General features: G+C 62.0%; 213 protein-coding genes and 10 tRNA genes (1 of these 223 cut by a window edge). 136 read left to right on the top strand and 87 right to left on the bottom strand.

What is annotated here, in order from left to right:
- The first annotated feature begins 47 nt into the window (after positions 1-47).
- Positions 48-1,685 (top strand): CTP synthase, encoded by a 1,638-nt coding sequence (locus IB263_RS23555; RefSeq protein ID WP_082566349.1) that lies wholly within the window; start codon positions 48-50, stop codon positions 1,683-1,685.
- Between the two features lie 94 nt (positions 1,686-1,779).
- On the opposite strand, the gene IB263_RS23550 is transcribed toward IB263_RS23555, so the two are convergent.
- The 7 genes from IB263_RS23550 to IB263_RS23520 all read right to left on the bottom strand — a co-directional run bounded on the left by IB263_RS23550 (position 1,780) and on the right by IB263_RS23520 (position 6,903).
- On the bottom strand, positions 1,780-2,427 hold the full coding sequence (locus IB263_RS23550) for an SdpI family protein (RefSeq protein WP_192439094.1): 648 nt from the start codon (positions 2,425-2,427) through the stop codon (positions 1,780-1,782).
- The gene (locus IB263_RS23545; RefSeq protein ID WP_197067148.1) at positions 2,424-2,693 is read right to left on the bottom strand and encodes an autorepressor SdpR family transcription factor; all 270 of its coding nucleotides are present in this window, start codon (positions 2,691-2,693) and stop codon (positions 2,424-2,426) included. The genes IB263_RS23550 and IB263_RS23545 overlap by 4 nt, the downstream gene beginning before the upstream one ends.
- 152 nt (positions 2,694-2,845) lie before the next feature.
- Positions 2,846-4,033, bottom strand: coding sequence for a DUF418 domain-containing protein (locus IB263_RS23540; RefSeq protein ID WP_192439093.1), 1,188 nt, complete (start codon positions 4,031-4,033; stop codon positions 2,846-2,848).
- Between the two features lie 243 nt (positions 4,034-4,276).
- Entirely contained in the window at positions 4,277-4,933 is a 657-nt protein-coding gene (locus IB263_RS23535) for a CDP-alcohol phosphatidyltransferase family protein (protein ID WP_192439092.1), read from the bottom strand.
- Entirely contained in the window at positions 4,917-5,315 is a 399-nt protein-coding gene (locus IB263_RS23530; protein WP_112976215.1) for a hypothetical protein, read from the bottom strand. The genes IB263_RS23535 and IB263_RS23530 overlap by 17 nt, the downstream gene beginning before the upstream one ends.
- Entirely contained in the window at positions 5,312-6,262 is a 951-nt protein-coding gene (locus tag IB263_RS23525) for a phosphatidate cytidylyltransferase (RefSeq protein WP_034795857.1), read from the bottom strand. The genes IB263_RS23530 and IB263_RS23525 overlap by 4 nt, the downstream gene beginning before the upstream one ends.
- Positions 6,259-6,903, bottom strand: a complete 645-nt coding sequence (locus IB263_RS23520; protein ID WP_060582507.1) for a lysophospholipid acyltransferase family protein — start codon at positions 6,901-6,903, stop codon at positions 6,259-6,261. The genes IB263_RS23525 and IB263_RS23520 overlap by 4 nt, the downstream gene beginning before the upstream one ends.
- A 532-nt stretch (positions 6,904-7,435) precedes the next feature.
- On the opposite strand from IB263_RS23520, the gene IB263_RS23515 reads away from it, so the two are divergent.
- The 15 genes from IB263_RS23515 to IB263_RS23445 all read left to right on the top strand — a co-directional run bounded on the left by IB263_RS23515 (position 7,436) and on the right by IB263_RS23445 (position 21,658).
- A complete protein-coding gene (locus IB263_RS23515; RefSeq protein WP_192439091.1) occupies positions 7,436-8,248 on the top strand; it encodes a class I SAM-dependent methyltransferase in 813 nt (270 codons plus the stop codon).
- A gap of 548 nt (positions 8,249-8,796) precedes the next feature.
- Positions 8,797-9,687 carry a VOC family protein gene (locus IB263_RS23510; protein ID WP_192439090.1) on the top strand — a complete coding sequence of 297 codons (891 nt, stop codon included), beginning with the start codon at positions 8,797-8,799 and terminating at the stop codon, positions 9,685-9,687.
- Positions 9,687-10,529, top strand: coding sequence for a 3-deoxy-8-phosphooctulonate synthase (gene kdsA / locus IB263_RS23505; protein WP_162731872.1), 843 nt, complete (start codon positions 9,687-9,689; stop codon positions 10,527-10,529). Before IB263_RS23510 ends, kdsA begins: the two co-directional genes overlap by 1 nt.
- A gap of 137 nt (positions 10,530-10,666) precedes the next feature.
- Positions 10,667-11,941, top strand: a complete 1,275-nt coding sequence (gene eno, locus IB263_RS23500; protein ID WP_192439089.1) for a phosphopyruvate hydratase — start codon at positions 10,667-10,669, stop codon at positions 11,939-11,941.
- Positions 11,942-12,087: 146 nt separating this feature from the next.
- The gene (locus IB263_RS23495; RefSeq protein WP_034795840.1) at positions 12,088-12,408 is read left to right on the top strand and encodes a septum formation initiator family protein; all 321 of its coding nucleotides are present in this window, start codon (positions 12,088-12,090) and stop codon (positions 12,406-12,408) included.
- A 136-nt stretch (positions 12,409-12,544) separates the two neighbouring features.
- Positions 12,545-13,591 carry a pyruvate dehydrogenase (acetyl-transferring) E1 component subunit alpha gene (pdhA, locus tag IB263_RS23490; protein WP_112772646.1) on the top strand — a complete coding sequence of 349 codons (1,047 nt, stop codon included), beginning with the start codon at positions 12,545-12,547 and terminating at the stop codon, positions 13,589-13,591.
- Between the two features lie 17 nt (positions 13,592-13,608).
- Positions 13,609-14,979: a pyruvate dehydrogenase complex E1 component subunit beta gene (locus IB263_RS23485; protein ID WP_060516909.1), complete on the top strand. Its 1,371-nt coding sequence runs from the start codon at positions 13,609-13,611 to the stop codon at positions 14,977-14,979.
- Positions 14,980-14,994: 15 nt separating this feature from the next.
- The gene (locus IB263_RS23480; RefSeq protein WP_089044597.1) at positions 14,995-16,332 is read left to right on the top strand and encodes a pyruvate dehydrogenase complex dihydrolipoamide acetyltransferase; all 1,338 of its coding nucleotides are present in this window, start codon (positions 14,995-14,997) and stop codon (positions 16,330-16,332) included.
- A 66-nt stretch (positions 16,333-16,398) separates the two neighbouring features.
- Entirely contained in the window at positions 16,399-17,040 is a 642-nt protein-coding gene (locus IB263_RS23475) for an SGNH/GDSL hydrolase family protein (protein WP_192439088.1), read from the top strand.
- Between the two features lie 2 nt (positions 17,041-17,042).
- Positions 17,043-17,624, top strand: coding sequence for an N-acetyltransferase (locus IB263_RS23470; protein ID WP_192439087.1), 582 nt, complete (start codon positions 17,043-17,045; stop codon positions 17,622-17,624).
- An 18-nt stretch (positions 17,625-17,642) separates the two neighbouring features.
- Complete coding sequence (gene lpdA / locus IB263_RS23465; RefSeq protein ID WP_192439086.1) at positions 17,643-19,088, top strand: dihydrolipoyl dehydrogenase; 1,446 nt, start codon at positions 17,643-17,645, stop codon at positions 19,086-19,088.
- Positions 19,089-19,162: 74 nt separating this feature from the next.
- Positions 19,163-19,414 (top strand): GlsB/YeaQ/YmgE family stress response membrane protein, encoded by a 252-nt coding sequence (locus IB263_RS23460; RefSeq protein ID WP_034795805.1) that lies wholly within the window; start codon positions 19,163-19,165, stop codon positions 19,412-19,414.
- A gap of 131 nt (positions 19,415-19,545) precedes the next feature.
- Positions 19,546-20,517, top strand: a complete 972-nt coding sequence (lipA, locus tag IB263_RS23455; RefSeq protein WP_034795803.1) for a lipoyl synthase — start codon at positions 19,546-19,548, stop codon at positions 20,515-20,517.
- 91 nt (positions 20,518-20,608) lie between these two features.
- A complete protein-coding gene (locus IB263_RS23450) occupies positions 20,609-21,199 on the top strand; it encodes an AAA family ATPase (RefSeq protein WP_192439085.1) in 591 nt (196 codons plus the stop codon).
- Between the two features lie 9 nt (positions 21,200-21,208).
- Positions 21,209-21,658 carry a type II toxin-antitoxin system RatA family toxin gene (locus IB263_RS23445; RefSeq protein ID WP_192439084.1) on the top strand — a complete coding sequence of 150 codons (450 nt, stop codon included), beginning with the start codon at positions 21,209-21,211 and terminating at the stop codon, positions 21,656-21,658.
- On the opposite strand, the gene IB263_RS23440 is transcribed toward IB263_RS23445, so the two are convergent.
- Positions 21,646-22,143 (bottom strand): CinA family protein, encoded by a 498-nt coding sequence (locus IB263_RS23440; protein ID WP_089044600.1) that lies wholly within the window; start codon positions 22,141-22,143, stop codon positions 21,646-21,648. The genes IB263_RS23445 and IB263_RS23440 overlap by 13 nt on opposite strands.
- Positions 22,143-23,348 carry a bifunctional 2-C-methyl-D-erythritol 4-phosphate cytidylyltransferase/2-C-methyl-D-erythritol 2,4-cyclodiphosphate synthase gene (locus IB263_RS23435; RefSeq protein WP_181529604.1) on the bottom strand — a complete coding sequence of 402 codons (1,206 nt, stop codon included), beginning with the start codon at positions 23,346-23,348 and terminating at the stop codon, positions 22,143-22,145. Before IB263_RS23435 ends, IB263_RS23440 begins: the two co-directional genes overlap by 1 nt.
- 148 nt (positions 23,349-23,496) lie before the next feature.
- Between IB263_RS23435 and dusB the strand changes: the two genes are divergently transcribed.
- The 9 genes from dusB to hflX all read left to right on the top strand — a co-directional run bounded on the left by dusB (position 23,497) and on the right by hflX (position 35,040).
- The gene (dusB, locus tag IB263_RS23430; RefSeq protein WP_060607416.1) at positions 23,497-24,540 is read left to right on the top strand and encodes a tRNA dihydrouridine synthase DusB; all 1,044 of its coding nucleotides are present in this window, start codon (positions 23,497-23,499) and stop codon (positions 24,538-24,540) included.
- Positions 24,537-25,688, top strand: a complete 1,152-nt coding sequence (locus IB263_RS23425; RefSeq protein ID WP_034795779.1) for a nitrogen regulation protein NR(II) — start codon at positions 24,537-24,539, stop codon at positions 25,686-25,688. Before dusB ends, IB263_RS23425 begins: the two co-directional genes overlap by 4 nt.
- Complete coding sequence (gene ntrC, locus IB263_RS23420) at positions 25,685-27,139, top strand: nitrogen regulation protein NR(I) (protein WP_034795776.1); 1,455 nt, start codon at positions 25,685-25,687, stop codon at positions 27,137-27,139. Before IB263_RS23425 ends, ntrC begins: the two co-directional genes overlap by 4 nt.
- A gap of 221 nt (positions 27,140-27,360) precedes the next feature.
- Positions 27,361-29,631 carry a PAS domain-containing sensor histidine kinase gene (locus tag IB263_RS23415; protein WP_112772638.1) on the top strand — a complete coding sequence of 757 codons (2,271 nt, stop codon included), beginning with the start codon at positions 27,361-27,363 and terminating at the stop codon, positions 29,629-29,631.
- Entirely contained in the window at positions 29,621-30,985 is a 1,365-nt protein-coding gene (ntrX, locus tag IB263_RS23410) for a two-component system response regulator NtrX (protein ID WP_060582471.1), read from the top strand. Before IB263_RS23415 ends, ntrX begins: the two co-directional genes overlap by 11 nt.
- 48 nt (positions 30,986-31,033) lie before the next feature.
- The gene (trkA, locus tag IB263_RS23405) at positions 31,034-32,410 is read left to right on the top strand and encodes a Trk system potassium transporter TrkA (protein ID WP_034795767.1); all 1,377 of its coding nucleotides are present in this window, start codon (positions 31,034-31,036) and stop codon (positions 32,408-32,410) included.
- A 10-nt stretch (positions 32,411-32,420) separates the two neighbouring features.
- A complete protein-coding gene (locus tag IB263_RS23400) occupies positions 32,421-33,284 on the top strand; it encodes a D-amino-acid transaminase (RefSeq protein WP_192439083.1) in 864 nt (287 codons plus the stop codon).
- A 109-nt stretch (positions 33,285-33,393) separates the two neighbouring features.
- On the top strand, positions 33,394-33,636 hold the full coding sequence (gene hfq, locus IB263_RS23395) for an RNA chaperone Hfq (protein WP_003535434.1): 243 nt from the start codon (positions 33,394-33,396) through the stop codon (positions 33,634-33,636).
- A 78-nt stretch (positions 33,637-33,714) separates the two neighbouring features.
- Positions 33,715-35,040 carry a GTPase HflX gene (gene hflX / locus IB263_RS23390; RefSeq protein ID WP_034796024.1) on the top strand — a complete coding sequence of 442 codons (1,326 nt, stop codon included), beginning with the start codon at positions 33,715-33,717 and terminating at the stop codon, positions 35,038-35,040.
- A gap of 89 nt (positions 35,041-35,129) precedes the next feature.
- Here hflX and mazG read toward each other — a convergent pair whose 3' ends face one another.
- The gene (mazG, locus tag IB263_RS23385; protein WP_034795753.1) at positions 35,130-35,963 is read right to left on the bottom strand and encodes a nucleoside triphosphate pyrophosphohydrolase; all 834 of its coding nucleotides are present in this window, start codon (positions 35,961-35,963) and stop codon (positions 35,130-35,132) included.
- 5 nt (positions 35,964-35,968) lie between these two features.
- Complete coding sequence (locus IB263_RS23380; protein ID WP_034795738.1) at positions 35,969-36,556, bottom strand: deaminase; 588 nt, start codon at positions 36,554-36,556, stop codon at positions 35,969-35,971.
- Between the two features lie 230 nt (positions 36,557-36,786).
- Between IB263_RS23380 and cysG the strand changes: the two genes are divergently transcribed.
- The 6 genes from cysG to IB263_RS23350 all read left to right on the top strand — a co-directional run bounded on the left by cysG (position 36,787) and on the right by IB263_RS23350 (position 43,514).
- Complete coding sequence (gene cysG / locus IB263_RS23375) at positions 36,787-38,247, top strand: siroheme synthase CysG (protein WP_192439082.1); 1,461 nt, start codon at positions 36,787-36,789, stop codon at positions 38,245-38,247.
- A gap of 10 nt (positions 38,248-38,257) precedes the next feature.
- The gene (locus tag IB263_RS23370; protein WP_034795732.1) at positions 38,258-38,572 is read left to right on the top strand and encodes a DUF2849 domain-containing protein; all 315 of its coding nucleotides are present in this window, start codon (positions 38,258-38,260) and stop codon (positions 38,570-38,572) included.
- 14 nt (positions 38,573-38,586) lie between these two features.
- Positions 38,587-40,257 (top strand): nitrite/sulfite reductase, encoded by a 1,671-nt coding sequence (locus tag IB263_RS23365; protein WP_034795728.1) that lies wholly within the window; start codon positions 38,587-38,589, stop codon positions 40,255-40,257.
- A 17-nt stretch (positions 40,258-40,274) separates the two neighbouring features.
- Positions 40,275-40,775: a DUF934 domain-containing protein gene (locus IB263_RS23360; RefSeq protein ID WP_034795725.1), complete on the top strand. Its 501-nt coding sequence runs from the start codon at positions 40,275-40,277 to the stop codon at positions 40,773-40,775.
- Between the two features lie 147 nt (positions 40,776-40,922).
- Entirely contained in the window at positions 40,923-41,735 is an 813-nt protein-coding gene (locus IB263_RS23355) for a ferredoxin--NADP reductase (RefSeq protein WP_192439081.1), read from the top strand.
- Between the two features lie 258 nt (positions 41,736-41,993).
- Entirely contained in the window at positions 41,994-43,514 is a 1,521-nt protein-coding gene (locus tag IB263_RS23350; RefSeq protein ID WP_192439080.1) for an acetyl-CoA hydrolase/transferase family protein, read from the top strand.
- 69 nt (positions 43,515-43,583) lie between these two features.
- On the opposite strand, the gene IB263_RS23345 is transcribed toward IB263_RS23350, so the two are convergent.
- Positions 43,584-44,201 (bottom strand): GntR family transcriptional regulator, encoded by a 618-nt coding sequence (locus IB263_RS23345; protein ID WP_112976462.1) that lies wholly within the window; start codon positions 44,199-44,201, stop codon positions 43,584-43,586.
- Between the two features lie 370 nt (positions 44,202-44,571).
- Here IB263_RS23345 and IB263_RS23340 point away from each other — a divergent pair, with 370 nt between their 5' ends.
- The 5 genes from IB263_RS23340 to IB263_RS23320 all read left to right on the top strand — a co-directional run bounded on the left by IB263_RS23340 (position 44,572) and on the right by IB263_RS23320 (position 53,086).
- Positions 44,572-45,831, top strand: coding sequence for a ferric reductase-like transmembrane domain-containing protein (locus IB263_RS23340; RefSeq protein WP_192439079.1), 1,260 nt, complete (start codon positions 44,572-44,574; stop codon positions 45,829-45,831).
- Between the two features lie 47 nt (positions 45,832-45,878).
- Positions 45,879-49,106, top strand: a complete 3,228-nt coding sequence (locus IB263_RS23335) for a c-type cytochrome (protein ID WP_192439078.1) — start codon at positions 45,879-45,881, stop codon at positions 49,104-49,106.
- A gap of 10 nt (positions 49,107-49,116) precedes the next feature.
- A complete protein-coding gene (locus IB263_RS23330; RefSeq protein ID WP_192439077.1) occupies positions 49,117-50,016 on the top strand; it encodes an OmpA family protein in 900 nt (299 codons plus the stop codon).
- Positions 50,017-50,018: 2 nt separating this feature from the next.
- Positions 50,019-51,566, top strand: coding sequence for a caspase family protein (locus IB263_RS23325; protein ID WP_192439076.1), 1,548 nt, complete (start codon positions 50,019-50,021; stop codon positions 51,564-51,566).
- Positions 51,567-51,655: 89 nt separating this feature from the next.
- A complete protein-coding gene (locus tag IB263_RS23320; protein ID WP_192439075.1) occupies positions 51,656-53,086 on the top strand; it encodes a caspase family protein in 1,431 nt (476 codons plus the stop codon).
- Positions 53,087-53,158: 72 nt separating this feature from the next.
- Here the strand turns inward: IB263_RS23320 and IB263_RS23315 are convergent, their stop codons facing one another.
- The 4 genes from IB263_RS23315 to IB263_RS23300 all read right to left on the bottom strand — a co-directional run bounded on the left by IB263_RS23315 (position 53,159) and on the right by IB263_RS23300 (position 57,426).
- Positions 53,159-53,935: an amino acid ABC transporter ATP-binding protein gene (locus IB263_RS23315; protein WP_064816988.1), complete on the bottom strand. Its 777-nt coding sequence runs from the start codon at positions 53,933-53,935 to the stop codon at positions 53,159-53,161.
- Positions 53,936-53,952: 17 nt separating this feature from the next.
- Entirely contained in the window at positions 53,953-55,110 is a 1,158-nt protein-coding gene (locus IB263_RS23310) for an amino acid ABC transporter permease (RefSeq protein ID WP_034796753.1), read from the bottom strand.
- Positions 55,111-55,114: 4 nt separating this feature from the next.
- On the bottom strand, positions 55,115-56,308 hold the full coding sequence (locus IB263_RS23305; protein ID WP_060585310.1) for an amino acid ABC transporter permease: 1,194 nt from the start codon (positions 56,306-56,308) through the stop codon (positions 55,115-55,117).
- A 92-nt stretch (positions 56,309-56,400) separates the two neighbouring features.
- The gene (locus IB263_RS23300) at positions 56,401-57,426 is read right to left on the bottom strand and encodes an amino acid ABC transporter substrate-binding protein (protein WP_034796750.1); all 1,026 of its coding nucleotides are present in this window, start codon (positions 57,424-57,426) and stop codon (positions 56,401-56,403) included.
- Positions 57,427-57,766: 340 nt separating this feature from the next.
- On the opposite strand from IB263_RS23300, the gene IB263_RS23295 reads away from it, so the two are divergent.
- Positions 57,767-58,957, top strand: coding sequence for a cystathionine beta-lyase (locus tag IB263_RS23295; RefSeq protein WP_192439074.1), 1,191 nt, complete (start codon positions 57,767-57,769; stop codon positions 58,955-58,957).
- Between the two features lie 110 nt (positions 58,958-59,067).
- Here the strand turns inward: IB263_RS23295 and IB263_RS23290 are convergent, their stop codons facing one another.
- The gene (locus IB263_RS23290) at positions 59,068-60,234 is read right to left on the bottom strand and encodes an FAD-dependent monooxygenase (protein WP_192439073.1); all 1,167 of its coding nucleotides are present in this window, start codon (positions 60,232-60,234) and stop codon (positions 59,068-59,070) included.
- Between the two features lie 9 nt (positions 60,235-60,243).
- Positions 60,244-60,489 (bottom strand): zinc-finger domain-containing protein, encoded by a 246-nt coding sequence (locus tag IB263_RS23285; RefSeq protein ID WP_057255736.1) that lies wholly within the window; start codon positions 60,487-60,489, stop codon positions 60,244-60,246.
- A gap of 174 nt (positions 60,490-60,663) precedes the next feature.
- Between IB263_RS23285 and IB263_RS23280 the strand changes: the two genes are divergently transcribed.
- The 8 genes from IB263_RS23280 (at position 60,664) to IB263_RS23245 (ending at position 67,695) form a co-directional block, all read left to right on the top strand.
- Entirely contained in the window at positions 60,664-61,449 is a 786-nt protein-coding gene (locus IB263_RS23280; RefSeq protein WP_112976429.1) for an alpha/beta fold hydrolase, read from the top strand.
- Positions 61,450-61,537: 88 nt separating this feature from the next.
- The gene (cysE, locus tag IB263_RS23275) at positions 61,538-62,365 is read left to right on the top strand and encodes a serine O-acetyltransferase (RefSeq protein ID WP_034796741.1); all 828 of its coding nucleotides are present in this window, start codon (positions 61,538-61,540) and stop codon (positions 62,363-62,365) included.
- Positions 62,366-62,464: 99 nt separating this feature from the next.
- On the top strand, positions 62,465-62,668 hold the full coding sequence (locus IB263_RS23270) for a DUF3126 family protein (RefSeq protein ID WP_034796738.1): 204 nt from the start codon (positions 62,465-62,467) through the stop codon (positions 62,666-62,668).
- Between the two features lie 279 nt (positions 62,669-62,947).
- Positions 62,948-63,304 carry a phasin family protein gene (locus tag IB263_RS23265; protein WP_034796735.1) on the top strand — a complete coding sequence of 119 codons (357 nt, stop codon included), beginning with the start codon at positions 62,948-62,950 and terminating at the stop codon, positions 63,302-63,304.
- Positions 63,305-63,544: 240 nt separating this feature from the next.
- The gene (gene clpS / locus IB263_RS23260; protein ID WP_043622145.1) at positions 63,545-63,898 is read left to right on the top strand and encodes an ATP-dependent Clp protease adapter ClpS; all 354 of its coding nucleotides are present in this window, start codon (positions 63,545-63,547) and stop codon (positions 63,896-63,898) included.
- A 9-nt stretch (positions 63,899-63,907) separates the two neighbouring features.
- Entirely contained in the window at positions 63,908-66,424 is a 2,517-nt protein-coding gene (gene clpA / locus IB263_RS23255) for an ATP-dependent Clp protease ATP-binding subunit ClpA (protein ID WP_034796722.1), read from the top strand.
- 192 nt (positions 66,425-66,616) lie between these two features.
- The gene (locus IB263_RS23250) at positions 66,617-67,354 is read left to right on the top strand and encodes an AzlC family ABC transporter permease (protein WP_060607501.1); all 738 of its coding nucleotides are present in this window, start codon (positions 66,617-66,619) and stop codon (positions 67,352-67,354) included.
- Complete coding sequence (locus IB263_RS23245) at positions 67,351-67,695, top strand: AzlD domain-containing protein (protein ID WP_034796719.1); 345 nt, start codon at positions 67,351-67,353, stop codon at positions 67,693-67,695. The genes IB263_RS23250 and IB263_RS23245 overlap by 4 nt, the downstream gene beginning before the upstream one ends.
- A gap of 88 nt (positions 67,696-67,783) precedes the next feature.
- Here IB263_RS23245 and IB263_RS23240 read toward each other — a convergent pair whose 3' ends face one another.
- From IB263_RS23240 to IB263_RS23225, 4 genes are read right to left on the bottom strand one after another with little or no spacing between them, the layout of a single operon-like run.
- Positions 67,784-68,200 carry an HIT family protein gene (locus tag IB263_RS23240; protein ID WP_034796718.1) on the bottom strand — a complete coding sequence of 139 codons (417 nt, stop codon included), beginning with the start codon at positions 68,198-68,200 and terminating at the stop codon, positions 67,784-67,786.
- 43 nt (positions 68,201-68,243) lie between these two features.
- On the bottom strand, positions 68,244-69,431 hold the full coding sequence (locus IB263_RS23235; RefSeq protein ID WP_192439072.1) for a GNAT family N-acetyltransferase: 1,188 nt from the start codon (positions 69,429-69,431) through the stop codon (positions 68,244-68,246).
- Positions 69,432-69,435: 4 nt separating this feature from the next.
- Complete coding sequence (locus IB263_RS23230) at positions 69,436-70,161, bottom strand: glycerophosphodiester phosphodiesterase (RefSeq protein WP_060585298.1); 726 nt, start codon at positions 70,159-70,161, stop codon at positions 69,436-69,438.
- Positions 70,162-70,174: 13 nt separating this feature from the next.
- Positions 70,175-70,642 (bottom strand): RidA family protein, encoded by a 468-nt coding sequence (locus IB263_RS23225; protein ID WP_043622203.1) that lies wholly within the window; start codon positions 70,640-70,642, stop codon positions 70,175-70,177.
- Between the two features lie 145 nt (positions 70,643-70,787).
- On the opposite strand from IB263_RS23225, the gene IB263_RS23220 reads away from it, so the two are divergent.
- From IB263_RS23220 to rseP, 8 genes are all read left to right on the top strand, one after another.
- Positions 70,788-71,615 carry a cell envelope integrity EipB family protein gene (locus IB263_RS23220; protein WP_060607468.1) on the top strand — a complete coding sequence of 276 codons (828 nt, stop codon included), beginning with the start codon at positions 70,788-70,790 and terminating at the stop codon, positions 71,613-71,615.
- A 182-nt stretch (positions 71,616-71,797) separates the two neighbouring features.
- Positions 71,798-72,565 (top strand): 30S ribosomal protein S2, encoded by a 768-nt coding sequence (gene rpsB, locus IB263_RS23215; RefSeq protein ID WP_034796710.1) that lies wholly within the window; start codon positions 71,798-71,800, stop codon positions 72,563-72,565.
- Positions 72,566-72,817: 252 nt separating this feature from the next.
- Entirely contained in the window at positions 72,818-73,741 is a 924-nt protein-coding gene (tsf, locus tag IB263_RS23210) for a translation elongation factor Ts (RefSeq protein WP_034796708.1), read from the top strand.
- 192 nt (positions 73,742-73,933) lie between these two features.
- On the top strand, positions 73,934-74,656 hold the full coding sequence (gene pyrH, locus IB263_RS23205; protein ID WP_192439071.1) for a UMP kinase: 723 nt from the start codon (positions 73,934-73,936) through the stop codon (positions 74,654-74,656).
- 53 nt (positions 74,657-74,709) lie between these two features.
- A complete protein-coding gene (frr, locus tag IB263_RS23200) occupies positions 74,710-75,270 on the top strand; it encodes a ribosome recycling factor (protein WP_034796704.1) in 561 nt (186 codons plus the stop codon).
- A gap of 42 nt (positions 75,271-75,312) precedes the next feature.
- Positions 75,313-76,056 (top strand): isoprenyl transferase, encoded by a 744-nt coding sequence (locus IB263_RS23195; protein ID WP_060585290.1) that lies wholly within the window; start codon positions 75,313-75,315, stop codon positions 76,054-76,056.
- Positions 76,056-76,889 carry a phosphatidate cytidylyltransferase gene (locus IB263_RS23190; protein WP_060585288.1) on the top strand — a complete coding sequence of 278 codons (834 nt, stop codon included), beginning with the start codon at positions 76,056-76,058 and terminating at the stop codon, positions 76,887-76,889. Before IB263_RS23195 ends, IB263_RS23190 begins: the two co-directional genes overlap by 1 nt.
- Before the next feature lie 31 nt (positions 76,890-76,920).
- Positions 76,921-78,054: an RIP metalloprotease RseP gene (gene rseP / locus IB263_RS23185; protein WP_192439070.1), complete on the top strand. Its 1,134-nt coding sequence runs from the start codon at positions 76,921-76,923 to the stop codon at positions 78,052-78,054.
- Between the two features lie 84 nt (positions 78,055-78,138).
- On the opposite strand, the gene IB263_RS23180 is transcribed toward rseP, so the two are convergent.
- Positions 78,139-78,363, bottom strand: coding sequence for a hypothetical protein (locus tag IB263_RS23180; protein WP_162251000.1), 225 nt, complete (start codon positions 78,361-78,363; stop codon positions 78,139-78,141).
- On the opposite strand from IB263_RS23180, the gene bamA reads away from it, so the two are divergent.
- Genes bamA through lpxB form a run of 6 tightly spaced genes read left to right on the top strand, consistent with a single transcriptional unit; the run spans position 78,305 to position 85,089 of the window.
- Positions 78,305-80,641, top strand: coding sequence for an outer membrane protein assembly factor BamA (bamA, locus tag IB263_RS23175; protein ID WP_060607504.1), 2,337 nt, complete (start codon positions 78,305-78,307; stop codon positions 80,639-80,641). The two genes, IB263_RS23180 and bamA, sit on opposite strands and share 59 nt — an antisense overlap.
- Positions 80,642-80,687: 46 nt before the next feature.
- Positions 80,688-81,755: a UDP-3-O-(3-hydroxymyristoyl)glucosamine N-acyltransferase gene (lpxD, locus tag IB263_RS23170; protein ID WP_192439069.1), complete on the top strand. Its 1,068-nt coding sequence runs from the start codon at positions 80,688-80,690 to the stop codon at positions 81,753-81,755.
- Entirely contained in the window at positions 81,748-82,212 is a 465-nt protein-coding gene (gene fabZ / locus IB263_RS23165; RefSeq protein ID WP_192439068.1) for a 3-hydroxyacyl-ACP dehydratase FabZ, read from the top strand. The genes lpxD and fabZ overlap by 8 nt, the downstream gene beginning before the upstream one ends.
- Positions 82,209-83,024: an acyl-ACP--UDP-N-acetylglucosamine O-acyltransferase gene (gene lpxA / locus IB263_RS23160; RefSeq protein ID WP_034796694.1), complete on the top strand. Its 816-nt coding sequence runs from the start codon at positions 82,209-82,211 to the stop codon at positions 83,022-83,024. The genes fabZ and lpxA overlap by 4 nt, the downstream gene beginning before the upstream one ends.
- Positions 83,025-83,029: 5 nt before the next feature.
- Positions 83,030-83,917 (top strand): LpxI family protein, encoded by an 888-nt coding sequence (locus tag IB263_RS23155; RefSeq protein ID WP_089044623.1) that lies wholly within the window; start codon positions 83,030-83,032, stop codon positions 83,915-83,917.
- Positions 83,914-85,089: a lipid-A-disaccharide synthase gene (gene lpxB, locus IB263_RS23150; RefSeq protein WP_192439067.1), complete on the top strand. Its 1,176-nt coding sequence runs from the start codon at positions 83,914-83,916 to the stop codon at positions 85,087-85,089. The genes IB263_RS23155 and lpxB overlap by 4 nt, the downstream gene beginning before the upstream one ends.
- Positions 85,090-85,282: 193 nt before the next feature.
- On the opposite strand, the gene gltA is transcribed toward lpxB, so the two are convergent.
- Positions 85,283-86,572 (bottom strand): citrate synthase, encoded by a 1,290-nt coding sequence (gene gltA / locus IB263_RS23145; protein WP_034796688.1) that lies wholly within the window; start codon positions 86,570-86,572, stop codon positions 85,283-85,285.
- Between the two features lie 315 nt (positions 86,573-86,887).
- Here gltA and IB263_RS23140 point away from each other — a divergent pair, with 315 nt between their 5' ends.
- From IB263_RS23140 to exoR, 9 genes are all read left to right on the top strand, one after another.
- Positions 86,888-89,362: a ComEC/Rec2 family competence protein gene (locus IB263_RS23140; RefSeq protein ID WP_246811069.1), complete on the top strand. Its 2,475-nt coding sequence runs from the start codon at positions 86,888-86,890 to the stop codon at positions 89,360-89,362.
- Between the two features lie 183 nt (positions 89,363-89,545).
- Positions 89,546-90,628: a tonB-system energizer ExbB gene (gene exbB / locus IB263_RS23135; protein ID WP_371814190.1), complete on the top strand. Its 1,083-nt coding sequence runs from the start codon at positions 89,546-89,548 to the stop codon at positions 90,626-90,628.
- Positions 90,629-90,631: 3 nt separating this feature from the next.
- Entirely contained in the window at positions 90,632-91,057 is a 426-nt protein-coding gene (gene exbD / locus IB263_RS23130) for a TonB system transport protein ExbD (RefSeq protein ID WP_034796684.1), read from the top strand.
- A 204-nt stretch (positions 91,058-91,261) separates the two neighbouring features.
- Entirely contained in the window at positions 91,262-91,927 is a 666-nt protein-coding gene (locus tag IB263_RS23125) for a protein-L-isoaspartate O-methyltransferase (RefSeq protein WP_060583185.1), read from the top strand.
- A 288-nt stretch (positions 91,928-92,215) separates the two neighbouring features.
- Positions 92,216-93,583, top strand: coding sequence for a TolC family outer membrane protein (locus tag IB263_RS23120; RefSeq protein WP_034796676.1), 1,368 nt, complete (start codon positions 92,216-92,218; stop codon positions 93,581-93,583).
- 208 nt (positions 93,584-93,791) lie between these two features.
- On the top strand, positions 93,792-94,595 hold the full coding sequence (locus IB263_RS23115; RefSeq protein ID WP_060516970.1) for a PopZ family protein: 804 nt from the start codon (positions 93,792-93,794) through the stop codon (positions 94,593-94,595).
- 121 nt (positions 94,596-94,716) lie between these two features.
- Entirely contained in the window at positions 94,717-97,557 is a 2,841-nt protein-coding gene (locus IB263_RS23110) for a valine--tRNA ligase (protein WP_192439066.1), read from the top strand.
- A gap of 499 nt (positions 97,558-98,056) precedes the next feature.
- A complete protein-coding gene (locus IB263_RS23105) occupies positions 98,057-99,334 on the top strand; it encodes an outer membrane protein transport protein (protein WP_034796673.1) in 1,278 nt (425 codons plus the stop codon).
- 467 nt (positions 99,335-99,801) lie between these two features.
- Positions 99,802-100,608 (top strand): exopolysaccharide production regulator ExoR, encoded by an 807-nt coding sequence (gene exoR, locus IB263_RS23100; RefSeq protein ID WP_034796672.1) that lies wholly within the window; start codon positions 99,802-99,804, stop codon positions 100,606-100,608.
- Between the two features lie 79 nt (positions 100,609-100,687).
- Here the strand turns inward: exoR and xth are convergent, their stop codons facing one another.
- The gene (xth, locus tag IB263_RS23095) at positions 100,688-101,479 is read right to left on the bottom strand and encodes an exodeoxyribonuclease III (RefSeq protein WP_113186975.1); all 792 of its coding nucleotides are present in this window, start codon (positions 101,477-101,479) and stop codon (positions 100,688-100,690) included.
- 207 nt (positions 101,480-101,686) lie between these two features.
- Here xth and IB263_RS23090 point away from each other — a divergent pair, with 207 nt between their 5' ends.
- The gene (locus IB263_RS23090) at positions 101,687-103,150 is read left to right on the top strand and encodes a phosphatidylserine/phosphatidylglycerophosphate/cardiolipin synthase family protein (protein WP_192439065.1); all 1,464 of its coding nucleotides are present in this window, start codon (positions 101,687-101,689) and stop codon (positions 103,148-103,150) included.
- 61 nt (positions 103,151-103,211) lie between these two features.
- Here the strand turns inward: IB263_RS23090 and erpA are convergent, their stop codons facing one another.
- Positions 103,212-103,544, bottom strand: a complete 333-nt coding sequence (gene erpA / locus IB263_RS23085; RefSeq protein ID WP_034796669.1) for an iron-sulfur cluster insertion protein ErpA — start codon at positions 103,542-103,544, stop codon at positions 103,212-103,214.
- 212 nt (positions 103,545-103,756) lie between these two features.
- Here erpA and IB263_RS23080 point away from each other — a divergent pair, with 212 nt between their 5' ends.
- A complete protein-coding gene (locus IB263_RS23080) occupies positions 103,757-104,974 on the top strand; it encodes a deoxyguanosinetriphosphate triphosphohydrolase (protein ID WP_112976440.1) in 1,218 nt (405 codons plus the stop codon).
- Between the two features lie 96 nt (positions 104,975-105,070).
- On the top strand, positions 105,071-106,831 hold the full coding sequence (argS, locus tag IB263_RS23075; protein ID WP_034796661.1) for an arginine--tRNA ligase: 1,761 nt from the start codon (positions 105,071-105,073) through the stop codon (positions 106,829-106,831).
- A gap of 6 nt (positions 106,832-106,837) precedes the next feature.
- Here argS and IB263_RS34195 read toward each other — a convergent pair whose 3' ends face one another.
- On the bottom strand, positions 106,838-107,473 hold the full coding sequence (locus IB263_RS34195) for a hypothetical protein (protein ID WP_246811067.1): 636 nt from the start codon (positions 107,471-107,473) through the stop codon (positions 106,838-106,840).
- Between IB263_RS34195 and IB263_RS23070 the strand changes: the two genes are divergently transcribed.
- The 13 genes from IB263_RS23070 (at position 107,414) to IB263_RS23010 (ending at position 121,061) form a co-directional block, all read left to right on the top strand.
- Entirely contained in the window at positions 107,414-109,771 is a 2,358-nt protein-coding gene (locus IB263_RS23070) for an SPOR domain-containing protein (RefSeq protein ID WP_246811066.1), read from the top strand. The two genes, IB263_RS34195 and IB263_RS23070, sit on opposite strands and share 60 nt — an antisense overlap.
- A gap of 152 nt (positions 109,772-109,923) precedes the next feature.
- Positions 109,924-110,940 carry a beta-N-acetylhexosaminidase gene (gene nagZ, locus IB263_RS23065; protein WP_192439063.1) on the top strand — a complete coding sequence of 339 codons (1,017 nt, stop codon included), beginning with the start codon at positions 109,924-109,926 and terminating at the stop codon, positions 110,938-110,940.
- A gap of 53 nt (positions 110,941-110,993) precedes the next feature.
- Positions 110,994-111,860, top strand: a complete 867-nt coding sequence (locus tag IB263_RS23060) for a ScpA family protein (RefSeq protein WP_371813562.1) — start codon at positions 110,994-110,996, stop codon at positions 111,858-111,860.
- Positions 111,853-112,581 (top strand): SMC-Scp complex subunit ScpB, encoded by a 729-nt coding sequence (gene scpB / locus IB263_RS23055; protein WP_060516985.1) that lies wholly within the window; start codon positions 111,853-111,855, stop codon positions 112,579-112,581. The genes IB263_RS23060 and scpB overlap by 8 nt, the downstream gene beginning before the upstream one ends.
- A gap of 82 nt (positions 112,582-112,663) precedes the next feature.
- Positions 112,664-113,776, top strand: a complete 1,113-nt coding sequence (locus IB263_RS23050; protein WP_060516987.1) for an ABC transporter ATP-binding protein — start codon at positions 112,664-112,666, stop codon at positions 113,774-113,776.
- Between the two features lie 91 nt (positions 113,777-113,867).
- On the top strand, positions 113,868-114,074 hold the full coding sequence (locus tag IB263_RS23045) for a twin-arginine translocase TatA/TatE family subunit (RefSeq protein WP_034796642.1): 207 nt from the start codon (positions 113,868-113,870) through the stop codon (positions 114,072-114,074).
- Positions 114,075-114,148: 74 nt separating this feature from the next.
- A complete protein-coding gene (tatB, locus tag IB263_RS23040; protein ID WP_192439062.1) occupies positions 114,149-114,865 on the top strand; it encodes a Sec-independent protein translocase protein TatB in 717 nt (238 codons plus the stop codon).
- Entirely contained in the window at positions 114,862-115,704 is an 843-nt protein-coding gene (tatC, locus tag IB263_RS23035) for a twin-arginine translocase subunit TatC (protein WP_060516991.1), read from the top strand. Before tatB ends, tatC begins: the two co-directional genes overlap by 4 nt.
- Before the next feature lie 46 nt (positions 115,705-115,750).
- Entirely contained in the window at positions 115,751-117,034 is a 1,284-nt protein-coding gene (serS, locus tag IB263_RS23030; protein WP_192439061.1) for a serine--tRNA ligase, read from the top strand.
- 26 nt (positions 117,035-117,060) lie between these two features.
- Positions 117,061-117,831, top strand: a complete 771-nt coding sequence (gene surE, locus IB263_RS23025; RefSeq protein ID WP_034796625.1) for a 5'/3'-nucleotidase SurE — start codon at positions 117,061-117,063, stop codon at positions 117,829-117,831.
- On the top strand, positions 117,828-118,481 hold the full coding sequence (locus tag IB263_RS23020; protein WP_089044633.1) for a protein-L-isoaspartate(D-aspartate) O-methyltransferase: 654 nt from the start codon (positions 117,828-117,830) through the stop codon (positions 118,479-118,481). Before surE ends, IB263_RS23020 begins: the two co-directional genes overlap by 4 nt.
- A 194-nt stretch (positions 118,482-118,675) precedes the next feature.
- Entirely contained in the window at positions 118,676-119,320 is a 645-nt protein-coding gene (locus IB263_RS23015; protein WP_034796617.1) for a hypothetical protein, read from the top strand.
- Positions 119,321-119,507: 187 nt separating this feature from the next.
- Entirely contained in the window at positions 119,508-121,061 is a 1,554-nt protein-coding gene (locus IB263_RS23010; RefSeq protein WP_192439060.1) for a peptidoglycan DD-metalloendopeptidase family protein, read from the top strand.
- A gap of 116 nt (positions 121,062-121,177) precedes the next feature.
- On the opposite strand, the gene IB263_RS23005 is transcribed toward IB263_RS23010, so the two are convergent.
- The gene (locus IB263_RS23005) at positions 121,178-122,047 is read right to left on the bottom strand and encodes an ATP-binding protein (RefSeq protein ID WP_034796613.1); all 870 of its coding nucleotides are present in this window, start codon (positions 122,045-122,047) and stop codon (positions 121,178-121,180) included.
- A 302-nt stretch (positions 122,048-122,349) separates the two neighbouring features.
- Between IB263_RS23005 and yajC the strand changes: the two genes are divergently transcribed.
- The 5 genes from yajC to IB263_RS22980 all read left to right on the top strand — a co-directional run bounded on the left by yajC (position 122,350) and on the right by IB263_RS22980 (position 127,159).
- Entirely contained in the window at positions 122,350-122,685 is a 336-nt protein-coding gene (yajC, locus tag IB263_RS23000; RefSeq protein ID WP_034796611.1) for a preprotein translocase subunit YajC, read from the top strand.
- A gap of 45 nt (positions 122,686-122,730) precedes the next feature.
- Positions 122,731-125,301, top strand: coding sequence for a protein translocase subunit SecDF (gene secDF / locus IB263_RS22995; RefSeq protein WP_192439059.1), 2,571 nt, complete (start codon positions 122,731-122,733; stop codon positions 125,299-125,301).
- Between the two features lies 1 nt (position 125,302).
- Positions 125,303-125,689, top strand: coding sequence for an Mth938-like domain-containing protein (locus tag IB263_RS22990; protein WP_034796607.1), 387 nt, complete (start codon positions 125,303-125,305; stop codon positions 125,687-125,689).
- A gap of 20 nt (positions 125,690-125,709) precedes the next feature.
- Positions 125,710-126,552: a phytoene/squalene synthase family protein gene (locus IB263_RS22985; protein WP_060607510.1), complete on the top strand. Its 843-nt coding sequence runs from the start codon at positions 125,710-125,712 to the stop codon at positions 126,550-126,552.
- Between the two features lie 139 nt (positions 126,553-126,691).
- On the top strand, positions 126,692-127,159 hold the full coding sequence (locus IB263_RS22980) for a hypothetical protein (RefSeq protein ID WP_112976466.1): 468 nt from the start codon (positions 126,692-126,694) through the stop codon (positions 127,157-127,159).
- A gap of 88 nt (positions 127,160-127,247) precedes the next feature.
- On the opposite strand, the gene trmFO is transcribed toward IB263_RS22980, so the two are convergent.
- The 3 genes from trmFO to IB263_RS22965 form a co-directional block, all read right to left on the bottom strand.
- A complete protein-coding gene (gene trmFO / locus IB263_RS22975; RefSeq protein ID WP_112976447.1) occupies positions 127,248-128,666 on the bottom strand; it encodes a methylenetetrahydrofolate--tRNA-(uracil(54)-C(5))-methyltransferase (FADH(2)-oxidizing) TrmFO in 1,419 nt (472 codons plus the stop codon).
- A 100-nt stretch (positions 128,667-128,766) separates the two neighbouring features.
- Positions 128,767-128,910 carry a DUF1127 domain-containing protein gene (locus tag IB263_RS22970; protein ID WP_064816989.1) on the bottom strand — a complete coding sequence of 48 codons (144 nt, stop codon included), beginning with the start codon at positions 128,908-128,910 and terminating at the stop codon, positions 128,767-128,769.
- 433 nt (positions 128,911-129,343) lie between these two features.
- Positions 129,344-129,487 carry a DUF1127 domain-containing protein gene (locus tag IB263_RS22965; protein WP_064816990.1) on the bottom strand — a complete coding sequence of 48 codons (144 nt, stop codon included), beginning with the start codon at positions 129,485-129,487 and terminating at the stop codon, positions 129,344-129,346.
- A 934-nt stretch (positions 129,488-130,421) separates the two neighbouring features.
- Between IB263_RS22965 and IB263_RS22960 the strand changes: the two genes are divergently transcribed.
- From IB263_RS22960 to tig, 4 genes are all read left to right on the top strand, one after another.
- Positions 130,422-131,531 carry a DUF2157 domain-containing protein gene (locus IB263_RS22960; protein ID WP_089044637.1) on the top strand — a complete coding sequence of 370 codons (1,110 nt, stop codon included), beginning with the start codon at positions 130,422-130,424 and terminating at the stop codon, positions 131,529-131,531.
- Positions 131,528-132,109 carry a GDYXXLXY domain-containing protein gene (locus IB263_RS22955; protein WP_192439058.1) on the top strand — a complete coding sequence of 194 codons (582 nt, stop codon included), beginning with the start codon at positions 131,528-131,530 and terminating at the stop codon, positions 132,107-132,109. Before IB263_RS22960 ends, IB263_RS22955 begins: the two co-directional genes overlap by 4 nt.
- Before the next feature lie 183 nt (positions 132,110-132,292).
- A tRNA-Leu gene (locus IB263_RS22950) sits at positions 132,293-132,377 on the top strand.
- Positions 132,378-132,556: 179 nt separating this feature from the next.
- The gene (gene tig, locus IB263_RS22945; protein WP_034796594.1) at positions 132,557-134,035 is read left to right on the top strand and encodes a trigger factor; all 1,479 of its coding nucleotides are present in this window, start codon (positions 132,557-132,559) and stop codon (positions 134,033-134,035) included.
- 177 nt (positions 134,036-134,212) lie between these two features.
- Here the strand turns inward: tig and IB263_RS22940 are convergent, their stop codons facing one another.
- Both IB263_RS22940 and sthA read right to left on the bottom strand, forming a co-directional pair.
- Positions 134,213-135,016, bottom strand: coding sequence for an endonuclease/exonuclease/phosphatase family protein (locus IB263_RS22940; RefSeq protein WP_192439057.1), 804 nt, complete (start codon positions 135,014-135,016; stop codon positions 134,213-134,215).
- 190 nt (positions 135,017-135,206) lie between these two features.
- Positions 135,207-136,622 (bottom strand): Si-specific NAD(P)(+) transhydrogenase, encoded by a 1,416-nt coding sequence (gene sthA / locus IB263_RS22935; protein WP_192439056.1) that lies wholly within the window; start codon positions 136,620-136,622, stop codon positions 135,207-135,209.
- Between the two features lie 257 nt (positions 136,623-136,879).
- On the opposite strand from sthA, the gene IB263_RS22930 reads away from it, so the two are divergent.
- A complete protein-coding gene (locus IB263_RS22930; protein WP_226020709.1) occupies positions 136,880-137,869 on the top strand; it encodes a magnesium and cobalt transport protein CorA in 990 nt (329 codons plus the stop codon).
- A gap of 51 nt (positions 137,870-137,920) precedes the next feature.
- Entirely contained in the window at positions 137,921-139,099 is a 1,179-nt protein-coding gene (locus tag IB263_RS22925; RefSeq protein WP_192439055.1) for a putative zinc-binding metallopeptidase, read from the top strand.
- A gap of 84 nt (positions 139,100-139,183) precedes the next feature.
- Here IB263_RS22925 and radC read toward each other — a convergent pair whose 3' ends face one another.
- From radC to phaC, 4 genes are read right to left on the bottom strand one after another with little or no spacing between them, the layout of a single operon-like run.
- A complete protein-coding gene (radC, locus tag IB263_RS22920) occupies positions 139,184-139,972 on the bottom strand; it encodes a DNA repair protein RadC (RefSeq protein WP_192439054.1) in 789 nt (262 codons plus the stop codon).
- Complete coding sequence (map, locus tag IB263_RS22915) at positions 139,969-140,808, bottom strand: type I methionyl aminopeptidase (protein ID WP_192439053.1); 840 nt, start codon at positions 140,806-140,808, stop codon at positions 139,969-139,971. The genes radC and map overlap by 4 nt, the downstream gene beginning before the upstream one ends.
- Positions 140,809-140,838: 30 nt before the next feature.
- Positions 140,839-141,558 (bottom strand): DNA/RNA nuclease SfsA, encoded by a 720-nt coding sequence (sfsA, locus tag IB263_RS22910; protein WP_192439052.1) that lies wholly within the window; start codon positions 141,556-141,558, stop codon positions 140,839-140,841.
- Between the two features lie 19 nt (positions 141,559-141,577).
- The gene (gene phaC, locus IB263_RS22905) at positions 141,578-143,416 is read right to left on the bottom strand and encodes a poly(3-hydroxyalkanoate) polymerase subunit PhaC (RefSeq protein WP_192439051.1); all 1,839 of its coding nucleotides are present in this window, start codon (positions 143,414-143,416) and stop codon (positions 141,578-141,580) included.
- Between the two features lie 109 nt (positions 143,417-143,525).
- Here phaC and IB263_RS22900 point away from each other — a divergent pair, with 109 nt between their 5' ends.
- From IB263_RS22900 to recJ, 4 genes are all read left to right on the top strand, one after another.
- The gene (locus IB263_RS22900; protein ID WP_060583200.1) at positions 143,526-143,834 is read left to right on the top strand and encodes a hypothetical protein; all 309 of its coding nucleotides are present in this window, start codon (positions 143,526-143,528) and stop codon (positions 143,832-143,834) included.
- Positions 143,835-143,960: 126 nt separating this feature from the next.
- Complete coding sequence (locus IB263_RS22895) at positions 143,961-145,178, top strand: LL-diaminopimelate aminotransferase (RefSeq protein ID WP_034796568.1); 1,218 nt, start codon at positions 143,961-143,963, stop codon at positions 145,176-145,178.
- 88 nt (positions 145,179-145,266) lie between these two features.
- Positions 145,267-146,589: a homoserine dehydrogenase gene (locus IB263_RS22890; protein ID WP_034796566.1), complete on the top strand. Its 1,323-nt coding sequence runs from the start codon at positions 145,267-145,269 to the stop codon at positions 146,587-146,589.
- A gap of 236 nt (positions 146,590-146,825) precedes the next feature.
- Positions 146,826-148,628: a single-stranded-DNA-specific exonuclease RecJ gene (gene recJ, locus IB263_RS22885; RefSeq protein ID WP_192439050.1), complete on the top strand. Its 1,803-nt coding sequence runs from the start codon at positions 146,826-146,828 to the stop codon at positions 148,626-148,628.
- 43 nt (positions 148,629-148,671) lie between these two features.
- Here recJ and IB263_RS22880 read toward each other — a convergent pair whose 3' ends face one another.
- The 8 genes from IB263_RS22880 to IB263_RS22845 form a co-directional block, all read right to left on the bottom strand.
- Complete coding sequence (locus IB263_RS22880; RefSeq protein WP_192439049.1) at positions 148,672-149,451, bottom strand: hypothetical protein; 780 nt, start codon at positions 149,449-149,451, stop codon at positions 148,672-148,674.
- A gap of 14 nt (positions 149,452-149,465) precedes the next feature.
- Positions 149,466-149,801: a hypothetical protein gene (locus tag IB263_RS22875; protein WP_127889031.1), complete on the bottom strand. Its 336-nt coding sequence runs from the start codon at positions 149,799-149,801 to the stop codon at positions 149,466-149,468.
- Positions 149,802-150,180: 379 nt separating this feature from the next.
- Positions 150,181-150,255: transfer RNA gene (locus IB263_RS22870), tRNA-Glu, on the bottom strand.
- A gap of 138 nt (positions 150,256-150,393) precedes the next feature.
- A tRNA-Glu gene (locus IB263_RS22865) sits at positions 150,394-150,468 on the bottom strand.
- Between the two features lie 199 nt (positions 150,469-150,667).
- Positions 150,668-150,742 (bottom strand) — tRNA-Glu (locus tag IB263_RS22860).
- A 199-nt stretch (positions 150,743-150,941) separates the two neighbouring features.
- Positions 150,942-151,016: transfer RNA gene (locus tag IB263_RS22855), tRNA-Glu, on the bottom strand.
- Positions 151,017-151,152: 136 nt separating this feature from the next.
- Positions 151,153-152,496, bottom strand: coding sequence for a YcbK family protein (locus IB263_RS22850; RefSeq protein WP_192439048.1), 1,344 nt, complete (start codon positions 152,494-152,496; stop codon positions 151,153-151,155).
- A gap of 398 nt (positions 152,497-152,894) precedes the next feature.
- Positions 152,895-153,335 carry a VOC family protein gene (locus IB263_RS22845; RefSeq protein ID WP_034790901.1) on the bottom strand — a complete coding sequence of 147 codons (441 nt, stop codon included), beginning with the start codon at positions 153,333-153,335 and terminating at the stop codon, positions 152,895-152,897.
- Positions 153,336-153,531: 196 nt separating this feature from the next.
- On the opposite strand from IB263_RS22845, the gene IB263_RS22840 reads away from it, so the two are divergent.
- From IB263_RS22840 to IB263_RS22830, 3 genes are all read left to right on the top strand, one after another.
- Positions 153,532-154,110, top strand: a complete 579-nt coding sequence (locus tag IB263_RS22840) for a cold-shock protein (protein WP_034790903.1) — start codon at positions 153,532-153,534, stop codon at positions 154,108-154,110.
- Complete coding sequence (locus IB263_RS22835) at positions 154,110-154,595, top strand: DUF192 domain-containing protein (RefSeq protein WP_034790906.1); 486 nt, start codon at positions 154,110-154,112, stop codon at positions 154,593-154,595. Before IB263_RS22840 ends, IB263_RS22835 begins: the two co-directional genes overlap by 1 nt.
- 163 nt (positions 154,596-154,758) lie before the next feature.
- Positions 154,759-155,412 (top strand): outer membrane protein, encoded by a 654-nt coding sequence (locus IB263_RS22830; protein ID WP_192439120.1) that lies wholly within the window; start codon positions 154,759-154,761, stop codon positions 155,410-155,412.
- A 65-nt stretch (positions 155,413-155,477) separates the two neighbouring features.
- Here IB263_RS22830 and IB263_RS22825 read toward each other — a convergent pair whose 3' ends face one another.
- The 3 genes from IB263_RS22825 to IB263_RS22815 form a co-directional block, all read right to left on the bottom strand.
- A complete protein-coding gene (locus IB263_RS22825; protein WP_192439047.1) occupies positions 155,478-156,107 on the bottom strand; it encodes a DUF1062 domain-containing protein in 630 nt (209 codons plus the stop codon).
- Between the two features lie 500 nt (positions 156,108-156,607).
- Positions 156,608-157,789: a GGDEF domain-containing protein gene (locus IB263_RS22820; RefSeq protein WP_192439046.1), complete on the bottom strand. Its 1,182-nt coding sequence runs from the start codon at positions 157,787-157,789 to the stop codon at positions 156,608-156,610.
- A 235-nt stretch (positions 157,790-158,024) separates the two neighbouring features.
- Positions 158,025-158,101, bottom strand: a tRNA-Pro gene (locus IB263_RS22815).
- A 225-nt stretch (positions 158,102-158,326) separates the two neighbouring features.
- On the opposite strand from IB263_RS22815, the gene IB263_RS22810 reads away from it, so the two are divergent.
- Together IB263_RS22810 and IB263_RS22805 are read left to right on the top strand one after the other, a co-directional pair.
- Positions 158,327-158,632, top strand: a complete 306-nt coding sequence (locus tag IB263_RS22810) for an ETC complex I subunit (protein ID WP_034791376.1) — start codon at positions 158,327-158,329, stop codon at positions 158,630-158,632.
- A gap of 37 nt (positions 158,633-158,669) precedes the next feature.
- Positions 158,670-158,746: transfer RNA gene (locus tag IB263_RS22805), tRNA-Arg, on the top strand.
- Between the two features lie 222 nt (positions 158,747-158,968).
- Here IB263_RS22805 and IB263_RS22800 read toward each other — a convergent pair.
- From IB263_RS22800 to IB263_RS22785, 4 genes are all read right to left on the bottom strand, one after another.
- The gene (locus tag IB263_RS22800) at positions 158,969-159,829 is read right to left on the bottom strand and encodes a glycosyltransferase family 2 protein (RefSeq protein WP_112771647.1); all 861 of its coding nucleotides are present in this window, start codon (positions 159,827-159,829) and stop codon (positions 158,969-158,971) included.
- Positions 159,830-159,904: 75 nt separating this feature from the next.
- A complete protein-coding gene (locus IB263_RS22795) occupies positions 159,905-160,654 on the bottom strand; it encodes an FkbM family methyltransferase (protein WP_192439045.1) in 750 nt (249 codons plus the stop codon).
- Positions 160,655-160,718: 64 nt separating this feature from the next.
- Positions 160,719-161,423 (bottom strand): FkbM family methyltransferase, encoded by a 705-nt coding sequence (locus IB263_RS22790; protein WP_192439044.1) that lies wholly within the window; start codon positions 161,421-161,423, stop codon positions 160,719-160,721.
- 192 nt (positions 161,424-161,615) lie between these two features.
- Entirely contained in the window at positions 161,616-161,882 is a 267-nt protein-coding gene (locus tag IB263_RS22785) for a hypothetical protein (protein WP_162250998.1), read from the bottom strand.
- Here IB263_RS22785 and IB263_RS22780 point away from each other — a divergent pair.
- Entirely contained in the window at positions 161,812-162,792 is a 981-nt protein-coding gene (locus IB263_RS22780) for a GlxA family transcriptional regulator (protein ID WP_060517404.1), read from the top strand. The genes IB263_RS22785 and IB263_RS22780 overlap by 71 nt on opposite strands.
- Positions 162,793-163,009: 217 nt before the next feature.
- On the opposite strand, the gene IB263_RS22775 is transcribed toward IB263_RS22780, so the two are convergent.
- The 3 genes from IB263_RS22775 to IB263_RS22765 all read right to left on the bottom strand — a co-directional run bounded on the left by IB263_RS22775 (position 163,010) and on the right by IB263_RS22765 (position 163,982).
- Positions 163,010-163,273 (bottom strand): hypothetical protein, encoded by a 264-nt coding sequence (locus IB263_RS22775; RefSeq protein ID WP_043623603.1) that lies wholly within the window; start codon positions 163,271-163,273, stop codon positions 163,010-163,012.
- Between the two features lie 155 nt (positions 163,274-163,428).
- Entirely contained in the window at positions 163,429-163,683 is a 255-nt protein-coding gene (locus IB263_RS22770; RefSeq protein ID WP_192439043.1) for a YMGG-like glycine zipper-containing protein, read from the bottom strand.
- Between the two features lie 223 nt (positions 163,684-163,906).
- Positions 163,907-163,982, bottom strand: a tRNA-Lys gene (locus IB263_RS22765).
- Positions 163,983-164,173: 191 nt separating this feature from the next.
- Here IB263_RS22765 and IB263_RS22760 point away from each other — a divergent pair.
- Together IB263_RS22760 and IB263_RS22755 are read left to right on the top strand one after the other, a co-directional pair.
- Positions 164,174-164,920 carry a cytochrome c biogenesis CcdA family protein gene (locus tag IB263_RS22760; RefSeq protein WP_060517043.1) on the top strand — a complete coding sequence of 249 codons (747 nt, stop codon included), beginning with the start codon at positions 164,174-164,176 and terminating at the stop codon, positions 164,918-164,920.
- A gap of 116 nt (positions 164,921-165,036) precedes the next feature.
- The gene (locus IB263_RS22755; RefSeq protein ID WP_060517046.1) at positions 165,037-165,999 is read left to right on the top strand and encodes an AEC family transporter; all 963 of its coding nucleotides are present in this window, start codon (positions 165,037-165,039) and stop codon (positions 165,997-165,999) included.
- Here the strand turns inward: IB263_RS22755 and IB263_RS22750 are convergent.
- Entirely contained in the window at positions 165,967-167,178 is a 1,212-nt protein-coding gene (locus tag IB263_RS22750) for a UbiH/UbiF family hydroxylase (RefSeq protein WP_192439042.1), read from the bottom strand. The two genes, IB263_RS22755 and IB263_RS22750, sit on opposite strands and share 33 nt — an antisense overlap.
- Positions 167,179-167,451: 273 nt before the next feature.
- Here IB263_RS22750 and pcsA point away from each other — a divergent pair, with 273 nt between their 5' ends.
- The 8 genes from pcsA to IB263_RS22710 all read left to right on the top strand — a co-directional run bounded on the left by pcsA (position 167,452) and on the right by IB263_RS22710 (position 176,363).
- A complete protein-coding gene (gene pcsA, locus IB263_RS22745) occupies positions 167,452-168,177 on the top strand; it encodes a phosphatidylcholine synthase (protein WP_034790952.1) in 726 nt (241 codons plus the stop codon).
- Between the two features lie 9 nt (positions 168,178-168,186).
- Positions 168,187-169,158 carry a quinone oxidoreductase gene (locus IB263_RS22740; protein WP_060517050.1) on the top strand — a complete coding sequence of 324 codons (972 nt, stop codon included), beginning with the start codon at positions 168,187-168,189 and terminating at the stop codon, positions 169,156-169,158.
- Between the two features lie 48 nt (positions 169,159-169,206).
- A complete protein-coding gene (locus IB263_RS22735) occupies positions 169,207-170,781 on the top strand; it encodes an ABC transporter ATP-binding protein (protein ID WP_192439041.1) in 1,575 nt (524 codons plus the stop codon).
- Positions 170,771-171,865 (top strand): ABC transporter permease, encoded by a 1,095-nt coding sequence (locus IB263_RS22730; RefSeq protein WP_192439040.1) that lies wholly within the window; start codon positions 170,771-170,773, stop codon positions 171,863-171,865. Before IB263_RS22735 ends, IB263_RS22730 begins: the two co-directional genes overlap by 11 nt.
- On the top strand, positions 171,865-172,785 hold the full coding sequence (locus tag IB263_RS22725) for an ABC transporter permease (protein ID WP_043620304.1): 921 nt from the start codon (positions 171,865-171,867) through the stop codon (positions 172,783-172,785). Before IB263_RS22730 ends, IB263_RS22725 begins: the two co-directional genes overlap by 1 nt.
- Positions 172,786-172,834: 49 nt before the next feature.
- On the top strand, positions 172,835-173,905 hold the full coding sequence (locus IB263_RS22720; RefSeq protein WP_034791380.1) for a BMP family ABC transporter substrate-binding protein: 1,071 nt from the start codon (positions 172,835-172,837) through the stop codon (positions 173,903-173,905).
- A gap of 219 nt (positions 173,906-174,124) precedes the next feature.
- On the top strand, positions 174,125-174,904 hold the full coding sequence (locus IB263_RS22715) for a FadR/GntR family transcriptional regulator (protein ID WP_051659212.1): 780 nt from the start codon (positions 174,125-174,127) through the stop codon (positions 174,902-174,904).
- A 166-nt stretch (positions 174,905-175,070) separates the two neighbouring features.
- Entirely contained in the window at positions 175,071-176,363 is a 1,293-nt protein-coding gene (locus IB263_RS22710) for a hemolysin family protein (RefSeq protein ID WP_034790998.1), read from the top strand.
- A 275-nt stretch (positions 176,364-176,638) separates the two neighbouring features.
- Here the strand turns inward: IB263_RS22710 and glp are convergent, their stop codons facing one another.
- Genes glp through IB263_RS22685 form a run of 5 tightly spaced genes read right to left on the bottom strand, consistent with a single transcriptional unit; the run spans position 176,639 to position 182,093 of the window.
- Positions 176,639-177,850, bottom strand: a complete 1,212-nt coding sequence (gene glp / locus IB263_RS22705) for a gephyrin-like molybdotransferase Glp (RefSeq protein ID WP_192439039.1) — start codon at positions 177,848-177,850, stop codon at positions 176,639-176,641.
- Positions 177,851-177,854: 4 nt separating this feature from the next.
- Positions 177,855-178,343, bottom strand: a complete 489-nt coding sequence (moaC, locus tag IB263_RS22700) for a cyclic pyranopterin monophosphate synthase MoaC (RefSeq protein WP_134886980.1) — start codon at positions 178,341-178,343, stop codon at positions 177,855-177,857.
- Positions 178,343-179,158 carry an indole-3-glycerol phosphate synthase TrpC gene (trpC, locus tag IB263_RS22695; RefSeq protein ID WP_134886981.1) on the bottom strand — a complete coding sequence of 272 codons (816 nt, stop codon included), beginning with the start codon at positions 179,156-179,158 and terminating at the stop codon, positions 178,343-178,345. Before trpC ends, moaC begins: the two co-directional genes overlap by 1 nt.
- Before the next feature lie 14 nt (positions 179,159-179,172).
- Positions 179,173-180,186, bottom strand: a complete 1,014-nt coding sequence (gene trpD / locus IB263_RS22690) for an anthranilate phosphoribosyltransferase (RefSeq protein WP_113080771.1) — start codon at positions 180,184-180,186, stop codon at positions 179,173-179,175.
- 17 nt (positions 180,187-180,203) lie between these two features.
- Positions 180,204-182,093: a peptidylprolyl isomerase gene (locus IB263_RS22685; protein WP_090295578.1), complete on the bottom strand. Its 1,890-nt coding sequence runs from the start codon at positions 182,091-182,093 to the stop codon at positions 180,204-180,206.
- A gap of 350 nt (positions 182,094-182,443) precedes the next feature.
- Between IB263_RS22685 and IB263_RS22680 the strand changes: the two genes are divergently transcribed.
- The gene (locus IB263_RS22680) at positions 182,444-184,090 is read left to right on the top strand and encodes a Na/Pi cotransporter family protein (RefSeq protein WP_034791009.1); all 1,647 of its coding nucleotides are present in this window, start codon (positions 182,444-182,446) and stop codon (positions 184,088-184,090) included.
- Between the two features lie 11 nt (positions 184,091-184,101).
- Here IB263_RS22680 and IB263_RS22675 read toward each other — a convergent pair whose 3' ends face one another.
- Positions 184,102-185,862 (bottom strand): hypothetical protein, encoded by a 1,761-nt coding sequence (locus IB263_RS22675; protein WP_090295576.1) that lies wholly within the window; start codon positions 185,860-185,862, stop codon positions 184,102-184,104.
- Positions 185,863-186,105: 243 nt separating this feature from the next.
- Here IB263_RS22675 and glmU point away from each other — a divergent pair, with 243 nt between their 5' ends.
- The 4 genes from glmU to IB263_RS22655 all read left to right on the top strand — a co-directional run bounded on the left by glmU (position 186,106) and on the right by IB263_RS22655 (position 190,751).
- Complete coding sequence (gene glmU, locus IB263_RS22670; RefSeq protein WP_034791013.1) at positions 186,106-187,476, top strand: bifunctional UDP-N-acetylglucosamine diphosphorylase/glucosamine-1-phosphate N-acetyltransferase GlmU; 1,371 nt, start codon at positions 186,106-186,108, stop codon at positions 187,474-187,476.
- Positions 187,477-187,707: 231 nt separating this feature from the next.
- Positions 187,708-189,534 (top strand): glutamine--fructose-6-phosphate transaminase (isomerizing), encoded by a 1,827-nt coding sequence (gene glmS, locus IB263_RS22665; RefSeq protein WP_192439038.1) that lies wholly within the window; start codon positions 187,708-187,710, stop codon positions 189,532-189,534.
- Complete coding sequence (locus IB263_RS22660) at positions 189,534-190,031, top strand: GNAT family N-acetyltransferase (protein ID WP_034791382.1); 498 nt, start codon at positions 189,534-189,536, stop codon at positions 190,029-190,031. The genes glmS and IB263_RS22660 overlap by 1 nt, the downstream gene beginning before the upstream one ends.
- 18 nt (positions 190,032-190,049) lie before the next feature.
- Positions 190,050-190,751 (top strand): DUF502 domain-containing protein, encoded by a 702-nt coding sequence (locus IB263_RS22655; protein ID WP_034791018.1) that lies wholly within the window; start codon positions 190,050-190,052, stop codon positions 190,749-190,751.
- A 40-nt stretch (positions 190,752-190,791) separates the two neighbouring features.
- On the opposite strand, the gene recG is transcribed toward IB263_RS22655, so the two are convergent.
- A complete protein-coding gene (gene recG, locus IB263_RS22650) occupies positions 190,792-192,897 on the bottom strand; it encodes an ATP-dependent DNA helicase RecG (protein ID WP_192439037.1) in 2,106 nt (701 codons plus the stop codon).
- Positions 192,898-193,052: 155 nt separating this feature from the next.
- Between recG and IB263_RS22645 the strand changes: the two genes are divergently transcribed.
- Complete coding sequence (locus tag IB263_RS22645) at positions 193,053-193,358, top strand: succinate dehydrogenase assembly factor 2 (protein WP_034791024.1); 306 nt, start codon at positions 193,053-193,055, stop codon at positions 193,356-193,358.
- Between the two features lie 7 nt (positions 193,359-193,365).
- Positions 193,366-196,869 (top strand): transcription-repair coupling factor, encoded by a 3,504-nt coding sequence (gene mfd / locus IB263_RS22640; RefSeq protein WP_192439119.1) that lies wholly within the window; start codon positions 193,366-193,368, stop codon positions 196,867-196,869.
- A gap of 77 nt (positions 196,870-196,946) precedes the next feature.
- Here mfd and IB263_RS22635 read toward each other — a convergent pair whose 3' ends face one another.
- Both IB263_RS22635 and IB263_RS22630 read right to left on the bottom strand, forming a co-directional pair.
- Positions 196,947-197,609 carry a DsbA family oxidoreductase gene (locus IB263_RS22635; protein WP_113293667.1) on the bottom strand — a complete coding sequence of 221 codons (663 nt, stop codon included), beginning with the start codon at positions 197,607-197,609 and terminating at the stop codon, positions 196,947-196,949.
- A gap of 88 nt (positions 197,610-197,697) precedes the next feature.
- Complete coding sequence (locus IB263_RS22630) at positions 197,698-199,512, bottom strand: extracellular solute-binding protein (RefSeq protein ID WP_082572999.1); 1,815 nt, start codon at positions 199,510-199,512, stop codon at positions 197,698-197,700.
- A gap of 272 nt (positions 199,513-199,784) precedes the next feature.
- Between IB263_RS22630 and IB263_RS22625 the strand changes: the two genes are divergently transcribed.
- The gene (locus tag IB263_RS22625) at positions 199,785-200,414 is read left to right on the top strand and encodes an invasion associated locus B family protein (RefSeq protein ID WP_034791027.1); all 630 of its coding nucleotides are present in this window, start codon (positions 199,785-199,787) and stop codon (positions 200,412-200,414) included.
- A gap of 79 nt (positions 200,415-200,493) precedes the next feature.
- On the opposite strand, the gene hspQ is transcribed toward IB263_RS22625, so the two are convergent.
- The 3 genes from hspQ to IB263_RS22610 all read right to left on the bottom strand — a co-directional run bounded on the left by hspQ (position 200,494) and on the right by IB263_RS22610 (position 202,920).
- Entirely contained in the window at positions 200,494-200,823 is a 330-nt protein-coding gene (gene hspQ / locus IB263_RS22620; RefSeq protein WP_034791060.1) for a heat shock protein HspQ, read from the bottom strand.
- A gap of 283 nt (positions 200,824-201,106) precedes the next feature.
- Entirely contained in the window at positions 201,107-202,516 is a 1,410-nt protein-coding gene (glnA, locus tag IB263_RS22615; protein ID WP_034791062.1) for a type I glutamate--ammonia ligase, read from the bottom strand.
- A gap of 65 nt (positions 202,517-202,581) precedes the next feature.
- Entirely contained in the window at positions 202,582-202,920 is a 339-nt protein-coding gene (locus tag IB263_RS22610; protein ID WP_003528058.1) for a P-II family nitrogen regulator, read from the bottom strand.
- Positions 202,921-203,019: 99 nt separating this feature from the next.
- Between IB263_RS22610 and IB263_RS22605 the strand changes: the two genes are divergently transcribed.
- Together IB263_RS22605 and IB263_RS22600 are read left to right on the top strand one after the other, a co-directional pair.
- Positions 203,020-203,169 (top strand): hypothetical protein, encoded by a 150-nt coding sequence (locus tag IB263_RS22605; protein ID WP_156552955.1) that lies wholly within the window; start codon positions 203,020-203,022, stop codon positions 203,167-203,169.
- A 94-nt stretch (positions 203,170-203,263) separates the two neighbouring features.
- Positions 203,264-204,739, top strand: a complete 1,476-nt coding sequence (locus IB263_RS22600) for an NAD(P)H-hydrate dehydratase (RefSeq protein WP_192439036.1) — start codon at positions 203,264-203,266, stop codon at positions 204,737-204,739.
- A gap of 68 nt (positions 204,740-204,807) precedes the next feature.
- On the opposite strand, the gene gpt is transcribed toward IB263_RS22600, so the two are convergent.
- Together gpt and IB263_RS22590 are read right to left on the bottom strand one after the other, a co-directional pair.
- On the bottom strand, positions 204,808-205,305 hold the full coding sequence (gene gpt / locus IB263_RS22595; protein WP_034791068.1) for a xanthine phosphoribosyltransferase: 498 nt from the start codon (positions 205,303-205,305) through the stop codon (positions 204,808-204,810).
- A 129-nt stretch (positions 205,306-205,434) separates the two neighbouring features.
- Positions 205,435-206,190, bottom strand: coding sequence for a competence/damage-inducible protein A (locus IB263_RS22590; protein WP_112975409.1), 756 nt, complete (start codon positions 206,188-206,190; stop codon positions 205,435-205,437).
- 164 nt (positions 206,191-206,354) lie between these two features.
- Here IB263_RS22590 and wrbA point away from each other — a divergent pair, with 164 nt between their 5' ends.
- From wrbA to IB263_RS22575, 3 genes are all read left to right on the top strand, one after another.
- On the top strand, positions 206,355-206,954 hold the full coding sequence (gene wrbA, locus IB263_RS22585; protein ID WP_034791083.1) for an NAD(P)H:quinone oxidoreductase: 600 nt from the start codon (positions 206,355-206,357) through the stop codon (positions 206,952-206,954).
- Between the two features lie 229 nt (positions 206,955-207,183).
- Positions 207,184-207,426: a DUF2188 domain-containing protein gene (locus IB263_RS22580; protein ID WP_034791085.1), complete on the top strand. Its 243-nt coding sequence runs from the start codon at positions 207,184-207,186 to the stop codon at positions 207,424-207,426.
- Positions 207,427-207,506: 80 nt separating this feature from the next.
- Positions 207,507-207,725 (top strand): hypothetical protein, encoded by a 219-nt coding sequence (locus IB263_RS22575; RefSeq protein WP_034791089.1) that lies wholly within the window; start codon positions 207,507-207,509, stop codon positions 207,723-207,725.
- Between the two features lie 84 nt (positions 207,726-207,809).
- Here IB263_RS22575 and IB263_RS22570 read toward each other — a convergent pair.
- The 5 genes from IB263_RS22570 to IB263_RS22550 form a co-directional block, all read right to left on the bottom strand.
- Positions 207,810-207,894: transfer RNA gene (locus IB263_RS22570), tRNA-Leu, on the bottom strand.
- 70 nt (positions 207,895-207,964) lie between these two features.
- Positions 207,965-208,141 carry a hypothetical protein gene (locus tag IB263_RS22565; protein WP_162765934.1) on the bottom strand — a complete coding sequence of 59 codons (177 nt, stop codon included), beginning with the start codon at positions 208,139-208,141 and terminating at the stop codon, positions 207,965-207,967.
- 181 nt (positions 208,142-208,322) lie between these two features.
- Positions 208,323-209,033 (bottom strand): HAD family hydrolase, encoded by a 711-nt coding sequence (locus IB263_RS22560; protein ID WP_210337648.1) that lies wholly within the window; start codon positions 209,031-209,033, stop codon positions 208,323-208,325.
- Between the two features lie 4 nt (positions 209,034-209,037).
- Entirely contained in the window at positions 209,038-209,628 is a 591-nt protein-coding gene (locus IB263_RS22555) for a hypothetical protein (protein WP_034791097.1), read from the bottom strand.
- Between the two features lie 81 nt (positions 209,629-209,709).
- Positions 209,710-211,164, bottom strand: coding sequence for a TrkH family potassium uptake protein (locus tag IB263_RS22550; protein ID WP_192439035.1), 1,455 nt, complete (start codon positions 211,162-211,164; stop codon positions 209,710-209,712).
- A 155-nt stretch (positions 211,165-211,319) separates the two neighbouring features.
- On the opposite strand from IB263_RS22550, the gene ilvA reads away from it, so the two are divergent.
- A complete protein-coding gene (gene ilvA / locus IB263_RS22545) occupies positions 211,320-212,567 on the top strand; it encodes a threonine ammonia-lyase (RefSeq protein ID WP_034791101.1) in 1,248 nt (415 codons plus the stop codon).
- A gap of 74 nt (positions 212,568-212,641) precedes the next feature.
- The gene (locus tag IB263_RS22540) at positions 212,642-212,962 is read left to right on the top strand and encodes an HlyU family transcriptional regulator (RefSeq protein WP_112984212.1); all 321 of its coding nucleotides are present in this window, start codon (positions 212,642-212,644) and stop codon (positions 212,960-212,962) included.
- Between the two features lie 171 nt (positions 212,963-213,133).
- Here the strand turns inward: IB263_RS22540 and IB263_RS22535 are convergent, their stop codons facing one another.
- Positions 213,134-215,107 (bottom strand): bifunctional 2',3'-cyclic-nucleotide 2'-phosphodiesterase/3'-nucleotidase, encoded by a 1,974-nt coding sequence (locus IB263_RS22535; RefSeq protein ID WP_192439118.1) that lies wholly within the window; start codon positions 215,105-215,107, stop codon positions 213,134-213,136.
- Positions 215,108-215,149: 42 nt separating this feature from the next.
- Here IB263_RS22535 and IB263_RS22530 point away from each other — a divergent pair, with 42 nt between their 5' ends.
- Both IB263_RS22530 and IB263_RS22525 read left to right on the top strand, forming a co-directional pair.
- Positions 215,150-215,326 carry a hypothetical protein gene (locus tag IB263_RS22530; protein WP_156552957.1) on the top strand — a complete coding sequence of 59 codons (177 nt, stop codon included), beginning with the start codon at positions 215,150-215,152 and terminating at the stop codon, positions 215,324-215,326.
- A 23-nt stretch (positions 215,327-215,349) separates the two neighbouring features.
- Positions 215,350-216,597: a diguanylate cyclase gene (locus IB263_RS22525; RefSeq protein ID WP_034791114.1), complete on the top strand. Its 1,248-nt coding sequence runs from the start codon at positions 215,350-215,352 to the stop codon at positions 216,595-216,597.
- A gap of 14 nt (positions 216,598-216,611) precedes the next feature.
- Here the strand turns inward: IB263_RS22525 and IB263_RS22520 are convergent, their stop codons facing one another.
- Complete coding sequence (locus IB263_RS22520) at positions 216,612-217,073, bottom strand: Lrp/AsnC family transcriptional regulator (protein ID WP_034791115.1); 462 nt, start codon at positions 217,071-217,073, stop codon at positions 216,612-216,614.
- Between the two features lie 155 nt (positions 217,074-217,228).
- Between IB263_RS22520 and ald the strand changes: the two genes are divergently transcribed.
- Positions 217,229-218,347: an alanine dehydrogenase gene (ald, locus tag IB263_RS22515; protein WP_034791117.1), complete on the top strand. Its 1,119-nt coding sequence runs from the start codon at positions 217,229-217,231 to the stop codon at positions 218,345-218,347.
- Between the two features lie 52 nt (positions 218,348-218,399).
- Here the strand turns inward: ald and IB263_RS22510 are convergent, their stop codons facing one another.
- From IB263_RS22510 to IB263_RS22495, 5 genes are all read right to left on the bottom strand, one after another.
- Positions 218,400-218,867, bottom strand: a complete 468-nt coding sequence (locus tag IB263_RS22510) for a DUF1203 domain-containing protein (RefSeq protein ID WP_113554150.1) — start codon at positions 218,865-218,867, stop codon at positions 218,400-218,402.
- Positions 218,868-218,959: 92 nt separating this feature from the next.
- A complete protein-coding gene (locus tag IB263_RS34190; protein ID WP_034791121.1) occupies positions 218,960-219,523 on the bottom strand; it encodes a GNAT family N-acetyltransferase in 564 nt (187 codons plus the stop codon).
- Positions 219,524-219,527: 4 nt separating this feature from the next.
- A complete protein-coding gene (gene sseA, locus IB263_RS34185; protein ID WP_371814183.1) occupies positions 219,528-220,382 on the bottom strand; it encodes a 3-mercaptopyruvate sulfurtransferase in 855 nt (284 codons plus the stop codon).
- 16 nt (positions 220,383-220,398) lie between these two features.
- Positions 220,399-221,148 carry an alanyl-tRNA editing protein gene (locus tag IB263_RS22500; protein ID WP_192439034.1) on the bottom strand — a complete coding sequence of 250 codons (750 nt, stop codon included), beginning with the start codon at positions 221,146-221,148 and terminating at the stop codon, positions 220,399-220,401.
- 7 nt (positions 221,149-221,155) lie between these two features.
- Positions 221,156-222,196: a cysteine synthase A gene (locus tag IB263_RS22495; protein ID WP_192439033.1), complete on the bottom strand. Its 1,041-nt coding sequence runs from the start codon at positions 222,194-222,196 to the stop codon at positions 221,156-221,158.
- Between the two features lie 304 nt (positions 222,197-222,500).
- On the opposite strand from IB263_RS22495, the gene IB263_RS22490 reads away from it, so the two are divergent.
- Positions 222,501-223,343 (top strand): SDR family NAD(P)-dependent oxidoreductase, encoded by an 843-nt coding sequence (locus IB263_RS22490; RefSeq protein ID WP_192439032.1) that lies wholly within the window; start codon positions 222,501-222,503, stop codon positions 223,341-223,343.
- On the opposite strand, the gene IB263_RS22485 is transcribed toward IB263_RS22490, so the two are convergent.
- From IB263_RS22485 to IB263_RS22465, 5 genes are all read right to left on the bottom strand, one after another.
- Positions 223,331-223,657, bottom strand: a complete 327-nt coding sequence (locus IB263_RS22485; RefSeq protein WP_034791131.1) for an SMR family transporter — start codon at positions 223,655-223,657, stop codon at positions 223,331-223,333. The genes IB263_RS22490 and IB263_RS22485 overlap by 13 nt on opposite strands.
- A complete protein-coding gene (locus IB263_RS22480; protein WP_060517105.1) occupies positions 223,644-224,015 on the bottom strand; it encodes an SMR family transporter in 372 nt (123 codons plus the stop codon). The genes IB263_RS22485 and IB263_RS22480 overlap by 14 nt, the downstream gene beginning before the upstream one ends.
- 78 nt (positions 224,016-224,093) lie before the next feature.
- Positions 224,094-225,347: a cyclopropane-fatty-acyl-phospholipid synthase family protein gene (locus tag IB263_RS22475; protein WP_192439031.1), complete on the bottom strand. Its 1,254-nt coding sequence runs from the start codon at positions 225,345-225,347 to the stop codon at positions 224,094-224,096.
- Between the two features lie 85 nt (positions 225,348-225,432).
- Positions 225,433-226,896 (bottom strand): deoxyribodipyrimidine photo-lyase, encoded by a 1,464-nt coding sequence (locus IB263_RS22470; protein ID WP_192439030.1) that lies wholly within the window; start codon positions 226,894-226,896, stop codon positions 225,433-225,435.
- A 98-nt stretch (positions 226,897-226,994) separates the two neighbouring features.
- Positions 226,995-227,069 (bottom strand) — tRNA-Asn (locus IB263_RS22465).
- Between the two features lie 159 nt (positions 227,070-227,228).
- Between IB263_RS22465 and IB263_RS22460 the strand changes: the two genes are divergently transcribed.
- Both IB263_RS22460 and IB263_RS22455 read left to right on the top strand, forming a co-directional pair.
- Positions 227,229-227,522: a hypothetical protein gene (locus tag IB263_RS22460; protein WP_034791391.1), complete on the top strand. Its 294-nt coding sequence runs from the start codon at positions 227,229-227,231 to the stop codon at positions 227,520-227,522.
- A gap of 211 nt (positions 227,523-227,733) precedes the next feature.
- On the top strand, positions 227,734-228,428 hold the 5' portion of the coding sequence (locus IB263_RS22455; RefSeq protein WP_063894943.1) for a thermonuclease family protein. 40 nt of this gene lie beyond the right edge of the window; only the first 695 of its 735 coding nucleotides appear in the window; its start codon is at positions 227,734-227,736; its stop codon lies off the right edge, out of view.

Below are 228,428 nucleotides of genomic sequence, written 5' to 3'. Positions count from 1 at the left end.
GGAACATGAATTTTTCGGTGGCGGAATCATTTGTTAAAAGGTATCCGGTGACTCCCATGGCGCGATATGTATTCATCACAGGCGGCGTGGTTTCCTCCCTCGGAAAAGGCATCGCTGCAGCGGCTCTCGGAGCACTGCTGCAGGCGCGTGGCTACCGGGTGAGACTGCGCAAGCTCGACCCCTATCTCAACGTTGACCCGGGCACCATGAGCCCGACCCAGCACGGTGAGGTTTTCGTAACCGACGATGGCGCGGAGACCGATCTCGATCTCGGCCACTATGAACGCTTCACAGGGCGTTCGGCGACGAAGACCGACAACATCACCACGGGCCGGATCTATAAGAACATCATCGACAAGGAACGTCGCGGCGACTATCTCGGCGCAACCGTTCAGGTGATCCCGCACGTTACCAACGAAATCAAGAACTTCGTCACCGAAGGCAACGACGACTACGACTTCGTGCTGTGCGAAATCGGCGGCACCGTCGGCGACATCGAAGCGATGCCGTTCATGGAGGCGATCCGCCAGCTCGGCAACGACCTGCCGCGTGGCACCGCCGTCTACGTCCATCTCACTCTGATGCCCTATATCCCGGCTGCCGGCGAACTGAAGACTAAGCCGACGCAGCATTCCGTCAAGGAACTGCAGGCCCTCGGCATCCACCCTGATATCCTGCTCGTTCGTGCGGACCGCGAAATTCCGGAGGCCGAGCGTCGCAAGCTCTCGCTCTTCTGTAACGTCCGCCAGTCGGCAGTCATCCAGGCGCTCGACGTTGCCTCGATCTACGACGTTCCGATCGCCTACCACAAGGAAGGCCTCGACAACGAAGTGCTGGCAGCCTTCGGCATCGAACCGGCGCCGAAGCCGCGCATGGACGCCTGGGAACGGGTTGCCGATCGCATCCGCACGCCGGAAGGCGAAGTCACGATCGCGATCGTCGGCAAGTACACCGGCCTCAAGGATGCCTACAAGTCGCTGATCGAAGCGCTTTACCATGGTGGCATCGCCAACCGGGTGAAGGTCAAGCTCGAGTGGATCGAATCGGAAGTCTTCGAGAAGGAAGACGCAGCGCCCTACCTTGAAAAGGTACACGGCATCCTCGTTCCCGGCGGTTTCGGCGAACGCGGTTCGGAGGGCAAGATCAACGCGGCGCGCTTTGCCCGCGAGCGCAAGGTGCCGTATTTTGGCATCTGCTTCGGCATGCAGATGGCTGTCGTTGAAGCTGCCCGCAACCTCGCCGGCATCGAGAAGGCGTCCTCCACCGAGTTCGGTCCGACCAAGGAACCGGTCGTTGGTCTGATGACCGAGTGGGTGAAGGGCAACGAACTCGAGAAGCGTTCCGCATCGGGTGATCTCGGTGGCACGATGCGGCTTGGCGCCTATCGCGCATCGTTGAAGGCCGACACCAAGATTGCCGAGATCTACGGTTCGACCGAGATCTTTGAGCGTCACCGCCACCGCTACGAAGTCAACGTTGACTACAAGGATCGGCTTGAGTCCTGCGGTCTGGTGTTTTCGGGCATGTCGCCGGACGGCATCCTGCCGGAGACGGTCGAGTATCCGGATCATCCGTGGTTCATCGGCGTTCAGTACCACCCGGAACTGAAGTCGCGTCCGCTCGATCCGCATCCGCTGTTTGCAAGCTTCATCGAAGCTGCACTGGAACAGTCGCGTCTCGTTTGAGGCGCACAGGAAAGACAAGCAAAAGGCCGGTCGCAAGACCGGCCTTTTTCATTTCTGCCGTTGCGCTGCGGCCGAGGTGCGACGCCTGGAGCCACTAACTGCGACGGGCGATGTGGTAGCTATAGAGCGCTGCAATTGCGACCGGCAGCAGCAGCGCGGCGATCGTCGCTGCGGCAAGCGCTGGACCGGTGCTCATGACGAGGGCCAGCAGCGCCAGGGTGATACCGGCGCAGACCATCAGCAGGCCCGCAAGCCGGTGCGTTGCCCGCCAGTTGGCGTTATCGGCGAGCGTCCACGGCAGCCGAATGCCGGCAAGGCCGTTCGGCTGCGATTTCGGCAGGACGTTGCCGACGACGATCGACAGAAGTCCGAGGCCGAAGGCGATTACGCGCGTCATCGAGAGGTCGACGCCAAGCCCGATCAGCACGATCACAGTTTGAATGGCGGCAAAGAGCGCGAGGATCGCGGGGAGAGTGACTTCGGCGATATGCCGGCCCGCCTGAAGCTCGGCCTGTGGTGCGATCCGACCGACGGCGAACGAGAATGCGGCAAGCACGGCGACCGCCACAGGCGCCAGCGCCAGCGCCCGGTCGCGCGGCCAGAAGGCATCGGCCGTGCCGTCAACACCCCAATGGATCGGAAGCAGCGGCTCGGCGCGGATTGCGAGATAGCCGACGAGCGTCGCGGAAAAAAGTATGCCGCCAGCGACCAGCGCGATCGGGGAACGCAAAAGCAAGGTCATGGTGCTTGATCCCTTGTGCTGAGGAGACCGCCGAGCGCCTCTTCGAGAATGGACATGTTGAGGTGGTAGATGAGGCTCGTGCCGCGCCGCTCGACCGCGACGAGTTCTGCCTCGCGCAGCTTGTTGAAATGCACGGAAAGCGTCGGCTTGGTCAGGTCGAAATGCTCGGCGAGTTCGCCGGCGCTCATCGGCCCGGCCTTCAACAGTGCCAGGATCTGCCGCCGCACGGGATGAGAAAGCGCTTCGAAAACCCTGTTGATCCGCATCGTCTCCGCTCGCTTGTTGTCTCTATATTTAGACAAACATCTAATTAGAGTCAAAGCGAAATAGTGCCGAACTGCGTCTCAAGCCAGGAAGCGAAAATGCCCAGCGCCGAAGGCGCCGGGCAGCATTGGTTGCGGGAATTGGCTGGTGTCCGTCAGCGCGCCTCCGCCGGGCGGCGCCACTGCGGCACGCGGCCGATGGTGATGAAGCGCAGGATCCATTCGAGCGGGCCATAGGCGAAACGAGCCATCCACCAGTGGCTGATGAAGAGCTGGGCGGCAAAGATCGCAAGCGCGATCAGCACGCTTGCCAAAGGCGCGACCTGGCCGATGAGACCAAGGCCGTAACCATGGAAGATCAGGGCCGCGATCAGCGACTGCAGCAAATAGTTGGACAGCGCCATGCGGCCGGCAGGCGCCAGCAGGTTGCGCAGGCTGTGGCCGGTTTCGGATCCGAAGAGCAGCATCATGGCGCCGACATAGGCGCCGGTGAGAAGCGGGCCGGTGGCGAGCCCGATCGAAAGCGCGATGACCGCGATTGGCGATTCGGGCATCTCGACGCTGACATAGGCATAGATGACGGCGCCAGGCAGGCCGATCCAGAGACCGGTACGAACGAGGCGCTGGAACAACGCCGTGTTCTCCTCCGGCCGCGCCAAGGTCTTGCGACGCCCGGCGACCAGGCCGAGCAGGAACATCGCCAGCGCGCACGGCGCTTGCAGCAGGACGAGGATGATCCAGACCGAGTTGAGCTCCGTCAGGTGCTGACCGATGACGGCTTGCCAGTCGCCTTGGAAGGCAAGCTCGGCCGCCTCCGCGGCGGAAAGAATGGCAGACCGATCGAGCGGTACCGGATCCAGCGTGATGAGGATGCCGAGTGTGCCCCAGACCACTGCAAGGATAAGGACGAGCCATTTCGCCAGGCGGAAGAGGGCCCCATCGCTGCGGTTTCTGAGCATCAGGAGGACGATGCCAAGCACCGCGTAGGTGGTGAGAATATCGCCATGGAAAAGCAGGACCGCATGGGCAAGCCCGATCAGCCAGAGGCCCATCTGTCGGCGCAGGAGCCTGGGAACGAAGGCCTCGCCGGATTTTTCCGCCGAACGCATCTGCAGGGTGAAGCTGTAGCCGAACAGGAACGAGAAGAGCAGGTAGAATTTCATTTCGAAGAACAGGGCGATCACGAAATGCACGCTGCGATCGAGGATGCCGCCGAAGGCGGGGTCGGAAATTTCCAGCCCGTAGAAGGCGGAGGCGAAGGCCATGATGTTGACAAGGAGGATGCCGAGCAACGCAAAGCCGCGCAATGCATCGACGTCGTCGATGCGGTCTGGGGTACTCATTCGTGTTCTCCGTTACGGGAGGCGCTATAAATTTGCGCCGTAACCGATTGAAAAAGTTTGCTTTCATGAGGCAGCGACCATGACCTGATCGCCGCCGATCTTGGTGCGCGCGAGCATTCGTTCATCGTCGACACGCGTGGCATTTAATAAATAGACTAATCAATCTAATAATTGGCATGGACATACGTCAAGAGGGCCGCGCGATGTTGCGGCGGCCTCGTTCATGGTGCGTGAAGCGGGTGTTTAGCCTTTGTGGGGAGCGTTTTGCCGAAGCCAGGCAATCTGGCGACGGGCGCGCAGAAGGGCCGTAAGCACAGCCCCAGTCGAGATCGCAAGGAGCGCGATCCACAGCAGTTCGCCATCGCCGAGCCAGAGGCCTTCGAAGGCGGACACCACGGCGGCCAGCGTCATCGTCGCCATGCGGTGTTGTTTGGCCATCGGGCCGGAGAAGTCGCCCGGCGCTCCATTGGCACGGCCGAGCTCGCGCACATAGGCGGTCAGCACGCCGGAGGTGGCCGCGGCAAAACCGAGAGCCGGCACGCCGATGGCAAATCCGGCGCCGACGAAGATGAAGATGTCGGCGATGCGATCGGGAAACTCGTTCCAGAAGGGACCATCGGCCTCGCCCTTGCCACCCTCGACGGCGACCATGCCATCGAAAAGGTTGCAGAGCAGGCGCAACTGGCAGAAGAGCGCGGCGGCGATGAACAGGCTCGCCCTTACGCCGTCCTCGCTTTCGCCCGTGAGCCAGAAGGAAAGGCCGGCAAGGGCGGCCGCCAGCATGCTTGCCTGCGAGATCCGGTTTGGCGTGAGGTTCATCGATGCCAGGCGGCGCGCGGTGGCCTGCGCCCAGCGGGTGTTGCGGCTCGCGAGCGGCCTGCGGTCACCGGTCTCGGTCATGTTCGCCTCGGCTGATGGAATAGTTGTAGATGGCGGCGTAGGTGGTCGAAACCGTGAGCGGCAGCGCAATCGTTTTCAGGATCTCGGGCGTGCCGCTGGCGGCATGGATCGCGACCAGAATTGCAGATGAGCCAAGGCACGCGAAGAGCGGTGGCAGAACCAGGCGCCTGGCGCCGTTGAACCGCCTGGAAAGCGTATCGATCGCCGTCTTGAGGTAGAGGGTAAGCAGCGCCGAAAGCGTTCCCTGGACGAAGCCGGCAACAAGCGGCTTGGGCATGGGGTGATGGCGGTTGGCGAAAAGCGCCCAGCCGCCCATGGCGAAAAAGGCGAAGGCCACATGTACGACCCCGCTTGATGCCAGCCCCTTCAGTTTCGCGCTCATGTCAGCGACCACCAGTAGCGCGTCAGGTGGAAGAAGATCGGCGCGGAGAAGACGACGGAATCGAGCCGGTCGATCAGCCCGCCATGGCCTTCGATCAGATGGCCCCAGTCCTTGACGCCGCGGTCCCGCTTGATCGCCGACATGACGAGCCCGCCGAAGAATCCCATCAGAGTTATGATGAGCGACATCAACGCGGCTTGTGCCGGGGTGAACGGGGTAATCCACCAGAGCGAGGCGCCGATCAGCGTTGCGCTCGCAACGCCGCCGACGAAACCCTCGACCGTTTTCGACGGCGAAAGGGTTGGCGCGATCTTGGTTTTGCCGAAGAGCTTGCCCCAGACATATTGCAGCACGTCGCTCGACTGAACGACGATGACGAGGAAGGCGATGAGAAGCACGTTGCGTCCCTCATAGCCCGGAATCTGCAGCGTTAGCAGCGCCGGCACATGCGAGGCGCAGAAGACGCAGATCATCAGCGCCCATTGCACCTCGGAGATCCGGACCAGGAAGTCGCGGGTGTCGCCGCGAAGAACCGCGACGATCGGCATTAGCAGGAAGGCGTAGACCGGCACGAAGATCGAATAGATGCCGTATTGCTCGGCCCACAGCAGGAAGTAGTTGATCGGCAGGACGACGAAGAAGGCGCCGGCGATCGCCCAGTGGTCGCCGCGCCGCGTGTTGATGAGCGTGATGAACTCGCGCAGCGCCGCAAACGAGCAGAAGGCAAAGAGCAGGAGCACGCCGACCCGTCCGGCAACGAAGGCGATGGCGATCAGCACTACCATTGCCCACCACGCCTTGATGCGGGCGTTGAGGTTCTCGATCGAGCCGTTCGACCCGTCAGGCGACAGCTTCTGCTTGAGCATGTAGCCGACGCTCGACGCCAGCACGAGAACGCCGCCGACGCCGAAGAGCAGCTTGAGCATGTCCAGGCTGGCCGCGCTCATGCGCCGTCATCCGTCGATGAAGGCGCGAGCGAAAGCAGGGCGGTCTCGGCGCGAGCGATAAACTCTTCCTTCGTCTCCTGCGCCTTGAGGCGCATCGGTTCGCCGAAATTGACGGTGCAGATGAGCGGGATCGGCACGAACTCCCCCTTGGGCATGACGCGGTTGAGATTGTTGATCCAGACGGGAACCAGCGCCACGTCCGGGCGCTTGCAGGCGAGGTGATAGAGCCCGCTCTTGAACGGCAGCAGTCGCGCTTCGGTCTGGTTGCGCGTTCCCTCGGGAAAGAGAATGAGCGACGATCCGTCGTTGAGCACGGCCGTCATCTGCTCGACCGGGTCCTGCGTGCGCGCATCCGGGTCGCGCTCGATCAGCACAGCGTCGAAGACGTCGCGGCCGATGAAGGTCGAAAGCTTCGATTTCAGCCAGTATTCGGCACCTGCGACCGGCCGCGCGCGTTCCCTGAGCCAGGGCGGCAAGACCGCCCAGATCAGCACGAAATCGCCGTGGCTGGAGTGGTTGGCGAAATAGATGCTCTGCTTCGGCGGGAGGCCGGTCTCATGCCAGATGGCGCGCGCCGCCGTCAGCGCCCGCGCAAACATCATGATGGCGATGGAAGCCAGCTTGGCCATCATCTCGCGCATCATGTGGGTTTGTGCCCGGTTGGGAGCCGAGTCAGTGTGCCGAAGCGCCCCTTGGCGTGACTCGGCCGTGCCCGGATGCGTTTCTTGTCTTGCGACTCAATAATCAAATGCTGCCCCTCAGCCTGCTGCCCGGCATAACTCCAGGCTGCAATGACGAATTTTACGCAATTGTGACGGCTTCTCAAGCGGTTGAAATCATGCGCAACATGATAACGCGCAGACCATGCCGGATATTCGTTCGCCGACACCATGCCGGAGAAACCATTGCGGCGGCACGTCGCAGCCGTTGGCCTCCGTTCGCGTTGACCATCCGCAACCTAGCCGCTAGCTTGCGGCTTCCAGTAAGGGGAGCGTCGTCCAATGCGCCAGTAATGCCCGGTGAAAACCGAATCGCCTCAACTTCGCTTGCGAAGAGGATGGACGATGGCATTGCTGCGATCCGCATCGACGGACGAACGCTAGGGCATTTCTGCCTGCGATCTCCATTCGCCTTCGTGAGCGGTCACATCAGGACAAGTTCCAGGGACCGAACATGCAAGACATTTCCTCCTCCAATCTCGATATCATCGATCACAATCGCCAGGCGTGGGACAGGCAGGCAAGCCAGGACTGCGAATGGTCCCGCCCGGTCACACGCGAGATGATCGCCGACGCCCGCAAAGGGCAGTGGCAGGCGCGGCTGACGCCCGGCGATTTGCCTGAGGGCTGGTTGCCCGACGTCAAGGGCAAGAAGATCCTCTGCCTGGCGTCCGCCGGCGGGCAGCAGGCGCCGATCCTGGCCGCCGCCGGTGCGGACGTTACGGTCTTCGACCTCTCCGAGGGACAGCTCGAACAGGATCGGCGCGTCGCCGAACGCGAAGGGCTGTCGCTTTTGACCGTGCAGGGCGACATGCGGGACCTCGCGACCTTTGCGGACGAAACCTTCGACATCGTCTTTCATCCGATCTCGAACCTCTATGTTCCCGACCTCCAGCCGGTCTGGCGGGAGTGCCACCGGGTGCTGAAGACCGGCGGTCGGCTGCTTTCGAGCTTCTACAATCCGATCGTTTTCGTCGGCGACCGCGATCCGGCCCATGCGGAAAAGGGCCTTATCCGCCCGGCTTACCGGCTCCCCTTTGCCGAGGTGGAGCATCTCGCGCCCGATGTCGTGCAGGCCAAGGTCGATCGGGGCGAGGCCCTGGTCTTCGGACACAGCCTTTCTGCGCAGATCGAGGGGCAGCTGCAGGCCGGTTTCCTGTTGGCCGGCTTTCACGAGGATTGGCAGCCGTCGGCTCGTTTCCTGATCGACAGGTTCGTGCCGACCTTCATCGCCACCTTTGCCATCAAGAGCGATCTTCATCCCTGATGCGGCAGGCCCGGCGCTCTGTTCGGGCCCGCAAGCTCGCACGCAACGAGGGCAATCGCAGCGGCCGGAAGGCGCTGCGGTTGTTGATCCCGGCTTCCGCAGCGCCTTTTTACCTCGCGTTACTGTTACGTACTCGCCAACGCATCGGTTTCGTACTTTGCTGTTCGTCAGCGAAACTGGAAAGGGGTCAATCCGTATGCGCTTCATCGCTTTGTTGTTCGTGCCTTTGGCGGTCGCCGTGCTGGGGCTTTCGGGTTGTGCCTCGACGTCCTCGACCAATACATCCTACACGCAGCCCCAGACGTTCGCCCCCGGTCTCGGTGCGGGGAACACGGCGAACGCCACGACGGCGCCGGGCTACTACTGACCTTCTGGCGGTTCGTGTCCCGCTGACAGGCATAATCCGCGGTGGGCGCAGCCGGCCGCGGACGGTTCACTTTTGCGGCAACGGCCCGAAGCCGGATGGCCGATCCGGTCCCTGGCGGTGACCCGGCTTGCATTCGCCGGCCAAAAGTTGCAAACAGCGGCGAACCATCAGGGAACACGCCATGAGCCTCTCCAAGCGCACCACCCGCCCGCTCGATCACCTCGTGCTGCCGGTGGATACGCTTACCCAGGCGCGGCGTCGGCTTTCCAATCTCGGCTTCACCGTCGCCGACGATGCCCGCCATCCCTTCGGCACCGAAAATGCCTGCGTCTTCTTTGCCGACGGCACCTATCTCGAACCGCTAGCCATAGCGTCCCGCGAGGAGTGCGAGGCGGCGGCACTCGACGGCAACGCCTTTGTGGCGCGTGATCAGGCGTTTCGTTTCCGCCAGGGACCGGAAGGCCTCTCGGCGCTGGTCTTCGGCACCGAGGATGCGGCGAGCGACCACATCCGTTTTCGGGCGCGGGGCATCTCCGGCGGCGACATGCTGGAGTTTTCCCGGCCGATGAAGCTGCCCGATGGCCGCGAAGGACTGGGCTCGTTCCGTCTTGCCTTTGCGGCCGACCTGCGCGCGCCGGATCTCTTTCTTTTCAATTGTCAGCGCGTTCGCGCACTCCCCACCGACCGGGCGGCGCTGGAGCGACACGACAACTGCGTGATCGGCATAAGCGAAGTGGTGCTGTCGGAAGCCAATCCGACTGATTTCCAGTATCTGCTGCAGGAAGCGGTCGATGAGCGCGAGGTTTCGGCGCATTCCTTCGGCATGGACGTCGCGACCACCAACGCCAAGATCTCGGTGCTGAACGCCGCCGGCATGGAAGCCTTCTTCGGTCGCTCGGTGCGCGGTGCCGAACGGGGCCTTCGCGGACGGGCGGTCGTCTTCCGTGTTGCCGATCTCGAGGCAACGCGGGCGCTCTTTGCCGAGAACGATATCGAATTTGCAGAAATGGGCGGGCGCCTCATTGTCCCCGAAATGCCGGGGCAAGGGGTGATCTTCGCGTTTGGAGCTTGATGATGAAAACCAATGCCAGAGTCGTTGTCGGTGAGGGCGCCCGTCAGGTCGCCTTCGCACAGACCGAGAAGTTGTCGCTGATCGCCGGCCCCTGCCAGATGGAGAGCCGTGAACACGCCTTCATGATGGCGGGCGCGCTCTCAGAACTCTGCAACAAGCTCGGCCTCGGCCTCGTCTACAAGTCCTCCTTCGACAAGGCCAACCGCACCTCGCTTTCGGGCAAGCGTGGCATCGGTCTCGACAAGGCGATGGAAATCTTCGCCGACCTGAAAAAGGAATTCGGCTTTCCGGTTCTGACCGACGTGCACACCGAAGAGCAGTGCGCGCTTGTCGCCCCGACGGTCGATATCCTGCAGATCCCGGCCTTCCTGTCGCGCCAGACCGATCTTCTGGTCGCCGCCGCCAAGACCGGGCGGGCGATCAACGTCAAGAAGGGCCAGTTCCTGGCGCCCTGGGACATGAAGAACGTGTTGGCGAAGTTCACCGAAAGCGGCAACCCCAATGTCATGCTCTGCGAGCGTGGCGCTTCCTTCGGCTACAACACGCTGGTCTCCGACATGCGCTCGCTGCCGATCATGGCTTCGCTCGGCGCGCCGGTCGTCTTTGATGCGACCCATTCGGTTCAGCAGCCGGGCGGGCAGGGCGGCTCTTCGGGCGGTCAACGAGAATTCGTCGAGACCCTGGCGCGCGCTGCCGTTGCCGTCGGTGTTGCCGGTGTCTTTGTTGAAACCCATGAAGACCCGGACAATGCGCCCTCCGATGGCCCGAACATGGTGCATCTGAAGGACATGCCGAGGCTGCTCGAAAAGCTGCTGGCTTTCGACGCGATCGCCAAGGGCTGAGACCCGCGCGACGCTTCGTGAAATTTTCATGAACCGCAATGGCGCGGTTGTTTTTGCATATTGCGCGCCATTGTAATTTCGAGGCCTTGGCGTATGACAGGCCCCGACCACCCACCGTCCTCAACAGGGAAGAGATCATGACTGCAATCATCGACATCATCGGCCGAGAAATTCTGGACAGCCGCGGCAACCCGACCGTCGAGGTCGACGTGTACCTGGAAGACGGAAGCTTCGGCCGCGCGGCAGTCCCGTCGGGCGCCTCGACCGGTGCCCATGAGGCTGTTGAGCTGCGCGATGGTGGTACGCGTTACCTCGGCAAGGGCGTCGAACGTGCCGTCGAAGCCGTCAACGGCGAGATCTTCGAAGCGATCGGCGGTCTCGATGCCGAGAACCAGATCCAGATCGACAAGACCATGATCGAGCTCGACGGCACGGCGAACAAGTCGCGCCTCGGCGCCAACGCCATTCTCGGCGTTTCGCTTGCCGTTTCCAAGGCTGCCGCCGAAGCTGCCGGCCTGCCGCTCTACCGTTACGTCGGTGGTCCGAACGCCCACGTGCTCCCGGTTCCGATGATGAACATCATCAACGGTGGCGCGCACGCCGACAACCCGATCGACTTCCAGGAGTTCATGATCGTTCCGGTTGGCGCCGACACGATGCGTGATGCGGTTCGCATGGGCTCGGAAGTGTTCCACACGCTGAAGAAGCAGCTTGCAGCCGACGGCCACAACACCAATGTCGGCGACGAAGGCGGCTTCGCGCCGGGTCTCGCCTCTGCTCCGGCAGCGCTCGACTTCATCATGAAGTCGATCGAGAAGGCTGGCTACAAGCCGGGCGAAGACATGTTCATCGCGCTCGATTGCGCCGCAACCGAATTCTTCAAGGACGGCAAGTACGTACTCGAAGGCGAAGGCCGCACGCTCGAGCCGGGCGCCATGGCTGAATACCTGGCGGAACTCGCTGCGAAGTACCCGATCTTCTCGATCGAAGACGGCATGGCCGAAGACGACTGGGACGGCTGGAGGGCTGTGACCGACCTCATCGGCAACAAGTGCCAGCTCGTTGGCGACGACCTGTTCGTCACCAACTCGGCCCGACTGCGCGACGGCATCAAGATGGGCGTCGCCAACTCGATCCTCGTCAAGGTCAACCAGATCGGCTCGCTGTCGGAAACGCTCGACGCCGTCGAGACCGCCCACAAGGCGCGCTACACCGCCGTCATGTCGCACCGCTCGGGCGAAACCGAGGACGCGACGATCGCCGATCTCGCGGTTGCCACCAACTGCGGCCAGATCAAGACCGGCTCGCTTGCCCGTTCGGACCGGCTCGCCAAGTACAATCAGCTGATCCGCATCGAAGAGCAGCTTGGCCTGCAGGCCAAGTACGCCGGCCGCTCGATCCTGCGTGGCTGATCGCCGCCTGATTTTTGTCTGAAAACTGAGCCCGCCCACACGGCCCCGTGTGGGCGGGTTTCTATTTTCCTGCCGTTCATGGTCAACGGTCGGTTAATCAATCGACGCTAATCTGATTGCCGTACTGCGTATCAGGGCGGGAATGCATGTGGACACGGCATCATAAGAAACGGAAACTGGGTCGGCTGGTGATGCCGCTGATCGCGGTCGCCTTTCTCTCCTACTTCGGCTATCATTCCATTCACGGCGGCTATGGCCTGAAGGCGACCGAGCAATTCGATCGTCAGATCGTCGAGCGGCAGGCGCGGCTGGATAAGCTCACGAAGCAGCGAATGATCCTCGAAAAGGAGGTTCAGCTGATGAGTGATGGGTCGCTGGAACGGGACATGCTGGATGAAAAGGCTCGCCTCGCGCTGAACATGTCGCGAAGTGACGAGATCGTTATTTTCCACCGTGCCGCAAATTAACCTGAATTCAGTTAATTGGAATTTGTGAAGTAAAATCAATCATTTGTGCGGAATGCGAGCCATGCAAATATGGCATTGCTGTGTCTGCTTTCTTTCCCTATGGTAACCGCAAAAGGCTAACCATTGGGAGGAACGAATGGCTCCGCGAAAATCCGCGTCCGTTTCCAGCCGCAAGAGTGCCGCAAAGCCGGCGAAGAAAGACTTCAACGGCGGCACGTTCGCAGACTTCTCCAAACAGGAAGATCTGAGTGCCTACCGCGAGATGCTGCTGATCCGGCGTTTCGAGGAAAAGGCCGGCCAGCTCTATGGCATGGGCTTCATCGGCGGCTTCTGTCACCTCTACATCGGCCAGGAAGCCGTTGTCGTCGGCATGCAGATGGCGCTGAAGGAAGGCGACCAGGTCATCACCGCCTACCGTGACCATGGCCACATGCTGGCCTGCGGCATGAGCGCCCGCGGCGTTATGGCCGAACTCACCGGTCGTCGCAGCGGTCTTTCCAAGGGGAAGGGCGGCTCGATGCACATGTTCTCCAAGGAAAAGCACTTCTATGGCGGCCACGGCATCGTCGGCGCCCAGGTGTCGCTCGGCACCGGTCTTGCTTTTGCCAACCGCTATCGCGGCAACGACAATGTGTCCGTTGCCTATTTCGGTGACGGCGCTGCCAACCAGGGCCAGGTCTACGAAAGCTTCAACATGGCGCAGCTCTGGAAGCTGCCGGTGATCTACGTGATCGAGAACAACCGCTACGCCATGGGTACTTCCGTTTCGCGGGCTTCGGCACAGACCGACTTCTCGCAGCGTGGCGTCTCCTTTAACATTCCGGGCTTCCAGGTCGACGGCATGGACGTGCGCGCGGTCAAGGCCGCCGGCGACGAGGCGGTCGAGCATTGCCGCTCGGGCAAGGGTCCGATCATCCTTGAGATGCAGACCTATCGCTACCGCGGTCACTCGATGTCCGACCCGGCGAAGTACCGCTCGAAGGACGAAGTGCAGAAGATGCGCTCGGAGCATGACCCGATCGAGCAGGTGAAGGCGCGTCTGACCGAAAAGGGTTGGGCGACCGAGGATGAGCTGAAGCAGATCGACAAGGAAGTCCGCGACATCGTTGCCGACAGCGCCGATTTTGCCCAGGCCGATCCGGAGCCGGATGCATCCGAGCTCTACACCGACATCCTGCTTTGATCCGGGGAGGGACAAACATGCCAGTAGAAATTCTTATGCCCGCCCTTTCCCCGACCATGGAGGAAGGCACGCTCTCGAAATGGTTGAAGAACGAGGGGGACAAGGTGTCCTCCGGCGACGTCATTGCCGAAATCGAGACCGATAAGGCAACGATGGAAGTCGAAGCCGTCGATGAAGGCACGATCGGCAAGCTCTTGATTGCCGCCGGCACCGAAGGCGTCAAGGTCAACACCCCGATCGCCGTGCTGCTGCAAGACGGCGAAGGCGCTGGCGACATCGCCGCTCCGAAGGCCGAAGCGCCGAAGGCAGCCGCTGCCGAAGCGCCGGCCGCTTCCGCGCCGGCTCCGGTTGCAGCCCAGCCGAAGGTCGAAGTCGCTGCTGATCCGGCGATCCCTGCCGGCACCGAAATGGTGACGATGACCGTTCGCGAAGCACTTCGCGACGCCATGGCCGAAGAAATGCGCGCAAGCGACGACGTCTTCGTCATGGGTGAAGAGGTCGCCGAATATCAGGGCGCCTACAAGATTACTCAGGGCCTGCTGCAGGAATTCGGCGCCCGCCGTGTCATCGATACCCCGATCACTGAGCACGGCTTTGCCGGCGTCGGCGTCGGCGCTGCCATGACCGGCCTTCGTCCGATCGTCGAGTTCATGACCTTCAACTTCGCCATGCAGGCGATCGACCAGATCATCAACTCCGCTGCCAAGACACTCTATATGTCCGGCGGCCAGATGGGCGCGCCGATCGTCTTCCGTGGCCCGAGCGGTGCGGCTGCCCGCGTGGCCGCGCAGCACTCGCAGTGCTACGCCGCCTGGTACAGCCATATCCCGGGCCTCAAGGTCGTCATGCCCTACACGGCTGCCGACGCCAAGGGCCTGCTCAAGGCTGCGATCCGCGACCCGAACCCGGTCATCTTCCTCGAAAACGAAATCCTCTACGGTCACTCCTTCGAAGTGCCGAAGCTTGACGATTTCGTGCTGCCGATCGGCAAGGCCCGTATCCACAAGGTCGGCAAGGACGCAACGATCGTTTCCTTCGGTATCGGCATGACCTACGCCGTCAAGGCGGTTGCCGAACTTGAAGCCCAGGGCATCGATGTCGAACTGATCGACCTGCGCACCATCCGTCCGATGGACCTGCCGACGGTCATCGAATCCGTCAAGAAGACCGGCCGTCTGGTCACCGTCGAAGAAGGCTATCCGCAGTCTTCCGTCGGCACCGAGATCGCAACCCGCGTCATGCAGCAGGCCTTCGATTACCTTGACGCCCCGATCCTGACGATCGCCGGCAAGGATGTGCCGATGCCTTACGCCGCGAACCTCGAGAAGCTCGCGCTTCCGAACGTCGCAGAGGTTGTCGATGCGGTGAAAGCCGTTTGCTACAAATAAGGGGAGGGCCCTTCGATGCCTATCAACATCACAATGCCTGCCCTCTCCCCGACGATGGAAGAAGGCAATCTGGCCAAGTGGCTCGTCAAGGAAGGCGACAAGGTCAAGTCCGGTGACGTGATTGCCGAGATCGAGACCGACAAGGCGACGATGGAAGTCGAAGCCGTCGACGAAGGCACCGTTGCCAAGATCGTCGTTCCCGCCGGCACCGATGGCGTCAAGGTCAATGCGCTGATCGCCGTTCTCGCCGCCGATGGCGAGGATGTCGCCGCCGCCGCCAAGGGCGGCAACGGTGCGGCAGCACCGGCACCCGCCGCCAAGGCCGAAGCGCCTGCACCGGCAGCGCCGAGCGCTCCGGCGGCGGCTCCTGCCGCTGCACCGGCTGCAGCCCAGCCGGCCAAGGCCGAGGGCGGCGCACGCGTCTTCTCCTCGCCGCTCGCACGCCGTCTGGCAAAGGACGCGGGCATTGACCTGTCGGCAGTTGCCGGCACCGGTCCTCATGGCCGCGTCGTCAAGAAGGACGTCGAAGCCGCCGTCTCCGGTGGCGCTGCCAAGCCCGCCGCCGCACCGGCCGCCGGCGCTGCTGCTCCTGCAGCCGCACCGCTTGCCAAGGGCATGTCGGAAGACGCCGTTCTCAAGCTGTTCGAGCCAGGTTCCTACGAACTCGTGCCGCATGACGGCATGCGCAAGACGATCGCCAAGCGTCTCGTCGAATCCAAGCAGACGATCCCGCACTTCTACGTGTCGGTGGACTGCGAACTCGACGCGCTGCTGGCACTGCGTGCACAGCTCAACGCAGCGGCTCCCGAGCAGGGTGGCAAGCCGGTCTACAAGCTCTCCGTCAACGACATGGTCATCAAGGCCCTGGCGCTGGCACTGCGCGATGTTCCGAACGCGAACGTCTCGTGGACCGAGAGTAATATGGTCAAGCACAAGCACGCCGATGTCGGCGTTGCCGTGTCGATCCCGGGCGGCCTGATCACCCCGATCATCCGCCAGGCGGAACTGAAGAGCCTGTCGGCCATCTCCAACGAGATGAAGGACCTCGGCCAGCGTGCCAAGGACCGCAAGCTGAAGCCCGAAGAATACCAGGGCGGCACGACTGCCGTCTCCAACATGGGCATGATGGGCGTCAAGAACTTCGCCGCCGTCGTCAACCCGCCGCATGCCACGATCCTCGCGGTCGGTGCCGGCGAGGAGCGCGTCGTCGTCAAGAACAAGCAGATGGTCATCGCCAACGTCATGACCGTCACGCTTTCGACCGACCATCGCTGCGTCGATGGCGCGCTCGGTGCCGAACTGCTCGGTGCCTTCAAGCGCTACATCGAAAACCCGATGGGCATGCTGGTCTGAGTTGGATGAGGACCGGCCTTCGGGCCGGTCCGTTCCTTTTCGCGCAGTCGAAGGCGGGCCCGGACGATGAAAACAGTTCTCTGCTATGGCGACAGTCTGACCTGGGGCTACGATGCCACCGATGGCGGTCGACATGCGCTTGCCGATCGCTGGCCGAGTGTCTTGCAGAAGGCGCTGGGGCCGGACGTCCAGGTCATCGCCGAGGGGCTGAACGGCCGCACGACCGCCTACGACGATCACCTCGCCGATTGCGACCGTAACGGTGCGAAGGTGCTGCCGACGCTGCTGCACAGCCACGCGCCGCTCGATCTCATCATTCTTCTTCTCGGCGCAAATGACATGAAGCCGGTGATCCACGGAACCGCCTTCGGCGCCGTGAAGGGCGTCGAGCGGCTGGTCAATCTGGTGCGCCGACACGATTGGCCGGTTGAGAGTGAGGACGGCCCGGAGATCCTGATCGTGTCGCCGCCGGTGCTTTGCGAAACGGCCGACGCCGGCTTTGCCGCAATGTTCGCAGGCGGCGTCGAGCAGTCTTCGATGCTGGCGCCCCTTTATCGCGATCTCGCCGACGAACTCGATTGCGGCTTCTTCGATGCCGGATCAGTGGCGGTGACGACGCCGCTCGATGGCGTGCATCTCGATGCGGAAAACACGCGTGCGATTGGCCGGGGTCTGGAACCGGTCGTGCGGATGATGCTCGGGGTCTGAGAATGGTCGGGGGCGTCACCATACGTCCGGCCGAAAGACGTGAGGCGGCAGAACTCGCCATCCTCGTCGATATCGCCGCGCATGGCTTTGCCTCCTGGCTCTGGTACGGCGCAGTCCAGCATGGGGTGACGGATACGGCTTTTGAGCGCGGGCGCAACAAGCTGCGCGGAGAGCCGGGTCCGGGGAACTGGCGTGATGCGCTGGTTGCCGAGGTCGATGACGAGGTTGCCGGACTGTCGCTCGGCTATGGGGTCGGGCCGGAAGCGGCTGAGATTGTTGCCGGGCACCCGGTTCTCGAGCCCCTGCTGGCGCTGCAGCGGCAGATCGTCGGCCACTGGTTCATAGAGAGCCTGGGCGTCTATCGCCATCAGCGCGGCCGGGGGATCGGCAAGGCGCTTCTGGCAAAGGAATTCGAACGCGCCGGATCGGCGCCGGTGAGCCTGATCACCGAGAGCCATAACGGCAGGGCTCAGGCACTATACAGGGCAAACGGTTTCGGCGAGGCAGCGCGCGCCGAGGCGGTTCCGCTCTTTGAGGAAAGCAAGAAACACGACTGGGTGCTCTTCACCCGCAAGGTCGCTTGAGACAAAGGCAGGAAACACATGGCTGAGAATTACGACGTCATCGTCATCGGTTCGGGTCCGGGGGGCTATATCGCCGCCATTCGTGCGGCACAGTTGGGTCTCAAGACCGCGGTCGTCGAGCGCGAGCATCTGGCCGGCATCTGCTCCAACTGGGGCTGCATCCCGACCAAGGCGCTGCTGCGCTCCGCCGAAGTTCTGCACTACGCCCAGCACCCGGGCAGCTATGGCATCAAGATCGAAGGCACGGTGACGCCGGACCTGAAGGCGATCGTTGCACGCTCGCGCGGCATTGCCGAGCGCATGAATGGCGGCGTCGGCTTCCTGATGAAGAAGAACAAGGTCGATGTGATCTGGGGTGAAGCCAAGCTCACGAAGCCCGGCGAAATCGTCGTCGGCAAGTCGACGAAGCCGGTCGTCCAGCCGCAGGCGCCGCTGCCGAAGAACACCAAGGGCGAGGGCACCTACACCGCCAAGCACATCATCATTGCGACCGGCGCCCGCCCACGCGCGCTGCCGGGCATCGAGCCCGATGGCAAGCTGATCTGGACCTACTTCGAGGCGATGAAGCCTGAGGAAATGCCGAAGTCGCTGCTGGTCATGGGCTCGGGCGCGATCGGCATCGAATTCGCCTCCTTCTACCGCACCATGGGTGTGGACGTGACGGTCGTCGAAGTGATGCCGAACGTGATGCCGGTCGAAGATGCCGAGATTTCGAACATCGCCAAGAAGCAGTTCGAAAAGCAGGGCATGAAGATCCATCTCCAGGCCAAGGTGACGAAGGTCGAGAAGGCTGCCAACTCGATCACCGCCCATGTCGAGATGAAGGACGGCAAGGTCGAGAAGATCACCGCTGACCGCATGATCTCGGCCGTCGGCGTTCAGGGCAACATCGAGAACCTCGGCCTCGAAACGCTCGGGGTCAAGACCGACCGCGGCTGCATCGTCATCGACAGCTACGGCAAGACCAACGTTCCCGGCGTCTACGCCATCGGCGACGTCGCCGGCCCGCCGATGCTCGCACACAAGGCCGAGCATGAGGCCGTCATCTGCGTCGAAAAGATCGCTGGCCTGCCGAACGTCCACCCGATGGACAAGCTGAAGATCCCGGGCTGCACCTATTGCCACCCGCAGGTCGCCTCCGTCGGCCTTACGGAAGCCAAGGCCAAGGAACTCGGACGCGACATCCGCGTCGGCCGTTTCCCCTTCGTGGCCAACGGCAAGGCGATCGCGCTCGGCGAGGACCAGGGCATGGTCAAGACGATCTTCGACAAGAAGACCGGCGAACTCTTGGGCGCCCACATGGTCGGTGCGGAAGTCACCGAACTGATCCAGGGCTTCGTCGTCGCGATGAACCTCGAGACGACCGAAGAAGATCTGATGCACACGATCTTCCCGCATCCGACGATCTCCGAGACGATGAAGGAAAGCGTGCTCGACGCCTACGGCCGCGCGCTCAACGCCTGATGGTTTCGGCGCCGGCGCTTTTGGTGTAGCTTTGGCATTGATAATGGGCGCATTTTCAATGCACGGAGACCAAAATGAGCGTGAACGGCGTCGGTATTTTGGCTGCGATCATCGTCGGCGGTTTGGCCGGGTGGCTCGCGGAGAAGTTCATGGGCAGCAGCATGGGGCTGATCATGAACATAGTGCTCGGCATCATCGGTGCGGTGGTGCTGAATTTCGTCCTGGCGGCCTTCGGCATGGCCTATGCCGGCTGGGTCGCCTACCTGATCATCGGCTTCATCGGCGCATGCCTGTTGATCGCCGCTGGTCGGGTCGTGAAACGATAGTCCGTCGGGCCATCTGCGCTTCCGTCGGGCTTCGAAAATAGACGGCCTGACATTTCTGGTCGGGCCGTCTATATAGAGCGAAAATGGGTCATCCGGCCTGATGCCGAACCCGCCGCGACGAGGAAGACAGTATGGTAACGGTGTTCGATGCCGTCTCTGACCGGGCGCAACGCGTCCGCCACCCGGAAAAGGCCCACAAGCCCGACACGGAAGTGATGCGCAAGCCGGAGTGGATCCGCGTCAAGGCGCCGATGTCCAAGGGCTACCAGGAGACGCGCGAGTTGGTGCGTTCGCACAAGCTCGTGACCGTGTGCGAGGAAGCCGGTTGCCCGAACATCGGCGAATGCTGGGACAAGAAGCACGCCACCTTCATGATCATGGGCGAGATCTGTACCCGCGCCTGCGCCTTCTGCAATGTCGCGACCGGGAAGCCGAATGCGCTCGACATGGAAGAGCCGGCCAACATCGCCAAGGCCGTCAAGCAGATGGGCCTCAGCCACGTCGTCATCACTTCGGTCGACCGTGACGATCTGGAAGATGGCGGCGCGGAACATTTCGAGAAGGTCATCTGGGCGATCCGCGAGGCCTCGCCGACGACGACCATCGAGATCCTGACGCCGGACTTCCTGAAGAAGCCGGGCGCTCTGGAGCGCGTCGTTGCCGCCAAGCCCGACGTCTTCAACCACAATATGGAAACGGTTCCCGGCAACTACCTGACGGTCCGCCCCGGTGCGCGCTACTTCCACTCCGTCCGCCTGCTGCAGCGCGTGAAGGAACTGGACCCGACCATGTTCACCAAGTCCGGCATCATGGTCGGCCTCGGCGAAGAGCGCAACGAAGTGCTGCAGTTGATGGACGACCTGAGGACCGCCGATGTCGACTTCCTGACGATCGGCCAATATCTGCAGCCGACGCGCAAGCACCACAAGGTCGAAGCGTTCGTCACGCCCGAGGAGTTCAAGTCCTACGAGACCGTCGCCTACACCAAGGGCTTCCTGATGGTGTCGTCGAGCCCGCTGACGCGCTCGTCGCACCACGCCGGCGACGACTTTGCGCGGCTGCGTGCAGCCCGCGAAAAGAAGCTGGCGGCCGTGGCAGGCTGACGGCTCGGCTGCTCAAAAAAGACCGAAACTCCGGCCCCGCGCCGGAGTTTCGTATTGGGTTTCGTTGTTCCCGAGTTCCGCGGGAGTTTCCATGGACCTGCCGTCAAAACCGGCAATCGTCAGCTATGTCGACGATGCCGTTGCCGCCGACCATATTCGCAGTGCCAGGCGTATCCTCGTTGTCGGGTGCTCCGGCGGCGGCAAGTCGACGCTTTCACAGAAGCTCGCCCGTCAGTTCCAGTTGACCTACATCTCGATCGATCGCGATATCCGGTGGTTGCCGGGTTGGGCAGAGCGTGACCGGGCGGAGCAGCGCCAGCGCATTGTCGAGAGGATCGCCGTCGATCGCTGGGTCATGGATGGCACCGGTCCGTCCACATTCGATATCCGGGTGCCGAGAAGCGACATCGTGATCTGGGTGCGCATGCCGCGGCTTGTCTGCATATGGGGCGTCGTCACCCGCTGGCTGAAACATTTCGGCCGCACCCGCCCGGAGATGGCGCCGGGCTGCATCGAAAAGGTCGATTGGGATTTCCTTCAGTTCATCTGGACGTTTGAGCAGAAGTTTACGCCGCACATCGTCGCAGGTCTGGCGAAGCACGGCCCTGACGTGCCGGTTCTGCAGTTGAAATCGCGGCGCCAGATGCGCAGGCTCCTTGATCTTCTCGGTTCTCCCGCTTAACTCCCCTTTATGCCGCATTTCGAAACCAACCACGTCGTCAAGCACACCGCAGACCAGATGTTCGACCTCGTTGCCGACGTCGAACAGTATCCGCAGTTCCTGCCGCTCTGTGAGGCGCTGAAGGTAGGCTCGCGCAAGGAGCGCGATGGAAAAGTGCTGCTGCTTGCCGATATGACCGTCGGTTACAAGGCGATTCGCGAGACCTTCACGACGCAGGTGCTGCTGAACAAGGCAGAGCGGACGATCGACGTCAAATACATCGACGGGCCGTTCAAATATCTCGACAACCGCTGGCGCTTCGAGCCTTCGGGCGAGGGGCAGTCGATCGTGCACTTCGACATCGACTACGAGTTCAAGAGCCGCATCCTCGGGGCCTTGATGGGCTCGATGTTCGACCGTGCCTTCCGCATGTTCTCCGACGCCTTCGAAAAGCGCGCCGACAGCATCTATTCGGCCTGAGCGATCTGCGTGAGCAGATCGAGTGCGGTGCGGATGGTCGCAAGCCTTATGTTGCTGCGGCCAATATCGCCGTAGCGCATCTCGCGATGCAGCAGCGCGCCGTTTCGCCCTGCCGCAGCGAGATGCACAAGGCCGACAGGCTTTTCAGCCGAACCACCGCTCGGCCCGGCGATGCCGGTGACGGCAACGGCGAAGTCAGCCGCCGAATGCGAGATTGCGCCCTGTGCCATCTCGATCGCCGTCTGCCGCGAGACGGCACCGTGGGCGACGAGCGTCGCCGTCTCGACGCCGAGCATTGCGACCTTTGCCTCATTGGAATAGGTGACGAAGCCGCGGTCGAGGACTGCGGACGAACCGGAGATCTCGGTCAGCGCACCGGCGATCAGGCCACCAGTGCAGGATTCGGCGGTCGCGACCTTGCGGCCATTTGCCGTGAACTGCGCGATGATCTCACCGGCTTTGACTTCGATGTCGGCGGACCACATCACGAAAGGTTCCCATAGACGACCGTCGCCGTGGCGATCGCGGCGATGCCTTCGTCGCGGCCGACGAAACCAAGGCGTTCGTTGGTCGTTGCCTTGACCGAGCACCGGTCGAGTGAAATCCCCAGCATGTCCGAGAGATTTTCGCGCATCGTCAGGCGGTGCGGCCCGACCTTCGGCGCTTCGGCGATCAGCGAAACGTCTGCATTGGTGATGATGCCGCCGCGCTCGCGCACGATTTTGGCCGCGTGCTCCAGGAAAATGCGAGACGGCGCGCCCTTCCATTGCGGATCGGACGGCGGGAAATGGTCGCCGATGTCGCCGGCGCCACAGGTGGCGAGCAGCGCGTCGGTGAGCGCATGCAGCGCCACGTCGGCATCGGAATGGCCGGAAAGTTTCTTGGTGTGCGCAATGAAGACGCCACAGAGCGTGACGCCGTCGCCCTCGACGAGCTGGTGCACGTCGTAGCCGTTGCCGGTGCGCACATCGGGCAGGGCAATCCGCTTGAGTTTTTCGTCGGCCATGGCGATATCCCTTTTCAGCGTAAGCTTGACGTTGTCGACGGCGCCTTCGACGAGGACGACCTTGAGGCCGGCCCATTCAGCGATCGACGCGTCGTCGGTAAAATCCGTGCGACCGCTTCTGGCCGCGTCCCGATGCGCGGCAAGAATGGCCTGGAGATCGAAGGTCTGCGGCGTCTGCGCGCCGTAGAGGCCGTTGCGCGCCACGGTTTCCGTGACCATGCCATCCTTGCCGGCACGCTTCAGCGTGTCTGCGACGGCGACCGCCGGCAGTACGGCCCTGACGTCCTCACTCAATGCCGCAGCGCACCGCGACAGCAGCGCGTGATCGGCAAAGGGGCGCACCGCATCGTGGATCATCACGCGGCGCGCGCCGATGTCGGCCAGGGCTTCGAGGCCGGCGAGCACCGATATCTGCCGGGTCGCGCCACCGTGGACGATGATCACGTCGCTGGCCACGGAGCGCTTGCATGCAGCGTCGAACAACGCCTCGTCGTCCGGATGGATGACGACGACGATCGGACCGCCGCCCGGCCATGTCGCGAAAGTGTCAAGCGTATGGGCGATAACGGGGCGGTCGCCGATGGTTCGGTACTGCTTCGGGCCCTCGGCGGATTGCCCGGCGCGTTCGCCGCGTCCTGCCGCGACGATAACCACGCCGCACTTGAACTGTTCTTGAGGCTGCATTTTCTGTATGAGGTCCCGCATTCGCCGATCTTCGCCGTGATGTACCGCGAAGGGTCGTGCTTTGCCAGCTGAGCTTAGAATTTTGCGCGCCGCGCCGAAATCGCTTGGCAAGTCCGAGAACAATGTCTAAAAATAGTGCAGGAACAACATGTGCCTGAAAGATATGCATTTGCCAATTCCGGCTCTTTCGTCTCCGCTTCGCATCGGATCCATCGAAATCCGCAACAGAGTTGCGCTCGCGCCGATGTCCGGCGTCACCGATCTCCCATTCCGGCGGCTTGCCTGGCGCTTCGGTGCGGGTTTCGTCGTGACTGAAATGGTGGCGAGCCGTGAACTGGTCGGCAATGCCCAGGAATCCTGGGCGCGGCTGAAGAACTCCGGGATCGAGCCGCACATCGTCCAGCTTGCGGGCCGTGAGGCCCATTGGATGGCGGAGGCCGCGAAGATCGCTGCCGACAATGGCGCCGACATCATCGACATCAATATGGGCTGCCCGGCAAAGAAGGTGACGGGCGGTTATTCCGGTTCGGCCCTGATGCGCGACCCCGATCACGCTTTGTCGCTGGTTGAGGCGACCGTCAACGCAGTCGATGTGCCCGTGACGCTGAAGATGCGGCTCGGCTGGGATGAAAACTCGATCAATGCGCCGCTGATTGCCAAGCGCGCCGAAGAGGCGGGCGTGAAGGCGATTACCGTGCACGGCCGCACGCGCATGCAGTTCTACAACGGCAAGGCGGATTGGGATGCGATCCGATTGGTCCGCGACGTCGTTACCGTGCCGCTGGTCGCCAATGGTGACGTGGAGACGGTCGCCGATGCGGAAGAGATTCTCCGCCGATCGGGCGCGGACGCCGTCATGGCCGGCCGGTCCTCGCAGGGGCGCCCGTGGCACGTCGGGCTTCTCGCCGGGGCGGTCACGCATCCGTCAGCGGCGGAGGTCGCCGATATCTTTGCGGAGCACTACGAGATGATGCTCGAATTCTATGGCGTTGAGGTCGGCCTCCGGCATGCCCGCAAGCATGTCGCCTGGTATATCGATCGCGCCGCCCCTGACCTTGCGGGTCCGGAAAAGGCAGCAATCCTGACATCGACCGATGCCCGTTTCGTCCGCGACAGGGCCCGTGCGGCGATGCTCGACGCCGCCTCGAGTAAGCCGGAAGGCGAGGCGGTCGCAGAAGGAATTGCCGCATGACCGAGAAACCGAGCATGCCGGATGCCGTCGCCAACGGTCTGTCGATGGCGGTTCTGAACGCCATCCAGAACCCGGTGATCATGGTGGACGCCAAGGGTCTCGTCGCCTTTGCCAACTGGGAGGCCGAATCGTTTTTCGGCGCCAGCGCCAACCACCTGGCGCGCCATGACATCAGCGCCTTCATTCCCTTTGGTAGTCCGCTGCTGACGCTGATCGAGCAGGTGCGCGAGCGCAAGGCGCCGGTCAACGAGTATCGCGTCGACCTGAGTTCCCCGCGCCTTGGGGCCGACAAGCTGGTCGATCTCTATGTCGCCCCTGTACTGTCCGAGCCGGGTGCGGTCGTCGTCGTCTTCCAGGAGCGTTCGATGGCCGACAAGATCGACCGGCAGCTGACGCATCGCGGTGCTGCCCGTTCGGTGACCGGTCTCGCCTCGATGCTGGCGCACGAAATCAAGAACCCACTCTCGGGCATCCGAGGTGCTGCGCAACTGCTGGAGACCTCCGCCAACGACGAGGACCGCGCGCTGACGCGGCTGATCTGCGACGAGACAGACCGCATCGTTTCGCTGGTCGATCGCATGGAGGTGTTTTCCGACGAGCGCCCGGTCGATCGCGTGCCGCTGAACATCCATTCGGTGCTCGACCACGTGAAGGCGATCGCCAAGGCCGGCTTCGCCCGCCACATCAAGTTCGCTGAGCACTACGATCCGTCGCTGCCGCCCGTCTATGCCAACCGCGATCAGCTGGTTCAGGTGTTCCTGAACCTGATCAAGAATGCGGCCGAAGCGATCGGCGAACGCCACGACGGCGAAATCCTGCTGACGACCGCCTACCGGCCGGGCATTCGCCTGTCGGTTGCCGGGACGCGCGAGAAGATCTCGCTGCCGCTGGAATTCTGCGTGCACGACAATGGCCCAGGCGTCCCTCAGGACCTGCTGCCGCTCTTGTTTGACCCCTTCATCACCACCAAGACCAATGGTTCAGGCCTGGGTCTCGCTCTGGTTGCCAAGATCATCGGCGGCCATGGCGGGATCGTCGAATGCGACAGCCAGCAGAACCGCACCACCTTCCGCGTGCTGATGCCTGCCTCCAAGGGCCAGGCCGCGGATGACGACGACATGCCGATGACAAAAGGAAACCTTGCATGACCGGTGCCACGATCCTCGTCGCGGATGACGACGCCGCCATTCGCACCGTGCTGAACCAGGCGCTGAGCCGCGCCGGCTACGATGTCCGCATCACCTCCAACGCGGCGACGCTGTGGCGCTGGATTGCGGCGGGCGATGGCGATCTGGTCGTGACCGACGTGGTGATGCCGGACGAAAACGCCTTCGATCTTCTCCCGCGCATCAAGAAGGCGCGCCCCGACCTGCCGGTACTGGTCATGAGCGCCCAGAACACATTCATGACGGCGATCAAGGCCTCAGAGAAGGGCGCCTACGACTATCTGCCAAAGCCTTTCGACCTGACCGAGTTGATCGGCATCATCGGCCGGGCGCTGTCGGAGCCGAAGCGCCGGCCGGCAAAGCTCGACGACGACACCCAGGACGGCATGCCGCTGGTCGGCCGCTCGGCTGCGATGCAGGAAATCTACCGGGTGCTGGCGCGCCTGATGCAGACCGACCTGACCCTGATGATCACCGGCGAGTCCGGCACCGGCAAGGAGCTTGTTGCCCGCGCGCTGCACGACTATGGCAAGCGCCGCAACGGTCCGTTTGTCGCGATCAACATGGCGGCGATCCCGCGCGACCTGATCGAATCGGAACTGTTCGGCCACGAGAAGGGCGCGTTTACCGGCGCGCAGATGCGCTCGACCGGGCGTTTCGAGCAGGCCGAAGGCGGAACGCTCTTCCTCGACGAAATCGGCGACATGCCGATGGACGCGCAGACGCGTCTTCTACGCGTCTTGCAGCAGGGGGAATATACGACCGTCGGCGGACGCACGCCGATCCGCTCCGACGTGCGTATTGTCGCGGCAACCAACAAGGACCTGAAGCAGTCGATCAATCAGGGCCTGTTCCGCGAAGACCTCTACTATCGTCTGAACGTCGTGCCGCTGCGGTTGCCGCCGCTGCGCGACCGTGCCGAGGACATTCCGGACCTCGTGCGCCACTTCGTTCAGCAAGCGGAAAAGGAAGGCTTGGACGTCAAGCGCTTCGACCATGAGGCGCTGGAGCTGATGAAGGCGCACCCCTGGCCGGGCAACGTTCGCGAGCTGGAGAACCTGGTGCGGCGCCTGACGGCACTTTATCCACAGGATGTCATCAGCCGCGAGATCATCGAAAACGAGCTTCGCTCCGAGATCCCGGATAGCCCGATCGAGAAGGCGGCGGCGCGTCCGGGCTCGCTGACGATTTCGCAGGCGGTCGAAGAAAATATGCGCCAGTATTTCGCAAGCTTTGGCGAGGCCTTGCCTCCGGCCGGCCTTTACGACCGGGTACTTGCGGAAATGGAGTATCCGCTGATCCTCGCAGCGCTCACCGCCACCCGCGGCAACCAGATCAAGGCGGCCGATCTGCTCGGCCTCAACCGCAACACGCTGCGCAAGAAGATCCGCGAGCTCGGTGTTTCGGTCTATCGCAGCTCACGCAGCGCTTGACTTGGTCGCACCCACCGTTGCATTTTCGCCACAATGCGTTGCTTGAACGGATAACGGCCGCCGAATCGCGCGTCGTTGCCGTCCTGTTCAATCGATTTGACCCAATCGATTGACGGGGGTGCCGCGCGGCAGCCCATCTGGGTGGTGAGGTCAACCTTTGACCCGAGAATGCAAGCAAGAGATGCCGTCGCCGGCCGGCGACGGTTGGGGGAACGCTTTTCATGGTGGACGCAATGGCCTTGCCGCTGGGCACAGATGAGGGACTGGCGGCGCAGGATCGCCGTGGCTCCTTTGCCCTGCCGGGCCTGATGTTGGCAACCGGCGCGCTAATCTGTGCGACCGTCTCCCTGCTCGTGCTTCTCGGCCTGACGCCAATCAAGCTCGAACGAAATATCGTCATCGCCTGTGCGGCGATCAACAGCCTCTTCGTCGTCGGCCTCATCTATCTGATCGCCCGTGAAATCCTGCGTCTCCTGCGCGCCCGCCACAAAGGCCGTGCCGCAGCGCGACTGCACGTGCGCATCGTCGCGCTGTTTTCAATCGTGGCGATCACGCCGGCGGTTCTCGTCGCGATCTTTGCCAGCATCACGCTCGATGTCGGCCTTGACCGCTGGTTCTCGCTCCGAACCCAGGCGATCGTCCGCTCCTCGATCAACGTGGCGCAGGCCTACGTGCTCGAGAATGCCAGCTATCTCCAGGGCCAGACCGTCTCGATGGCGAACGACCTCGAGCGCAACCGTCAGCTCTACAGCCTCGACCGTACGGGCTTTGCCGAGCTGATGACCCGCCAGGCGCGCGGACGCGGCATGCTGGGCGCCTTTCTTGTGCGTGCCGACGGCAGCCCCATCGTGCAGGCCAACATCTCGACCGATAGGCCGCTGCCGGCGATCCCGCCGGATGCGTTGAAGAGTTCCGTCTCCGGCCAGCCGACCCTGATCCCGCCAGGGATCACCAACCTTGTCGGCGCGGTCATCCCGCTCGACGACATCCCGGGCACCTTCCTCTACACGGTTCGCAACGTCGATCCGGAGGTGATGCGCTCGCTCCGGCTGATGGAGGAGAACACCGCCGAGTACAAGATGCTCGAGGCCGGGCGAACCTTCACCCAGATTGCCTTCGGTGTCCTCTACCTCGGTTTTGCCCTCATCGTCCTGCTTGCCGCGATCTGGACCGCGATCGCAGTCGCTGACCGGATTGTCCGGCCCATCCGCCAGCTGATCGGTGCCGCCGACAGCGTCGCTTCCGGCAATCTCGATGTCGTCGTGCCGGTGCGCGCCGTCGATGGCGACGTCGGTAATCTATCACGAACCTTCAACAAGATGGTTTCTGAGATCCGCAGCCAGCAGGAGCAGATCCTGGAGGCCAAGGACGAAGTCGACCACCGCCGCCGCTTCATCGAGGCGGTTCTGTCGGGCGTGACCGCGGCTGTCATCGGTGTCGGTCGTGACCGCCAGATCACCATTGCCAATCCGTCGTCCGAAGATTTCCTGAAGAAGGCCGCGCCGGATCTTCTCGGTGCCGATCTCAGGCAGATCGCGCCCGAGATCGAGGAGGTCCTGGTCGAGGCCGAAGGGCGCCATCGCAACGATTACCGCAAGCAGATCAACGTCATGCGCGGCGGAACCGAGCGCACGCTGAACGTTCAGGTGACGCGCGAAGAGGGCGGCGAGGCGAACGAATCCTACGTCATCACCATCGACGACATCACCGATCTCGTCATCGCCCAGCGCTCGACCGCCTGGGCGGACGTGGCGCGCCGCATCGCCCACGAGATCAAGAACCCGCTGACGCCGATCCAGCTTTCCGCCGAGCGCCTGAAGCGGCGCTACGGCAAACAGATCAATCAGGATGACAAAGCCGTTTTCGACCAGTGCACGGACACCATCGTGCGCCAGGTGGAAGACATCGGACGCATGGTGGACGAGTTCTCGGCCTTCGCGCGCATGCCGAAGCCGACAAAGGAACGGGCGGATCTTCGCGCGATCCTGAAGGATGCAGTGTTCCTGCGCGAAATGGGCAACAACCACATCAACTTTGTGCGCGACTTCGGCGAGGAGCCGCTTGAGGGCTTGTTCGACGGGCGCATGCTCGGCCAGGCCTTCGGCAACATCGTCAAGAATGCCGTGGAATCGATCGAGGCGCTGCCGGCGGATGCGGTCCGCGGCCAGCCTCTCGTCGTGGCGCGTGCGCGAACCGATGCGGCGACCGGCCAGTTCGTCGTCGACATCATCGACAACGGCAAGGGTCTGCCCACGGAAAACCGGCACCGTATTCTGGAGCCATACATGACGATGCGCGAGAAGGGCACGGGCCTGGGTCTCGCCATCGTCAAGAAGATCATTGAGGACCATGGCGGACAATTGGAATTGCACGACGCGCCTGCCGAATACGACGGTGGTGTCGGGGCGATGATCCGCGTGATCCTGCCGCCTGCCGGAGAAACCGGGGGCGAAGAGAGTTTGAAGGATAAGGGTGCGAGCGATGGCCGCTGATATTCTGGTTGTGGACGATGAGGAAGATATCCGCGAGATCGTGTCGGGTATCCTGTCGGACGAGGGGCACGAAACGCGCACCGCCTTCGACAGCGACAGCGCGCTGGCGGCGATCAGCGATCGCGTGCCGCGGCTGGTCTTCCTCGACATCTGGATGCAGGGAAGCCGCCTCGACGGCCTGGCGCTGCTCGACGAGATCAAGGGGCGGCACCCGGATCTTCCGGTTGTCATGATTTCCGGTCACGGCAACATCGAGACCGCGGTCAACGCCATCAAGCGCGGCGCCTATGATTTCATCGAGAAGCCCTTCAAGGCCGACCGTCTGATCCTGATCGCCGAACGGGCGCTGGAAAATTCCAAGCTCAAGCGCGAAGTCTCGGAGCTGAAGAAGAAGTCCGGCGATCCGGTTGAGCTGATCGGCACGTCCGTTGCCGTCTCGCAGCTTCGCCAGACGGTCGAAAAGGTCGCGCCGACCAACAGCCGCATCATGATCCAGGGGCCCTCGGGTTCCGGTAAGGAATTGGTCGCGCGTATGATCCACCGCAAGTCGACGCGATCGACGGGCCCCTTCGTGGCGCTGAACGCAGCGGCGATCACGCCGGACCGAATGGAAATCGCGCTCTTCGGGACCGAGGGCACGCCGGGCCAGCCGCGCCGCACGGGCGCGCTCGAGGAAGCCCATGGCGGCATCCTTTATCTCGACGAGATCGGCGAAATGCCGCGCGAGACGCAGAACAAGATCCTGCGCGTGCTCGTCGACCAGCAGTTCGAGCGTGTCGGCGGCACCAAACGCGTGAAGGTCGACGTCCGGATCATCTCGTCGACGGCCTACAATCTCGAAAACATGATCTCCGAGGGCCTGTTCCGCGAAGACCTGTTCCACCGGCTGGCGGTCATTCCGGTTCGTGTTCCGGCACTCGCCGAGCGGCGCGAAGACATTCCGTTCCTCGTCGACATGTTCATGCGCCAGGTCAGCGAGCAGGCGGGCATCCGTCCGCGCAAGATCGGCGACGACGCGCTGGCGGTGCTGCAGGCGCATGACTGGCCGGGCAACATCCGCCAGCTTCGCAACAACATCGAGCGGCTGATGATCCTTGCCCGCAGCGACGGTCCGGATACGCCGATCTCGGCCGACATGCTGCCGACCGAAGTGGGTGACACCCTGCCGAAGATTTCGGCCCAGGGCGACCAGCACATCATGACCTTGCCGTTGCGCGAGGCTCGCGAAATGTTCGAACGTGATTATCTGATCGCGCAGATCAACCGATTCGGCGGCAATATTTCGCGCACGGCGGAGTTTGTCGGTATGGAGCGGTCGGCGCTGCATCGGAAGCTGAAGTCGCTGGGCGTCTGAACCGGAATTTCCGGCCAACCCGCCCGCGCTCGCATGTGAAAGAACGACATGAAGGTAGTCATTTGTGGCGCGGGGCAGGTCGGTTACGGCATTGCCGAGCGACTGGCGCAGGAAGACAACGACGTTTCGGTGATCGATACGTCGGCGGCGCTGATCGCCAACATCACCGAGAGCCTCGACGTGCGCGGTTACGTCGGCCATGGCGCGCATCCGGATGTGCTCGCCAAGGCGGGTGCTGACCAGGCCGACATGCTGATTGCGGTCACGCTGTCCGACGAAGTCAACATCGTCGCCTGTGAAGTGGCGCACGCGATCTTCAACGTGCCGACGAAGGTTGCGCGCATTCGGGCGCAGAGCTATCTCGCGCCTGAGTATGCGAACCTGTTTTCGCGCGAGAACGTGCCGATCGACGTCACCATCTCGCCCGAAGTTGAGGTCGGGCGGCTCGTGCTGCGGCGCATTTCCTTTCCCGGCGCGATCGACGTTGTGCGTTTCGCCGATGACCGCATCGCCATGGTCGCCTTCGAGTGCCTGGAAGACTGTCCCGTCGTCGGCACGCCGCTGCAACAGTTGAGCGAACTGTTTCCTGACCTGCTTGCGACCGTCACCGGCATTTTCCGCAACGGCAAGGTGATCGTGCCCCATTCCGACGACCAGTTGCAGGCGGGCGATATCGCCTATGTCGTTTGCGATCGGGATCATGCGCGGCGCACGCTGACGCTCTTCGGCCACGAAGAGCAGGAGGCGCGGCGCATCATCATTTTCGGCGGCGGCAATGTCGGCTATTTCGTCGCCAAGACGATCGAAGAACACCAGCCGCGCACGCGGGTGAAGCTGATCGAGAGCGATCGCGACCGCGCGGTGATGATGGCCGACAAGCTGAGCAGCACGGTCGTCCTCAACGGGTCGGCCATGGACCAGCGGATCCTCGCGCAGGCCGATGTCCAGGACGCCGATCTCGTCGTGGCGCTCACGAACAACGACCAGATCAACATCCTCGGCAGCATGATGGCGAAACACCTGGGTGCAAAGTCCACACTCGTCCTCATCAACGAACCGTCCTACCAGGATTTTGCCGCGACTGCCGGCGTCGACGCCTATGTGAACCCGCGCGCGGTGACCATTTCGCGCGTGCTGCAGCATGTCCGCAAGGGCCGCATCCGCTCGGTCTATGCGGTGCAGAAGGGCATGGCCGAGGTGATCGAGGCCGAGGCTCTGGAAACGTCCCCGCTCGTCGGCAAGGCCCTGCGCGACCTCGAACTTCCCGACGGAATCCGCATCGGCGCGCTCTATCGCGACAAGACGTTCATTCGCCCTGACGGCGCCACCCGGATCAAGGCGAAGGACCGCGTCGTGCTCTTTGCCACCGCCGATGCGGTGCGCCATGTCGAGCAATTGTTCCGCGTCAGCATCCAGTATTTCTAAGGTCGAGACGATGTCCCGAATTGCCTATGTCAACGGCGCCTACGTGCCGCACGCGGACGCCGGCGTCCATATCGAGGACCGCGGCTATCAGTTTGCGGACGGCGTCTACGAGGTCTGCGAGGTGCGTCACGGCTATATCGTCGATCTCACCCGTCATCTCGATCGCCTCGGCCGCTCGCTCAGCGAACTGCGCATCGACTGGCCGATGACAAGGGCCGCGCTCGTCCACGTGATCCGCGAAGTCATCCGGCGCAACCGGGTGAGAAACGGCCTGTTCTACATGCAGGTCACGCGCGGCGTGGCGCGCCGCGATCACGTCTTTCCCGTGGCGGAAACACGCCCGTCGATCGTGGTGACGGCGAAGCGCACCGACGCTGCAGCCATTGCCAGGAAGGCGACCCATGGCATAGCGGCGATCACGGTGCCGGAAAACCGTTGGGATCGTGTCGACATCAAGTCGGTCGGGCTTCTGCCCAACGTGCTGGCGCGCCAGAAAGCCAAGGAGGAAGGCGCACAGGAGGCGATCTTCGTCGATGCTGACGGCGCGGTGAAGGAAGGCGCAGCGACCAATGTCTGGATTGTCGACCGCGACGGAAACCTGCGCACACGACCGGCAGAACACGGCATCCTCAAGGGAATCACCCGCGCCACCTTGATGGATGTGGCGGTGCCGCTTGGGCTTAAAATCGAGGAGAGGGCGTTCTCGGTCGATGAGATGCTCGCGGCGCGCGAAGTCTTTATTACGGCCGCCACCAGCATCTGTTTTCCGGTCGTTTCGATCGACGGCAAGCCGATCGGCAACGGCCATCCAGGAAGCATAGCACAGAATATTCGCGAAGCCTTTTTCGGCGTTGCGGAAAAGACATTGATTTGATACCAACTCTGAAGAGGTGTCGGGGAAGGTACTTGTGGCGCCTCTGATTGCTGAATTTGACAAAAATGCACCGGCGCGAAACGCCGGCAAATAAGAAAGAAGCGGCGCGATGGCGGAACGTTCTCAAAACTTGCAGGATCTCTTTCTCAATACGGTCCGCAAGCAAAAGATTTCCTTGACAATTTTTCTCATCAACGGCGTCAAGCTTACCGGCGTTGTGACCTCGTTCGACAACTTCTGCGTCCTGCTGCGTCGCGACGGCCACTCGCAACTGGTCTACAAGCACGCGATCTCGACCATCATGCCCGGCCAGCCGCTGCAGATGTTCGAGAACGAAGAAGCCGCATCCTGACGGGACGTTAGGCACATTACCAAACGTGATTCAAAATTGTCGTCGATCATTCCGGAGCTCGAGAAGCTCCGCGACGACATGCGCGCGGTCGTCATCGTTCCAGTCTTGAAAAAGACCGGACGGCAGTCCGCAGATATGCTCTCGACCACCACGACGCGCTCGGACGAAAGTCGCCTCGAAGAGGCGACCGGTCTCGCCATGGCGATCGATCTTGAGGTCGTGCATGGCGCCATCGTTCCGGTGGCGCAGCCGAAGCCGGGCACCTTGCTTGGTACCGGCAAGATCGAAGAGATTGGCCACATCCTCGTCGAGCTCGATGCCGGTCTTGTCATCGTCGACCATCCGCTGACGCCGGTGCAACAGCGCAATCTCGAGAAGGAATGGAACGCCAAGGTCATTGACCGTACGGGCCTCATTCTCGAAATCTTCGGCCGCCGCGCCTCCACCAAGGAAGGCACGCTGCAGGTCGATCTCGCGCATCTCAACTATCAGAAGGGCCGCCTGGTCCGAAGCTGGACCCACCTTGAGCGCCAGCGCGGCGGTGGCGGCTTCATGGGCGGTCCGGGTGAAACCCAGATCGAAGCGGACCGGCGTTTGCTGCAGGATCGCATCGTCAAGCTCGAGCGCGAGTTGGAGCAGGTGCGCCGCACACGGCAGTTGCATCGCTCTAAGCGCAAGAAGGTACCGCACCCGATCGTCGCCCTCGTCGGCTACACCAATGCCGGCAAGTCGACGCTGTTCAACCGCATGACCGGGGCAGGCGTTCTGGCCGAGGATATGCTGTTTGCGACGCTCGACCCGACGCTTCGGCGGCTGAAGCTGCCGCATGGCCGGATGGTCATCCTCTCCGACACTGTCGGCTTCATTTCCGACCTGCCGACCCATCTCGTAGCCGCGTTTCGCGCGACGCTGGAAGAGGTGCTGGAGGCGGATCTGATCCTGCATGTCCGCGACCTCTCGGACCCGGACAACCAGGCACAAGCAAGCGACGTTCTCAGAATCCTGTCCGATCTCGGCATCGACGAGAAGGAAGCCTCCGAGCGCCTGATCGAGGTCTGGAACAAGATCGACCGGTTGGATGACGAATCACGCGAGGCATTGCGCGGCAAAGCGGCGACGTCCAACAACACGGTTGCCGTTTCCGCGATCACCGGTGACGGCGTCGACGAACTGCTCGGCGAAATCGGCCGTCGTCTTTCCGGCGTCCTGACGGAATGCACTGTCGTTCTCGGCATCGATCAGCTGCAGCTTCTGCCCTGGGTCTACCAGCACGCGATCGTCGACGGTCGCGAAGACCTGGAAGACGGGCGTGTGAGCCTTGATCTCAGGTTGACCGAGAACGAGGCCTCCGAGCTGGAGCGTCGCCTTGGAAACGGGCCGAAGCCCGTCGAGGAAGACTGGTAAGCCGTAGCTTTCCAGGGGTCGGCGGCTAGCGGTCTGTCGGCCTCAGCTTTGGGAAAGGGGACGTATGGCGGGCACGCGTCCCGCTCGTTCTAGCCCAGCTGTCGCTCGATCGCCTTGGCTGCCTGCCAGAGCTCTTCCATCCGCTCCAGCGTTGCCTCATCCAGCGTCTCGCCGGCCGCGCCGAGTTCCCGCTCGATATGGGCGAAGCGGCGGCGGAATTTGGTGTTGGTGCCGCGAAGCGCCATCTCCGGATCGGTGCCGACATGGCGCCCGATGTTCACCACGGCAAAGATCAGGTCGCCCAGTTCGTCGCTGACTTTGGCGCGGTCCTTTTCTCGCAGAGCCTGGCGCAACTCGCCGATTTCCTCCTCGATCTTGTCGAGGATCGGTTCCGGCTCCGACCAGTCGAAGCCGACTTTTGCGGCGCGCTCCTGCAGCTTCAGGGCTTCTACGAGCGCCGGAAATGAGCGCTGCACCGAGCCCAAATGGTTTGCGGCTGCATCAGGCGCGAGGCCGCGCTTGGCGCGCTTTTCTTGCCGCTCGGCCTTTTCGGCCTGCTTGATCTCATCCCATTGCAGCTTCACCGCCTCGGGCGTATCGGCGTCGGATCGGGCAAAGACATGCGGGTGCCGGCGGATCATCTTGCGGGTCACCGCCTCAACGACGTCGCCGAAAGCGAAGTCGCCGGCCTCTTCGGCCATACGGGCGTGGAAGACCACCTGCAGCAGCAGATCGCCGAGCTCGTCGCAGAGGTCGTGCATGTCACCGCGCTCAATCGCGTCGGCAACCTCATAGGCCTCTTCGATCGTATAGGGCTTGATGGTCTCGAAGGTCTGGACGATGTCCCAGGGGCAGCCGGTCTCGGGCTGGCGGAGCGCCGCCATGATGTCGAGCAGGCGCGTTATGTCGCGTGAAGGTTCCATGGATCTCAGTTCAGCGGAATGGCGTTGTCGTCCTTACCCGACTGGTAGCTGTCGGAAAGGCTCTGGTAGCGGGCGCGGATGCGGGCATCCTGGGCGGAAAGCCGATCGCGGGTTTCGGCATCGGCGTCTTTCGAGAGTGCAGCAATCGAGGCCGAGTGCCAGAAGGCGTTGTCTTGCGCGTAGCCACCCGGTTCCAGCCGGAAGACCTCCTTCAGAATTTTGAGGTCGTGCGGGATCGCGAACGCGTCGCGCGAATCCTCGTGGCTGAAGAAATAGTAGAAATTGTCGAAGCCGGCCCAGGTGATGGCAGAAAGGCACATGGAGCAGGGCTCGTGCGTCGAGAGGAAGATGAGGTCGCGCGTGTCCGGTTTCTCCGCCATCTCGTAGAAACGCTTCAGCGTGTGCACTTCGCCGTGCCAGAGCGGATTTTCCGTCTCGTTGTTGGTTTCGGCAAGCACCAGCGACAGATCGGACTTGCGCAGGATCGCTGCGCCGAAGACCTTGTTGCCGGCGGCAACACCCTTTTCGGTAAGCGGCAGGATATCCTGCTCGATGACGGTCAAAAGCCGTTCGGCGAGTTCGGGTTTTGTCATGTCTTGGGCCTCCGGCAGGTCGTTGACGGCATTTAACGGAGGTTACCCATGCGGCGCAATGGCCGCGCCAAGGTCGGCGATTGAACAGGCTCGGAGATATTTGCTCAAAATGGTGCACCGCCGAGCAAAACAATACGTGCCTGGAAAGGCATTGAAATTTCTGTTCCTTCAATTGTCGTGCGCCATAAGGGATATTCGCCGCAGCCTGTAGAAGGAACGACCGCAAGACCATGTCGCAGCAGCTCGCCGTTTTCCCCGCATTCTTTCGCGTCGCGCAAAAGCGTGTGGCGGTTTTCGGCAATGGCGACGAAGCCTTTGCCAAGGTGCGGCTGCTGCTGAACACCGAAGCGTCGATCGTCGTCTTCGCCGACGCGCCGGAAGCGGAGTTCGCACAATACCTTCGTGACCGTGGGATCGAACATGTCGCGGCCGCCTTCGCACCCGAGCAGCTCGACGGCGCCATTCTCGTTTTTGCCGCGACCGGCAATGCCGTCGAGGATCAGCGCATCGTCCTTGCAGCGCGTGAACGCAAGATCCCGGCAAATGCCGTCGACCAGCCCGACTTCTGCGACTTCTTCACGCCGGCGCTCGTGAACCGTGCCCCTGTTGCAGTCGCCATCGGGACCGAAGGGGCAGGACCCGTTCTGGCGCAGATGATTCGTGCGCAGATCGATCAGCTGCTGTCCCCCTCGCTCGGTGTCGTTGCTTCGCTTGCCGCGAGCTATCGCGAGGCCGTCGATCGCCTGGTGCCGCGCGGCATTGCCCGCCGCATGTTCTGGCGCCGGTTTTTCCAGGGGCCGGTGGCAGACAAGGTCGCCGGCGGCGATCTGGCTGCTGCCCGCCGTGAGGCTTCGCGTCTGCTCGATGCGCCCGAGAAGGCGAGGGGCCATGTCTGGCTCGTCGGTGCCGGTCCAGGCGCGGAAGACCTGCTGACGCTCCGCGCCCAGCGCGTGATGATGGAAGCCGATGCGATCGTTTATGATGCGCTGGTGCCGCAGACGATCGTCGATATGGGTCGTCGTGACGCCGAGCGCCTGTCGGTCGGTAAGCGCAAGGGCTGCCACACCAAGTCCCAAGACGAGATCAACCAGCTGCTGGTGACGCTGGCTGCCGAAGGCAAGCGCGTCGTCCGTCTGAAGTCCGGCGATCCTTTGGTTTATGGCCGCGCCGGCGAAGAGATGGCGGCGATGCGCGAAGCCGGTATCAGCTATGAGATCGTCCCGGGTATCACTTCGGCCTTCGCCGCGGCGGCCGATTTTGAACTGCCGCTGACGCTTCGCGGTGTTGCCTCCTCGCTGGTCTTCACGACCGGCCACGATCTGACCGGCGAAGTCCTGCCCGATTGGGCGCGGCTTGCCGTCTCGGGTGCAACGATCGCCGTCTACATGGGACGCACTGTTGCGGCGTCGGTCGCCGGTCGTCTGATGCAGGCAGGCCTTCCGCCGGAAACGACGGTTGCCGTCATCGAGAATGCCAGCCGCGCCGACCGGCGCCTGCTGCACGGTACGCTGAAGGACCTTCCGGATCTTGAAAACCGCAGCGAGCTTGCAGGTCCGGTGATGGTCATCATCGGCGATGCCGTCGCCGGCGCCAATTTCGAGCGGTCCGAACCGCTTGTCGCAGGCAAGGCACGTGGCGAGAAGAAAAACATTGAAGCTGCTTTCGGGCGCGACGAACAGATTTTGAACTGAGGAAGAGGTTATGGTGAGCAAGGTTTTGACGGCAAATCGACTTTCGGACGGCATTTCCGTCTGGCTGGATGCCGCGGGCAACTGGGTCGAGCAGCTTCAGGATGCCTTCATCGCTCGCCACGCCGAGGCCGTGACGGCGCTCGAAGCCACCGGTAAGCAGGCGTTCGATGACAACAAGGTCGTCGATGCCAACGTCGTCGACGTCGAAGAGATCAACGGCACGCTTCGCCCGCTGCGCATGCGCGAGCGCATCCGCGCTGAAGGCCCCTCGATCCCCTACGCTGCCGGCTACAATGGCCTTTCCGGCCCGAAACACGCTGCCTGAGGAACCGATACCCGATGTACCGTTACGATGAATTCGACCACGCCTTCGTTTCCTCCCGCGTCGAACAGTTCCGCGATCAGGTCGAGCGGCGACTGAGTGGCGAGCTTGCCGAAGACGCCTTCAAGCCGCTGCGCCTGATGAACGGCGTCTACCTGCAGCTTCACGCCTATATGCTGCGCGTCGCCATTCCCTATGGCACGCTGTCGAGCCGCCAGATGCGCATGCTCGCCCATATCGCGCGCAAATATGACCGCGGCTACGGCCACTTCACCACGCGCCAGAACATCCAGTACAACTGGCCGCGTCTGTCCGACACGCCGGATATCCTGCAAGAGCTCGCAAGCGTCGAGATGCATGCGCTCCAGACCTCGGGCAACTGCATTCGCAATGTGACCGCCGATCACTTTGCCGGCGCGGCCGCCGATGAGGTCGCAGACCCAAGGCCTTACGCCGAGATCTTGAGACAGTGGTCGAGCGTACATCCGGAATTCTCGTTCCTGCCGCGCAAGTTCAAGATCGCCGTCACGGGTGCTGAGCGCGACCGCGCCGCAATCCAGGTCCATGATATCGGTCTGCACCTGAAAAAGGACGAAAACGGCCGCATCGGCTTTGCCGTCTATGTCGGCGGTGGTCAGGGCCGCACGCCGATGATCGCCAAGAAAATTCGCGACTTCCTGCCGGAGGAGGACCTGCTGTCCTACACGACGGCGATCATGCGCGTGTACAACCTGCACGGCCGCCGCGACAACAAGTACAAGGCCCGCATCAAGATCCTCGTACACGAGACCGGCGCCGAAGAATTGTCGCGTCAGGTCGAAGTCGAGTTCGCGGCCCTCAAGGACACCGAGCTGAAGCTGCCGGAGACCGACATCCAGGCGATCTCCACCTATTTCGCACCACCGGCCCTCGAAAACCGTGCTGAAGGCTGGGAGAGCCTCGCGCGCTGGAAGAAGACCGATCCCGAGTTTGCCCGTTGGGTGCAGCAGAATGTGCAGCCGCACAAGCACCCGGACTACGGCATGGTGACGATCTCGCTGAAGCCGATCGGCGGCATTCCGGGCGACGCCAGCGACGCGCAGATGGATGCCGTTGCCGATATTGCCGAGGAATACGCCTTCGACGAAATCCGAGTCAGCCACGAACAGAACCTGATCCTGCCGCATGTGGCGCTGGCCGATCTCGAGCCGGTCTACCGCGCGCTGGTCGCCTCAGGTCTTGCCACTGCCAATGCCGGCCTGATCACGGATATCATCGCCTGTCCTGGGCTGGACTACTGCGCACTTGCCAATGCGCGCTCCATCCCCGTGGCGCAGGAAATTTCGACCCGCTTCGGTTCGCCCGAGCGTCAGGCCGAGATCGGTGAGTTGAAGATCAAGATCTCCGGCTGCATCAATGCCTGCGGTCATCACCATGTCGGCCATATCGGGCTGCTTGGCGTTGAAAAGAAGGGTGCGGAACTCTATCAGATTACGCTTGGTGGCTCCGGCGACGAGAACACCTCGATCGGCGAGATCATCGGCCGCGGCTTCGAACCGGAGAAGGTGACCGACGCCGTCGAGACCATCGTCGACACCTACTTGGGACTGCGCCGCGACGGTCAAGAGACCTTCCTCGAGGCCTATCGCCGCGTCGGCCCACAACCCTTCAAGGATGCGCTCTACGGCAGCGCGCAGGAAGCTGCCTGAGGCGCTGAGGAACGGAAATGACGAAAATCTGGAAGGAAACCGGTTTCGTGGGCGATGATCCCTGGGTCATCGAGACGGAGGAAACCAAGGCAGGCTCGAACGAGAAGGCGATCGTCGGTCTCGACGCGTTCCTGGCCAAGGTTGCAGACAGCGACGAAACCGGTCTTGGCGTGGTCATCGCGCCGGCAGACGACGTGACGAAGCTCGCACCACACCTTGATCGCCTTGCGCTGGTAGCCGTCGCGTTCCCGGCGTTCAATGACGGCCGCGCCTTCAGCCATGCGTCGCTGCTGCGCGCGCGGCTTGGCTTTACCGGCGAGGTGAGGGCGGTCGGCGACGTGCTGATCGACCAGATCCCGCTGATGCTGCGCTGTGGCGTCGAAAGCTTCGCTGTCAGCAATGCGACAGCGCTGAAGCGTTTGTCCGAAGGACGCCTGCCGGGCATTGCTGTGCACTACCAGCCGACCGCCAAGCCTTCGACCGATGCTAAATCCTATAGCTGGCGCCGGGTGTCATAGGGTAGGGTTGGCCGCGACAGTGTGAAGCACGCCGAAATCCCCAAAAGCGACTATATTTGGAAGAGATTTCCTTTCAACAAGGCGCAGCTTGGAATATCGGCTTATTGTTGATAGACAGGGTCATCATTTACAGGACTTGTAGCTAAGATGAATGCTCCGGCAAAAACGGAAGATTTCGCGATCCAGGCACCGGCAGGCGTCTACGTCGAGACGGTGACCAGCGTTGAACACTATACGGATCGGCTCTTCCGCTTCCGCATGACCCGCCCTGCCGAATTCCGCTTCCGCTCGGGCGAATTCGCGATGATCGGCCTGATGGTCGGCGACAAGCCGGTCTATCGCGCCTATTCGATCGCTAGCCCCGCCTGGGACGAAGAACTCGAGTTCTTCTCGATCAAGGTGCCGGATGGCCCGCTGACCTCGCACCTGCAGGGGATCAAGCCGGGCGACAAGGTGCTGATGCGCAAGAAGCCGACCGGTACGCTGGTGCTCGACGCGCTCGTTCCCGGGCGCCGTCTCTACATGTTCTCGACCGGCACCGGCATTGCGCCCTTCGCAAGCCTGATCCGCGATCCCGAGACCTATGAAAAGTTCGAGGAAGTGATCCTCACCCATACCTGCCGCGATGTTGCCGAACTGAAATACGGCTTCGATCTCGTCGAGGAAATCCGGAACCACGAGTTCCTGAACGAGATTGTCGGCGACAAGCTGCGCCACTACGCGACGGTGACCCGCGAAGACTTCCCGTTCAAGGGCCGCATTACCGACCTGATGGTAAACGGCAAGTTCTTCTCCGATCTCGGTCTGCCGCTGCTCGATCCGGCCGTCGATCGCGGCATGATCTGCGGCTCGACCGCGATGCTGAAGGACACCAAGGAAATCCTCGAGGCTGCAGGTCTCACCGAAGGTGCCAACAACAAGCCGGCCGAATTCGTGATCGAACGCGCCTTCGTCGGCTGACCCTTTTTTGTGCAGTTTATCGTTCGAGGGGCGCGCCAAGGGTGCGCCCCTCGTCGTTTAAGGCGAAATACCATCGAGCTATGCGTCGGCGGTAGTTCCGCCTTGCCCATTCTGCGTACCGCCCTACGGTCCGAGCGGCTATCGTGCTCCTGCAAATCTTCATAGCGTGCGCACGCAGACATGCGAAAATAAGCGCACGACGAACCAAGCCCGCGCCGTCCTGATATGAGCCTCGTGGGCCATTTCTGGGAGTGCCCGATGAGCCATGTTCCGCCAACCGACCTGGAGGCCAGGATCCGCTGCAAATCGCTGCGTGATCGCATCGCTACGCCGGAAGAGGCGGCCGCGCTGATCAAGGACGGCATGACCATCGGCATGAGCGGCTTCACCAAGGCCGGTGACGCGAAGGCCGTGCCGCTTGCCATGGCCGAACGAGCCGCACGGGAGAAGTTTCGCATCACGCTGATGACGGGCGCCTCGCTCGGTCATGACATCGACAAGACGCTGACAGAAGCCGGTGTTCTTGCCCGGCGCCTGCCGTTCCAGTCGGACCCGGTTCTGCGAGCGGCGATCAACCGCGGCGAGGTGATGTTCATCGATCAGCATCTCTCGGAAACCGTCGAGCAGTTGCGGTCCGGCCAGATCAGCCCGATCGACTATGCGGTGGTCGAGGCGGTGGCGATCACCGAAGACGGCGGCATCGTTCCGTCGACATCGGTCGGCAATTCGGCAAGCTTCGCGATCCTGGCGAAGAGGGTGATCGTCGAGCTCAATCTCAGCCACAGTCCCGAACTCGAAGGCCTGCACGATATCTTCATTCCGGCGAAGCGACCGAGCCGCACGCCGATCCCGGTCGTTGCCTGCGATAGCCGTGCGGGCTCGCCCTACATTCCTGTCGATCCGGAAAAGATCGTCGCAATCGTCGTCACCGAGAAAGAGGACAGCGCCGCACGGATCTCTCCGCCGGATGCGGAGACGACGACGATCGCCGGCCATCTGATCGCCTTCTTGCAGGAGGAGGTGCGCAAGGGCCGCCTCGACATGACGCTCAACCCGCTGCAGGCGGGCATCGGCGTCATCGCCAATTCGGTGCTGAGCGGCCTGGTCGACAGTCCCTTCCATGATCTGCGTATGTATAGCGAGGTGCTGCAAGACAGCACGTTCGAGCTTTTCGAGGCCGGCAAGCTGAGCTTCGCCTCGGCCTCGTCGATGACGCTTTCCAGCGCCTGGGCTGATCGCGTGTTCCGCAACATCCGCGCCTACAAGGACAAGCTGGTGCTGCGGCCGCAGGAGGTGAGCAATCATCCGGAGATCATTCGGCGCCTCGGTGTCATCGGCATCAACACGGCGCTCGAATTCGATATCTACGGCAACGTCAACTCGACCCATGTCGGCGGTACCGACATGATGAACGGTATCGGCGGCTCCGGCGATTTCGCCCGCAACGCCTTCCTGTCGATCTTCGTCGCCAAGTCGGTTGCCAAGGGCGGGGCGATATCGTCTGTCGTGCCGATGGTGTCCCATGTCGACCACACGGAGCACGACGTCGATATTCTGGTGACCGAGCATGGTCTTGCAGATCTGCGCGGCCTGGCGCCGCGGGAGCGCGCACCCGTCATCATCGAAAACTGCTGCCACCCGGCCTATCGGGAGCTATTGTCGGATTACTTCAATCGTGCGGTCGCCACCCGTGGCGGACAGACCCCGCATATTCTGGAAGAGGCTTTCGACTGGCATGTGCGCCGGCTGAAGACCGGCAGCATGATGCCGACGGCCTGAAGTGTGTTGAAGAAACAACCGTGAAAGCAATCGCTTGCCGTTGTTTCTTCTCGTGCAGGCAAGGTTTCTTCAGGCGTCTGATAGATAGCTCATCAGGTCCGCCATCGCGGCCGACGCGCCTTCAGCGTCGGCCCGCTCGATCGCATCGATCACCGTGACATGGCGGCGGACCGATCCGGCCATCTTTTCAGGCGAGGACGAAGCAAACCAGATGCGGCGCGCATGTGTCTGCAGCGGGGCAAGTGCTGCGGTCAGGAACCGGTTGGGGCAGGCTTCTTCCATCAGTTCGTCGAACACCTTGTCGGCGACGAGAAAACCCTCCATGTCGCCCGCATCAAGACAGGTGGCCATCTCCGCACCGCAAGCTTTCATCGCGCTTCGCTCCTCGGCGCTTGCGTGCGTTGCGACGAGGGCGGCGGCAAGCGGCTCCAGTTTCTGGCGCGTCTGCATGACATGCACCTGGTCGTCCGGCCGGATCGTGGTGATTTGCAAGCCGACACGGGGACGGATATCCATGAGACCCTGCCAGGCCAGCTTCTGGATCGCCTCGCGAACCGGTGTTCGCCCAAGCCCGGCAAGTTCGATCAACTGCCTCTCGGTGACCAGGGCGCCGGGCTCGAGCTTCAGAGTGACGATCAGGCGTTCGAGCGCGAGATAGGCGAGGTGAGCCTGAGATTGCGGTGACATGCCGTTCCTTTGGTTCTGATATATCAGTAGCTTGCACGATTTCATACAACCAGGCAAGCGCGCCGGTTGCCTGGCTTTGTGCAGGTCAAAGGGGGTGGTTTGCCTATGTGATCAATAAAATAAGCGAATGCTTAAAAAATACGAATTTCAAAGGCATGAATAAACCAACCTCATAGGACGTTTCCAATAGGAATCGTGTTGACGAACCGAGAGGTGCTTGCCACTCTCCCAACAAAGGCCCCGCGTGAAAGAGGCGCGTGGGTCGTTGCGGCAAGAAGCTGGTTGCATGTTTCCTTGGTCGCTAGGGATCGAAGGCAACAGGCACAAGGCAAGGCAACAACCGTCAGCCATCGGCGTTGAGGGGCGCAAGATGCAAGTGGGCGCGTTTCTGGTCTGGTCCTTGATGGCATTTTCGGCGCTGCTGGCCGTACCCGCAGTCAGTCACACCAATGCATTGACGACATTTTCGCTGATGGCGTCGTCGGCGGCCTTTGTCGGCATGGCCGTCGCGCAGTTCATGGCCGCGCGCCCGCCGTTCGTCGAGGCTCTCTTCGGGGGGCTCGACCGTGTCTATCATTTTCATCGCAGGATAGGCATCTCGGTGCTGTGCCTCATCCTCGTGCACTATTTCCTGAAACCAGACTTCAAGGGCCTGGCGCTGACGAGCGGTCTGAACCAGCTTGCTGCATCCGCCGGCAAATATGCCTTCTACGGTTTCGTCGTGCTGCTCGTTCTCAGTATCGTCAAGATCATACCGCGGACGAAGATCGAGATCCCCTACCATCTGTGGCGCTACACGCACCGCTTCATCGGCCTGCTCTTCGTGATGGTCGCCTTCCACCAGATGTTCATCAAGCGCCCCTATGACGGTACCGCGCTTCTGGCGGTCTACCTCAACGCCTTCGCAGCACTTGGCATCCTGAGCTACACCTATACCCAGCTGCTGCCCTGGCTCAGAACCCGCGGCTACGAAGTCTTCGATGTCGCCCGGGAGGACGGGGCGACGGTGATTGCGGCGCGGCCGCTGCGGCGTGCCTTGCGCGCCAAGCCCGGGCAATTCGGTTTTCTGCGGGTGCTGAAGCCTGGGCTGCGCGAGCCGCATCCGTTTACGATCGCTGGTATCGAGCCCGACGGGGTCGTGCGCTTCGCGATCAAGCCGCTTGGCGACTACACCCAGGCCCTGCGCGACGGAATCGCTGTCGGCGACCGGTTGAAGCTCGAGGGTGGCTATGGCCGCTTCAACCACCGCCGTGGCGGCAAGAAGCAGATCTGGCTCGCCGGCGGCATCGGCGTTACACCGTTCCTGGCGATGGCGCGGCATCTCAATGGCGACGAGGGGCAGGACATCCACATGGTCTATTGCGTGCGCGACCGGCGCGAGGCGATCGGCCTGGAGACCTTCGAGGGGCAGGCCGGAAAGCTCGGCAACTTCACTTTTGTCCTGCACGATTCCTCCGTGGACGGGCGCCTGGATGCGGCCAAGCTCGCGAACGGTAGCGCGATCGATCCGGCGGAAGCCGATCTCTGGTTTTGCGGCCCGCCACCTCTCAGGGAGGCGATCGTCAAAGGTCTGAAAGATCTCGGCAAGCGGCCGAAGCGGGTTGAATTCGAGCGATTTCAGTTTCGATAGTACAGCGGATTTCAGTAGCGATTCTATTGTTTTAGGGAGTGGGTTTCATGCGCGGTCTGCAGAGAAAGCGAGAAGGCGCCTCGTCATTGTCCGGTCTTGGCCGCGGATATTGGGCCGTTTCATTCGCGGCGCTGGTCGCAGTCTCGCTCTGTCCCGCTGGTGCCTCGGCGCGCGATGCCTTCGCTGAGGATGCCTTCTCCACCTACAAGGCCAATGTCGACAACGGCAAATACATGTTCAACGCCGCAGGCTGCGGCGCCTGCCACGGCTCCGGCGACAACACCGAACTGCTCTCCGGCGGCATGGAGATGAAGACGGCGATCGGCACCTTCTATGCGCCGAACATTTCGCCGCACGCCAATGGCATCGGCGGATGGACCAATGCGCAGTTTCTGAATGCGGTTCTGGTCGGTCTCGATCGCGAGGGCAACAACCTCTATCCGGTTATGCCCTACACCTCCTATGGCGGCATGAAGCCGGAGGATGCGCTCGACATCAAAGCCTATATCGAGACGTTGCCCCAGGCGGATGCAGTGTCGAAAGAGGATGAGATTGCTTTTCCGTTCAGTCGCCAGACGACGATCACGCTCTGGAAGCGCAGCCACTTCACGGTGCCGGCCTATCAGCCGCGCGAGGAGACGCAAGCCGAGCGCGGCCGCTATCTGGTCGAGAATGTCGGCGGCTGCGGCGATTGCCACACACCGCGCACCACGACCTATGGGCTCGACCTGGAGCGCGCCTATGAGGGCGAAAAGGATTTGAGCGGCGCGGTCGCGCCCGACATCAGCAAGACGAAGATGGCCGGTCTTGCCTCGCCCGACGTTTTCACCAGGGGCCTGATCGAGGAAGGCAAGAAGCTCTCGGGCGCGCCGATCAGTGATCCGGTGATGCGGCGTATAGCCAAGGGACTGAGCGTTCTTTCTGACGACGATCGCCGCGCGATCTATGCCTTCCTTGCCGATCGTGAAGTGAAGGCCCCCGCGCCGGTGGCGCAGTCTGTCACGGCCGTCTGCAAGGAGAATACGGCGACCGAAGCGCTGGGCGGCGGCAATGCGGCGCTGGCGCAGCAGGCAGATGCCTTCATCGGCAGATACTGCCGCAACTGTCACGGGCCGGGCGAAAGTTCGCAGGGGAGCTACCCGGCGGGCGAACTCGCCTCGATTGCCGCCGACGCAAACTTCGTGACCCCCGGAGATGCCTCGAAGTCACGGCTCTACGCGACTGTCGTCAGCGGCCGCATGCCGCTTGGCAAGCGCCCCTCTGCCGAAGAGATCAAGGTGCTGGAGGACTGGATCAACGCACTGAACGAAAAGAGCCTGCCGCAGACGGTGGCCGCAAAACCGGCGCGCGCCCGCCCGATGTTGGGTTATGGCCAGTTCGTCGATGCGGCGCTGAAGGACATCGAGACGGTCAGCGCCCTCGACCGCCCCTACATGCGCTACTTTTCCTATCGCGACCAGTACAACGGCATGATGGGCTGCGAGGACGACCAGACCTTCATGAAGCGCATGGACGTGCTTGCCGGCGGCTTCAAGAAGCTGCTGAATTCGCTGTCCTACGGGCCAAAGCTGGTGCTTCCGACAGAGGTCGACGGCACCAATGGCTTGCTGGTGCGCGTCGATCTGCGCGAACTGCAATGGGACGCGGCGGACTATGACTTCCTGATCAAGCGCTATTTCTATGGGATTGATCCCGAGAGCGACGCGTCGCTTTCGGCCCTTTCGAAGGAAACGGCGACGCAACTGCCGATCATGCGGGTCGACTGGTTCATGAGCAACGGCGCGCGGCCGGAGATCTACAACCGGCTGATGAAGTTGCCGACCGAGATCGCCGAACTCGAAAAGCGCTTCAAGATCGATGTAGCCGGCAACATTCGCCGGCGGGATGTGCTGCGGGCCGGGTTCGCCGACGGCTCGTCCGGGGTTTCCGACCACAACCGCATGCTCGAACGGCACGACATGCCGTTCGGCGGCTACTACTGGAAGTCCTATGATTTCGGCGGCGACATCGGCAAGCAGGTGCTGAAGCGCTTCCCGCACGGGCCGCGGGAATTGGCGCCGCTCGATGCGGGCCTCGTGCCCTTCGAACACGACGGCGGCGAAATGATCTTCTCGTTGCCGAACGGCCTGCAGGGCTACTACCTCTCGACGTCAGCAGGAAAGCAGCTTGATGTCGGGCCGACCACCATCGTGTCCTTCCGCAAGCGCCCGATCGGCAAGGGCGTCGAGATCATCAACGCGCGGTCCTGTGTCGATTGCCACGCCGATGGCATCCTCTCGAAACGCGATCAGCTGCGCGAGCAGATCGAGACGTCGACGCTGTTCAGCAAGGATCAACAGGACGTGCTGCTTGCCATGTATGTGAAGCAGGAGGAACTGGACGAAACCTATCGCAAGGACCGCGAGCGCTTCGTCAACGCGTTGAAGATGCTCGGCGTCACCGAGCCGACGCCCGATGGGGGCCTCCAGAGCAAGCATGCGCCGGGCGAGGCGGAGCTGATCACCTACTTTGCCGACAAGTACGAAGACGAGCTCGACTTCGATGCCTTGGCGGCCGAGTTTGACATGACGCCCAAGCAATTCTCAGAAGCGATCAAGCGGGTGACGAACACCGATGTCCTGCGCCTCGGGCTCGACTGGGTGACGACGCTGGAAGCGGGCGGAACCATTCCGCGCAACGAGGTCGAGCAGCAATATGCATTGCTGATGGCGCCGCTCACCCAGCGCCGTCCGCTCGACACGACGGCGATCGTCATTGCCGGTTCCGAGCCGATGGTGGACGACAGGCCGCAGTCGATCGCAGCCGCCGTGCCGGACTATCGCAAGGAGGATGCGGGGACTGGCCACAAGCTCGAGCTGGCCCTGAACGTGAAGTCGACGACGGCGAAGGTTGGCGACGAGCTTTCCTTCGAACTCAGCGCCAACCAGGCCTGCGAGCTGCAAATCCTCTATGTCGAGGAGAACGGCAACGTCGAGGTCATCCCGGACGTGATGATCGGCAACACCACGCTTAAGCCGGGCGAGCGGCGCCTGATCCCGCAGCCGGGCACGGGCACGCTCACCTTCGACACACCTGCGCCCGCCGAAACGATGCTGGCGTTCTGCCGTGCCGGCGGGCTCGGTGACCAGAAGCTGACGGTGGAGAAGGCACGCCAATATGTCGCGACGTCGCGGTTGCCGCCGACACGGGGACTCGCGATCAACCTGGCCAAGCGGGCGCAGGGTGACGCGGGTGCCAGCAGTGTTCAGATGGTGACGTTCGAGATCAAGGATTGATGGTCGAGTCATGGTTCAGCTACGAGCATTTCTCCTCGCTTCGGCGGTTCTGGCGGTCTTCACCGCGCCGGTCATGGCCTGCGACGGTCTTCGCCTGGCCTCCGAGGCGCTGAACCGCGCCGACGAGGCCGGCACTAAGGTGGCGGCCGACCCCGTAAACATGAAGGGTTGCTCGGCGACCGAGATCGCGCTCACCCGGCGCATCGCGGCGCTCGCAACCTTCAACCGGGTTGCAGCGGCAGTGGGGCAAGGCGCGAAGCTTGAAACCTTCGAAGCGGAACTGACGGCCGCAAGCCGCGACGCCGGCGGCCCCTGGCAGATCCTCGATGCGCTCGGCGACATCAAGCGGGAGCGCAAGGATTACGACGCCGCGGCGACCTCCTATCAGCAGGCGCTGGAAGATGCGGCAAACGAGGAACTGACGCCCGATTGGATGGCGCCGGACAAGGCCTATATCGAACGGCTGGACCGCCTGGCTTCGGAAATGCGGCTTGCTGCAACCAAGCCGGTCAAGCTCGCCGCGCGCGGTGCCTGCAAGTTCTCCTATCGCGGTGTTTCGATCCGGAAGAAGGCGACGCCGGTGCGCTACGTCTTCGGCACGGCCGAGTTTACGCCCGAAGGTCTCGAGTCGGCCAGGGACCTGTTCGAGTGCCTGAAGTCGGCAAAGCCGGCCGCGATCACCCTGATCGGTCACACCGATCCGGTAGGTAGCCCCGAGGCGAACATGGCGCTCTCGCTCGCCCGTGCAAAAGCGTTGGCTCAATACCTCGTCGACGCCGGTTATCCCGGCACCTGGACAGTCGTCGGCAGGGGCGAGGACGAACCGTTCAAACCCGATGATCCGACCGCCTATAGCGAGGAGATGTTGTACCAGCTCGACCGGCGCGTGGATGTGGATGTGGGGAAATGACAGTGCTGTGCAGAACCCTGCTTGCGATGAGCTTGCTCGCATTGCCGGTGGCCCCGGCGATGGCCTCGACCTCGGCGCTGGTCGTCGGGGTGGACAAGTATCCGCACGAAGTAAGCCTCGATGGTGCCGTCCGCGATGCGCAAGACGTCACGCAGGCGCTGAAGGCGGCGGATGTCGCCCCGATCCGCCAGTTCATCAACGAAAAGGCGACCAAGGATGCAATCCGAGCGGCCTGGGTCGAGCTCGTGGCGGCCGCTGAGCGCGGCGATACGATCGTCTTCACCTATGCCGGGCACGGTGCGCAGATGCCGGAGTTGGTCGCCGGCAGCGAAGAGGACGGGCTCGACGAATTCCTGGAGTTGCCGGGCTTCGACCGGGCGCGTGCTGAGGAGACGGCGAGCGAAATCATCGTCGACAACGAGCTCAGCGCCTGGTTCGCGGAGGCGGAAGCCAAGGGCATTCATGTCCTGTTCGTCTCGGACAGCTGTTATTCAGGCGGCATGAACCGCTCGATCTCCGGCAAGACGCGGCTGGCGCCGATGGTGCGCGCCAAGCTGCCGCCGCCATCCAAGGAGGCGCTGTCCGGCGCCAAGGTGAGGGACGTGGAGCTGTCGCAGGTGACGATCCTCGCCGCATCGCTCGAAAGCCAGCCGACCCCGGAAGTGGTTATCGGCGGCGAGCCCCGCGGCGCCCTGAGCTGGAGTTTTGCCCGTGCATTGGAAGGCGCCGCCGATCGCGATGGTGACGGGCGGATTTCGCGGGTCGAACTCGAAGACTACGTGTTTTCCAACGTCAAGCTGCAGTCGGAAGCCCTGCAGGTGCCGAACTTCACGCCGCAACTGGCGCGCTCCGACAAGGAAATCGTGCTGTCCCTGCCGCGTAGCGCCAAGGTCGGCGTGGCGCCAACAGTGAGCGGCACGAAGCATGCACTGAAGTCGCCGCGCGAAACCGGATGGACGGGCAATTTGCCATTGAGCGTCGTCGGTGACATGCCTGATCTTGCCAATATCGGTGGCGACGGCGTGCCCTACCGGTGGGAGGCGACATCCGGTGTCTTCTATACGCCGAACGGGGACGTCGCCGCGGAACATGTCGCGCCCAAAAGGCTCCAGGGCGTGGTCGACAAATTCATCCTGGTGGATTTTCTGAAAGCACTTGCGGCGCAGAGCCCGGGAGCCGTTTCGCTGAAGCCCGTCAAGGACATCTACTTTGCCGGCGACCGCCTGAACGTCGAGGCGCCGCAGGGCGGCTATGCCAACATGCTGGTCTTCAACCTCGCCAACACAGGCGAAGCACAACTGCTCGACGTGCAGATTGCCGGCAGCGAAAGCCATGCCTTCAAGCTGCGTGACCTGGAGGTGGTCAAGCCCTTCGGTGCGGACCATCTGGTCGTCATCGCGACCAATGCGCCTGTCGACGCGATCGCGGCCGCCTTTGCCAATTCGGACCTCGACGCAGCGGCCTTGCTGCGCTTGCTCGAAACGCGCCTGGAAGGGAGTGAGAGTACGATCGCGGTTCAACCGCTTTACACGAGAGGTCAGGGCCAATGAGCATGGGCGCCAGATCGCGAGTGCCGTTCCTTCACGCCCTTGCGTGTTTCATGCTGCTGGCTGCTCCTGCGGTCGCCGGAGATCGGGCTTTGCTGATCGGGGTCGGCAACTATCAGAATCTGCCGACCGAGTTTTCCCTGCCCGGACCGGCGAACGATCTGGTCGCGATGCAAAGGCTGCTCACGGAACGGCTCGGCTTCGACAGTGCCTCGATCCGCGTGCTGAAGGACGGGCAGGCGACCAGAGCTGAAATCCTGTCATCCATGAACGGCTGGCTTGTCGATGCGACGAAGCCCGGCGATCGCGTCTATCTCTATTTTTCAGGCCACGGCCTGCAGGTGAAGGATGCGGATGGCGACGAAGCGGATGGGCTGGATGAAGCGATTGCGCCTGCCGACATTGCCGCCGGTGAAACGGACTGGCAAGGCGCTGTCCTCGACGACGAGATCGATGCGGTGCTGGAGCGCCTGAAGGGGCGCGCTGTGACGGTCGTGATCGACGCCTGTCACTCCGGCACGATCTCCCGGTCGCTGTCCGAGGACATCAAAAAGCCTATCGACGGCGCCCGCTTTCTCCCGCGTCCCGATGCCAAGCCGGTCGAGCAAGCGCTGACCCGCGGCCTTAGGATTGATCTTGCCCTCGTCGACAAGCCGAAGCTCGTCGATGCCGGGGTGACCGCCTGGAGTGCGGCGGCGCCCTATCAGGTCGCCTGGGACGATGTCCGGCTACCGACAGCGGATCGGCACGGGGTTTTCACCGCAGCCTTCGTCGCCGGCCAGACCGGCGACGCTGCCGATGGCAATGGCAACGGATTGACGAGCAACGCCGAGCTTCTTGGATATGTAAAGGCGCAATCTGCCTCCTACTGCGCCTTGCAGGAGCAATGCGGCAATCTCGACCCGCAGTTGGAAGGCAGACCCGAGGCGCTCGGCGACAGCGCGATGGTGCCGGAAAAGCGCGATGCGGATGGCAGCGGGCAGGGTGCGTATACCATTACTCCGAATGCAGCGGTGCCGAGCTATCAGGCGGCCAACCCCATCGATGCCGTCGGTGATATCATCGGCAAGAGCGAAGCCGGCGATGTCATGCTCTCTATCGACAAGCCGACCACCATGAAGGCCGGCGAAGTCTTCAAACTGACGGTCAACAGCCACACGGCCGGCAATCTCCTGATTTTCGACGTCAACAGCCAGGGCAAGGCAACACAGATTTTCCCGAACGAGTTCGCGCAAAAGATCACGACGTTGGCGCCGGACGTGCCGCTGACCTTGCCGGATGAATATTACGGTTTCGATTTCGAGGCCTCGGGCGAGGGCGACGGCATTTTCGTGGCGCTTGTCGTCAGCGATGCTGTCGACTTGAGCGATCTTGCGCCGATATCGCGGGGCCTCAAGGTGGAGGTCGATGCGCGCGAGACCTTGAGCGAGATCATCGCGCGGCTGCAGAAGAACTGGACCGAAGATCTCGACACGCGCGGAATCCATTGGTCAGTCGGCACCCTGCGCTATCGCGTCGAGTAGGATCGATAACGGACAGAACGAAAAAACCCGCCTCGATGAGGCGGGCTTCTTTTTGTGTCGTCTCGTCCGGTCCTAGTGCAGGATCTGGCTGAGGAACAGCTTGGTGCGCTCGTGCTGCGGATTGTCGAAGAACTCAGCCGGCGAGTTCTGCTCGACGATCTGGCCCTGGTCCATGAAGATCACGCGGTTGGCGACCTGGCGGGCGAAGCCCATTTCGTGGGTCACGCACAGCATGGTCATGCCTTCTTCGGCGAGCGACACCATGGTGTCGAGCACTTCCTTGACCATTTCCGGGTCGAGCGCCGAGGTCGGCTCATCGAACAGCAGGATCTTCGGCTTCATGCACAGCGAGCGGGCGATCGCCACGCGCTGCTGCTGACCGCCCGAAAGCTGGCCCGGATACTTGTTGGCCTGCTCGGGGATCTTGACGCGCTTCAGGAAGTGCATCGCGATTTCTTCTGCCTGCTTCTTCGGCATCTTGCGCACCCAGATCGGTGCAAGCGTGCAGTTTTCGAGGATCGTCAGGTGCGGGAAGAGGTTGAAGTGCTGAAACACCATGCCGACTTCGCGGCGCACTTCGTCGATCTTCTTCAGGTCGTTGGTGAGCTCGATGCCGTCGACGACGATCTTGCCCTTCTGGTGCTCTTCGAGGCGATTGATGCAGCGGATCATCGTCGACTTGCCGGAGCCCGACGGGCCGGCAATGACGATGCGCTCGCCCTTCATAACCTTCAGGTTGATGTCACGAAGGACGTGGAAGTCCCCGTACCACTTGTTCATTCCAGTGATTTCGACTGCGACATCCGTTGCGGAAACAGTCATTTTGGAAGCAGTGGCTGCGTTTGCCATGCGATCCTCCCCTCATTTTATCGTTTATGGGCCGTGTCGAGCACGCGTTCCATGAAACCTGAATAGCGCGACATACCAAAGCAGAAAAGCCAGAATATGAAGCCAGCGAAAATTAGCCCTGAGATCGGCGTCACCGAAGAGGCCCAGTTGGCGTCGGTAAAGTTGAAGCGGACGATGCCGAGCAGGTCGAACATGCCGATGATCGACACCAGTGACGTGTCCTTGAAGAGGCCGATGAAGGTGTTGACGATGCCCGGAATCACGAGCTTCAGCGCCTGTGGCAGCACGATGAGGTTCATCTTCTGCCAGAAGCTGAGACCGAGGGAATCTGCGCCCTCATACTGCCCCTTCGGGATAGCCTGGAGGCCGCCGCGCACCACTTCGGCCATGTAGGCCGAGGCAAAGAACGACACGCCGATCAGTGCACGCAAGAACTTGTCGAAGGTGACGCCCTGCGGCAGGAACAGTGGCAGCATGACGCTCGCCATGAAGAGCACGGTAATCAGAGGGATGCCGCGCACCAGTTCGATGAAGGCGGTGCAAAGCATCTTGATCACAGGCATATGCGATCGCCGCCCCAGAGCCAGAAGAATGCCGAGTGGCAACGACACGGCAATGCCGACGAACGAAAGGATGAGCGTCACCATCAGACCGCCCCAGAGCGGCGTCTCGACGTAGGTCAGTCCGAACCAGCCGCCGGGAAGCAGGATCAAGGAAATGATCGGCAGCACGGCGAAGAGCAGGATGGCGTTGATGCCCTTGAAGGGAGCCTTCGGGATCAACATCGGAATGAGGAAAAGCACGAAGAGGATGCCGACCAGCGTCGGTCTCCAACGCTCATCGAGCGGGTAGCGGCCGTAGGCGAATTGGTCGAGTTTTGCGTTGACGAAGGCCCAGCACGCACCGCTCCAGCCATCCGGCTGCGAGCCTCCTTGAGCAACCGTGGCGCAAACGCCACGGCCGCCGCCGGTCCAGGCGGCGTCGATGAAGAGCCACTGGATGGCCGGAGGCACGAGCCACGCAAGCGCAAGCAGGCTGACGATGGTGAGCACCGCATCCTTTGGCGTCGCGAACAGGTTTTCGCGCAGCCAATGGACGATGCCACCTTCGGCGACCGGCGGGGCGGACCCTTCGATCATCGAGGTACGGACAAAAGTTGCCTGGTGTGTGTTCATGATCTTATCTCTCCACCAGGGCCATGCGGGCATTGAACCAGTTCATGAACAGCGACGTCGCAAGGCTCAGCGACAGGTAGACGACGATCCAGATCGTGACGATCTCTATCGATTGTCCTGTCTGGTTGAGGATGGTGCCACCGACGGCGACAAGATCCGCGTAACCGATCGCAACGGCGAGCGACGAGTTCTTGGTAAGGTTCAGATACTGGCTGGTGAGCGGCGGAATGATGATCCGGAGCGCTTGCGGAACCACCACCAGTCGTGTCGTCAGGCCGGGGCGGACACCGAGCGCGTGCGCGGCTTCCGTCTGCCCCTTGGATACGCCGCGGATGCCGGCACGCACGATCTCGGCTATGAAGGCGGCCGTGTAGAACGAGAGCGCCAGGAACAGCGACAGGAATTCCGGTCCGATGACCGAGCCGCCGGTGAGGTTGAATTTGCCGGCGACGGGGACGTCGAAGGTGATCGGCGATCCCGTGGCAAGGAAGACCAACAACGGCAGACCGATGATCAGCCCGAGAGACGCCCAAAGAACCGGGAAACGCTGTCCGGTGGCCTCCTGCTTCTTGCGCGCATAGCGTGCCAGGAGGAAGCTGGCGACGATCGCGAGGACAAAGGCTAGAACCGTGTACAGCGAACCGTCGCCAAAGATCGGCTTGGGAAAGGCAAGGCCGCGGTTGTTGAGGAACATGTTGAGCGGCAGTGCTGCCGATTCACGCGGCTGCGGCAGGATCGCCAGGACGCCGCTGTACCAGAAGAAGATGACCAGCAGCGGCGGGATGTTGCGGAAGATCTCGACATAGGCGAGCGACAGCTTGGCGATCAACCAGTTGTGCGACAGGCGGCCGATCCCGACTGCAAAGCCGATGATGGTGGCGGTAAAAATACCGCAGACGGCGACCAGCAATGTGTTGAGCAGGCCGACGACAAGTGCGCGCTGATAGGTGGAATCGCTGGTATAGGCGATCAGCGACTGCCCGACGTCAAAACCGGCGCGTCCATTGAGGAAGCCGTAACCGGAAGCGATGTTCGCCCGTTTGAGATTCTCGATCGTGTTGTCGGCCACCCAATAGACGAAGGCCCCGAGTAGGACGACGGTAATAACCTGATAAAAGATGCCGCGGACCTGCGGGTCGTTGATGATCGACCCCGAAGGTTTCGATTTCTCAGGCGTAGTTGTGACGCCAATCGCCATGCAATGCCTCTTTCCCCTTTTCACCCTTTTGGGTGTTTTTATCGTTGGGATGGGGAAGCGGTTGTCCGCTTCCCCGGTATTTTCGGTTCGCTTTAGCGGACCGGCGGAGCGTACTGGATGCCGCCCTTGTTCCACAGCGCGTTGAGGCCGCGCTCGATCTTGAGCGGGCTGCCGGCGCCGATGTTGCGGTCGAAGACTTCGCCGTAGTTTCCGACGGCCTTGATCACGTTCACGGCCCATTCGTTGGTGAGGCCGAGGTCGGTGCCGATCTTCGAGTCAGCTTCGACGCCGAGGAAGCGCTGTACGTCCGGGTTGGTGGACTTCTTCATTTCTTCGACGTTGGCCTGGGTGACGCCGAACTCTTCAGCCTGGATCAGCGCATAATGAACCCAGCTGACGATATCGAACCACTGGTCGTCACCCTGGCGCACGGCCGGGCCGAGCGGCTCCTTCGAGATGATTTCCGGCAGGATCATGTGATCGTCTGGCTTCGACAGCGTCAGACGCAGCGAATAAAGGCCGGACTGGTCGGTCGTGTAGACGTCGCAACGGCCGGCGTCATAGGCGGCGTTGACTTCTTCAAGCTTTTCGAAAACGACCGGATTGTACTGCAGGTTGTTCGACTTGAAGTAGTCGGCGAGGTTGAGCTCGGTGGTGGTGCCCGTCTGCACGCAGACAGCGGCGCCCGAAAGCTCCAGCGCGGATTTGACGTTCAGGCCCTTGCGAACCATGAAGCCTTGGCCGTCATAGTAGTTGACCGGGCGGAAGTTGAAGCCGAGCGCGGTGTCGCGGTTGATCGTCCAGGTGGTGTTACGGGCAAGCACGTCGACTTCGCCCGACTGCAGCGCCGGGAAGCGTTCCTTGGCGGAGGTCGGGGTGTACTTCACCTTGCTGCCATCCGCGAAGATCGCGGCGGCGATTGCCTTGCAGTAGTCTACGTCGAATCCGCTCCAGTTGCCCGAAGCATCCGGCGCTGCGAAGCCGGCGAGACCGGTGTTCACGCCGCACTGGACAAAGCCCTTGGCTTTGACGTCATCAAGAGTAGCGCCCGAAGCCGCCTGTGTGCCAATCCCCATGACAGCAGCGCCAACGAGAGCTGTCAGAATTCTTTTTGCCATTTTTAGAACCTTTTTCTGTTGTCGTTAGTTCCAGTCTGCACCGTCGCGTCTCCTAGCGCGGTGAGCCTCCGCCACCCTCCTGGCGCGAGTGTCGGCTATCTCATGCTCAATTTCCATGAGGGTCAAGAGAGGCCGCCGATTTTCTGGTTTTGCATGTGAAAAACTCGAAACAAGCCAGAAAGTTAGGCAGATCTTGGGGGTGTGAAGCACGCTCTGGCGGAAAATTCGCCAGAAGTGGCCTCGCGACGGTCAAAACGACGCTTCATGATTTTTGCCACTTGACCGCGATTGTGGCTCGTTCGAAGAGTTTTGCATTCGAAATCTAGAAGCGGAATGAGCAATGGCAGACAGTGGCAATGTGAACGGCAAGGCAGGCATCAACACGCGTCTCGCCCATAGCGGCAACAACCCCTCCGATTACTTCGGCTTCGTCAATCCGCCGGTTGTGCACGCCTCCACGGTGCTGTTCCCGAACGCCAAGACCATGGAGACGCGGGCGCAGAAGTACACCTACGGCACCCGCGGAACGCCGACCACGGACGCGCTCTGCGACGCGATCAACGAGCTCGAAGGGGCCGCCGGAACGATCCTCGTGCCGTCGGGGCTGGCGGCGGTCACGGTGCCGTTCCTCGCCTATCTCTCGGCCGGCGACCACGCCTTGATCGTCGATTCGGTCTACTTCCCGACGCGCCATTTCTGCGACACGATGCTGAAGCGTCTTGGCGTCACCGTCGAATACTACGATCCGATGATCGGCGCTGCGATCGAGAGCCTGATCCGCCACAACACGCGCCTGGTACACACCGAAGCACCGGGATCGAACACCTTCGAAATGCAGGACATCCGCGCGATCGCCGATGCCGCCCATCGCCACGGCTGCATCGTCACCATGGACAATACCTGGGCGACGCCCGTCTACTTCAAGCCGCTCGACCATGGCGTCGATGTGTCGATCCATGCGGCGACCAAATATCCGTCCGGCCATTCGGACGTGCTCTTCGGTACCGTTTCGGCCAATGCCGAGCACTGGCCGGCCCTGACAGAGGCCATGGTGACGCTCGGCGTCTGCGTCTCGCCCGATGACAGCTACCAGATCCTGCGTGGCCTTCGCACCATGGGCATCCGTCTCGAGCGGCACCAGGAAAGCGCCCTGACGCTGGCGAAATGGCTGGAAACACGCGAGGAAGTCGCTCGCGTGCTGCATCCGGCGCTGCCGAGCTTCCCCGGCCACGAGCTCTGGAAGCGCGATTTCACCGGCGCGAGCGGCATCTTCTCCTTCGTGCTGGAGGCGGAGAGCCCTGACCGCTTCAAGGCCAAGGCGCACGCCTTCCTCGATGCGCTGAGATTGTTCGGGCTCGGCTATTCCTGGGGCGGTTTCGAAAGCCTCGCGCTCCATGTCGGTCTCGGAGATCGCAAGGTGGCGCTGGCGCCGACCGAAGGTCCGGTTCTGCGCCTGCAGATCGGCCTTGAGGACGTGCCGGATATCCGGCGCGACATCGAAGCGGGCCTGGCTGCGGCAAACGCCGTTTGACGAAGGCAATGACGGACGCCGCGGTCATCCGCGGCGTTCTGCTTTTCTGGACTAGATCTTTCGCGCGCCGGCAGTTTATCGAACGGATCGCGGTGAATGGCCGTCGCTTCTCAGTGCTCCGGCGCCCCGTAGCCGTAGAGCCAGTCGAGGTCGGCTGCGAGCGCGTCGGGCCCCTTGAGCTTCAACACCATGTCGCGGCCGATACGCACCGGGCCGCGGGCGTGATAGGCGAAATGGTTGAAGGCCGCACGGCGGCGGACGCGCGCGATGCGTGGCCTGCGAAGCGCCTCGAATTTCCGCAAGGAATCCGCGACGCTGAGGTTTTCAGACAGGCAAGCCGCAAGCGCGGATGCGTCCTCGATGGCCATGGCCGCACCTTGCGCCGCAAAGGGCGTCATCGCATGGGCCGCGTCGCCGATCAGCACTGTTTTTTGACCATCATGCCAGGCGCCGCCGTCGACGGTGCAGAGCGGCCAGTAGGTGGGCGCCACGGCCTTATCGAGAAGCGAGCGGATGCCTGGGCTCCAATCGGAAAAGGCGTTGAGGCAATCCTGGCGCCGCGCGTCCGAATCCTTGCCGACCCAGATCGCGTCGGTCTCCTTGCCCTCGATGATGGCGACGAGATTGAAACCGCCGACGTCCCGCAGAGGATAGGCAACGAGGTGGGCGCGCGGGCCGAGGAAGGCGGTGACCTCACCGCGGTTGAGCACGCCCGCGGCAACGTCGCCTGCAAGCGTCATGCGCCAGGCGATATTGCCCGAGAACCGGACACGGCCGGCGGCGGGCACGATCTCGCGCAGCCGCGACCAGATGCCGTCGGCGCCGATGACGACGTCCGGCATGCGTCCCGTCACCGCCGCGATCTCCTGGTCCCCGGGCTTGTCAATCTGGCATCCGAGGTGGAGACGGCAGCGCGATTCGGATTGAACGGCCTGAAGCAGGATTCTCTGAAGGCTGGCGCGGTGGAGAACGGCATAGGGCGCATGCCAGCGGCGGCGCGCGAAGGTCCCGGCCGGTACGCTGGCAAGAGCGCGCAGAGAGCGGCCGTCAACGAGCCCGATGCGCTCGGGCTCCGTCCATACGCTCTCAAGCTGCGTCAGTAGGCCGAGCTCGATGAGGATGCGGGAGGCGTTCGGTGAGAGCTGCAGGCCGGCACCGACCTCGGTCAGTGCCGTCGCCCGCTCGATGATATCGACGTCGAAGCCGCGCCGGGCAAGGCATAGGGCAGCCGTGAGGCCGCCGATGCCGGCGCCGATGATCGCGACGGGGCGCGACATCGTCGCTTATCAGGCGGCTTTATGGGCGAAGAGGCAGCCGGGGGGATTGGTTTCGGTCGCCTTCAGCTTCGGATTGTAGCGATAGAGCGTAGAGCAGTAGGAGCAGACCTTCTCGTTGTCGTCACCCATGTCGATGAAGATGTGCGGGTGATCGTAGGGAATGGATGCGCCGGTGCACATGAATTCCTTGACGCCGATTTCGATTGCCTGATGTCCGCCGTCGTTCTGGAAATGCGGGATGCTGTGGCCGGCCATGTCATGCTCCGATGAATGCAAGTCTGAAGGTCAAATTTGGCGGCACCATAGTCAGCTTTGCCGGAAATGTGTAGCGGCAAAGCTGCCGCAGTTGTGGTTTTTGCCGGTGCGGGGTTTCGCCCGCCAAGGCGACGAACTAGGTTGCGCCGGATCGATATGCCCGAGGATGAATAGATGGATCTCACCCCGCCGCCGTTTTCCCGTTTCAATCATGACGGTCTGGAGATCGCCTTCTTCGACGAGGGCGACCCGTCCGGCGCGCCCGTTCTGCTCATTCACGGCTTTGCCTCCAGCGCCAACGTCAACTGGGTTTTCCCGGGTTGGCTGAAGACGCTGGGTGACGCCGGCTACCGCGTCATCGCGCTCGACAATCGCGGTCATGGCAAGAGCAGCAAGCCCTACGACCCGGAACTCTACCACCCTCAGCAGATGGCGGATGACGCCGCCGCATTGCTTGGGCATCTCGGGATCGCCGAGGCTCATGTTATGGGCTATTCGATGGGCGCTCGCATCTCGGCCTTCCTGGCGCTCGCGCATCCCGACCGCGTGCGCTCGCTGGTCTTCGGCGGCCTCGGCATCGGCATGGTGTCGGGGGTAGGGGATTGGGATCCGATTGCCGACGCTCTGGTGGCGCCGTCGCTTGACGACGTGACCCATGCGCGCGGGCGCATGTTCCGCGCCTTTGCCGACCAGACCAAGAGCGACCGGCAGGCGCTTGCCGCCTGTATCTCGACCTCGCGGGATCTGCTGACGGCACAGGATATGGCGCGCATCGAGCAGCCGACGCTGATCGGCGTCGGGACGACCGATGACATCGCCGGATCGGCGCAGGAACTGGCAGCGCTGATGCCGCGTGCGCGTGCGCTCGACATTCCGGGTCGCGACCATATGCTCGCCGTCGGCGACCGGGTTTTCAAGAAAGCGGTGCTTGAATTTTTGGCAGAGATCGATCGCATCTAGCGTATCGTCATTGCCGCCAGACGCCATTTAAGTCACGCCTGATTTCCCCTATAGTGATGGCAGGCACGGACAAGGAAGGAGAGCGACGATGGTCGCCAAGACCGAACTTCGCCAGGCAGAAGCGCTGCAAGTGATGGACCCGATCTGGAATAGCCTGCGCGAAGAAGCCCGGATTGCCGCCGAGCAAGACCCAATGCTCGCGGCCTTCCTCTATTCCACCGTGGTCAATCAGCACTCTCTCGAAGAAAGCGTGATCTACCGCATCTGCGAAAGGCTGGATCACCCGGATCTGCAGGCAAACCTTTTGCGCCAGACCTTCTCGGAGATGCTGGAGGACTGGCCGGAATGGGGCACCATTCTGCGTGTCGACATCCAGGCCGTCTACGACCGTGACCCCGCCTGCACCCGCTTCATCGAGCCGGTGCTCTATTTCAAGGGCTTCCATGCGATCCAGACGCATCGCCTGGCGCATTGGCTATTGAAGCGCGGCCGCAAGGATTTCGCCTTCTACCTGCAGAGCCGGGCGTCGAGCGTCTTCCAGACGGACATCAACCCCGCCGCCCGCATCGGCCGCGGCATCTTCCTTGATCATGCCACCGGCCTTGTCGTCGGCGAGACCGCGGTCATTGGTGACAACGTCTCGATCCTGCACGGCGTGACGCTCGGCGGCACGGGCAAGGAAGGCAGCGATCGCCACCCGAAGATCGCCGATGGCGTGCTGATTGGCGCCGGCGCCAAGATCCTCGGCAATATCCATATCGGGCACTGCTCGCGCGTCGCTGCGGGTTCGGTCGTACTGAAACCGGTGCCGCCGAAGTCGACGGTCGCCGGCGTGCCGGCAAAGGTCGTGGGCGAGGCCGGCTGTTCCGAGCCGTCGCGCCAGATGGACCAGATCCTTGCCAGCTTCGATATCTGACATGCGGGAACCGGTGTGTAGCCTCTTTCGAGGGGTTTACACCCGCCGATGCAGCGTGCGAGAAGCGCCGCACAGTTTAAACGGCTACGGAGACGTGTTTTGAAGCCCGAAGAAATCCGCAAGCTTGAAGCCTACTTCAAGCGCACCTTCAATCAGCAGATGGTCGTCAAGGCTCGCCCGAAGAAGGACGAGTCCGCTGAAGTCTATCTCGGTGACGAGTTCCTCGGTGTGGTCTTCCGCGATGAGGAAGACGGCGAGCTTTCCTACAACTTCTCCATGGCGATCCTCGACATCGACCTCTAAGTCGCGACGCCGGACGCTTTCAGTATAAACCCCGAAAATCCATGGGATTTTCGGGGTTTATTGTTTTGTGCGGGATGTTGATGTCTTGCTGGGCAATTGCTCGCTAGTGCTTATCTTGCGGCTGTAGCGAGCGCGGCAAGAAATTTCATGCCGGACCGCGATATTTCATCAAGTTGTTGCATCTGTTGTATTTTATTGCATCGCACACTCGTCTTGACTTTTTGTGCAGTGCACATAAACTGAAGCCTCCAGATCAGGCCGTCACCAAGGAGACACCGGATGTTCAACTTCGACGATGCAAACAAGAAGAGCAAGGAAGCCATTGATGTGGCTGTGAAGAGCTATTCCGCTTGGACCAAGGGTCTCCAGGCTATCGCGACCGAAGCTGCCGACTTTTCGAAGAAGTCCTTCGAGGACAGCGTCGCGCATGTCGAAAAGCTGACCAGCGTCAAGAGCGTCGAGGCTGCTTTCGAACTGCAGACCAACTTCGTGAAGTCGAGCTACGAAGGCTTTGTCGCCGAAGCAACGAAGATCGGCGAAATGTATGCCGACCTCGCCAAGGACGCCTACAAGCCCTACGAAGCGCCAGTTGCCAAGGCAACGGCAGCAGTTAAGGCCGCCGCTGCAGCAGCCTGATCACCGGCTAAAACAATTTCTCAACAAAAAGGCCGGTCGCAGCGCTTGCGACCGGCCTTTTTGTTTTTCGCATAAGCTGTGCGCAGCCCAAAGAAAGTTGATCAATCTTGCCGGTCAACGTGCGATTATGATTGCAGTGTGTTGGTTCGGTCTTAAAATCTGAAAACGAACCATTAGATAAAGGGCAAGCAGGCTGCGGCCGAGTTCGATGGGTCGCTACTGTACAAGGAACTGACAAGAATGATCGCCATGCCGGTCCGGATGCAGCAAGGTAGCGATGATGAGGGGAACGGCAACAACCGCAGCACGTCCGTCATCACGCGTACCAAGCCGAAGACCAAGAAGCCAAGTTTGTATCGTGTTCTGCTTTTGAATGACGATTACACGCCGATGGAATTTGTCATCCATATTCTGGAGCGCTTCTTTCAAAAGAACCCGGAAGAGGCGACCCGCATCATGCTCCACGTCCACAATCACGGTGTGGGAGAGTGCGGCGTCTTCACCTATGAGGTCGCCGAAACCAAGGTGACGCAGGTGATGGACTTCGCCCGGCAGCATCAGCATCCGTTGCAATGCGTCATGGAAAAGAAATGAGGAACTAACGTGCCAACATTTTCGCCCAGCCTCGAAAAGGCGCTGCACCAGGCACTGACTTTTGCCAACGAGCGCCACCACGAATACGCTACGCTCGAGCATCTGCTTCTGGCATTGATCGACGATGCCGACGCGGCGGCCGTGATGGGCGCCTGCAACGTCAATCTTGAGACGCTGCGCAAGACCGTAACCGATTACGTCGACAACGAACTGTCGAACCTCGTGACCGGCTACGACGAAGATTCCAAGCCGACGGCCGGGTTCCAGCGCGTGATCCAGCGGGCGGTGATCCACGTGCAATCGTCCGGCCGCGAGGAAGTGACCGGCGCCAACGTGCTGGTCGCGATCTTCGCCGAGCGCGAAAGTCACGCAGCCTATTTCCTGCAGGAGCAGGAGATGACCCGCTACGACGCGGTCAACTTCATTTCGCACGGCATCGGCAAGCGGCCCGGCAGCTCTGAGTCCCGTCCTGTGCGTGGCTCTGACGATCATGAGAGCGAGCAGAAGCCCGCGCGCGACAACGAAGAGGCCAGCGCCAAGAAGCAGCAGGACGCGCTGACCGCCTATTGCGTCAACCTCAATGAGAAGGCGAAATCCGGCAAGATCGACCCGCTGATCGGCCGTCACGCCGAGGTGAACCGCACCATCCAGGTGCTGTGCCGCCGCTCGAAGAACAATCCGCTCTATGTCGGGGACCCCGGCGTCGGCAAGACGGCGATCGCCGAAGGCCTTGCCAAGCGCATCATCGAAAAGAAGGTGCCGGAAGCGTTGCAGGATGCGACGATCTTCTCGCTCGACATGGGCACGCTTCTTGCCGGCACGCGCTACCGTGGCGATTTCGAAGAACGGTTGAAGCAGGTCGTCAAGGAGCTCGAGGACTATCCGGGCGCCGTGCTCTTCATCGACGAGATCCATACGGTCATCGGCGCCGGAGCTACGTCCGGCGGCGCGATGGATGCATCCAACCTTTTGAAGCCGGCGCTTTCCTCCGGCGCGATCCGCTGCATCGGTTCGACCACCTACAAGGAATACCGCCAGTTCTTCGAGAAGGATCGGGCGCTGGTCCGCCGTTTCCAGAAGATCGACGTGAACGAGCCGACGATTGCCGACGCGATCGAGATCATGAAGGGGCTGAAGCCTTATTACGAGGAATATCATCACCTGAAATACTCGAACGAGGCGATCAAGGCCGCGGTCGAGCTTTCGGCCCGCTACATCAACGACCGCAAGCTGCCGGACAAGGCGATCGACGTGATCGATGAATCCGGTGCCGCACAGATGCTTCTGCCCGCCAGCAAGCGCCGCAAGCTGATCACCGAGAAGGAGATCGAGGCGACGATCGCGACGATGGCGCGCATCCCGCCGAAGACCGTCTCCAAGGACGACGAGGCCGTGCTTGCCAATCTCGAGCGAGAGCTGCGCTCGGTCGTCTACGGCCAGGACCTGGCGATCGAGGCGCTCGCTTCGTCGATCAAGCTGGCGCGTGCCGGCCTGCGCGAACCGAACAAGCCGATCGGCTGCTACGTCTTCTCCGGCCCGACCGGCGTCGGCAAGACGGAAGTCGCCAAGCAGCTTGCGACCTCGCTCGGCGTCGAGCTCCTGCGCTTCGACATGTCGGAATACATGGAGCGGCATACGGTTTCGCGCCTGCTCGGTGCACCTCCCGGCTATGTCGGCTTCGACCAGGGCGGCCTCTTGACCGATGGCGTCGATCAGCACCCGCATTGCGTGCTGCTGCTCGACGAGATCGAGAAGGCGCATCCGGACCTGTTCAACATCCTGCTGCAGGTCATGGACCATGGCTCGCTGACGGATCACAACGGCAAGAAGATCGACTTCCGCAACGTCATCCTGATCATGACGACCAATGCCGGCGCATCGGAAATGGCCCGGGCCGCCATCGGCTTCGGTTCTTCCAAGCGTACGGGCGAAGACGAAGAGGCGCTGAACCGCCTGTTCACGCCGGAATTCCGCAACCGTCTGGATGCGGTCATTCCGTTTGCTTCGCTGCCGACACCGGTTATCCACCAGGTGGTTCAGAAGTTCGTCATGCAGCTTGAAACCCAGCTTGCCGAGCGCAACGTCACCTTCGACCTCGCGCCGGAGGCGATCGCCTGGCTTGCCGAAAAGGGCTACGACGAGAAGATGGGCGCGCGACCGCTGTCGCGTGTCATCCAGGAAAACATCAAGAAGCCGCTCGCCGATGAAATCCTCTTCGGCAAGCTGAAGAAGGGCGGGGTCGTCAAGGTGACGATCGGCACGAAGGCCGATGGCACCAAGGGCCTGCTGCTCGATGCCGTTCCTGAGACGACGCCAATCAAGCCGAAGGCGGAAGTATCCCGCCCGGCGATGAAGGCCGCCAAGCCGAAAAAGGCCGAGGACAAGGAAGAGGTGGGCGCCGAGCCTGCGCCGAAGTCCAAGCCGAAGAAGGCTGCCGCCAAGGCGTCAACGGATGACGAGGCCGGGGCGGGCGACGCGGCTCCCAGAAAGGGCCGCACGGTGCCGAAGGTGCCGCGCAAGAAGTAGCCCCCGCAAGACACGTTCGACGGTGCCGGATGCAAACCATCCGGCACCGTTTTTCTTTAAAGAAGAAATGAGAAGAGCCTGCGTGGTTTTTCGTCCGCGTGCCGGTCTGATAGCCTATATTCGGTCATGCTGATCCCGGACGATTCGATCCGGGGTGGTCGTAGTCGAGTTGAAAACAATCCGGAATCGCCGATGAAGAGAGAAGAAGACGAGCAATCTTCGCTCGCCTGGTTCGGGAAAGGCATGCGCGGCATTTTCAGCCTGCCGGCCTTCATTCTGATGTTGTCCTTTGTCGGCTTCTGTTCGCTGACGGCTCAGGCCGGCATTCCGGTCGAGCAGGTGGTCTTCATGGTCGGCATGGTCTGGGCGCTTCCGGCCAAGGTCATTCTCGTCAGTTCGATGATGAGCGGAGCCGGGCTCGCGACCGCGTTCCTCGCGGTCTCGCTGTCGTCCGTACGGCTGATGCCGATGGTCGCCGCGCTGATACCGGAGCTGCGCGGGTCGCGCACGCCGACTTGGCTTCTGCTCTTCCTGTCGCATTTCGTCGCGATCACCGCCTGGGTTTTCGCGATGGAGAAGGTGCCGCACGTGCCGCGCGAGCGGCGCGTCGCGTTTTTCGCGGGCTTTGGCATCACGCTGGTGGCGGCAAACATGCTGCTCGTCGCTGTCGTCTACCACTTCGTCGCCGATTTCCCGCCGATCGTTGCCGGCTGCCTTTTCTTCCTGACGCCGGTCTACTTTCTCGCCTCGATCTGGCATTCGGCGCGCCATCCCGTCGTCTATGTGGCGTTGCTCTTCGGTCTTGCAGGCGGGCCGCTGTTCTACTGGCTGTTTCCGGAATTCGACATCCTGCTCGCCGGCCTCGTCGGCGGCACGCTTGCCTGGCTCATCGAGCGCCTCTGGCGGCGCCGCAAGGAGGTGGGAGCATGACCTGGCAGGATGGTTGGTGGGCCTATGTCTTCATCGCGATTGCCGGCTGGCTGGCGACCGACATCTGGCGCTGGTTGGGTGTCATCACAGGCAACAGGCTGCGCGATGATTCCGAGGCGCTGAACTGGGTGAGGGCGGTTGCGACCGCGCTGGTCGCAGCGGTCATCGCCAAGCTTATCCTCTATCCGACCGGCGTACTCGAACAATCCCCGCTCTGGCTGCGCGCAGGTGCCGTCGCGCTCGGGGCGGCCGCCTTCTTCCTGTTCGGAAGAAAACCGGCGATCGGGATCGCGTCAGCGATTGCCGCGTTGGCGCTGGGCCTGTGGTGGTTGGGTTTTTAGGCCGGGTGAGGTGCTTTCACCTGACCGTCGGTTAAAGAGCCGGCGCGTCGCCGGCTCCCTGGCTCCTGCGCGGATAGTATGAGCGCGATCAGAGCGCCTGCCGAACCTTTTCGGCATTGGCAGCCAGAACGGCGCCGTCTTCCATCGTGCCGGAATGCGGCTTCAGCGGCACGCCTGCTTGCCGCGGAATGACGTGGAAGTGCAGGTGGAACACCGATTGTCCGGCCGGTGCTTCGTTGAACTGCATGATCGTCACACCATCGGCGTCGAAAGCTTCCTTGGCGGCAACGGCCAGCTTCTGTACGGTGGCAATCAGCGCCGGCAGCGTTGCTGCATCGGCGTCGAGCAGGTTGCGCGAAGGGGATTTCGGCACCACGAGCAGATGGCCTTCGGCCTGCGGCATGACATCCATGAAGGCGATCGTCGCGTCGTCCTCGTAGACGCGGTGCGAGGGAATTTCGCCGCGCAGGATCTTGGCGAAAATGTTGTTGTCGTCGTAGCTCATTGTTCTTCCTCGTGTAATGAAGCCGGCCTTCACGAAAAGGGGGTCAGTCGTCCTGCCGTTCACCTTTGCGGAAAGGTCCGTGTTCGGCAAGAAACTCGCCCGTTTCCTCCACATCCCTGCGCTCGCGCTGAAGATAGTCGCCGACAGCGCGGGCCAGTCCCGGATGTGTGATGAAATGGGCGGAATGGGTGGTGACGGGCATGTAGCCGCGCGCAAGCTTGTGTTCGCCCTGGGCGCCAGCCTCGACCCGTTTCAGCCCCTTGGCGATCGCGAAATCGATCGCCTGGTGATAGCAGACTTCGAAATGCAGGAACGGCTGATCCTCGATGCAGCCCCAGTGGCGACCGTAGAGCGCATCGCCGCCGATGAAGTTGATCGCGCCGGCGATGTAGCGGCCGTTGCGGCGTGCCATCACCAGCAGGATATCGTCGGCCATGCGCTCGCCAATGAGCGAATAGAACGCGCGCGTCAGATAGGGGCGGCCCCATTTGCGTCCGCCGGTGTCCATGTAGAAGGCGAAGAACTCGTCCCAGATCGATTCCGTCAGGTCGCTGCCGGTCAGCCAGTCGATCGAAATCCCGTTTTCGAGCGCAGCCCTGCGCTCCTTCTTCAGCGCCTTGCGTTTGCGTGAGGCAAGGGTCTCCAGAAAATCGGCGTGGGAGCCATAGCCTTCATTGGTGAAGTGGAACTGCTGGTCTGTGCGGTGCATGAACCCGGCGCGCTCAAGCGCAGGGATCTCGGCTTCGGGAACGAAAGTCACATGTGCCGAAGAGACATCGTGTCTGCGGGCAAGCTCTTTCAGGCCCGCGGCAAGCGCATCCTGAACGGCGTTCGTGTTTTCATCCGGTGCCGAAAGCAGCCGTGGTCCGGTCGCAGGCGTGAAGGGGATGGAACTTTGCAGTTTCGGATAGTAGCGGCCGCCGGCGCGCTCGAAGGCATCGGCCCAGCCGTGGTCGAAAACGTATTCGCCCTGGCTGTGGTTCTTCAGATAGCAGACGAGGCCGCCGCGCAATTGCCCGTCGCCGCCTTCAAGCAACAGATGCTGGCCGAGCCAGCCGGTCTTGGCCGTCGCCGACCCGGACTCCTCGAGCGCCGAGAGATAGGCATACGAGAGGAAGGGATTGTAGACGCTGCCAGGAAACGCCTTCGATGCACCGGACAGCACATTCCAGCGTGCCGCCGGTATATCGGTGAAGGATTGCGCGATGCGGAGGGTGACGGCGTCTGACATTACCTTAGGAAACCAGGGCCTCCCGCGGGTCGAAACCCTCGAAGGTCATCTGATCCGCATGGGCAAACGTGTAGGCTTCGGCCTGCCGGTCGCGCACGGTCCAGGTGATGATCGTCTTGCCGAGCGTCCGTTCCTTGGTGATGAACGAGTTCGGCAGGTGGCCGTAGTGGTAGGAGATGAAATCGAGCCCGAGCTGCATCGCTTCCTCATGCACGAAGAAGGTCTCCGGATTGGCACCTTCCGCGGTGAGGCCCAGCGGGTAGGGCGCGTCGAGCGCCTTCAGGTCCTTGAGCAGCCAGTGATCGAAGCTCATCAGCGCAACGTGGCCCTTGTAGCCTTCGAGCGTTTCGAGCACGGCGGCGGCAAAGCCCTCGTCGTCGCCCTTGCGGCCCTTGAGCTCGATGACGAGCGGCACCTTGCCGGCAACCAGGCGCAGCATCTGCGTCAACGTCGGCACCTTGTCCTTCGTGCCGCCGATCGCCATCAGGCCGAGTTCGCCGGCGGTGCGCGCGCGAACGTCGCCCTTGATCCCGCACAGTCGCTCGGTATCGTCATCGTGGAAGACGACCGGAATGCTGTCGGCGGTATACTGCAGATCGCATTCGATCGCGAAACCGGCGTCGACGGCGCGGGAGAAGGCCGAAAGCGTATTCTCCCACACCTGCTTGTTCATGTCGTGATAGCCGCGATGGGCAATCGGTTGGGCCTTCAGCCAGGAAATATCAGCCATGCCGGGCACTCTGTCAGGCGATTTCGATGACGGCGTCGATCTCGACGGCGGCATTGAAGGGAAGGGAAGCCATGCCGACGGCGGCACGCGCGTGCTTGCCGGCTTCACCGAGCACGGTCGCAAGCAGATTGGATGCGCCGTTGATGACCAGATGCTGCTCGACGAATTCCGGTGTCGAGGCGACGAAGCCGTTGATCTTCACCAGGCGTCGGATGCGACCGAGATCGCCGCCGAGTGCTGCCTTGGCCTGGGCGAGGATGTTGATCGAGCAGAGTTCGGCGGCGCGCTGTGCACGGGCCACGTCCACATCCTTGCCGACGATGCCGGTCACAGCGACCTTGCCGTCTTCCATCGGAAGCTGTCCAGAGATGTAGAGCATCGAGCCGCTGATGACGTAGGGCACGTAGTTTGCAACCGGGGTCGCAGCCTGGGGAAGTGTGACGCCGAGGTCCTTGAGGCGCGCTTCGATCTCTGCAGACATGGAAAGCTCCATTGTTGTCTTTTGTGTTAAAATCCTGCATTCAGGCCGGATCGCGGCGGGCACCGGCTTTTTCCTGCGAACGCCGCCTCGCTTCTGCCGAACGCTTGTTTATAGCATTGCCGGCGAGTCCAACAGGAGGAAACGGATGTTTCATAAAGGCTTCGGTCTCGTCACTTTGGGCAGCGCCTGTTTCGCCGTCATGACAGTATCGGGCGGCACGGCGGCACACGCAAACGCCCTTGTGCCGCACCGCGCCGTCTATGATCTCGAACTCAAGGATGCATCGGATCGTTCGGGCATTGCCGGAATGTATGGTCGCATGGTCTACGAGTTCAATGGCTCGGCCTGCGCGGGCTATACCGTCAGCTTCCGTTTCGTCACCCAGGTCGATACCGGCGAGGAAGTGCGCCTGACCGATCAGCAGACGACCACCTACGAAGATCTAAAGAATGGCAATTTCCGCTTCCTGACCCGCTCCTTCACCGATGAGAAGCTGGACAAGGAAGTGCGCGGTACGGCGCATGAGGAAAAAGCGGGCGTTAAGGTCGAGCTGACCGCGCCGGACAAGCGCGAAATCGAGCTTGCGGCGAGCCGGTTTCCGACGGCGCACATGATGGAGGTGATCTCGCGAGCGAAGAAAGGCGAGAGCCTCTTTGAGGCGCGCATCTTCGACGGCTCCGATTCGGGTGACAAGACCTTGATCACCTCGACCTTCGTCGGCAAATCGCGCAAACCCACGGCGGATGAGCCGGATGCCGGCAAGGCGGGCAAGCTCAGCGGCGACAATTATTGGCCGGTGACCATCTCCTATTTCAACGATGACAAGAGCGGCGACGCGCTGCCGATCTACCGTATGTCGTTCAAGCTCTACGAGAACGGGATTACCCGCGACCTGACGATGGACTACGGCGATTTCGTCCTGAGCGGCAAGCTTGCGGACCTCGAAGTGTTCAAATCCGAGGACTGCAAATAGCCGATTGCGGTAAAAAGCGGCGTTTGCGGCTTGATTTCTCGGGCGGTTGCCGTTAAGGGGCTGCCCATTCCACACGTGAAGCTTGGGATGTTCCGGGAGAAATCCGGATCGTTCCGCCGGTGGGCCGGTCGAAAGACATGCTCGACGCTTCGCGGAGGTTCAACCGGAAAAGGAGAAAAGGCATGGCATTGCCTGATTTTAGCATGCGTCAGCTTCTGGAAGCTGGCGTTCACTTCGGCCACCAGACGCACCGCTGGAACCCGAAGATGAAGCCGTACATTTTCGGCGATCGCAACAACGTTCACATCATCGACCTCGCACAGACCGTGCCGATGCTGTCGCGCGCCCTGCAGATCGTCAGCGACACCGTTGCCAACGGCGGCCGCGTTCTGTTCGTCGGCACCAAGCGCCAGGCGTCCGAAATCATCGCTGACGCTGCCAAGCGTTCGGCCCAGTACTACGTCAACGCTCGCTGGCTCGGCGGCATGATGACCAACTGGAAGACGATTTCGAACTCGATCCAGCGCCTGCGCAAGCTCGACGAAATCCTTTCTTCGGAAGCTTCGGGCTTCACAAAGAAGGAACGCCTGAACCTCGAGCGCGAACGCGAAAAGCTGAACCGCGCTCTCGGCGGTATCCGCGACATGGGCGGCACGCCGGACCTGATGTTCATCATCGACACCAACAAGGAATCGATCGCGATCGACGAAGCCAAGCGCCTCGGCATCCCGGTTGTCGCAGTCATCGACTCGAACTGCGATCCGGACCAGATCGACTATCCGATCCCGGGCAACGACGACGCTTCGCGCGCCATCGCTCTCTACTGCGACCTCATTGCACGCGCTGCCATCGACGGCATCGCACGTCAGCAGGGCGCATCGGGCCGTGACCTCGGCGCATCTGCCGAAGCTCCGGTCGAGCCGGCGCTCGACGAGGCCTCCGACGCCTGATCGGGCCTTGGCGGCAGGTAAGCCTGCCGCCCCCAATGAAATGTCGGGACAAGGCCGTTTGTGATGAAAATCTGAACGGCCTTGTTCTTTTCAGCCGGGGATGGCGCTGATCCGTTCGGATCTTTGGAGCCGAGCAACCCCGTGATGGTTCAGTCATCACGGTGTCACATTGAAAAGCCATTCCCTGCCACACCTCCTGGTACCGCGCCCTCAAGGGCAGCGCGCCAACCAAACAGACAAAGAGGCAATAAGATGAGTGTAACTGCAGCAATGGTGAAGGAACTGCGCGAAAAGACCGGCGCAGGCATGATGGACTGCAAGAAGGCGCTCGCCGAAACCAACGGCGACATGGAAGCTGCGATCGACTGGCTGCGCGCCAAGGGCATCGCCAAGGCCGACAAGAAGTCGGGCCGCACGGCTGCTGAAGGCCTCATCGGTATTGTCAGCGGTGGCGTCAAGGCTGTCGTCGTCGAAATCAACTCCGAGACCGATTTCGTTGCCCGCAACGAAGCCTTCCAGGAACTCGTCCGCGGCGTTGCCAATGTAGCGCTGACCACCGACGGCTCGGTTGAAGCCATCGCGGCTGCAAACTACCCGGCAACCGGCAAGTCGGTCGACGAGACCATCAAGGACGCGATCGCCACCATCGGCGAGAACATGACGCTTCGCCGCGCAGCCCTGCTCAAGGTCGAAGACGGTGTTGTTGCCACCTACATCCACAACGCTGCCGGCGACGGCATCGGCAAGCTCGGTGTTCTCGTCGCCCTGAAGTCGATCGGCGACAAGGAAGTTCTCTTCTCGGTTGGCCGTCAGATCGCCATGCACATCGCTGCCACCAACCCGCTCGCGATCCGTGCGGACGAAGTCGACGCCGCTGTTGCCGAGCGCGAACGCAACGTCTTCATCGAACAGTCGCGCGCTTCGGGCAAGCCGGACAACATCATCGAAAAGATGGTCGAAGGCCGCATGCGCAAGTTCTTCGAAGAAGTCGCTCTGCTGTCGCAGGCCTTCGTCATGAACCCGGAAATCACCGTCGGTCAGGCCGTCAAGGACGCTGAAAAGCTCGCTGGCGCACCGATCGAAGTCACCGGCATGGCTCGCCTGCTGCTCGGCGAAGGTGTCGAGAAGGAAGAGTCCGACTTCGCTGCAGAAGTTGCAGCCGTCGCCAAGGGCTGATTTCTTCACCCATATTGGGAAAACCTTGGGGCATCGCGTGACAACGCGGTGCCCTTCGTGTATCCGGCTTCGTCAATGCGCTGGACCCGCCGGAAAATACGCCGTTGCGGTTGAAACCATGGTGCGCAATGTGTCCTTATGCGCTGTGCGCCGCCATCGTGCGCACGCGCGCCGATCTGTTCAGGAGCGATGATGCCGGCCGAGCCACTCTACAAACGCGTTCTACTCAAAGCCTCCGGTGAAGCTCTCATGGGCAGCCAGGGCTTCGGCATCGATGTGGCGGTCGCTGACCGGATCGCCGCAGATATCGCCGAAGCGCGCGCCATGGGCGTCGAAGTGGGCGTGGTTGTCGGCGGCGGCAACATCTTCCGCGGCGTGGCCGTCGCTTCCAAGGGCGGCGACCGGGTAACCGGCGACCACATGGGCATGCTGGCAACCGTCATCAATGCGCTGGCGCTCGCAACGTCGCTGCGCAAGCTCGACATCGATACGGTCGTGCTCTCGGCAATCGCGATGCCGGAAATCTGCGAGAGCTTCTCGCAGCGCGCAACGCTCCACCATCTTTCCCTCGGCCGCGTCGTGATCTTCGCCGGCGGCACGGGCAATCCCTTCTTCACGACCGACTCTGCCGCCGCCCTTCGTGCCGCCGAAATGGGCGCGCAGGCGATCTTCAAGGGCACCCAGGTCGATGGCATCTATTCCGCCGACCCGAAGAAGGATCCGGACGCGACCCGCTTCGACCGCCTGACGCACAGCGAAGTCCTCGAGAAGGGGCTTGCTGTCATGGATGTTGCCGCCGTCGCGCTTGCACGCGAAAATGCCATTCCGATCGTTGTCTTCTCCATTCATGAGAAGGGTGGCTTTGCGGAAATATTGACCGGCGGCGGTCGCGCGACCATCGTCACAGACAATTAAGAAGCTGCAGAACGGCCCTCGGGCCGGCGAATGATAGAACGGGAGTTTCGACCATGAGTGAAGGTGTTGACCTGAAGGAACTGAAGCGTCGCATGGATGGCGCCATTTCCGCATTCAAGAGCGATATCGCGTCGCTCCGTACCGGCCGCGCGTCGGCGAACGTTCTCGATCCGGTGACCGTCGAAGCCTACGGCTCGCGCGTGCCGCTCAACCAGGTGGCGAACATCACGGTTCCCGAGCCGCGCATGCTGTCCGTCTCGGTCTGGGACAAGCAGATGGTCGGCGCTGTGGATCGCGGCATTCGCGAATCGAACCTCGGCCTCAATCCGATCATCGACGGCCAGAACCTGCGCATTCCGCTGCCGGAACTCAACGAAGAGCGCCGCAAGTCGCTCGTCAAAGTGGCACATGACTACGCCGAAAAGGCGAAGGTCGCCGTGCGCCACGTGCGCCGCGACGGCATGGACGACCTGAAAAAAGCCGAAAAGGATGGCGACATCGGTCAGGATATCAGCCGTTCTCAGTCCGAGCGCGTGCAAAAGATGACCGACGAAACGATTTCCGATATCGACCGCTTGCTCGTCGAGAAGGAAAAGGAAATCATGCAGGTCTGATCTGCTCTGCTCGTGATCTGAGTCTCCTTTCGCGGACGCCTTATGCAAAACCTCACTTCCACGACCGTTCCGGAACATGTTGCCATCATCATGGATGGCAACGGGCGTTGGGCGAACGCGCGTGGGCTGCCGCGCACGATGGGGCACCGCAAGGGTGTCGAGACCGTTCGCGCCGCCGTCAAGACGGCGGGCGACTTGGGGATCCGCTACCTCACGCTTTTTGCCTTTTCCTCGGAAAACTGGAGCAGGCCGGCGGCGGAAGTCAGCGATCTGATGGGGCTGCTCAAGACCTTCATCCGCCGGGATCTTGCCGATCTGCACCGCGAGAATGTCCGCATCCGAGTCATCGGTGACCGCTCCAACCTCAGAGGCGACATTCTACCGTTGCTGGTGGAGGCGGAGGAAACGACGCGGGCAAATACCGGGATTACGCTCGTCATTGCCTTCAATTACGGCGCCCGGGACGAAATGACACGAGCCATGCGGCGGCTGGCGACGGAAGTCGCCGAAGGACGCTTGCGGCCGGAAGACATCAACCCCGAGCGTATCGCGGCGATGCTGGACACGTCGGACATTCCCGATCCGGACCTGATCATCCGCACCAGCGGCGAAGAGCGTCTCTCGAATTTCCTTCTTTGGCAGGGCGCCTATTCGGAACTGATCTTCGTTCCCGAGTTGTGGCCGGACTTTACGCGCGAAACGTTCCTGGCGGCGCTTGAAAAATACGCCTGCCGCGAGCGCCGCTTCGGCGGCGTCGCCGAGCCCACATTGGCGGTCGGTTCCTGATGCAGACTGAACTTAAGCTTCGTATCGCTTCGGGCGTGGTCCTCGCAGCGGTGACACTGGCGGCGACCTGGTTCGGCGGTTTGGCGTTTCAGTTGCTGTCGGCGCTGATTGCGCTGCTCGTCTATTATGAGTGGTCGACGATCACGGACCTCCAGGAGCGGGATTTCCAAGGCAATGCCGTTGGCTGGCTGGCCGTCGTGATCATCGCCGGCCTGATCGTGACCGGCTATATCGGCTACAGCCTTCCGGTCCTGGCCGCTTTTGTAGTTCTCACTGTCCTTTGGGTATTTCTGCAGAAGACCAGTTGGTGGCTGCCGGGTGGCATCGCCTACGCCGGGCTGACCGGCATTTCGCTTGCGGCCCTTCGCGGCGCCGACGATCTTGGCTTGATGGCGACGCTGTTCGTCTTTGCCGTCGTCTGGGCGACCGACATCTTCGCCTATTTTACCGGCCGCGCGATCGGTGGACCGAAGCTCGCGCCACGCATATCGCCCGGCAAGACATGGTCGGGTGCCATCGGTGGCACAATTTGCGGCATTGTTGCCGGTGTTGCCGTCTTTATGGCTTATTTTTCACTGCAAGATCTCCGCATTCCGATCATTGCGCTGGTGCTCTCCGTCGCCAGCCAGGTGGGAGACTTGTTCGAATCCTTCATCAAGCGCCGTTTTGGGGTGAAGGATTCCAGCCGTCTCATTCCGGGGCATGGCGGCGTTATGGATCGGGTCGACGGGTTGATTTTCGCGTGTGTCGCGGCGTTGATTCTGGTCATGATTCAGTATTTCGTCAGCGATGGGCGCCAGATCGCTTTCGGATCCGTCCTGTATAGCCTTTGAGCTTAGGCCCGCGGGTGCTTGAGGAACGTTCATGACATATCTGCTTGATGCCCTTCAGATTCTGACCGGCTACGTCGTCCCATTTCTTCTGGTGCTGACGCTGCTGGTCTTTGTGCACGAGATGGGCCACTACCTCGTCGGCCGCTGGTCGGGCATCCGCATTCTGGCTTTTTCGATCGGCTTTGGCCCTGAGCTCGTCGGCTGGACCGATCGGCACGGAACGCGGTGGAAACTGGCGGCGATTCCCCTTGGCGGTTACGTCAAGTTCTACGGCGACGAGGATGCGGCGAGCGTGCCGGACTACAAGCGCCTGGAGGCGCTGGCGCCGGAAGAGCGCAGCCAGACCTTCCTCGGCGCCAAATTGTGGAAGCGTGCGGCAACCGTCGCCGCCGGACCGATCGCAAACTTCATTCTCGCCATCGCCATCTTTGCCGTGCTGTTTTCCGTCTACGGGCGTCAGGTCGCCGATCCGGTGGTTGCGCGGGTGAATGAGAACAGTGCTGCTGCGCAAGCCGGTGTCGTGCCGGGAGACCGTCTGATTTCGATCGACGGCACGCCGGTCGTCACCTTCGACGACGTTCGCCGCTACGTCAGTGTTCGCCCGGAAATGCCGATTTCGATCCGAATCGAACGCAACGGCGCGATGCTCGATCTGAACATGGTGCCGCAGCGTACCGAGCTCACGGATCAGTTTGGCAACAAGATGGAAATCGGCGTCATCGGTATCCTGACCGACCAGGAAGCCGGCAATTTCCGCACGGTCAACTATGGTCCGATCGAGGCCGTCGGGCAGGGCGTCCTGCAAAGCTGGCACGTTGTCACCGGTACTTTCGACTATCTCTCCAATGTCGTGACCGGGCGGATGAAGGCAGATCAGATCGGCGGACCGATCCGCGTCGCCAAGGTCTCGGGGCAGATGGCGACGCTTGGAATTCCGTTTTTGCTGAATATTGCCGCGATCCTGTCTGTTTCCATAGGATTGCTTAACCTCATGCCCGTTCCGGTGCTTGATGGCGGCCACTTGATGTTCTATGCGGTTGAGGCCTTGCGCGGAAGGCCGGTGGGCCCGGCCGCGCAGGATGTCGCTTACCGGATCGGTTTTGCCATGGTGCTGATGCTCATGGTCTTTGCCACCTGGAACGACATATCGATGTTCTTCGGCTAGCGTTCGGCCGGGGAAACGGCGAGGGGGATTTCGGCGGATACTGTGAACGATTGGTTTTCAACGGCTTGCGACGAAAGGTTTTGTTTACGATAAATCGAAGCTGTAGTGGCCGTTAAGCCACGGTTCGAATTGAAGTAAACAGAAATTAACGAGCTGGCTTGCTTGTATGGGAAAAGCGGTTAAAACGGCAACCGTGACCGGAGTCGGCACGAAACTGCCGCGCGACGTTTGGAAAAGGTAAGATTTGAACATGAAAGCTGGTTCAAGGTTTTTGAACGCGGTGTCGGCGGCTGCGCTGTCAACAAGCATTGTTGTTTCCGGCGCTGGTGTTGGGTTGCTCGCAGGCACGTCCGTTGCAGAAGCTGCGGTCATCAATCGTGTCGAAGTGCGCGGCGCCACGCGCGTCAGCGCTGAGACGGTTCGCGCCAACATCACGATCGTTCCGGGCAAGAGCTTCAACAACACCGACATCGACGCTTCCGTGAAGCGCCTGTATGCGACCGGCTACTTCTCCGACGTCAGCATCAACGTTTCCGGCGGCACGCTGGTCGTCAGCGTCAGCGAGAATCAGCTCGTCAACCAGGTCGTCTTCAACGGCAACCGCAAGATCAAGGACGACAAGCTGCAGGGCGTCGTGCGCACGCAGCCGCTCGGTCCTTACAGCGAAGCGACGGTTGAGACGGACATCCAGTCGATCAAGGACGCCTATGCGGCGATCGGTCGTGGCGATGTCACGGTGACGACGCAGGTCGTTCCTGTCGCCGAAGGTCGTGTCAACCTCGCGTTCGTTATCAACGAAGGCGAGCGCACCAAGATTTCTCAGATCAACTTCGTCGGCAACGAAGCCTACAGCGACGGTCGTCTGCAGTCGGTCATCGCGACGAAGGAATCGGGCATCTTCTCCTTCATTACGCGGAAGGACGTCTACAATCCTGACAAGCTGCGCGCGGACGAAGAACTGCTGCGTCAGTTCTACTACAACCGCGGCTACGCCGACTTCCAGGTCGTTACTTCGGATGCGACCCTGAATGAAGCGACCAACGAATACACGGTGACGATCACCGTCGAAGAAGGTCCGCGCTACGACTTTGGTTCCGTCAATGTCGAATCGACCGTTGAGGGCATCAACGCCGAAGAACTGAAGGGGCTTATCGTCAGCCGTCAGGGTTCGGTCTACAAGGCCAAGGACGTTCAGGCGACGATGACCGAGATCTCGAAGCGCGTCGCTTCGGCTGGCTACCCGTTCGCTCGCGTCACGCCTCGCGGCAACCGCGATCTCGGCAACCACACGATCGCCGTCGACTACCTCGTCGACCAGGGCGAGCGCGCCTATGTCGAGCGTATCGAAATCCGCGGCAACACCCGTACCCGCGACTACGTTATCCGTCGCGAGTTCGACATGGGTGAAGGCGACGCCTTCAACCAGGAAATGGTAGCGCGCGCCAAGCGTCGTCTCGAGGCTCTCGGTTACTTCTCGACTGTCAACGTTTCGACCGCTCCGGGCAGCGCCGCTGACCGTGTTGTCGTGATCGTCGACGTACAGGATCAGTCGACCGGTTCGTTCGGTATCGGTGCAGGTTACTCCGCCGGTAGCGGTGGTGGCTTCCTCGTCGAAGCTTCGATCGAAGAAAAGAACTTCCTCGGCCGTGGTCAGTACATCCGCGTTGCCGCTGGTCGTGGTGACGAGAGCCGCACGTACAACGTTTCGTTCACGGAGCCGTATTTCCTCGGCTATCGTCTGGCCGCAGGCTTCGACGTCTTCAAGAACGAAAACGACTTCGATGACGACAACTACAGCTACGAAGATCAGGGCTTCAGCCTGCGCGTGACCGCGCCGATCACCGAGAACCTGTCGACGACGCTGCGTTACAACTTCACACAGTTCGATTATAGCGGTGACCGGTCGAAGCTTTCGTCGCCCTACATTCGTGCGATCGACGGCGGCAACTGGGTCCGTTCGTCGGTGTCGCAGTCGATCACCTACAACACGCTCGACGATGCGCAGCTGCCGCATGACGGCATTCTTGCGACCTTCACGCATGAATTCGCCGGCCTCGGCGGTGACTCCGACTTCTACAAAATGACCGGTAAGGCCAAGTGGTACTACACGGTCAACGACGAAGCCGACATCATCGCCTCGCTCGGCGGTAGCGCCGGCCATATCTTCGAGACCGGTAGCGATCTGCAGGTCTTCGACCAGTTCCAGCTCGGCACCAGCGACATCCGCGGCTTCGAGCGGAACGGTATCGGCCCGCGCGAAAAGCAATCGGGTGACTCGCTCGGTGGTACGACCTATTTCACGGCTTCGGCCGAGGCGACGTTCCCGCTTCCGGGTATCCCGCGTGACAGCGGCTTCCGCGGTGCGGTCTTCGCTGACGCAGGAACGCTCTACAGCAACAAGGTCGCGCTCACCGGTCCTGGTGAATCGGTCCAGGGCAACGACGCCTCGCTGCGCGCCTCGGTCGGTATTGGTCTGATCTGGGCTTCGCCCTTCGGTCCGCTGCGAGTCGACTACGCATGGCCGGTTGCCAAGGAAGATTTCGACCGGGTTCAGAACCTGAAGTTCGGTATTTCGTCGTCGTTCTGATAAGAAGCAGTCCAGAACTGCCAGAAAAGATCGTTCTGGAGTGTACATGGAACAGAACTGGTTTTTTCCGCCCCACGATGGGATCCGCCTGGGCGACCTGGCGGATCGAATTGGGGCGGAGTTGGTTGATGTCGCGGTCGTTGACCGCGCCGTCCGCTCCGTAGCGCCGGTCTATCGGGCAAAGCCCGGTGACGTCTGCTATATGTTGTCTCGCAAGAGCCGCGCCGAACTCGAAACGTGTGAGGCATCGGCGATCATTTGCGATAAGACGATTTCCTCTCTCGTCCCTGCACATATTCCCGTCCTTTTGACAGCTCGGCCGCACACGGCCTTTGCGCTTGCTGGCACGTTGTTGCACGAGATTGCGATGCGTCCGGCTCGCAATACGAGCCTGCGCGGCATCGCGCCTGGCGCGTTCGTGGATCCGACCGCGCGGCTTGAAGACGATGTCGAGGTCGAACCGACGGCTGTGGTTGGTGCTGGCGCCGAGATCGGCCGCGGCACGCGGATCGCGGCCGGCGCGGTCATCGGCCCAGGCGTGCGCATCGGTCGCGAGTGCACGATTGCCGCAGGTGCAAGCGTGCTTTGCGCTCTCGTCGGCAACAGCGTGATCATTCACCCCGGCGCTCGCATCGGTCAGGACGGCTTCGGCTATGCGCCGGGTCCGAAAGGCGGGATGATCAAGATCGTTCAGGTCGGACGGGTGATCATTCAGGATCATGTCGAGATCGGCGCGAATACGACGGTCGACCGTGGCACGATGGATGATACGGTGATCGGCGAGGGCACGAAGATCGACAATCTCGTTCAGATCGGTCACAACGTGCGCATTGGTCGCTATTGCGGCATCGTCAGCGGGGTCGGCATCGCCGGCAGCACGAAGATCGGCGACGGTGTCATGATCGGCGGCGGCAGCGGCGTCAATGGCCATATCACCGTTGGTGATGGCGTCCAGATCGCCGCCATGAGCGGCGTGGCGGCTGATGTTCCCGCCGGCGAACGGTACGGCGGTATTCCAGCCCGCCCGATGCGTGATTTCCTGCGCGACGTTGCGGAAATGGCCATGCGGGCAGAGGAAAGACAGAAAAAGAAGAAGGGCGGCGCGAATGAGTGAAGCAGCAACGGTTCTCGGCACGGCGGATATTCAGGAAATCCTGAAACTGCTTCCCCATCGCTACCCATTTCTGCTCGTCGATCGCATCATCGAGATCGACGGCGACAATTCGGCGATCGGCATCAAGAACGTTTCGGCGAACGAGCCGCATTTCACCGGCCACTTCCCGGAGCAGCCGATCATGCCGGGCGTCCTGCTGGTCGAGGGCATGGCACAGACCGCCGGCGCGATCTGCGCCCGCAAGGTGGGAACCGGCACGAACCTGGTCTATTTCATGACCATCGACAATGCCCGTTTCCGCAAGCCGGTCGTGCCTGGAGATCGCGTCGAATTCCATGTCGTGAAGCAGAAGCAGCGCGGCAATATCTGGAAATTTCACTGTGACGCAAAAGTTGACGGGCAACTTGTCGCAGAAGCTGATATCGGCGCGATGATAGTCAGCAAGGAAGACTCCTGAACATGATTGCAGCATCTGCGAAGATCCACCCGTCCTCGATCGTCGAGAGCGGTGCTGTGATCGGCGAGAACGTCAAGATCGGCCCGTTTTGCTACATCGGGCCGAAAGTCGTTCTGGGCGACGATATCGAGCTTCTCAGCCATGTCGTGGTGATCGGCCGGACCACCGTCGGCAAGGGAACGAAGATTTTCCCGAACGCCGTGGTCGGTGGTGATTCCCAGAGCGTTCACCACAGCGCCGTCGATACCGAGCTTCTGATTGGCACCAATTGCACGATCCGTGAAGGCGTGACGATGAACACCGGAACCGTCGAGCATGGCGGTAAGACGGTCGTCGGCGATAACAATCTCTTTCTCGCCAACTCGCACGTGGCGCATGATTGCCGCCTCGGCAGCAACATCATCCTGTCCAACAATGTGATGCTGGCGGGCCACGTCACGGTCGAAGATCGCGTCATTCTCGGCGGCGGCTGTGCGGTCCACCAGTTCACCCGCGTCGGCCGTCAGGCCTTTGTCGGCGGTCTGTCGGCTGTTAGCTACGACGTCATTCCTTATGGCATGCTCAACGGCAATCCCGGTCTGCTGAGCGGTCTGAATGTCGTCGGCATGAGCCGGGCTGGCATCGATCGTGCAACGATCCATGTGGTTCGCCGCGCCTACAAGCAGATCTTCGAAGGGCCGGAATCGATCCGCGCCAATGCCGCAGCGATTCGCGAAGACTATATGGATTGCGCGCCGGTCATGGAAATCCTCGATTTCATCGGCGCCGAGAGCGACCGCGCGCTATCTTCGCCGCAACGCGGCAAGGCCTGACCGTGATGTCTTCTGCTGCGAGCCGCGCGGCGACCAGCGGCCGGCTCGCAATCATCGCTGGGGGCGGCGCGCTGCCTCATCACGTCGCCGAAGCGGTTCGTGCACGCGGCGAAGATCCCTACATCATCGCGCTCACGCGTGAAGCGGAAGAAACCGATTGGGTCGATTTTGACCATTCGGTTCTGGCGATCGGCGATTTCGCCAATATCAGCCGCACATTCAAAGAAGAGGGCATCGACCGCGTCGTCTTGTCCGGGTGGGTTCGGCGTCGGCCGGAGTGGCGCGATATCCGCCCGACGTTGCGGACCCTCGCAAAGATACCGTCAGTGCTGAAGACCTTGGTCTCGGGCGGGGACGATGCGGTTCTGCGCATGGCGATGCAGCTGATCGAGGCAAGCGGCGCGCATGTCATCGGCGTGCACGAGGTGGTTCCCAATCTCCTGGCCGAATCAGGCCCCATCGGTGCTGTGAACCCTGACGGTGACGACCAACGCGACATAGAAGCGGGTATCGCTGCGGCCAACGCGCTCGGCGCGCTCGACGTGGGGCAGGGGGCGGTTGCGGTCGGCGGGCGTGTCGTAGCGCTCGAGGGCGCCGAGGGCACGGACGCCATGCTGGAGCGCGTCGCCGTCTTGAAGGCGGAGGGGCGCGTCTCTTCGCGCCGGCGCGGCGTTCTCGTCAAACTTTGCAAGCCGGGACAGGATCTGCGCGCGGATCTGCCGTCGATCGGCCCGTCCACCATCGCGCTTGCCGAGCGGGCCGGTCTTGCCGGTGTTGCCGTCGAAGCCGGACGGGCGCTGGTGCTGGAACGTAGCGAAGTGGTGACGGTCGCCGATCAAGCGGGGCTTTTTGTCGCCGGAGTGGAGCGCACTTCCGGAGGTATCAGACGATGAACGCGCCACGTTACAAGCTCGCAGTGATCGCGGGTGAAGTTTCCGGCGACCTTCTGGGTGCCGATCTCGTCCGCGCGCTTCGGGCGCAAAGCCATTCCGACGTCGAACTCGTCGGGGTCGGCGGCGAGGCGCTTGAGGCCGAGGGCCTTCGCTCGTTGTTCGACTATTCCGAACTGTCGATCATGGGCTTCACCCAGGTGCTCGCCCGTCTGCCGAAGCTGATCATGCGTATTCGCCAAACGGCAAAGGCGATCATCGCAGCCCGACCCGACGCGCTTCTGATCATTGATAGCCCGGATTTCACCCACCGCGTGGCGCGAAAAGTGCGCGCCGCATTGCCGGATCTGCCCGTCATCAACTACGTCTGCCCGAGCGTCTGGGCCTGGAAGCCGGAGCGAGCACCGCGCATGCGCGGTTACGTCGATCACGTGCTCGCCGTCTTGCCGTTCGAGCCGGAAGCGATGGAGCGGCTGCAAGGCCCCCCGACCACCTATGTCGGCCATCGCCTTGCAAGCGACGCCAATGTGCTCGCCGTTCGCGCAAGCCGCCAGCCGCGCCTTGCAGGCGCCAAGGACGGGCGTGTTTCGACATGCCTTCTGTTGCCGGGCTCGCGCTCCAGCGAGGTCGGTCGCCTGCTTCCGATCTTCCGCGCGACGGTCGACGAACTCGCGGCCCGCCATCCGGGAATTCGCTTCCTGCTCCCGACCGTCCCGCGCCAGGAGAAGTTGGTGCGGGAAATCACCGCATCCTGGACGATCCAACCGGAAATTTCCGTCGGTGCGGCCGACAAATGGGCGGCCTTCGATCGAGCCGACGCGGCGATTGCTGCTTCGGGTACGGTCATTCTGGAACTCGCTTTGGCTGGCGTGCCCGTGGTTTCAACCTATGCGCCGGATTTCCTGGTGAAGTTTCTGCACAAGCGCATCCGCATCTGGAGCGGCGCACTGCCGAACCTGATCGCCGATTTCCCGATCGTCCCGGAATATTTCGGCGAATCGATCCGCCCCGGCGCGTTGACGCGCTGGATGGAGCGGCTTTCGGGCGCAACGGCGCAGCGGGCCTCGATGCTCGACGGTTACGCGCTGGTGCAGCAGCGCATGACGACCGATCATCCGCCGGGCGAGATGGCGGCCGAAATCGTTCTTGGCTATCTCAATAAGAGCAAGCCGTAAGACTTACGCTCGAGCGCGCGATTGCCTCAACGCTTCACTGAAGACGAGCCTGGCGCACAGCGTGCGCTCGGGTGGTTGTGTTGCTGCTATTACATAAATGGCCACAACCGGTGCGAAACGTCGATCCTAGCCTGCAGAAACAAAAGCCCGGTCATCGCTGACCGGGCTTTGTTGTCTCTGCTGATTGTCAGTCTTAGCGCTTGGAAACCGGCACGTAGTCGCGCTGCGGAGCGCCGACATAGAGCTGGCGCGGACGGCCGATGCGCTGTTCCGGATCCTCGATCATCTCGTTCCACTGCGCGATCCAGCCGACGGTACGGGCAAGCGCGAAGAGAACGGTGAACATGGTGGTGGGGAAGCCGAGAGCCTTCAGCGTGATGCCCGAGTAGAAGTCGATGTTCGGGTAGAGCTTCTTCTCGATGAAGTACTCGTCGGTGAGCGCGATGCGTTCGAGTTCCATCGCCACTTCGAGGAGCGGATCGTCCTTGTGGCCGAGTTCGGCGAGCACTTCATGCGTGGTCTTCTGCATGATCTTGGCGCGCGGATCGTAGTTCTTGTAGACGCGGTGACCGAAGCCCATCAGGCGGAACGGATCGTTCTTATCCTTGGCGCGGGCGATGAATTCCGGAATACGGTCGGCCGTGCCGATTTCGGCAAGCATGTTGAGTGCCGCTTCGTTGGCGCCGCCGTGCGCCGGGCCCCAGAGGCAGGCGATGCCGGCCGCGATGCAGGCGAACGGGTTGGCACCCGACGAGCCGGCGAGGCGAACCGTCGAGGTCGAAGCGTTCTGTTCGTGGTCGGCGTGCAGGATGAAGATACGGTCCATGGCGCGCGACAGAACCGGGTTGACGACATATTCTTCGCAGGGAACGGCGAAGCACATGCGCAGGAAGTTCGAGGCGTAGTCGAGGTCGTTCTTCGGGTAAACGAAGGGCTGGCCGATGTGGTACTTGTAGGCCATGGCCGCAATCGTCGGCATCTTGGCGATCATGCGCAGCGACGCAACCATGCGCTGGTGCGGATCGGTGATGTCGGTCGAGTCGTGGTAGAAGGCAGAAAGCGCGCCGACGCAGCCGCACATGACGGCCATCGGGTGTGCGTCGCGGCGGAAGCCGGTGAAGAAGCGCGACATCTGCTCATGCACCATGGTGTGGTGCGTGACGCGATAGTCGAAGTCAGCCTTTTGCGCCTTCGTCGGCAGTTCGCCGTAAAGCAGCAGGTAGCAGACTTCCAGGAAGTCGCCGTGCTCGGCGAGCTGTTCGATCGGATAGCCGCGGTGGAGCAGCACGCCTTCGTCGCCGTCGATATAGGTGATCTTGGATTCGCACGACGCCGTCGACGTGAAGCCCGGGTCGTAGGTGAACATCTTCGTCTGCTTGTAGAGCGAGCCGATGTCCACGACGTCAGGGCCGATGGACCCAGATCGCACCGGAAGATCCGCCGACTTTCCATCGAGTGTTACAACCGCGGTTTTATCAGTCATCGGACCCTCCGTCTTATGGCAACGTGGCACACAGACGTGCCACGACAATGAACGTTGCGAATTTGCTATATGATTTATTTTCGACTGCCAAGCTGTACGAAAGGCAAATTGTGCGATGCGAAAATGTGCATATGGCGACGCAATAATGGCATGTTACGGCAATAAGTCCAAAGAGATCAATAAGCTCGTCCGATGATGGTGCGGTACCATTCTATATAGGTTTGCCGCTTTTTTCGGCAGATAGCGCCTCGGTTGCAGTTGCGCTGCGTTGGTTGCATGATCGACCGCGAAGTCAGGGTCCAAAGTGCGGGCGCAATGAGCGAAACGGAAATGCGGCAAGCGTCGCTCGACGTCGAACGCGGAAGCTTCAGGCTTCCCGAATCCGATGCCGCCGTTGTCGCCGCGACATTACCTACGCGAGGCCGGTTCTTCCTGTTTCTCCGGCCATCGTGGCAAGCAATTGCGGGCCGCGCAGCCCGTTTCCGGCCTGCCGCGCTTAAACCGGCATTCCTCGCCGCGATCGAAGATGAACGGGCATTCGGTCACGGTTTCGTGTTGATCCCGGTGTTCTTGATCTTCGGCGTGCTCGCCTGGCTGGCGCTGCCCTTCGATATCCGGATTGCCAATCTTGCAGTGCTGCTGTGCATTTTCGGAATGGCAGCGCTGGCCTGTCGGTGGCGGCTGGCGCCTTTGAGGGCTCCGTTGATTGCAGTAACGCTGTTCGTCTCCGGCATGCTGCTGGTCGCGATCGAGACGTGGCGCACCGACACGGTTGTTCTCGACGCTCCGGTGACCACGAACCTGCGGGGCGTGGTCTTTTCGCGCGAGCAGGATGATCGCGGCCGGTGGCGCTACGGGCTGGAGATCGAGGAAACGAGCCGGCCAAAGCTGCGCCGCCAGCCGCTGAAGACGACGCTGGTGACGCGGGGCTTCGGAGAGCCGTTTCCGCTCGGCGCCCTGATCGAGGGCAGGGCGCGGCTGTCTCCGCCCTCGGGTCCGGCGCTGCCCGGCCTGAACGATTTCGCCTTCGACAGCTATTTCAAGGGAATCGGCGCCGTCGGGTTTTTCTACGGCGCGCCCAAACTATCCGAGAAGGTGGCGACCGAAGAGCCGGGGACGGCTTTCTCGCTGCGTTCGGCAGCGGCGAAAACGATGGCCGCAATGCGGGAAACGGTTGGCGAGAGGATCCGCGCCTCGATCGGCGGCGATACCGGCGCGCTTGCGGCGGCTCTGGTGACCGCAGAGGAAAGGGCCATCAGCCGGGAGACGGTCGAGGTGCTGCGACAGGCGGGGCTAGCGCATGTGCTGGCGATCTCCGGCCTCAACATGGCGCTGGCAGCCGGCACGTTTCTGATCGGCGCACGCACTGTTCTCAGCATGGTTCCGGGGCTGGCGCACCGTGTGCCGATCAAGAAGGTTGCCGCTGCCGGTGCGCTGCTTATGGTCTGCCTCTACATCCTCATTTCCGGTGGCGCCGTATCGGCACTTCGCGCCTGGATCATGATTTCGATCATGCTGGTCGCTGTATTCTTCGACCGCATGTCGATCAGCCTGCGCAACGTCGCGCTCGCCGCAATCGTCATCGTGGTTCTCATGCCTTCGGCTGTGGCCGGGCCAGGCTTCCAGATGTCCTTCGCCGCCACCCTGGCGCTGGTTGCCGGCTACGGGCGCTGGCGCGAACGGCGCACCGGCAAGGCCGAAGCGGCTGGCGGCCGCAGCAAGGGGCGCCTCATCACCGGCGTCGCCGCAGGCATCCTCATCACCTCGCTCATCGGCGGCCTGGCAACGTCGGTCTATTCGATCGCCTACTTCCACAGGCTGCCGGCCTATGGCCTGCTCGCAAACATTCTCACCATGCCGCTGATCAGCATCGTGATCATGCCCTTCGGTCTGTTCGCCATGCTGCTAATGCCGTTCGGGCTTGAGCATCTGCCTTTGATGGCGATGGCGTGGGGTCTCGATCGGATGCTCGACGTCGCCCGGTTCGTGACGTCGCTCGATGGCGAGGTCGTGACCGGCCGCATCGGACCCATCGGCTTCGTGCTGATCGCGATCGGTGGTGTTTTTCTCTGCGTGCTGCGCAGTTGGTTGGCAATCTCTGGCATCGTGCTGATCTGTGCAGGCTTCTTCAGCCTGGCATTGGAAGATGGGAGCCGGCCCGACATCGTGATCGCCGAGGACGGACGCATTCTCGGTCTGGTCACGGATGATGCCATCGCAACGAACCGGCCGCGCCCGCCGGACTTCATATTTTCGCAATGGCAACGGGCGCTCGCCGTGGGGGAGCACGAGCGGCCGGTCATGCTCCCGCCTGCAGCCGATGATCTTTACCCGGCTATGGAACAGGCGGTCCGACGAGCGCCGCCGATCGATGGAGAGAAGGCTACGGCGATCCGTGCGGATTTTTCATCGGCCATCGAGGCAAGCCGGCCAGGCCGATTTGTCTGCCGCGACAAGCAATGGTGTGCGGCGCGCAGCGCCATCGGCTGGACGATCGTCACCCTCGAAAACCCGCGCCTCTTTCCCGCCCTGTGCGATCAGGCAGACCTGATCGTGGTCGCCGCGCGGGTCGATGTGGAAGCGTGCGCGCCGCGCCGAGCCCGCATCGTCGACGCACGGACGCTGCGCCGCACGGGCGCAATCGAAATTCGGGCGGAGCAGCAGGAAGGGCAGGGCTCACCCGTCATGCAAATCCGGCCGGCTTTCACGACGCATGCCCGTCCCTGGGAGCGCCATCGCACCTATGATTGGCGCAGCGACACCTTCATCGAAGATCAGCCGACGCCCTGAAAACGCCTGTCCAGCTCCGGCAATGGGTGGTTGCGAAATTATTCTTGATTGATAAACTCCACAAATCCTTGTCATTCGGTTTTCCTTTGCTTAAAGAGCCCCGGAAGCGCGCAAGGGTAGCGGCGGATGACGGAAAACCCTTCGCCTTGACACTACGAAATGGACGAGTACGTGAGGAACGAGATGCCGAGACGAGCCCGATCGACGATCAATTTGTTGGCAGCCGCGATGCTGTTCCTGTCCTCCGCAGCTTCGCCAACGGCCGCCTTGGCCCAAGCCACGACGCAGGCACCCGCGGTTAATGGTACGCAAAGCGGCGCAACAGCGCCGTCCGCATCCGCGCCGACGGCAGAAAGTCAGGGCACGGCCGTAACCGTTCCGCCGGCGGAGCCGGCGACACAGGCGCGGCCGACACTGCAAGCTCCTGCCGCTACGTCGGGCGAGGGGGCGCCGGTAGCAGTTGAAGGCGCCCCGGTGACGGCGGAAAGCGGGCCGGCGACGGGCGAGGGTGCAGCAAGCCCGGTGTTGCCGCATGACCTTTCGCCGATTGGCATGTTCATGGCCGCCGACGTGGTGGTGAAGAGCGTGATGATTGGCCTCGCGCTGGCGTCCGTCGCCACCTGGGCGATCTTTGTGGTCAAGCTGCTGGAACTCTTTGGCGCCAAGGCGCGCCTTACGCGCGCTGTTCGCCTGCTGTCGGCTGCCAACGGCCTGGCAGACGTCAAGGGAGCCTTTGACGGCAAGTCGGGACCGGCGCCCGAAATGGTCGCCGCGGCGATCGACGAAATGGCCCGCTCGGAGGCGGTGATCGACCATGCGCCGACAGGCGGCCTGAAGGAGCGTGTTTCCTCGCTTCTGACCCGCATCGAGGTTCGCGCCGGTAAGCGCATGACAAGTGGCACCGGCATCCTGGCCTCGATCGGCTCCGTCGGCCCGTTCGTCGGCCTGTTCGGCACGGTCTGGGGGATCATGAATTCCTTCATCGGCATCAGCAAGGCGCAGACGACCAATCTGGCGATCGTGGCGCCGGGCATCGCGGAGGCGCTTTTGGCGACCGCTATCGGCCTGGTGGCGGCGATCCCGGCCGTCGTCATCTACAACTATTTTGCCCGCTCGGTCGGTGGCTACAAGGTCATTCTCGCCGATGCCGCGGCGGCCGTGGAACGGCTCGTCAGCCGCGACCTCGACCATCGCCTGGCCCGTAAGGCGCAGCCGCGCCGCCAGGACTTCGGTCACACCGAGACGACCATCGCAAGGATCGGGTGACCTATGGCCGGAAAAATCAGCGACGGTGGCGGCGATCTCGATGAAAACGCCGAGATCAACGTCACCCCCTTCATCGACGTCATGCTGGTGCTGTTGATCATTTTCATGGTGGCGGCGCCGCTTGCCACCGTGGACATGAAGGTTGACCTGCCGCAATCGGCCGCAAAGCCGGCTCCGCGGGACGACAAGCCGGTCTTCGTGACGTTGAAGGCCGATCTGGCTCTGGCGATCGGCAACGATGAGACGGCGCGCGAGAGCTTTGCCGACGAGTTGAAGCGCCTGACCGAAGGCAATACCGAGACGCGCGTTCTGCTGCGCGCGGACAAAGCCGTCGACTACGGTGAACTGATGACGGTGATGAACCTCATTCAGAACGCCGGCTACACCAAGATTGCCCTCGTTGGGCTGGAAGGCGCGCCGGGACGCTGATCCCGGCCGGCAATCGTGTTGCCTCCGCCATTCGCAGTGCAATTCCCTCCCGTTTTTCCGGCGCAGATTGCCGCTATCGCTTGAAACCGGCCGGGCGCCGATTTATGAGCTTACCTCAAAGGCTTTCCGACGGGAGCCAGAAGACGATCGTGCGTGCTTGCCCGAAAGCGGGCGCCGCGCCTATCCGGACACGAGGGCACTACCATGAATTTCGAAGCAGCGCGCACCAAGATGGTGGACAACCAGATCCGCACGACGGATGTCACGTCCCACTCGGTTCTGTCCGCGTTCCTGAGCGTGCCGCGCGAGGAATTCGTGCCTGCCAAGATGAAAGAGCTTGCCTACATCGACACGGATATCGCGCTTGAGGTTACCAATGGCAACGCACCGCGTTTCCTGATGGAGCCGTCGCCGCTCGCCAAGCTTCTCCAGCTGGCCGAAATCGCCAAGTCCGATGTCGTCCTGGAGATCGGCTGCGGCACCGGCTACGCGTCCGCACTGCTGTCACAGGTTGCAGGTTCGGTCGTTGCGCTCGAAAGCGATGAAGGCCTCGCCGCCACCGCGACGGAAACGCTGTCTCGCCTCGGCTACGACAACATCGCCGTCGTGACCGGCGAACTCGAGAAGGGATATGCCGCCGAGGCACCCTATGACGTGATCTTCGTTCACGGCTCGGTCGAAGTCCTGCCGACGGCTTTGTTCGAGCAGCTGCGCGATGGCGGGCGGCTGGTCGTCGTTGAAGGATTTGGCAATGCTTCTCGCGCTAAACTCTATGTGCACGAGCACGGAAAGACGTCCGAGCGCCCCGATTTCAACACCGCGGTCAAGCCGCTTCCCGGCTTCCGTCGTGCACAGGAATTTGTTTTTTGAGGTCCCGCTTATTGAGGGATATCAACAATTAATTGCGTTGCTAAAATAACAATGTTGCCAATTCGCAACGCGGTACTTGTTTCTTTTTGAAATGGCTGCGCAGAGTATGGCTGCGCAGTTGTCGGAATGCTGATTCCGGGTTTCAAAGAGTGCAGTGGTAGTGATTTGCTCACCAGTGGGCGGTGTGAGCGCTTCATCGCCGTGTCTAGTTGGGGTCGCTTTTTGCACAAAGAGCGGCGCCGCGGAAATAGAGGGCAGGCTCTGCCGCCCCGATCGGAGAGAGAAGTAATGGTGTCGATTGTCCGCAAAGCGGCCCTCCTGGCCGCCGTTTCGACAAGCTTGCTGCTTGCACCGCACGCAGTACTGGCCGAAACGATCTTCGGCGCAATGGCCAAAGCCTACGCAAACAACCCTGACCTGAACGCCGCGCGGGCCGGCCTCAGGGCGACCGACGAGAGCGTGCCGATTGCCAAGTCCGGCTTTCGCCCCCAGGTGGCGGCATTCGCGTCCGGAACGCTTTCGACCATCGACAGAGAAAAGACCCTGAGCGAAGACCTCCACCAGGGACAGGTCGGCATCACCGTAAACCAGATGGTGTTTGACGGCTTTCAGACGCTGAACAATGTGCGCGCCGCTGAATCGAACGTCTTTGCGACCCGCGAATCGCTGCGCGCCAACGAGATATCGATTCTCCTTTCGGCCGCGACCATCTATTCCAACATCGCGCGCGACCAGCAGCTCGTATCGATCCGCAAGCAGAACATCGCCTTCCTTCAGGAGCAGGTTAACGCGGCGAAAGCCCGTCTCGATGTGGGCGAAGGCACCCGAACGGACGTGAGCCTCGCCGAAGCCTCGCTCGCCAACGCCCAGTCGCAGCTTATCGTCGCCGTCGCTCAGTTGAAGCAGAGCGAAGCGACCTATGTACAGATCGTCGGCGATGTGCCGCGTGGCATCAAGCAGGCTTCGCCGGCTTCGAAGGCCCTGCCGCGCACGCTCGATCAGGCCGTCGCGACCGGTCTGCGCGAAAGCCCGATCATTCTGTCGGCGCAGTACTCCGTTGATTCGGCCGGTTATCAGGTCAAGTCGGCGGAAGGCACGATGCTCCCCGGTGTGACGCTGCAGGGCCAGGTTGGCCGCACCACCGGCAATGCCAGCCAGTTCGATAGCAATGCATCGAGCATTACGGCTCGCCTCGAAGTTCCGATCTATCAGGGTGGCGCCGAGTACGGCCAGATCCGCCAGGCCAAGGAACGTCTCGGCCAGCAGCGCATCCTCGTCGATTCGGCGCGTGCGGCGGTACAGCAGACTATTGTCTCCGCCTATGCTCAGCTGGAAGCCGCGATTGCGCGCATCTCCGCCAACAAGGCGCAGATCTCCGCCGCCAAGCTGGCTCTCGATGGCGTGATCGAAGAGCGCAAGGTCGGCCAGCGTACGACACTCGACGTGCTTGATTCGCAGCAGGACGTGCTTCAGGCACAGGAACTTCTGGCCGTTGCCCAGCGCGACGCGGTCGTTGCGAGCTATTCGCTGCTTGCTGCCGCCGCGCGGCTGACCGTGAAGGATCAGGGCCTGCAGGTTGCCGAATACCGTGCCGAAGAGCACTACGAAGTGGTCAAGGACAAGTGGTTCGGTCTGCGAACCGTTGACGGTCGCTAAGGCGTCTGTTCGCATCATTGAGTACCTGCCAACGCCTCGGGTCTTCCCCGGGGCGTTTCTATTTTTTCCCCTGAAAACAAATCTGTGCAAGAATCCTTAGCGTTGATTCGTGGCGTATGTTTCGTTCGCGAACTCACTTAAGGTTTGTCGGAAATCGGCGCATGTCCAGTTTTGGGACACATGTCTGCCGCGTCAATCGAGGATGGAAATGGCACAGCTCAATGTCGCGCGTGAACCGTCGATGGATGAAATCCTGGCATCCATTCGCAAGATCATTGAGAGCAACGAACCCGGGCAAGCCGGATTTGCGCCGCAGGAGCAGTTCGAGGACGAGGGCAACGACGAGATCGAGCTGACTATCGACAGCGAGATCGAGACGATCGCCTTTGGCCGACGCGATGAGGCGCCCAAGGCCGCGTTTGTCGAACCGGTCGTGGACAGCCAGGCCGGGCTGTCGGAGCCGTCGCCGGCAGCGCAGCCGCCGCTTTCACTTGCCGATGTCGCAGCACGGGTTCGCGCCGCGTCCGAGCGTCATACGACGAGCTTTGCCGGACGTGAGGTGCCGCCTGCGCCGCAGGTCGTCGCTATTCAGGACAGTCCGGTCGTCACCTCGCGCATGGCAGCAGTTTCCGCGCCGAAAGCGCCGGTGATCGAGCCCGTTGCTGCAGTTGAGGCGCCGGCAGAGCCGGAAGTCGTAGCGCCGCCGCCAGTCGAACTCCCGGAAGTTCTAAGCGCGGTTCCGCCGGTGGCCGCCGTCGTTCCGCCGGAAGCGCCCGCGCCGGAGACGGCGCTTGCCGCGATCGTCTCGCCGGAGGTCGGCCGCAAGGTCGCTCAGTCGTTCGGCGATCTTGCCCACGCAGTGGATCAGGAATCGCGGCGTTCCTTTGATGAAATTGCCGAAGCGATGCTACGGCCGATGCTGCAGGAATGGCTCGATGACAATCTGCCGACGCTTGTCGAGCGGCTCGTCCGCGAGGAAATCGAACGCGTCGCGCGCGGCCCCCGCCGCTAAATGCCGAATCCGAACACGAAAGAAGCCGCGCGATCGTCGCGGCTTTTTGCGTTCGTGTTGACTTGCACCGGCCGTTCCGGTTTACAAGACGCTGACATCAATCTCGTAAATTGGCTCCAAAATGCTTGATAAGACCTACGATTCCGCATCCGTCGACCCGCGTATCGCCAAGAAGTGGGACGAAGAAAACGCGTTTCGTGCAGGGGCGGGTGCCAAGCCCGGCGCCGACAGTTTCTGCATCGTGATCCCGCCGCCGAACGTGACGGGTTCGCTGCACATGGGCCACGCGCTCAACAACACGCTTCAGGACGTGCTCGTGCGTTTCGAGCGCATGCGCGGCAAGGACGTGTTGTGGCAGCCGGGCATGGACCATGCAGGCATCGCCACCCAGATGGTCGTCGAGCGTAAGCTGATGGAGAGCCAGCAGCACCGCCGGCAGATGGGCCGCGAAGCCTTCATCGAGAAGGTCTGGGAATGGAAAGCCGAATCGGGCGGGCTCATCTTCAACCAATTGAAGCGTCTTGGCGCGTCCTGCGACTGGTCGCGCGAACGCTTCACCATGGACGAAGGGCTGTCCGAAGCCGTTCTCGAGGTCTTCGTTTCGCTCTACAAGGAAGGCCTGATCTACAAGGATAAGCGCCTGGTCAACTGGGACCCGAAGCTTCTGACCGCGATTTCGGACCTGGAGGTCGAGCAGCACGAGATCAACGGCAACCTCTGGCACCTGCGCTATCCGTTGGAGCCTGGCGTAACCTTCGATTACCCGGTCGCCTTCGATGAAGAGGGCAAGGCGACCGAGTGGGAAAAGCGCGATTACCTCGTCGTCGCCACGACGCGTCCTGAAACCATGCTCGGAGACAGCGGCATCGCGGTCAATCCGGAGGATGAGCGCTACAAGCCTTTGATCGGCAAGCACGTCATTCTGCCGATCGTCGGTCGCCGCATTCCTGTCGTTGCCGACGACTATGCGGATCCGACCGCCGGTACCGGTGCGGTGAAGATCACGCCTGCGCATGATTTCAACGACTTCGACGTCGGCAAGCGCGCCGGTCTGCGCGCGATCAACATCATGACGATCGAAGGCCGCATCACGATCAAGGACAACGAGGATTTCCTCGAAGGGCTCAGCGATCCGGCTGCCCTGCACGGTGCCTGGGACGAACTCGAAGGCAAGGACCGATTCGAAGCGCGCAAGATCATCGTTCGCATATTCGAAGAGGCGGGCCTGCTCGACAAGATCGAGCCGCACAAGCACATGGTTCCCCATGGCGACCGTGGCGGCGTGCCGATCGAACCGCGTCTGACAGAGCAATGGTACGTTGACGCGAAGACGCTGGCCAAGCCCGCGATCGCGGCCGTCAAGGAAGGTCGGACCAACTTCGTTCCCAAGAACTGGGAGAAGACCTACTACGAGTGGATGGAAAACATTCAGCCCTGGTGCGTTTCGCGCCAGCTCTGGTGGGGGCACCAGATCCCGGCCTGGTACGGTCCGGACGGTCAGGTCTTCGTCGAAAAGACCGAGGAAGAGGCGCTGCACGCGGCGATCCAGCATTATCTGGCGCATGAAGGCCCGATGAAGGCCTATGTCGAGGATCTGCTCGAGAACTTCAAGCCGGGCGAAATCCTGACGCGTGACGAAGACGTTCTCGACACCTGGTTCTCCTCGGCGCTTTGGCCGTTCTCCACGCTCGGCTGGCCGAACGAGACGCCGGAACTGGAGAAGTACTATCAGACCGACGTGCTGGTCACCGGTTTCGACATCATCTTCTTCTGGGTCGCCCGGATGATGATGATGGGCCTGCACTTCATGAAGGATGCCGACGGCACTCCGGTCGAGCCTTTCCATACGGTCTATGTCCATGCGCTCGTTCGCGACAAGAACGGCCAGAAGATGTCGAAGTCGAAGGGCAACGTCATCGATCCGCTCGAACTGATCGACGAATACGGTGCTGACGCCTTGCGCTTCACGCTGGCGATCATGGCGGCCCAGGGGCGTGACGTGAAACTCGACCCGGCCCGCATCGCCGGCTACCGCAACTTCGGCACCAAGCTGTGGAACGCGACGCGTTTTGCCCAGATGAATGGCGTTACCAGCAGCGATGGGTTCATTCCTGAAACCTCGTCGCTCACCGTCAACCGCTGGATCCTGACGGAGCTGTCGCGGACCATCCGCGACGTCACCGAGGCGCTCGATGCCTATCGCTTCAACGACGCGGCCGGCAGCCTCTACCGGTTCGTCTGGAACCAGTTCTGCGATTGGTACCTCGAACTGCTGAAGCCGATCTTCAGTGGCGAGGACGAAGCGGCAAAACGCGAGTCGCAGGCCTGCGTCGCCTACGTTCTCGACGAGATATACAAGCTGCTGCACCCGTTCATGCCGTTCATGACGGAAGAGCTCTGGGCGCAGACGGCAGGCGAGGGCCAGGAGCGTTCGACGCTGCTGTGCCACGCCGAATGGCCGGCGCCGTCCTATGCTGACGACACGGCGGCCGACGAGATCAACTGGCTGATCGATCTGGTTTCGGGCATTCGTTCGGTTCGTTCGGAGATGAACGTCCCGCCGGCGGCAACTGCGCCGCTGATCGTTGTCGGTGCCAACAACCCGACGCGCGAGCGCCTGCAGCAGCATGCGCAGGCCATCGGTCGTCTGGCGCGCGTCGAGCATATCGACCACGCCACTGTTGCGCCGCGCGGTAGCGCCCAGATCGTCGTTGGCGAGGCAACGGCCTGCCTGCCGCTCGGCAACCTGATCGACCTTTCCGCCGAGAAGGCCCGGCTTGAGAAGGCGATCGCCAAGGTGGAAGCCGAGCGCGAGCGCATCCTCGGCAAGCTGGCCAATGAGAAGTTTGTCGCCAATGCAAAGCCGGAACTGGTCGAAGCGGAACGTGAACGCCTCGTAGAGCTCGATCTCCAGAAGGAATCGCTGAGCGTTGCGCTGACGCGCGTCGCCGAGGCCGGTTGAGGCCGTTAATCGACGGATTCAACGAGAGGGCGTTCAAGAGAATGCCTGACCGTCAGAAATCGAAATCCGCGGCAGAAATGCCGCGGATTTTTTATTTTAGAGATACAAGATAGACTTTAGCCTATCGAGATTTTGCATTGATTCGATCAGTTGAATCTGCTGCGCGGGTCATTAAGCGCGCGTGGCGTTTGAGCGGAACTTCAACGGAGTTTTTCGCTGTTCTACCGCAAAAAGCGATAATGTTGTTCAGGCGACACAGGTTTTCGATGGTTTGGAAATCCATTCTAATTCAGTGGATTTTATCCATGATTTTGGAAAAATGGTTCCGATCTGGCGTCATTGTGGCTAAATCATGAGAATCTTACGTAAATTCTGTGACCGATCGAGCCTGCTAACTGCTAGATCTCGCATTTGCGATTTCACGGGATCGTGAGAATACTTCGGCCCACACGACATGAGGTGGAATGTCGCAGTTTTGCAGTGCAGGGGGAGGAGCTGGATGGCTCACATGAATTTGAAGCGGGGTGTTCTGTCGGTAGCAGCGGGTTTGCTGTTTGCCTCCGCCGCGCACGCGGGCGGTCTTGAGCGCGGCGGTTACAACATCGATCTGCTGTTCGACCCGTCGGATTATGCGGGGGAAGCGTCGGCGACCTACGTCAATCCGCAGCGCGAATTGAAGAACGTCCGTGATACCGATACCGGGAACACCAACATCCTTACCGGGACTTTTGGTGGCGGCAATCTCAACAACAGACCGAATACTGCTGACGACACCGAGAGCTACTGGGTTCCGCGCGTCGGCGTTAAGGCAGCCTTTGGTGACAGCGTCGACTGTATGGCTGACTACTCCCAGCCCTGGGGTGCCCACACCAATCCGGGGCAGAACTGGGCCGGTGCCAACAGCAATATCGAAACGAAGGTAGAGAGCGACAACTACGCCGCGACCTGCTCCTACAAATGGGACATGGGGCCAGGCCAGTTCCGTGTGATCGGCGGCGTCTTCTATCAGGAAGTCAACGGCTTCAAGGAAAGGCTGGTTCAGGATTATACAGGCACGCCGCTCGCTGGTGCCTTTACCGGCATTGGCAGGCTCGAGCTTGGAGGGCATGGCTGGGGCTGGCGCGCAGGTGCTGCCTACGAAATCCCCGAGTATGCCTTGCGAGCGAGCCTCGTCTACAACAGTGCTGTCGATCTGGATAACCTCTCGGGCTTCATCGACCTTCGCCAGTTGGGCTTCGTTGTACCGGGCGTGGGCCTTGTGACCGGTACGAAATACGACGTAAACGGTGCGGCTTCGATGCCGGACTCGCTGGAACTCAAGCTGCAGAGCGGCTTTGCACCCGGTTGGGCGGCATTTGGCTCGGTGAAGTGGACGGACTGGAGCCAGCTTCAGGTCCTGAAGTTCTGCCCCGCCACGGTCTCCCGTACTACGCCATGCACGAGCCTTGATCTTCTCTACCGTGACGGCTGGACCATCACCGGCGGTGTCGGCCACAAGTTCAATGATCAATGGAGCGGCGCCGTCAGCCTGACCTGGGACCGCGGCACCAGCCACGGGTATGGAACGCAGACCGACACCTGGACGCTGGGAACCGGTGTTTCCTACACGCCGACCGAGAACCTCGAGTTCCGTCTTGCTGGTGCTGTCGGCATCATGACCGGTGGCAGTTCCGGTGCGGTGAAGTATGGTGACGACGTCATTGGTGACGACGTTTCCTACGATTTCGACGACGACTTTGTCGGTGCCATTTCGACATCGATCAAAGTGAAGTTCTGATCCTTCGTCATCTGATCCTGCAAGGCCCGGTTTTACCGGGCCTTTCTTATGTGTGGAGCCTCTTAACCACGCATCCGCACTGTGCCGCAATGTGACGATTCAGCAACACTTTTAATGCTAGAGTTTGCTAGGATCAGACTCGTTCCGGCTATGTCCATTTCCCGCCACAAACAGGGAGCAGCGATATAGGGACAAGCCTGCAATGTGAGTGCGATACCTGCAGCGTTTGGGGTGAAATGAAACTTGGATCGACGACCGTCATGAGAAATGTGGCCTCCGGCACGCCAGTGCAAGTGGTCCATTAAAATGACTGCTTCGGGGACTATGTCGAAGTTTCATTGTGGAAAGGTTGCGCCGGCTTTGTCGGCGGAGTTGGTGCAGTTCCCGGCGGCGGGTCGTCCGGGCTTGTGTGTTTGCAGCGGTGATGGGTTCGGCGTGGCCGGCTGGAACGGAAGAATTAGACTGTGATGCTTGCGGGTGAACTAAAGTCACTAAAGGTTGCGATACTCGGCGTGTCGCTGGCGGTCTGTGGGACCTTCGCCATGCCGGCCTACGCTTTTGATCCCGGTGCGGGCGTCACCAAAGAATCAGGTCCGTTCGCGCTCTTCAAGTTCGGGTTTTCCGCCTACAAGAATGGCCGCAAGGACGAGGCCGTAGAAGCCTACAAATACGCGGCCGAGAAGGGCCACACCGGATCCCGCTGGGCCCTCGCCAACATGTACGCCTATGGCGACGGCGTCGCCGAGAACGACCTTGAAGCCTTCAAGATCTATAGCGAAATCGCCCAGGAAGGCGTGGAGCCGGGCTCGGAAGACACCGGTTACTTCGTCAACGCGTTGATCTCCCTTGCCGGCTACTATCGCCGCGGCATTCCCGACAGCCCGATCAAGTCCGACATGTCCCAGGCGCGCCAGCTTTATTTCCAGGCGGCATCGACCTTCGGCGTCGCCGAGGCGCAGTTCCAGCTCGCGCGCATGCTCTTGTCGGGCGAGGGCGGTAGCGTGAATGTTCAGCAGGCCAAGAAATGGCTCAATCGTGCGCGCAAGAGCGGTCACGCCGGAGCCATGGGCGTCTTTGGCAATGTGATTTTCCAGGAAGGCCAGACCGTTCGTGGTCTCGCGTTCATGACTGCGGCACTCGACCAGTGTTCGCCGAAGGATCGGCCCTGGATGCAGTCGATGCAGGAGCAGGCCTTCTCGCTTGCCAGCGAGGACGATCGACGCACTGCAATCGCACTGTCGCAGAACCTGCACATGCAGGGCGACGACGACTGATTGTCATCGTCGAGCGGTCCCCGAACCGCCGCCGGCCCAGGGATCATTCTCCACACACTAAGATCTGGAAAGACGCGCCTTAAGCGGGCGCGAACGCAAACGTCCCGATGACGGGCACGTGGTCCGAAGGCTTCTCCCAGGCGCGGACATGCTTGTCGATGGATGTTGACACCAGCCGATCGGTCGCCTCCGGCGACAGCATCAGATGGTCGATGCGGATGCCGAAATTTTTCGGCCAGCAGCCGGCCTGATAATCCCAGAACGTATAGAGCGGCACAGTGTCCGACGTCGCGCGCACAGCGTCGGTGAAGCCGAGGTTGCGCAGCCGGCGAAATGCCTCGCGCGTTTCCGGCAGGAAGAGGGCATCGTTCTGCCAGACCTTGATATCCCAGCAGTCGTGTTCCTCGGGGATGACGTTGTAGTCGCCGGCAAGGATGAAGGGTTCCTCGAGCAACAGGCGCTGCTTCGCATAGGCCTCAAGCCGGCGCATCCAGGCGAGTTTGTAGGGATACTTCTCGCTGTCGACGGGGTTTCCGTTCGGAAGGTAGAGCGAGCAGACGCGGATCGCGCCGCCTTCGACCGAGAAGACACCTTCGATGAAACGTGACTGTTCGTCCGTATCGTCACCAGGCAGGCCGCGATTGACCTCGTCCGGCCGCAGCTTGGAAAGCAGCGCGACGCCATTGAAGCCCTTCTGGCCGTGTGTTTCGACATGATAGCCAAGCGCCTCGATCTCGAGGCGTGGAAAGCCGTCGTCGACCGATTTGATCTCCTGCAGGCAGACGATATCCGGTCCGCTTTCCTTCAGCCAGGCCAGCAGGCTGTCGATTCGCGCCTTGACGCCATTGATGTTCCAGGTGGCAATCTTCATGGCTCGAAACGCCCTTTCCATGTCGGTTAAGTCCTTGGCGGGGTCATTTCTAGCCGCTCCGGATTCTTTTGACAAATCCGTTACCTGCGGGTTTTCAACCGCGCGCCCGAGCAGCACCGACGCTTCCCATCAGGAGCCAGCGGTCGATACGGTATACGCTGCAGGCGTCGAATTGATTCCGCCCGTTGGCGGGCTATAGTCCCGCCCATGATCGATCTCGTGCAGAATTATTGGCCGCATATCCTGGCGCTTTTGTCCTTCGCGCTGGGCATTCCTGCGGCCATTCATGCCGCGATGACGAAGGACGACGTGCGCGCCGCGGCCGGCTGGGTCGGTGTCGTCCTGCTTTCGCCGATCGTCGGCGCGCTGATCTATGCCGTTGCCGGAATCAACCGTATCCGGCGCTCTTCGATCGGCTCGCAACGCGCTCTGTTGCGCGGGCAGGGGCCGGATCAGTTCGGCCGCTTCGACATTTCGGATGCCGACATATCGGTGCAGTTCGGAGAACGATTTGCGGCGATGAAGATCCTCGGCGACCGCGTTTCACGCCATCGTATGTGCACGGGCAACCGTATTTCGGTGCTCGCCGGCGGCGATGCCGTCTATGCCGCGATGTTGGAAGCGATCGCCGGCGCCCGGCGCTCGATCCTGCTCGAAAGCTATATCTTCGATCGCGACGTCATCGGCCTGCGCTTTGCCGACGCCCTGATCGCGGCGGTGGCGCGGGGTGTCGAGGTGCGGGTGCTGATTGACGCCGTAGGCGCGCGCTACTCGGTGCCGAGCATTGTCGGTCATCTGGAGGCGGCGGGCGTTCCGACGGCGGTTTTCAACGGCAACATCATCATGGGGTTACGGCTGCCCTATGCCAACCTGCGCACGCACCGCAAGATCCTCGTGGTCGACGGTCAGGTTGCCTTTGCCGGCGGCATGAACATCCGGGTGGGCTTCACCAGCGAGATCGCCGGTCAGGCGCCGGCACAGGATACGCATTTCCGCATGGCCGGACCGGTGGTCGCCGATATCTTCCAGGTCTCGTCCGAAGATTGGCAATTCTCAAGTGGCGAGGTTCTGGCGGGCCCCGCATGGGCGATCGAAGAGGCACCGCTGCCGGCGGATGGGCCGTCGGTACTGATGCGCGCCGTGCCATCCGGACCTGACGCCACCAATGAGACCAATCACAAGATGCTCATGGGGGCGTTTTCGGTCGCGCAGAAGAATATCCGCGTGATGTCACCCTATTTCCTGCCGGACCGCGAACTGATCAGCGCGCTCGTCACCGCCGCGCGCCGCGGCGTCGAGGTGGATATCATCGTTCCCGCAGTCAACAATCTGCTGCTGGTCGACAGGGCGATGACTGCGCAGTTCGATCAGGTGCTGAAGGGCCATTGTCGTGTCTGGCGGGCGAAGGGCGCCTTCAACCACTCCAAGCTTTTGACCGTGGACGAGCGTTGGGCCTATGTCGGGTCTACCAATCTCGACCCGCGCTCCCTGCGCCTCAACTTCGAATTCGACTTGGAGGTTCTCGACCGTGGTTTCGCCGAGGCGATTAATGGCGCGATCTCCGACATTCTCGCATCAGCCGAGCCGGTTACGCTCGAAAGGCTGCGCAAAAAGTCGTTCGCGGATCGATTGGCGAACCGCATTCTCTGGCTCGGATCGCCCTATCTCTGACGCAAACGGCTCCGTTCGTTGTTGAAACGGAGCCGGCTAAGAGAGACGTGGGGCGCTGGCGTCAGATGGAAAAACTCGTTCCGCATCCGCAGCTTGCAACCGCGTTCGGATTCTTGATCTGAAACGACTGGCCGAGCAGGTTGTCGACGAAGTCGATTTCCGAGCCGCCCATATAGACGAGCGACAGGCTGTCGATCAGGACCTTGGCTTCGTTCTTTTCCAGCACCAGGTCGTCGTCATTGCTGCTGTCGACCAGGTCGAACTTGTAGGAGAAGCCCGAGCAGCCGCCGCCCTCGACGGACACTCGCATGGCGTTGTTGTGGCTGTCGGAACGCAGGATCGTGGCGATCCGCTTCGCTGCAGCGTCCGAGAGGGTCACGGTTTCATGCGTCATATCTGCCTCCTGCCGGGGTCAAGAACCGGAGAGAATTGCCCTGTGTTAAAGCATGCGATCTGGTCGGTTTCGGGGCTTCTTTCAAGACCCGCGGCCAAGCCGTTGCTTCCGCTTGCGGAATCGGTCGATCTTGCATCACGCGTTTCCGTAGCTTTCACTATAGGTATGAAGGCTTGAATGTCCCGTCAATGGGACGACGAATTAGGTGGAAGATGACATTCGACAAAAATGCGCTCGGCTTCGGTTATGGTGAACATGCGCCGTTCGCGTCGAATCCCTGGATGACGCGCGGCAGGCTTTTTCCCGAAGCGACGAGTGCGACGCGCTCCGATTTTCAGCGCGACCGCGACCGCATCGTGCACACTACTGCGTTTCGCCGCCTGAAGCACAAGACGCAGGTCTTCATTGCCGCTGACGGCGATCACTACCGCACCCGTCTTACGCACACGATCGAGGTGGCGCAGATCGCCCGGGCTCTGGCGCGCGCGCTCAAGCTCGACGAAGATCTGGCCGAAGGCGTCGCTCTCGTGCATGATTTCGGCCACACGCCCTTTGGCCATACGGGCGAGGATGCCCTTCACGAGATGCTGAAGCCCTATGGCGGCTTCGATCACAATGCCCAGTCGCTGCGCATCGTCACCAAGCTCGAGCGGCGCTACGCCGAGTTCGACGGGTTGAACCTGACCTGGGAGAGCCTGGAAGGCCTGGTCAAGCACAACGGGCCGTTGCTAACCGCGGACGGTGAGGGCACGCGAGGGCCCGTGCCGCAGCCGATCCTCGACTATTGCGCGCTGCATGATCTGGAACTGGCGAGTTTTGCGAGCCTCGAAGCGCAGGTCGCGGCCATTGCTGACGATATCGCCTACAACACCCATGATATCGATGACGGTCTGCGGGCTGGCTATCTCACCTTCGAAATGCTCGAAGACGTGCCGTTTCTCGCGCGCCTGATGCGCGAGGTCCATGACCGTTATCCCGGTCTTGAAAGCAGCCGCTTCACGCATGAGATCATGCGGCGTCAGATTACCGCGATGGTCGAGGACGTCATCGGCGTCGCGCAGCAACGGATCGGCGAGATAAGGCCGCAACGTGCTGCCGATGTGCGCCAAGCCGGCACCGTGATGGCGACCTTCTCTGAGGAGATGGGCGAGACGGACAAGCAGATCAAGCGCTTGCTGATGACCCGGATCTACCGGCACCCGGAAGTCATGCGCGTGCGCGAAAATGCAGCCTCGATCGTCTGCGATCTCTATCATGCCTTCATGGACGACCCGCAGCTGATGCGTGAGCACTATTGGATCGACCAGATTGCCGGCATGGCGGAGCCGGCGCGGGCGCGGCACGTCGGCGACTACCTCGCCGGCATGACCGACACTTTTGCGATCAGCGTGCACAAGCGCTTGTTTGACCATACGCCCGATTTGCGCTAGGGACCCCCCGCCCGGAGGCTTGCGGTTCGGCCGAACCGAGCCTCCTTTTTGAGTTTTGCGCCGGTCACTTGTGGCCGGGAAAAGCGGACGGATCAGATGAATCTCTTCACGGACTTCGAATCAAGAATTAAGGACATTCTCGAAACGCTTGAAAGCGTTCGAGAAAAGCGATCCGAGCTTGACTTCGGCCGTGTCAATGTCGAGCCGCCACGTGATCCGAGCCATGGTGATGTTGCGACCAATGCTGCGATGGTGCTGGCAAAGCCGCTCGGCATGAATCCTCGCGCGCTTGCCGAACTCATCGTCGAGAAGCTCAAGCAGGATCCGGAAGTCACCGACGTCTCCGTCGCCGGTCCGGGCTTCATCAACGTCCGCCTTTCTGTTTCCTACTGGCAGAAGCTGCTGTCGGGCATGGCGCGTGCGGGCGTCGACTACGGCCGTAGCGCTGTCGGTGGTGGCCGCAAGGTCAACGTCGAATACGTATCGGCCAACCCGACCGGCCCGATGCATGTCGGCCATTGCCGCGGAGCCGTTGTCGGCGACGCGCTGGCCAACCTTTTGGCCTTCTCCGGCTATGAGGTCACGAAGGAATACTACATCAACGATGCGGGGTCGCAGATCGACGTTCTCGCGCGGTCCGCATTCCTGCGTTATCGCCAGGCGCTGGGCGAAGAGATCGGCGAGATCCCGCCGGGCCTTTATCCGGGCGATTATCTCGTGCCAGTCGGCGAGGCGCTCGCCGACGAATTCGGCACGAGCCTCAGGCTGATGCCTGAAGACAAGTGGATGCCGCTCGTCAAGGACCGGACGATCGACGCGATGATGGCGATGATCCGCGAGGATCTCGCGGCGCTGAACGTCAATCACGACGTCTTCTTCTCCGAGCGCACGCTGCACGCGAACGGTGCTGCCGCCATCCGCACAGCGATCAACGACCTGACCTTCAAGGGGCACGTTTACAAGGGCACGCTGCCGCCGCCGAAGGGCCAGCTCCCGGAGGATTGGGAAGACCGCGAGCAGACGCTGTTCCGCTCGACCGAGGTCGGCGACGATATCGACCGGCCGCTGATCAAGTCGGACGGCAGCTATACCTACTTCGCCGCCGACGTTGCCTACTTCAAGGACAAGTTCGACCGCGGCTTCGACGAGATGATCTATGTGCTCGGTGCCGACCATGGCGGCTACGTCAAGCGCCTTGAGGCGCTGGCGCGGGCCGTCTCCGGCGGTTCGTCGAAGCTTACGGTTCTGTTGTGCCAGCTGGTCAAGCTCTTCCGCGACGGCGAGCCGGTGAAGATGTCGAAGCGCTCTGGCGACTTCGTCACGCTGCGCGATGTCGTCGATGAAGTCGGCCGCGATCCGGTTCGATTCATGATGATCTATCGGAAGAACTCGGAACCGCTCGACTTCGATTTTGCTAAAGTAACAGAACAGTCGAAGGATAACCCGGTCTTCTACGTGCAGTATGCGCATGCGCGCTGCCGCTCGGTCTTCCGCCAGGCCGCGGACGCATTCCCGGATCTGAACCTCGAATCGGTCGATCTCGCCAGTGCCGTTCTGGGCCAGATCACGGATCCGACGGAGCTCCAGCTCGTCGCCAAGCTCGCAGAATATCCGCGAGTCATCGAGGCTGCGGCACTGGCTCAGGAGCCGCATCGCATCGCGTTTTACCTGTATGATCTTGCCGCCGCCTTCCACGCACATTGGAACAAAGGTAAAGAGAATCCGGAATTACGTTTTGTTAACGATAAAAATAGAGAATTAAGTACTGCCAGACTCGGGCTGGTGCATGCTGTCGCTTCGGTATTGAAATCCGGCCTGTCTATTACAGGCACCTCCGCACCGGAGGAAATGCGATAAGTATTGTCACCATTTTCCCACAATGCACTGGCACAGCGATACAGGCAATTGTGAGTGGAGAGCATGGCAGACAAACAATTCGCACGAAGCGGGCCGGCTGAATTCGATGTATTGGCAGACGATGATCCGTTGGCCGAACTCGCCCGGATCGTCGGTTACGATGCCCGGCCGGCCGTCCAACAGTTGCAGGAACTGCAACGACACCAGGAGGCGGTGCGTCAAGATCCCGCCTTCGATCTCGAAGACGAGCTGCTTCGCGCGTTCGACAGCTACGACGCGCCGCGGTCCGCACCGCAGCCGGCTCCGATCGAAGAGCCCCGGTTCGAGCCGGTAGCTGAACACGTCGTCGTTCACGAAGAGCCGGTGGCGGAGCCCGTCGCCGAGCTTGACGAGCCGGTGTTCGTCCAGCCCGAACGCGTCGAAGCGGCGCCAGCCCCCGTCGCTGACGAGGACTATGCCGAGGTTCACGCCTTCTCCGTGGCGCCGCAGGTTGCCGAAGACGGCAACGCCGAGGCCGTCGTCGACGAGCCGGCGTTTGACCTTGAGCGCGAACTCGAGTTGTCGCTTGGCGAAGCCGATCTGTTGTCGGACGACGTTGCCGAGGTTGCGGCGCACGTCGAACCGCAGGATATCGATCCGCATGATCAGTTCGTCGATGCATGGCAGGCGCCGGCCGTCGAAGCCGCTCCGGTCTGGGCCGAGCCGGCTCCGGTGGCGGATGCATTTTCGGCCTATGAACAGCCGCGCTTCGATGTCGCGGCCGAAGAGCGCGAAATTGAGCCTCCCTATCAGGAAGACGTGGTCGCAGCTCAGGCAGTCGTCGAGCAGGATGCTGGCCGCGACGATCTTCTGGCGGACATCGAACGGTTCCCGGTTCCGCCGGTCTCAGCGATGGTTGCCGCTGCGGTCCAGTCGCATCCGGCTCTCCATGTGGAAACACAGCCCGTCGTGGCGCCGGTGGTCACGCCAGCGGTTGCCACTGCCGCTCCGATAAAGAAGAGCCCTTATCCCTTTACGCCCACCTTCAGCCGTGCGACGCCGGTTGCGTCCGCCTCGGGCGCCAGCCAGCAGCGTGCCTTTGCCGGCCCGTTGGTATCGTCGGTCGCAGCACCGGTGGCCGCTGTTGCAGCGCCGGTTGCGGCAGTGGCTGCTGCTCCCGTTCAGGTCGCGGAACCCTTGGTCGAGGTGGCCAAGCCAATTGCGCAGCCGGAGCACGAGCCGAGCTTCGACATCGAGAACTTCGAAATGGAGCTCTCCGACGAGGCGCTGAAGCTCGACTTCGCAGACGTCACCGTAGATGAGCCGGTCGTTGCTGCCGTCGTACCGCAAGCACCGGTGCAACCGGTCGCGCAGGCGGCCGTTCCGCAGCGCGAGCCGGAGCGGTTCGTCGAGCCTTACGTCGCTCCCGCGCCGGTCGAGCGCCAGGAAGCACAGCCCGAGAGCACGCTGCCCTTCGATCCGTCGATGATTGCCGAAGCCGAGAACGGCGTCGCCCCGATCGCGGATATGGACGTGCCGCAGCTGCCGGTTATCGAGACCGAGAAGCCGGTCGCTTATCCGGCCGACTACGATCTCGACATCGACGCGGAAATGGCCCAGCTCTTCGGAACGCCGGCTCCGGTCAAGGAAAGCCGTCCGGCGGCCGTCGAAAAGGTGGAGCCGGCCCGTCCGGCACCGGCCGCTGCCGCTGCTCCGACCTTCGGTCAGGGTTCGCTTGACGATTTCGACGAGTTTGAAAAGGCGATGGAAGAAGACTTCCGCCGCTCGATCGTCGAGCGTCCGGCGGTTGCCCGCGATGCCGAACGGCTTTCAGCGGCGCAGACCCAGCAGGATGCCGGCGAATACCGCGAATATGGCACCGGCCGTCGCTCGCAGCGCACGATGCTGCTGGCAGCAAGCGTTGCCGGCGTCATCATCCTTGGTGGCGCTGCCGTCTACGCCTGGATGGGCGGTAGCGGCGCGGTCAGCTCGGCCGAAGGCCCGAAGATCATTCTGGCCGACAAGGCCCCGGTCAAGGTCGTGCCCGAGGAAAAGGGCGGCAAGACCGTGCCGAACCAGGACAAGGCGGTTTATGACCGCGTTGCCGGTGCTCAGGCTGGTGCCCCGCAGCAGGAAGCCCTGGTCTCTTCGACCGAGGAGCCGATGGATGTCGTCCAAAGGACGCTGACGCCGGAGACCCTGCCGCTCGAAGGCAGCAACGAGGCCGAAACTCTGCAGACGGCACTGCCAAACGAAGAGGACGGCGATCGCCTGCTGCCGGATGGCGCCAACGGCGAGACCGCTGCCCAGGAAGAAGACAAGACGCCGGCCGTCGCACCGAGGAAGGTGCGCACGATGATCGTCAAGCCGGATGGAACGCTGGTCGCTCGAGAGGAGCCGGTTGCAGCACCGGCGACCGATGTCGCCGGCACGACCCAGCCGCTGCCCGCAACGCCTTCGAACGAAGTCGCTGCTGCAGGCCAGGCTGCGGCCAACACCGACCAGGTTGCGCTTGCCGCAACGGGTAACGCCAACATCGAACAGGTTCCGGTGCGCAGCGTCACGACGACGGCTTCTGCCGGTGGCGACAAGGCGCCGACGCCGCAGACCCGTCCGGCCGCACAGCCTGCCGAAATCGCCCGTCCGGCGGAAGAGCAGGCCGCTCTCCCGGCTGAGACCCAGCCCGCGCAGCAGGTTGCCACGGCATCGGTTCCGGCCGGTGGCTACTTCATCCAGGTCGCATCTCTGCCGTCGGAAGCCGAGGCGCAGAAGTCCTACAACAGCCTTTCGAGCAAGTTCGGAAGCGTCATCGGCGGCCGCGGCGTCGACATCCGCAAGGCGGAGATCGCCGGCAAGGGTACCTACTACCGCGTCCGCATCCCGGCCGGTTCGAAGGACGAGGCCAATGCCCTTTGCTCCAAGTACAAGGGCGCCGGCGGAAGCTGCCTGGTTACCAAGTAAACGGGCATAATGATCGAGTTGACGAAGGGCGCGGCCGAGGAGGCCGCGCCCTTCGCGTTTTCGGGCTTCCGATGCCCATGACCTTGTGCATGAGTGGGGGTGCGCTGTCTTTGTGGCTTCGCGCCGGGCAGCCCGCGCTCTATGCTTTTGGGATGAGCGAATCAAAAGCATTTATCTCCGGCTGCAAGGGCCTTTCCCTCACGAGCGACGAGCGCGATTTCTTTGCAGGAGAACGCCCCTGGGGCTTCATTCTGTTCGGTCGCAACATTGGCGAGGAGCAGCAGATCTCGGATCTGGTGGCAGCCCTTCGCGACAGCATCGGCAATCCCAATGCGCCCGTGCTCATCGACCAGGAAGGCGGACGCGTTCAACGCATCCGCCCACCGCTCGTTCAGCAGTATCCGAATGGCGCGGCGATCGGCGAAATCTACCGCCGCGACGCGAAGCTCGGTCTGCGCGCCGCCTGGCTGATGGGACGCCTGCATGCCTTTGACCTGATGCGCTTCGGCATCACCGTCGATTGCCTGCCTGTGCTCGACGTGCCCGTGCCCGGCAGCCACGACGTCATCGGCAATCGCGCCTATGGGCACGATCCCGAGACCGTCACGGCAATCGGCCGTGCGATGGGCGAGGGACTGAAGGCCGGCGGCATGCTGCCTGTAATGAAGCATATGCCGGGCCACGGACGCACCTTCGTCGACTCGCACCACAACCTGCCTGTCGTCAGCGCCACATTCGATGAGCTTGCTGCGAGCGACTTCCTGCCCTTCGTTGCGATGAAGGACGAGGTGATGGCGATGTCGGCGCACATGGTGTTCACCACGATCGATCCGGACAATCCGGCGACCACCTCTGCGAAGGTCGTGCGCGAGATCATTCGCGGCCATATCGGTTTCGACGGCCTGCTGATGTCGGATGACGTGTCGATGAACGCGCTTGCCGGCGACATGACGACCCGCGCGCGCAACATCATTGCCGCGGGACTTGATCTGGTCTTGCATTGTCATGGCATAATGGAGGAAATGAAGGCCGTCGCGGATGTCGTCCCGGTTCTGGCCGGCGAAAGCTTGCGCCGGGCGCGGGCCGCCGAAGCCGCGTTCCGGGCGCCTGACGATGCGAGCGAAGTCGATCTGCGGGCGGAGTTCAATGCCCTGTTTGCAACCGTCTGAGGCAAACTGAGGCTGACGGCAAACAGAGACTGAAGGAAAGGATCGGGCTGCCAGTGAGCAATGCGGGCGAAAGACAAGGCAAGCCTGCGTCGAAGGCGCCGATGGAGCCCTTGTGGCAGGACGAGACTGCCGAGCGCGGACTGCATGAGGAAGCGCTGGTGGTCGACATCGCCGGCTTCGAAGGTCCGCTCGACCTGCTGCTGCATCTCGCCCGAAGCCAACGCGTCGACCTTTCGCGCATTTCCGTCCTGGCGCTCGCCGAACAGTACATCGCCTTTATCGAACGCGCGCGCAGCATCCGCATCGAGCTTGCGGCCGATTACCTCGTCATGGCGGCGTGGCTCGCCTATCTGAAGTCGCGGCTGCTGATCCCGCAGCAGGCGAAGGATGACGGTCCTACCGGCGAGGAGATGGCCTCGGCGCTGGCCTTCCGGCTCAAGCGGCTGGAAGCGATGCGCGAGGCGGCGACGCGGCTCATCAACCGAAACCGGCTCGGCCGGGACGTTTTCGTCCGAGGCGCACCGGAGCATATCGTCACCGAGAGGAAATCCGGTTTCGACGCTTCGCTCTACGATCTGCTGAGCGCCTATGCGGGCCTGCGCCAACGACAGGCCATCACCCAGGTGACAATCGAGAAGCGCCACGTCTGGTCGCTGTCCGATGCGCGGCTGATCCTGGCCCGCATGATCGGTGGTCTCGACGACTGGACTGCGCTCGATCATTTTCTCGTGCGCTACATGACGACGCCGAAGGAGAGAGCGACGGCAATCGCCAGCTCCTTTGCCGCGTCGCTCGAAATGGTTCGTGAGGGCCGCCTGGAGATCCGCCAAGAGGAGGCCTTCGCGCCGATCTATCTTCGGCGCGGACCAAATCCGATCGATGCGGAGACTCTCGCCGAGATGGAGGCAGCCCGTGGCTGAAGCCCAGAAGTACCTGCCTGGCGTTCCCGACGAGGAGGACGAGATCGAAACGGCATCCCTCGACCCCCGGCTGGAGCAGGAAGCCGAGCGGATCGCCGAAGCCCTGGTGTTCGCTTCGGCGCAGCCGGTGTCCGAGGCCTATATCGAGAGCCGGTTGCCGCGTGGCGCCGATGTCCGCACGATCATGCTGCGGCTTAAAGCCGTTTACGCGACACGCGGCGTCAACCTCGTTCAGGTGGCCGACCATTGGGCCTTCCGCACGGCCGCCGATCTCTCTTTCGTCGTTCAGACCGACGAACAGGAGGTCCGCAAGCTTTCAAGGGCAGCCCTCGAGGTTCTGTCGATCATCGCCTACCATCAGCCGGTTACGCGCGCCGAGATCGAGGATATCCGCGGCGTGCAGACCTCGAAGGGTACGCTCGACGTGTTGATGGAGGCGGGCTGGGTCCGGTTCCGCGGGCGCCGGCGCACACCGGGGCGTCCGGTGACCTTCGGCACGACGCGCGACTTCCTCGATCACTTCGGGCTTGAGGAACTGCGCGACCTGCCGGGCATCGAGGAATTGAAGGGCGCCGGGCTGCTCTCCGGCCGCGTGCCTTCGAACCTCAACATCCCCGTTCCGACCGGCGACGACGAACTGGCCGAGAACGAGGATCCGATCACCCAGCTCGACCTGGAGGAACTGGGGCTCTTGACACCGAAGGGCGAAGAAGCCGATTAGAAAAACCTGATTATAGATATCGGCTTTCCATGGCGTCGGGGCTCGCTGACCCTGCGCCACTGGTGTCAAGGAATGCAAGAGCATGGTTTCAGATCCGCAGGACGCTCCCGTCATGACCACGCGACGGACAGCGGGCGTCTCCTTCGCGGCGAGCCTGACCTTCGAAGATATTCACCACAGCTATCACGCCAAGGAAACGATCAAGGGCGTCAGCCTGGCGGCAAAGGCCGGCGAGGTCCTTTGCCTGCTCGGGCCTTCGGGATCCGGCAAGACGACCCTGCTGCGCATCGCCGCGGGTATCGAGAGGCAGAGCGCTGGGCGTCTGATGCTCAATGGCCAGGAAATTTCCGGCCCCTCAGTCTTCCTGCCGCCGGAAAAGCGTGGCGTCGGGCTGATGTTTCAGGACTTTGCGCTTTTCCCGCACATGACGATCCGCGACAACGTCCGCTTCGGTCTGACGGCGATCCCCAAGAAGGAAGGCCTGATCCAGGCGGATGCGGCGCTCGAGCGTGTCGGCCTGTCGCACTATGCCGATCTGTATCCGCACGTGCTTTCCGGCGGCGAGCAGCAGCGCGTAGCGCTTGCCCGCGCGCTCGCGCCGCGCCCGGCGGTGCTGCTCATGGACGAGCCATTTTCCGGCCTCGACTCGCGCCTGAAGGATTCGATCCGTGCCGATACGCTGGCGATCCTCAGGGAAACGCGGGCAACGGCTATCGTCGTCACGCATGACGCCGAAGAGGCGATGCGCATGGCGGATCGCATCGCGCTCCTGAAGGACGGGCGCCTCGTTCAGGTCGGAACGGCCGACGAACTCTACCGCGAGCCGAGGGATCTTTTTGCCGCCGGCTTCTTCTCGGAGATCAACGTCTTCGATGCGCAGGTTCGTGACGGCCGCGTCGAAACGCCGGTCGGAAGCGTTGCAGCCGGCCCCCATCCGGAAGGTAAGCGCCTCTCGGTGGCCGTCAGGTTGTCTGGAGTGCGCGTCGGCGAAGAGGATGGCGACATTCCCGCCCGCATTCTCTCCCGTCGCTTCATCGGCGTGGTCGAGCTTCTGGAGCTCGCCGTGCCGCGTTGTGAAGAGGTGGTTCGGGCGCGCATCAGGGCGGACCGATTGCCGCATGGATTGCGTGATGTAATGCTTTCAGTTAACGAGCGGGATATATTACTGTTTGAAAAAAGCAGTTCGGCATCTTAGGTTCTGTCACAACGAGACGCGTGCTTGAGGCACGCCTGAATATTGACATGTGATAGAGCCTAAATCGGGGAAGGCTCAGAGGAGTAAGAGCATGGGTTCGTTAAGCATTTGGCACTGGCTGATCGTTCTGGTCGTGGTGCTGCTCTTGTTCGGTCGCGGTAAGATCCCCGAACTGATGGGTGACGTTGCTAAGGGCATCAAGAGTTTCAAGAAGGGCATGTCCGACGATGAGGCGGCTGCTACCGACAAGACGCTCGACAGCAAGACCGTTGACCACAAGTCTGACGAAGTTCGCTAACAGTCTGGTGTCGGTGAAGCCTGTCCGGTGTCCATACCGGGCTGGCGGCATCAAGGGTTTGCAGGACATATCGCATGCTTGATATCGGCTGGACCGAGCTCGTCGTCATCGCAATCGTTCTGATCGTGGTTGTCGGGCCGAAAGACCTTCCGCCAATGTTGCGGGCTTTCGGCCGCATGACCTCGAAGATGCGCGGCATGGCATCGGAATTCCGTCAGCAGTTCGATGAAGCGCTGCGCGAAGCGGACCTTGACGAGGTTCGAAAGACCATCAGCGACGCGCAAAGTCTCAATCCGGCCAATGCGTTGCGCGATGCAATCAATCCGCTGCGCCAGATGGGCAACGATATCAAGGCGGACCTGCAGAAGGCGGCCACACCCGACCAGCCTGCGACACCGAACACCGTCGATACGGTTTCCGCCGTCGAACCGGCCGTTGCGCCGGCCGCGGTCGAAGGCAAGCCCGCAGATGCGGTTGCCGCTGCGGCAACCGGTTCGGCCAATCGCCAGATCGAGCGCGCAGAGGTCGCATCCGTCCCGGCAGAAAAGCCGAAGCGTGCGACCAGGACGAAGGCCGATGCGACGCCGGCTGTAAAGAAGGCCGCGCCCAAGTCGACAACGGCAGCGCCCAAGACGGCAACAGCTGCATCCAAGTCGGCCACGGCAAAGTCTGCTGCCAAGGCGCCCGCGAAGCCGGCCGCTGAAAAGAAAAAAGTGACGCCGACAGTGGCAGAGCCTGCTGCCAAGACGTCAAAGCCGCGCACCAGCGCGCGCAAGAAAGGTGAAGCATGAGCGGCGATATCGAGGACCGGCCGCAGCCGCTGATCGAGCATCTGATCGAATTGCGCAAGCGCCTGATGTGGGCCATCGGCGCGTTCTTCGCTGCGTTCCTCGTCTGCTTCTACTTCGCCAAGGGCCTGTTCAACCTTCTGGTGCTGCCGTTCAAATGGGCCGTGAGCTGGGCGGGCCTCAACCATCGCAATGTCGAGCTCATCTATACGGCGCCGCAGGAGTTCTTCTTCACCCAGATTAAGGTGGCGATGTTTGGTGCGCTGGTCATCGCCTTTCCTGTAATCGCGGCACAGATCTACAAGTTCGTTGCACCGGGGCTCTATAAGAACGAGCGCGCGGCGTTTCTGCCGTTCCTGGTCGCGTCACCGCTCCTGTTTCTGCTTGGCGGCGCGCTTGTCTATTTCTTCTTCACCCCGATGGTGATGTGGTTCTTCCTGGCCATGGAGCAGGGCGGTGGCGAAGGGCAGGTGGCCATTCAGCTCCTGCCGAAGGTCTCGGAGTATCTCAGCCTGATCATGTCGCTGGTCTTCGCCTTCGGCCTTGTCTTCCAGCTCCCGGTCATCACCACGCTTCTTGCCCGCGTCGGCTTCGTGAGCTCGCAGGGTCTTGCCGAGAAGCGCAAATACGCGATCGTGATCGCCTTCGTTGTCGCGGCCGTGCTCACGCCGCCGGACCCGATTTCCCAGATCGGCCTTGCGCTGCCAGCCATCCTTCTCTACGAAATTTCGATCTATACGGCGCGACTCGTCGAAAGGCAGCGGGCAGCGGACGCGCTCAAGAGCGAGGCTGCCGAGTCGCAGGAAGGATCTTCCGGAGAGGTCGGCCCCGCCAAGGGCTGAGCATTCGAGATTTCGCGCCGTGATCTGACCAACGCGTGGAACGAAAATGCTTGATATCAAATGGATCCGTGAGAATGCCGAGATGCTGGACGCCGCCCTGGCGAAGCGGGGCGCGGAGCCTTTGTCGGCATCTCTGATCGCGCTCGACGAACGCCGCCGTACGAACCTTCAGGCGTTGCAGGACATGCAGTCGCGCCGCAATGCGGCCTCGAAGGATATCGGCGCGGCCATGGCGCAGAAGAATGCCGAGCTCGCCGATAAGCTGAAGGCCGAGGTTGCCGACCTGAAGAACGCCATGCCGGCGCTCGAAGAGGACAGCCGCAAAATCGAGGCCGAGCTCAACGACGCTCTGTCGCGCATTCCGAACATCCCGCTGGACGATGTACCCGTCGGTGTCGACGAGACCGGCAACGTCGTCAAGAGCGTGGTTGGCAAGAAGCCCACCTGGAACCACCAGCCGCGCGAGCACTTCGAAATCGGCGAAGCGCTCGGGCTGATGGATTTCGAGGGTGCGGCCCGCATTTCCGGTTCGCGCTTCACAATCCTGAAGGGCCAATTGGCGCGGCTCGAGCGCGCGCTCGGCCAGTTCATGCTCGACCTGCACACCCAGGAACATGGCTACACCGAAGTGCAACCGCCGCTTCTGGTGCGCGACGATGCGATGTATGGCACGGGCCAGTTGCCGAAGTTCGCCGAAGACCTCTTCCGTACCACGGATGGCCGTTGGCTGATCCCGACGGCGGAAGTGCCGCTCACCAACATCGTCCGGGATCAGATCCTGGAAGGCGAAAAGCTGCCGCTGCGTTTCACCGCGCTCACGCCGTCCTTCCGCTCGGAAGCTGGTTCTGCCGGTCGCGATACCCGCGGCATGCTGCGCCAGCACCAGTTCAACAAGGTGGAACTGGTCTCGATCACCGATGCCGAAACGTCCGTTGCCGAACACGAGCGCATGACCGCCTGCGCCGAGGAGGTGCTGAAGCGCCTCGGCCTGCATTACCGCGTCATGACCCTTTGCACCGGCGACATGGGCTTTGGCGCCCGCAAGACCTACGACCTCGAGGTCTGGCTGCCGGGACAGGATACGTTCCGCGAGATTTCGTCTTGCTCGGTCTGCGGCGATTTCCAGGCGCGCCGCATGAACGCCCGCTACCGCACCAAGGAAGACAAGGGAACCCGCTTCGTTCACACGCTGAACGGTTCGGGCGTTGCCGTCGGCCGCGCGCTCATCGCCGTCATCGAGAACTATCTGAATGACGATGGTTCGATATCGGTGCCGGAGGTGCTGGTTCCCTACATGGGCGGCCAGACGCGCATCGAAAAGGTAGCCTGAGCGAACGTCGAGGGGAGTGCGGCATCATGCGGATCCTGCTGACAAACGATGACGGCATTCACGCCGAGGGCCTGTCGGTACTTGAACGCGTCGCCCGGACGATTTCGGACGATGTGTGGGTCGTTGCGCCCGAAGCGGACCAGAGCGGCCTTGCCCATTCGCTGACCCTGTCGGAGCCATTGCGGCTGCGACAGATCGCGGAAAAGCGCTTCGCACTTCGCGGCACGCCGACCGATTGCGTCATCATGGCCGTCCGCAAGGTGCTCGATCGCAAGCCCGATCTCGTGCTGTCCGGCGTCAACATCGGCGCCAACATGGCCGACGACGTGACCTATTCCGGTACCGTCGCCGGCGCCATCGAAGGAACGTTGCAGGGCATCCGCTCGATCGCGCTGAGCCAGGCCTACAATCACGCCGTCGGAAAGACCGTTCCGTGGGATGTCGTCGAAACGCACGCGCCGGCCTTGGTCCGCAAGCTGATGAAGGTGGATCTGCCTGACGGCACGCTGCTCAACGTCAACTTCCCCAATTGCTCGGCGGACGCTATTGCCGGTACGGAGGTGACGTCGCAAGGCAAGCTCGACTTCGGCCTGTCGATCGACGAGCGAACCGATGGCCGCGGCTTTCCCTATTTCTGGCTGCGTTTCGGCGAACGCTTCGGCGATTTCCGCGCCGGAACCGACATTCACGCCCTGCGCGAAAACATGATCTCGGTCACGCCGCTCAAACTCGACCTTACCGACTACAGTGTCCAGGATCGCCTGGCGCGGGCGCTCAACGAGGGAGCCGTTGCTTGAGTGCGCGGGTGACCGAACAGGAAGGCTTTGCCAAGATGGTGCTGCGTCTGCGCGCCGAAGGCATCACCAACCATGATCTGTTGAAGGCGGTTGAGCAGACGCCGCGAAGCCATTTCGCGCCGCCGCAGTACCAGGCCGAAGCCCATTCGCAGCGGACGATCCCGCTCGATTGCGGTTCGTTCATGGAGGGATACGACTTTGCGGTCCGTCTGCTGCACAGTCTCAATCTGAAATCCGGCCAGCGTGTTCTCGAAGTCGGCACCGGCAGCGGCTTCACCGCCGCGGTCATGGGACGCGTTGCCGAGCGGGTGCTGACGATCGACCGCTATCAGACGCTCGTCGGCATCGCCCAGAAGAACCTCGAAAAAACGGGTGTTCGCAATGTCATCGTCCGGCATGCCGACGGCAGCGCCGGCGTGCCGGGTGAGGGCACCTTCGACCGGATCCTGATCACGGCCGCCTTCAACAGTCTGCCGCGCATGTTTTCGGATCACCTCGTTTCGGGTGGCACCCTGCTGGTTCCGATCATGATGAGCGAGACCCATTGCCGGGTCGTGCGCGTCAGCCGCACGGGCAGCCGCTTCGATCGCGAGGATCTGTTCGACGCGCCTTACCTTCCGATCGTGCAGCAGCTGGCGTCGTTTCTCTAAATATTGAATTCCCGTCCGCGCGGGTGAGGAGCGCCGGTCGCGCCGGCGTCGACTATTAACGACCCCTTAACTTTCTCCAGTCTCGCGCAAGCTTCGCGCCATACGCCTGCCGTGCACGGACAGGGTTCCGCCTGCGAGTCGTCGCTTGCCTTGCGACGTCGGCGGACACCGGTCGCGAGGTACGGAGACGGCACATGCAGATCGCGAACAGGTTGACGGCGGCAGCATCCGGCGACGGGCTGAACAATCTTGCCGGGCGCAATGCCGGCCAGACGAATTCCGCAGGCAAGGATGAGCAGGCGGCGCAGGCGCTTGCCGCGACCTTCTTTGATCCGACGCCACGCATCTCGCTTTCGGCCGATGCCCTGCTTTATCTAGGCCAGACGAAGAAGGGATCCGACGGCCAGCCGGCGCTCACCCGCGAGGAATGGAACAACCGCCTGTCGCCGCAACTGGCCTCGCGCGAGTACCAGGCCTTCGGCAAGTTTCTCGATTCCGGCGATCACCAGGCCTATTACAAGAACTTCATCGACTACTACGACGGCCTTCGTCCGGAGGACCAGAACAGTTTGCGCTATTTCGGGACACGCGAGGCGGCGGTGGCCGGTCTGCGGTCGCTCGAATATGAAGAAGCAAGCGGTGCGGACGGAGACGCGGCGTTCCAGACTTTGGTGAGCGTCCTGCTCGACGAAGACAAGACGGCGCAGTCCGAAACCCTGGCGCAGCCGGCCGGTCGCCAGATTTTTGCCTGGGACCTGACGAGCATCAGCTACGAAGAGGACCAGACGGAGCGGCGATCCGTGTCCGAGATCGAGCGCCTCTATTCCGAACTGATCTAGCGCTAGGCTCATCGTGCCCGGGCGGCAGCTGTGACGCTGCCTCTAGCATGCGCTTCACGGGCGACGGTCGACCTATGGTTAGCATTTGGTCAAATTAGTCCTTTGGTGGGCTCTACCTTAACCACGCGGTAACTCTAATACGCTTTAATCAATCCACATCGAGTTGCGTTCGGAGTGGGTAAGCGTCATGCGTAAGTTTGTATCTCCCGGGGTTGGAAAGTCGACGATCCGCCTTTGCGTGGCGGTCCTGCTGGCAGGCGTCGCAACAGGCTGCAGTTCGGATGCAAGCCGGTTTGACGGCCTGTTCTCCCGGTCCGACAATATCACCACAAATTCCATCCCCCGAGACGCAACGCCGGTTCCGCGCGGCGATGTGTCCGTGGGTCAGATGGCGGCAACGCCGGTTGATAACCGTGGTTCAGCCCTCGGTCAGCCCTATCCCGCGGCAGCCGGGCAGGGTGCCTACGATCCGGTAAACACGGCCTCCACGCCCGTATCCAACGCCCGCGTCGCCTCGACCCCGATCTCCGTTCAGCGCACCACTCTGGCTGACCCGAGCGCTGCTGGAAACCAGCGCGCCGAAGCCCAGCCGTTCCCGGCAGCACGCCAGCAGGCCGCACTCGCCACGCAGCAGACGCTTCCCGCAACGGTCAAGGAAACTGCAAGCAAGAGCGGCTGGACGACGCAGAACGCTCCGACGATCATGGTTCGCCCGGGCGACAATGTCGCGGTTCTCTCCAAGCGTTTTGGTGTCCCGGAAAAGGAAATCCTGAAGGCCAACGGTCTGCAGTCCGCAGCGCAGGTCGAGACCGGTCAGCGTCTCGTCATCCCGACCTTCGGCGTCGCAGGCAGCGCTGCCAAGGCGGCAGCCACGAACTCGATCGCCGATCTCGATGGCAACAGCCGCCAGCCGTCGCCGCTGCCGGTCAACCAGCGCGACGTTGCGATCCTGCCGGGTTCGGCCCAGTCCCGCGAAAAGGGTGAAGGCAAGTCTGACGTCGTTGCAGGCAAGCCGGCAACGAACGGCGAGGGCGCCGGCGGTGGATCCTACACCGTCAAGCCGGGCGACTCGCTCAACCGTATCGCCAAGACGACGGGCGTATCCGTTGGCGCCCTCAAGCAGGCAAACGGCCTGACGGCCGAATCGATCCGCGTCGGCCAGACGTTGCAACTGCCGGGCGCAAATGGTGCCGCTCCGGATCAGCTCAAGACGGCCTCGGTTCCCAAGAAGGCCGGGCAGCCGCAGGTTGCCTCGCTCGACAAGAACAAGCCGGCTGAATACCAGGCGCCGGTTGCCAAGCAGAGCGTCAGCGAAGTCGCCAGCAAGACGACGGATATCGACGACGATTCTCCGAAGTCGACCGGCATCAGCAAGTACCGCTGGCCTGTGCGCGGCGCAGTCGTCGCCGGCTACGGCGCCAATGTCGACGGCAACCGCAACGACGGTATCAACATCTCGGTGCCCGAGGGCACGCCGATCAAGGCGGCTGAAAACGGTGTTGTTATTTATTCGGGCAGCAGCCTGAAGGAACTCGGCAACGCCGTCCTGGTGCGCCACGACGACGGCACGGTCACGGTTTATGGTAACGCTTCCGAACTCAAGGTTCAGCGCGGCCAGAAGGTTCAGCGCGGCCAGACGCTCGCTGCTTCGGGCATGACCGGCCGGGCAAGCCAGCCGCAGGTTCACTTCGAGGTGCGCAAGAACGCCACCGCGGTAAACCCGGCGACCTTCCTCGAATAGTCTCGATCGGTCGCAAAGCCGATCCGGATCCGATGTTTGCACCGCTTGCCCTCTCGGGCAGGCGGTGCTTTCTATTTCAGGATGTCGGCAAGGCGTGCGGTTCGCGACGCGCCCGGTTACCCGTCGAGCCTGTGGCGCAGGCGGCCGGCGAGATCCTGGATGAATTGCCAGGCGACGCGGCCGGACCTTGCTCCACGGGTCGTTGCCCATTCCAGCGCTTCGGCGTGCAAGGTGTCGCGATCGAGCTTGAAGCCATAGTGCGCGGCATAGCCGTCGATCATCGCCAGATAGTCGTCCTGGCTGCACTTGTGGAAGCCGAGCCACAGGCCGAAACGGTCGGACAGCGAAACCTTCTCCTCGACCGCTTCCGACGGGTTGATCGCGGTCGACTGCTCGTTCTCCATCATATGCCGCGGCAGCAGGTGGCGCCGGTTCGAGGTGGCGTAAAGGAGCACGTTGGAAGGGCGTCCCTCGACGCCGCCGTCGAGCACGGCCTTCAGCGACTTGTAGGACGTATCGTCGTGATCGAAGGACAGATCATCGCAGAAGACGATAACCGGGACCGGTGCCGACTTCAGAATGTCCATCAGCGCCGGAAGCGTGGCAATATCCTCGCGATGCACCTCGACCAGCTTGACCGCAACACCGGTGTCGCGCGCAACCTGCGCATGAACCGATTTTACCAGCGAGGATTTGCCCATGCCGCGTGCGCCCCAGAGAAGCACGTTATTGGCCGTGTAGCCCTCGGCAAAACGCAGCGTGTTGTCGAGCAGGATGTCACGGACATGGTCGACCCCGGTGATCAGGGACAGTTCGATGCGGTTCGGCTTGGCGACCGGCTGCAGATGGTGTGTCGCCGGGGCCCAGACGAAGCACTCGGCAGCGGTCCAGTCGTTGGCTGCAGCGGCGGGTCCGGCCATGCGCTCGATCGCCGCGGAAAGCTTCTGCATTTCCCTGATGAGAACGTCGATCTTGGCTTCCGGCATATGTCTCTCTCCACTCGCTGAATCAGGTGTTTGGCCGTGCCGTCATGATTCGAGGCGGCGTGGCCCTGGTGTTTACCGTAACCGCGTCGCGGCCAGGTCCCACCAGAAACCCGGTAGCACGCAGGTTTACGCTGGAAAAGGTCACCGAGGCCCGCGCGAGGGGTTCTCCTCTTGTGTAAATTGTGTCAGAGGCACAGGAACGGGTACGGGTGCCCGCGGCTTTGCAGAGCGGCGGGGCGTCCCTATATTCCGGCCGATTTGGCGCGGAGGAACCGCCGATATTTGAACTCAAGGAGTGATCGATGTTCATTACCGAAGCTTTTGCGCAGACTGCCGGCGCCCCTTCCGCCGGCGGCGCGGACATTCTCATGTCCATCCTGCCGTTCCTGCTGATTTTCGTCGTTATGTATTTCCTGATCATCCGTCCGCAGCGCGCTCAGATGAAGCGCCGCGAGGAACTCCTGAAGAACATCCGTCGCGGTGACCAGGTCGTGACCGGTGGCGGCATCGTCGGCAAGGTCACCAAGGTCGTTGACGACAGCGAACTCGAAGTCGAAATCGCCGATGGCGTGAAGATCCGCGTCGTCCGCAGCGGCGTGTCGGAAGTTCGCGTCAAGGGCGAGCCTGTCAAGGAATAAGGCAGGAACAGCCACCACCAGCCGAGCAACTGGAGCGTTTGAGGCATGCGCAGATTACCGCCGTTGAAACGTATCCTCGTCTGGTTGGTGGCACTTGCCGGCATCGCCTTTGCGCTGCCGAACGTTCTAAGCCGGGAAGAGGCAGCCGAACTTCCGTCTTGGCTGCCCCATCGCCAGGTGGCGCTCGGGCTCGATCTCCAGGGTGGCTCCCATTTCATGCTGCGGGCGGCGCGCAGCGACATCGTCGCTGAACGGCTCGAGACGATCGCCAACGAGGTCGGCAAATCGCTGCGCGATGCCGACATCGCCTATATCGGCCTTTCCGGCGAAGGCCAGTCGATCGCCTTCCGCGTTCGCGACCGGTCGCAACTCTCAGCCGCTCGCGAGCGGCTGAGGCCGCTGACGGCGCCCGTCGATATCGGTGGTTTCGGCTCCGAGCCGATTTCCGAGGTCGTGTTCGACAGTGCAGAACCGGATGAACTGGTTCGCCTGCGCCTCACGGACGAAGGCATCGACTACCGGCTCTCGCTGGCCGTGGCGCAGTCCATCGACGTCGTGCGCCGCCGCGTCGCCGAAGTTGGCGCCATCGAGCCGCTGATCCAGCGCCGTGGCGATGACCGGCTGATCGTGCAGGTGCCTGGCCTCGGCGATCCGCAGCGGTTGAAGGATCTGCTCAGCCAAAGGGCCAACCTGGCCCTGCGGATGCTGGATACCTCCGTGCCCGTGCAACGCGCCGTGGAGGGCCAGCCTCCGTCCGGCACGGAAGTCCTCTATTCCTTCGACGACCCGCCAGTGCCCTATCTCGTCGAAAAGGCACCGCTGCTTGCAGCGGCGAATTTTGTTGCAGCCCAGCCGGAACCTGATGCTTCCGGCGAAAGCGCGGCGGTCGCCATCAAGATCGATACCGCTTCGCAGCAGCGTGTTGCCGCCCTTGCGGCGCAGCAGCCGCCAAAGGATGCAGCGATCGTTCTCGATGGACAGGTCATCGCGACGCTCAAGCTGTCGGAGGCTGTAAACGGCGACACCTTGCGCATCTCCGCAGACCTGCCGACCGAAGGTGCGACCGACCTTGCCGCTCTCGTGCGCACAGGGCCGCTCGCGACGCCCCTGACCTTCGTCGAAGAGCGAACGGTCGGCCCCGGCGTCGGTGGCGACGCCATCGCAGACGGCCTGAAGGCGGGTCTGGTTGCGGCTGTCGCAGTCGCCGCATCGATGATCTTTTTCTACGGCGTCTTCGGCGTCTTTGCGGTCATTGCGCTCGCCCTGAACATTGTCCTGATTATCGCGGCGCTTTCCCTTTCGGGCGCGACGCTGACCCTTCCGGGCATTGCCGGCATCATTCTGACGATCGGCGTGGCCGTCGATTCGAACGTGCTGATCTACGAGCGCCTGCGTGAAGAGGTTCGCGGCGCCGAGCCCCTGCGGCGCACCATCAACAACGCCTTTTCGCGTGTCTTCAGCAGCATCTTCGATGCCAACCTGACGATGCTGATTGCGAGCGCCATCCTCTTTTATCTTGGCTCCGGATCGGTGCGCGGCTTTGCCGTTACACTTGCGATCGGTAGCGTGACGACGCTCTTCACCGCTTACACGGTCACCCGCCTGATCGTGAAGCGCTGGCTGCGCCAATGGAAGTCGGAACGCTTGCCGAAGGGTATTCGGACCGGCCGCTTCAGCGACCTGGATATCCGCTTCATGCGGATCCGCAACCCGGTCTTCATCCTGATGGCGGCGCTGTCGCTCGCCTCCGTCCTGCTGCTTGCCGGCATCGGGCTCAATCTCGGCGTCGACTTCAAGGGCGGCTCGATCATCGAGCTGCATTCCAAAGGCGGACCGGTCGATGTCGCCGATCTTCGCGCGCGCCTCGACGAGCTGAATTTCGGCGAGGTCCAGGTGCAGCAGCTCGGCTCGGGCGAGGACGTTTTGGTGCGGGTACCGTCGCAGGAGGCGGGAGACAACGCCGAGCAGACGGCCGCCGGCGTCATCCGGTCGGAACTTTCGGACGAGTATGATTTCCGCCGCGTCGAGGTGGTCGGCCCCGTCGTATCCGGCGAACTCACACGCGCCGGCACTATCGGGCTTGCTGTTTCGTTCCTGGCTATCCTGCTCTATGTGTGGCTGCGCTTCGAGTGGCGCTTCGCCGTCGGCGCGATCATTGCCACGACGCACGACGTCCTGCTGACGATCGGTTTCCTCGTGCTGACCGGCATCGAGTTCAATCTCGGCAGCATTGCCGCGGTTCTGACGATCGTCGGCTACTCGCTGAACGACACGGTCGTCATCTACGATCGCATCCGCGAAAACCTTGCACGCTACAAGCGCATGCCGTTGTCGGTGCTGATCGATACGTCGATCAACCAGACGCTGTCGCGCACCATCCTGACAGCGCTGACGACCGTTCTTGCACTGACAGCGCTTTATCTCTTCGGTGGCGGCCTTATCCGCGCCTTCAGTGTTACAATGCTGTTTGGCGTTATCGTCGGAACGATCTCGTCCATTTACATCGCCGGGCCGATCCTCATCCTCTTCAGAAAGCGCACCGACCACATTCCGGGGGACGAGAACGCCTCCGGCGCGGATACGGGTGCGGCGGGCGCGGCAAAGGGTGCTGTTTGAAATGCCTAAGGGAATTGAAATTCGCGAAGCCCATTTTCCGGGACGTGCGCCCATCGATGCCTACGGCAATGGTGGCTTTCGCTTCGCAGACATGTCGCATCGTGGCTCAATCCTGATGCTGCCCTCGGGCGTCTATGCATGGGACGTCGCGGAGGGCGATGCGCTGACGGTCGAGAAGTTCTACAAGGTCGTTGATGAGGCGAAGGACATTGAGGTGCTGCTGGTCGGCACCGGCAAGGACATTCGCCCGCTGCCGGCCGATGTGAAGACAGCTTTACGCGCCGCCAACATATCGTCGGATCCCATGAGCACCGGGGCCGCTGTCCGCACCTACAATGTGATGCTGGCCGAATCGCGCGCAGTCGCCGTCGCACTGATCGCAGTCTGATCGGGCCTGGGGAAGACGACGTGCACGACAATTCTGCCCAGATTCTGGCTGACCTGCGGGACACGGACCGCGACCGCTATCTCGCCTGCCTGCTTGCGCCGGCCGACAAGCAGCCCGCGCTTGCCGCACTCTATGCCTTCAGTGCGGAGATCGCCCGCATCCGCGATCTCGTGCACGAGCCGATCCCCGGTGAGATCCGCATGCAATGGTGGCGGGACCTCATCGGCAACGACGCGTCGACCGGAGAAGGGCATCCGCTCGCTGAAGCGCTCCTTGGCTGTATTCGCGCGCACAGACTGCCGGTCTCCGTGTTCGAGAACATGATCGATGCCCGGATCTTCGATCTCTACGACGATCCGATGGAAGACCGTTCGGCGCTCGAGGGCTATGCCGGCGAGACCGCCTCGGCGCTGATCCAGCTCTCATCCCTGGTCCTTGATCCAGAGAATGCCGCGAAATCGGCCGAAGTCGCCGGTCACGGCGGTGTCGCGCAGACGGTCGCGGGCCTCCTCATGCTGTTGCCGCTGCATTTGCGCCGTGGCCAGGTCTACCTGCCGGCCGAACTGCTGCGCGCCACCGGTCTCGATCGCGAAACGCTGATCGCCGGCGAAGACAGCGCCGCGATCAGCCAGGCGATCCGGGCCTTCGCGGGCTTCGGGCGAGATCATCTCGCCAGGGCGCGTGCGCAGCTGGCGGCGATCGCGCCGTCGAATTTCCCCGCCTTCATACCGCTTGCGCTCGTCGAGCCTATCCTTAACCGCGCGGAGGCTGCGGGCGCCGGGCTTCTGCAGAAACCCATCCGCCCGGCCCAATGGCAACGGCAATGGTGGATGTGGCGTGCTGCACGGCGCCGCCGCTTCTGATACGTCAGAGGTTCGGCCTGATCGGTCTGCTCGGGGCTTTGGCGCAGACGCACGCGCCGTGACGACAAATTGGCGCAAGCCTCGCAGCGTATAGAAGCGCTTTATCGGCGTCATGCCGAGCGAAGGGGAGCGCCCGCGGATGCTTTGGTTATTGCTCATCGCCGTCATCATCTTGGTCGGCGCATTCTACATGTGGATGAACGCCCGCGCCGAGCGGGACTGGGACAATCCCGATGCCGGCTCTGCGATGGTGGAGTTCGGCCGTGCCTTTCCAGACGAGGCGATCCGGGCGCTGCACTCGACGGCGGACCGCACGGCAATCTTCCTGCGGCTGCATGACGGCAAGGCGGGCTTCATCCAGTCGCACGGCACCCACTATGTCTGCCACGTGATCCAGCCCGGAAAGGTTCGGGTCAATAGCTCCGAGACCGGCCGAGGCCTCATCGTGCATTTCCCCGATTTTGCTTATCTCGACAACGACTTCGAGTTTCAGAGCGCCGGCGAGGCGGCCGAGGTTTCGCTCTGGCTGCTCGGCAGCTTCAGTCCGAAATCGGAGTTCGAGCAGCCCGCCGCCGAGTCGCCGCATACGGCACAGGCGACCGAGTAGCTCTCACCGCGTTCTTCCATATAAGAAAAGGCCCGCTCGCATCGCTGCAGGCGGGCCTTTTGTCGTGGAACGAATGCGTGTCCGCCTGTCAGGCGGACTTGCCGAGCCAGGCGGCGCAATCGGCGAGCGCGCGCGACGCCGTCGCCTGCTTCTTGGCGACTGCCTTTTCCTTGCCACGGAAGCGCTTGACGCCTTCCGGCTTGGTGATCGCGCCCGGATCGAGTGGCGGGAACAGGCCGAAATTGACGTTCATCGGCTGGAACGAGCGCTTGCCCGGTTCATCTTCGGAAACGATGTGGCCGCCGGTGATGTGGTTGAGCAATGCGCCAAAGGCGGTGGTCGCCGGAGGGGTCGCCAAAGTCTCGCCTTTGCGTTCGGCGGCGGCGAAGCGGCCGGCGAGCAGGCCGATGCTGGCGCTTTCGACATAGCCTTCGCAGCCGGTGATCTGTCCGGCAAAGCGCAGGCCCGGCCGCGACTTCAGCGTCAGCGTTCCGTCGAGCAGTGTCGGCGAGTTGATGTAGGTGTTGCGGTGCAGGCCGCCGAGACGGGCGAATTCGGCATTCTCGAGGCCGGGAATCATGCGGAAGACTTCGGCCTGAGCGCCATACTTCAGCTTCGTCTGGAATCCGACCATGTTGTAGAGCGTGCCGAGCGCATTGTCCTGGCGCAGCTGTACGACGGCATAGGGCTTGACGGTGGGGTTATGGGCATTGGTGAGGCCCATCGGCTTCATAGGCCCGTGGCGCAGCGTCTCGCGGCCGCGTTCCGCCATCACCTCGATCGGCAGGCAGCCGTCGAAATAGGGCGTGCCTTCCCATTCCTTGAAGCCGGTCTTGTCGCCGGCGATCAACGCATCGACGAAGGCATTGTACTGCTCCTCGGTCATCGGGCAGTTGATATAGTCCTTGCCGGTTCCGCCGGGGCCGACCTTGTCGTAGCGCGACTGAAACCAGCAGATGTCCATGTCGATCGTCTCGGTATAGACGATCGGCGCGATGGCGTCGAAGAAGGCGAGCGCATCGGCGCCCGTTTCCGCGCGGATCGCTTCGGCAAGACCGGGTGCGGTCAGCGGGCCGGTCGCGATGACGGCGAGATCCCAATCTTTCGGCGGCAGACCGGTGACTTCTTCGCGCACCACCGTGATCAGCGGATGAGCGGCGATCGCCGCGCTGACCGCGTCGGAGAAGCCGTCACGGTCGACCGCAAGCGCACCGCCCGCAGGCACCTGGTTGGCGTCGGCGGATTTCATGATCAGCGAGCCGGCAAGGCGCATTTCCGCATGCAGCACGCCAACCGCGTTGCTGGTCGCGTCATCCGAGCGGAAGGAATTGGAACAGACGAGTTCGGCAAGGCCGTCGGTCTTGTGCGCGTCAGTGCCGCGCACGCCGCGCATCTCATGCAGGATGACCGGTACGCCGGCTTCGGCGATCTGCCAGGCGGCTTCCGATCCGGCAAGGCCGCCGCCGATGACGTGGATGGGGGAGTGGGAAGAAGTGTCTTTGCTCATGGCCGGCTTCCTATCACGGCTCGGCCTTTCGTTCCAACGCCTATAAACGAAAACGGCGCCCTGAAGGCGCCGTCTTGGGAGTCCTGGTCGTTCGTTCCGATTAACGGAAGGAACGGGCCGCAATGTTGCGGATGTCGTAACGGGTGATGCCAATGTCATTGAGAGCGTGGTTCGACAGGTTGCCGAGCTCGCTGACGGTGCGGCGGTAGTTGATCCAGCTTTTTGCGATACGAATCGGGTTCATGGTCATTTCCTCAAAATCAGGTTGTCGCGACAGCCATCTGTCTGCGTCGTTGAGGTTCTTATACGCTTGTCTAATTAGAAGGTGGAGTGCAAAGAAAATGCAGCTGCTATGCATTTGTGCAGTGCATCGCCGCATAGATGGGCACCGCTTCAAAAGGCGGCATCGATTAATGATTGATTAAAAGCTTAATTGCCCGTTGATAAGCGATTGTTTTCAAAGGGACTTACGAGCCGATGGTGAGCAAGGACGCAGCGTCTGTCGATGGACGCGGTTCGGCCGCATCGGCAGTCGCAGATGGCGAAGCATCCGGTGCCTCTCGCAAGTGCGAAGGCGTCACCTGGATCGTACTCGCTGCGACAAAAGAAAACGCCCCCCGGAATGAACCGGAGGGCGTCTTACTTGGAGGTCGGTTGCGCTTGACGCGCAGCCTGAATTACTTGATCGCCTGGCGAGCAACGTACGGGATGTCGCCACGGCCGATGCCGAGGTCAGACAGTTCGCGGTCGGTCATACGGCCGAGTTCGTTGCAGGTCTGACGATACTTGCGCCAATTGTTGAAAGAACGTGCGAGGTTCATGATCCTATCCTTTCTAGGGTCGTGTGCCAGCGCTCATCTCTCTTGCTGGCCGTCATCTGATGCTCTGAAATATAATCTTTTTGAGCAGAAGTTACAGAGACAATGCTGCATCGCACCCATGCAGGCCGTGCAAGCCTCTACGCGATGGCGTGTTCGCGGCTGGCGCCTAAAACGCGCGGCGCAATCGAGTTGTCGTGGCTGGAAAGCTGCCCGAAATGTGAGGGGCCAAAAACAAACAACGCCCGCTGGGGGAGGAGATCCAGCGAGCGTCGCTTTGTTCTGATCGGCAACCGGGAGGAGGAGTGTCGCCGATCCAAATCGAGGGGCGCTGGGAGGAGGAGTGCGCCGCCCCGATCGATGAGTTGAAGATAGTACGCAGGCGGGTGGAAGGGTAGCGCTGTTCCAGAATGGCACCTATGCATCCAGTGCATGGCGTGGGGCGAGCGCAGCGAAATTATGCGCGAATATTGTGCAGGTGCGCAGACGCAGGCTTCTTTGTGGAGAGGAGGGCTGAAAAGAATAACGCCCGCTGGGGGAGGAGGTCCAGCGAGCGTCATTAGGGGTGATTGGCAACTGGGAGGAGGAGTGTTGCCAATCTGATCGGAAGAGCGCTGGGAGGAGGAGTGCGCTCGTCCGAATTCCGTCGGTTTTACCCGGGCCTTTCTCAGCAAACTGAGGCGGCTGGCCATTTCCGCTGGCGACCGTCTGGCTTCATGCCTTCGTTCGCCTTTGATGATTTGAATATAGGACCTTTAAATCGATTTGTGCAGTGCAATATCTGCATGGAAGATATGCGCATTGCGCAAGCCGTTCGTTCGTCCTCATCGGTTTGGTGCGCAGTCGCGAGTGAGCGATTGTGTTTCCGCGCCGATACGTGATTAGTTGGGAGCTGAACCGGACCATTTCAAGCATCGGATTCTAGGCTGGGGGCAGGATGTACCGCGCGCGTCTCGAACGAGACTTCAAGCACTGGATGGACAAGGGGCTGCTGCAGGAGAATGCAGCACGCGCAATGCTGGCCGAATATGACGGTCGCGAGTCCACGTTCCGGGCAGGGCGCGTCCTGCTCATTCTCGCCGCACTCCTGTTGTCCGCCTCAATCCTGCTGCTTGTCGCCGCCAACTGGGAGGCGCTGCCACGCCTTGCGCGGGTGGCCGGCATCGTCGCTCTGGTCTGGGGCTTTCATTTCGCCGCTGCCTGGCTGACCCAGACCGGCCGCACGACGCTTGCCGCAGCGGCCCTCGTTCTGGGGGTGGCCGCCTTTGGGGGCGGCATCGCGCTGATCGGGCAGATGTATCACCTGTCGGGTGACGCGGCCGATGCCGCGCTGCTGTGGTTTGCCGGCGCCGTCCTCTCTGCCTTGGCATTTCGCTCAGCAGCAATGACCGCAGTTGCGGGTGGGCTTGCCTGGTTCTATTTCGGAACGGTGCTGCAGGACAATGGGTTCGGCGCCACGCCGGACTGGCGCGTGTGGTCCGTTCCGGCGCTCGCGGTGATCGTCGTTCTGCTGGTGCGCTTCACGGCCGCCGACCGGGCCCGTCATCTCGCCTATCTGCTGGTCCTGTCGTGGCTGGCCTGGCTTTACCTCGACAACGCGTCGCTTGCCTTTGCAGGTGGCCTTGCGGCGTTCGGCCTCGTGGCCTTTCTGGCGGCGACGCTGCCAGGCTCTCCGCTTCGCGCCCTGGCGGTCGATGCCGGTTCGGCACCCGCTTTCTATTCCTTCGCGCTCGCCTTGCTCGGTTTTACCGCTCTTCAATTCGAAGCCGTCGGAGTGACAACGGAGGTCGCGACCGGGGCGGGCACGCTGCTGGTGGCCCTCCTTGGGATCGCGCTTGCCGGGGCGCAGAACGGCGCCGTGCGCTATCTCGGCTACGTCGCCTTTGCCGGTGAGCTTCTCTATCTCGCCTTCGAAACCCTCGGCTCCATGCTCGGCACCTCCGGTTTCTTCCTGATCTCCGGATTGGTGGTTGCCGGCATCGCCTGGCTCGTCATCCGCATCGAGGGGCACTTGGCAAATGCGCGCGGGACGGAGGCGCCACGATGACCACCGCAAAGACCCGTTGGTTGAACCCATTGCTGGCGGCCCTGCTGGTTGCGGGCGTACAGACGGCGGCACTTGGCTATATGATCGAGAGCAGGGCCTCGATCCTCAGAAGCGGCCGTGACGTGCTGTTGAAGACCGTGCCTGTCGATCCCCGCGATCTGCTTCGGGGCGACTACGTGATCTTGAGCTACGACATTTCAAGGCTCCAGCCGGAATTGTTCAAGGGCGATACGCCGAAGCAGTCGGAAGAGGCTGAGGTCTACGTTCGGCTGGAAAGGCAGCTCGACGGCTTTTGGGCGGCGACCGAAGCGTCCTTCGCGCCGCTTAGCCCTGCCGGCGACAGCGTCGTCCTTCGCTCTCTGCCATTTGCCTACTATCCCTCGTCTGCGCTCTCGTCCGTCAATGTAGAATACGGGATCGAGCGTTTCTATGTGCCGGAAGGCGAGGGGCGGACGCTGGAGGAGGTGCGCAACGCCGAGGCGCTCTCCGTCAATATCCGCGTGGACGCCAAGGGAAAGGCCCAGATCCGCGAGATCGCAGTCAATGGCAGCCCGGTCTATGAGGAGCCTCTCTATTGAGGCACGCCGTGCCAACCCGCTTGGTCGTGGAATTCCCGCATTTTCCCTTTGATCCCGCGAAAACGAGTGATATAGAGACGCCGCGCTCGGGAAAGCCCTGAACTTTCAGCATGCCCATTCTATCCGCGGTATTCCGCTGGTTGGTCTTGCGGGAATACGGTCAGGCGGTGCGATTGTCTGAACGCGGGTATGGTGAAATTGGTAGACACGCCAGATTTAGGTTCTGGTGCCGTAAGGCGTGGGAGTTCAAGTCTCTCTACCCGCACCAGATCAGCGATCGCGCCCAAAGTCCGGATTCTGCGAGGATGAGGGGGGCTGGAGTGCCATTTTGCTTGCAAAACGGTTGCAGAACTGCGTAAAGCCACTCCCGGCAAATGGATCGGCTCACGTGCTCGCCAGACCTTTCGAAGGGGAAGAGCACAGTCAACGTGAAATGAAGGTTTGAACATGCAGGTTATCGAAACGCTCGCTCAAGGGCTGAAGCGCGAACTCAAGGTCGTTATCCCGGCCAAGGACATGGAAGCTCGGATGAACGAGCGTCTGGCCGAAGTGAAGGACCGTGTGAAGATCAACGGCTTCCGTCCGGGCAAGGTGCCGGTTGCGCATCTGAAGAAGGTCTACGGCAAGTCGATCATGGCTGACCTGGTTAACGAGATCGTTCGCGACAAGCCGACCGAGATCCTTTCGGGCCGTGGCGAAAAGTCGGCCACCCAGCCGGAAATCGCGATGACCGAGGACGAGGCCGAAGCCGACAAGATCCTCAACGCTCAGGCCGACCTCGAGTTCACCGTTGCCTACGAAATCATCCCGGCGATCGAACTCAAGGACGTCAGCGGCATCAAGGTGACCCGCGAAGTCGTCGAGATCGCTGAAGACGAAGTCAACGAGCAGATCCTGAAGATCGCCGAAAGCGCCCGCAGCTACGAATCGAAGAAGGGCAAGGCCGCCAACGGCGACCGCGTCACCATCGATTACCTCGGCAAGGTCGACGGCGTCGCCTTTGACGGCGGCAAGGACGAAGACGCTGAGCTGGTTCTCGGTTCCAACCGTTTCATCCCGGGCTTCGAAGAGCAGCTCGTTGGCCTGAAGGCTGGCGACGAGAAGGTCATCACCGTGACTTTCCCGGCTGAATACCCGGCTGCCAACCTTGCTGGCAAGGAAGCCACCTTCGACATCACCGTCAAGGACGTGGCTGGCGCCCAGGACATCGAAATCAACGACGAACTGGCCACCAAGCTCGGCCTCGAATCGGCTGACAAGCTGAAGGAAATCGTCCGCGGCCAGATCGAAAGCCAGTACGGCAACCTGACCCGTCAGAAGGTCAAGCGTCAGATCCTCGACCAGCTCGACGAACTCTACCAGTTCGAAACGCCGGAGCGCCTCGTCGAGGCCGAATTCGAAAACATCTGGCGCCAGATCAACACCGACCTGCAGCAGGCCGGCAAGACCTTCGCTGACGAAGAAACCACCGAAGAAGAAGCCCGCGCTGAATACCGCAAGCTCGCTGAGCGTCGCGTTCGCCTCGGCCTCGTTCTCTCGGAAATCGGTGAAAAGGCCGGCGTTCAGGTCAGCGACGACGAACTGCAGCGTTCGCTGTTCGAACAGCTCCGCCAGTTCCCGGGCCAGGAGAAGCAGATCCTCGACTACTTCAAGAACACCCCCGGCGCTGCTGCTTCGCTGCGCGCTCCGCTGTTCGAAGAAAAGGTTGTCGACCACCTGCTCGGCGAAATCTCGGTAACCGACAAAACGGTTTCCAAGGAAGAGCTGACGGCTGACGACGAAGAGACTGAAGGCAAGGCTGCCAAGAAGGCTCCGGCCAAGAAGAAGGCCGCTGCAAAGGCTGAAGCCACGGAAGGCGAAGAAGCCGCTGCTCCGAAGAAGAAGGCTCCGGCCAAGAAGAAGGCCGCTGACGACAGCGCCGAGTAATCGGATCGAAGCCTTAGGAATCGAAAGGCCCTGCCGCTTGCGGCAGGGCCTTTTTCGTTGCGGGAGGCGAGCTCTTCGTCCAGCGCTGGCCGAGAGCATGCTGCTTTCAGCGACACACGGAAGTGTCAGCTGATTCAGCCAGAGCCGACTTCGTGGCTCAGTGAAACCCGCGGCGCGCTAAGCGATGTCGAGGAGGAGGGCGCGATGGTCGGAGACTTCGGGCTCTGCGACGACATCGAAGCGAGCGACGCTGACTGCACCGTTCGCCAGCATGTAATCGGCAAAGCGGCCGCTCTTTAGATAGTGCGACGTGCGCGTGTCCGTGTGGCCGCGGGAAACGACGAGGTCGACGAGCCCCAACTGGCCGAGCGTCTGAAACGTTTGGCTGTCTGGGAGCACATTGAAATCACCGCACACGACAAGCCGCTCGTCTCCGGGCCAGACCTGGTGGACGAGACCTACCAGCGCCTCCGCCTGCGCGCGGCGTGCCGGACTGTCGTTCTTGCCGCCGACCTCCCGCAGGCCGTGCATCTGCGCGATGGTGATGGGAGTGCCGGCGTCGTGATCGAACAGGCGAATGCAATGGGCGTTGCGCGCACGCGGATGCGGCCCCCAGCTGTCGGGTGAAAAACTGCCATGCACAAAACCGAGGGCCTGGCCGATGACGGAATAGCCCCGCCGAACGAATGTTGCCAGACCGAATTCCGATGCCACGGGCGTGTCTCCTGCAAAGAGCGTCCCTCGCGCGGTCGGGCAGAAGAATCCATCATGTCCCGGTAGTACGGCGGCGATCTCGTCGAAGAGGTTGGCGCGTTGCGGCAGTTCCACATCCGCATCGCGATAGCTCAGCCATTCGGCCTCGGTCGTCGGTGATCGCGCGATCTCCTGCAGGCACAGGACATCGGCGTCGACATCGGCGAGATATTTCATCAAGGGCGAATGGAGCTTGCCGCCCCAGGCATTGAGCGAAAGGATGCGCATGGTGTTCGGCTCTCTTGATCGGGAGAGGTGAAGCTAGCCGATTCTCCGGCGTCCTGCGCACTTCGGATGCGGTCTGTGGGATGGCAAACCCGGAGAGATCGGTTCGGCAACGCGGAACCAAAATCGTTGCCCTCTAGGCACGTGGCCGCCGCCGTCAGCGTTGACGGCGGTCAGCTCTGTCGCTGGATGCTTACGCTTTCGGCGCTTCCTGCTTGATCTCGCCCATACGGTTCCAGGCGTCGAGGCCGGCGATCTTGTAGGCCTCGGCCAGCGTCGGGTAGTTGAAGGTGTTTTCGACGAAGTACTCGACCGTGCCCTTGAGGTTCAGCACGGCCTGGCCGATATGCACCAGCTCTGTCGCGCCTTCGCCGATGATATGCACGCCGAGCAGGCGGCGGGTCTTCAGCGAGAAGATCATTTTCAACAGGCCGGAATCGAGCCCCATGATGTGGCCGCGCGAGGTCTCGCGGAAGCGGGCGATGCCGCATTCGTAGGGGATGCCGCGTTCCTTGACCTCTTCTTCCGAGAGACCGCAGGTGGAGATCTCAGGCACGGCGTAGATGCCGTAGGGGAAGTATTTCTGCGGCTCCATCGCGATCGCGCCGATGGCGACCCGGGCGGCGATGCGCCCCTGTTCCATCGAGGTTGAGGCGAGGCTCGGGAAGCCGACGACGTCGCCGGCGGCATAGATGTTGGGCAGGGAGGTCTGGAACGTCTCGGGATTGACCTTGAGGCGCCCTCGGTTGTCGGCTTCGAGCCCGGCTGCGGGCAGGTTCAGCGTATCGGTGGCGCCCATGCGGCCCGCGGCAAAGAGCACCATGTCGGTTGTGATCTTGCGGCCGTTGTCGAGCGTCAGCAGCACCTTACCATCGTCGAGCCGTTCGACGGTGTCGGCCTTCTGCCCGAGGTGCAGTTTCATGTTGCGGTCGCGCAACTGGTAGATGAAGTCTTCGACAATTTCCTTGTCGATGAAATCGAGCATCGTCGTCTTCGGATCGATCACCGTCACCTGGGTGTCGAGCGCGCTGAAGATCGTCGCGTATTCGATGCCGACGACGCCGGCGCCGATCACCACCATGGAGCGCGGCAGGGTCTCGATATCGAGCAGTTCATCGCTGTCGAGCACAGTCTTGCCGTCGAACGGCATGTAATCCGGGCGGAAGGGTTTGGTGCCGACGGCAAGCATGATGCTGGTGCCGGACACGAGCATGGTCTCGCCGTCGTCCTTGACGACTTCGAGCGTGGTCGGATTGACGAAGCTGGCTTTCCCGCGCATCTGCTGCACGCGGTTGCGCGCGAACTGATGTTCGAGAACCTCGACTTCATGATTGAGGGTGATGATCAGCCGCTGCCGGAGGTCATCGGCGCTGATCTCCTGCTTGACGCGATAGGAGCGCCCGTAAAAGCCGCGCTCGCGCCAGCCCGAAAGATTGAGCGCCGTTTCGCGCAGCGTCTTGGAGGGAATCGTACCGGTGTGAACCGAAACGCCGCCAACGCGTTTTCCCTGTTCGATGACGAGGACCTTCTTGCCGAGCTTGGCTGCCTGGATGGCGCCGCGGCGGCCGGCAGGTCCGCTTCCGACAACGATGAGATCGAACTGGTTCATAGGCGTTTCCGTTAGAAGGTGGAATCGTTGTGCGTTGCGAAAACTCTCGCTCGCAAGCCTCTATACCGTCAATGGCACGGTTTGATGAAGTGGTTTTCATAGCCGAAACAGTCGGATGAGAATATATAAGGGAGTGCGCGTATGCTTGGCTTCGTTACGACATGCGGAGCCCGTCGGTGTCGTATTTGTCTGGGAGGCTGACGATGGGATTGGAGCTGACGAACAGGGCTTTGCCACAGTCTGGCGCTGAGGGCGTCATGCCGCATTCGCAGCCGCAGCCGGGCGTCGTTGCGGCCGCGGTCTACGAGAACGGCGTGCGCGTCCGCGATATCCGCATCGAAGACGCAGGCAAGTGGCGCGATCGCCCGGGCACAGTGATCTGGATCGGCCTGCATGAGCCCGATGCCGAACTCTTGCGGCAGATCCAGCAGGAATTCGATCTGCATGACCTGGCGATCGAGGACGCCTGCAAGGCGCACCAGCGGCCGAAACTGGAGATCTATGGCGACTCGATCTTCGTCGTCGCCCGCACCGCGCATATGGTTGGCGACGAGATCGCCTTCGGCGAGACGCATCTGTTCGTTGGGCGCGGTTACGTCATCTCGGTCCGGCACGGCGCGTCGACCTCCTACATGGCCGTGCGCCAACGCTGCGAAGCATCTCCTGCAGCCTTGGCCCACGGCGAAAACTACATCCTCTATTCGATCCTCGATTTCATCGTCGACAACTACATGCCGGTGATCGAGGCGATCCACGAAGAGGTCGAGGAACTGGAAGACCGGCTGCTGCGCGAGCGGCTGGTCAAGGGCGACATCGAACGCCTCTATCTGCTGCGGCGCAATCTCTTGCGCCTGCGAAACGCGGTCGTGCCGCTGGTCGACGTCTGCCGACGGCATGAGCACATCGATCTACCGGGCATGGATGCAGCACTGCAGCCGCTCTTCCGCGACGTTACGGACCACGTGCGCCGCGTTCAGGAGGATATCGACGCTTTGCGTGAGGTTCTTGCCTTCACCTTCGAGGCGAGCCTGATGGTCGGTCAATCCGAGCAGACGGAAATCTCGCGCAAGCTCGCGTCCTGGGCCGCGATCCTCGCGGTGCCAACGGCGATCGCCGGCATTTACGGCATGAACTTCGACGACATGCCGGAACTGAAGTTCCGCTACGGCTACTTCGTCGTCCTGGCAGTGATCATCGGTCTTTGCGGCACGCTCTACCGGTTCTTCCGCCGCGCGAAATGGCTTTAGCCCGGAGCACTGACCGGCAGACCTTACCAATTCCCGAACTCGGAGGATGTGGTGGCAACCCTTCTGCAAACGCTCGGCGACCTGATCGGTACGAACTGGAAACACCGCGACGTACCCAAGCGGTACTCGCGCACCTTTGTGTGTCGCTGTGGCAGTCACGTGTTTTTCGGCAACATGTTTTGTAACAGCTGCCAGACGCCGCTCGGATATCTGCCAGGTGAAGATGCGCTGCTGCCGCTCGACCCCGGCCCACAGCCAGGTATCTGGGCCGCAGGCGGGGAACGGCCGTTGCTGAAGTATTGCGGCAACCGTGACACGCCGGCGCAGTGCAACTGGATGCTGATGGCCAGCGAGCCGGGGGAACTTTGCATCGCCTGCCGGCTGAACCGGACAATTCCGAATCTCGATCGCGAGGACAATGCCCGCTACTGGGGTCTGCTCGAGGTGGCGAAGCGACGGCTCGTGTCGCAGTTGCTGGCACTCGGCTTGCCCGTGAAGTCCAAGGTCGACGAGGACGAGAAACACGGTCTGATGTTCGATTTCCTGCGTTCGCCACCGAACGGGCCGCGCGTGCTGACCGGGCACGCCGACGGTTTGATTACGGTCAACATCGAGGAGGCGGATTCGGTCCAGCGCGAGAAGATGCGGCTCGAATTGTACGAGCCCTATCGAACGCTGCTGGGCCATCTTCGACACGAGGTCGGTCACTACTACTGGAACCGGCTTGTTTGCAACGGACCCTGGCTGGAGCCGTTTCGCACGCTGTTCGGCGATGAGCGCGCCGATTACGCGGCGGCATTGAAGGCGAACTATGAGAATGGCGCACCCCCAGACTGGGCCGATCGGTACATCAGTTCCTATGCTTCCACACATCCCTGGGAAGACTGGGCCGAAACTTGGGCGCATTACCTGCATATGATCGATAGCCTGGGCACGGCACTCGGCTTTGGGCTCGATGCAGAGGATCTTGAAGCGATTGTCGAGCCATTCGAGCGCGACGCCTTGTATGCGCCCGACGACACCGGCGCCGACGGGTTTCTGTCGCTGTTGAACTCCTGGATCGAAATGACGATGGTGCTTAACGAACTGGCGCGCAGCATGGGCCAGCCGGACTTCTACCCCTTCGTAATGTCGAAACCGTCAGTGGCGAAACTGCAGTTCGTGCATATGGTCGTCGAGGCTTCACGCTCGGCGGGGACGGAGTCTGTCGAAGCCGGCTTTTTGGGGTAAACGCCTTCGCCACTGTTTGCGGCAGGGCGGCGTCACCACCGGGCTGCTACCTCCGCCGCGCGAAACGGCTGGGTGCCAGCGCGCTCAGAACAGCCGCAGCCCTTTCAGGCTCACGTGGCCGTCCTTGCCGATGATGATGTGGTCGTGCACGGCGATCCCCAGCGGTTTCGCCGTTTCGACGATCAGCTTCGTCATGTCGATATCGGCGCGCGACGGGGTCGGATCGCCGGATGGATGGTTGTGGACCAGGATGATCGCGGTGGCCGAGAGTTCCAGCGCGCGCTTGACCACTTCACGCGGGTAGACCGGCGTGTGGTCGATCGTACCTTTCTGCTGCACCTCGTCGGCAATCAGCGTGTTGCGCTTGTCGAGGAACAGGATGCGGAACTGTTCCTTCGTCTCGTAGGCCATCGCCGCGTGGCAATAGTCGATGACGGCGCTCCAGGACGAGAGAAGCTGCTTCTGGCGAAGTTCGCTCTTCAGCGTGCGGTGACCAATTGTCGAGATCAGCTTGAGGTCGAGGGCGACGGCCTCGCCGATGCCGCTCACCTCCTGCAACAGCGCGATCGGGGCGCCGAAGACACCGGCGAGCGTTCCGAAGCGTGCGAGCAGGGCCTTGGCGATCGGCTTGGTATCCTTGCGGGGGATCAGGCGAAACAGCAGCATTTCCAGGATTTCGTAGTCGGCGAGTGCGGCATCGCCGCTTTCGCGGTAGCGCGCCCTGAGGCGATCGCGATGACCGTGATAGTGCGCCTCGGGTGCCGGCGCCTTCTTGGCGGCCGGCGAGTTATCTAACTGCAATTGTGGAAAAAACGTCCTCTCGTCCGCCGATGGCGCAAAATCGCCGTCAGGGGAGATCGGACGTTTCGTCATGCGGCGCCGAGCGTGCTGACGCCGGGCTTGAACAGGCCGGCGGGCGAAAGCGTGAAGATCTCGCAGCCATCGGCGGTGACCCCGACCGTGTGCTCGTATTGCGCCGACAGCGACCGGTCGCGGGTCACGGCGGTCCAGCCGTCCGAGAGCACCTTCACATGCGGGCGGCCGAGATTGATCATCGGCTCGATGGTGAAGATCATGCCCTCGCGCAGTTCCGGCCCTTCATTGGCGCGGCCGTAGTGCAGGATGTTCGGCGCGTCGTGGAAGAGCTTGCCGACGCCGTGGCCGCAGAAATCGCGCACGACGGAGCAGCGCTCCGCTTCGGCATAGACCTGGATCGCTTCACCGATGGCGCCGGTGCGGGCGCCGGGGCGCACGGCGGCAATGCCGCGCATCAGGCTCTCGTGGGTGACGTCGAGCAGTCGCTCGGCCGCACGCTTGATCTCGCCGACCGGATACATCCGGCTCGAATCGCCATGCCAGCCATCGACGACGTAGGTGACGTCGATGTTGACGATATCGCCCTCGCGCAGCGGCTTGTCGTTCGGGATGCCGTGGCAGACGACGTGGTTGATCGAGGTGCAGGACGATTTCGTGTAGCCGCGATAGTTGAGCGTCGCCGGCAGCGCGCCATTGTCCATGCCGAACTCGAAGACGAACCGGTCGATCTCGTCGGTGGTGACGCCCGGCTGTACCCGCGAGACGAGCTCGTCCAGACAACGCGCAGTCACCTGGCAGGCCTTTCGTATGCCCTCGAAACCTTCCGGTCCATAGAGCCGGATTACGCCGGTGTTCTTGTAGGGCGCAGACCCTGCCTCGATGTAAGTCACCATTCCAAAGCTTTCAGTTGTTCCAGTCGGATTTCATAGAGCAGCGAGGGCCGCTTCGTCCACTGTCATCAATCCGGTTGGGCGGATTTGCGTTGGCGAAACCTGACATTTGACCGCATAGGCCTCAACGCCACGTGACATCGCGCGGTCGAATGCGCGCGCATAGGCGGGATCGAACTCGCGGCAGATCCTCAACCGGTGACAATCGTCGCGCTGCACGAGATAGATCATCACCGCGCGGTGACCGGCCTCAACCATATCACCGAGCTCGTCGAGATGTTTCGCCCCCCGCGTCGTCGGACTGTCAGGAAATTCGGAAAGACCGGGCGAGCGGCTGAAATGCACGTTCTTGACCTCGACATAGGCACGGCCGCGCTCGGGATCGCTGAGGAGAATGTCGATGCGCGAGTTGCGTCCGTATTTCTGCTCGCGTGCACTATGCTCATAGGTATGCAGGTCGGAAACGAGCCCCAGCCGGATGGCTTCTTCCGCAAGCCGGTTGGGCAGGCCGGTATTGATGCCGACCATCGTTCCGTCGGCTTCGACGATTTCCAGCATCTGGCGGTACTTCCGCGTCGGGCTGTCGTGTTCCGACATCCAGATGCGTGAACCGGGTGTCGTCAGCCCGCGCATCGATCCCGTGTTGGGGCAGGATCCGGTCATGGCCGTACCATCAGGCAACAGGGCATCGAAGAGAAAGCGCTTGTAGCGCTGCACAAGGGTTGCGGTCGTCAGCGGAGGATCGAAGATCAAGGCAGGTCCTGCGAATGATTCAGGCGCGGGCGCGTACGTAGGAGCCCGGCGCTTCCTCGAGCGAGTTCAGCGGACCGCCCGGCTTGCGGGGCGCAACGCGTCGCTTGTCGAGTTTCTCGATCCATTGGTGCCAATGCGGCCACCAGGATCCCGGTGTTTCCTTGGCGGCCTTGAACCAATCGTCGAAGTCACCCGTGGGGGCGCCTCCGGTCCAGAACTGATACTTGCCCTTGTCCGGCGGATTGACGACGCCGGCAATGTGGCCCGAACCCGAGAGAACATAGGTGACCTTGCCGCCGAACGAAGCGCTGCCGAGAAATACAGAGCGCGGCGGGGCGATGTGGTCTTCCTTGGTCGCGAGATTGTAGATCGGGATCTTTACGTCGCCGAGCGATACCTGCTTGCCGGCAAGAACCATCTCGCCCTTCGAAAGCTTGTTATCGAGGTAGCAGTTGCGCAGATAGAAGGAATGGTTGGCGGCCGGCATCCGCGTCGAATCGGAGTTCCAGTAGAGCAGGTCGAAGGGCAGGGGTTCCTGGCCCTTGAGGTAGTTGTTGACGAAGTAGGGCCAGATCAGCTCCGAGGCGCGCAGCATGTTGAAGGCGGTCGCCATCTTCGAGCCGTCGAGATAGCCGGTCACGCTCATGTTCTGTTCGATCTGGTTTATCTGGTCCTCGTCGACGAAGACCTTGAGGTCGCCAGCGTGAGTGAAATCGACCTGCGTCGTGAACAGTGTCGCCGAGCGGATGCGATCGTCGCCCTCGGCCGCATGCAATGCGAGCGTCGCGGCAAGCAGGGTGCCGCCGACGCAATAGCCGATGGCGTTGACTTCCCGCTCACCGGTGGCCTGCTCGACGATATCGAGCGCAAAGCCGATGCCTTCGCGGGCATAGGCTTCCCAGTCCTTGGTCGCGTGCCGTTCGTCCGGGTTCACCCAGGAGATGACGAAGACCGTGTGTCCCTGATCGACCGCCCATTTGATGAAGGATTTCTGCGGGTTGAGATCGAGCACGTAGAATTTGTTGATCCAGGGCGGGCAGATCAGCAACGGCCGCTTCAGCACGGTTTCCGTCGTCGCCTCATATTGCAGCACCTGGCAGACGTCGCTCTGGGCGATGACCTTGCCCGGCGTCATCGCGATATTCTCGCCGATCGCAAACTTGCTGGTGTCGGTTTGCCGGAGCTTGAGGTCGCCGCGACCGGCGGCGATGTCCTCGGCAAACATCTGCATGCCCTTGACCAGATTGGCGCCGCTTGAGGCAACCGTCTCGCGGTAGAGCTGCGGATTGGTGGTGACGAAGTTGGTCGGAGACAGCGCGCTCGAAACCTGGCGAACGTAGAAAGCAGCCTTGTGTTTCGTGTGGTCGTCGAGCCCCTCGGCGTCTTCGACCATGCGCTCGGCCCAGTCCGACGTTACGAAATAGGCCTGGCGAATGAAGTCGAAGAACGGGTTCTTCACCCAGTCCTCGTCGGTAAATCTCTTGTCGTTGCGCTGGAGGCCGGCCGGCTCCGCCGTCTCTTCGCCGGACATGCGGTGCAGCGTGCGCGACCAGATCTCGAAGAAGCTGCCCATCAAGTGAGTCTGCGCTTCGAGCGTGCGGCGCGGATCGGAAAGCCAGTACTCCGAGACCTTGGACAGCGTCTTGACCATGTCGGTGGCGGGTTCGGCGAAGGTATCGGACTTCTGGCCCGATTCCCGCGGCGCCAGCCAGGCGGAAGCCGCTTTGCCAAGCTGTTCCATGGCGCGGGCGAGGTTGACTGCGAGGCTTTCCGGATCCTTGACGATATAAGGTTCGACGGATTTGGGATCGAAGCCTGCGTAGCCGTCCTTGCCTTCCGCATTCCTCTCTGCTGTCACCCGGCGTCCTCCACAGCATCTTGTTTGTTTTGTATTTTTACATTCTGCCCGAAAATGATTACAAGGGCTAGCGCATCGTCGCGCCATCAAAATAGAGGTCGTCTCCAGTATGCTTGCCGTCGGAAAACAGCGTTCCATCACCTGGGTTGCCGGGATCGTTCTGCTCGGCACGCTTGCAGGCTGCAACAGCCAGGGGACCAACTTCGAGAACTATCCGTCGGTTTACGGCCAGAAGCCGGCCGCAACGTCGCAGATGACCAACGATGAAGCTGCAAGCATGCAGGCGCGCCTGAGCTCTCTCGGCGCTGCACGCAAGTCCGGCGCGATCTCCGAAGCCGAGTATCAGCGTCGCCTGAAAGAAATGCGCGCGCTGGCCGAACAGCACGGCGCCGACACGCTGAAAGAGATCCAGAATTAGCGCTTGCCTTTCCGGTGATTTGGACGCAAAGCGTTCAATGGCCGCATGGACGGCCGTTCACCACAGCGCACGGTTTCGCAAAGGCTTGAGCCGCTGGCGGGAGCGTGCGCCAAACGAGGTTTGGAGATGGAAGAGTTTCACAAAGTCCGGCGTTTGCCGCCCTATGTTTTCGAACAGGTCAACCGTTTGAAAGCAAGCGCGCGAGCGGCCGGTGCTGACATCATCGACCTCGGCATGGGCAATCCGGATCTACCCACACCACAGTCGATTGTCGACAAGCTCTGCGAGGCCGTTCAGGACCCGCGCACGCATCGTTATTCGTCGTCGAAGGGCATTCCCGGGCTGCGTCGTGCCCAGGCCGCCTATTACGCCCGCCGCTTCGGCGTCAAGCTCAACCCGGATACCCAGGTCGTCGCTACCCTTGGCTCCAAGGAAGGCTTCGCCAACATGGCGCAGGCGATCACCGCACCTGGCGACGTCATTCTGTGCCCGAACCCCACCTATCCGATCCACGCCTTCGGCTTCCTGATGGCCGGCGGCGTCATCCGCTCGATCTCGGTCGAGCCGGACGAAACCTTCTTCGGGCCGCTGGAACGCGCCGTTCGCCATTCAATCCCCAAGCCACTGGCGCTGATCCTCAACTATCCGTCGAACCCGACGGCGCAGGTTGCGACGCTCGACTTCTATAAGGACGTGATCGCGTTTGCGAAAAAGCACGACATCATCGTGCTTTCGGACCTTGCCTATTCGGAGATCTACTTCAACGATGCGCCGCCGCCGTCGGTGCTGGAAGTTCCGGGCGCGATCGACTGCACGGTCGAGTTCACCTCGATGTCGAAGACCTTCTCGATGCCGGGCTGGCGCATGGGCTTTGCCGTCGGCAACGAGCGGCTGATCGCAGCACTGACACGCGTGAAATCCTACCTCGATTACGGTGCCTTCACGCCGATCCAGGTGGCCGCCACCCAAGCGCTGAACGGTGACGGCAGCGACATCGCCGAAGTGCGCAACATCTACAAGCGCCGCCGCGACGTCATGGTCGACAGCTTCGGCAAGGCCGGCTTCGAAGTGCCGCCGCCGGCAGCGACGATGTTTGCCTGGGCGAAGATCCCCGAAAAGTTCCGTCATCTGGGCTCTCTCGAATTCTCGAAGCTCCTCGTCGAGAAGGCGGATGTCGCGGTCGCTCCGGGCATCGGCTTCGGCGAGCAGGGTGACGACTATGTGCGCCTCGCTCTCGTCGAGAACGAGCACCGCATCCGCCAGGCTGCGCGCAACATCAAGAAATTCCTGTCGACCGCCGACGAGACGATGCACAACGTCATCTCGCTCAACGCTCACAGGTAAGAAGTCGGGAGGCGGGCTTGACGCGCGCCTCCTTCCACACCGGCACCGCAGTTCTCGCGGATCGCCCTCTACATGTTAGGAAATGGCTATGGCAGATGCCCTCAAAATCGGCATTGCGGGCTTGGGTACCGTCGGTGCCTCGCTCGTGCGAATCCTCCAGGATCGTCACGAGATGCTTGCGACAACGTGCGGACGGGCAATCGAGACCACGGCCGTAACAGCGCGCGACCGCAACAGGGACCGCGGCGTCGATCTTTCGAAGACCGCCTGGTTCGACGATGCCATTTCGCTTGCGCGTGACGCCGATATCGACGTTTTCGTCGAACTGATGGGCGGTGCCGGCGATCCGGCCTATTCGGCCGTCAAGGCGGCGCTGCAGCGCGGCATTCATGTGGTGACCGCCAACAAGGCGCTGCTGGCTGCCCATGGCATCGAACTTGCCAAGATCGCCGAGGAGAAGGGCGCGCTGCTCAACTACGAAGCGGCTGTTGCCGGCGGTATCCCCGTCATCAAGGCGCTGCGCGAATCCATGACCGGCAATACGATCTCGCGCGTCTATGGGATCATGAACGGCACCTGCAACTACATCCTGACGAAGATGGAGAAGGAACAGCTTTCCTTCGAAGCCTGCCTCAAGGAGGCGCAGCGCCTCGGCTATGCCGAAGCCGATCCGGCCTTCGACATCGAGGGCAACGACACGGCGCACAAGTTGTCGATCCTGACGAGCCTTGCATTCGGTACGGCGATCGCTGCCGACGACATCTACCTCGAAGGCATCACCAATATCTCGATCGACGACATTCATGCAGCCGCCGATCTCGGTTACCGCATCAAGCTCCTCGGTGTCGCCCAGCGCACCGAAAGCGGCATCGAGCAGCGCGTTCACCCAACGATGGTGCCTTACGATTCCGTCATCGCCCAGGTCGATGGCGTGACCAATGCCGTTGCGATCGAATCCGACATTCTCGGCGAGCTACTGATGGTCGGCCCGGGCGCCGGCGGCAACGCGACGGCGTCGGCCGTGCTCGGCGATATCGCCGACATTGCCAAGAGCCGCCCGGGCGCCCAGCACGTTCCGGCCTTCGGCCGTCCGACCAATGCGCTGCTGCCCTATAAGCGCGCGCAGATCCAGAGCCACGAGGGCGGCTACTTCATCCGCCTGAAGGTCGTTGACCGCACCGGCGTCTTCGCCAGCATCGCGACCCGCATGGCCGACAACGGCATCTCGCTGGAATCGATCATGCAGCATTCGAAGCATCTGATGGACACGGGCGAGCCGCAGACGATCATCCTGGTCACGCACGCGACATCGGAGCACTCCGTTCGCGATGCGATCAAGGCGATCAAGGGCGAGGGCTACCTCGTCGGCGAACCGCAGGTCATCCGCATCGAGCGCCCGAAGGCAAACTAAGGGCGACAAGCGCCCTAGACCGTTCGGCACGGCGGCGCGCAGTGCCGTTTGCCGCCGAAAGATTGGAAGCCTCGCCGCGCAAGCAAGCCGGCGAGGCTTCTTTCTTTAAGAGTTAAGCGCCTGCAGCACCGCAATTCCCTGCGAAACGTGGATCTCTGTGTATGCCGTTCCGAAAACGGTCACGATTTCCAGGGTTATGCGCTAAGAGGAACGAAGCGCCAAGCGGATGGACGAGCATGGAAGAATTGGTGGATCCGGTACAACGGGCCTTTCTGAATGTCGAGCGGTCGGTCAGCGGCCAGCGATGGGTGTCGCGTCTCGACCAGGCGGGCCAGAACCGGGCGCTCGCCATCAGTCAGGTCCATGGCTACTCCGACCTGCTCGGTCGCGTCCTTGCCGGCCGAGGCGTCGTGCTCAACGATGCCGCAAGTTTTCTTGATCCGACGCTTCGCTCGCTGATGCCGGACCCGGACACGCTTACCGATTGCCGCAAGGCTGCGGAGCGTCTGGCGGCCGCCATCAAGCGCCGTGAAAAGACGGTGATCTTCGGTGACTATGACGTCGACGGGGCCGCGTCTTCGGCTTTGATGGCGCGTTTCCTGCGCCATTTCGGCGTCGACGCGGAAATCTACATTCCCGATCGGATCTTCGAGGGCTATGGCCCGAACCCGACGGCAATCGAGCAACTGATCGACAAGGGCGCCGATCTCATCGTCACCGTCGACTGCGGCTCGACCAGCCATGAGGCGCTCGCCGTTGCCGATAAACGCGGCGTCGATGTCGTCGTCATCGACCACCATCAGGTCGGCTCGGCGCTGCCGCCCTGCCATGCGCTCGTCAACCCGAACCGCGAAGACGATCTCTCGGGGCAGGGGCATCTTTGCGCCGCCGGCGTCGTTTATCTGGTTCTGGTCAATACCTTGCGCGTTTTGCGCAACGCCGGCGACAGCCGCGTTTCTTCGTTCGACCTGCTGTCCCAGCTCGATCTGGTGGCTCTGGCGACGGTCTGTGACGTGGTGCCGCTCAAAGGGCTCAACCGCGCCTATGTCGTCAAGGGACTGATCGCGGCGCGTCACATGGGCAATGTCGGGCTTTCGGCACTGCTGCGGAAAGCTGCGATCGGCGGCCCGGTCACGCCCTATCACCTGGGCTTTCTCGTCGGCCCGAGAATCAATGCCGGCGGACGCATTGGCGATGCTGCGCTCGGCAGCCGCCTGCTGGCGATGGAGGATGCGGCCGAGGCAGAGAAGATCGCCGCGCAGCTCGATGAGCTCAATCGCGAGCGGCAGGCGATGGAAGCCATCATGCTGGCCGAGGCGGAGGCTGAGGTTCTGGCCGAATACGGCACGGGCGAGGGCGCTTCGGTGATCGTTACCGCGCGCGAAAACTGGCACCCGGGCATCGTCGGACTGCTCGCCGCCCGCATCAAGGAAAAATTCCGACGACCGACTTTTGCCATCGCCTTTGATCCGAACGGACGCGGCACCGGTTCGGGCCGCTCGATCAATGGCTTCGACATGGGCAAGATGGTTCGGGCCGCCGTCGATGGTGGCCTGCTGGTAAAGGGCGGTGGCCATGCCATGGCTGCCGGTCTCACCGTCGAGCGCGCGAAACTCGGCAAGCTCAGGCAGTTTTTCGAGGGACGTGCGGAAGCGGCGGTGCGCGAACTCGTCGCCATCCAGACGCTCAAGGTGGACGGCGCGCTTGCAGCCTCCGGCGCGACCCTGGAACTCATCGATCTCCTGGAGCAGGCCGGCCCCTACGGCTCGGCCCACCCGCAGCCGGTCTTCGCCTTCCCGCAGCATCGCCTGCGCGACAGCAGGCAGGTCGGCGCCAACCACATCAAGGTGACGCTGGAGGGGCAGGACGGCAGCCGCCTTGACGGTATTGCTTTCCGGGCGACCGAGACACCGCTCGGCGACTTCCTGCTGTCGAGCCGCGGAACATCCATCCACGTCGCGGGATCGGTGTCCGCCGATCTGTGGCAGGGCCAGCGACGGGTACAGCTGCGCGTCACGGACGCGGCAAAGGCGCTGTAGCACCCGTCGCGAAGTGTGCTGACAGATATTTCGCTGGGCCGTGTTATGGCTGACCGTACCGCACACGCTTCAAAACATCTCGAGGATTCACAGCGAGGATGGTGTTGAAGAACGTCGTTTCGACGATGGTGTCGCCATCGGCTTGCAGGCGAAAATGCACGCTCTTGTTGCCGCCACAGTTCGTTGCGTCGATCATCGCGATAACTCTTTCGACCTCGTCGGGCGTCTTTTCGTCCAGCCTGACAAGGGCAGGATAAAGGGGGGCGCAACTTGCATCGCCGTCGCGAACAAGTTCTCCTTGTCGATCAAAGAGATAGCTGAGGCGTGCGAACTCTCCCTTGTGCGAGCCGCTATGGGCGCTGCCCCACATGGCACTTAGGTACTGAGCCACAGCGCTCAAAGATCCGAGATCATTGAACGGTCGCAAGGCTTCAACATTGTAAACCACGGAGTAGAGGCGACTGCCGCTGAGTGGTGAATTCAGTGTGAGCGAGTAGGTACGACGGAAACCCTGCTGCTGGTCCAGTCGGGTAATGTGTATGCGCTGCAGATAGGGTGCTTTGGCATAAGCTGGGAGCTTCGGGTCTTTGCGATTGTTCAGGCTTCGCGTCGTTTCGGAGCGTTCCCAGTCTTTGAAATCCCGCGCGAGCAACGTTTCTAACTCTTCAATTGGCATCCCCAGCTTGAACACCGGACTCGGTACCAAGTCTGCAGGCGTCAGCGTTTGCTCGCCAGAAACCGCGTTGGTTGGGGCCGCAAAAGGAGATCCGGGACAGCACGAAATTGTGATTGCGGCGAGCGCGGCAGCAATGACGCGAAACAAAACTAGATTCCCGTTCAACTGATTCGAGGAACGCCCGACTTGCGATCGGAGCGTGTTTCCCCAGCGATCAAACGATCAAGAATCAGGTCGAAATCGTCGGCGCGTTGAAGTTGCTCCTGAAGAGCAGGAAGATATTTCGCACGGCTTCGGATGGCGTCGCCAGCAGATCGAAGGCTGAGCAGAATCTGTTTAGAGATTGCGTATTCGCTCTGCAGTCCTTCTGCCTTTTGCCAGATATGGTCTTCCAGAGCGTCAAATGCCGACGCATCGAAGGTATCGGACTTGAGAAGCCGGCCGACTGCTTGATCCGTCAGCCTCTCCAATACGACGTCAAACTGATTTTCCGACACCCGAGTGCGCCTCATTCTGTTGAGCTGTAAACTCAAAGCAGAACTGCAATATTTCGTCGAGTCCGGGTTTTGACATCTGTAGCCGCATCAGAAATCAGGCGGTGAAGGCTGCCGCGCGTGGTCGAGAACGCGAGTCGCCACCGATGCAACAGAACGGCCCCTGCGACCGCGCCGTTGCAGGAGTCCCTGCTTTGGAAAGCTACGCACATACCCCTGGTGTGCGGAAACCGGCCACGATCCTGTTGCCGCTCACGTCGCTGTCTCTTCCAAAGGATATCTGCGAAACACCAGTATGCGCTTGGGAATTACGTGAGACGCGCATCAGTGTGGGCACCCGCATTCGCCAGCAATAGCAATCGGGAATTTGCCGAACCGGCCTTGGCACGCCCAACGGGAATCGAACCCGTGTTGCCGCCGTGAGAGGGCGGCGTCCTGACCGCTAGACGATGGGCGCATCTCTATTCGATTGAGCGCAAGCGGTTGCTGCGCAACGCGCTATCCTAGTCCTGTTCGACGAAAACGACGAGAAGAATCGAAGGCGATCCGTCAGCCGATGGAACAAGGCTTTCGATGTAGGGGAGGTTCAACACAGTGGCACGCCCTAGGGGAGTCGAACCCCTCTTCCCAGAATGAAAATCTGGTGTCCTAACCGATAGACGAAGGGCGCACTCGCTGTGTGGGCGCCTTATAGCCAGCGACTCTGAATAGAGCAAGCGCCAATCTCAGGAATGTTGTGATTTTCCTGTTCAAAATACCAGGAAAGATTCATGGCGGCACGAGGCGGAAATTTAGGTGTCGAAACGCGCGGTAAATCGCTGTTCCAACAACAGAAAATCGATTTTCATTTGGGGAGAAGATCAACACAGTGGCACGCCCTAGGGGAGTCGAACCCCTCTTCCCAGAATGAAAATCTGGTGTCCTAACCGATAGACGAAGGGCGCACTCGCTGTGTGGGCGCCTTATAGCCAGCGACTCTGGATACCGCAAGCGCCAATCTCAGTTTTTTTGTGCTTTCCCTGTTAAAATCGGTGAGAAAAATTCGGCGGCCGAAGAGCAGGAATCGGAGATGCGTGCGACGCAGCGAGTTGCTGCTTCAGATGCTGAAAACGTCGATTTTTCGGGAGAAGGAGATCAACACAGTGGCACGCCCTAGGGGAGTCGAACCCCTCTTCCCAGAATGAAAATCTGGTGTCCTAACCGATAGACGAAGGGCGCACTCGCTGTGTGGGCGCCTTATAGCCAGAGGATTTCAGAACCGCAAGCGGCAATTTTCATATTTCTGTAAAAATTCCACAGGCCGGAAGCAAAGGAGGCTTCTCGTCGAATCCTCCATGGAAACAAATGCTTGCCTTCAGCCCTTGGCGCGCCGGCAGCGCCAGTTCCAGTCCCGCTGTGCGCCGATATCGATATGGACCGACTCCGTGTGGCAATAGGTGCCGACGCCGCCGCGGCCGGGGACGCTACGCAGGAATTCGGCGAGATCCCACTTGCTGACGCCCTGAACCTGAATGTCAGCCGCCTCGCAGCGTGTATGCAGCGATTGCTTGGCGCGGTTGACCTTGATCGGCCTGAGGCCCGAGGTCACCATGACCTGCTTGCCGTAATGCGTTTCCACCTTCTTCAGCATCTGCATGAGCTCGGGCTTGAAACAGCCGGCATCGACTTTCTCGGTCTGCAGAATGAGCCCGCTCGGCGCCAGTCGAGCGAGCCCCGAGAGCGAGGCGACCTGAACCGGTGCGCCGTCGTCGTCATCGCCGAGGTGCTCTTCGTGCTCGTAGTTGTAGAGCGAGTTCAGTTTGACGCCCGGAAGCGTGTAGGCGAGGGAGGCCGTTTGCGGCTGGCTCGCATTGCTGGTGGTAATCGTCTTTTTTTCCGCCGGCGGAGCCGAGCGAAGTGCCGCCTGCTGCGGCTTCTCCTTGCGCTTGCCGGCAAAAAGGGCCGCGAGCGTCCAGGTTTTGGACGTGTCCTTGTTATCGTCTGCTGGCGTGGCTTCTGGTGCTGCCTGCTGCGCGGCGGCGACCTCGGTCGCTGCTGGTGTAGCGTCGGCATTGGCCACCGCCTGTGGCGTTGACGAGGTCTGGCCGCTGGCGGCAGCCTCGGCGCTCAGCGGCACCGGAACGGCAACAGGAAGGGTGGCGTCCTGCGCGGGAGAGGGAGCATAGGCGGCGACAGCGGCGTCCGTCACGACGTCAGTGGCCGTGTTGGCGGCGCCCTGTTGCGGCGCTATTACCGGCAGCGGCTGTCGCTGGGTGCCGCTGAAAAGACTGTTGTTGGTTGCGTTCATGCCGGGCTGGCCGGCGGGGAGCGGAACAGTTCCCGTCGTCTGCGGCTGGACGGTCGTCGTTGCCTGTGCGGCAGGTGCCTGGCCATAGATGCTGGAGGAGGCGGCGCGCAGGCCGGTGCCCTGCATCGTCAGCGATTGCGGCTGTCCGCCATCGTGGGGAACTGTGGCGTTGCCGGCTGCCTGTTGCGCCTGCGGATTGCTGCCGAGCGCGACCACCTGTCCATCCTGGACTGTGGCCTCCGATTCGGCGGTTTGCACAGGGGCTGCCTGCCCCTCGGCCTTCAGCGCGGTCGCGGCATCGTTTTCCCCGACCGCCGACATGCAGCCGCTCAAGGCCAGCAGCGATACGGATAACGCTGCCGCCCGCGCTATGGTGACGAGCACCGCGCCCTTCGTGTCCGGATGTTGCAACGTCCTATCCCCGCTCTCCGTGCATGACCGACGAAGCCTCGCCTTGTCATGCATTAAGTCTCAGTTCCGAAACATCGCTCAGAACAAACAAACTCATGCTTCTCGCGGCGATCGGAATGAGCGCCACGGGAAAAGATCAGGCCAAGTACAAAAGGGGGTCGCCGCCACGAGACATCGCGGATAGGACCCGGCATCAACGTTTCGCGCGAAAAAGTACTCAACGATACGCGATTTGTAAACCGGCGCTAACCTTGAGCCCGCATGTTTCCAACATGCAAAGGCCCGGATAGACCGGGCCCTGGATCATTCATAGCTGCTGCTGATCGACGGCTCGGCCATGCCCGCCGGATTTCACCGACAGCACGGGGCCATCTTCGTTCGCGAGAATTGTGCGGAGCTTACCAGACGCCCGTATTGGCCATCGACGCCCAAGGTTCCTGCGGCGGCCGGTTTTCGCCTTTCTGTAGGATCTCGATCGAAATGCCGTCGGGAGAGCGCACGAACGCCATGTGGCCGTCGCGCGGCGGCCGGTTGATGGTCACGCCGTTCTCCATCAGGTGCTGGCAGAAACCGTAGATGTCGTCGACTTCGTAGGCGAGGTGCCCGAAGTTGCGCCCGCCCGTATAATCTTCCGTATCCCAGTTGTAGGTGAGCTCGAGGCAGGGAGAGAGTTCGCCGCGGGCGCGATCGATGTCGCCAGGAGCGGCCAGAAACACCAGCGTGAACCGGCCCTTTTCATTTTCGTAGCGGCGGATCTCCGTCAGGCCGAAAATCTTGCCGTAGAAGTTCAAGGCCTCGTCCAGATTCTTGACGCGAACCATCGTGTGCAGATAGCGCATTGCAATGTCCCTGTTTTGCAGAAGATGGCGTATACTGGTCCGTCAGCAAGCCAGAGGCAAGGCTGCGTCCCCATATTAGTTCTCGGCCAAAATATGCCGAGGGTCTTGCGTATCCGCGGCGGGACGATGTTATTCTGGTCAATAAGAATCAGTTAACCGTATCGGTAGTCGCGCGTAAACGAGGGGCTGGGAGAGAATGGCGGATAGGACATCTTCAAAAGACGTCATGCATGGTGACGACTTTGGCAGCGACGCTCTCGACCTCATCGAAATCACCGGCGTGATCAAGTGGTTCGACGTCGCCAAGGGCTTCGGCTTCATCGTTCCCGACAACGGCATGCAGGATGTGCTGGTGCACGTGACCTGCCTGCGCCGCGACGGCTACCAGACGGTTCTTGAGGGTGCGCGGGTCGTTGCTCTCATCCAGAAGCGGGACCGCGGTTACCAGGCGTTCCGTATCCTATCGATGGACCAGTCCACGGCGGTGCATCCGTCGCAGCTGCCGCCGGTCCGAACCCACGTGCAGGTAACGCCGACCAGCGGCCTTGAGCGCGTTCTCGTCAAGTGGTTTAACCGCACCAAGGGCTTCGGCTTCCTGACCCGCGGCGAGGGAACCGAAGATATCTTCGTCCATATGGAAACGCTCAGGCGTTTCGGCCTGACGGAACTGCGGCCAGGCCAGGTGGTGCTCGTCCGGTTCGGCGATGGCGAAAAGGGCCTGATGGCCGCTGAGATACATCCGGATGGACCGTCGCCGACGAGCCGGGCGCACTGATGGTCGCGGCGCGAAACCTTGTCGGAAAAAGCGCCTTCCTGGCGCTTTTTTTGTTGCTTGCCCTGACGGTATCGTCTTTCGCCGACGTTCAGTTCACAACGGACAAGATGCGCCTGGTCACCGCGGACAAGGCTGTGCACGAACTGACGGTCGAACTGGCCCTCGATCCGGCCCAGCGTGAGCAGGGCCTGATGTTTCGTACCTCCATGGCGCCGGATCACGGCATGCTGTTCGATTTTGGCGAGACACGCCGCGTGATGATGTGGATGAAGAACACCCATTTGTCGCTCGATATGCTGTTCATCGACAACAAGGGCGTTGTGCGCACGATCCATGAAGGCGCCGTGCCTTTTTCGGAAGCGATCATTGATTCGAAAGAACCGGTGGCTTTCGTGCTTGAGCTCAATGCCGGCGCGGTCAAGCGGCTGAATATCCGGCCCGGAGACCGGCTGGAAGGTGCCCGCATGCCGTCTTCGAAGCCGTAGACGCCCGGGCCACTTCGCGGCCCGCCTTGTCCTTGCCCGATCATTTCCTAAATTATGTGTCTGAACCCCACGGGTTTCATGGTTGAGATCATGGAGCCTTTCGGGCAGACTGCGCGTTAACGAGTTGCTAATATTCTTCTGGCGACAACAGGAGGCAGCCGTGATGATCCGGAGTGTGCTTGTTGCAATGGTAGCGGCCTGCGCCGTTGCGCAAACAGCGATGGCAGCGGACTTGGCAGCCGATCTGAGCCAGCCGCCGGCACCGGTCGCGCAGCCATCTCCAGGATTCGTCTGGACCGGCGGTTATGTCGGCCTCCAGGGCGGCGGCGGGTGGCTCAATGGCGATTTCAGTGCGCCCGGCAGCAGCGCTTCAGAAGACTTCAATGGCGGATTGCTCGGCGCCTTTGCCGGTTTCAACTTTCAGCAGGGCGATTGGGTTTACGGCATCGAGGGTGACGTCAACTACAATTGGAACGACAAGACGTTCGACGTCGGCGGAACCTCGACCGAAGGTGGTACCGACGTTTCCGGCGCAATACGCGGCCGGGTCGGCTACCTGCTGAATGACAAGGCGCTGCTCTATGGCGCCGGCGGCTGGGCGGTGACCCGCGGCTTCGTCGATGTGCCCGGCGCATCGAAGGAAAAGGAAACCTTCAACGGTTGGACGATCGGTGCCGGTGTCGACTATTCGTTCACCGACAGCGTCTTCGGCCGCGCCGAGTACCGCTACAACGACTACGGCGACAAGGACTTCGGCGGCGTCAATGTCGATCTCGACCAGCACCAGTTCACCGTTGGTGTCGGCGTAAAGTTCTGACCAGCAACCATTGGCATCGCGGAGCGCGCCGGCATGCTGCCGGACGCTCCGCGGTATCCTTTCAACTACGGGCCGCCGCGGGCACGCCGGGCAATCTCGGTACGGTCATCTTCCGCCGTAAGATCGAGGACGATGCGGCTGCCGTCTCTGATCGGGCGGTGCAGGGCCTTCCGCGACTCGGGCAGAAGCGTGAGTCGCCCTTTGGTTTCGAGCTTGCTCAGTCTGGCGCGTGAAAGCGCGAGTTCCGCCGATAGCAGGCGGTCGACGCGCAGGCTGCTTGCCTGGCGCACGACAAGGACAATCTCAAGTCGTGCGCAACCAGCACCACCACCCAATACGTGCCGTTCCACGTTAGAATCGGCCAAATCCTCGATCCGGTCCGTGCATTGGCGAAGACCTTCGATGTCGAACGCCGCCTGGCGGACCCAGACGGGATCGTTGCTTTGAAGCGCTGCGAGCGCATCCGGGGCGACGCTGGCGACACTCCGCCGCTCGAAGATCGGGCGGTTCCAGGTGTCTTCGCAGACGGCGCAGCGATAGATCAGCCAGGCGTCGAGCCGCCGCCCGTTGGCGTTTAACCGTGTCTTGCCGCTGCATACGAAGGGGCGGTGGCCGCCGCAGCGGCTGCAGACAAGCCAGGGGCGGGGGGCGGATTGGGGTTTGATGGTCCACTGGACCGTCAATGTATGAGACATGTCGTCTGGTTCTTCCAATTGGAAGTCCATCGAGACGACGGTTTGAGTACCCGTTCCGGGGACGCGGCCTGGCAGCTGTTGGACGTGATGGTTCCGCCTGACGAAGTTACGTCGGGCTTGAGATCGGCAATGCCATTCCGGTCTCGAACCGCCACCTCAACGAACGCATGAAAATTCAATCCGACAGCTGGAGTGCTATCGGGCGTACGGGGTGAAACTAGCGAGACCGGATTTTACAAAGGCAAAGCGAAACTCCAGGAGAGACAGCGCAATCGTGGCTGCCTGAACGTCCTACACGCTTGGGCGGATGGCGAAAAGTGCAACGATGCCACAGGCTCGCGCCAAGGTGGCGTGCGATGGCGCCCTAGGCGAAATTTGGCCACAAGCGAATTCGGCGCATTGCGGTAAAATACGCCTTACACCTCCAATCTGAAGCGGATCGGAAATGCTTGGATCCGCTTCTCTTTTTTGAAGGTGGTCCGCGGCGAAGCATCGCCTGATTAGCCGGCGCGGTGAAGGCTCGCCGCAAGCGGCTTCGAATCGGTAAGCTCCGCATCGGACGCGACACGGTTACGCCCGCCTCGTTTGGCCGCGTAGAGCGCGGCATCTGCCCTATTGAACAATTCCTCCCAGGAACGCTCCGCGCCGCTGGCGGTGGCAAGCCCGATGCTGATGCTGACAGCTACGCTTTGCCCGTTGCTCACGACCCGCAGCTCTTCCACGGCGCGGCGCAGCGTCTCGGCGATTGCAAACGCCTGTGTCTCGCTTGTCAGCGGGAGATAGAGCCCGAATTCCTCGCCTCCGAGACGCGCGAAGCTGTCGCCCCTGCGCAGGTTCTTCCTGACCAGATCGGCGAAGGCGACGAGCACCTGATCACCCGTATGATGACCGTAGCGGTCGTTGATACGCTTGAAATGGTCCAGGTCCATGACGAGGAGGCAATCGCCCTGCCAGCTCGCCTGAGGCAGTTGCGCCAGAAACCAGCGCCGGTTGCCGACGCCGGTCAGCGCATCGGTATCGGCAGACCGGCGAAGCTCTGCTTCCGCCCGCTCCTTGACGAGCACGAGGGCGAAGAGCGCGATGGCGAAGTGGCAGATGATCGAGAGAAAGAAGGCGTAGGTCGTGGTGATCGGCACGATGCCGGGCTTGAGGAGGCCAATGACCACCGCGAGGCAAAGGCAGGCCCCGACGGCCATGGCGGCCGCCAGCATGGCGCGCGCCGGCAGCGGCTCCTTCGAGCGATCGGCGATGACGGCGACAGCCGAAGCCGCGAGGAAAAGAAAGGCGGCGGCGTTGAAGACGCTGGCCCTGACGACGTTGACGACATGGAAATCCGTGGCGAGACCGATGAGCGCGCCGGCAAGCGGCACAAGTAGCGCCAGCCAGTCCGCCAGACGGCGCCGGCCGCCGCTGAGGCGGCGCACGCCGATCCAGAACAGGGCATATCCGCCGATCCCGAGCGTGAAGCTGGAAAGCCTCCACAGAGTGGGCGGCAACAGCTTTTGCTCGCCATAGCCCGCGAGCGTCGAGGCGAGCGCCAGGAAGAGGAAGCCGCTCGCCAGGATACCAAGCCCTTCGTCCCGCGGCGATTGCCAGCGCGCATAGAGGAAGCAGAAGAAGCCGATCAGGAAAGACGACTTGTGAAGCAACAGAACGGTGGCAAGGTCGAGTTGGGCAGTCATTGGATCGCTCGGGCGGGCTTGGGGGCGCGCAGGGCACGAAAGCGCGCCGGTTCGCTCTATCCACAATGGATTTAGCGATTCCTAAATTCGTATGACAAATAGGCATTCTTGTCCCAACTCGGGACGATTCGATCGTTTGCCAACGCAATCGAGTGATCTACGGCGATGTTAGCCTGCAGATCTGCGATCACGAACAGATTGAAAAAAAGGAGAATGACGCTTCCGCCTCAATGAATGGTCGGAGTGGAGAGATTCGAACTCCCGACCCTCTGGTCCCAAACCAGATGCGCTACCAGACTGCGCTACACTCCGTGCCAACGGCGCCGGAGATACACGCTTCGCAGCAGGGCTGCAACAGCAAAATTTCCCAATGCCTCATCTTAGACTGGGACAAACCCAAAAGTTCGCTCATCTCCGACTGAAAGCCAAATTTATCCGGCCAAAAGTCATTCCGTTTTAAATCATTCTGCGTTATGGGAAGACGGAATGCTGGCGCCCGTGAATGTTGCCAGCGAAAGTATGGAGCCGTTCGAAACCATGTCCGCAAAGATCTATCGTCCAGCAAAGACCGCCATGCAGTCTGGCAAGGCCAAGACGAATCTGTGGGTGCTGGAGTTCGATCAGGAAAAGCCGCGCACCATCGACCCGATCATGGGCTACACAAGCTCCGGCGACATGAAGCAGCAGCTGCGGCTGACCTTCGAAAACGCCGAGCAGGCGATCGCATACGCCGAGCGAAACGGCATCGAATACCGCGTCATCGCGCCGAAGGAAGCGACCCGCAAGAGCGTGTCCTATCCGGACAACTTCCGTTTCAACCGGATGCAGCCCTGGACCCACTAAGGTCCTTCAGCCGCATTCGACGGGCACAGCCCGGGACGGCCCCTTAGCTCAGTTGGATAGAGCACCTGCCTTCTAAGCAGGTTGTCGCAGGTTCGAATCCTGCAGGGGTCGCCAATAATTTCAAGAACTTAGAAGCTTTTTTGGGAATTCGAAAGAAGCTCGTTTACAGCTTCCTATTGCCGATAGCCGAATGCGTCGGCCTGGTGATCTCTCATCCGCGAAACGGCACTGTCGCTGGCCCGTTGTCTCCCGGTAGATTTGTTCGTCCGCCGTGAGCGGCAGATCTCCGGTACGCCACCACGCGGCGGATAAGTCCGGCGGTTCGCGCCGCACCACTCAAGGAAAGCTACGCGCTCGTTTCCGGAAGCAGGAAAGAAGCGCGGTAACAGGCTTGAACAAGAGCCTGTGGCCCTTGGTGAACATGCGGCCCGGACGATGGATCGTCAGTGCGTAGAGATACGAGCGCTTTCCTTGCAGGTAGGACCGGAATTTCTGCACCACTTGACGTCGTGCATCGTTCTGTCGAGCCCGCTTTGCGTCCGTGAGACTGAGATGTTGCGTGACCAGGCTTTCTTCGCAACCAACGATCAGTCCGCCTTCCAAGGCAAAGCGAACAGCCCATTCGCGATCGACGGCCCTGCGGAAATCCTCATCGAAGGCGAACTTGCGCAAGGTCGACACGCGGGTGAGCATGGTGCAGGTACCGACCCTTCCGTCGCCGGGCAGAGGATCGTCGCAGAGGAGATGGAGCGCGACCGCGTCGCCACCCACTGGCTGCGCGGTGCCCATGGCGCTGAGGCTCCTCGTCTTGCCGTCGGAGATCACGCGCCTCCTGCAATAGACCGAGATAGGAGCCGCATGCCGTTCTTCCGCCGCAAGCAGCTTTGCGACCTGGACCTTCAAACGCTCTGGTGCATTTTCGTCGTCCGAATCGAGGAACGCCAGGATTTCGCCGGTTGCTTCGCGTGCGAGCGTATTGCGCGCGCCAGCGTTGCCCTTGTTGTTACTATGGCTAACCAGTCTTACCCGCGAATCCTGCTGGCTGACGGTCTGCACGATGGCAGCGGAGCGATCGGTGGAGACGTCGTCACAGACCAGGATCTCCAGGTCATCCCAGTCCAGTTGCCTGGCGGATAAGAGCGTCCGCTCGATCGTCTCTTCGGCGTTGTAGCAACATATCGCAAGTGTTACGCGCATCGATGCCTGTTCCTATTGCGATCTGTGCTGGTTCAGCGGCAGTCCCGTCATCGCCGGCATGTTTCCGGATGAAGGCTAACTCTGATTGTTTGTTTTGCCCGACGAACCAACCATGCGGACAGGAACGGCATTCGGCTCCAGATATGAGCTGTCTGAGCGCACGAAGAGCACGTCGACAAGGCGATTGTGCGATCGATGGGGGATGACATCGGCGACTTCGAAGCCTTGCTCTGCCATGTATGCGACAAGTTCCGAAAACCGATAGCTACCTTCAAACCGGCGACGAAGGCTTGCCTCTGTGAAGACGAATTGCGTCTCCCGAAGCGTTTTCTCGGCTCCCTTGAGAACATCAAGGTCAAAGCCTTCGGTGTCCACCTTCAATCCGAATGGGCCCTTGTAGCCCTTGTTTACCAGAAGTTCGTCGAGGGGATAAATCTGTATCTCGACCGTCTTTTCCGGCTGCCGCTTCCAGTCCCTGCGTTTCATCAGGCTTGAGGAGGGGCCTTCCAGGGAAAGGGTTGCTACGCCCTTGGCAGAGCCTGCGCCCGATGGAATGTAGTCAAAATTCAGGCCCTTTACGCTGTCTGCGGCCTTCTCCATCGTATCTGGCTGCGGATCGATCAGGACGAACTTTTTGTCCTTGAACAGTTCGTAGAACACCGGGCTGCCTTGATAAACGCCAACGTCGATGAATGTATTGATATCGAACCCGTAGCGCTTCAGGTACGCAGCAGAGTAACGCTCCTCGGAAACATGGAAACCTTGTCGCGTTAGCATCGAGGCGGCTGAGCGAAGCACCCGATTGAACAGCTTTCCCTTGGTCATAGTCCCCTCGGCAATTGCAATTTTCTCCAGACGAAACGCCTGGCCAAGTTGATGTCGTACTGGCTTAGATTTTGAGGCAGTTGTCCGGCATGTAGAACACGGACGTCCGCCATGGCCGGCCGTTCACCGGTCCGAAGCCGTCGAAGTCGAGGCGGCGATAGCCGGTGTTGATCAGCAGGTCGTATCCCTCCTGGTACCTCTCGCGTTCGCTGTTGTCCCAGATGATTGCGGACGGCCTCTGCTTCAGGTTCATCGTCGCCTTGGCACAATTCACGCGATCGCGGCCGTCTATGACAACAACGTCGAACGCGGTGTCCTGGTGGCGTGTCACCTCGGTGGAGTAGTCGCCCCCCTCTACCAATTCGCGATAGTTGTAAGTTACATTGGCCGGCGATTGCTTGGAGATCAGCTCGAACCAGTCGCGGTCATGTTCGACGCTGACCACCGACTTCGCCTTGCGGCTCCACCAAAGTGTGGAGTTGCCGCTGCCATACTCGAAAACGCGTAAGTCAGCCAGTTGCCGGGTGCCGAGAAAATGCAACATCGGGTAGGTGTACCAGGGGCATGGTTCTCCGTCGGCGGTCATCGGCTTGTGCTGTTTTGCACTCTCCAACCAGCCCATCTGCCTCGCGCTTTCGACGAACTTCGGGAAGAAGTCGCGCGGGATATCCGGAGTCTCCCAAAGAAGCAGGTCGAGTTTCTGCTCGATCTTTGGAATGCGGCCGATGAGCTTTGTCGCTTTTACGAAGTTCTTCATCGCGCCCAGCATCATAGTCTCCCTCAGTTGCGGACATGCTTAATGGCTTATATGTTTTGTTAGCGCAAGCGGTTGAAACGCGGATCCGGCGAGCGTCGAAGTCCGGCAGGCGCACAGCTTGAACTGCAGGTGTAACGCCGTTTCCTCCCGAGCAACGCGTCCCTTCGTCGACCTGCCGAGGCGCTGGACGTCGGGGCAGTGGCGCTACGATTCCGCAAAATCACATAAAAAAACGGGCCGGCGGATGGTTTCCGACCGGCCCGTTCCGGCAAAAGGCGGAAAGGGGAACGTCTCTGCGCGGGGCTGCAGCGCCGCGCGTAGGGAGATCGATACGGTCTGATAATGCCCGAAAGGCAGCATTGGAATTGACATTTCCCGCTTGAAATTTGACATTTCCCGCATGCCTTCCGATGGACGTCTACAATCTGTGATCGAAGTTTCCGTCGTTATCCTGCCGGAGTCGTCGATCATGTCGCTTGCCTCAGTGCTGGACCCGATGCGCGCCGCAAACCGTATCTCGGGGCGCGAGGTGTTTCGTTGGCGGCTGCTCTCGGCCGATGGCAAGCCGGTAGCCCTGACCTGCGGCGTGCCGATTGCGGTCGAGGGCACACTTCGCCCGCCGCTTGCCGGCGACGCGCTGCTGGTGATCGGCGGCTTCAACCTTGATCGTCACGCCGGCAAGAAATTCATCGGTGCATTGCAGGAGTGCTCGCGCCATTTCGATATCGTCGCCGGCATCGAATCGGGCTGCTGGCTGCTCGGCCGCAGCGGTCTGCTCAATGGCCGCAAGGCGACAGCGCATTGGGAGGAGCTTGAGGATTTCAGCCAGGCCTTTCCGGAGTTGACGGTGCTTGGCGACCGGTTCGTCATCGACGGCAAGTTCTGGACCTCGGGCGGCGCTTCGCCGACCTTCGACATGATGCTGCATTGGATCACCCAGCGGCTAGGGTCTGCACTGGCGCTCGATGTCGCCAGCATCTTCGTCTACGACCAGACGCATAGTGCAGCCGACGTGCAGCCCTATGTTTCGCTCGGGAGGATCGAGACGCGCGACCCGAAGCTCGCCGAGGCCATCCGCCTGATGGAACGCACCCTGGAGCGTCCCTTGACGATCGCCGCGTTGACGAAGCGGCTGTCGATCTCGCAGCGCAAGCTGGAGTTGCTGTTTGCGCGCGGACTATCGACGAGTCCCGGCGCCTATTACCTACGCCTGCGTCTTCAGTTCGCCCATCGGCTGGTGCGCGACTCCGCTAGCCCGATCCGCGAGATTGCCCTTCGATGCGGTTTCGACAGCCTGTCTGCATTTTCGCGCGCCTATAGCCGCGAGTATGGAATGAGCCCGCTGAAGATGCGACTGGCCCGCAGAGGAGCGGAAGCATAGGCAGCGCCGTCAGGCACGCGACTATTGGGAAGGCCGGGGTGAGGGGCCCGCGAATTGCTCACGGCATAGCCGATCCGGATTGTTCGCGTGTTTTGAGGCAACCGCGCAGACGGCACCCGCTGATGCGTCCCCATCATGCATGGAGTGCGACGTCGTTCCGCACGCCCGGCGTCGCCGGGCCGCATCCGGCCGGGCGCAGTCGCGGGGTCATTATGCCCTAATGAACCGTTTGTGGCGGCTCGTCGGTAAAGGCTTGGATGCCGTCGCGCTGGACCGTGGCGATAAACTCCTCGAAAGCTTCCCTGTCGGTCGGGAAGGGCTCCTCCCATGTCGTAGAGAAGCCTTCCTCGTCGATGACCTCGAGGGTCCAGTCGCGATTCGTGCCCGCCTCCCGGTAGATCCGCAATTCCACGACGACGCCATCGTCACTGAATTGGCCGGAAAATTCCGAAAACTCGTAGTTCTGTTCTTCGTCAGTCATGTCTGAAGTGTAACACGCTTGCTTGAGGACGTCCTGCCATGTTCGGCCTCGACGATATTGCTCGCAGCTTCAGCCGGGCACACAGGCGCATTCGCCGGCCTCCACGAAGGTTTGGACCGGGGATGCGCCTGTCACCTTGGCGAATGGTCTTGCTGTTACCGGCAGCGGGCTTCGTAGCGGCGGCCATAGCGGTCGCGATAGATGCAATAGCCCTGGCGCTCCTGGGAGCGTCCGATCAGGTTGCCGATAACGCCACCGGCGACCGCGCCGATTGCCGCGCCGCCCCAGCTGTCGCTGACCGCGCCACCAATGATCGCACCGGTGCCGGCGCCGATCGCCGTGCCTTTCTCGGTCTGCGTGCAGGAAGCAAGCGTACCAATCATCAAAACCGCAATGATAAGCTTTCTCATGCCTTCACCCCTTTGCTCGATACCAAACTGGGCAGTTCACCGCCTTGCATCCTCAGCGTGAGCCTCAGCATCTACTCAACGCGTCGAATTGTCGATAGCACGGAATGCAACAGGCGAAGATACGGCGGGGTTCGCTCCAAAAAGTGTAGAGGATGGGCTCGCATGGCGATGCATTTTGATGTCCAAGGACACCAGCAAGCGATTGATTTCGATGGGGTTTGCGTGGTGAGCGCGCAGGGATTCGAACCCTGGACCTACTGATTAAAAGTCAGTTGCTCTACCGGCTGAGCTACGCGCTCCCTGGCCGCGGCGGTGAAGCCCGGCGGAAGTGGCCGGACATATGCACGCGTGTTTCCCCCCGGTCAACCGAAAAATTGCGGGTTTTGCGAAGAAACGGTGCATGGCGCAATGATCGCCAAAAGGTGATTGGTATCATCATGATCCTGCGGCTAAGGAATGGCCCAAATGCCGCGTGCCGGAGTTCTTGCCGTTGTCGATCGCCGATATTTCCATCTGGACCGCCGTCCTTGCCGGCGCCCTTTCGTTCCTTTCTCCCTGCGTTCTGCCGCTCGTACCGCCCTATCTCTGCTATATGGCGGGCGTCTCGGTCGATCAGTTCCGCAGCGGTGATGCGGCGACCATCGGCAGCACGAGACGCGCTGTCTTGCCGGCAGCCCTGTTGTTCACGCTCGGTTTTGCCACCGTCTTCGTGGCGCTCGGGGCGGGGGCCTCGTCGATCGGCATGCTGCTTCGGCAGCATATGGACCTGCTGTCGCGCGTCGGCGGCGTGATCATAATCATCATGGGCCTGCATTTCCTTGGCGTGTTCAAGATCGGGCTGCTCGCGCGGGAAGCGCGATTCCAGGGCGGCGGCAAGCCGGCGACGCTCTCAGGCGCCTACATCATGGGTCTTGCCTTTGCCTTCGGCTGGACGCCCTGCATCGGCCCGGTACTCGGCACGATCCTCGGCGTTGCTGCCGCACGTGACACCGTGTCCGACGGCGCAATGCTGCTGGCGATCTATTCACTGGGCCTTGCCGTGCCGTTCTGGATCGCGGCTGCGTTTTCCGGCTCTTTCATGCGCTTCCTCCTCCGCTTCCGTCGCCATCTCGGTCTGATCGAAAAGCTGATGGGCGGCCTTCTGGTGCTGGCGGGCCTGGCTTTTCTCTTCGGCTTCATCAGTTCCGTCGCCATCTGGTTCCAGACGACCTTCCCGATCCTGATGAAAATCGGCTAGGGCATACCCTCGTATTTTAGAATCACTTTTCGGCTTAACCGGCCTAATCGTCAGGCCGGTTCGTGCGCTAGGCGTGCGGGCGTCGGCGCGGGAAGGTGAAGGATGCGAGGGACAAGATGACGGAAATCGCGGGCCTGGTGCTGCCGTTCTTCGGCCTGATCTTCCTCGGCTATCTGACGGCGCGCTTCGTCCACCATCCGGGCGAGGCGATGGGGTGGCTGAACACCTTCATCATCTACCTCGCGCTGCCGGCGCTGTTCTTCAAGCTCGTCTCGCGCACGCCGATTGAACAGCTGGCGCGTGCCGACTTCATCCTGACCACCGTCGGGGCGACCTACATCGTCTTTTCGCTGATCTTCCTCATCGGGGTTTATGTCAGGCGAAACTCCATTGCCGAGGCGACGATCCAGGGTTTTGGCGCTGCTTATGGCAATATCGGCTACATGGGGCCTGGCCTTGCGCTCCTGGCGTTGGGCGATGCCGCTGCCGTACCGGTGGCGCTGATCTTCAGCTTCGAAAACGCCGCGCATTTCGCGGTCGCACCGGCGATGATGGCGATATCAGGCGGCCGGCAGGAAAAGCCGCTGGCGCTTGCAGCCAGCGTCGCGCGCAAGATCATTCTGCACCCGTTCATCCTGGCCACACTTGCCGGTGTGGTCGCCGCCTTTTTCGCCGTGCAGCCGCCAGTTCCGGTTCAGCGGCTGATCGATTATCTCGCCCAGTGTGCGGCGCCCTGCGCGCTCTTTGCCATGGGGGTGACGCTGGCGCTGCGCCCAATCAAGCGCATTCCCGTCGAGATCGGCTACATCGTCCCGGCGAAGCTGCTCTTGCACCCGCTCGTGATGTTCACGGCTATGAGCCTGACGGGGAATTATGATCCGGTCTGGGTGCAGACGGCGGTACTGCTCGCAGCCCTTCCGACGGCGACGAACGTCTTCGTTATCGGCCATCAATATGGTGTGTGGCAGGAGCGAGCCTCGGCGACGATCCTCATCACGACGACACTGTCGGTCGCAACGGTGACCGGCCTGCTTTACCTGATCCGTTCAGGCGCTCTTCCGCCCGATCTTTTCCCTTAAGCCTTCCTTGAAGGCGTTGAGCGCGCTGCCGGGGTGCACGCCTTCGCGCATCAGCAGGCTGCGGAGCGGCCCAACCGCGGAAAGCACGTGCAGCCCCAGCGCGCGCAGCGCCTGCACCGGCAGGAAGCCGGAGAGCAGCGAGCGGTTGAGCAGATCCACACTTGCGGTGCGGCTGATGATGTCCGGCCGGCGGCGGCTGTCGAAGCGGTCACCGATATCGCCGGCAAGCGGCTCGCCGCTGGATACACCGATGATATCGACGAGCGTCATCACATCGCGAAGGCTAAGGTTGAGCCCCTGAGCGCCGATCGGCGGGAAGGCGTGCGCTGCTTCGCCAAGAAGCACGGCGCGGCCCTTGCCGAAGCGCTGGGCGGTCATGCCCGAGAGCGGGAAGGATTGCGGCGTGCCCTCGACGGTTACCTTGCCGAGGATTGATTGCATCCGGTCTTCGACGGCGCGGGAGAGTGCCGCGAGATCCAGCGTCAGCGTTTGTGCGGCATCCTCGGGTTTGCGGACCCAGACCAGGCTGGAGCGGTTGCCCGGCAGGGGCACTTGCGTGAAGGGACCGCTTTCGGTGTGGAATTCGGTCGAGATGTTCTGGTGCGGCAGCTCGTGCGCAAAGTTCAAGACGACCGCCGTCTGCGGATAGGACCAGGTGCTGACGGAGATCTTCGCGGCTTCGCGCACCGGCGACCGACGACCATCGGCGCCGACGATGAGATAGGCGCTGCATTGCCTGCCGTTTGCAAGCTCGATCGTTGCGACAGCGTCCGAAAGTTCAAAGCCGATCGCCGACGTGGTGATGCGTGTCAGCGTCGGGCTCTCTTCGGCGCGGTGGCAGAGAATATCGATGAAGGGCGCATTGGGGATATTGTAGCCGAAGGCGTCGAGCCCGACTTCCGAGGCACGGAAGTTGACCGGTGGCGCCCGCAGCAACCGGTTGGTGCCGTCGAGGATACGCATGGTCGAAAGCGGAGCCGTCAGCGGCTCGACCTTTTCCCAAAGGTTGAGCGTCTTCAGATACTCGATCGATTGGTCCATCAGCGCGGTGGTGCGTCCGTCGGCAACCGCCGGCTCCGGTCCGATCAAGGCCACGCGGTAGCCCGCATCGGCAAGCGCGATGGCCGCAAGCGATCCGGCAAGGCCCGCACCGATAATGGCGATGTCGAAGTGGTCCATGATGCAAAAGCCCTTTCGCGCAAGCTGTGAGGCGTCTTGGCCCAGCCTCGATCATACCTCTAGTCGCCGGCGCATGCGAAATAAATGGGTAGAATCAGCGCAGAAGCAATTTGCAGGTGTCCACAGGACAATGGGGCGAGGGGAGGCTGTAATACTTGAATTTTAGTGGCGATGCGTTGCAAAGGGTGCATATTACGGGCAACGCGCCGCACAGCGGTCGAGGCGGGTCAAGGCCCGCACGGGGAAAACAGCAGGGGTGGGCGGCGTCCGCAGATGAAGTTCTTTAACTATAGACGAGTTCCCTACGCCGAGATTCGCGCCTTTTCCGTGCATATCTTGACCGCCTCGGGGTCGTTTCTCGCCTTCCTGGGTGTCGTGGCTGCGGCCGAGCATCGCTTCGTCGACATGTTCTGGTGGCTGGGGCTGGCGCTGCTCGTCGACGGCATCGACGGGCCGATCGCCCGCAAGGTGCGCGTCAAGGAAGTGCTGCCCAACTGGTCGGGCGATACGCTCGACAACGTCATCGACTATGTGACCTATGTGCTGTTGCCTGCCTTTGCGCTTTACCAGAGCGGCATGATCGGCGAGCCCTGGTCCTTCGTGGCGGCCGGCGCGATCGTGGTTTCGAGCGCGATCTACTATGCCGATATGGGCATGAAGACGGACGAATACTTTTTCTCCGGTTTCCCCGTCGTCTGGAACATGGTCGTCTTCACATTGTTCGTCATTCAGGCGAGCGAGCTGACCGCGTCGATCGTCGTTTTCGTGTCGGTGGTCTTGACCTTCCTGCCGATCAACTTCCTTCATCCGGTTCGCGTCCAGCGCTTGCGACCGCTGAACCTCGGCATCTTCCTCTTGTGGTCGGCGCTCGGCATCTATGCGCTGCTCCTGCATTTTGCGACGCCGGCATGGGTCGTGACCGGCTTCGTCGTCACAGGCATCTATCTCTACGTGATTGGCTTCGTGCTGCAGATTTTCCCAAGTCTCGGCCGGAAATAGGAGCAGGCAATGGCACAGGCGATTGTGGTACGCGAACTCGGAGGACCAGAGGTCCTGAAGCTCGAAGGCGTGACACTCTCGCCGCCGGGGCCGGGTGAGGTACAGATCCGGCAGGTGGCCGTCGGCCTCAATTTCATTGACGTCTACTTCCGCACCGGCCTCTACAAATCGGCTTTGCCCTTCGTGCCGGGCAAGGAAGGTGCCGGCATCGTCACTGCGGTTGGCGACGGAGTCAGCCTGTTTTCCGTCGGTGATCGCGTCGCCTATGCCTCGGCCGATGGTGCCTATGCGAGCGAGCGCAACGTCGATGCTGCGCAGTTGGTGAAGGTGCCCGACGGCATCAGCCTCGAGACTGCGGCTGCGATGATGCTGAAAGGCATGACGGCACAATACTTGCTCAACCAGACCTATCAGGTCGGTCCGGGCACGACGATTCTCTTCCATGCTGCAGCCGGCGGCGTCGGGCTGATTGCCGGCCAATGGGCGAAGGCGCTTGGCGCGACCGTTATTGGCACAGCGGGCTCGCAGGACAAGATCGATCTGGCGCTGGCGCATGGCTACGACCACGTGATCAACTACCGCACCGACAATTTCGTCGCGCGGGTCAAGGAATTGACCGACGGCCGGGGCGTTGATGTCGTCTACGATTCCGTCGGGCGCGACACTTATCCGGCGTCGCTGGATTGCATCAAGCCGCGCGGCCTCTGGGTCAGCTTCGGCAATTCGTCCGGACCGGTGGAGGCTTTTAGCATCGGCATCCTGGCGCAGAAGGGATCGCTTTTTGCGACACGCCCGACACTCTTTGGTTATGTTGCCACGCGGCCTGCGCTGGAAGCGTGTGCAAATTCCCTGTTTGATATTGTGCAAAGCAACAAAGTGCGTATCAATATAAATCAGACTTATCCGCTGGCCGATGCGGGGCGAGCGCATACGGATCTCGAGACAAGAAAAACAAGTGGAACAACACTGCTGATTCCGTGATCGAAGCCTTAAGGCGGACGCGGATCAACAGAGGGGAAAGAGGGCAGCGTGCCTGTTGAGGGAGTAGCGGCGAACGGTCATCTATTGGCTGTGAGCAACCTGACGAAATTGTTTGGCAGCTTCGCGGCCTGCAATGGGATCAACCTGCAGATTGAACCGGGCGAAATTCACGCCCTTCTCGGCGAAAACGGCGCCGGAAAATCGACCCTGGTGAAGATGCTGTTCGGCGTATTGGCGCCGACGGCAGGCGAGATCCTCTGGCAGGGCCAGAGCGTGCGCATCGCCAATCCCGCGGCTGCGCGCAAGCTCGGAATCGGTATGGTTTTCCAGCATTTTTCGCTGTTCGAGGCGCTGACGGTCGCCGAGAACATCGCGCTTTCCATGGATGCGAACATCTCGCTGGCGAGGGTAGCGGAAGAGGCGTCGCGCCTGTCGCATGCGTACGGCCTTCCGCTCGACCCCAAGGCGCATGTGGCGGATCTCTCGGTCGGCGAGCGCCAGCGCATCGAGATCGTGCGCGCGCTCTTGCAGAACCCGCGCCTCATCATCCTCGACGAGCCGACCTCGGTGTTGACGCCGCAGGAAGCCGACCGCCTGTTCGAAACGCTCTACAAGTTGAAGGCGGAGGGGCGCTCGGTTCTCTATATCAGCCACCGGCTCGAAGAGGTGCAGCGCATCTGCGACCGCGCCACGGTGTTGCGTCACGGCAAGGTAACGGGCGCCTGTGATCCGAAGACGGAGACCCCGTCGTCGCTGGCGCGCATGATGGTTGGCGGTGACGTCGCGGCGGTGACGGCCGAAGGCACCAGCGCCAAGGGCCAGGTGCATCTGGAAGCGCGGCACTTGACCGTGCCGGCTCGCACACCCTTTGCCGTTTCGCTGAAGAACATCTGTCTCAAGGTGCATGCCGGCGAGGTGCTGGCGATTGCCGGTGTTGCCGGCAACGGCCAGGGCGAACTGTTCGATGCGCTCTCGGGCGAGTACCCGGTTGCCGACGATAATGCGGTGCAGATCCGCCAGAAGCCGGTCGGCAACCGCAACATCAATGCGCGCCGCCTGATGGGCGCGGGCTTCGTTCCCGAGGAGCGCCACGGCCATGCCGCGGTATCGGCGTTGCCGCTTTCGGACAATCTCGTGCTTGCCCGCAGCCGTTCGGACGCCAAGGCGTTTCTCGGCGGCGGCTTCCTCAAGATCATCCGTCGCGATGCGGTGACGAGCGCCACGAAGCGCATCTCCGAGGCGATGGACGTGCGCAAGAGTGGTGAGGATCCGCCGGCCGGCTCGCTTTCCGGCGGCAACCTGCAGAAGTTCATCGTCGGGCGTGAGCTCGACCGTCAGCCGAGCGTGCTCGTCGTCAATCAGCCCACCTGGGGCGTCGATGCGGGTGCTGCGAGCCGCATCCGCCAGGCGCTCGTCGACCTCGCCAAGGCCGGCTCTGCCGTGCTCGTCATCAGCCAGGACCTCGACGAAATCTTCGAAGTGGCGACGGAGATCGCCGTCATCAGCGACGGAAAGCTATCCGATCCCTATCCGGCAAAAGAGCTTTCGCGCGAAAAGATCGGCCTGCTGATGGGCGGCATGTACGGCAAGACGGAAGGCACGGAGGCCGCACATGCGCATTGAACTGGAAAAGCGCGCCAAGGTCTCGACGCTGTTTTCGATCCTGTCGCCGTTCATCGCCTTCCTGCTGACGATCGTCTTCGGCGGCATCATGTTTGCGCTTCTCGGCAAGAATCCGGTCATGGCGCTCTACAGCTTTTTCGTCGAGCCCTTGAGCGAGGTCTGGTCGCTGCACGAGCTGGCAATCAAGGCAGCGCCCCTGATCCTGATTGCCGTCGGGCTTTCGGTCTGTTTCCGCTCCAACAACTGGAACATCGGCGCCGAGGGCCAGTTCATCATTGGCGCGATTGCCGGCTCGATCCTGCCGGTGGTCTTTTATGACTGGCAGTCGCCGCTGGTGCTGCCGCTAATGATGCTGATGGGCATGCTCGGTGGTGCGCTGTTTGCCGCCATCCCCGCCTTCCTAAAGGCGCATATGAACACCAACGAGATCCTGACGAGCCTGATGCTGGTCTATGTCGCCCAGCTCTTTCTCGACTGGCTGGTGCGTGGACCCTGGCGCAATCCGGGCGGCATGAATTTTCCGGAGACGCGCACCTTCGCCGTCGATGCGATCCTGCCGGAAATGCTTGCTTCCGGGCGCACCCACTGGGGCTTCGCCTTCGCCATCATTGCCGCGATCCTCGTCTGGTTCATGATGCGTTACACGCTGAAGGGCTTCGAGATTTCCGTGCTTGGCCAATCGGAGCGGGCAGGGCGCTTTGCCGGTTTCTCCTCGCGCAAGATGATCTGGTTCTCAATGCTGCTTTCGGGCGCCTTTGCCGGTCTGGCCGGCATCTCCGAAGTCAGTGGCGCGATCCAGCAGCTGCGCCCGGTCATCTCGCCCGGCTACGGCTTCACCGCCATCATCGTTGCGTTCCTTGGCCGCCTCAATCCGCTTGGCATCGTCGCCGCCGGCCTGGTGCTGGCGCTCACCTATCTCGGCGGTGAGGCGGCGCAGCTGTCGATCGGCGTTTCCGAGAAGGTGACGCGCGTCTTCCAGGGTCTCCTGCTCTTCTTCGTGCTCTCCTGTGACACGCTCATCCACTATCGCATCAAGCTGGTCTTCGACCGATTGACCGCGACCAATAGCGAAGGGAGCCGCTGATGGGTATCGTCGAAGCGATTCTTCTGAGCGTCATCACTGCCGCAACGCCCCTGGTGTTGGCCGCGATCGGCGAACTGGTGACCGAACGGTCCGGCGTGCTGAACCTCGGCGTCGAGGGCATGATGATCATGGGGGCGGTCTCCGCCTTCGCGATTACCCAGATTACCGGTTCGCCCTATCTGGGCATGCTTGCCGGCATCGCCTGCGGCGCACTGTTCTCGCAGCTCTTTGCCTTCCTCACGCTGAGCCTGGTGGCAAACCAGGTGGCGACGGGCCTGGCTTTGACCCTGCTCGGCATCGGCGTCTCCGGCATGATGGGCGAGAGTTTCCTCGGCATGCAGGGCGTCAAGCTGCAGCCGATCGCGATACCGCTTCTCGCGGATATCCCCTATATCGGGCCGCTGCTCTTTCGGCAGGATATCATTTTCTATCTTTCGATCGCGATCGTCGCGGGCGTGCATTGGTTCCTGTTCAAGAGCCGTGCTGGCCTCAAGCTTCGCGCCGTCGGCGATAGCCACGCCTCCGCGCACGCGCTTGGCGTCAACGTCATTCGCACCCGCTATCTCGCCGTGATGTTCGGCGGCGCCTGTGCCGGGCTTGCCGGCGCGCAGCTGTCGCTCGTCTACACGCCGCAATGGGTGGAAAACATGTCGGCCGGTCGCGGCTGGATCGCACTGGCGCTGGTGGTCTTTTCGTCCTGGCGCCCCTGGCGGCTGGTGGCCGGTGGCTATCTCTTCGGTGCCGTATCGATCAGCCAGTTGCATGCGCAGGCCTTCGGCCTCGGCATTCCCTCGCAGCTCCTTTCGTCGCTCCCCTATGTCGCGACGATCGTCGTCCTCATTCTCATTTCGCATAACCGGCGCATGACCCTGATCAATACGCCGGCATCGCTCGGCAAACCGTTTGTGCCGGACCGATGATTGCAAGCATTTCATACTGACGTTTCTCAAACCGACAGAGGTCAAGAAAATGAAAAAACTACTGCTCGTTCTCGCAAGCTCCGCGGCAGCGATCGGCTTTGCCACCGGTGCAAGCGCCCAGGAGAAGGCCAAGGTCTGCTTCGTCTACGTCGGTGCCAAGACCGACGGCGGCTGGACCCAGGCGCACGACATCGGCCGCCAGGAGCTGGAAAAGGCGCTCGGCGACAAGATCGAGACGCAGTATCTCGAAAGCGTGCCGGAAGGCCCGGATGCCGAGCGCGCGATCGAGCGTCTCGCACGCTCGGGCTGCGGCCTGATCTTCACGACATCCTTCGGCTTCATGGACGCGACGATCAAGATCGCGCAGAAGTTCCCGGACGTGAAGTTCGAGCATGCGACCGGCTACAAGACCGCGCCGAACGTCGCGACCTACAACAGCCGCTTCTATGAAGGCCGCTACATCCAGGGCGTGATCGCCGCCAAGATGTCGCAAAAGGGCGTCGCCGGCTACATCGCCTCCTTCCCGATCCCGGAAGTTGTGATGGGCATCAACTCCTTCATCATCGGCGCGCGCTCGGTCAACCCGGACTTCAAGATCAAGGTCGTATGGGCAAACACCTGGTTCGACCCCGGCAAGGAAGCCGATGCTGCCAAGGCATTGGTCGACCAGGGCGTCGATATCCTGACGCAGCACACCGACACGACGGCACCGATGCAGGTTGCCGCCGAACGCGGCATCAAGGCCTTCGGCCAGGCCTCCGACATGATCAAGGCCGGCCCGGAAACGCAGCTGACGGCGATCGTCGATACCTGGGGCGCCTACTACATCAAGCGCACGCAGGCCTTCCTCGATGGCAAGTGGGAAACGACGTCGAGCTGGGACGGCCTGAAGGACGGCATCTTGACGATGGCGCCCTACACCAACATGCCTGACGACGTGAAGAAGCTCGCCGAGGACGCCGAAGCCAAGATCAAGTCGGGCGAACTGAAGCCCTTCACCGGCCCGCTGAAGAAGCAGGACGGCAGCGAGTGGCTTGCTGCAGGGGCGACGTCTGACGACGGCACGCTGCTTGGCATGAACTTCTACGTCGAAGGCGTCGACGATCAGCTGCCGAAGTAAGCAAGAGCCTACGAAACAGAATGCAAACCCCGCCATTTCGGCGGGGTTTGTCGTTTGGAAAACGCGTAAGGGTTGTTTCATCGTTCGGCGGTGCGCGGTTTACGGTTTTGCGGCCACCCTGGGGCTTTCCGGAATCGACTGTTCAAACTACATTCATTTGCGCAGGTTTAGGGGTGCCCCGCGTGCTCCGCACGAAGGCCTTGTGGCGCGTCGCGCCGTATGAAATCAGGCAGGGGAGTGCCTGGAGGAGATGGATTGAACAGGAGTTTGCTGGAAACCGTCGTGTCCGGCTCGCGCAAGCGCACGAGCCACGCACATGTTGTCGATCAACTCGGCAAGGCAATCATATCCGGCGAATTTCCGGTCGGCTCCATTCTTCCGGGTGATCCGGAACTTGCGGCACGCTTCAAGGTATCCCGAACTGTTCTGCGCGAAGCCATGAAGACGCTGGCCGCCAAGGGGCTGGTCGTGCCGCGTGCCCGCATCGGCACCCGCGTGACGCCGCGCAACGACTGGAACCTGTTCGACAACGACATCCTGACCTGGCACTTCGAATGCGGTGTCGACGAGGACTTCCTCTATCACCTCAGCGAAGTGCGCCTGGCCTTCGAGCCGCATGCGGCAGCACTTGCGGCGCGAAACGCGTCTGAGGCCGAAATCAGCCGCATGATGCGGCTCGCGGTTGCGATGGGCGAGGAGGGGCATAGCGCCGAGAGCCTCGCAAGCGCCGACCTGAAGTTCCACCTGGCTGTCGCCGAGGCCTCCGGCAACCCATTCATGCGCACGGTCGGCGGGCTGATCGAAGCGGCGCTGGTCGGTGTCTTCAAGCTGAGCTCTCCGGTCGCCGAAAAGGGCGGCATAGACGAGGTTGCCCGCAACCACATCCGTATCGTTGAGGAGATCGGCAGGCGTGACGAGGTCGGCGCACGGCTTGCCATGGAAAACGTGATCAAGATCGGGCGCGAGCGCGTTCGCAGCGCGCTGCAAAGTCGCAGTTGAGGCTGCCGCCGGTCGAGATTGTTCAACAAAACAGCGCTCGGCCCTTCCAATGTTCAGAAGATTGCAGCGATTTCATTGCTTGTGCTTGCTCGGATCGCGCGCTGGCCTTATTTGGTGAGGGCTCGCTCCTTGTGGAGCGGCTTTCGTCAACGGTGATCTGGAGACCATGTCCGAGTTTTTTGTCATTTTCGTCCTGCTTTTGATCAATGCATTTTTTGCTCTCTCGGAAATGGCAATCGTCTCGGCAAGCAAGCCAATGCTTCGCCAGATGGCAAAACAGGGAAATGCCCGCGCCGAAGTGGCGCTGAGGCTCGCTGAAGATCCCGGCAAATTTCTTTCCACCGTACAGGTCGGCATCACGCTCGTCGGCACCTTAGCCGGCGCGTACGGTGGCGCGACAATCGCTGCGAAATTTGCACCGCTGCTCGATGAGGTCGCTTGGATCAATCCTTACGGCAACACGGTTGCCCTCGTACTCGTCGTTACCCTCATCACCTTCCTGTCCGTGGTTATCGGCGAGCTCATTCCGAAGCAGCTGGCACTGAAAAATTCCGAGGCGCTGGCCATGTTCGTCGCGCGCCCGATGCACTTCTTGTCGCGGATCACCGCGCCGGTCGTCTATCTCTTCGAGACCGCAGCGTCGCTTGCCATGCGTCTCCTCGGCATCCGTCCTGACGATCCTGATCATGTGACGGAAGAGGAAGTCCACGCGATCATGGCCGAAGGCGTCGAAAGCGGCGCCATCGAAAAGTCCGAGCACGAGATGCTTCGGCGAATCATCCGCCTCGGCGACCGCAACGTGAAGTCGATCATGACCCACCGGACCGAGGTGAGCTTCATCGACGTCAATGACAGCCTGGAAACGGTCGGTCGCAAGATCGATCAGTTCGGCCATTCCCGCTATCCGGTGGTCGATGGCCCGAGCGGCGACGTTCTCGGCGCGGTTCTCGCCAAGGAAATCCTGAACGCGCCGACCTCCGGTCCGTTCGACGTGCGTAGATACATCAAGGAAATCCACACCTTGCCGGAGACGGCGTCGTGCCTAAAGGCACTGGAAGCCTTCAAGTCGTCAAGCATCAACATGGCGATGATCGTCGACGAATATGGAAGCACTGAGGGCATCATCACCATCGCCGACATTCTCGAGGCGATCGTCGGCGTGCTGCCGTCGAACTACGACGACATCGAGCATGCGTTGATCCGCCAGCGCGAAGACGGAAGCTATCTTGTCGACGGCCGCACGCCGATCGACGAAATCCACCTGACGATCGGCATCGAGGGAATCGACGCCGACGGCAACTTCGAGACCATCGCCGGCTTCCTGGTGCAGCAGTTGCGCAAGACGCCGGAGGAGGGCGATGTCGCGATTGCCCATGGCTACCGCTTCGAAGTGGTCGACATGGATGCACGTCGCATAGACAAGATCCTGGTCAGCCGCTCGGACGAGACGGGCAACTGATCCATGCGCGGCCGGGGGCACCCCCGGCCTGATGCGGCAAGAGCGGTGACTGCCCCATGCGGCCGCTTACATCGTCACAAAGTGCTTCGTCACAAAACGTGAGGGTCCGTGTCACGGCGCTGAATTGGTGGCGCTCTATGACGAGGCCACGTGATCATCGCTGAGATTGTCCGAATAAGGATGATCGAGAGGACCCGCGATGAACGGGAAAAAAGGTCGGGCTCTGCCCGGCCTTTCGCTTTTGCGCTCCCAGAGGTGGCTCGCGCTTGGTTTGCTCAGCGAAGCCTGAGAATGTCGCAGGTTGTGCCCGCAGGCGCTTCGGTGGCGTGCGGCGGGCGCACGATCAGGCAATCCGATTGCGCGAAAACCTTCATCATCGACGAGTCCTGCCGCGAGAAGGGATGGGCGACCAATGTGCCGTCGCTGTCCCTCGTAAGGCGCGCACGCACATAGTCCTGCCTGACGTCGTTGCCCGGAAGCGGGCCTGCAAGCCGCGCGGTCGTTATGCGGTCGCGCGATGGTAAGCGGGCGAGCTTACGGGTCAGCGGCTCGAGGAAGAGCAGGGCGCAGACGAGGCTGGAGACCGGATTGCCCGGCAGGCCCAGCACCGTGGCCGTTGCGAGCTGGCCCACCATGAGCGGCTTTCCCGGCCGCATGGCGATGCGCCAGAAGTCGAGCGTCATGCCGCAGGCAATGAGCGTCGACTGCACCAGGTCATGGTCACCGACCGAAGCGCCGCCGAGCGTGACGATCACGTCGACATCGGCGCCCTGCGCCCGTCTGACCTCGGCACTGATGGCGTCCCGATCGTCGCGGACGATGCCGAGATCGATGACCTCGGCGCCGTTGTCGCGCGCGATCGCCGCGACGCCGAAGCTGTTCGAGGCGATGATTTGATCGTCGCCCGGCTTGTTGCCCGGAGCCACCAGCTCGTCGCCCGTGGCGAGGATTGCGATCCGCGGGCGCTTGAAGACCGGCAGGCTCGCATGGTTCATCCCCGCAGCGAGCGTCAAGCGTCCGGCGTCGAGCACGTCACCCGCCGAAAGTGCCGCTTCGCCGGCGATAAAATCCTGGCCGGCCGTTCGAATATGCCGACCCTTGCCGGGCACGAATTTGGTGCGGATCCGGTTGCCCGGCAACCGCTCGGTATCCTCCTGGATGATCACCGTATCGGCGCCCAATGGCACCGGCGCACCGGTGAAGATGCGCACGGCTTCGCCCGCTTTCATCTCGCCCTTGAAGCCGTGGCCCGCAGCCGATTGGCCGATCACGGTCAGTTCGGCGCCGACGGTCTCAATGTCCCGGTGGCGCACGGCGTAGCCATCCATCGCCGAATTGTCGAAGGCCGGATGTGTGACGCGCGCCGGGATATCCTGAGACAGCACGCGGCCGGGCCCGTCATGGAGACCGACGAGCTCTGTCAATTGCGGTGGCGTGGCGCCGTGTAGGATCCGCTCGAGCGCGTCTTCGACGGACAGCAACGCCATGGCCTCAGTTCCCTTCGCGTCGATAATCGCCGGATCGCCCGCCGGACTTGCTGACCAGCTGGATGCCGCCGATTTCCATCTCGCGATCGGCCGCCTTCGCCATGTCGTAAATCGTAAGGCAGGCGACACTCACGGCCGTCAGCGCCTCCATCTCGACGCCGGTACGTCCCGTCAGCTTGGCAAGCGCCTCGACCCGGAGGCCAGGAAGCGTCGGGTCCGGCGTGATATCGACGGTTACCTTGGTCAGCATCAACGGGTGGCAGAGTGGAATGAGGTTGGCCGTCTGCTTGGCGGCCATGATGCCGGCAAGCCGCGCCGTACCGATGACATCGCCCTTCTTGGCGTCGCCTTCGAGAATGAGTGTCAGCGTTTCGGCCTTCATGCGCACATGGCCTTCGGCGACGGCGATGCGTACTGTCTCGGCCTTGTCGCCGACATCCACCATGTTCGCTTCGCCGCTGCCACCGAGATGCGTGAGCGTCGGCTTGCTCATCACTCGGCCGCCAGCGTGGTCGTAGCGCCGGTCAGGAGCGTGCGCGTTGCCGATTCGACGTCGCTCTTGCGCATCAGGCTCTCGCCGACGAGGAAGGTGGTGATGCCGCTCTTTTCCAGCCGCTGGCAATCCGCATGCGTGAAGATGCCGCTTTCGCCGACGAGCAGACGGTCGGCAGGCACCATGCCCGCGAGCTGCTCGGAAACCGCGAGATCAACCTCGAAGGTCCTGAGGTTGCGGTTGTTGATGCCGACGAGCGGCGAGGTGAGCTTCAGTGCCCGTTCCATCTCTTCGGCGTCGTGCACCTCGATCAGCACGTCCATGCCAAGCTCGAGGGATGCGTCTTCGAGGCGGCGGGCGTCGTCGTCGCTGAGCGAAGCCATGATGAGAAGGATGCAGTCGGCGCCCCAGGCGCGCGCCTCGAACACCTGGTAGGTGTCGAACATGAAGTCCTTGCGCAGCGCCGGCAGGGCGCAGGCCGCACGCGCCGCTTCGAGAAAGGCAGGCGCACCCTGAAAGCTCGGGGCGTCCGTCAGCACCGACAGACAGGCCGCTCCACCGGCTTCATAGGCCCTGGCGAGCGCCGGCGGATCGAAATCCGGGCGGATCAGTCCCTTCGACGGGCTTGCCTTCTTGATTTCGGCGATCAGTCCGAACGTGCCGGCGGCCTTGCGTGCGGCGAGCGCCGCATGAAAGCCGCGCGGGGTGGACTGGTCCGCGATACGCACCTTGAGTTCGTCGAGCGAAACGTGCGACTTGGCAGCCGCGATCTCGTCGCGCTTGTAGGCTTCGATCTTGCGCAGGATATCCGTCATGTGCTGATCCTTCCTCAGGCCGCGTTTGAAACGCTGATCAGGCGCTGCAGCGCGGTCTTCGCGCCGCCGCTTGAAAGCGACTGGCGCGCCAGCGCCATGCCTTCGGTGAGGTCCTTTGCCCGTCCGGCTATCATCAGCGATGCGGCCGCATTGGCAAGGGAAATGTCCCGGTAGGGGTTCTCGGCACCATCGAGCACTGCCTGGAGCGCGACCGCATTGTACGCGCCGTCGCCGCCCTTGAGCGCATCGATCGTCACCGTCTGAAGGCCGAAATCGGCGGGCGTCAGGGTGAAGGTGGAAATCTTGCCGTCCTTGAGTGCTGCGACCTCGGTCGTGCCGGTCGTCGTGATCTCGTCGAGGCCATCGCCGTGAACGACCCAGACATTGTCCGAGCCGAGATCACGCAGCACTTCGGCCAGCGGCTGCACCCATTGCGGCGCGTAGACGCCGACGAGCTGGCGCTTGACGCCTGCGGGGTTGGAAAGCGGACCGAGCAGGTTGAAGATCGTGCGCGTTCCGAGCTCCACCCGCGTCGGGCCGACATGGCGCATGGCGGAATGGTGCTGCTGGGCGAACATGAAGCCGACACCGGCCTCGCGGATGCATTTCGATATGGCGTCCGGACCGATGTCGAGCTTGACGCCGAGGCATGAGAGCGCGTCGGCCGTGCCTGACTTCGAGCTCAGCGCGCGGTTGCCGTGCTTGGCAACAGGCACGCCGGCGCCGGCGACGATCAGCGAGGCAAGAGTCGAGATGTTGTAGGTGCCGGCGCCGTCGCCACCGGTTCCAACGATATCGACCGCATCCGCTGGCGCATCGACCGGCAGCATGCGGGCGCGCATCGCGCCCACCGCGCCGACGATTTCATCGACGGTTTCGCCGCGCACCCGCAATGCCATCAGGAAGCCGCCGATCTGCGACGGCGTTGCGGCACCCGACATGATGATTTCGAAGGCGGCACGTGCGTCTTCGCGGTTCAGCGCCTCGCGGGCGGCGACCTTGGCGACGAATGGCTTCAGATCACTCATCGATGGTTTCCTTGGGCCTATCGTTGCGCAATGGCGGTTTCAGCGAGCGTCTGGTTGATCGAAACGCCGTAGGCGGCCTGCAGCGTGGCGACCATCTGGTCCAGGATGTCCTCGCCGCTGACACGGGCGAGGGCCTCGATCTGGCGGCTGTCGTCCTGCAGCACGTCTGCCGGGCCGGCGGTGTCAACCGAGGTGACCTGCAGGAGGATCTGCCCTTCGCCGCCGATTCCGGGAGCGTTGGTGACGTGGCCGTTCGCGCCGGAGAAGGCGGCAGCGACGGCTGCCGGGCTAAGGGCAGCATCAGCGGTCGCGCGCGTCAGGCCGGCCTTGGTTTCGACGACGAGGCCGAGTTCGGTCGCGACGTCGGCAAGCTTTGCGCCCTGCTCGACGCGCTGCTTCAGTTCGCCGGCCTTCGTGGCAAGTGCTGCGCGCTGCTGCTCAGCCATCCAGTCGGCGCCGATTTCGTCGCGGGCTTCGTCCAGCGTGCGATCGCGCGCCGGGATGACTTCATCGAGGTCGAACCAGACATAGCCTTCGCGGCCGACGTTCACCGGCAGGGTTTCAGCACCGACGTCGGCCTTGAAGACTTCCTGGAGAAGGGCTGCCTGTTCCGGCAGGCCGGCGACGTCATCGCCGTTCTTGTCCTTGCCGGTCGCGTCCACCGCATCGACGGTTACGAGCTTCAGCTTGAGCTGGTCGGCGACTTCCTTGATCGGCGCGCCGGAAGCGCGCTCGTCTTCGATCTTGTCGTGCAGGCGCATGACTTCTTCGCCCGCTGTGGAAAGGGCGATGTCCTTGCGCAGTTCTTCCTTCACTTCGTCAAGGCTGCGGACGGTTTCCGGGCGGATGTTCGTCACGCGCAGGATGACCGGCCCGAAGGCACCGTCGACAACCGGCGTCACGCCGTCGGCCTGAAGTGCGAATGCTGCTTCGCCGATCTTGGCGTCGGGAACGCGATCCCTCGTGAACTCGCCGAGAAGTACGTCGGCAGAAGACTTGCCTTCGGCCTTTACGAGATCGTCGAAGCTGGTGCCGGCAGAGAGCTTTGCCGACGCAGCGTCAGCCGCTTCACGCGACGTGAAGGAGAGCTGTTCGATTGTCCGCGCAGCAGCGCTGCGGAAGCTTTCCTTGCGGCGTTCGTATTCGGCGCGGATCTCGTCGTCGGTGACAACGGTCGGGTCGGCAACGTCAGTCGGCTCGAGCTTCACATAGGTGATCTTGCGATATTCCGGCGCACGGTAGTTCGCCTTGCGGCTGTCGTACCAGGGAGAAAGCACGTCGTCGCCCGGCACCTTGACCGGATCGATATTGGCGTTCGAGAGCAGCAGGTAATCGATCGTGCGCTTCTCGTGCCGGTAGGCGCCGATCGCGTCGGTGAGAACCTTCGGAGCGACATAGCCGTCAGACAGCGCGTCGACGATCTGCGAGCGGATCGCCGTCTGGCTCTGGCTATTGATGTAATCCTGTTCGCGCAGGCCCGCATTGCGCAGCACGCTCGAGAACGTCAGTCGGTCGAACTGGCCGTTGACGCTGTGGAATGCCGGATCGTCGGCGATCAGTTTTGCGAGCCGATCCTGCGACAGGCCGAGATTCATGTCGTTGGCGAGTTGGTCGAGAGCCGCGCCGGCGACGATCTGCGAGTAGACCCGCTGCTCGATGCCGAAGGCACGTGCCTGCTGCGGCGTCAGCCGCGTGCCGAGCTGGCGGGAAGCCTGTGCCAGCATGGTCTCGTAGGCGAGCCGGAATTCCGGTGGCTTGACCTTGACGTCACCGACGACCACCACCGCATCCGACTGGTTCGTCATCGTCAACGATGAGCCGCCCCACACCATGAACGACAGAACGAGAACGATTAGCAGGCCTTTGACGACCCAGGTCTGGGCGGCGCTTCTCAGAAATTCGAGCATGGGGGCAGAAACCTCGTTGCAATGCGGTGGCCATCGGCCAAACGAATTCGTTCCTTAAAACAAACGAAACAGGAAATGAAGGGTTGTTTGCCGCAAATTGCGCCCATGCAACGGGATCGGCCGCCCGGAGCAACCGTCTGGTTTTCAATGGCTGCCGCGACAGCTGCGCGAGCTGCCTGGATGAGGCGGGCGGCGTCCGTCGATCGGACCGGCGCGGGTGACCAACTCGATGTCGGATTCGTTAGCCGGCAACCGAAAATTATCTGTCACATTGGCTCGAACATGCCGCGGTTCTGTGGTTCTGTTGCAGGGGCGGAGCGATTCTTTGGAGCTTCCGCGGGAAAGATTCCATGCAGTCGACAATCGTGATGGTAAACCTGTTTGGAGCAGTGGCACTGCTTCTCTTCGGCCTGTCCCTCGTCAAGGACGGGGTGACCCGTGCCTTCGGGGCTCGGCTGCGCGCCGGCCTTGCCCAGGGAACCGACGGCTCTCTCCGTTCCTTCGTGACCGGACTTGTCGCGACGCTTGCGCTGCAAAGTTCCACGGCCACCGCATTGATGACCGCATCCTTCGTGGAAAAGGGGCTCATCCGCTCGCGCATGGCGCAGATCGTGCTGCTTGGCGCCAATCTCGGCACGGCGATGACGGCCTGGATCGTGGCGACCGGAATAGAATGGCTGTCGCCGCTCGTCATTCTCATCGGCGTGGTCTTGCACCGCGCAAGCCGGTCGAACGCGCGCCAGGGTCTGGGTGCTGCTTTCGTTGGCATCGGCCTCATGCTCCTGTCGTTACATCTTTTGGGCGCGGCGACGGAGCCGATGCGTGACAGTCCGGCCCTTGGGGCCTTCCTCTCGATGCTCGACAGCGCCTGGCCCGTAGCGCTTCTCATTGCCGCGGGACTTGCCTTTGCGTCGTCGTCCAGTCTGGCTGTGGTGATGCTGGTGCTGTCACTCTCGACGACGGGCATCCTCAGCGTCGGGTTGACGGTGGCACTCGTGCTTGGCGCCAATCTCGGTGGCGCCGTTCCGCCTGTCATGGCAACGCTCGGTTCCGCCCCGTCGGCGCGCCGCGTCACCATAGGCAACCTTGTCGTTCGCGCCATTGGCTGCCTGATCGCGCTTCCGCTGACAGGCATGAGCGTGGAGTTTCTGCAGAGCCTGCCGCTGCCGCGCCAGAACCTGCCGGTCGACATTCATCTGGCCTTCAACCTCGCGGTCGCCATTCTTGCCTGGCCCTTTGCCGGTTTGCTGTCGCAGCTGATGGCCCGGTTCATTCCGGATGGAGAGGCCGAGGAAACCGGCCCGCGTTATCTCGATGAGACGACGCTGAATACGCCGGTCATGGCGCTTTCGGGAGCCACCCGCGAGGTCTTGCGCGTCGGCGATCTGGTCGAGGCGATGCTGATGCGTGCCGCGAACGCCTTCAACAACAATGACCTCTCGGATATTCGCGATATCGGCAAGTTCGAAAAACAGGTCGATCAGCTGCAGCAGGAGGTCAAGATCTTCCTGTCGCGCTTGGGCCGCGATGGCCTGAGCGCCGAAGACGGCCGCCGCTCGATCGTCATCATCGACTACGCCATCAATCTCGAGCATATGGGCGACATCATCGAGAAGGGGCTGTGCGAGCAGATCACCAAGAAGGTCAGTAACGGCCTGAAGTTCTCGGAGGAGGGCTATCAGGAGCTCAAGAGCCTCTTCAACCTGACGATCGACAATCTGCGAGTCGCCCAGACCATCTTCGTCACCCGCAATGCCGATCTCGCCAAGCAGCTCATCGAGGTGAAGGTCAACGTGCGTCACATGGAGAAACGCTCGGCGGAGCGCCATATCGAGCGGCTGCGCGACGGGCTGGTCCAGAGCCTGCAGACGAGCTCCCTGCATCTCGACATGCTCCGGGATCTGAAGCGCGTCAACGCGCATATCGCTTCCGTCGCCTATCCCATCCTTGAGGAAAATGGGCTGTTGAGCGAGAGCCGCTTGCGGCCGGGCGCCTAGCGTCGCGTCGATCAGCCGCCGGTGTTGGCAGCGGGCTTCAGGCTGTTTCGGACAAAGGCGTCGTAGCAGCTTGTCAGCGTGATCCGGCTGTGAGCCGTTTCAAGGCTCGGCAGATAAAGCGACAGCAGCGTCTGGTTGACATTGGTCACCGGGCAGGTCGGCACCAGCGCGACGTCGACCGCATCGAGGGCGGCGCGAACATTTTCATCCGGCGGCGGAATGGCGCGGAAGGGATCTGCGCCGATCGCGACATGCAGCGGGGCACTGCGGTCCATCAGCCACGGAAAGGGATTGGTGAAGTCGACGTTGAAGATCGTCCGGAAGCGTACGCCGCTCGAAGCCTCGTAGGCCGTCAACGCGTCGATCGCTTCGTCGACATTCATCAGCCATCCCGTCTGAAAATCGAAGTCGCTGTAGAGCAGGAACGACGGCAACTCGCCAGTTTTGGCGAAGGCGTCGAATGCGGGACGCTCGGTCGCGTAGAGGATGCGCAGACGCTCGGCGCGCAGTGCCAGGATGGGCCGTACATTGACGGCGCCCATGGTTTTGAGGTTGCGGCTTTCCAACGGCACGTTGTTGACAGCCCCGATCCATGCGCGGGTGCTTTTTTGCACGACGGCTGTGGCCGGCGGCAGGGCTGCCGCGAGGGCGAGAACAGCGACGGCAACTGCGACAGGCCGTGTTTTGGCGGCTGCGACCTCATCGATCGCGAGCTTGAGGAGCAGCGGCAGCAGGAAGATGAACGCCTGACTGCCGGTGTTCTGGCTCTCAAAGACGATACCGGCAAGAACGAAGGCTGCAAGCCAGAAAAACGGCTGGTCGAAACTTCGGCAGAGAGCCGCCATTGACGGGCCTTTTCCAAGCTGGCGCAGCGACTGGGCGAAGGGCGCAAGCTGCGTGCCGAGGAGCACCAGGCACAGCAATCCCGCCGGGATCAGCAGACCGGCATTGAGGGAGGCGGCCTGCAGCAGCCGCGGCAGCAAGCTGCCGTCATTGACGGAAAGCAGCGCCAGGATATCGGCAAGATAGGCAGAGACGCCGCCGCGGGCGAGTTCGACGCTCGCAAGGATGGCGATGACCACGAGCCCCGCCATGATAGCCGACCGGAACGGCAGGCGCCCCGCAGCAAAGGCCATGAGGCACATGAGCGTGCCGGCAACCGCGCCGGTGATCTTGACGAAGAACAGTGCCGCCATGGCGCCGGCGACCGTCGCGACGAGCAGCCGACGATCGCGTACGTGGACAAGTGCGGCTGCGAGTACATAGAGAAGCTGGCAGACCTGGCGGTTGTAGATGCCGAAACCGTCGGACCCGGGATAGGGGTAGAAGTCGCCGGTGTTGAACGGCAGCACCGAAAACACCAGGAACGGCAGCAGGATCGCATAGGCGACTGCCGTCGAACGTTTCTGGACATCGGTGACCACCAGCGCGATCAGCGGCCCACTGACGAGAAGCAGGCACCAGCTCGCCAGGAGCAGCGGCTGGCCGTTCGGAAAGATGCCCTGCAGGGCGGCGAAGAGATAGTAGCCGAGGGCGCCGACGGGGGTGAAGAAATCGACCGACGGGATCTGGCCGTCGCGGATACGATTGGCGGCATCGAGATAGAGATAGTGGTCCCAGAACATCGGACCGATCGGCTGCGGGATCGTGAAGCTGAGCAGAACCGCGAGCACACCGAGCACAAGGGCAAGCAACAGAAGCGGAGATCGCGCGAGAGGAATGACCGCGCCGGTAGACTTTGCCGGTGTGTCGATGTCAGTGCGGCTGTGCATTGCGGCTTGATCCCCCGAAGGAGCGATGCACCCGCACGGTTTTGCTGACACAGGCTCCGCGCCTTCTTATGTCATCATCCGGTTTTAAGCCGGTTAATGCGACGTGATTGTGAGAATTATGCTTCTCGCAATATGTTGCTGCTAGCACCGCGCCGAATCGAAAGGCGATTTTGTACTTGAGCCGATTCCGATCTAAGGAATTGTGCAGTGGGCGTGAGCCTGGAAGAGACCAAGGAGAGATATATGGAACGGACGTGCCTGGCCATCGTTTTGGCTGCGGGTGAAAGCACGCGGATGAAATCGTCCATGTCGAAGGTGCTGCATCCGGTGGCGGGCCGGCCGATGATCGCCCACGTCGTCGAGGCGCTCTCAAACGCTTCCATCTCGGATATCGCTCTCGTCGTCGGCCGCGACGCCGACGCGGTCTCGGCTGCCGCCGACATCGGCGGCGTGTCGGTTTCGTCCTATCTGCAGAAGGAACGGCTCGGCACCGGCCATGCGGTGCTTGCTGCCCGCGACGCCATCGCAAAGGGGTTCGACGACATTCTCGTCGTTTTCGGCGACACGCCGCTGATCCAGCCTGAACCACTTCGGGCCGCTCGCGAGGGACTTGCGGCCGGCAACGATGTGGTGGTGATCGGCTTCGAGGCGGCAGACCCGTCGGGCTACGGCCGCCTGATCGTAAAGGACGGCGCGCTGCTCGCCATTCGCGAGCACAAGGACGCAACGGAAGAAGAGCGCCGCATCACCTATTGCAACGGCGGCCTGATGGCGATCGACGGTCGCAAGGCACTCGATCTTCTCGGCCGCATCGGTAACGCCAACGTCAAGGGCGAGTATTACCTGACCGACCTCGTGGAGATCGTCCGCGAGATCGGTGGGCAGGCGATTGCCGTCGAGGCCCCCGAAGAAGAACTGACTGGCTGCAACACGCGCGCCGAGCTCGCCTTCATCGAGCGGCTTTGGCAGCAGCGCCGCCGCCACGAGCTGATGCTGTCGGGCGTATCGATGATCGCGCCGGAAACCGTGTTTCTCGCCTGGGATACCGCGCTGGAGCAGGATGTCCTGGTCGAGCCGAATGTCGTCTTCGGCCCGGGCGTGCGCGTCGAGAGCGGCGCGATCATTCATGCCTTCTCGCATGTCGAGGGTGCGACGGTGCGCGCCGGCGCGACGGTCGGTCCGTACGCACGCCTGCGCCCGGGTGCCGATCTCGGCGAAAACTCCAAGGTCGGCAATTTCTGCGAGGTCAAGAAGGCTGAGATCGGCGCCGGCGCCAAGGTCAATCACCTGACGTATATCGGCGATGCGTTCGTCGGCGCAGGCACCAACATCGGCGCCGGCACGATCACCTGCAATTACGATGGTGTGAACAAGCACGAGACGCGGATCGGCGAAAATGCCTTTATCGGCTCGAACTCGTCTCTGGTTGCGCCGGTGACGATCGGCAACGGCGCCCTGGTCGCCTCCGGCAGCGTCATCACCGAGGATGTGCCGGCCGACGCCGTCGCCTTTGGCCGCGCACGCCAGGAGATCAAGCCTGGCCGGGCACGGCTGCTGCGCGAGCGGTACGAGGCGGTGAAGGCAGCCAAGAAGGCGGCGAAGGCTGCCGGTTAGGCCCGTGGTGCCCGCGTGTCCGCGGGTTCGCCTCGGATTTGCTGCATGTCGCTTGATTCCGCTAGGATTCGCGGGAACATGCGGCGGCGTTAAACATTGAAATCGAAAGTGAAATCGGGGCGGATTGCCTCGACCTGCAAATGCTTTACCAAGACAGCGCGCCGGGCGGCATTTCCGCCCTCGTTGAACAGGGGCGCCGATCGCGGCGCGGGGACGAATTCGGAGACGACTATGTGCGGTATTGTAGGCATCGTTGGCAACCAGCCGGTATCGGAACGACTGGTCGATGCGCTGAAGCGCTTGGAATACCGCGGTTATGATTCCGCCGGTGTCGCCACCGTCATTGGCGGCAAGCTGGAGCGGCGGCGCGCCGAGGGCAAGCTCGTCAATCTGGAGATCAGGCTGCGCGAAGAGCCGCTCGCCGGCACGATCGGCATTGCCCACACGCGCTGGGCAACCCATGGCGCGCCGACCGAACGCAACGCCCACCCGCATTTCACCGACGGGGTCGCCGTCGTCCACAACGGCATCATTGAGAACTTCGCCGAGCTGAAGGACGAACTGATCGCCAGTGGCGCAAAGTTCGAGACCGACACCGACACCGAGGTTGTGGCCCATCTGCTCTCCAAGTTCCGTCGCGAAGGCCTCGGCCGGCGCGAAGCCATGCACGCGATGCTGAAGCGCGTCACCGGTGCCTATGCGCTGGCGGTGCTCTTCCAGGACGATCCTTCGACGATCATGGCGGCGCGTAACGGCCCGCCGCTTGCGATCGGTCACGGCCGCGGCGAAATGTTCCTCGGCTCCGACGCGATCGCGCTTGCGCCCTTCACCAACGAGATCACCTATCTGATCGATGGCGACTGGGCGGTGATCGGGGCGAACGGCGTGCATATCTTCGACCTCGACGGTAACGTCGTCGACCGGCCGAAGCAGCTGTCTACGGCCGCCGCCTACATGATCGACAAGGGCAACCACCGGCACTTCATGGAGAAGGAGATCTATGAGCAGCCGGAGGTGATCGCGCACGCGCTCAGCCACTACATCGATTTTGCCGGCAACCGCATCAAGGCGCTCTCAGGCACGATCGATTTCGCCAAGATTCCGAGCCTTGCGATTTCCGCCTGCGGCACCGCCTATCTCGCAGGCCTCGTCGGCAAGTACTGGTTTGAGCGTTACGCGCGCCTGCCGGTGGAAATCGACGTCGCGTCCGAGTTCCGCTACCGCGAGATCCCGCTGCCTTCCGAGGCGGCCGCGTTGTTCATCTCTCAATCCGGCGAAACCGCTGATACGCTGGCGTCGCTGCGCTATTGCAAGGAACTTGGCCTGAAGATCGGTGCCGTGGTCAACACGCGTGAATCGACCATCGCGCGTGAATCCGATGCGGTCTTTCCGATCCTTGCCGGCCCGGAAATCGGTGTCGCCTCGACCAAGGCCTTCACCTGCCAGCTCGCAGTGCTGGCGTCGCTCGCGATCGGTGCCGGTCGCGCCCGCGGCATGGTGAGTGCTGAGGAAGAGCAGGTCTTGGTTCGCTATCTCGCGGAAATGCCGCGCATCATGGGGCAGGTGCTGAACGCCGTTCAGCCGAAGATCGAGCTTCTTTCGCGCGAGCTGTCGAAGTGCCGCGACGTTCTCTACCTCGGCCGCGGCACCAGCTTCCCGCTGGCGATGGAGGGGGCGCTCAAGCTCAAGGAGATCTCCTATATCCATGCGGAAGGTTATGCCGCCGGCGAACTGAAGCATGGACCGATCGCGCTGATTGACGAGAACATGCCGGTTATCGTCATCGCGCCGCACGACCGCTTCTACGAGAAGACCGTTTCCAACATGCAGGAAGTCGCGGCCCGCGGCGGCCGGATCATTCTCATCACCGACGAGAAGGGCGCCGCCGCCTCGAAGCTCGAGACCATGGCGACGATCGTGTTGCCTGATGTCGATGAGGTCATCGCGCCGATGATCTTCTCGCTGCCGATCCAGCTCCTTGCCTATCACACGGCGGTGTTCATGGGCACCGACGTCGACCAGCCCCGCAACCTCGCCAAATCGGTGACCGTCGAATGATCTATGTCCGGCACGAGCGCCCCGGCGACGAAGCGGTGATACATGCCGTGACCGCGGCCGCCTTCGAAGGGCATCCGCACAGCGACCAGAGCGAACCCTTCATCATCGAGCGACTGCGTGAGTCCGGTGCGCTGAGTGTGTCGCTGGTCGCCGAGATGAACGAGGAAGTCGTCGGGCACATCGCCTTTTCGCCCGTCACTCTGACGCCGGAAGAGCCCGGCTGGTTCGGGCTTGGGCCGGTCTCGGTCAAGCCGGACGTTCAGGCCCAGGGCATCGGCCGGCAGCTGATCCTCGAGGGGCTCGAATGGCTGCGGGCGGAAGGGGCCGCCGGCTGCGTTGTCGTCGGTGATCCGGCCTTGTATCAAAAGTTCGGTTTCCGTAACGAATCGGCTCTTGTATTCCCCGGTTGTGCGCCGCAATATTTCATGGCGCTGGCTCTCTCCGGCGCGATGGCGGCCGGTACGGTCGCCTATCATCCGGCCTTCGGCGTCGAGTGAGGTTGAGACGGAAGAAGCATGACGGAACATTCGAAACGCGGCTATATCGGCACCCGGCTGCGCAACTACTTCCTGACGGGTTTGATCATCTGCGCACCGGTCGCGATCACCGTCTGGCTCGTGCGCACCTTCATCGACTGGGCCGACGGTTGGGTGAAGCCCTACCTGCCGAACTTCTATAATCCGGACACCTATTCGCCCGTGGCCATTCCCGGCTTCGGTCTGCTCGTCGCCATTTTCGTGATCACCTTCGTCGGTTTCATGACCGCAAACCTCGTCGGTCGGTCGATCGTGAATTTCGCCGAGTCGCTCCTCAATCGGACGCCTCTCGTCCGCACGATCTACAAGTCCACCAAGCAGATATTCCAGACGGTGCTGCAGGAACAGTCCTCCTCCTTCAAGAAGGCCGGGCTGATCGAGTATCCGAGCCCGGGCATCTGGTCGCTGGTGTTCATCGCAACGGATGTGAAAGGCGAGATCGCCTCGAAATTCAAGGAACGCGGCATGGACATGGTCGCGGTCTTCCTGCCGCCGACCCCGATCCCGACGGCGGGGTTCCTGCTGTTCATCCCGCGCGACAAGATCATCCCGCTTGACATGAGCGCGGAGGACGCGGCGAAGCTCCTGATCTCGGGGGGCCTCGTGACGCCCGACCAGAAGCCGCTCGCCAATGCACCTTTGAAAATCGGTCAGCAGAAGACTGAGATTCCCGTATCTTGATGCCGGGCCGCCGTGATCGTCGGTTTGGCAGGGTGGTCGGTCAGCCGGCGCGCAGGAAGCGGATCGCCTCATCGCGGCGGTAGAGATAGAGCAGCGTACGGAGCGCTTCGCCGCGCTCCGAAGTGAGGTCCGGATCGCGCTCGATCACGTAGGCGGCGTCCTTCCGCGCGATTTCGAGCAGATCGCCGTGGGCCTCCAGGCTGGCGATGCGAAAACCGGGCGTGCCTGACTGGCGCGTGCCGAGCAACTCGCCTTCGCCGCGCAGCTTCAGGTCTTCCTCGGCGATCAGGAAGCCGTCCTCGCTGTCGCGCAGGATCGAGAGCCGCGCGCGGCCGGTTTCGCCGAGCGGTCCCTTGTAGAGCAGGATGCACGTCGATGCCTCGTCGCCACGGCCGACGCGGCCGCGCAACTGGTGAAGCTGGGCAAGGCCGAAGCGTTCCGCATGCTCGATCACCATGATTGTTGCGTCGGGCACGTCGACGCCGACTTCCACGACTGTTGTCGCAACCAGCAGGCGGACCTCGCCGTTCTTGAAGGCGAGCATGACGGCGTCCTTCTCCGCCCCGTTCATACGGCCGTGTACCAGGCCGACATTGTTGCCGAAGCGCTTGGCGAGGCCTTCGTATCGTTCTTCGGCCGACATGACGTCGACGGCTTCGGACTCTTCCACGAGCGGGCAGATCCAATAGGCCTTCTTGCCTTCGCGAAGGGCAGCGTCGAGCCGATCGACGATGTCGCCAACGCGCTCCGTCGGGATCGTCACCGTCTGGATCGGCTTGCGTCCGGCGGGCTTTTCCGTGAGCTTCGAAACGTCCATGTCGCCGAAGGCGGCAAGCACCAGCGTGCGCGGGATCGGCGTTGCCGTCATGACCAGCATATGCGGCGAGATGCCCTTGGCGGTCAGGCGCAGGCGCTGGTGAACGCCGAAGCGATGCTGTTCGTCCACCACCGCCAGTGTCAGCTCCTTGTAGCTCACCGTGTCCTGGAAAAGCGCATGCGTGCCGATCACCATGCGCGTTTCTCCGGACGCGATGCGCTCGAGAATGGCGTCGCGCTCCTTGCCCTTGGTGCGGCCGGTCAAAACGTCGATGGCGATGCCGGCGGGTGCGGCCATCCTTGCAAGCGTCGCATGGTGCTGGCGGGCGAGAATTTCGGTCGGCGCCATCAGCACCGCCTGACCGCCGGATTCGACGGCGGCGAGCATCGCCATCAGTGCCACCATCGTCTTGCCGGAGCCGACATCGCCTTGCAGCAGCCGGAGCATGCGCTCGGTGCCGGCCATGTCCTTCAGGATGTCGGCGATCGCCGTCGACTGACTGGCTGTCAAGGAAAAGGGAAGGGCGTCGATGACCGGACGGGAAAGCACACCGGTCGCGTGAACCGGTACTCCCGCGACCTTGCGCAGGCGCTGGCGAACGAGAGCCAGGGACAATTGCCCGGCGAGAAACTCGTCATAGGCGAGGCGGCGGCGGGCAGGTGCCTGCGGATCAAGGTCGGTCGCGTCGCGGGGATCATGCAGCGCGCGGAAACTTTCGGCTGCGGTGCTGAAACCTTGTCGCGTCTGCAGCGCGTCGTCCATCCATTCGGGCATGTCCGGAACGCGGGCGACGGCGGCCTCGATCGATTTCCGCAATATCCGGGGTGAAAGTCCTGCTGTCAGCCCGTAGACCGGCTCGACCAGCGGCAGGTTTTCCGCCTCGCTTGCCCGAACCGCATAGTCAGGGTGAACCATGGACGGGCGGCCGTTGAACCAGTCGACCTTGCCGCTGACGATGACAGTCTCATCGACCGGCAGCGATTTTTCCAGCCAGTTGCCCTTGACGCGGAAGTAGGTGAGCGCCAGCTCCCCGGTCTCGTCATGCAGGAAGACGCGATAGGGCAGGTTGGGCTTTCCGCGCGGGGGCGGCTGGTGGCGATCGACCCGACCGGTGATGGTGACGATAACCCCTTGAGGCGCGTGGGCGATGCCAGGCTGTTGGCGCCGGTCGATCAACGAATGCGGCGGGTGAAAAACGAGATCGACCACGCGGCAGTCTTCGATCGTCTCGCGACCGAGCAAACGGGCATAGAGTTCGCCGATCTTCGGGCCGATGCCTGGAAGCGTGTCGAGCGGGGAGAAGAGCGGATCTAGCAGGGCGGGGCGCATGGCGATGAAATTGCGATGATAATTCGGGCTTTGGCAAGGCTGACAATCGGCTATTCAGAGTTTATAGAGCCGTTGACGACAAACCGTACCCCAAAGGCCTCGCGCGTTCGTCCGAGCGTGCAGGCGTCATCGCGGGCGGCAGGAAGGAATTTCCCATGACCGGCATCTCTCGCACCAGCGCCGATCTCGATCCGCGTCGACGGCGGATCCTGTTTCGCGCCTGGCATCGCGGCATTCGCGAGATGGATTTGATCCTCGGGCAATTTGCAGAGGCTGAGCTCTCGACGCTTTCTGAAGCACAACTCGATGAACTCGAGACGATCATGGGCGAGGAAGACAACGATCTCGTCAAGTGGATCATCGGCGAACAGCCGGTGCCGGCTTGCTATCAGACGCAGATGTTTCAGCGCATCGCTGCCTATCGTCCGGATTTCGACAAGCTTCCCGAAGGGATGAAATAGACCGATGATGCTGGCTGGCCTTGATCCGAAGAAGATTGTCGAAGCACAGCAAGAGATCACGATCGGGCCGGTGCCCTCCGGGGCCGAGGCGCTGATCCTTGCTGAGCTCGCCCGCGCCGGCCAGCCGGTCGCCTACATTCTATCGGACGGCCAGCGGATCGCCGATCTTGAGCAGGTCCTCTCATTCGTCGCGCCCGACATTCCGGTGCTGACGCTTCCCGGCTGGGACTGCCTTCCCTATGACCGCGTCTCGCCGAGCGCCGACACGTCGGCACGGCGGCTGGCGGCGCTGAGCGCCTTGATTGCGCACAAGAAGAAGCCGCATGCGGCGATCGTGCTGGTGACGGTCAACGCCGCCCTCCAGAAGATCTCGCCGCAGGACGTGATCCAAAGCCTGGCGTTTTCGGCCCGTCCGGGCAATCAGGTGCGTATGGACGACATCGCGATGCGGCTGGAGCGCAACGGCTTCGAGCGTGTCGCGACCGTGCGTGAGGTTGGCGAATACGCAGTGCGCGGCGGCATCCTCGATGTCTTCGTGCCGGGGAGCGGCGAGCCGCTGCGCCTTGATTTCTTCGGCGATACGCTCGAAACAATCCGCTCGTTCGATCCTGCAAGTCAGCGCACGACCGGTCAGGTCCGCTCCCTCGATCTCAATCCGATGAGCGAGGTGTCGCTGACGCCCGAAACGATCAGCCATTTCCGCAAGCACTACCTGTCGCTGTTCGGCGCGACGACCCGCGACGACGCGCTTTACCAGGCTGTCTCCGAAGGCCGGCGCTATGCCGGCATGGAGCATTGGCTGCCGCTGTTCTATGACGGGCTGGAGACAGTCTTCGACTATCTCGACGGCTTCCGTATCGTCACCGATCATCTGGCGCGCGAAGCTGCGGCTGAGCGCTCGAAGCTCATTCTCGACTATTACGACGCCCGTTTGGCCTCGGCGTCTCCGGGCAAGGCGCAGGCCACCCAGGGTACGCCCTACAAGCCGGTTCCGCCGGAGCTGCTCTATCTGAGCTCGCAGGGCTTCAACGCCGGCCTGAGCTCACGCGACGCCATTCGCCTGTCGCCCTTCAACGAGCACGAGGGCGAGGCCCGCCAAGTCATCTCGGTCGATGCGCGCCAGGGCATGCGTTGGGCGAAGTCGGCGGGTGAGGGCGAAGCCGAAGACGAACGCGTCAACGTCTTCGACCAGGCGGTCAAGTACATCGCCGAGCGGCGCTCGAAGGGCGCCAAGGTGGTGATTTCAGGCTGGAGCGAAGGATCGCTCGATCGCCTGCTCCAGGTTCTCGCCGAACACGGTCTCGGCAACGTCAAGCCCATCAAGGCACTCGCCGAGATCAAGTCGCTGAAGCCGGGCGAGGCGGCCTCGGCCGTGCTCAGCATCGAAGCCGGTTTCGAGACGGGCGATCTCGTCATCATCGGCGAACAGGATATTCTGGGCGACCGCATGGTCCGCCGCTCGAAGCGGCGCAAGCGCGGCGCCGACTTCATCGCCGAGGTGGCTGGTCTCGACGAGGGCAGCTATGTCGTGCACGCCGAACACGGCATCGGCCGTTTCGTCGGCCTGCGCACCATCGAGGCGGTCGGCGCCCCGCATGATTGCCTCGAGCTCGTCTATGCCGACGATGCCAAGCTGTTCCTGCCGGTCGAAAACATCGAGCTTCTGTCGCGCTACGGTTCAGAAGGCACCGATGCGATCCTCGACAAGCTCGGCGGCGTCGCCTGGCAGGCGCGCAAGGCCAAGCTCAAGAAGCGGCTGCTCGATATGGCGGGCGGCCTCATTCGCATCGCCGCCGAACGCCATACGCGCCGGGCGCCGGTGCTCGCCGCACAGGACGGCGTCTATGATGAGTTTGCCGCTCGCTTCCCCTATGACGAGACCGAAGACCAGCTGAACTCGATCGAGGCGGTGCGGGAAGATCTCGGCAGCGGCCGTCCGATGGACCGCCTCGTCTGCGGCGACGTCGGCTTCGGCAAGACGGAAGTGGCGCTTCGTGCCGCCTTCATCGCTGCCATGAACGGCGTACAGGTCGCGGTCGTCGTGCCGACGACGCTGCTTGCCCGCCAGCACTTCAAGACCTTTTCCGAACGGTTCCGTGGGCTGCCGATCCGCATCCAGCAGGCGTCGCGCCTCGTCGGTTCCAAGGAACTGGCGCTGACGAAGAAGGAAGTGGCCGATGGCAAGACCGATGTCGTCGTCGGTACGCATGCGCTGCTCGGCACGTCGGTCAACTTTGCCAATCTCGGCCTCTTGATCATCGACGAAGAGCAGCACTTCGGCGTCAAGCACAAGGAGCGGCTGAAGGAGCTGAAGTCCGACGTGCACGTGTTGACGCTTTCGGCGACGCCGATCCCGCGCACGCTGCAGCTTGCCCTGACCGGGGTGCGTGAACTGTCGCTGATCACGACGCCACCGGTCGACCGCATGGCGGTGCGCACCTTCATCTCGCCCTTCGATGCGCTGGTGATCCGGGAAACGCTGATGCGCGAGCACTATCGCGGCGGCCAGAGCTTCTATGTCTGCCCGCGTCTGAGCGACTTGTCGGAGATCCATGATTTCCTGAAATCGGACGTTCCGGAGCTGAAGGTAGCCGTCGCCCACGGCCAGATGCCGGCAACCGAGCTCGAAGACATCATGAACGCCTTCTATGACGGCCGTTACGATGTGCTGCTGTCGACGACGATCGTCGAATCCGGTCTCGACGTACCGACGGCCAACACGCTGATCGTGCACCGCGCCGACATGTTCGGTCTCGCCCAGCTCTACCAGCTTCGCGGCCGCGTCGGACGCTCGAAGGTGCGCGCCTTTGCGCTGTTCACGCTGCCGGTCAACAAGACGCTGACGGGCATGGCCGAACGCCGGCTGAAGGTACTGCAGTCGCTCGACACGCTTGGCGCCGGTTTCCAGCTCGCAAGTCACGACCTCGATATCCGCGGCGCTGGCAACCTGCTCGGCGAGGAACAGTCGGGCCATATCAAGGAGGTTGGCTTCGAGCTTTACCAGCAGATGCTCGAGGAAGCGGTCGCCGAACTCAAGGGCGAGGAAGAAATCCACGACACCGGCTGGTCGCCGCAGATTTCGGTCGGAACGCCCGTCATGATCCCGGAACACTACGTTCCGGATCTGCATCTGAGGCTCGGCCTTTATCGTCGTCTCGGCGAACTGACGGACTTGAAGGAGATCGACGGCTTCGGCGCCGAGATGATCGACCGCTTCGGTCCGCTGCCGATCGAGGTCCAGCATCTCTTGAAGATCGTCTACATCAAGTCGCTCTGCCGCACGGCGAATGTCGAGAAGCTCGATGCCGGGCCGAAGGGCGTCGTCGTGCAGTTCCGCAACAAGGAATTCCCGAACCCTGCGGCACTCGTCGGCTACATCGCCAAGCAGGGCACGCTTTCGAAGATCCGGCCCGACCAGAGCATCTTCTTCCAGCGCGAACTGGCGACGCCGGAGAGGCGCCTGTCCGGTGCAGCAATGGTGATGACGCAACTCGCCGGCCTGGCGAAGTAAGAAAAAACCGTACTGCCGCGTGGTGCGGCAGTACGGTCAAGGTCTGTCGAACAAGTCTGTTTCAGGTCGTGCCGAGATCAGTTCGGCTTGCCGCTCGCCTTTATCTCGGCGATTTCGCGCAGCGCATTCGTCAATACGTCGACCGATTGCGCGCCCATCACGGCATATTGTCCTTCGAGGATGAAGCAGGGAACGCCGGTCACGCCCATCTCGCGGGCCATGCCAACCTCTTCCTTGACCGCATCCTTGTCGGCATCGGAGCCAAGCAGAGCCGCAACGACGGGGCGATCGAGGCCTGCTTGCTCGGCGATATCGAGCAGGACCGCGTGATCACCGACATTGCGGCCTTCTTCGAAATTGGCCTTGAACAGCAAGCCGACGACGGCGGACTGCGCCTGCTCGCCGTTGGTCGCGGCCCAGCGGACAAGCCGATGAGCGTCAAGCGTGTTCGGGCTGATCTTCACCGCATCGAAGTCGAAGGCGATGCCGTCGGCATTGCCGAGTTCGCGCAGCGTGTCGTGGGCGCGATCGACGGCCGCCTGGCCGCCGAGCTTCTCGGCAAGATGCCGCTTGTGATCGATCCCCTCGGGCGGCAGGTCGGGATTGAGCTGGTAGGGGCGCCAGTTGACCGTGACCAGCACGTCCGGAAGATTGGCAATCGCCTGGTCGAGCCGCGCCTTGCCGAGATAACACCAGGGACAAACAACGTCCGAGACAATATCGATGCTGACGGTTTGCATGGTGTGGGCGCCTTTCCTTGTTCGGTTGAAGGCGAGATAAGCCGGTTTCATCCGGCTTTCAATGCGTTACCAAAAGGGAACCAACCCTCTATTGTGCGTTTTGATCCCACCAGGTCGGAAGCTGGTAGCCGTAGAGCGGCATGGTATCGGGCCGGCCGATATGCTTGCGTCGCGCCACCCACTGTGCGTCGAGGTGATAGAGCGGCACCAGATAGGAATTGTTGACGAGCAACCGGTCATGCGCACGCACCGCCGCCGTGAAGTCTTCGCTCGTGCGGGCCTGCAGGATGTTATTGACCATCCGGTCGACGTCCTTGTCGGCGACGCCGGCGAAGTTGTCGCTACCCTGCCGGTCGCGCGCCTGTGAGGTCCAGCGCCCGGCCTGCTCAATGCCGGGTGACAGCGTCGAGGGGAAGGATTTGATGATCACGTCGTAGTCGAAGGACTGGCTGCGCTGCTGGTACTGCGAATCGTCGACGGTGCGCACGGACGCCTGGATGCCGAGAGGTGCGAGAAATCGCTGGTAGGCGAGGGCGATTTTTTCCTGGCCGGCATTCTGGCTCATGATCTCGAACGCGAGCGGTTTGCCCTGCGGGTCGACCATCTTGCCGTCCTTGATCTGATAGCCGGCCTCGCGCATCAGCGAGACAGCAACACGCAGCACGTTGCGATCGCGCCCGGACGCGTCGGTCACCGGCAGGCGATAGGTGCCGTCGAGGATCGCCGGGTTGATTCGATCGCGGGCGTCGCCGATCAGGCCGAGTTCGCGGTCGTCGGCCGGTGCGCCGAGAAAACTCAGCGCCGAGTTCTGCCAGTAGCTCTGCGTGCGCGTATAGGCGCTGTCGAAGAGGTTCTTGTTGACCCACTCGAAGTCGAAGACCAGCGCCAGGCCCTGGCGGAGCTTCAAGTTGTCGAACATTGGCCTGCGGGTATTGAAGACGATGCCGAGCATGCCGGACGGCGTCTTCGGCGTGAAGGTTTCCTTGACGACCTCGCCGGAACGAACCGCCGGGAAATCGTAGCCGCGCGCCCACTTGGTGGCGCTGCCTTCCGGATAGATGTCGATCTCGCCCTTCTTGAAGGCTTCGAACAGCGAGTTCTCCTGGAGGAAATACTCCACGGAGATCTCGTCGTAATTGTCCTGGCCGACCTTCGAGGGCAGGTCCTTGGCCCAATAGTCCGGGTTTCGCTTGTAGACGATGCGCTCGCCCGGTTTCACCTCTGCGACGCGGTAGGGGCCGGAGCCGAGCGGCGGCTTCAGCGTGGTCTGGTCGAAGGTCGCAAGGTCGATGGCATGTTTCGGCAGCACCGGCGACAGGCCGAGCAGGAGCGGCAGCTCGCGGTCGGCATCCTCGGTGAAGGTAAAGCGCACGCTGCGCTCCCCGACCTTTTCGAGCTTCGCCACCTTGGCCATGCGGTTGCTGAAGGGGACACGCCCCTTGTCACGCAGCAGCTCGAAGCTGAAGATCACGTCCTCGGCGGTAACAGGTTGCCCGTCGGCCCAGCGGGCCTTCGGGTTGAGATTGAACTGGATGAAGGTCCGGTCGTCATCCCACTCCACTGTTTCGGCGAGCAGGCCATACATGGTGAAGGCCTCGTCGCGCGAACGCTGCATCAGCGATTCGTAGACGAGGTTGCCGTATTCCGGATCCCACATGCCGCGCGCGGTGGTGCGCATGCTCTTCAGGATGAAGGGATTGAGGCTGTCGAAGCTGCCGACGACGCCATAGGAGATCTTTCCACCCTTTTTTACGTCCGGATTGACGTAGGGAAAGTTCTTGAAATCGGCAGGCAGCGCCGGCTCTCCGTGCATGGCAATCGCATGCACGGGAGCGGCTGCCGCAGCAGTGCCGAATGAAGTGGCGGTCAGGATCAGCGCCAGACCGGAAAGAATTGCACGCAAGGTCACCTCCCGTGAGGGGTATCAACAGGCCGATTCCCCGAACGTTACCAATGCCGACGGATGAATCCAACCGATCCGCGGTCCAAATTCCGCCTAGTATGAAGTCAAAAAATGACAGGAAACACTGGATAATCGAAGCGAGCCAATGTAACAGGTGTTTCCGGAAACGGGGTCATGCATTTGCCTTATTTGGCCAACAGGACAACGGCGGCTGACGATACTCACCTGCGGAACAACTGTTCCGTTACCGGATTTCAGGAGACGGAATCACAATGATCTTCAAGTCGAATATTGCAAAACGTTCGGGCATGGCAGCGCTGGCGCTCACTGTAGCTGCTGCGGGCGTTCCGAGCGTTGCGTCTGCACAGCAGGCTGGCGGCAAGCCGCCGCAGGGCTGGTTCAAGGTTTGCACCAAGCAGGAAGACAACGATGTCTGCATCGTTCAGAACCTGCTGACCGCCAACAACGGCCAGCTCGTGACCGCTGTCGGCCTCATCACCGTCTCCGGCAAGGTCAACCGCAAGATCATGCAGGTTTCCGTACCGTCCGCGCGCCTCATTCCGACCGGCGTTCAGATGCAGATCGACGGCGGCAAGCCGGTCAAGCTCGACTACGCCATCTGCATGCCCGACAAGTGCGTTGCAGAAGCGCCGCTTTCCGACCAGCTGATCGCCAGCCTGAAGAAGGGCAATGAGGTCGTCTTCACCTCGGTCAACTTCCAGCGCGCTCCGAACCCGATCAAGATGGCCCTGACGGGCTTCACCGGTGTGTTCGACGGCGAGCCGATCGAGCAGTCGCAGCTCGAAGAGCGTCAGCGCCTGCTGCAGGAAGAGATGCAGAAGAAGGCCGAGGACGCGCGCAAGAAGCTTGAAGAAGCCCAGAAGGCTGCCAAGCAGAACTAAGCGGTCCTCCGCAAACTCATAAAGAAACGCCCGGACCTCGCGGTCCGGGCGTTTTCATTTGTTCGAGAGCGCAGTTGCCTTAGTGCCGGAACGTCGCCTTGGGCCTGTAGTGGCCGACGCCATCCTTGTCGAACAGGGCATCGACTTGCGCGTGGCGCATCGGCCGGTCGCTGTCGTCGAATTCCAGGTTCTGCTCGGAGACGTAGGCGACATACTCGCTGTCGTCGTTCTCGGCGAACAGGTGATAGAAGGGCTGATCCTTGCTCGGGCGGATCTCCTGCGGAATGGCGTTCCACCACTCCTCGGTGTTGGCGTATTCCGGGTCGACGTCGAAAATGACGCCGCGGAACGGGAAAACCCGATGGCGAACCACCTGTCCGATCTCGAATTTGGCGTTTCTCTGTTTCATGACGCAACACATCCTTTCAGGAGATTATCTGGGTTGGCGAACCCAAAACATCAATAGGGAATTCCCTACACCCTCCATTGATCGATCTCGCCGCGCGTGTCCCGCGGACGCGCAAAAGTTGTTGGCAACATAATATCACACAATTCGACGGTTTCGTGCCGCTCCTTGTTCAGGGCGCTCGCAATCGTGCGCGCCAAAGAAAAGGCCGGCGGCTCCGTTTGAGGAGCCGCCGGCCCTTGAGCACGGCTTGAACCGGTTGCCGATGCCGCCGGTTCCAATGGTTTTAGACCGAGTAGTACATGTCGTACTCGACCGGATGCGGGGTCATTTCGAAGCGCATGACTTCCTGCATCTTAAGTTCGATGAAGGAATCGATCTGGTCGTCGTCGAAGACGCCGCCGGCCGTCAGGTACTTGCGGTCCTTGTCGAGGCTTTCCAGCGCTTCGCGCAGCGAGCCGCAAACGGTCGGGATCTTCTTCAGTTCCTTCGGCGGCAGGTCATAAAGGTCCTTGTCCATGGCCTTGCCGGGGTGCAGCTTGTTCTTGATGCCGTCGAGGCCGGCCATCAGCATGGCTGCGAAGGCGAGGTAGGGGTTGGCGGTCGGGTCCGGGAAGCGGACTTCGACGCGCTTGGCCTTCGGGTTGGTGCCGAACGGAATGCGGCACGAAGCCGAACGGTTGCGTGCCGAATAGGCGAGCAGAACCGGTGCTTCATAGCCCGGGACGAGACGCTTGTAGGAGTTCGTCGACGGGTTGGTGAAGGCGTTCAGCGACTTGGCATGCTTGATGATGCCGCCGATGAAGTAGAGGCAGGATTCCGACAGGCCGGCATATTCATCGCCGGCGAAGGTCGGCTTGCCGTCCTTCCAGATCGACAGGTGTACGTGCATGCCCGAGCCGTTGTCGCCGAAGATCGGCTTCGGCATGAAGGTTGCCGTCTTGCCATAGGCATTGGCGACCTGGTGCACGACGTACTTGTAGATCTGCATCTTGTCGGCGTTGCGCACCAGCGCGTCGAACTTGACGCCGAGCTCGTGCTGGGCGGCGGCCACTTCGTGGTGATGCTTTTCGACGGTGACGCCCATTTCGGACAGGACCGTCAGCATTTCAGAGCGCATGTCCTGGCAGCTGTCGATCGGCGGAACCGGGAAGTAGCCGCCCTTGACGCGCGGGCGGTGGCCGAGGTTGCCGGTCTCATAATCGGTGTCGTCGTTCGATGGCAGTTCCGAGGAGTCGAGCTTGAAGCCGGTGTTGTACGGGTCGGCCTTGTACTTGACGTCGTCGAAGACGAAGAATTCTGCTTCCGGGCCAACGAAGACGGTGTCGCCGATGCCGGATGCCTTGAGGTAGGCTTCAGCCTTCTTGGCCGTGCCGCGCGGGTCGCGGTTGTAGGATTCGCCCGAAACCGGATCGAGAATGTCGCAGATGATGACCATCGTCGACTGCGCGAAGAACGGGTCCATATGCGCTGTTTCCGGATCGGGCATCAGCACCATGTCGGACTCGTTGATGGCCTTCCAGCCGCCAATCGAGGAACCGTCGAACATGACGCCATCGGCGAACATGTCTTCGTCGACGCAGACCACATCCATCGTTACGTGCTGCAGCTTGCCCTTCGGATCGGTAAAGCGCAGGTCGACGAACTTGACGTCGTTGTCCTTGATTTGCTTCAGAATATCGCTTGCAGTCGTCATTTGCCGTTATTCCCTGTGTGAGATGACGAGGATTTGAAAAGAACCGGGCCGAACGGCCCGTGATGTCAGATGGCGTCGAGGCCGGTTTCGCCCGTGCGAATTCGGATGACTTCTTCCACATTGGAAACGAAAATCTTTCCGTCACCAATGCGGCCGGTTTGCGCGGCGTTGCGGATCGCCTCGATGACGGCCTCCGCGTTTTCATCCGCCAGCACGACTTCGACCTTTACCTTCGGCAGGAAGTCCACCACGTATTCGGCGCCGCGATACAGCTCCGTGTGACCCTTCTGCCGCCCGAAGCCCTTGGCTTCCGTGACGGTGATACCCTGCAGACCGACTTCCTGAAGGGCTTCCTTCACTTCGTCGAGCTTGAAGGGCTTAATGATCGCTTCGATCTTTTTCATGAGAAAATGTCTCTCCGCTTCTCCCTTGAAAGCAGGATCATGCCCGCTCGCCCTGAATATGCACGTTGCATGCCAGTTTTTCTGCGAAAATCTGTCAGAATGACAAAAAATCTGCTGTCGGCGCGCCGATTGCGGGATTTCCATACCTTCGGCGGGCGCGATCTGCCTATTTTTTATGATTTCCGATCGAAAGATGCCCGCTTCTTGCGGCGTCTCCGCGTCATTGCTGACGCAAAGCTTGTTATTTGAGCAACAATTATGTGCAAGTGCATGATTTTAAGGCAATCGTGGTGGCGGCGCTGAGGCCTTGCTTCACGCGCGTGGGCATGGATAAGTCTGGCGTATGCGCTCCGACCTTCAGCACCTGTTGATCACGCCCGCCGAAATGACGGCAATCGACCGGGCGGCAGCCCAATCCGGCATCGATAGTTTTACGCTGACGCGCAACGCCGGACTGGCGGTGACGGCGGCGGCCCTGCGACATTTTCCGGATGCCCGCCGCTTCGTCGTGCTCTGCGGTCCAGGCAACAATGGCGGTGACGGGTACATCGCAGCCCGCGGCCTTGCCGAAAGCGGGGCGGATGTCGCGGTGTTCGTCCTCGGCGATCCCGCCAGGCTTCAAGGAGATGCAGCGCGGGCCTGGTCCGACTGGAGTGGTCCTGCTGCGCCAATCTCTGCATTCGAACCACAGGCTGGCGATGTCGTCATCGATGCGCTCTTTGGGGCGGGCTTGTCACGCGACCTCCCTGACGACGTCGTTCACCTTATAGAACGGGTCAATGCCAGCGGCGTTCCGGTCGTTGCCATCGATCTGCCGAGCGGCATCGACGGCCGGACGGGCGAGATCCGGGGCGCCGCCTTTGCCGCTCGCCACACTGTCACGTTCATGGCGCCCAAGCCCGGTCATTGGCTTCTGCCCGGGCGATCCCTCTGCGGCACACTCAAGGTGTTCGATATCGGCATTCCCGCGCGCATTGTGCGTGCCGGCGCAGGTTCGCTGCGCCTCAACGCGCCGTTCCTCTGGGCGGGCTGGGGAGGTGACCTGGCGGCCTCGACGCACAAGTTCAAGCGCGGGCATCTGGTCGTTTTCTCAGGCGACCGCCAGGCAACGGGCGCGGCGCGACTTTCGGCGGCAGCGGGCCTTGCGGCTGGCGCTGGCCTCGTTACCGTCGCCACCGGCAAGGCCGCGCTCGGCATCAATGCGTCTCATCTGACGGCGGTGATGGTGAAGGAGATCGACGGAAGCCGGGAGCTTACCAAATGGCTGCAGGACCAGCGCCTGGGCAGCTTCGTGCTTGGGCCGGGTTTTGGCATCGGCAAGAAGGCGAGGGACTTTGCGCTTGCGCTCTGCGATCGCTCTCTGGTGCTCGACGCCGATGGCATCACCTCGTTCCAGACGAACCCCGGCGAACTGTTCGCGGCGCTGGCGAAAGGTGGCGGGCAAATGGTGATGACGCCGCATGATGGCGAGTTCGCTCGCCTCTTTCCGGAGATCGCCGGTGACGACGGGCTTTCGAAGATCGAGAAGGCGCAGGCCGCGGCGCGGGCGAGCCATGCCGTGATCGTCTACAAGGGCGCCGACACCGTCGTTGCCGCGCCGGACGGGCGGGCCGTCGTCAACAACAATGCGCCGCCGTGGCTGGCAACCGCCGGATCGGGGGACGTACTTGCCGGCATCGTCGGCGCACATCTGGCGAAAGGAATGCCGGCCTTCGAAGCGGCGATCGCAGCGGTCTGGCGCCATGGCGCAGCCGGGGCCAAGGCAGGGCCAGGCTTGACCGCTGAAACGCTGATCGGCGCGATACCGCCGATCAGTTGATCGTGAGCGCACAGGCGACAAACCACCTCTTGAGAGGCGACGTTCGCGGTGTCCGCCCAGATGCGCTATCAGCCGCGCGTGCCCTTGGCGATCGGCTCCTGGTAGGTGAAGCCCAAGTCCCAGGGGAAATAGATCCAGGTGTCCTGGCTGACTTCGGTCACGAAGGTATCGACGAGCGGCCGGCCCTTCGGCTTTGCGTAGACGGCAGCGAAATGCGCCTTCGGCAGCATTGCCCGTACTTCGGCCGCGGTCTTGCCGGTGTCCGTCAGGTCGTCGACGATCAGCACGCCTTCACCGCCATCCTTGGTGATTTCAGGCGTGATGCCCTTCAGCACTTTCATCTGCCCCTGCGTGTCGTAGTCATGGTAGGAGGCGACGCAGACGGTTTCGATCATCCGGATATTGAGTTCGCGCGAAATGATCGCGGCCGGAACCAGGCCGCCACGGGTGATGCAAACCATGGCACGCCATTCCTGGCCGTTGTCGGCCAGCCGCCAGGCAAGCGCCCGGGCATCGCGGTGGAACTGGTCCCAGGAAACGGGAAAGGCTTTATCGGGCAGCGACATGGGTGGGCTCCGGCTTGTCTGAACGAGGGTAAGGCGAAGCGTCCGGCAGATCGGGCAGGCGGGAACGCGTCATCCTGATTTGCCGACATGCAATAACGGCATTGAGGCCTTGAGTGCAAGGGCTTCGCGCTATCCCTTTGCCCGCGCATCGGCGATTGCCTGGATCATCGCCTGGACATCAGCCTCCGCTGCAGCAAGCGCTTCCGGATCGCGGGCCCGCACGACGATATCCGTCGAGAAGGTCTTGCCGTCAAATTTCGGGTAGGAGCCGATGCTCGTCTCCGGATGGTTCTTCTGCACTTCGGTCAGCGGGCTGCCGATATCGCCCTCGCCGAAGGGCGAGCGTACGGTGCGGGAGAGGAGGGGCGAGCCGACGTTCAGGCCGGGCAGCAGCGCGTCGAGCATGGCCTGGAAGACCTGCGGCACGCCGGCCATGACATGCACGTTGCCGATGGCGAAGCCAGGCGCTGTCGATACCGGGTTGGGGATATGGCGTGCACCGAATGGCATGCGCGCCATGCGCTTGCGCGCGTCGGTAAACTCCATGTTGCGGCGTTCGTACATGGCTCCGAGCAGCGCCATCGCCTCGGGCTCGTAGATGCATTCGACGCCGAAGGCGCGAGACACGGCATCGGCCGTGATGTCGTCATGCGTCGGGCCGATGCCGCCGGATGTGAAGACGTAATCGTAGCGGCTGCGCACCGCATTGATCGCCTCGACGATCGCCGCCTCGTCGTCGGCGACGATGCGCACTTCCTTCAGGTCGATGCCGACCATGGTCATCATGTCGGCGAGGTGACCGATGTTCTTGTCCTTGGTTCGCCCCGACAGAAGTTCGTCGCCGATGGCGACCATGGCGGCAGTGACGACTTTTATGCTGCTCATCGGGTGATCCTGTTTGTTTAGTCAGTCATTTAACAGTGAATTATTATTGTTCACATTGCGAGAACAGTCTGTTTCCCGGACGGCTCCTGGCATGCGGCTGCATTTTGATAAATCTTCCGCGCAGCAGTGATCAAGTGGGATCGCTTGTATCCAAAGGAGCAATTATGGCCAAGGTTCTCGTTCTCTACTATTCGGCATACGGACACGTCGAAACCATGGCTTACGCCGTGGCCGAAGGCGCCAAGTCTGCCGGCGCCGAAGTCGACGTCAAGCGCGTTCCGGAACTGGTGCCGGACGAGATCGCCAAGGCCTCTCATTTCAAGCTCGACCAGGCCGCGCCGATCGCCCATGTCGAGGAGCTTGCCCAATACGACGCGATCATCTTCGGCGCCGGCACGCGCTTCGGCACCGTTGCTTCGCAGATGCGCAACTTCATCGACCAGACCGGCAGCCTGTGGGCGTCTGGCAAGCTGGTCGGCAAGGTCGGCTCGGTCTTCACGTCCTCGGCCACCCAGCATGGCGGTCAGGAATCCACGATCCTCGGCTTCATTCCGACGCTGATGCATCACGGCATGGTCGTCGCTGGTCTTCCCTATGCCTTCCAGGGCCAGATGGGCCTCGACGAAATCAAGGGCGGCTCGCCCTATGGCGCCTCGACGATCACCGATGCCGACGGCTCGCGCCAGCCGTCCGAGGTCGAACTCCAGGCGGCCCGCTTCCAGGGCGCACACGTCGCCAAGATCGCTGCGAAGCTTTCGGCCTGATCATTTGGACGCAATCGTTTCAAGAGCTTAGGCGGCGCCGCAAGGGGCCGCCTTTTTGTTTTGCGGCTAGCCTTTCCGGGTGATTCGCGAATGTGGCAATTCCTACCACACTTGTGCTAATATCCGCGGCGTTCGGCATTGAGTATGCCTTTGACGAGGAGGAATGCAGGGCCGTGCGGCAACGGCCCGCCGAAGACGGAAACGTCTTTCGGATTATCGGGAGGGAAGTATGGCGCGAATTACGTACACCATCGTTCCTCATGACGGCGGATGGGCCTATAAGGCCGCCGACGCCTTTTCGGAACCCTTTCCCAACCGCGAAACGGCGCTTGCCGCCGCCAAGGCCGCCGCCGCCGAACAGCAAGTCGGCGGCGACGACGAGGAGATCAGCTTCCAGGACGAAGAGGGCCACTGGCACTTCGAACACACGGATGGCGGCGATCGGCCTGAAGCGACCGTCGAAGACGGCTGAAACGGTCAAGGCGACCGGCTCATTGCGAACACACAGCGTTTAGTATTGCGTGCACACCATCTCTCCACGGAGGATATTCGATGCACTACAGCGTTCAGATCTTCACCTGGACCCCGCGGCAGGGTGTCCACCAGGTCGGATCGGCAATCGAGGTGGACGCCCCCAATTCCAAGGCGGCAGCGGTCTCGCTTCTCGGCCTCAGGCTGGAAAACCAGGGATGCGCAACGAAACTCGCCGTCCGCGTCTGGCACGACGACGCCTACCAGGCGGAATGCGATTGTTATTACTACAACAACTGAGCGGCCAGTCTCGCCGGTGCAACGTCTCGCCCTCCTGAGAGCGTCGGATGCGCCTATCCTGTTGATCCTTGAAAACCGATTGCCTGGTGCGGGCGGCGGGGATCGAACCCGCACAGCCAAGGCCGAGGGATTTTAAGTCCCTTGCGTCTACCAGTTTCGCCACGCCCGCATACAGCCTAGATCAAACACTCAGGTCAAACAGTCAAGGGTGATCGGGGGTTTCGGGGTGGACAACGCGCTTAGGCGCGCTGTTCTCTCGTCTTCATGAAGTAGAAGACGGCCGCGGCAATCAGTGCCCCAAGGCCGTAGACGATAAACGCGTCGACAAACGGCCAGCCCGAATTGAACGAGTAGATGGCGGGTGCGGGAAACAACAGAACCGCCAAACCCGCGAGGCGCGAGGAAAAGACGCTCAAAGCCGAAACCTTCCGCAGCAACCAATGAGCATGCCCACCACCACCATCGATATTGCTGCACCGAAAACAAGCGCCAACATTGGTTCCCCCCATCTAAGCCACCACGGGGACGAGTTGGTGCGTGTATTATCGATACGAATCAGCTTATAATTGCAGTCGAATTGGCGCTTGGGGACGACAGTCAAGCCTTCAGTGTCAAGCGCTCAAGGACCGTGCCCAACCCGCCGAGATCCGCAATCTCGCGAAAACGCGGATGGTCCTCCGGCTTATCGTGGTGTTCGAACGACCAGGTGAGCGCGTGCGGGACATAGACACCCCAGCTTCCGGCACCGAGTGCAGGCACGATATCCGACTTCAGCGAATTGCCGACCATCATGCTTTTCAGCGCTCCGTCGCCGTGGCGTTTGAAGATGCGCTCGTAGGTGGCGACGGTCTTGTCGCTGACGATCTCGACGGCGTTGAAGTAGTCGCCAAGGCCGGAGGCGGCGAGCTTGCGCTCCTGGTCGAAGAGATCGCCCTTGGTGATCATGACAAGGCGAAAATGGCCGTGAAGCGCCTCGAGGGTTTCCTTGACATGCGGCAGCGGTTCGACCGGGTGCACGAGCATGTCGCGCCCAGCGGCGAGGATCTCGGCAATGACGGAGGAGGGCACCTTGCCATCGGTGACGTCGACGGCGGTTTCGACCATGGAGAGCACGAAGCCCTTGATGCCGAAGCCGTAGAGCCCAAGGTTGCGCTTCTCTGCGGCAAGCAGCCGGTCGGAGAGATGTTCGGTGTCGGTGTGCGGCCTCAGAAGCTCGGCGAAGCGCGCTTCCGTCAGCCGGAAGAACTGCTCGTTCTGCCAGAGTGTATCGTCGGCATCGAAGCCGACGGTCGTTACAGTATGGGGCATAATATTACGGTCCGGCAATCTTGAAGGGTTGGTCGACGCTGGCGCTTTTGCCGCTGTTGACGTCATTGAAGTGGAAGCGCAGCACATAGTCGCCGGCAGGCGCGCCGGAAACGTCGATGGTCAGCGTCGAATAGATTTCCTGGTTTCTGAGGTGGCCTGTGAAGGTGAAATCGCCGAACGCCTTCTGGCCGGCGAGCACGTCGCCCTTCGGATTGAGAATATCGAAATCCACGGTGAAGTGGCTTTCGAGTTGGCCTTTTGTTGCCGAATCCTTCCACGTGAGGCCGATCGGCTCGATATAGGAGATCAGCGACTCTCCCTCCTTGAAGACTGCGCCCTCGCGCGGATCGTACATGGCGTAGCCAGTCGGCGCCTTGGTCACGAAAACCGCCTTGCCGATCGCCAGCGGCAACGTTTGCGAAAAGTCGCTCATCGCCTGGCGGAGCAGGTCATGGGCTTTCGCCGCGTCGCCGGAAGCCGCGAGCTTTTCGGCCTGCACCGCCGCGTCGGCAAGCGGGCCGGCATGGGCCGCGAGACCAGCCGAAAGCGTCACGGCGGCGGTCAGCATCGCCAGACGACGTATATGTTTCACCATGACGTTCCCCCATCGCCGGTTTCGACCGACTTTCGGCATCTGCTGCACCGAGTCAAGACGATAGGGCCGCCAGGCGAATGGTCAATGCTTCCAGAAGACCGGCGTCAGGATTACCAGCACGGTCAGCACTTCGAGACGACCGAGCAGCATCATCAGCGACAGCAGATAGAGTTCGGGATCGCCGAGCGTCGAGAAGTTGCCGGCCGGCCCGATGATCGGACCAAGGCCCGGGCCGACATTGGAAAGGCAGGTAATGACGGCCGAAGTGGCGGTGATCAGATCGTAGCCGAGCGCGCCCATGGCGAGACTGCCGAGCACCCAGAGCAGCATATAGGTGATGAAGAACAGGAAGATGGAGCGCTGCGTGTCCGCGTCGACGGTGTTGCCGCCATAGCGCACCGCATAGATCGCATTGGGGTAGACGATCTTGTTCAAACCCGACCGGATCGCATTGAAGAGCACGATGAAGCGATAGGCCTTGATGCCACCGGCGGTCGAGCCGGAGCAACCGCCCATGAAGGTGGCGATGAAGGCTGCGATGACGACGAAGGGCCCCCAGAGGCTGTAGTCCTGGCTGGCATAGCCGCTGGTCGAGAGGATAGAGGTGATGTTGAAGAAGGAGTGTGCCAGCGCCAGATGGAATTCCACGCCATTGGCGAGCCGATGATAGACGGCAACGGCAATTGAGAAGGCCGAGAGATAGCCGAGGAACACGATGATCTGCGGGTCGCGCAGCGCATCCAGCCTGCCACGGGCGACCAGCACGATCAGGATCGAGAAGGGCAGGCTGCAGAGCGCCATGAAGAAGGTGGCGGTCCAGAGCAGCGGAATGCTGCCGAAATAGGCGAAGGATGCGTCATGGGTGGAAAAGCCACCCGTCGCCACCGTCGACATCGCGTGGTTGATCGCATCGAAGCGGTTCATGCCCGTCAGGAAATAGCCGATCGTGCAGAGAAGCGTGATGACGACATAGATCGCGAGGAAAGCGCGGCTGAAGCTCGCGAGCCGGGCAAATGGTTTGTCGCCGGTGTCGGAGGATTCCATCTTGAAGAACGACATGCCGCCGACCCTGAGATAGGGGATGATGAACAGGCCGAGCACGACGATGCCGATACCGCCGAGCCAGCACAAAAGTGACCGCCAGAGGAGGAGCCCGGGCGGCGCATCGTCCAGACCGACGATCACTGTCGCACCGGTCGTCGTGATGGCCGAGACGGATTCGAACAGTGCCTGGGCAAAATCGAGCTTCATCGATGACAGCCAGAGCGGGATCGCGCCGACAACCGAGAACACGGCCCACAGCATATTGACGAGAACAAAGCCGAACTTCTTGGAGAAGGGCGGCGGGCCCATGCGCGTCGCCATGAAGGTCGCAAGCGAAAGGCCGCCGACCATGAACGCCGAAGCGGCAAAGATCTGCCAATCCGAATGGCCGTAATAGAGATCGACCATCGCCGGCACCAACATGGCGCAGGCAAGATATATGCCGAGGATCGCCGAAATGTGCACGGCATGCCGGATCAGGGTTGCGTTCAAGCGTTTATTTCCCGGAAGAACAGTGTGGCCGTGCCGGTGGAACGGTCAGTGCGTCATTTTCAACGTCGGCCCGATTCGAGTCAAAGCCATGGCTTCGGGCGTTGCGATGTGCAATAGCGACGGCCAGCGACCAACTCAACGGAAGACCGCACGTGATGAAGCAGGATGTCGAAACCGCAACCGAAGCCTTGCGGGAGATCTTCCCGCCGACGCCGCTGCAGCTCAACGAGCATTTGAGCGCACGCTACGGTGCGAATATTTATCTGAAGCGCGAGGATCTTTCGCCGGTTCGCTCCTATAAGATCAGGGGCGCCTTCAACTTCTTCCGCAAGGCGATCGGTGCCGGCGCCTCGGGTAAGACCTTCGTCTGCGCCTCGGCCGGCAACCATGCCCAGGGCTTCGCCTTCGTCTGCCGCCATTTCGGCGTTCCGGGTGTCGTGTTCATGCCGGTGACGACGCCGCAGCAGAAGATCGACAAGACCAGGATGTTCGGCGGCGAGTTCATCACCATCAAGCTGGTCGGCGATATCTTCGACCAGTGCTACAAGGCTGCCCGCGACCACGTGGAGGCGATCGGTGGCGTCATGGTGCCGCCTTTCGACCACGCCGACATCATCGAGGGACAGGCAAGCGTCGCGGCGGAAATTGCCTGGCAACTGCCGGAAGAGGTTGTTCCGGATCTCGTCGTGCTGCCGGTCGGCGGCGGCGGTCTTGCCGCCGGCGTCACCGGCTACCTCAAGGATAAAGTTGCAGCCGATCACTTCATCTTCTGCGAGCCGTCGGGTGCGCCGAGCCTGCGCGAAAGCCTGGAAACCGGCAGCGTCGTGACCCTCGATCAGGTCGACAACTTCGTCGACGGTGCCGCGGTTGGGCGCATCGGCGACCTCAATTTCGCGGCACTTCGGCGTTTCTCGCCTGACCAGGTCATGTTGCTGTCGGAGAACGCGATCTGCCAGACGATCATCGACATGCTGAATGTCGAAGGCGTCGTGCTTGAGCCGGCTGGCGCTCTTTCGATCTCGGCGCTGGAAGCGCTGGGACCGGAGACGCTTGCGGGCAAGACGGTGGTCGCGGTCGTTTCCGGCGGCAACTTTGATTTCGAGCGCCTGCCTGACGTCAAGGAGCGGGCGATGCGCCACGCCGGCCTCAAGAAGTACTTCATCCTGCGCATGGCGCAGCGGCCGGGCGCGCTCCGCGACTTCCTCAACCTGCTCGGCGACGAGGACGACATCTCGCGCTTCGAATATCTGAAGAAGTCAGCGCGCAATTTCGGTTCCATCCTGATCGGCATCGAGACAAAACATGCCGAGAATTTCCCAGTACTGAAGGCTCGCTTCGACGCCGCGGGGCTGCGCTACCAGGACATTACCGAGAACGAGATCCTTTCCAACCTCATCATCTGACGGGAGTGGGCGTCGCGGTCAATTATCGGCACTTAGGCTTTGACAGTGTTGGCCGCGGCGTCTAAGTCTTGGGCATGGCATCGTTTTTCTCGAAATTGTTCGGCCGTTCCGGCAACTCCGAAGACCAGGCGCAGGCAGCACCGGGGAAATCCGAGGCCTATGCGGATTGCACCATCCGTGCGACGCCGATGCGCGAGGGCTCGCAGTTCCGTCTGGCGGGCAACATCGAGAAGGTCTCGGCCGAAGGCGGCGCCAAGGTTCGCAGCTTCATCCGTGCCGATCTCTTCACGTCCGAGCAGGACGCGATCGACGCGGCGCTGCGCAAGGGGCGCCAGATCATCGACCAGACCGGCCCGTCGCTGTTTTCCGACGACGCCCCGTCGCGCCAGGTTTGAGCCGGCTTGTCTCTTCAAGATAATCTAATGTAAACATAAACTTGCCTGTCGAAGCGCATGTCTTGCGGTAGGAGTGCCGTGGGCTTGTGTCGGCGGTTCAGCCGGCTGATCGACTGCGCGCCAAGTGTGTGGGCGGCCGCAAGCGGCAGCCCACACTGATCGGTTGGGGGCTCAGAGCTTGATGCGGAAGCGCGCAAAACCTTCGGCGGCGTCGCCAGCGTCCTCGATCGTCACGCCCTTCACCTGTGCCAGGAACTGCCGTGCCTTCGGTCCACTGTCGAATGTCACGCTCGTCCCGGCGAGCGGAACGAAGGTCCAGTTGGCGTCGGCCGACGGATTGATCGTGCCCTGGTCGATGATGTAGCGCACCACCACATCGCGGTTGGTGTCGGGAGCCACGAACACCACCTTGTCGGCGGTGATGTCGGGGAAGTTGCCGCCGCCGCCGGCCCGGTAGTTGTTGGTGGCGACGACGAATTTCTGCGCCGGATCAATCGCTTGTCCATTGAACTGCAGGTTCTTGATGCGGTTCGAGGCGGCGTTGATCGTGTTGCCGTCCTTGTCGAACTTCGGCGGTACGGAAAGGTCGATCTGATAGGTGACCCCGTCGATGACGTCGAAATTGTAGGACGGGAAGCCGCCGTTGATCAGCGGCGCGTCGGAAGCCCCCGGCTTGACCTCGTTGAAGATGCCGGCCGACATTTCCAGCCAGTTGCGCACCTGTTCGCCTGTTATGACCACGGCCTGCACCGTGTTCGGATAAAGGTAGAGATCGGCGACGTTCTTGATCGCGATGTCGCCGGCCGGAACGTCGGTGTAGTAATCGGCGCCGCCGCGGCCGCCGGCCTTGAAGGGGGCCGCGGCCGAAAGCACCGGCAGGTCGCGGTGCTCGGTGTCCTTCAGCATGTCCTTGATGTACCAGGTCTGCGCCTGGCTGACGATCTGGACCGACGGGTCGTCGGCAACCAGGGCGAAGTAGGAATAGAGCGGCGCGCTGGTCTTGCCGACGGGCGTGCGCACATAGGCAAGCGTCGCCTCGTGGTCCTTTTGTGCGGCGGCCAGAACATCTTTTCGATCGGCGACTTCAGCCACGACTTTCTTTTCAACGCGCCGATAGATCGGCCGCGCTTCGCTTGTCGAGTTGACGACGCGCCAGGCGCCACCCTCACGCTCGATCAAGAGGTCGATCAGGCCGAGATGCGAACCCCAGAAGCCGCCCATGACGCCGGGCTTGCCGGAGATCAGGCCCTTCTTGTTGTCGACGCCGCCAACGCCGTCGAACTTCGGCCCAGGAAAATCGAGATGGCTGTGACCGGTGACGATCGCATCGATACCTTCGATCGCGGCGAGCGGAACGGATGCGTTCTCGAGGTTCTCCACATAGGCTTCCTGGCCAATGCCGGAGTGGGAGAGCGCCACGACGATGTCGGCGCCTTCCTCGCGCATCTGCGGCACCCAGGCTTCCGCCGCCTTGACGATGTCGCGGGCATTGGCCTTGCCCTCCAGGTGCTTGGCGTCCCAGGTCATGATCTGCGGCGGTACGAAGCCGATGAGACCGATGCGGATCTGATGCTCCTGGCCGGAACCGTCCTTCACCTTGCGGTCGAGGATGACATAGGGCTTCAGGAACAGCTTGTCCTCCCGCGCATTGGCGGCAAGCGCTCCCTTCGTCAGGTTGGCGCAGACGAGCGGGAAGTTCGCCCCGTTCAGCACCTTGAACATGAAGTCCAGGCCATAGTTGAATTCGTGGTTGCCGAGCGTGCCACAGTCATAGCCGAGCACGTTCATGGCCGCGACGATCGGGTGGAGATCGCCGTCCTTCATGCCACGCTGATAGGCGATGTAGTCGCCCATCGGGTTGCCCTGCAGGAAGTCGCCGTTGTCCACGAGGATGGAGTTGGTCGCTTCGGCGCGGATGGCGTCGATGATGGAGGCGGTGCGCGCAAGGCCGACCGTGTCGTTCGGCTTGTCGCCGTAATAGTCGTAGGGGAAGACGTGGACGTGCAGGTCCGTCGTTTCCATGATCCTGAGATGCGCCTGGTTGGCGGCAGCGCGAACCGAGAATGGATGCAACATGACGAGTGCCGAGGAGGCTGCGGCCCCCGCAAGAAGCGAGCGGCGCGTGAGGTTAAGCGGGGAAGTCATCGATGTCATGCGGTCCTCCATTGATCAAGAATGCGGGTCTTCATGGAAAAGGAATACAATTGGGGGTTTTGTTCGCTGGCGGGCGAACGACGGTGGGTTGGCGCTGAATATGCCGGAAAGCTGGCGTTTCCGAAAGCGGCAGATTTTCGCACTGAAAGGTCGAGCAACAGCGGACACCCGGTAAAGTTTTCTTCAAGTTTCCTGGTTAACGGTGCTTGAGGAAACGGAACCTTCTCAAGCACATGCCAAACGCCAACCTTATTCTCTTCGTCGGCGAGGCACTGGTCTACGTCACGGCGATGATCGGGCTTTTGCACCTTCGTGCCCGATTGGGTCTCGGGGTCTTTGTCGCCGCCCTCGGCGTCATGCACTTCATCGAAACCTATCTCGCTGCGGTCTTCTATGTGCAACTGCCGTTCGGCGTGATTTCTCCCGGATCGGCCGTCCTGTTTTCCGGCAAGCTGATGATGATCCTCCTCCTCTATGTGAAGGAGGACGCAGCAACGGTGCGCCAGCCGATCTATGGCCTGCTCGCCGGCAATTTCCTGACGGTGGCGCTCAGCCTTCTGCTGCGGCAGCACGATACGGTGTCGATCGTCGCGGAGCGCTCCGCCGACCTCGCCTTCATCGACGAGATGGGGTGGCTGATGGTCTGGGGAACGACGATCCTCTACTTCGATGCGCTGATGATCATCCTGCTCTACGAGCGCCTCGGGCGGTGGTTGCGTCACTTCGTGACCGTCCGTTTCCTCATCTGCGGTTTCGTGGTGCTCACCTTCGATCAGGCCGCCTTCTATGCGGCGCTGCGCTGGTGGAACGGCGCCCCGGCCGAGGTCTTCTGGGGCGGCTGGATGGCGAAAATGCTGGCAGCACCCTTCTATGCCATTGCCGTCGGCCTTTATCTTAACCTCTCGCGCCACCCGTCGCTTGCCATGTCGGACCGGCCGCTTGGCGACATCTTCAACACGCTGACCTTCCGTGAGCGCTACGAGGACCTCTTGTCGCGCTCCGGGCAGGACACGCTGACGGGCTCGCTCGACCGCAGCCGGTTCGAGGCCGAGGCACCGGCAATGCTGCGCGCCGCGAGCGCCGAAAACGCAGCCGTGACGCTGATGATCATCGACGTCGACCACTTCAAGGGTGTGAACGATCGATTTGGCCACCTGGAAGGGGACCGTGTGTTGCAGCGTCTGGTGGAAACGGTGAAGTCGAAATTGCGCCCGGTCGACCGGCTGTTTCGCTATGGCGGCGAGGAATTCGTGATCCTGTGTCCGGCAATGATGCATGCCGATGCGCTGCGCCGCGCCGAGGAGATCCGGATTGCGATCTCAGATCAGATTGCGACGCCGGACGGGCGCTCGGTTACGGCGAGTATCGGGCTTTCTTCGACGCCTGCCGATGGGGTCTCTGTCGAGGATTTACTGGCGCAGGCCGATCTGAGGCTCTACGCCGCCAAGGGACGCGGCCGCAATTGCGTCGTCGGCCGATAGGTTTTCGGCCGCTTTCAGATGCCGACATTCGGCCGATCGATGATTTCGCGCAGCGAGAAGCTGGAATTGATCTTCACCACATGGGGCAAGGCCGAAAGCCAGTCACGGTGAATGCGTTCGTAGTCTTGCAGATCCTTGGCCGCGACCCGCAGGATGTAGTCATATTCTCCCGACATCAGGTAGCAGACAAGCACGTTCGGACAGAGCTTTACCGCTGCCTCGAATTCGGCGAGCGTCTTTGCGAACTGCCCCGAGAGCGAAATATGCACGATGACCATGATCTGGTAGTCGAGCGCCTTGTGGGCGATCCGCGCATGGTATCCGGCGATCGTTCCCGATTTTTCCAGGATGTCGACGCGCCGAGAACAGGCGGACGGAGAGAGTCCGACCTTCGCTGCGAGGTCGGCATTCGAGATCCGGCCGTTCTGCTGAAGAATGCGCAGAATCGCATGATCGATGGCATCAAGTTCGCTCATTCGTGATTTCCCTCAATCCTGCGCCCATTGTCGCAACATTCTTCGAAATCAATGCGCGTTGGCTTTCGTCTTTGCAAGGACATTCGATTGTCGGCGTGTTTTGCTGAATGCCTCATCAAAAGCGGCGCAAAGCCCAACAGGAGAGGAACGCAAGGATGCGTGTCGGTTGCCCGAAGGAAATCAAAAACCATGAATATCGTGTCGGCCTGACGCCCGGCTCGGTGCGTGAATATGTTGCCCATGGCCACGAGGTAATCGTGGAGACCAAGGCCGGGGCAGGGATCGGCGCGGACGACGATGCGTACCGTGCCGCTGGCGCGAAAATCGTCGCGACGGCGAAGGACGTGTTCGAAAAGTCGGACATGATCGTCAAGGTCAAGGAGCCGCAGCCCTCCGAATGGGCGCAGCTGCGCGAAGGCCAAATTCTCTATACCTATCTGCATCTTGCTCCCGATCCGGAACAGACCAAGGGCCTGTTGAATTCCGGCGTCACGGCGATTGCCTATGAAACCGTCACCGACGATCGCGGAGGCCTTCCGCTGCTTGCGCCGATGTCGGAAGTTGCCGGGCGCTTGGCGATCCAGGCCGGTGCGACCTCGCTGCAAAAGGCCAATGGCGGCCGCGGCATCCTGCTCGGCGGCGTGCCGGGCGTGCTGCCGGCCAAGGTGACCGTCATCGGCGGCGGTGTCGTCGGCCTGCATGCCGCCCGCATGGCGGCGGGTCTTGGCGCTGACGTCAGCATCATCGATCGCTCGATCCCGCGGCTGCGCCAGCTCGACGATCTCTTTGCCGGTCGCGTGCACACGCGCTATTCGACCATCGACGCGCTGGAAGAGGAAGTGTTTTCAGCCGATCTTGTCATCGGCGCCGTGCTCATCCCGGGGGCAGCAGCACCAAAGCTTGTGACCCGCGAAATGCTGACCGGCATGAAGAAGGGGGCCGTCATCGTCGATGTCGCCATCGACCAAGGCGGCTGCTTCGAAACCTCGCATGCCACGACCCATTCCGATCCGACCTATGAAGTCGACGGCATCGTGCATTACTGCGTTGCGAACATGCCGGGTGCCGTGCCGGTGACCTCGGCGCATGCGCTCAACAACGCGACACTGCATTATGGTCTGCAGCTCGCCGACAAGGGCCTGAAAGCGATTGCCGAAGACCGGCATCTGCGCGCCGGCCTCAACGTGCACCGCGGTCGCGTCACCAACGCGCCTGTCGCCGAAGCGCTCGGCTATGATGCCTATGCGCCGGAGGCGGTGCTGAACGTCGCCTGACGGAATGATCCAGCGGCCCGGCAGCGATGCCGGGCCGGTTGCCACGAAGGCGTCAGGCGGTGACGATCCGGCACTGGTAGCAGTTGTACTTGGTCGAGCGCACATGGACGGCTGAAATGTCGGATCGTGCCAGCAGTTCATTCGCTCGAGTTTCAAGCTGCTCCCTGGTGATGACGTCACCGGTCCCATAGACGATCCGTTCGTCAGGGCCGTAGCCGCGCAGGAGATAGCTGTCACGCGAGCTCAGGATCGGCGGCAGTGTTTCGCCATCATGCGCCGGGCACGCCTCGGCGTGCATGAACACCGGGCCGGTTTCCGCATAAGGCTGCAATGAGGAAAACGGTCGAAGCGCGAAAACCAAATAGGGCGCGCCAGCTTCGACATAATCCAGGCAATGACGGCACGGTACGCCGTCGCCATCGGAGATCTGTTGCTCCGGCGCATTGCCATAGGCGTCCAGCCCGCCCTCTCTCATCCGGCGGGCTTCCGCGTCAGACATCGGAATATAGCGCAGCGACATGGTGTATCTCCTTGATCGGCTTGAATTGTTCGATCAGGAGAGTGCACCGGCCGCAGCCATCGGGACACCCGGAACTTGCCGGATGGTGTTCGTCAGAGGTTTTTCACCAGGCTCAGAAGCTCGGCATCGGTCAAAGGCTCGACCGTGGCCTCGCGGGTCGCGACTGGCGAGAAGCCGAATTGCTGATAGAGCTGCAGCGCGCGGGGATGATCGAGATTGTTGGTGGTCACCTTCAGCTTGCTCGGATTTAGCGCCCAGGCGGCAAACAGCGTCTGCAGCAGGAACCATTTGCCGAGCCCGAGGCCGAGTGCGTGTTCCATCAGCCCGAAATGCACAAGTTCGACCACATCGTCGTCGCCCTGATGCAGTTCGAAGAATCCGGCCGGCGCGCCGTTGACGTAAAGAACCGTCACGCTCCTCCGCTTGTCGCCAAGCAGTGCTGCCAGATCCTCGTCGCTCATCCGCAGCCGTTCGGTCCAGTGCCAGCGACGTCCAACGCGCAGATAGAGAAACCGATAGTAGCCGAGCGGAATGTCGGAGACGCGCAGGATCGCCGTCTGGATATTGACCGGCATCGGCAGGCTCTGCTTCGGCGGAGCGGTCATTTCGAGTTCGGTGACGTGCGCCGTCAGTGAGGCGAGCTTCGGAGGGCGCATGGCGTCACTCGCGACCTGTGACGACGGCGGTGTCGGTGCGGCCACCCCATTCCGACCAGGACCCGTCATAGAGTGTGTTGTCGGTGTGGCCGAGCGACTGTAGCGCCAGGGTGATGATGGCGGCAGTTACGCCCGATCCGCAGGTCGTGACCACGGGCCCCGAAAGATCGACGCCGGCCGCTGCGAAGGTCTGGCGGAGGCTCTCAAGATCCTTGAGCTTCCCGTTTTCCGAAAAGACGCCGGAAGGAAGGCTGTGGGCGCCGGGCATGTGACCGGAACGAAGGCCGGCACGCGGCTCGGCTTCCTCGCCATAAAAACGCGGGGCGCCACGGGCATCAGCGATCTGGATCGCGCCGTCGGCGACGATCTGCTTCATTCCGGCCAAGGAGGTAACGGCGGTGGGCGTAAAGCTCGGCTTGAACGTGGCCGGCTTGGGCGAGGGGACATCCGTGCTGACGGGTCGGCCTTCCCGGTTCCAGCCGTCCATGCCGCCATCGAGCACATAGACATTCTTGGCACCCATGATGCGGAGTTCCCACCAGACGCGCGGCGCCGTCATGATGCCCGGGCCGTCATAGACGACGATCGTATCCGTCTCGCTGACGCCAAGCGTGCCGACGGCTTCAGCAAAGGCTTCCGGCGAAGGCAGCGTATGCGGCAGGCCGCTCGTATGGTCGGCAATGGCGTCCTGGTCGAAGAAGACAGCACCGGGAATGTGGCCGGCGTCGTATTCCGCCTTCGGGTTGCGCTTCTGTGCCGGCAGGTACCACGAGGCGTCCAGGATCCGGATCGAGGGATCGCCGAGGCGCTCCTGCAGCCAATCGGCGGAAACGACAAAGGCGCTCTTGTTGTTGGTCACGATCGCAACTCCTTACTCAAACTGATGCGCGGTCTTCGGCGCTGCCGAAGCGGATACGGAACCGGCGGTTCTCCTTACCCTTTTTCTCGATCTTGGCGATGTGGATGGCGCCGACTTCCTGCGTCTCCGACACATGCGTACCGCCGCAGGGCTGGCTGTCGACCGCCGAGTTCTCGCCGATGCAGACAAGGCTGACGCGCCCCAGGCCGATCGGCGGGCGAACATTCTTCGACTTGACGATGCCGGGGTTGGCGGCCAACTCGTCGTCGGTAATCCACTGAACGTAAACGGGGTGGTTTTCGTCGACGAGCTTCATCAGCGCTGTTGTGACCTCGTCCCGGTCGATCGTCTCGTTCATGTCGAAATCGACACGGCTCTCGTCCTCGCCGACCGACGCTCCGGTGATCGGGAAGGGGCAGACGACCGAAAGCAGATGGCAGGCCGTGTGCATGCGCATCAGCCGGTAGCGGCGCGGCCAGTCGATGTGCAGAACCAGCTTCTCGCCGATCTCGGGCGCCGGCTGGCCCTCGGCCGGCACATGGATGATGATATCCTTGGTCTCCCCATGGCGGGCGACCGCGATGTCGATGCGGCTGCCATCGGCGCGCTCCAGAAAACCCGTGTCGCCAGGCTGGCCGCCGGAGGTGGCATAGAAGCAGGTCTGATCAAGCTCGATCCCGCCATCTTCGAGGATTCCGGTGACGCTGGCCTCACATGTCGAGAGGTAGAAGTCGTCACGGAAGAGGGCAGTCACGGTCCTGGTCATCGCATTCCTATCCAACTGATTCGTATGGCACTGCAATGTTGGAAGCCGTCTTCAACCACGTCGGCACCGGCAGCCCCTTGGAGGCGAGGAAGTCCGGGTTGAAGAGCTTCGACTGATAGCGGTTACCATAGTCGCACAGGATCGTCACGATCGTATGTCCCGGCCCGAGGTCCTTGGCGAGCCGCACGGCCCCGGCGATGTTGATGCCCGTCGAGCCACCCACGCAAATGCCTTCCCGTTCGATCAGGTCGAAGACGTAAGGCACGGCTTCCGAATCGGGAATCTGGTACGAGAAGTCGGGTGTGAAGCCTTCCAGATTGGCGGTGATTCGGCCCTGGCCGATGCCCTCGGTGATCGAGCTTCCTTCGGATTTCAGTTCGCCATTGGCGTAGAAATTGTAGAGGGCCGCCCCTTGCGGGTCCGCCAGGCCGATCTTGACCGCGGGGTTTTTGGCTCTGAGGCCCTGGGCGACGCCGGCCAGCGTGCCGCCGGAGCCGACGGCGCAGATGAAGCCGTCGACCTTGCCGTCCGTGTCGCGCCAGATCTCGGGCGCCGTGGACTCCACATGGGCGTCACGGTTGGCGACGTTGTCGAACTGGTTGGCCCAGATCGCCCCGTTTGGCTCGGTCTTGGCCAGTTGCTCGGCGAGGCGGCCGGAGATCTTCACGTAGTTGTTGGGGTTCTTGTAGGGAACGGCCGGCACTTCGACCAGCTCGGCGCCGAGCAGCCGCAGGGCGTCCTTCTTTTCCTGGCTCTGGGTTTCCGGAATGACGATGACGGTGCGGTAGCCGAGCGCCTGGCCGACCAGCGCCAGGCCGATGCCGGTATTGCCGGCCGTACCTTCGACGATGACACCGCCCGGCCGCAACTGGCCGGTGCGCTCCGCAAGGCGAATGATCCAGAGCGCCGCGCGGTCCTTCACCGATTGTCCGGGGTTCAGAAACTCGGCCTTGCCGAGGATCGTGCAGCCTGTCGCGTCGGATACGGATTTCAGCCGGATCAGAGGCGTGTTTCCGATTGCTTCGAGCACGGACGGGAGAATGGCCATTTTCAGAACCTCGTGTTTGAGGACAGGCACCGCGGTAAGGCGGCACGTACCAGGTAAAAGCGAACGGCGGCCAGCGAATATCGACAACGTTCCGGGACCGCCGAAATGTTGGCGTGTTTTCGGCTCAGCCTGCACTTCAGGCAAGAAATAGCGTTTCGCCGTCGCTGTGTCCCGAACAAAAATCGTCTCCAGGGACTGCGAGAGCCGGCGGCAAGGAGCGCTGCCGCGAAGAAGGGCCGGGCAAGTCATTTTTCGCCCACAGAAGGAGATGCGTACGTGTTTCCCGGCGCGTGCCGAGGAGTGAGTGATGAGTATTCAATCTACGAAATCGGAACAGAAACTGGCTTGGGTGACGGGCGCAAGCTCGGGAACCGGGCGGGCACTGGCGCTCGCGCTGGTGCGGGAAGGCTATTCCGTCGTCGTGACGGCGAGAAACCACGACAGGCTCGTGGACCTGCAGCATGAAGCAGCAAGCGAAGGGCGGATCACCGTGCTCGACGGCGATGTCACCGACCCTGCCGACATGGAGCGGGTGATGGCGGCGATCGAATATGATCACGGGCACCTTTCGCTCGTGGTGCTGAACGCCGGGGTCGCGCTGCCGGTGCGCGGAGACGAGCTTCACCGCGAGGCCTTCGAGAAGAGCTTTGCCGTCAACCTCAACGGCGTCGTCAACTGTCTCTTGCCGGCGGTGGACCACATGAAGACGCAGGGGTACGGACACATCGCCATCGTCTCGTCGGTGGCCGGCTACGGCGGACTGCCGACCAGTGCCGCCTATGGCGCCACCAAGGCCGCGCTGATCAATATGGCGGAAAGCCTGAAGTTCGATCTCGACCGGCTCGGCGTCCGGCTGCAGATCATCAGCCCCGGCTTCGTCGATACGCCCGGGACCGCGCGCATTCGCTTTCTGCGACCGGCGCCGGTGAACAGTGAAGAGGCGGCAAGGCGCATCGTTGCCGGCCTGAAGTCGCGAAGGTTCGAAATTGCCTTCCCACGCCGGTTTGCCTACGCGGTGAAGCTCATGGACCTGCTGCCCTACAGCCTCTATTTCCGCCTGCTGAACTGGCTGACCCGCGGCAAGGCGGAGGCCATAGAAGGACAGAAGCGCGCCGGACCCGGCGGTCGTCCCCGTCAGGCGGTGTGAAGCACCAGCACCGCGCCGAAGATGAGCGCCAGTCCGACCCAGCCGATCGGCTTCAGCTTCTGACCGAACAGGAAGCGGCCGCAAATGGCCGTCCCGAAGATCCCGGTTGCGCCAAGTACGGCATAGGCGATGGCGAGCTCCATGCCCTTGATGGCTTCCGCCAGGAAGGCAAAGGCGGCGAGCACCAGCAGAATCGAAAGGATGCCCCAGCCGCGGCGGGCGAACCCTTCCGATTTCGTCGAGGCGAGGTTGGCCGCAATATCGAGGATGCCGGCCACGACCGCGAGAACGAAGTAGATGCTAGGCGCGCTCATCGGCGGCTCCTTCACGCGCTGCCTCGTCCTCATCATGATACTCGCCGGCATTGACGAGCAGGATGCCGACGATCGCCATCGAAAGCCCGAGCATTTCGCGTCCGGTCAGCACATGGCCGAAGACGAAAACCGAAACCAGGGTGATGATGGCGACGCCCGAACCTTCCCAGATCGCATAGGCGACGCCGACCGATATCGTCTTCACCGCCTTTGCCAGGAAGACGTAGGAGAGTGCGATCGAGACATACATGACGATGTGGCCGAGATAGGAGCCGCTTTCGGAAGCGGCCTTCATCACCGTCAGGCCCACCACTTCGGTCGCGATGGCGAGCGCGAGGAAAAACCATGCAAGACGCATGCTGTACCTTTGAACAGAAACTTGGATCGACCGCCTCTTAAGCGCTACGGGTGACGCGGTAAAGACGCGCCGTGCGCTTCACTCGAAGACGATCTGCCGGACGTCGATGTTGCGGGCACGGAACCCGGCCTCGCAGTAGTAGAAGTAGAACTCCCACAGCCGCTTGAAGCGCAGGTCGAAGCCGAGCGGCTCGATCCTGTTCCAGACCGCCCAGAACCGCTCCCGCCATTCGCCGAGTGTGCGGGCATAGTCGACGCCAAAGCCGAAGTCGTTGATCATCCGCAGGCCGACATTGCGGCCAAGCTCGACCAGATGCTCGCGCGTTGGCAGCATGCCGCCCGGGAAGACGTATTTCTGGATGAAATCCGGATTGGAACGATACTCCTCGTAGGATTCGGGCTTGATCGTGATGATCTGCAGTCCGGCCTTGCCCCCGGGTTTCAGGCACCGCTTCAGCTGCGAGAAATAGGTTGCCCAGAATTTTTCGCCGACGGCCTCGAACATCTCGATCGAGACGATGCGGTCATAGGTACCCCTTTCTTCACGATAGTCCTGGAACTTCAATTCGACCCGGTCGGCAAGGCCCGCACGCTGCATGCGTTCGCGTGCGAAGGCCAGTTGCTCGCGGCTGATCGTCAGCCCGGTGACCTTGCAGCCGATTTCCGTTGCCGCAAATTCGGCAAAGCCGCCCCAGCCGCAGCCGATCTCAAGCACATGATCGCCGGTGCGCAGGTTCGTCGCTTCCGCGAGCGCGCGGTATTTGGCTTTCTGCGCTGAGCGAAGATCATTGGCGCCCGTTGCATAAAGCGCAGACGAATAGGTCATGCTCGGATCCAGCCATTCGCTGTAGAAGGCGTTGCCGAGGTCGTAATGGGCCGAGATGTTGCGGCGCGCGCCGGAGTGGGTGTTGGCATTGCGCCAGTGCAGGAACTTGTCGAAAAGGCGCAGGAGCCCGCGCGCACGGTTCGGAAAATTCCTGCCGATTTCGGCGTTGACGAGGAACAGTTCGAGAAAGGCGCCGACATCGGGACTGTCCCAGTCGCCGTCGATGTAGCTTTCCGCAGCCCCGATGGTGCCGCCCGAGATAGCACGCTGCGGCAGGTTCCAGTTGTTGAGGTTGAGGATGGCGCTGGGGCCGGCCCTGGCGCCTTTGATCACCAGCCTGCGGCCGTCTGGCGTGGCAAGCATCAACGTTCCCACTTGAAGGTGCACCAGGGCGCCAAGCACCATGCGCGCCTTGAGCGGAAATTCCCGCACGGCCGTCGCCAGATTTTCGGAAGATAGCTCCACCGCACCGGCAAATGCAGCAAAATCGGCTTCCAGGTTACGCATACACCACCCCCTCAGCTGTTGCATCCGTAACGTGAGCCTAGCCGCAATCGGGCGAGACGCCAACTGAGGAATTCTACCGGAGGCTCTACGTATCCTCGGAGAGTCCCGCTGCGCTTGTGATCTGCCGGAAGGCTGCCAGTGCCCGATCGCGGGCAAGGGCATGGTCGACGATCGGTTTCGGGTAGGTCGTGCCGAGTTCGATGCCGGCTTCGGCAAGGGTCGTGGCGGGCGCTGCAAAGGGGCGATGGACATAGCGCGGGTGGAGGCGCTCCAGCTCTGGCACGAAGCGCTTCACATAGAGACCGTTGGGATCGAATTTCTCCCCTTGCAGGAGCGGGTTGAAGATGCGGAAGAACGGTGCGGCGTCCGCGCCCGATCCGGCGACCCATTGCCAGCTTGCGGCATTGTTGGCCGGATCCGCGTCGACCAGCGTGTCACGGAACCAGGCTTCTCCCTTGCGCCAGTCGACGAGCAGGTCCTTGATGAGAAAGGAGGCGACAATCATGCGAACGCGATTGTGCATGTAGCCGTGGCGCCATAGCTGGCGCATGCCGGCATCGACGATCGGGTATCCGGTGAGCCCGCTGGTCCAGCGGGTGAAATCGTCCTCGTCGTTCAGCCAATGGAAGCGGTCGAATCGACGGTCGAGGTTGCGGCGGCCAAGCTCCGGATAATGAAACAGCAGATGATAGGAGAATTCGCGCCAGGCGAGTTCCTTGCGGAAGGTGGCCGCCCCTTCGCCGCTATCGGCCTGGCGCCCAGCTGCCGCATGCCAGGCCTGCGCAGGCGAAATTTCGCCAAAGGCGAGATGAGGCGAGAGCAGGGATGTGCCATCCGCGTCGGGAATGTCGCGGCAGCGTTTGTAGGCGTCGAGCTTCTCATCGACGAATTCTTCGAGACGGGTGGCCGCACCGTCTTCGCCCGGCGTCCAGACCTCGCTGAATGTCGCCGCCCAGTCCGGTTTCGTCGGCAGCAGCGACCAGTCGTCAAGGCGTTCCGATCGCGGCCATGCTCCCGGGGCTGCGATATGGTGCGGCCGGTCGATCGGCGGTGCCAGCTCGTTTTTTAGTTCGAGCGCGCGCCAGAACGGCGTGAACACGCGGTAGGGGCCGCCCGTCGTCGTCAGCAGCCGCGTGGGCTCATGCAGCAATTGTCCTGCAAAGCTCTCCGCGATGATTCCCCGCTCGGCCAGCGCCTTCTTGAGCGCGGTATCCGTGGCGATGCCGTTCGGGTCGTAGCGCCGGTTCCAGTAGATGCGCTCCGCACCGCTTGCGCGCGCAATCTCGACAATCACGTCAAGCGGCGCGCCTGATCGAAGAACGAGGCGAGAAGCGGGCCGCGCGAGACTTGCGCCCAAGGCCTCGAGCGAATGGTGCAGCCACCACGCCTGCGCCGCCCCGAGCGGACCGTTGCCGCTGTCGGCGGGTTCGCGAATATAGAGGGGAATGACGGCTGCCTCGCCGGCGGCAGCCGAGAGGGCGCGATTGTCGGCCACGCGGAGATCCTTGCGGAACCAGACGATGATGGGCGGCGCCGCGGCCTTTGTCATGAAGAACCATCGGGAGGTTGGGGATTGATCACCTGGAGAACATAGGTGCAAAATGAAAAAGAGCCATTCGCATCGCTGCAAATGGCTCTTTTAGAAAGTGGCTCCCCGGGCCGGATTCGAACCGGCGACCTGTCGATTAACAGTCGAATGCTCTACCGCTGAGCTACCAGGGATCATCCGCGCCGCTGTTGTGCTGTGCGCTTCAGAAGTGAGGCTGCTAATACGCATGCTTTTCTGATTTGCCAAGCGCTTTTTTCAAAAAAAATGACAAGTTCCGTTGCGAGGCTGTGGAGAAGTCCCCAATTGTGGGAAAACACGCCGGATAGGGAATGATGAATAAAAACAGGAAGCAGACGCATTTCGGCATTGATCCGCAAACACGACAGATCGTGCTGGGCAAATGGCGTATCGCGCTGCCCGACTCACCGCTGCTGCGCATCCTGCTGGGTTCGCTGCTGGTGTTCTGCGGTTTTCTCGGTTTCTTGCCCGTGCTGGGCTTCTGGATGATACCGTTGGGCCTGATCGTGCTTTCCCACGACATTCCCTCGGTTCGCCGCCGCCGTCGTCGTCTGGCCGTCTGGTGGGCGCGCTGGCGCGGGAAGGCCAACTCGTCGAACGGCTCCTGAGGCGGACGCCGATTTAACGATCTTGTTGTCGAGGGCAGGGCGGTCGGCAGTTTTGGCCGTCCCGTAGCAATTCCGAATCTCTCAACAAGGGCCGTGGCCGCGCAGGCGAATGACCGGTTCCTCGCGGTCTTCCGCTCTGTTGGGGTGCCCTCGAAAACTTTTCGGCAACCCATCAAACGCATAATGCGGTCTCGAATCAGGATGGGGACCGATGGCCAAAGCCACTACGAAACGTCGACGCCGCAGTTCGGGCCGAAGCACCAGCAAACAGGGCGGCATGGCGCCGTGGTATCTGGCCGCAGCGCTCACCCTTGGCGGCGTCATGGTCTACGACCATCGCGCCGAGTTGCGGCACTGGCCGGTGGTTTCGGATGTCATGGCCTTTGCATCGCGATCGGAAACGAAGCCGAAGCCTCAGCGCGCGGTTCCTGAAGCGCAGGAGCGCGTTGCGCAGCAGGCGGATAGGCACAAACCAAATCCGAAGCCCAACCCGGCGACGAAGGTTGTCCTGGCCGCCCCGGTGCCGTCGGTGAATGTCGGCGTCACGCCGCCAACCCCTCTCGTGCGGCCGAATGAAGAGGTGAAGACGGCATCCATCCGTACCGATCAGTTCTATTTTTGCGGCATTCGCAACGACAACTGCGTGATCGATGGCGCGACCTTCGTCTTCCATGGCGAGACGATCCGCGTCGCCGATGTCGATGCACCGCGAATCCGCCAGGCAAGCTGCGACAAGGAGCGTTCGCGCGGCTTCTACGCCAAGCAGCGCCTGCGCGAATTGCTGAATGCTGGCGACTTCAGGCTGATCTCGGCGGGAGGGCGATCAGATGCCAAGGCCGGCGAGAAACTGCGCCTGGTCACACGCGGTGACCAATCTCTTGGACGTGTACTCGTTTCCGAGGGGCT

The organism is Ensifer sp. ENS03, assembly GCF_014852035.1.
GTDB classification, from domain to species: Bacteria; Pseudomonadota; Alphaproteobacteria; order Rhizobiales; family Rhizobiaceae; genus Ensifer; species Ensifer adhaerens.
Note: the sequence above shows the minus strand (reverse complement) of the source record. Positions and strands in the feature narration are given on the sequence as shown.

Coding starts and splice junctions, on each gene's coding strand:
- IB263_RS22820 (WP_192439046.1), bottom strand. CDS start 157,789: ATGACTGCCCAACTCGACCTTGCCACCGTTCTGTTGCTTCACAAGTCG.
- tig (WP_034796594.1), top strand. CDS start 132,557: ATGCAGGTTATCGAAACGCTCGCTCAAGGGCTGAAGCGCGAACTCAAG.
- ntrX (WP_060582471.1), top strand. CDS start 29,621: ATGGCCGCTGATATTCTGGTTGTGGACGATGAGGAAGATATCCGCGAG.
- IB263_RS34190 (WP_034791121.1), bottom strand. CDS start 219,523: ATGCGCCCTCCGAAGCTCGCCTCACTGACGGCGCACGTCACCGAACTC.
- IB263_RS23125 (WP_060583185.1), top strand. CDS start 91,262: ATGAATTTCGAAGCAGCGCGCACCAAGATGGTGGACAACCAGATCCGC.
- IB263_RS23485 (WP_060516909.1), top strand. CDS start 13,609: ATGCCAGTAGAAATTCTTATGCCCGCCCTTTCCCCGACCATGGAGGAA.
- rseP (WP_192439070.1), top strand. CDS start 76,921: ATGACATATCTGCTTGATGCCCTTCAGATTCTGACCGGCTACGTCGTC.
- IB263_RS22645 (WP_034791024.1), top strand. CDS start 193,053: ATGACCGGCATCTCTCGCACCAGCGCCGATCTCGATCCGCGTCGACGG.
- IB263_RS22625 (WP_034791027.1), top strand. CDS start 199,785: ATGATCTTCAAGTCGAATATTGCAAAACGTTCGGGCATGGCAGCGCTG.
- IB263_RS22675 (WP_090295576.1), bottom strand. CDS start 185,862: ATGCACAGCCGCACTGACATCGACACACCGGCAAAGTCTACCGGCGCG.
- IB263_RS23005 (WP_034796613.1), bottom strand. CDS start 122,047: ATGCCGGAAGCCAAGATCGACGTTCTCATCAGGGAAATGCAGAAGCTT.
- IB263_RS22845 (WP_034790901.1), bottom strand. CDS start 153,335: ATGCGCTATCTGCACACGATGGTTCGCGTCAAGAATCTGGACGAGGCC.
- IB263_RS22485 (WP_034791131.1), bottom strand. CDS start 223,657: ATGAGCGCGCCTAGCATCTACTTCGTTCTCGCGGTCGTGGCCGGCATC.
- IB263_RS23470 (WP_192439087.1), top strand. CDS start 17,043: ATGGTCGGGGGCGTCACCATACGTCCGGCCGAAAGACGTGAGGCGGCA.
- IB263_RS23245 (WP_034796719.1), top strand. CDS start 67,351: ATGACCTGGCAGGATGGTTGGTGGGCCTATGTCTTCATCGCGATTGCC.
- IB263_RS22495 (WP_192439033.1), bottom strand. CDS start 222,196: ATGGCCATTCTCCCGTCCGTGCTCGAAGCAATCGGAAACACGCCTCTG.
- IB263_RS23310 (WP_034796753.1), bottom strand. CDS start 55,110: ATGAACACACACCAGGCAACTTTTGTCCGTACCTCGATGATCGAAGGG.
- nagZ (WP_192439063.1), top strand. CDS start 109,924: ATGAGCGAATCAAAAGCATTTATCTCCGGCTGCAAGGGCCTTTCCCTC.
- wrbA (WP_034791083.1), top strand. CDS start 206,355: ATGGCCAAGGTTCTCGTTCTCTACTATTCGGCATACGGACACGTCGAA.
- IB263_RS23545 (WP_197067148.1), bottom strand. CDS start 2,693: ATGCGGATCAACAGGGTTTTCGAAGCGCTTTCTCATCCCGTGCGGCGG.
- IB263_RS23440 (WP_089044600.1), bottom strand. CDS start 22,143: ATGTGGTCCGCCGACATCGAAGTCAAAGCCGGTGAGATCATCGCGCAG.
- IB263_RS23225 (WP_043622203.1), bottom strand. CDS start 70,642: ATGTCTGCAGAGATCGAAGCGCGCCTCAAGGACCTCGGCGTCACACTT.
- IB263_RS22955 (WP_192439058.1), top strand. CDS start 131,528: ATGACCACCGCAAAGACCCGTTGGTTGAACCCATTGCTGGCGGCCCTG.
- IB263_RS22890 (WP_034796566.1), top strand. CDS start 145,267: ATGGCAGATGCCCTCAAAATCGGCATTGCGGGCTTGGGTACCGTCGGT.
- IB263_RS22840 (WP_034790903.1), top strand. CDS start 153,532: ATGGCGGATAGGACATCTTCAAAAGACGTCATGCATGGTGACGACTTT.
- IB263_RS23110 (WP_192439066.1), top strand. CDS start 94,717: ATGCTTGATAAGACCTACGATTCCGCATCCGTCGACCCGCGTATCGCC.
- IB263_RS22785 (WP_162250998.1), bottom strand. CDS start 161,882: ATGATCGACGACTCCGGCAGGATAACGACGGAAACTTCGATCACAGAT.
- kdsA (WP_162731872.1), top strand. CDS start 9,687: ATGATGAAAACCAATGCCAGAGTCGTTGTCGGTGAGGGCGCCCGTCAG.
- tatB (WP_192439062.1), top strand. CDS start 114,149: ATGCTTGATATCGGCTGGACCGAGCTCGTCGTCATCGCAATCGTTCTG.
- IB263_RS22965 (WP_064816990.1), bottom strand. CDS start 129,487: ATGAACCTCGCACGTTCTTTCAACAATTGGCGCAAGTATCGTCAGACC.
- IB263_RS22525 (WP_034791114.1), top strand. CDS start 215,350: ATGCCAAACGCCAACCTTATTCTCTTCGTCGGCGAGGCACTGGTCTAC.
- IB263_RS22535 (WP_192439118.1), bottom strand. CDS start 215,107: ATGACTTCCCCGCTTAACCTCACGCGCCGCTCGCTTCTTGCGGGGGCC.
- IB263_RS22790 (WP_192439044.1), bottom strand. CDS start 161,423: ATGCTGGGCGCGATGAAGAACTTCGTAAAAGCGACAAAGCTCATCGGC.
- IB263_RS22795 (WP_192439045.1), bottom strand. CDS start 160,654: ATGACCAAGGGAAAGCTGTTCAATCGGGTGCTTCGCTCAGCCGCCTCG.
- serS (WP_192439061.1), top strand. CDS start 115,751: ATGCTTGATATCAAATGGATCCGTGAGAATGCCGAGATGCTGGACGCC.
- IB263_RS23340 (WP_192439079.1), top strand. CDS start 44,572: ATGCAAGTGGGCGCGTTTCTGGTCTGGTCCTTGATGGCATTTTCGGCG.
- IB263_RS23360 (WP_034795725.1), top strand. CDS start 40,275: ATGACGAAAATCTGGAAGGAAACCGGTTTCGTGGGCGATGATCCCTGG.
- IB263_RS22750 (WP_192439042.1), bottom strand. CDS start 167,178: ATGGACCACTTCGACATCGCCATTATCGGTGCGGGCCTTGCCGGATCG.
- IB263_RS23155 (WP_089044623.1), top strand. CDS start 83,030: ATGTCTTCTGCTGCGAGCCGCGCGGCGACCAGCGGCCGGCTCGCAATC.
- IB263_RS22555 (WP_034791097.1), bottom strand. CDS start 209,628: ATGGTGAAACATATACGTCGTCTGGCGATGCTGACCGCCGCCGTGACG.
- IB263_RS23180 (WP_162251000.1), bottom strand. CDS start 78,363: ATGCTTGTTGACAGCGCAGCCGCCGACACCGCGTTCAAAAACCTTGAA.
- IB263_RS23540 (WP_192439093.1), bottom strand. CDS start 4,033: ATGAGTACCCCAGACCGCATCGACGACGTCGATGCATTGCGCGGCTTT.
- IB263_RS22990 (WP_034796607.1), top strand. CDS start 125,303: ATGCCTAAGGGAATTGAAATTCGCGAAGCCCATTTTCCGGGACGTGCG.
- trmFO (WP_112976447.1), bottom strand. CDS start 128,666: ATGAGCAAAGACACTTCTTCCCACTCCCCCATCCACGTCATCGGCGGC.
- IB263_RS23550 (WP_192439094.1), bottom strand. CDS start 2,427: ATGACCTTGCTTTTGCGTTCCCCGATCGCGCTGGTCGCTGGCGGCATA.
- frr (WP_034796704.1), top strand. CDS start 74,710: ATGAGTGAAGGTGTTGACCTGAAGGAACTGAAGCGTCGCATGGATGGC.
- IB263_RS22470 (WP_192439030.1), bottom strand. CDS start 226,896: ATGACAAAGGCCGCGGCGCCGCCCATCATCGTCTGGTTCCGCAAGGAT.
- erpA (WP_034796669.1), bottom strand. CDS start 103,544: ATGACGCATGAAACCGTGACCCTCTCGGACGCTGCAGCGAAGCGGATC.
- argS (WP_034796661.1), top strand. CDS start 105,071: ATGAATCTCTTCACGGACTTCGAATCAAGAATTAAGGACATTCTCGAA.
- exoR (WP_034796672.1), top strand. CDS start 99,802: ATGCTTGCGGGTGAACTAAAGTCACTAAAGGTTGCGATACTCGGCGTG.
- IB263_RS22825 (WP_192439047.1), bottom strand. CDS start 156,107: ATGTCTCATACATTGACGGTCCAGTGGACCATCAAACCCCAATCCGCC.
- IB263_RS23525 (WP_034795857.1), bottom strand. CDS start 6,262: ATGAGCGCGGCCAGCCTGGACATGCTCAAGCTGCTCTTCGGCGTCGGC.
- IB263_RS23350 (WP_192439080.1), top strand. CDS start 41,994: ATGAGCCATGTTCCGCCAACCGACCTGGAGGCCAGGATCCGCTGCAAA.
- IB263_RS23115 (WP_060516970.1), top strand. CDS start 93,792: ATGGCACAGCTCAATGTCGCGCGTGAACCGTCGATGGATGAAATCCTG.
- IB263_RS23300 (WP_034796750.1), bottom strand. CDS start 57,426: ATGGCAAAAAGAATTCTGACAGCTCTCGTTGGCGCTGCTGTCATGGGG.
- trpD (WP_113080771.1), bottom strand. CDS start 180,186: ATGAGTGATCTGAAGCCATTCGTCGCCAAGGTCGCCGCCCGCGAGGCG.
- IB263_RS23345 (WP_112976462.1), bottom strand. CDS start 44,201: ATGTCACCGCAATCTCAGGCTCACCTCGCCTATCTCGCGCTCGAACGC.
- recG (WP_192439037.1), bottom strand. CDS start 192,897: ATGCGCCCCGCCCTGCTAGATCCGCTCTTCTCCCCGCTCGACACGCTT.
- IB263_RS23480 (WP_089044597.1), top strand. CDS start 14,995: ATGCCTATCAACATCACAATGCCTGCCCTCTCCCCGACGATGGAAGAA.
- IB263_RS22775 (WP_043623603.1), bottom strand. CDS start 163,273: ATGACTGACGAAGAACAGAACTACGAGTTTTCGGAATTTTCCGGCCAA.
- IB263_RS23495 (WP_034795840.1), top strand. CDS start 12,088: ATGTGGACACGGCATCATAAGAAACGGAAACTGGGTCGGCTGGTGATG.
- IB263_RS23400 (WP_192439083.1), top strand. CDS start 32,421: ATGTCCCGAATTGCCTATGTCAACGGCGCCTACGTGCCGCACGCGGAC.
- IB263_RS22780 (WP_060517404.1), top strand. CDS start 161,812: ATGCCTTCCGATGGACGTCTACAATCTGTGATCGAAGTTTCCGTCGTT.
- gpt (WP_034791068.1), bottom strand. CDS start 205,305: ATGTCGCTGCCCGATAAAGCCTTTCCCGTTTCCTGGGACCAGTTCCAC.
- IB263_RS22800 (WP_112771647.1), bottom strand. CDS start 159,829: ATGCGCGTAACACTTGCGATATGTTGCTACAACGCCGAAGAGACGATC.
- hspQ (WP_034791060.1), bottom strand. CDS start 200,823: ATGAAACAGAGAAACGCCAAATTCGAGATCGGACAGGTGGTTCGCCAT.
- moaC (WP_134886980.1), bottom strand. CDS start 178,343: ATGAGCAAGCCGACGCTCACGCATCTCGGTGGCAGCGGCGAAGCGAAC.
- IB263_RS22960 (WP_089044637.1), top strand. CDS start 130,422: ATGTACCGCGCGCGTCTCGAACGAGACTTCAAGCACTGGATGGACAAG.
- IB263_RS22460 (WP_034791391.1), top strand. CDS start 227,229: ATGAATAAAAACAGGAAGCAGACGCATTTCGGCATTGATCCGCAAACA.
- trkA (WP_034795767.1), top strand. CDS start 31,034: ATGAAGGTAGTCATTTGTGGCGCGGGGCAGGTCGGTTACGGCATTGCC.
- lpxD (WP_192439069.1), top strand. CDS start 80,688: ATGGAACAGAACTGGTTTTTTCCGCCCCACGATGGGATCCGCCTGGGC.
- IB263_RS23520 (WP_060582507.1), bottom strand. CDS start 6,903: ATGCGCGAGATGATGGCCAAGCTGGCTTCCATCGCCATCATGATGTTT.
- IB263_RS23460 (WP_034795805.1), top strand. CDS start 19,163: ATGAGCGTGAACGGCGTCGGTATTTTGGCTGCGATCATCGTCGGCGGT.
- IB263_RS22680 (WP_034791009.1), top strand. CDS start 182,444: ATGCAGTCGACAATCGTGATGGTAAACCTGTTTGGAGCAGTGGCACTG.
- pyrH (WP_192439071.1), top strand. CDS start 73,934: ATGCCGGCCGAGCCACTCTACAAACGCGTTCTACTCAAAGCCTCCGGT.
- dusB (WP_060607416.1), top strand. CDS start 23,497: ATGTGCCTGAAAGATATGCATTTGCCAATTCCGGCTCTTTCGTCTCCG.
- IB263_RS22475 (WP_192439031.1), bottom strand. CDS start 225,347: ATGCGTAACCTGGAAGCCGATTTTGCTGCATTTGCCGGTGCGGTGGAG.
- IB263_RS22605 (WP_156552955.1), top strand. CDS start 203,020: ATGACAAAAAATCTGCTGTCGGCGCGCCGATTGCGGGATTTCCATACC.
- secDF (WP_192439059.1), top strand. CDS start 122,731: ATGCGCAGATTACCGCCGTTGAAACGTATCCTCGTCTGGTTGGTGGCA.
- IB263_RS22480 (WP_060517105.1), bottom strand. CDS start 224,015: ATGCGTCTTGCATGGTTTTTCCTCGCGCTCGCCATCGCGACCGAAGTG.
- ntrC (WP_034795776.1), top strand. CDS start 25,685: ATGACCGGTGCCACGATCCTCGTCGCGGATGACGACGCCGCCATTCGC.
- IB263_RS23285 (WP_057255736.1), bottom strand. CDS start 60,489: ATGGCCGGCCACAGCATCCCGCATTTCCAGAACGACGGCGGACATCAG.
- IB263_RS22610 (WP_003528058.1), bottom strand. CDS start 202,920: ATGAAAAAGATCGAAGCGATCATTAAGCCCTTCAAGCTCGACGAAGTG.
- IB263_RS22655 (WP_034791018.1), top strand. CDS start 190,050: ATGACGGAACATTCGAAACGCGGCTATATCGGCACCCGGCTGCGCAAC.
- IB263_RS22575 (WP_034791089.1), top strand. CDS start 207,507: ATGCACTACAGCGTTCAGATCTTCACCTGGACCCCGCGGCAGGGTGTC.
- fabZ (WP_192439068.1), top strand. CDS start 81,748: ATGAGTGAAGCAGCAACGGTTCTCGGCACGGCGGATATTCAGGAAATC.
- IB263_RS23280 (WP_112976429.1), top strand. CDS start 60,664: ATGGATCTCACCCCGCCGCCGTTTTCCCGTTTCAATCATGACGGTCTG.
- IB263_RS23445 (WP_192439084.1), top strand. CDS start 21,209: ATGCCGCATTTCGAAACCAACCACGTCGTCAAGCACACCGCAGACCAG.
- ald (WP_034791117.1), top strand. CDS start 217,229: ATGCGTGTCGGTTGCCCGAAGGAAATCAAAAACCATGAATATCGTGTC.
- IB263_RS23315 (WP_064816988.1), bottom strand. CDS start 53,935: ATGGCAAACGCAGCCACTGCTTCCAAAATGACTGTTTCCGCAACGGAT.
- IB263_RS22600 (WP_192439036.1), top strand. CDS start 203,264: ATGCGCTCCGACCTTCAGCACCTGTTGATCACGCCCGCCGAAATGACG.
- glnA (WP_034791062.1), bottom strand. CDS start 202,516: ATGACGACTGCAAGCGATATTCTGAAGCAAATCAAGGACAACGACGTC.
- IB263_RS23195 (WP_060585290.1), top strand. CDS start 75,313: ATGCAAAACCTCACTTCCACGACCGTTCCGGAACATGTTGCCATCATC.
- IB263_RS22755 (WP_060517046.1), top strand. CDS start 165,037: ATGACGGAAATCGCGGGCCTGGTGCTGCCGTTCTTCGGCCTGATCTTC.
- IB263_RS23230 (WP_060585298.1), bottom strand. CDS start 70,161: ATGGCTGATATTTCCTGGCTGAAGGCCCAACCGATTGCCCATCGCGGC.
- IB263_RS22835 (WP_034790906.1), top strand. CDS start 154,110: ATGGTCGCGGCGCGAAACCTTGTCGGAAAAAGCGCCTTCCTGGCGCTT.
- IB263_RS23415 (WP_112772638.1), top strand. CDS start 27,361: ATGGTGGACGCAATGGCCTTGCCGCTGGGCACAGATGAGGGACTGGCG.
- IB263_RS22715 (WP_051659212.1), top strand. CDS start 174,125: ATGAAATCAGGCAGGGGAGTGCCTGGAGGAGATGGATTGAACAGGAGT.
- IB263_RS23365 (WP_034795728.1), top strand. CDS start 38,587: ATGTACCGTTACGATGAATTCGACCACGCCTTCGTTTCCTCCCGCGTC.
- ilvA (WP_034791101.1), top strand. CDS start 211,320: ATGAAGCAGGATGTCGAAACCGCAACCGAAGCCTTGCGGGAGATCTTC.
- recJ (WP_192439050.1), top strand. CDS start 146,826: ATGGAAGAATTGGTGGATCCGGTACAACGGGCCTTTCTGAATGTCGAG.
- glmU (WP_034791013.1), top strand. CDS start 186,106: ATGGAACGGACGTGCCTGGCCATCGTTTTGGCTGCGGGTGAAAGCACG.
- exbD (WP_034796684.1), top strand. CDS start 90,632: ATGGCCGGAAAAATCAGCGACGGTGGCGGCGATCTCGATGAAAACGCC.
- IB263_RS23105 (WP_034796673.1), top strand. CDS start 98,057: ATGGCTCACATGAATTTGAAGCGGGGTGTTCTGTCGGTAGCAGCGGGT.
- trpC (WP_134886981.1), bottom strand. CDS start 179,158: ATGACGGATATCCTGCGCAAGATCGAAGCCTACAAGCGCGACGAGATC.
- IB263_RS22900 (WP_060583200.1), top strand. CDS start 143,526: ATGCTTGCCGTCGGAAAACAGCGTTCCATCACCTGGGTTGCCGGGATC.
- hfq (WP_003535434.1), top strand. CDS start 33,394: ATGGCGGAACGTTCTCAAAACTTGCAGGATCTCTTTCTCAATACGGTC.
- IB263_RS34195 (WP_246811067.1), bottom strand. CDS start 107,473: ATGCGGATCGATATCCTGCGGTTCGACGTGCGCCGCAACCTCGGCAAC.
- IB263_RS23510 (WP_192439090.1), top strand. CDS start 8,797: ATGAGCCTCTCCAAGCGCACCACCCGCCCGCTCGATCACCTCGTGCTG.
- IB263_RS22930 (WP_226020709.1), top strand. CDS start 136,880: ATGCCGCATTCGCAGCCGCAGCCGGGCGTCGTTGCGGCCGCGGTCTAC.
- tatC (WP_060516991.1), top strand. CDS start 114,862: ATGAGCGGCGATATCGAGGACCGGCCGCAGCCGCTGATCGAGCATCTG.
- IB263_RS23450 (WP_192439085.1), top strand. CDS start 20,609: ATGGACCTGCCGTCAAAACCGGCAATCGTCAGCTATGTCGACGATGCC.
- IB263_RS23015 (WP_034796617.1), top strand. CDS start 118,676: ATGCAGATCGCGAACAGGTTGACGGCGGCAGCATCCGGCGACGGGCTG.
- bamA (WP_060607504.1), top strand. CDS start 78,305: ATGAAAGCTGGTTCAAGGTTTTTGAACGCGGTGTCGGCGGCTGCGCTG.
- clpS (WP_043622145.1), top strand. CDS start 63,545: ATGATCGCCATGCCGGTCCGGATGCAGCAAGGTAGCGATGATGAGGGG.
- hflX (WP_034796024.1), top strand. CDS start 33,715: ATGCGCGCGGTCGTCATCGTTCCAGTCTTGAAAAAGACCGGACGGCAG.
- pcsA (WP_034790952.1), top strand. CDS start 167,452: ATGAAGTTCTTTAACTATAGACGAGTTCCCTACGCCGAGATTCGCGCC.
- sthA (WP_192439056.1), bottom strand. CDS start 136,622: ATGAACCAGTTCGATCTCATCGTTGTCGGAAGCGGACCTGCCGGCCGC.
- IB263_RS23295 (WP_192439074.1), top strand. CDS start 57,767: ATGGCAGACAGTGGCAATGTGAACGGCAAGGCAGGCATCAACACGCGT.
- IB263_RS23380 (WP_034795738.1), bottom strand. CDS start 36,556: ATGACAAAACCCGAACTCGCCGAACGGCTTTTGACCGTCATCGAGCAG.
- yajC (WP_034796611.1), top strand. CDS start 122,350: ATGTTCATTACCGAAGCTTTTGCGCAGACTGCCGGCGCCCCTTCCGCC.
- IB263_RS23330 (WP_192439077.1), top strand. CDS start 49,117: ATGGTTCAGCTACGAGCATTTCTCCTCGCTTCGGCGGTTCTGGCGGTC.
- map (WP_192439053.1), bottom strand. CDS start 140,808: ATGGTGACTTACATCGAGGCAGGGTCTGCGCCCTACAAGAACACCGGC.
- IB263_RS23250 (WP_060607501.1), top strand. CDS start 66,617: ATGAAGAGAGAAGAAGACGAGCAATCTTCGCTCGCCTGGTTCGGGAAA.
- lpxB (WP_192439067.1), top strand. CDS start 83,914: ATGAACGCGCCACGTTACAAGCTCGCAGTGATCGCGGGTGAAGTTTCC.
- IB263_RS22500 (WP_192439034.1), bottom strand. CDS start 221,148: ATGACCAGGACCGTGACTGCCCTCTTCCGTGACGACTTCTACCTCTCG.
- IB263_RS22730 (WP_192439040.1), top strand. CDS start 170,771: ATGCGCATTGAACTGGAAAAGCGCGCCAAGGTCTCGACGCTGTTTTCG.
- cysG (WP_192439082.1), top strand. CDS start 36,787: ATGTCGCAGCAGCTCGCCGTTTTCCCCGCATTCTTTCGCGTCGCGCAA.
- glp (WP_192439039.1), bottom strand. CDS start 177,850: ATGGCGTTGCTGTCCGTCGAAGACGCGCTCGAGCGGATCCTACACGGC.
- IB263_RS23335 (WP_192439078.1), top strand. CDS start 45,879: ATGCGCGGTCTGCAGAGAAAGCGAGAAGGCGCCTCGTCATTGTCCGGT.
- IB263_RS23305 (WP_060585310.1), bottom strand. CDS start 56,308: ATGGCGATTGGCGTCACAACTACGCCTGAGAAATCGAAACCTTCGGGG.
- IB263_RS22540 (WP_112984212.1), top strand. CDS start 212,642: ATGGCATCGTTTTTCTCGAAATTGTTCGGCCGTTCCGGCAACTCCGAA.
- IB263_RS23010 (WP_192439060.1), top strand. CDS start 119,508: ATGCGTAAGTTTGTATCTCCCGGGGTTGGAAAGTCGACGATCCGCCTT.
- IB263_RS23240 (WP_034796718.1), bottom strand. CDS start 68,200: ATGAGCTACGACGACAACAACATTTTCGCCAAGATCCTGCGCGGCGAA.
- IB263_RS23140 (WP_246811069.1), top strand. CDS start 86,888: ATGAGCGAAACGGAAATGCGGCAAGCGTCGCTCGACGTCGAACGCGGA.
- rpsB (WP_034796710.1), top strand. CDS start 71,798: ATGGCATTGCCTGATTTTAGCATGCGTCAGCTTCTGGAAGCTGGCGTT.
- xth (WP_113186975.1), bottom strand. CDS start 101,479: ATGAAGATTGCCACCTGGAACATCAATGGCGTCAAGGCGCGAATCGAC.
- IB263_RS23535 (WP_192439092.1), bottom strand. CDS start 4,933: ATGACCGAGACCGGTGACCGCAGGCCGCTCGCGAGCCGCAACACCCGC.
- exbB (WP_371814190.1), top strand. CDS start 89,546: ATGCCGAGACGAGCCCGATCGACGATCAATTTGTTGGCAGCCGCGATG.
- IB263_RS23045 (WP_034796642.1), top strand. CDS start 113,868: ATGGGTTCGTTAAGCATTTGGCACTGGCTGATCGTTCTGGTCGTGGTG.
- IB263_RS23120 (WP_034796676.1), top strand. CDS start 92,216: ATGGTGTCGATTGTCCGCAAAGCGGCCCTCCTGGCCGCCGTTTCGACA.
- lpdA (WP_192439086.1), top strand. CDS start 17,643: ATGGCTGAGAATTACGACGTCATCGTCATCGGTTCGGGTCCGGGGGGC.
- IB263_RS22740 (WP_060517050.1), top strand. CDS start 168,187: ATGGCACAGGCGATTGTGGTACGCGAACTCGGAGGACCAGAGGTCCTG.
- IB263_RS22530 (WP_156552957.1), top strand. CDS start 215,150: ATGGAAAAGGAATACAATTGGGGGTTTTGTTCGCTGGCGGGCGAACGA.
- IB263_RS23090 (WP_192439065.1), top strand. CDS start 101,687: ATGATCGATCTCGTGCAGAATTATTGGCCGCATATCCTGGCGCTTTTG.
- IB263_RS22830 (WP_192439120.1), top strand. CDS start 154,759: ATGATCCGGAGTGTGCTTGTTGCAATGGTAGCGGCCTGCGCCGTTGCG.
- IB263_RS23220 (WP_060607468.1), top strand. CDS start 70,788: ATGTTTCATAAAGGCTTCGGTCTCGTCACTTTGGGCAGCGCCTGTTTC.
- IB263_RS22770 (WP_192439043.1), bottom strand. CDS start 163,683: ATGAGAAAGCTTATCATTGCGGTTTTGATGATTGGTACGCTTGCTTCC.
- IB263_RS23370 (WP_034795732.1), top strand. CDS start 38,258: ATGGTGAGCAAGGTTTTGACGGCAAATCGACTTTCGGACGGCATTTCC.
- pdhA (WP_112772646.1), top strand. CDS start 12,545: ATGGCTCCGCGAAAATCCGCGTCCGTTTCCAGCCGCAAGAGTGCCGCA.
- IB263_RS22520 (WP_034791115.1), bottom strand. CDS start 217,073: ATGAGCGAACTTGATGCCATCGATCATGCGATTCTGCGCATTCTTCAG.
- IB263_RS22940 (WP_192439057.1), bottom strand. CDS start 135,016: ATGCGCATCCTTTCGCTCAATGCCTGGGGCGGCAAGCTCCATTCGCCC.
- cysE (WP_034796741.1), top strand. CDS start 61,538: ATGGTCGCCAAGACCGAACTTCGCCAGGCAGAAGCGCTGCAAGTGATG.
- IB263_RS22635 (WP_113293667.1), bottom strand. CDS start 197,609: ATGCAAACCGTCAGCATCGATATTGTCTCGGACGTTGTTTGTCCCTGG.
- IB263_RS23475 (WP_192439088.1), top strand. CDS start 16,399: ATGAAAACAGTTCTCTGCTATGGCGACAGTCTGACCTGGGGCTACGAT.
- IB263_RS23515 (WP_192439091.1), top strand. CDS start 7,436: ATGCAAGACATTTCCTCCTCCAATCTCGATATCATCGATCACAATCGC.
- IB263_RS22970 (WP_064816989.1), bottom strand. CDS start 128,910: ATGAACCCGATTCGTATCGCAAAAAGCTGGATCAACTACCGCCGCACC.
- IB263_RS22560 (WP_210337648.1), bottom strand. CDS start 209,033: ATGCCCCATACTGTAACGACCGTCGGCTTCGATGCCGACGATACACTC.
- surE (WP_034796625.1), top strand. CDS start 117,061: ATGCGGATCCTGCTGACAAACGATGACGGCATTCACGCCGAGGGCCTG.
- lipA (WP_034795803.1), top strand. CDS start 19,546: ATGGTAACGGTGTTCGATGCCGTCTCTGACCGGGCGCAACGCGTCCGC.
- IB263_RS23265 (WP_034796735.1), top strand. CDS start 62,948: ATGTTCAACTTCGACGATGCAAACAAGAAGAGCAAGGAAGCCATTGAT.
- IB263_RS22510 (WP_113554150.1), bottom strand. CDS start 218,867: ATGTCGCTGCGCTATATTCCGATGTCTGACGCGGAAGCCCGCCGGATG.
- IB263_RS23050 (WP_060516987.1), top strand. CDS start 112,664: ATGGTTTCAGATCCGCAGGACGCTCCCGTCATGACCACGCGACGGACA.
- IB263_RS22685 (WP_090295578.1), bottom strand. CDS start 182,093: ATGCTCGAATTTCTGAGAAGCGCCGCCCAGACCTGGGTCGTCAAAGGC.
- IB263_RS22895 (WP_034796568.1), top strand. CDS start 143,961: ATGGAAGAGTTTCACAAAGTCCGGCGTTTGCCGCCCTATGTTTTCGAA.
- IB263_RS22710 (WP_034790998.1), top strand. CDS start 175,071: ATGTCCGAGTTTTTTGTCATTTTCGTCCTGCTTTTGATCAATGCATTT.
- gltA (WP_034796688.1), bottom strand. CDS start 86,572: ATGACTGATAAAACCGCGGTTGTAACACTCGATGGAAAGTCGGCGGAT.
- IB263_RS22590 (WP_112975409.1), bottom strand. CDS start 206,190: ATGAGCAGCATAAAAGTCGTCACTGCCGCCATGGTCGCCATCGGCGAC.
- IB263_RS23290 (WP_192439073.1), bottom strand. CDS start 60,234: ATGTCGCGCCCCGTCGCGATCATCGGCGCCGGCATCGGCGGCCTCACG.
- radC (WP_192439054.1), bottom strand. CDS start 139,972: ATGACGAAACGTCCGATCTCCCCTGACGGCGATTTTGCGCCATCGGCG.
- IB263_RS23080 (WP_112976440.1), top strand. CDS start 103,757: ATGACATTCGACAAAAATGCGCTCGGCTTCGGTTATGGTGAACATGCG.
- IB263_RS23425 (WP_034795779.1), top strand. CDS start 24,537: ATGACCGAGAAACCGAGCATGCCGGATGCCGTCGCCAACGGTCTGTCG.
- IB263_RS22810 (WP_034791376.1), top strand. CDS start 158,327: ATGTCCGCAAAGATCTATCGTCCAGCAAAGACCGCCATGCAGTCTGGC.
- IB263_RS23435 (WP_181529604.1), bottom strand. CDS start 23,348: ATGCAGCCTCAAGAACAGTTCAAGTGCGGCGTGGTTATCGTCGCGGCA.
- mfd (WP_192439119.1), top strand. CDS start 193,366: ATGCTGGCTGGCCTTGATCCGAAGAAGATTGTCGAAGCACAGCAAGAG.
- IB263_RS23530 (WP_112976215.1), bottom strand. CDS start 5,315: ATGAGCGCGAAACTGAAGGGGCTGGCATCAAGCGGGGTCGTACATGTG.
- IB263_RS23235 (WP_192439072.1), bottom strand. CDS start 69,431: ATGTCAGACGCCGTCACCCTCCGCATCGCGCAATCCTTCACCGATATA.
- IB263_RS22725 (WP_043620304.1), top strand. CDS start 171,865: ATGGGTATCGTCGAAGCGATTCTTCTGAGCGTCATCACTGCCGCAACG.
- mazG (WP_034795753.1), bottom strand. CDS start 35,963: ATGGAACCTTCACGCGACATAACGCGCCTGCTCGACATCATGGCGGCG.
- IB263_RS22980 (WP_112976466.1), top strand. CDS start 126,692: ATGCTTTGGTTATTGCTCATCGCCGTCATCATCTTGGTCGGCGCATTC.
- IB263_RS23190 (WP_060585288.1), top strand. CDS start 76,056: ATGCAGACTGAACTTAAGCTTCGTATCGCTTCGGGCGTGGTCCTCGCA.
- tsf (WP_034796708.1), top strand. CDS start 72,818: ATGAGTGTAACTGCAGCAATGGTGAAGGAACTGCGCGAAAAGACCGGC.
- glmS (WP_192439038.1), top strand. CDS start 187,708: ATGTGCGGTATTGTAGGCATCGTTGGCAACCAGCCGGTATCGGAACGA.
- eno (WP_192439089.1), top strand. CDS start 10,667: ATGACTGCAATCATCGACATCATCGGCCGAGAAATTCTGGACAGCCGC.
- IB263_RS22580 (WP_034791085.1), top strand. CDS start 207,184: ATGGCGCGAATTACGTACACCATCGTTCCTCATGACGGCGGATGGGCC.
- IB263_RS22720 (WP_034791380.1), top strand. CDS start 172,835: ATGAAAAAACTACTGCTCGTTCTCGCAAGCTCCGCGGCAGCGATCGGC.
- IB263_RS23355 (WP_192439081.1), top strand. CDS start 40,923: ATGAATGCTCCGGCAAAAACGGAAGATTTCGCGATCCAGGCACCGGCA.